Origin of the sequence: Putridiphycobacter roseus (assembly GCF_003234935.1) — a bacterium.
Classification (GTDB): domain Bacteria; phylum Bacteroidota; class Bacteroidia; order Flavobacteriales_D; family Crocinitomicaceae; genus Putridiphycobacter; species Putridiphycobacter roseus.
Window position 1 is genome coordinate 1 of the sequence record NZ_QKSB01000002.1, and the last position, 230,686, is coordinate 230,686.

The following is a 230,686-nucleotide window of genomic DNA, read 5'->3' on the forward strand; positions in this document are numbered from 1 at the left end:
TTTACCCTCGTTTGGGGGCGCAAAGATACACCTCTTTTTTTACTTGACAATGCCTTTTCTAAATTAATTGTGAAATAAATATATAATTAACGTTAAGCTCCTGTAAACGTGGTGTGAAAATTTTCAACTAACCTTAGACTTTTAATATACTGTGAACCCTATCGTATAAAGAAGGTAAAACGTCATGCTCAAACCATTCATTTTTAGCGTGCCATCTGAAATTTAATGGCGACGGGTGTACAATAGGAAAAAAATCAGGGAGAAATTCATGATAGTTTCGTACTGTTTCTGTTAGGTTTTTTCTCTTTTTCCCTTTAAGATAGTACTGTTGCGCATGTGCTCCAACTAGAATAGTCAATTCAGTATTTAATATATAGGAGTTAATTTGTTTGTGCCATAAAGGAGCACATACTTTACTTGGAGGTAAATCTCCGGTCTTTCCTTTGCCTGGATAACAAAAAGCCATTGGAATAATTGCAAAATTTGAAGGATTATAAAACTGTTCTTCATTGACACCAAGCCAAGACCGCAGCTTTTTCCCACTTAAATCATCCCATGGGATATTTGATTCATGAACTTTTCTACCCGGAGCTTGTCCTATAATAACTATTTTACTAGACTTTGTAAAAGAAAAAACAGGATTAGGTTCAAAAGGTAAATGGTCTTTGCAGGCATCACAAGACCTTATTATGGACTTTAAAATTTCTCCTTCCATATATAATATATCCTATGAAACTTCCGAAGTTTGAAAATGCACCTTATTAGAAAGCGTTTTGTGCACTGGACACTTTGAGGCGATTTCCAATAGTTTTAATCTTTGGCTTTCGTCCAAGTTACCTATTAGTTTAATTTTTTTCTCAATGAAATCTAACTTGCCCATCTCTTCTGTGTCTATATTTAACTCTGAAGCATGTTTTTTAGCATAAGAAAGGTATACAAATACTTCTTTCAGGTCCCATTGCTTTCGCTCAGCGTATAATTTCAAGGTCATAACCGTACAAGCACCAATAGCTGAGTTTAGCAATTCATATGGAGAAGGTCCCAAATCGTCTCCCCCAACCTCTTTTGGTTCGTCTGCAATAAAGTGATGTTTGTTTGTGAAAACTTGACTGGTAAAATTATCTTCTAAGTTTAAGTGAACCACTACTTGCTCTCCTTCAGTACTCAATTTCTTTTTTCCTTCTTTATTAACATCTATATATCTGCTCGCCCATGAACCAATGACATCAGCAACATACAAAGCGTCTTCCTTTTTTGACAGTAAATGATCTGCTCCATCTAAACTGACAAAACTTTTAGGGTGAAACGCATGATGGAATAAATTGGCAGCATTTTCAACACCAACAATTGTATCTTGAGGAGAATGGAGAAAAAGTACTGCTTTATTCAAGGTTTTAATCTTCCCTAATAAATCACTTGCTTCAACATCTTCGATAAATTGTTTTTGAATAGTAAAAGGTCTGCCTCCAATATTGGCTTCAAATGAATTTGTTGATTCAAACTTAGATTTATCATAATTCAACAACTTTTTAATATGATCGGGTTGGGCTGGAGAACCAATAGTTGCGACACATTTAACTAAAGGCAGATGAAAAGCAGCTGTAAGGACCGCGGTACCACCTAATGAATGGCCGACTAATAGCTGTGGTGCTTTATAATTATCAGATAGGTATTGATTGACCGCTAATAAATCACTCACATTATTTGAAAAGTTTGTATTCTCAAACTCACCTTCACTTTTACCTAGACCTGTAAAATCAAAACGAAGTACTCCTATTCCTCTTGAAGTCAATTCTCGGCTGATATGGCGCACCACTCCTAAATTACTATTACAAGTAAAACAATGTGCAAAGATTGCATATTGTTGAATGATGCCATCAGCTGGTAGTTCAAGTTTCGCGGACAAGTTATGACCGTTTATTGTAGGAATAGTTAAATTTTGAGTATTCATAAAAGTTATACGTTTAATGATTTTAATTTCTGATGATTGACATAGTTACTGTATTCATTCCTTAATAAAGTCAATTTAGGGTGAATATAGGTTATGCAAAAAGGTTGATTTGGTTTTGATAAAAAGTAGTTCAATTGTTCTTCTTTATTTAGTCTGAAATCTACAAATTGCAAAACCAACGTAATAATGGGCTTTGGAAAAGTTGACTCTAGGTCAGTTAAACTTTTAGCAATGGTAATTTGTTGGTTTTCGTTGAAAAAATATATAGCTGAACGGTATTTTTTCCGCATTTTATGATTTGAAGTCGCGGCATGAGTATGTAAATGAATTTCGATTAATGTTTCGAGTGAAATAATACTTGAATCGAAATGTACAATGACTCCTTCAGAAAAAGCTTCATTGGGTTTTGCACTACTTATCCATCCCTGCTCTACTTTGTTTACCCCAATCAAAGCGTGAAAAACGCCTTCGGTACACCAATGGCAGCCACCCCCTAATCCTATTTTTTGGTGATTACTCAACAATTACTCCCTTCCAAAAAGCGACTCTATCCTTAATTGATCTTGCTAATTCGCTCGGAGTAGGATAAAACCACGCAGCATCTTTATTTACTTTTCCATCTACTACCACATTATAATAAGATGCGATTCCTTTCCAAGGACAATTCGAGTGCGTTTCATTTAATTCAAAATACTCCTTATTAATACTACTGATTGGAAAGTAATGGTTACCTTCAATATTAACTGTATCTTCACTTTCGGCAATTACAACGCCATTCCATGTTGCTTTTTTCATTTTATTTTTTTAGTTGGTTATTTACTTCTGTTAATGTTTGTTTTAGTTCCTTTAATAAGGTATGGTCTAGAATACCTTTAGTTGGGTTGAAGTTTTCATTAAAATTTGGCAAAGAAAAGCATCCTAACAATTGCGCGCCATCTCTTGGAAACCTTTCAGAAGCAGCTGACAAAACACTTTGCCCTCCTCTTCCACCAGGAGAGGTTGCCATTAACAACAATGGTTTATCATCAAATACTTTTCTATTCGGAATTCTAGAGACCCAATCGTATAAATTTTTAAACGCTGCGTTGTAAGAACCATTATTTTCCGCCAATGAACACACGATAAAATCAGCGGATGAAATTTTACTTGCAAAATCAGTGACAATAGATGGTATTCCAATTTCAGCCTCTAGGTCTACGCCAAAAATAGGTAATGGAAAGTCATTTAAATCCAAAACTTCAATTTCATGTCCTTCAAAAAGGTGAGCAACATAAGTTACAAGCTCTTTATTGATTGACTTTTTACTATTACTTCCTGCAAAAGCTATTATCTTCATTTTTTTATCAATTTGTTTATGGCATATACTATTTCAAAATCAAACTCCGTAATTCCTTTCCTTTCATGTGAATAAAATGAAATACTTACCTTCTTGTACTCGTCCATAATTTTTAGAGGATGATTTCGCGAATTCAGCAATCAAAGTCACTTGAGTTAAAAAGGTAAAAGCATTGATAAAGTTTTCAAATTCGATTCATTTATGTATTACATCTACGGTAATCTATCAATCGAGGTTAAAATGACTCAATTCCTTTATTGCTGTTTGATTTGAATATTGTTTCATCACCTAAAAAATTAAGAACTACAAGACAACATGGCGCATCCAACTTTATGGTTAGCCCATTCCGGTCTTTTGCTATACCATTTTTTCATTTCTGGTTGTTCTTCATAAGGATTTTTCAATAATTCGAACAATTCATTTAATACGCTGTAGTCATTTTCTTCTGCAGCATCAATCGCAATTTGTGCCATATAATTTCTTAAAACATATTTTGGATTAATTGCTTGCATATTTTTTTGTCGTTTTACAATTGCAATACTTTCATTTTTTAAGCATAAAAAATATTTATCCAGCCATTTTTGCCATGCTTTTGATTGTTTTACCAATTCATTTTCTTCAAGGTAGGAGGATTTAACAATACTTTCCCAATACAATTCAAAGTTTAATTCTTTAATTGTGGAAAATTCTCGAAAGAAAATCGTAAAATCTAGGCTGGATTTTTCCATCAAGGCATTTAAGTCAGGTACAAAGTTTTCATCCACTTCATTCATTTGATATAGGCCTAGTTTTTCTAACATCATTTGAGTGTATTCAATTTGAAACTCATCTCTAAACTCTAAAAGTATTTTTTCCAATGGATCAACTTCATTCACTAACGGATAAAGTGCATTTGCTAGTCTAGTTAAATTCCAAAGCGCAATGTTGGGTTGATTTCCGAATCGGTATCTTTTATGTTGGCGATCTGTAGTATTTGGTGTCCATCCTGGATCATAATTTTCCAACCAACCGTAAGGACCGTAATCAATCGTCAATCCTAAAATTGACATATTATCTGTATTCATTACACCGTGCACAAAACCGACTCTTTGCCAATGCAGCATCATTTCCTTAGTTTTACTTGCAACCTGACTAAAAAAGGCAAGGTATTTTTCTTTACCAGTAGTTTTAATATTTGTAAAATGACTTTTGATGGTATAGTCTGCTAAATGTCGCAAGTTTTCCAAATCTTCTCGGGCGGCAAATATTTCAAAATTTCCAAATCGAATAAAAGACGGTGCCATTCTACTAACCACAGCTCCAATCTCTTCTTTTGGATTTCCATCATATAGCATGTCTCTAGTGACCATATTACCAGTCTTTACTATAGAAAGGGCTCTAGTTGTTGGAACATTTAAGTGAAACATAGCCTCACTACATAAATATTCTCGGATAGAAGATCTTAAAACAGCTAATCCATCAGCAGTTCTTGAATAAGGCGTTGGGCCAGCACCTTTCAATTGCAGTTTCCAATTTTGATTATTTAAATCAATTTCGGCAATATTTATTGCTCTTCCATCACCAAGTTGTCCAGCCCAATGACCAAATTGATGGCCTCCATAACACATGGCATATGATTTAAAATCTGAAAATGATTTATTCCCACTTAAAATTTGAAGCGCTTCTTGATCGGATTTAAAGTCTATACCTAATTCATTCATTAAAACCGAATTTTTATGGACCCATTCCGCGGCCTTTGTTTTTTTAGGATTTACAAAGGAAAAACCGGCATTTACGACTTGTCTTGGAATATTTACTTCCGAAACATCCGCTGGTAACATTTTAGAAAAAGTTTTCGTGTTTTTTAAATGTATAAAATCTATCATTTTATTTGTTTATTGATTTTAAGGAGATTCTTAAGATTCATGAACCGAAACGACCTTTAGAACACAGGTGTAAATAACCTCAATTTTTGATGAAACCATATGCCTTTTAATCATTTTAATTAGTATTCAATTATATGCTTCCATTTTTCACTTCGCATAGCAATAACTTTAATATACCCACATATGGCTTTTACTTTCAGGCCATCTTCAGTCAAAATTTCAAATGTTTTCTCGACCAGCTCTTTTCCCACACCTCGTCCCCTTAACGAAGTTGGAACCTCTGAGTAGGTCAGATAATACTTGTTATCTATAATTTCATATTCAATAAATGCTTTTTGATCCTCTTCTAATTGCAATATGAACCGTTTGGAATCTTTATCGTGTTTTAAATTGCTCATGGTTTACTTTTTATGTATGAATTAACGAAAAAAGACTCATGCTACTACTTTATCTAACTTCATAGATTCAGAATTCACACAATATCTTAACCCACTAGGTTCAGGACCGTCAGGAAAAACATGCCCTAAATGACAATCACAAGTATTACACATCACCTCTACTCTGACCATCCCATGGGTGGTATCTTTATGGTATTTGATTGCATTCCTTTTAATCGGTTGGGTAAAACTAGGCCAACCAGTACCAGAACTAAATTTAATGGTCGAATCAAATAAAGGAGTAGCACAACAGACACAATTGTACTTTCCTGCTTCATGTGCGTGACATAAATCACCTGTACCCGGAGGTTCTGTTCCTTTCATTCTTGCTATTCGAAATTGTTCCGGTGTTAATAATGCTTTCCACTCCTCCTCTGTTTTCTCGACCCTTCTATCGGGAGTTGGATTTCCTTGCATTGTAAATTTTATAATATCATTCCAAGTTAACATAACTGTATTTTATTTGGTTGCATTTAGTATTATCAAAAGTAAGGCTTACTGTTTGAATATATTTTGTTTTTTTTAATAATTGGCGAATTCTATTTTTTTAATGAAGCGACTTAAATGTACTTATTGATTGTTAAATTATAGAATTTAGAGCTATAAGTATTGTTAAATTCTTAGAAATACTAACTGAGGTTAATCTATCTTAAATGTGCAAGCATTTTGAATTGTGGAATGAGAAGATGCTCGCTGCGCTTTGCTGCTGATTTGGTGGGGGGCGAACTGCGTTCGGTTGGGCATGAGAATGAGGAGACGCTCGCTGCGCTTTGCTACTGATTTAGTGGAGGGCGAACTGCGTTCGATTGGGTAGAGAATGAGGAGACGCTCGCTTCGCTTTGCTGCTTTTTTAGTGGGTGGACGAACTGCGTTCGATTGGGAAGAGAATGAGGAGACGCTCGCTTCGCTTTGCTACTGATTTGTTTGGTGGCCGAACTGCGTTCGGTTGGAGCAAGAGAATGAGAAGACGCTCGCTTCGCTTTGCTACTGATTTGTTTGGTGGCCGAACTGCGTTCGGTTGGAGCAAGAGAATGAGAAGACGCTCGCTTCGCTTTGCTACTGATTTGGTGGGTGGGCGAACTGCGTTCGGTTGGGTAGAGAATGAGAAGACGCTCGCTTCGCTTTGCTACTGATTTGTTTGGTGGGCGAACTGCGTTCGGTTCGGTATAGAATGAGGAGACGCTCGCTGCGCTTTGCTACTGATTTGTTTGGTGGGCGAACTGCGTTCGGTTGGATTTAATATTTTTGAGACAGATTAAGCGCTTTGCGCTTGATCCTTTGAGCTCCGAATTCCGAAAACAAAACACATCAATTTCATTGATTTGGTTTGTTTTCTTTTTATCACTTCCTCAAACTTTGTTTGGGAAGGTGCTAAAACGAAAAAAACCCAGCACTAAAGTGCTGAGTTTTGTTTTCTTAGTGACCTCGGCAGGATTCAAACCTGCAACCGCCACAGCCGTAATGTGGTATTCTATTCAGTTGAACTACGAGGCCAATTATTTGGAGTGCAAAAGTAATATATTATTTTACTTCTACACTATATTTTTAATGAATTTTTGAATTAATTCCTCTTTCATTCAAAGCGTCTTTCATTGGCTTTAAAATTTTAAAATTTCCATTTTTAACAGCACACTTACCATTATAATGTATAATCCAAGTACATTGTTCTGCTTGAACCATTTCATGCTTACATACCTTCACTAAAGAATCAATTACATGATCAAACGTATTTATGTCATCATTATAAATTACTAATGAGTTTTCCTCTTTTTTAACGGCTTCTTTCTTTACGACCTCTAGTACTTCTGTTTCCTCCATTTTATTTGCCTTTAATTTCTAATGCTTTTTCTACACTAATCTGAACATATTTATGAAATGCTACAATTTCAAGATTATTCAATCCAGCAGCTTTAATTTCTTCCATTTGTTCTTTAGCTTCTACAAAAGTATTTAAATTTTCTGTATGAATCAACAGTTCTCCTGTCTCTAATGTTTCTTGTTCAATGTTAATTTTACTCAAAGTGTTTAATTTATTTTGGATGTCATTAGGTACTACCCCGTTATAAGTTCCGACATTCACACGATAATAAATTGCATCCGCCTCATAAAAAATATCATTTACATCAATACCTTCAAAAGAATCGTACTCTGTTAATTCATCAATTGGTTCATCATTCAATATTTTATTTGCTTCATTAAACGGAATAACTTGAATATTATAGAAAGATATAATTTTCATATTTTCAAATCCTAACTCGTTAATCTCTACCAAACGTTTTTTGACTTCAGAAATCGTAAAGAACTTTTGTGTATATAAATAAACACTATTGTCTGCATCTATCTCCGTATCGAAATAGATATTATCATCATTAAAAAGGTAATTTGCTACATTACTAGGTACAGTATTAATATACTTTCCGATTAAAATTCTATAATACACATTACTTTTATTGTATCTAGTCTGCTGAACAGCATTCACTTCACTTACTGAAGCTCCTTTTGTAAGTATTTCTTCTCCTTTTTCAGCTATTAATGTTTTAGCATCTCCGATAGCAATTCGATCTCCTTTAAAATAAGCAGTCACAAAGGCGTCTACAATTCCAATTTCTACCAATTGATTTTTTCTTTCAGTCGCCTTATTAAGCTCGGTATAAATACCTGTTGAATATCGAATTTTACCACTTTTCGTTAATTGACTATTTAAAGGAGATACATTAAATAATTCTATTGCAGCAACTGGTTGGCTATATACACCAATTTGCACAGTATAAAATAATCCTTCAATTATCTCTACTTGATTTGCAGGTGCAGCATTTTTTACAGAAGTATAATAACTAGCCTTTTCAATTTCATAGGCAGATTTTGGTCTAATCAAAATGTCATCCGTTTTACCAGTAACCTGATCACTTATATTTTCCTTTAAATTATCATTTTGCACTTTATTTTGCTCCTTATTTATATTATCGTTTTCAGTTAAAGTGGTATTTCCATCATTATTACCTCCATTATCTTGTATAGCAATAATTGGTGTATCAATCCCAGGTATTATACCGCTTTCTTCAATACTTCTTGCTTTTGCAATAGAAATTCTCTCTCCATTTAAATAAGCAACCACAAACGCATCATTATAATTCCCTATTCCATGAATTTCAGTTTTAGCCTCATTCGCAGGGACGAAATTAGTAAAGTACCCCACCATATATCGCGTAACTCCTGTTTGAATAACTTGACCTGAAACTGGAGCAAATTTATTAAAATACTCTGGAGGCAAAGGATTTCTAAATGCACCTACTTGTACTTTATATACTAAACCTTCAGGTTGTTTTGCATTTACTGGAATTGGGTTGTCCTTTGAATAAACAGAACGGTCCGTTTTTCTGAAAATTTGACCATTTAATTTACTCGGTGGAATATAATCTGAAGATGCTTCATTTAATACCGTACTATCCGTGTCTACATTATTCCCATTTTCACCAATCGTGTTTAAAGTTAAATTATCGGTGGTTATATCTTCTGCAGTTAACTCAATTTTTGTTTCTGGACTGGTACCTGCGGAAGCCATTACCATCATATTTTCTTTTAAGTTTGCACTAGCGTTAGCGTTATCCAATATTACATTTGCACTGGTAAATTTTGTAATGGCAGCATCTTTATATTGCAATTGAGATTTTTTTAAAGATTCAATTTCTTCAATAATAGTGGACACCTCTTCCTCATCACGAATGTTTTCCGCACTAACATCTTCTCCTTCTACAATAGCCATTCTAATTATCTTACTCGCCTTTTCCTTTAGCTCATTAATTTGAATTTCAATTTCAGTTGCTTTTTCTAAATCCTTATTCCCGCCATCAATTTTATCGAAATAAGTAGCATAAACATCTGTTTTTAAAACCGCAAGTTGATCGGTATTGGATACATTTTTATTAATATTCTCTGGCAACTTAGTGATCACTTCTTGTTCTTTAACCTCAATTTCACCGGCTTTATATCTTAAATCGTCAGCTTTAACCCTTAATTCAGTTTCTTTTTTCTCATTTCTCTCTACTTGTTCCAAAATAGCTGCTCGGTATTTTTTCTTCACTGTTTGAACAGAGTCTGTTAAGTACGAAGACTGAGTTTCTAACAATTGTGCTTCTCGATCCAAGTCATTAGCCAAGTCGTATAATTTAGAAGAAGCTCTATTATCTATGTTCTTATCTACGGAAACAATTACTAAGTCGGAAGTTGTTAATTCGGAAATAACTACAGCAGTTTTAAAGGTCGTACTTGCAGTATTCAGCATATTTTGCGCTTCAAACTCTAATTTGGAAGCTTTTTTGAATAAATCATTCGCCAAAATAGGATTTTTAATTTCATTTGCTTCTTTTCTTAATGCTTTGGCTTGTTCGATTTTTGCTTTTGCAATAACAATGGCTTCTTCTGCATTTCGAATTTCTTCATTGACTATGCTTTCCCCTTTTGTATAAATTGAATTTGATTTACTTTCTTCCAAAGTAAGCCATAACTTCTCATCAATTACACCTTCTAAATCTGTTATTAAACGATTATGTAATATCGCTTGTTTAGTTTTTGCTTTTAAAATATCTTTTTCAATTTTACCTAACTCTCCTTCGCTAGCCCTTAATTTTTTTCTTTCTAAGCGAGAGATATCTTTTTCAAAATCTTCAATCAATTTTACATCTTTTTTAATCAAGACAATTTGATCAGGATCTAATTGTTCTCCAAAATTATCCGGATTCAATGGTTCAAACATTCCCATTTGCTCTTGTCCATCCTCCTCCGGAGCATCACTTATTGCATTTAACATGCGTAAGTTATTTTCAACTTCAACGCCCATAGCATCTTGTAATACTGTTAAATTTTCAATATTTTCATTTGCTTCGTACTCTGCCGTTGGATTATCTTTAATTATTTGCTTTTGTTTCGCTATTTCCTTTTCAATCTCAAAAATCACCACCCTATTTAACTCTACAGTTTTCTCTAATTTTTCCGTTGTAGAATTGGAAGCGTATTCAATTTTTTCTTTTCTTGAATCATAGTCAGGCATGATATCATCAATTTGAACAAAAACTTCAGAAGGAGTTTCAAGGTCCACTATTGCTGCTTCACTATTTGCTTTCTCTTGTTCAATAACCGATTTTAAATCATTTAGATTTGAAATTTTTTGTGTTGCATATTCTTTATTAGGGGAGTCAATTCTTAAATAAGTTTCCAACTCTTTAACTTCTAACTCTATTTTATTCAATGTTTTTTCATATAGATTTATCTTGTCTTGTTCTATTACTAATTGGGGCTTTTCAGAATTTTGAATGCTATCCATTTCTGCAGAATAGTTTGGACTTACGTCTTCGATAGTTACTGCGCCATAAATAACAGGAAAAGCGACATCTTCCGTTTTACCTGTTGTCGAATTTTGTGTAGAGTCGTTATCAATTGCTTCATTTACGGCTATTTCGTCAAATTGACTTAATTTTCCTTTAACTGGTAGGTCAGGATTTGCATCAATAATGGCTTTTAGTTGTTCATACTTTTGAATTAAAAGCGTTTTTCTTTTGTCTTCTCCATTTTCATCTATATCTTTTTTAATCGATTCTATTTTTTCATCAATCAATTTTACAGACTCTTTGTTTAATTTTTTTACCTCTTCCGCTTGTTCAACTTCATCTTCAAGTGCATTGATTTTCTCAATTTCTAATAGGTAATCAGGATTCACATCTTCCACATCTACCAATATATTATAGTTGATCAAATCATCTCCCACTTTTGCTTTACTAACATTTACTTTTTCAGCTAGGTCAGCTTCAATAATTTCTAAACTGGCTATTCTTTTCTGAATTTGTTTTTTATTTTCAGGCGTACTATTTAATCCATTATTTAACCTTCTAATTTCATATTTTACATCTGCTAAAACTTCTTCATTATACGCTGCTTTTTTTCTTTCTAAATCTTTACTTGACACAGCGTTATCATCAATTGCTTGAATTTCATCCTCATATTCCGGCACCAAATCTTCTAACTTTTGTATTCCTTTAATGTCTGTTAATGCTTCTTCTCCTTCTAGAATCACCACACCATAATAATCTTTATCAAAATTATTTTGTATCTCTTTCTTCAAAGCGACTAATTCTTCTATTTCATAATTTAATTCTGGACGTGGATTTGCGGTATTCTGCATTTTTGTTTTTACAATTTTATCTTCTAAATCTTGAATGGCTTGTTCATTTAATTTTTGGATGGCCCGTATTTTTTCATCATCACTATTTAAATTATTAATTTCATAGGAACTTGAAGTATAGTTAGGCGAAATAGATTCCACGGAGTTTTTTAATTTTGGATTCTCCGCTACAATTTTATCTATTAAGTCCTTACTAATATTAATTTCTTCTTCTATGATATTATTTAGCATTTGTAAATTTTCAATTCTTTTTAATGCTATTTTATCTTTAGACTTAATAGGGTCACTTGTAATGAAATCAATTTCATTCGTTATTTTATTCGATAAAGATTGATTTAAATTTAATTTGGCTTTCTCTTTATCAATCTGATTTATATTTGAGCGATCAATTTTAGCGATATCCGTTTCATAGTTTGGCATAAAATCACTGGTAGTCACCTCCGATTTCGTAACCTGTACCGTTTCCGTATTTGGTTTTTCAATTTCAATGATTGGAATAGCGTTACTAGATTGCAATTCATTTACCAACCTAGTCAATTGCGTTTTTTCATTTAATAAATTAGCATCATTCGGTGCATTATTCAATTGCGCTTCTACTTCTTGTAACTGTTCATTTGCATTCGCCAAGGTTGCGGCATTTAAGCTTTTTATTTCATTTGATTTATCCTCATCCGAATTAGAGGAATTATAAATTGCTTCAGCTCTTGATGCATAATTTGGATTTGCCTTATCTATGGCATCCTTATAGGTAAATTCAATTGTTTCTTCTCCATTCACAGGATCTACCGATTCGGCCGTATTAACAATACGTATTCTATTTTCTTGCGTTTGGACTTCTAATTCTTTAAGTTGACTAATTTCTTCTGGCAATACCAAATTGGTATTGTCTTTGGCGTAAGCTTTCTCCTTTTCTTTAATTTGTTTTTCAATTAAACTAAGTAATTGCTCCTCTAAAGCAATCTCAGATTTATTCTTTTCTTTTGCTTCCTTTATCTGGGCTATGCTATTTTTTCTATCCCCATATTCGGGAAAAATATCCGAAACCGTAATTTTATTCATGTCCATTACAGTAGAATCCGAATTTACATCATTGTCTAAAGCCGATTGATTATCCACATCAGCTGTTTGATTATCATTATCCGTTGTCTGATTATTTGCGGTTGCTTCTTGTTCTTCCAATGCTAAGGCAATGGCATTTAATTTTTCAATGTCTTTGACAATTTTCTCTTTTTCCGTTTCACTATCGGTTTGCATCAATTTTTCATTCAAAGCTGCAATTTTTATTTCTACCTCTTGCACTGATCTATAATCACTCGCAATGATGGCAGATTCATTAAGTCCATTTAAATCTGCATACTCCCCATTAATTTGATTTTCCTTAAACACATCATTAACTGCTTCCTGATCGTTTAAAAAGGAGCTGTTTTTTAAATCCAGTCCAATTTTCAGTTTTTGGGTAGAAGATATTTGCGCTAGGTTTTCAGCAGTACGATTATCTTCACTTTTAATATCATTAGTTGCATTGACCATTGCAATTGCCATTTGATCCTGCTCATTAAATCTATCTAATTTTCCTTCCTCTTTAATAATCTCAGATTGAATGATATCTTTTTCACTTTCTACAGATTGAATTTGGCTTTCAATTTCGGCCTTTTCTTTTTTCTTTTTAGTATTTGCCAAAGTTTCTTTTAAACGAGCAGCATCTTTCATTAATTGTTCCTCTCGGAGACGTAATTCAGAAATAGAAGCATTTATTTCATTTAGACTTTTTGACTTTTCATTTCCTTCTTTTACTATCTCATTAAAAAAGTCCTCACTAGAGCGTTCATTTATTTGACTAATTGCATTAGCATTATCTTCTACAAACTTGGTAAATGCCATTCTATCATCTTGCGAAACTGACTTAACCGCAGTTAAAGTTTTCTTATTTTCGACTAAACTTTTATCATTTTCTTTTTTCTGTTTTTCAATTTCCAATCCTAGGTTTATCGTAACTTCTGCTTCTTGGTTTAATTTGGTTGCAGCTTTATTAATTTTATAAGCCTCCGTTAATTTTTTATTCTTTAATGCTGAATCTTCTATTAGTAAAGCTTTCTCTACCATTTCTTTTACGGCTAATAATTTTTCTTTCGCGGCCTCACTTTTTGCTGCCGCTAGATGATGAGCGACATTAGAATTTTCTATCAATTGTTCATTTTCTTTTTCTATATCTGCAATGGATCGATTAATAAGATCTTCTACATCCGCAGGTGTTGCATAAACATCCAATCCAACGTCTGTAAATATTTTATCCGAATTTCTTATTTTATCTAAAGAATCTAAATCGTATTGATTAGCGTTAGGATTTAATTTAGAAAGTGCTTGATACACTTCAGACATTACGGCTGTTGGATCTTCAAATCTTTCATCAAATAAAGTTTTCACCAGCATTGTTTCTTGCTCAGCTTTATCGTATTGATGCGTGATTGCTAATTTTAATGGGCGAAACTCTTTTAAATAAGGCACTGTCACTTCGGCTCTGTGAATAATATTACTGCCGTTTACAGATAAATCAAAATTATATTTCCCACTTTTTGGCACCGTAAGAAGAATACTACCATTCCCTGCTGCAGACTTAAATGTACCTACTGTTTCATCAGAACCAAATCTTTTAATTTCAACGGTTAATTCACGATTACCTGGGTTGATAGTATTTTTAAATTCCCCTTTTAAGACCATCATTTCCAATGGTACTTTTTCTACTCGAACATTATAGACGAACAATTTACCATATTGGCTTTCTCTTGCAGAGGAAAAATAAGCCATTCTATCTAGGCTATCTACAATGTATAAAATATCATCATTCGGAGAAGAAATGGCAAAATCCATGTTTTTTGGCGTTGCAAAAGAAGCACCTTCAATAATCACTTTACTTTTAAAAACATCATACCCTCCCATGGAGTTGTGCCCTTTAGAGGAAAAATACAAGAACTTTCCATCTGGACTCAAATAAGGATAATCTTCGTCTTCTTCTGTGTTAACATCCCCTACCACTTTTATAGCATCTGTCCATTTACCGTTTGGTAATTTTTGTTTTACAAAAATATCGAGACCTGTAGATTCATCATTTCCATAACTAGAATAGAATATATAAGGGGAGTCATCTGGAAAATAAATAATTGGTCTATGCCCATTTTTTTTGTCAAGTTTGGATTGAAACTGATCTGTTATCAATAGATTACCACCAATATTATTTAATTTATAAAGTTCATAAAAATCTTCTTTTTTCACTTCTACTTTATCCAATACAATCATATCTGTGATATTGGAGAGTAATTTTTTTCCATTTTCACAAGCATTTAGATTCGCTGTGATATTGTATTTTTTTCTTTCTCCTGGAGAAGCGACGGCTTCAAACTTTGCATAATAAGTCAATGCATTAGTAAACTGAAAATTCAAATGATAGGCTTTACCCATATAGAAGTAAGCCAACTTATCAATACTTGGATTTTTAACTGAAAAACTTAGAAAACGAATCGCTTCTGTTTTATCTTGTGCGCTATAAATTAAGCATGCGCCATATTTGAAGTTCAATTCATGGTTACGTGGCTCCACATTTAACAACTGCAAATAAAGTGGCGTAGCCTCCAGAAAAGCTTCGGTTTTAAATAGTTCATCCGCCTGTTTTCTTATCTCTTCGGTTGTTTGCGCGACAGAAATATTTGTAATTACGATAAAAATCAGTAAAAACAAAAATGATATTTTAAAATTAAATTGTTTCAAAAATTCATTATTAGTTAAATGTTTACAACTATCATACGGCCTTAATCAACAAAGGTTCAAAAATTAAACACAAAAATACTTACTCGCCAAATAAACTTTTGAACTGCGCAATGTAGATAGTTTTATTACTGAACTCATACCCTAATTTCTTCTGTTTTCTTTTATCTTCTTTAAGCGCTAATAAATAAGCTTCTAACAATTTATCTGTCGTAAAAACTTGCAATTTAGTATCTTTTTTTAGTCTTTCAAAGTTATAATAATAGTAAGTATTTCCAGGTAGGTCGACCATATACATCAACTTATCGCCTCTATCAGCGTTTTTAACGGAATAAGCTATCGCAAACTTAACCGTAAAATCTCTCATGATTGGCACCTCATATAAGTTTGCGATTCCAGAAATAGGTTTAGATAAGAATGCTTTATTTCTATTGTCCCATTGTAATTTAAGATTGGTAAAATAGATAGGTTTTTCCATTTCCTTTGGCACCTTTTTAATTTCGCCTTTGATGGTATAATCAGACTTGAAGTTTTCTGCGGTTTTTTCATCCACCAATTCTTTGATAGATTGCTCCAGGGAAGTCCTATTAAAGTCGATACCTGCTAATCCTTCAGTTGCTAGAATTCCATTCGACATAAACTCCATTGCTTTTTTATCGTAAAAGTGTGCAATACTACCAGACAAATTCATGGATGTTATTCCGGTAGCCGCAATGTATTCTATATTTCCGACTGTATATAATGCAACATCTGGAATATCTATGTTTAAATCCACTATACCATCACCTTTCATGGAACAACTTTGGGTATGCAGACTAATATAGTTTCCTTTTTCAGCACGGTTAATTAACTTTTCTGAACTAGCAATTCTATATTCTTTTGCTTGGTCGTTATAAGTTAACACACCCGAAGAAGTAAACAATACCTTATCCGTTTTATTCTCAAGAGAAGACAAGAAAGCAGGATAAACGCCAAGACTGTCGTAATCCGAAGTATTTCTTAGAATTAAGCCCACTGCAATATCATTACCTTCCAAATCTTTCATTTTTTCATTCACCGGAATTAAAATATTGTTAGGATCTATTTCTGCGGTAAATTTCATCCAGTTTTTCGCAAACTGATCGCAATTATGGTTAATTCTAGTTGCCCCATCAAAAGTTAAGTACTTGGTAGAAGCCTTCAATTTAACGTTACCATAAAAGTCAAATTGATCACTTAACTTAAAGTTCGTTTCACTCGCAATTTTACCCGTCGCTGTGGTTTGATAGGCTGAATCTAAACTAATCTCATCAAAATGTATCAATTGTTCTTTTTTATTGGCATCAATAAAGGTATAATCGCCAGTAGCTTTATACTTTCTTCTTGCTTTAATATCCACATTTGCATTAATGATTTGGTGGTATTTTGTAATAAAATTGGCAACAATTACCGCATTTTCCATTGGGTCGATTACTGCTTTTTTATAAATAATGATTATATTATTATCTGGTGTAATCCGTGCATCTGCCACATCAATATAATCGACCTTGTTACACGTTAAAACTTTCGATTTTATGTCGAAATTTGCCCTTGGCGATCGAAAATTTAAGGAATCTTGTTTTGGGTGTACAGAGAAGAAGTTGGATTCTGCAATGTCCAAATCAGATTCAATAGTTAAATCTTTTTTCTCCATGTCTAACTGATCATCATCCATCAACCAATTAAACACATCCATATAACAGATGTATTGATTCTCCGGAAAGTTTACAATTGAAGTACCATCATTACTTTCAAATCTACCTACACGTTCTTTAAAATCCACATGCCCTTTAACGTTAATCGTTTCAAAAGAAACAATTTCTTTATTCATTACGGTATCAATATCTGCCAAATTAAAATCAGCAGTATCCGCATTTATTTCTGTTTGTTTAAGTTCAAATTGTTTGGACTTATACTCTGCTTTTCCAAAATAAGTAGCACCTAACCCTGTCATCCCTTGTGGTGTTAATATAGTTCTCCCTGCCATTACAACCTCGCTATTGTACAAATACATACTTTCATCTTTCGACTCCGTTTTTAGTATTTTTTGTTTTGGAATATAAGTCACCAAAGCATTACTAGCAATTACATCTGGCACATCCAATCCATCCGCCTTACTTTGTGAAGTGTTGATAAAATTGGACACCCCCATAGTTGAATCCGCAAAAAACACAAAATCTTCACTTTTAGTGTTAGAGGTTAAGAAATTAATTTCACCAGACCCTCTCAAACCTCTATTACTTAACCTTATGTCGTTCTTATACTTGGCATCATTACCATAAAAGCGATAACCTTCTGCTGGTGCGACCGTTTTAAATCCAAAAGCATAATCCTCTTGTATTCTTATCTTTTCTTTAAATACGGGGAAAATTCCTGAAGAGCGCATTTCTCCATCAAAAGCAACATTTTGTTCACTAAAATTATCCAAACTATCAAATTCGAAAGGATCTAACTTAAAGTAGAAAGAGGCACTATCGTAAGTCCCTTTGAAAATGGAAGGGTGATTATAATAAATATAAGCGTTTTTCTTAGTACTTAAAATCGGGTAATTAGTGATTTTACTATTATTTCCAGCCTTATTATCTGCATTATCAATCAATAATTCTCCTTCAAATTTTGACAAGTGAGACGTCATGGGTATAAAATTCGTACCGCCTCCAAATATAGGTCTAACCCTAAATAAGGCTGCAGAAACTTCAGACAGATTAATTTTAAAATCGCTATAATTAAAAGCGCCATTATCTAAATAGACTTCTGCTTTACCAGCAGAAATTGCACCTTCAAAAAGGAAGTTTCTATTTTCTTGAAGTAATATTTCACCATTTTTTGGAAACACCACAACACTTTGTGCAGTCGATAGTTTTATCGGATCCAATTCATTTAAGCTTAAATCTAAAGAAACCAGATTAATGGTTCCAAAATTCATTTTTTCAAATTTTCTTTTGTTTAATCTATCTGCTCTTTCGTTAAAACTGGCAGCATCCTTATTTTCCGTTCCATCAGGATTGGTTGCTGGTTGTTTTGTAATTTGATTAAAGTCTGAAATAAACACAATATCATCATAATCTGTTTTCCCTGCCCTAGCATCAATATACTTTTTAGTTTTAGGTAAGATAGTAATGGTTTTATCTAGGCTATTGTAAGTAATAAAACCCAAATTAGAAAGGTCTAGTAAGATAGGTACAATTTGATTAGTCGACAGCCCCATAAAGTTTGCCGCTTCACTGATTGGATAAGTCTCTTTATCATATTTATAGTAATATTTGTAAACAGCTACCAATGGATGGGTAGCGTTCATACCTTGAATTTGACTATAAAGTCGGGCATTAAAATATTCTTTGGATTCGAATTTTGCAATTTTATTATTGGATCCAAAATTCCATTCTAGGGTCAAATTATTGTCTGATTTTCGCCAAACCAATTTATCCATGTACATGTCTAACTGGTGAAAAGAATTAGAAAAGGGCGCTTGGGCCAATCCTTCTTTATCTCTAGACATTTCAATACTTTCAATATCATACTTCAGGATTAGGCCTGGGTGAAAAATAGAATCAGCAGCATTTAAATACAAAGTAGTACGACAATCCTCTACATAAACTCCTTTTTGATTAATACTAAAACGCATGCCAGTTGCTTTCACAAATGTTTTATTATCCTTAAAAAAAATAAGCGAAGCAGGTTCATTATCTAGACCTATACCAATAAAATTAGAACCATTCAAGGCAAAACCACCCACATAATCCACATCCTTTAAGATATTTTTTTTGACAATTTTTTTACTAAAAGAGATAAATTGTGGATAATCGTAGTTACCATCTTTAATATCTGATTTAGCCATATCGGTAAAGGAGCCCCATAAAGGTCTATCATAGAAATCAGTATTTACAAAAGCACTATCGGAACTTATTTTTGTCGCTTTTAAGGACATGGTATAATCGGTAATACTCGCTTTATTTTTTAACGGATCCAAACCTGTTTTCGCCCAATTTATTTCACCACCTCTACCTTCCCACTTTTCAATCAGTGGTTGATAGACGCCAGTAGTATGGTACAATACCGTTGAATCAGAATACTTGTCGGCCTTACGGGATTGATTTTTATTAATGACCAAGCATTTCAGTTTAACATCATTAAATTGAATTTCCGGCTTATTTTTGATAAAATCAAATTGATAAGTACCACCTGCAACCATCCATTCGTGTCGGGTATTAGAAAATATTACACCATTATCGAACAAACCCGCGCATGTTTCTATAAACTCTTTAAAGGATTGTACTTTTTTCGATTGTAACAACTTATCAATAGTAGCATGCCAAGACTCAAAACTTTCTGCAGGCTGTTTATTTTTCACAAAACTATATGCAGAGAAAAGGTAGCCATACAAGTCAGGGTAACCCGACAATCTTTTTTCTAAAATCAAATTAGAAGTTGAAACGACTCTTGAACGGTAAGCAGGAGAGAATTCATTCATCCACACGGGTGTAAACTCCTCAATAAAAGCTTTAGTTTTTCCGCGATTTATCGCAGACAAATACTTATCGACCTGTTTAATAAACGATTCTGGATCAGCAGAAAAGTTTTGTCCAATTCCTTGAAAAGAAATTAATAAAATAAATCCGATAAGTAAATTTTTCATGTTCTTATATTTTTTTAAAATTCAATAGGGCCCATTCATCCTTATGGTATGCTTTTTCAAAAATGAAGCCAAATTTATTTGCATGCTCAATTAAATCTGGTGCGTCGGTGCTAAAAAAGCCACTCATTAATAAAGTTGCGTTTGGCGCAGCCACCTTTGCATAAGTTGCAATTTGATCTAACAGTATATTTTTATTGATATTGGCTATGATTAAATCGAAGGCCATATTTTTTAATAGTTCAGCCCCACCAAGCGCAACTTCTACGTGTTTGGTTTGGTTTAACGTACAATTTTCTTTGGCATTTTCAAAAGCCCATGTATCAATATCAGGTGCAAATATTTCGATTGCTCCAAGTTTTTCAGCCAAAACAGCAAGTACTCCTGTTCCTGTCCCCATATCCAACACCTTTTTACCTTTCAAGTCTAGGCTAAGCATTTTTTGCGAAGCTAACCAAGTCGTTTGGTGATGACCGGTACCGAAAGACATTTGCGGTTGGATTCTAATCACCAATTCTCTACTGCCATCATCTTCATGAAAGGGTGCTAAAATAGCCAATTGCTCTCCTACAAAAACGGGATCAAAATTAGATTCCCAAGCTGCATTCCAATTTTCATCTACAATTTCTTTTTCATGAAAATGTTCAATTTGAGCTGAAAAAGGCGCCAATATTTCTGTAACATTTAAGGCATAGCCTTCTTCTTTAATGTAGGCATTCAAGCCTAATTTAGTATCCACAAAACTTTCAAAACCATTTTCAGCCAACTCAGTCATTACCACTTCGCGCCAAGGTTCTAATGTTTTAAATTCAATATTTAGTTCAATATAATTCATTCACTTACTTTACTTATAGCTGCAAAACTCTCTGCATCTAGAGAGGCACCACCAATTAATCCACCATCAATATCTTTTTGTCCCAATAGTTCTCCTGCATTATCTGGTTTCATACTGCCACCATATATAATAGGAACTTGTGTGGATACTTTTGCTCCAAATTGTTTTTCAAGTCTTAAACGAATTAATGCATGGATTTCTTGTGCCTGCGCTGCAGTAGCAGTCTGCCCAGTACCAATGGCCCAAATAGGTTCATAGGCTATGATAACTTTTTGCATTTCATCTGCACTAAGTTCAAAAAGTACATCTTCAATTTGTTTCATAACGAATTCTTTAAAAACGTTACTTTTTCTAACTTGTAGGTGTTCACCACAACAAAATATTGGTGTCATCCCTTGTTTTAAGACTGCCTTTACTTTCGCCAGTAACATTTTATTGTCTTCCCCAAAATACTGTCTTCTTTCCGAGTGACCAATAATCACATAAGACACGCCCATACTCTTTAATTGAGTTGGAGAAACTTCTCCAGTAAAGGCTCCGTTATTCTCACAATATACATTTTGAGCACCTAACTTTATCCATTCATTATTTTTCAATAATTCATGAAACACACTAATGTATACTAAGGGTGGACATACAACAATTTCAGCTGTTTTATCAAACGAATCCTGCGCTTTCGCAACTTCTTGCAAAAGGGATTTTGCCTCGGCATAATCCAAATTCATTTTCCAATTTCCAATGATATATTTTTTCATTTAATTTTCAAATTTTTCTGTTAATTTTTCAAAATCGGGAATACTTTTACTTCCCCATTTGTCTAATACTGTTGCATTACTTAGGATTAATAATCCAGGATTAGAACGGACAATAATTTTTATTTCTGTACCGTCAATAGATAAATATGGTGCATCAAATTCATTTACTGTTCTAAACTCATCCATTTGGTCTTGCGTAGCTGGTGTTAGAATATAAAACGGAATATTATTCTTTTTCGCACCGGCCAACACCTTCTTTAAGTCACTAATACTAGACTTATTATAGGATTCAATATCTCTTATAGTCATTAAAATCACCTTATCTAAGCTTAATATATATTGGGTGACATCTACTTTATAGTGCGCTGAAGGATCCATTAAACCATAGAATTCATCCATTTTTGTATAAAATATAGTATCTATTTCATCCGGTTCCGTTGCTTGTGGTATAAAGTAAGGTTGATAGTCATATTTACTAATCGTATCCACACCGAGTTTTGATTTCACGACTAATTTTTCTTCATAATAGCTTTCAAAATCTAATTGAACAAGGGAATCTAAAACTGGATTAGCAAGTACTTCCTTTGGCAATTTTTCGTAATCCGTCACCAAAACAAAATCATAAATAGGTGCATCAACACCAGCAGAAATCAACGTTTCTTTTCTATCTACATATACCCATTGGCTGGTATCACCATACACTTCGTATTCTCCTAAATCAAATTCTTTTTCTGTGCCTGATTGTTTATTTTTATAGACCAATTTATAGGCAACAACTTCCGCTACTCCCATATTCATTTGTTCATTTATATTATTCCCAACTTGATAAGCCCTATAATCTTTAATTGGTAAATAATTAGTGGTATACATAGAAAACAAAAAGGAAGTAAAGGCAACAAAAACAGCCATTTTCCATGGTTTTGCAATCTTACCAATATTCATATTACCGACAATATAAGCGCCCAACAGCGTGAGTATGTAAAAAATAATAGGGAAATACCATCCAAAGACCCAAGAAAAGAAAATAACGACCAATAAACTACTTGGCGCCATCACCCAATTCTCCTTGTAAGTATTTTGCTCTATTTTTCTTTGATTGATAAAAATAATAATGACAAAATAAAACAACACAAGGTCTTTCCAAAAAGACTCATAAGGTGTTAATGAACGTCCCACCGAACCTCTTAAAGCATCTCCAAAACAACCACAATCCGTCACACAATCCCGCACTGTTAACTCTCCCATTTCTCGCAACAATTCGTTCGCTTCTACGCAAGAATAAGTATAATAAGTTAACCAAGAAAAGAATAGCATCATGAAGACAAGCAGCCAAGAAGTCAAACGAATTTTACCGCCTACAATTACGGCCACGCCTAATACTATTTCGACAATACATATAAGAATAGACAATTCTAAAACATAAGGGGTAAAACTTTCAAAAAATGGAAAATCATAACTCAAACCCATTGGAGAAAAGTATTCTTCTAACTTAAACGCAAAACCCCATGGATCATTAGCCTTTACTAATCCAGACACTATAAATAAACCACCTACGAAGACGCGTGCAACATAGGAAAACATAAACATTCCTTTTAGCGCTGTTAATCCACCTAATCCAATAACAAAAAGTACAAAACCAATTATTTTATATAGGACACTGTTTTCACCTGCACTTAAATGAAACCCTTTTGCTATAAAAAACACACCAATTACATTAATAATAATTGCCAATATATTCAACAGCAGGGATCTTCCTTCAATTTCAATTTTATTATCTCTTAAACTCATTTTTTGTTTTATATATTTTTTAATTCATCCATTTGTATCATTGCAAAAACTGCATAATTCAACATATCTAAATAATTCGCATCTACACCTTCAGAAATGATAGTTTCGCCCAAATTATCTTCAATTTGCTTTGTTCTCATAATCTTCATCAAAATCATATCCGTAAGTGAAGAAACTCGCATATCTCTCCAAGCCTCTCCATAATCATGATTTTTATTACACATTAACTCAAATGCTTCCGCCACTTTTTCTTCATATAATAAAATTGCCTTAGGCACAGAAACTTCTTCTTTTCCAGCACCTAAAGATAATTGGATTAATCCAATTACGCAATAATTAACAATAGCTATAAACTCTCCTTCTACATCCTCACCTACTTTATTTACGCCTGTTTCTTGGATAGTCCGGATGCGTTGCGCTTTGATCAGAATTTGATCTGTAAGCGAACTCGCTCTTAAAATCCGCCAAGACGTTCCATAATCTTGCGCTTTTTTAGTAAAAATAGAGCGACATCTATCAATAACTTTTTTATATTGGTCAATAGTTTTAGACATTATATTAATTCAGATATTATTCAGCCGTGAAAGATACTATTTTTAGCCCAAATTTTAGCTTGAATTTGAAAGGTAATTTAAGAGTTTTTACACACCCAATAGTCATGGGCATTTTAAACACCACGCCAGATAGTTTTTTTGAAGGGAATAGGGTCAAAAATGAAGACATTCTCTTAAAAAAAGCAAAAGAGATGGTAGACGCAAAAGTAGACATCATTGATATTGGTGGTTTTTCTAGCAGGCCAGGTGCTGATTTTGTAACAGAAGAAGAGGAGTTATCACGTGTACTTCCTGCCATAAAAAGCATTCATAAAAAATTCCCCACTCTCCCCATATCCATTGACACATTTCGATCAACTGTTGCAGACGAAGCATTAAAAGCAGGAGCATGTATCGTTAACGATATCAGCGGTGGTTGTGAAGAAAGTGAGATTTTCCACATTGCTGCCAAACACAAAGCCCCATTTATCATGATGCACATGCGAGGCACCGCCACAAACATGATGAAAGACACTACCTATGCGCATCTCTTACCCGATTTAGCCCTGTATTTCTCTATTCAAATTAACAAAGCCAAACTTGCGGGAGTTAAAGACATTATTATAGATCCGGGTCTGGGCTTTAGTAAAACATTAGATCAAAATTACGAAGCCGTCAAAAATTTAGCCCAACTTAAAGCATTAGGACATCCAATTTTAATAGGCGCATCCAGAAAATCCATGTTAAATAAACTATTAAACATTTCAGCAGACGCAGCACTAAACGCTACCACTGCAATAAACACGATAGCATGCTTGAATGGCGCATCCATTTTAAGGGTACATGATGTAAAAGAAGCAAAAGAAACCATTTGTATTGTCGACAAAATGAACCAAGTTTAACTTTTCGGAATAACGGTTACCTTAATTTTTATTTCAATCGGTTTATCACTGATTTGGTAAAAAAACTCTACGATTTTATGTAGGAGATCTACTTACCCTTGGGATCAAATAAAATTTGTTCAAGCGCCATCTCCTCTAGAAAAATGGCTTTATGGGAAAACATCACTTTAGTAAAAGTCGCGCCAAAATTAACGAAGACAATCGTTGATTGTATTTTCAAATTCACCCTAGAGAATCACGCCTACTTCCGCATTAGGGTATATGTACGATTTACTTATAAATAAAAGTACCGCCCCGTTATTTAAAACAGAAGCGGTACTTAAAGATAAGACTATTACTAGGAATAGCTTCCTATTTTTTTAACCTTGTGTTGTTGGTCCACCATTTACTGGTGCAGAACCTGCAGGTTTAGGTTTAATTTCCCCTTTAATTCTTACTACTTTTCTAGGTGACTGTACAGCATTAGAAGTAATTGTTACAGACTTGTTAATTGGTCCAGTTCTTTTTGTGTCATATTTCACACTAATCTCAGCAGTTGCTCCTGGTGCGATTGGTTCTTTTGGCCAAGTAGGAACAGTACAACCACAAGATCCTTTACAAGAAGAAATGATCAACGGTAAATTACCAGTGTTAGTTACTGTAAAAACACAAACACCATTCGCTCCGTTTTCAATAGTTCCGTAATCATGTACATCTTTGTCAACAGAAAGTTCTGGTCCACTTACGACTTGGTTAGTTGTTGCTTCTTGTGCAATTGAATTGTTGTTAAAACCTACAGTTGCAGCAGCTAATAATACTAATGATAATAATACTTTTTTCATGATTGTAATTTTTTATTCCCTACAAATATAATACACACCTAAGCAATTTCAAAAAGTTTAACAATTCGTTAACATTTTTTCCAAAATATACGTGAAAACTCAAATCAATATCCCTACCTTTATAATGAAAATTAAAAATTACTACCCAATTTTCATATCAACCTTATAAATTTGAGTTTTTAAATAATGGAATTAGTATCTAAAGAGGAATTAAACCGAGCATTAAAAAAATATTTTGGCTTTGATGGATTTAAAGGATTTCAGGATAAGATTATCTTGAACGTGCTATCTGGCAACAATACATTTGTCATCATGCCAACTGGCGGTGGGAAATCCATGTGCTATCAACTACCTGCATTAATGTCGGAAGGAACAGCCATTATTGTATCTCCATTAATCGCTTTAATGAAGAATCAAGTAGATGCGATAAGAAATGTGAGTGAGTCGGATGATGTTGCCCATTTTTTAAACTCTTCCTTGAATAAAACGGAGATAAAAAAGGTAAAAGAAGATGTAGTAAATGGCAAGACTAAATTACTTTATGTTGCTCCAGAATCATTAACCAAGCAAGAGAATATAGATTTTTTAACTTCTGTTGAAATTTCTTTCTTTGCTATTGATGAAGCGCATTGTATTTCGGAATGGGGACATGATTTTAGGCCAGAATATAGAAGATTAAGAGAAATATTTGCGGCGATTAGTAATGTACCTATTATAGCTTTAACTGCTACCGCAACTCCTAAAGTGCAATACGACATTCAAAAGAATTTAAACATGTTGGATGCCACTATTTTTAAAGCTTCCTTTAATAGAGATAATTTATTTTATGAAGTTTTACCAAAAATAGAAGTTGAAAAAAGAATTATTCAGTTCATTAAAACAAAACCGAATCAGTCGGGGATCATCTATTGTCTTAGTCGTAAAAAGGTAGAAGAAATTGCGGAAATACTACAAGTAAATGGTATCAATGCTTTACCTTACCACGCTGGACTAGATGCTAATTCAAGGGCAAGGCATCAGGATATGTTTTTAATGGAAGACGTAGATGTTATTGTTGCAACCATTGCATTTGGAATGGGAATTGACAAACCTGATGTTCGATTTGTCATTCACCATGACATCCCTAAGAGTCTTGAATCCTACTACCAGGAGACTGGTAGAGCAGGAAGAGATGGTGGTGTTGGGCACTGTTTAACATTTTACAGTTATAAAGACATTGAAAAATTAGAGAAATTTTTACATGGCAAGCCAATTGCAGAACAAGAAATTGGAAAACAATTACTCCATGAAATTGTATCCTACGCAGAAACTTCTGTCTGTAGGCGTAAATATATTTTACATTATTTTGGAGAATCTTTTGATGAAAAAAGGTGTGATAAGCATTGCGACAATTGTAAAAATCCGAGGGAACAAATTGAAGGTAAAGACGAAGTCTTAATGTTTTTAGAAGCCGTAAAAGCTCTAAAACAACAACAAAAGGCAAAATATGTTTGTAATTTTTTATCTGGTATTCAAGCTTCGGATATTATTGCCTACAAACATGATATACTTCCATTGTTTGGTAAAGGAAGCGCGCATGATGTCGGTTTTTGGAATGCAGTTTCCCGTCAATGTTTGGTATCCAATTTACTCACCAAAGAAATTGAAACTTACGGCACTTTAAAATTAACAGAAGAAGGAAAGGCTTTCATGAAAAATCCTGTATCATTTATGCTATTAAAAGAGCATAATTATGCAGCAGAGAGTGAAGAAGATTTTATGATGAACTCAAAAGGTAGTAATAATATGGTTTCTGACGAAAACCTTTATAAACTACTATTGGATTTAAGAAAAAAACTTTCTCAACAAAAAAATGTTCCACCATTTGTTATTTTTCAAGAGCCTTCTCTATTAGACATGGCCATCCAGTACCCTATCAATAAAGAAGAATTAGCAAATATTGTAGGAGTTGGACAGGGAAAAGCAGCTAGATATGGCGTACCATTTTTAGAACTAATTAAAACTTATGTGGACGAGAATGACATTGACCGACCACAAGACTTTGTAGTCAAGTCATTGATCAATAAATCGGGACTTAAAGTCCACATTATAAAAAACGTAGATATTAAAATGCCTTTGGATGCTATTGCCAATTCCCATGGCAAAGAAGTAGACGAAATCATAAACGAAATTGAAGCCATAGTGGCATCAGGCACAAAAATCAACATTGATTATTATATCAATGACATGATGGATGAAGACGAGCAAGAAGAAATTTACGAATATTTCAGAGAAGCCGAAACAGACAATTTAAAGGAAGCTTTTGAAGAGTTTGATGGTGACTATGACGAAGAGCAATTGCGTTTAATGCGGATTAAGTTTATGAGTGAAATGGCAAACTAAGAAAGTGTCATTTCCATCAGACTGCTAAGTATGCCCATATTTTGAGTAATCAGCATGTGATTTTATCAAAAAATAGTTGACTTGACTTCCATTTATGGTAGTCGTTGTTGGAATAATTACTACTATTAATAAGGAAGTTAAACGCACCCATATCGTGATTTTAACCTCCTTTACTAATGAGCTATGATTTGATATTAAAAACCATGCCCCTTACTGACTAACAAAAATTATGTTTTTGAGATGTCCCATTCCTAAAGTGGATAAAAAATATGTTTCGCCTTCAAATCGACTAGTAGTCATTCATTGGTGTTTTCTTGATTTAGAAACCCAATGGATTAAATTTAAATACTAAGGTTGGATGCAACAAAATCAAACATAACCCATCATCCAATACATCAATGTACCGATCCATTCTTTTATCAAAGCGTTCCATTCTACAATAGCGGAAGCAGATGGAATAAAATATTGGTCTAAATAGTACCCTCTATTTTTGCCCGTATAATGATCGGTTGAAAAGGTAGCGAAGTTATTAAATCCAGCCTTTTTAAAACACCCAATACTTCTTTTCATGTGCAAAGCAGAAGTTACCAGGATTATACTTTGGTTCTCTTTAATCAACTTCCTAGTTTCCGTCGCATTTTCATGTGTATTCTTTGAATTAGCTTCTACGAGTATATCTTGCGCTGGAACGCCCATTTTTATTAAATCTTCTTTGAACTGAACTGCCTCACACAATCCTCTATCTATGAGGTGACCATTATTACCTGAAATCAAAATTTTATCGACTTTTTTCGCATAATAAAGCTGTAAGGCCTGCCATAATCGATCCCCGCCCCTCCTGATACTCAATCGCTCCAAATCATTATTATATTCGGACATACCACCAAGCACAACAGCTACATCATAATGGCCAACACTTTCTACTTTTTGACCAGCGATTTCCCACCCCCTCATAAACTCAGATAAAATAACAGTATTTGAAAAAAACAATATAAAAGCTAGTCCAAATTTAAAGCTCCATTTTTTCCACTTTTCATTTTTTAAAAAAAAAGCTAGAATAAAGAACAGTATTATCCAAAAAAAAGGATGTAACATAAAAGAAAAAATCTTAGATAAAATAAAAAACATAATCGTTGTGTATATTTGTGCCTTATAATTAAAAAGTAAACTTAAAAAATATGTCAGACAAAGCTACAGAATTAACAGGAACATCCAAATATACCAATATGGATTGGTGGTTCGATAAGTTAGTAGAATACGGATCTTCCTTATTAGCAGGAGTCCTAATTTTAGTAGTGGGACTTTTTATAGTAAAAAGAATCACAAAGTTCATAGCTAAATTAGTCGCTAAAAAAGACTTTGATCCTTCTTTAAGTAAATTTCTAGTCAGTTTAATATCGGTAACCTTAAAAGTATTAGTTGTAATCACGGCTATGGGCCAATTAGGTATTGAAATGACCTCATTTGTTGCATTAATCGGTGCTGCAGGTTTGGCAATTGGTATGGCTTTTTCAGGCACCTTGGGCAACTTAGCTGGAGGTGTAATGATATTAATATTTCGCCCATACAAAATTGGTGATTTTATGCAAGGACAAGGAGAGATGGGTACTGTAAAAGAAATAGGAATTTTCAATACCATACTTTTAACCAACGACAATAAGACAGTAATAATTCCAAATGGGGCCATGGCGAATGGCAACATGACTAATTTTACCATGGAAAAAAACAGAAGAGTTGACTTTACCATAGGTATCGCATATGGTGACAACTATGACACTGCTAAAGCCATGATGCTAAAGTTCATTGAAGAAGATGAAAGAATTCTAAAGACACCTGCACCTTTTATTGGTCTTATAGCTTTAGCTGACAGCTCAGTTAATATTACCTTAAGAGTATGGGGTAAAACAGAAGATTATTGGGATATTTTCTTTAGCATGAACGAAAGAATTTACAAAGAATTTGGTAATGAAGGAATTAATTTCCCATTCCCGCAAATGGACGTTCATATTCAACAAAACTGATTTATATCATAAATTCTATTATATTTGTCGACTTAACCTTATAAAAAAATAAAAATTATGTTAAAAGAGTTTAAAGCGTTTATTATGACCGGCAACGTGGTCGAGTTTGCAGTCGCTGTAATTTTAGCGGGCGCAGTTGGCCTTGTAGTGAATGGATTTGTGAATGATATTATTATGCCTGTAGTAGGTCATTTTGCTGGAGGAGTAGATTTTGCAGATTTAAAATTAGTATTAACCGAAGCTGTACCTGCTGTTACTGATGATTCAGGAGCGATAGTTACAGAAGCTGTTACAGAAAATGCAATTAGATATGGTAAATGGATCAATACCATTATCAATTTAATTATTGTTGGATTTGTATTGTTTATGATTACAAAAGCGTACAACAAATCAAAAAAGAAAAAAGAAGAGGCACCTGCTGCACCAGCTGGACCAACTCAAGAACAATTATTAGTTGAAATTAGAGATTTATTGAAAAAATAAATTCAATTAACTACATTAAACACGAAAGGTTGCTATTAAAAAATAGCAACCTTTTTTTATGTCCACACTTTTTAAGTATATTCGTAGTCATGGTTAGAGTTTCCCTTTTTCTTATGATTGCCCTATCTATATTTGCTTGTGATAGCCAAAGATTCCGCTTAAGGTCGGGACCAAAAAAAGTAGATTGGAAAGAAATTGAAAAAAGAGGGGTATTAACCGTATTGGCTGAGAATGGACCTGCATCTTATTTTATTTACAAGGGTAAGAATATGGGCTATGAATATGAATTGCTCCATGAATTTACAAAGGACATGGACATTCGACTACAAATTAAAACTGTCCATAACTTTGATTCCATTTTTACCAAACTTTATAATTTTGAGGGAGACTTAATTGCGTACAATTTAACAGTCACACCTGAAAGGGCTGCAATGGTCAATTTTTCTACACCACATTTAATATCACACCAAGTATTAATTCAACGAATACCAGAAAAATACGACCCCAAAAAAGACAGCATCCCTCCTCCCCCTTTAATCACGGAATTAGAGCAATTGGCAGGCAAAACAATTTCTGTATGGAGTCAATCCACTCATTTAACACAGATAAAAAAAATTAATGAAGCCTTAAATTTGAACATGAATATTGTACCGTTAGATGGTGACATTTCTACGGAAGAAATAATACGACTAGTTAGCAAAGGACTGTTGGACTATACGATTACAGATGAAAACATTGCCCAAATCAACCAAATATATTGGGACAACCTCAATATTGAATTAAAACTAAGCTCGGATGAAGAAATCGCATTCGCTGCAAGACTGAATTCCAACCAATTAATTGACACATTAAATTACTGGTTAGCGGACAAAAAAAACAAATCTACTATTGCAGAGGTAAAAAGAAAATATTTTCACCGAAAGCGGCTACCAAACAAAGCCGGCTCCGAATACTCTAGTAGTAGTGGCAACCAACTTTCCCCCTATGATAACATCATAAAAAGGGGGGCATCCAAAATAGGATGGGATTGGCGATTAATCTCTGCTTTAATTTTCCAAGAATCCAAATTTGAAACTTATAAAATTTCATGGGCTGGCGCATTTGGTATTTTCCAATTTATGCCCGCTACCGCCGCATCCTATGGTATTGGACCTGGCTCTAGTGTAAAAGCTCAAATTAAGGCCGGTATTCGAAAGCTAAATAAAAACTACAAACAATGGTTAGCTATTATACCTGACTCTCTAGAAGCAACTTACTTTACTTTAGCGACTTATAATGCAGGAAGCGCACATATTATTGACGCTAGAGCTTTGGCTCCCTATTTTAAAAAAGACAGCAACATTTGGTTTGGAAATGTTGACTCAATGGTATTGGGGTTATCTCGCCCAAAATATTACAATCATCCTGCAGTAAAATATGGTTATATGCGTGGTAGTCAAACATTCGATTATGTAGCTGAAATAATGGAGCGTTACACAGAGTACAAACATGCTTATCCTGAAAAAAATGACAAATAAACCTTATTTTAAATGGTTAAAAAAGTTAGTGATTAGTTGTATAATAATTTTTCCATTATTTGTCTTTTCCGCAGACTACTATATTAAATCTAGCACAAGTAACTTAATTTATTCAGCGATAAAAAACATACCAGCCCATAAAGTAGGCATGGTTTTAGGGACTTCGAAATACAGGAAAGGGGGAAGCATCAACAGCTATTACCAACAAAGAATAGATGGCACCACCAAATTATACCATGCTGGAAAAATACAATTTGTACTGGTTTCAGGCGATAACGGTAACACCCAATACAACGAACCTGAAACCTTTAAAAATGATTTAATCAAAGCTGGAATTCCGGCCAATAAAATATTCTTAGATTATGCAGGATTTAGAACCTTGGATTCCGTGGTTAGAGCAAAAGCTATTTTTGGACAATCTAAATTAATTATCATTTCTCAAAAATTTCATATAGAAAGAGCTTTGTATTTGGCCAAAGAACACGATATTGCAGCCATAGGATTTGCCACTGGAAATTATAGTCATGCTAGTAGTTTCAGATTAAGATTAAGAGAAGTTTTAGCAAGAACTAAAGCAGTAATTGATATTCTCATTGGTGTAGAGCCCAAATTTTATGGTGATAAAATAATGATTCAATAACTTAAACATTATCATGCTTTCTGTTCAAACTAAAATAAAACCAAAGTACAATAAAAATAAACAACTAATTATTGTTGCTGGGCCCACTGCAATTGGTAAAACAGCTATGAGCATTGAATTGGCGCAGTTTTATAAATGCCCAATTATTTCTTTTGATTCGCGACAATTCTATAAAGAACTCTCGATTGGTACGGCCAAACCATCTGCAGCAGAACTTGCAATGGCAACACATCATTTTATTGATTCACATACTATTGAAAAAGAATATACCGCAGGTATTTATGAAAAAGAAGCTTTGGCGCTACTAGATCAAATATTTAAGACCAATGATGTATGCATTGCGGTAGGAGGTAGCGGCCTATATATCGACGCTTTAGTATATGGTATTGATGCAATGCCAAAAAATGCTGCCATTAAAGAAAAATGGATCCAAACACACCGTACTGAAGGATTAAAACCATTACAAGATTACTTAAATGAACACAACCCTGAAGTTTTTGAATTTATCAATAAAAATAATCATGCTAGAATGATTAGGGCTATTGAGGTAATTGAAGTTTCTGGAAATAAATTCACGGCATATAGAAAATCTACTGCGCAAGCAAGAAACTTCACCCCCATTTGGATTGGATTAAATACAGATCGGGCAATACTTTACAATCGTATCAATGAACGAGTAGATATCATGATGGAAAAGGGGTTGGAAGAAGAAGTTAAATCACTTATCCCATTTCGCTTCCATACGGCCTTAAAAACCGTTGGCTATGTAGAATTTTTTGATTATTTTGAAGGAATCATTCCCATTGAAAAATCCATTGAATTAATCAAGAGAAACTCAAGACGATATGCCAAAAGACAATTGACTTGGTTTAAAAAGAACACTGCTATTGAATGGTTTGAACCTCAAAAAAAAGGAGATATCCTCCAGTATATTCAAAATGTAAAGAAAGAATTACTATAAGTTACTGAATTTACACACCTTTTTTTTTGGATTTTAAGTTTACAATGATACATTTGTTATCTTATAAATTTATTAAAACGAAAGGGAAGATGAACGAGAGAAACGACGAGGTTTTTTCTGAAAAGGTAAAGGCTGGAAAAAGAACTTACTTTTTTGATGTAAAAAAAACAAGAGGAAATGATTTGTATTTAACGATTACAGAAAGTAAACGTAAATATAATGGTGATGACTCAGATCGTATTGAATTTGAGAAGCACAAGATTTTTTTATACAAAGAAGATTTTGAGAAATTTCAAGATGGGATGAGTGCAGCCTTAGGAAAGATAAGTGATTTATGGGAATCAGGTGAATTTAAAAAACCTGAGCCAAGAGAAGAATTAACCTTCGAAGCGCTTTAAACGATAAAAATATTTCTCTTTGAGAAAACAAAAAACACCTTTTACATAAAGTAAAAGGTGTTTTTTTTTGCCTTGGCTATATTGTTTTTAACCCTTCATTTACTTTTTAGAATAAACAGTGAACACGGACTAATTACAATTCCTTATCTTTGCAAAAGATATGAGTCAATATAAAAAGGTAGCGTTTTATACATTGGGTTGTAAACTGAATTTTTCAGAGACATCAACCATTGCAAGAAATTTTGAAAATCAAGGTTTTGCAAAAGTAGATTTTACAGATCGACCGGATATTTTTATTATCAACACCTGTTCCGTAACAGATAATGCAGATAAAAAATGCCGACAAATAGTTAAAAAGGCGCTGAAAATAAACCCTAATGCTTTTGTGACCATGATTGGCTGTTACGCCCAATTAAAACCAGGAGAAATAGCAGAAATTGATGGTGTTGATTTGGTATTGGGTGCAAATGAAAAGTTCAACATTCTAGACCATATAGAAAAACTTGAAAAAAACGAGGTCGCAAAAATTGAAAACGCCAACATCAAGGAGACGACGGATTTTATACCATCATTTAGTTATGGCGACCGTACCCGTTCCTTTTTAAAAGTACAAGATGGCTGCGATTACTTTTGTACTTTTTGTACCATACCACTTGCGAGAGGAAAAAGTAGAAATGCCACGGTTGCGGAAACCGTTTTAGAAGCAAATAAAATAGCGGCAACAAAAATAAAAGAAGTCGTACTAACAGGTGTTAACATTGGAGACTTTGGTCAAGGAGAGGGAGAAAACTTTAAAGACTTAGTTGTTGCATTAGATGATGTTGAAGGCATTGAAAGATTCAGAATATCGAGTATTGAACCGAACCTTTTGAGTAATGAAATTATTGAATTTGTCTCCAAATCAAAAAGGTTTCTACCCCATTTCCATATTCCATTACAATCCGGATCAGACACACTTTTAAAAGCCATGCGTCGTAAATATTTAACCGATTTGTATGTAGAAAGAGTAAACACGATTAAGCGACTTATGCCCAACACGTGTATTGGAGTCGACGTTATTGTTGGTTTTCCTGGAGAGACTGAAGAAGAATTTTTGAAAACAGTTGATTTCATCCAGTCCATAGACATTTCATATCTTCATGTTTTCACCTATTCAGAAAGAGCAAATACCACTGCCCGTAAAATGGCAGAAGCAGTACCTTTGAATATTCGTAGAGCACGGAGTAGGCAACTTCAAATTCTTTCAGAAAAGAAAAAAAGAGCATTCTACGAATCTCAGTTGGGCTTAGAAAAATCTGTGCTTTTTGAAGGAGAAGAAAACGAAGGAACCATGTATGGCTTTACCGAAAATTATGTGAAAGTTAAAATACCTTTTGATGCTTCATTAGTCAACGAAATTAGACAAGTAGAATTGACAGAAATAGATAGAGATGGTATCGTAAAAGCTAATATTTTAACGGTCGCACAAATCGATAAGTAACTATTTTTGATATTTTAACCTATATTGTCTGCTCAATTGATAGATAACAATTATTTTTACAAAAAAATTTTTAAGCATGAATACAAAATTTCATTTATTAACCATAGATAAAGTAGTAAAAGAAACAAGCGATACTGTTTCCATTTCTTTTACCATTCCAGCGGATGTAAAAGATGATTTTCACTTTAAAGCAGGGCAATACTTGACTTTAAAAACCACGATTAATAACGAGGACATTCGTCGTTCTTATTCTATTAGTTCTGCACCACATGAAGGAACAGTAACTGTTGCTATAAAAAAAGTGGAAAATGGCACTTTTTCTGCTTATGCTCAAAATTTAAAAGCGGGCGACCAAATAGAAGTATTAGCTCCTCAAGGAAACTTTGTATTAAAATCGGATGGGACTAAAAACTATGCCTTTTTTGCCGCAGGAAGTGGTATTACACCAATCATTTCTATTATTAAAAATATATTAAATGCTAATAATGGCAGTACGGCAACCTTATTTTACGGTAATAAATCAGGTATAGAAACTATTTATAAAAATGAATTAGATGCATTAGCAAGTGCTAACAATAATTTTGATTTACACTATGTTTTAACCAGAGAAGAAGGTGCCAATGATGTTTTATCTGGTAGAATAAACAAAGCAAAAATTGAAGCGATAGACAAAGCCTATTTAGCCGATAAAAATATTGATGATATTTATTCTTGTGGACCAGAATCAATTATTCAAGCAGTAAATGATTATTTTGTAGGAAAAGGAAAAGACAGTAAAAACATTCACTTCGAATTATTTACCACACCAGTAAAAGAGGTAACTGGCGCTGAAAACTCTTCAGATGAACCAATTCCAGATGTAAACGCTTCTGTTACCGTTATTATTGATGATGAAGAATTCCAATTTGATTTAAGTTCAAAAGGAAAAAATATTTTACAAGCGGCACAAGATGCAGATGCAGATGTACCGTTTTCGTGTAAGGGCGGAGTATGTTGTACTTGTAGAGCAAAAGTAATTGAGGGCAAAGCGGTGATGGATTTAAATTACGCATTAGAGCCAGAAGAAGTTGCAGATGGATTTATATTAACTTGTCAAGCACATCCTGTTACAGACAAGGTAGTAGTATCTTTTGACGAATACTAAAAACATTTCTTTTGAAAAACATTGTAATCATAGGGGCTAGTCGCGGAATTGGTTTAGCCTTAGTTAAACAATTGGTAAAAGAAAACCAAGTTTTGGCCATTTCACGCCAAACGGACAGTTTATTAAAAATTTCTGCTGACACACTGACAGTAAGATCAATGGATTTGAATGCATTAGATTTTAAAAAATCACTAAGTGCTTTATTAAAAGAAACGGGAGCACCTATTGATTTACTAATAAACAATGCGGGGTATTTAGTAAACAAGCCTTTTTTAGCATTAGACAGAGCGGATATTGCCGCACAATTTAACACAAACGTCATTGGAATTATGGAAGCTTGTCAAGCTTGTATTCCTTTTATGCAACCCAACAGCCATATTGTAAACATTGGCTCCATGGGCGGATTTCAAGGCAGCTCAAAATTTGCGGGACTAAGTGCTTACTCATCCTCAAAGGCAGCAGTGGCTAGTTTTACGGAATGTTTAGCGGAAGAAATGCAAGCCTTGGGAATTAAAGCTAATTGTTTAGCACTTGGTGCAGTACAAACTGAAATGTTAGCAGCAGCTTTTCCAGGATATGAAGCGCCTGTTTCGGCTACTGATATGGCAGCATACATTGCTGACTTTGGTTTAAACGCGCACCATTGGATAAATGGAAAGGTAATTCCTGTATCCTTGTCTACTCCATAATTATTCCTAAATTTAAACTTATATTAAAAAGCATACGCTATGTCAGTACACTCAAACGTAAAAAGAATTACTACCCATGTACTTCAAGAAATGAAGGACAATGGTGAGAAAATAGCCATGTTAACTGGTTATGATTTTTCAATGGCTAAAATTTTAGATGAAGCAGGTATTGATATTATACTTGTAGGTGACTCCGCTTCAAATGTGATGGCTGGTCATGAAACTACCTTGCCAATAACTTTAGACCAAATGATATATCATGCATCTTCTGTTGTGAGAGCAATTGAAAGATCTTTGGTAGTTGTTGATTTGCCTTTTGGTTCTTACCAAGGGGATTCTAAGCAAGCCTTGCATTCCGCCATCAGAATTATGAAAGAATCTGGTGGACATGCGGTGAAAATGGAAGGTGGTAAAGAAATTATTGATTCTATCTCCAGAATTTTAACAGCTGGTATTCCTGTTATGGGACATTTAGGCTTAACGCCTCAATCTATTTATAAATTTGGAACATATACAGTAAGAGCAAAAGACGAAGACGAAGCCGATAGACTAATTAAGGATGCGCAATTACTGGAAGAAACAGGTTGTTTTGCAATAGTTGTTGAAAAAATACCTGCAGATTTAGCAGCAAGAGTAGCCCAACACGTCAAAATTCCAATCATTGGAATTGGTGCTGGAAACGGAGTAGACGGTCAAGTTTTAGTAGTACATGACATGTTGGGAATCAACAATGAATTCAACCCGAGATTTTTAAGAAAGTACAAAAACTTACATAACGAGATGTTAGATGCTTTTCAAATGTACATCAAGGATGTGAGAAGCAAAGATTTTCCAAACGATAAAGAACAGTATTAAGCATAAAAAAATCCTTCAACTTTAAGTTGAAGGATTTAATTGTAAACCAAAAAACGGGAATTTGCTTATCCTAAGTATGCTTTTAACATTCTACTTCGGCTAGCTTGACGCATTCTGCGAATTCCTTTCTCTTTAATTTGTCGTACACGTTCCCGTGTTAATTCAAATAAATCGCCTATTTCTTCTAAAGTTAAAGAGGCTTTACCTCCTAAACCATAATATAGTCGAATAATGCTTGCTTCTCTTTGTTTTAAAGTACTCAAGGATCTTTCAATCTCTTGCTCTAAAGACTCTTTCATGATCACATTGTCTGGACTTTGCTTTTCTGTATTTTGCAATAAATCATACATATTAGATGAATTATCATCCCCACTTACCAAAGGCGCATCCATGGAAACATGTTTACCTGAAGATTGCATGGCTTGTTTTACATCTTTTAAAGAAATTTCCATATAATCTGAAATCTCTTGTGCAGTAGGCGTTCTACCTAAGTCCTGTTCAATTTTTGAATATGCTTTATTCATTTTACCTATGGTTCCAATTTTATTTAATGGTAACCTAACCACTCTAGCTTGATCTGCTAAAGCTTGTAAAATAGATTGACGAATCCACCATACGGCGTAGGAGATAAATTTAAACCCCCTGGTTTCATCAAATCGTTTGGCAGCTTTAATTAAACCGATATTTCCCTCGTTAATTAAATCTGACAATGTTAGTCCTTGATTTTGATATTGTTTTGCTACAGAAACTACAAACCTTAGGTTGGCAGACACCAATCTATCTAAAGCTACTTGATCGCCTTGCTTTATTTTATTGGTCAATTCTACTTCCTCCTCAGCTGTCACCATTTCTTTTTTTGCAATATCATGCAAATACTTATCTAACGAAGCAGTCTCTCTGTTCGTTACCTGTTTGGCTATTTTTAGCTGTCTCATCTCCTCTTAAAAATTAAATTAATATTCCCTTGTCTATTTATATATACGCAAATTTGACGGTATTGGTTGGGAAACCTTTCCTAAATAATTGTTAAATTACTTATTTTACATTTTCCGCTAGCCATTGTCATGCTTCGCATACAAGGAATATTACTGCAAAAATCGCGCCATATTTCATACTCATTTTTCGAATATAAATTAGCCTCTTTTTCTTTTTTTTTCTGCTCTTTTCTACCTGCAAGAGAATACCTATATTTGTACTAAGCAAGGCACATGAAAACATTCGACATTCCAACATATTATAAATCTCCTATTTTAGGCAAGGTTAAAAATTTCAGAAAACAGGAGGACCCTAGGAAGAAGGACTTCACTCCTACTCGGCTTGACTTTGGTGGGCTAGAATTTATTATTCCAAGACATTTTGGATTTTGTTATGGTGTTGAAAATGCCATTGAAATTTCCTACAAAGCGATTGCTGAGAATCCTAATAAACGAATTTACTTACTGAGTGAAATGATTCATAATGCTGGAGTAAATGCAGACCTGCAGTCTTATGGTGTGAAATTTTTACAAGACACAAAGGGGAACCAAATCATACCTTGGGGAGAATTAACCCCAAATGACATAGTAATCATTCCTGCTTTTGGTACTACCATTGCTATTGAAAATCAATTAGAAGATCTAGGTATCTCACCTAAGAAATACAATACCACTTGCCCTTTTGTTGAAAAAGTATGGAAACGCTCTCAAAAACTAGGGGAAGATGATTATACCGTAATCATTCATGGCAAGAACAATCATGAAGAAACTAGGGCTACCTTTTCACATGCATCAGCCTATGCCAAATCTGTGGTGGTAAAAAACATGGCAGAAACGAAAATATTGGCTGAATTTATTGCAGGAATCAGACCTCTTTCGGCATTTAATGCAGAATTTGGTCATGCCGTTAGTGCTGGATTTGATCCAGAAAAAGATTTTGAAAAAATTGGTGTTGTCAACCAAACTACCATGTTGGCTTCAGACACCCAAGCTATAACAGATTACTTATATGGCATATTTGAAGTAAAGTATGGCACTGCTATTAAAAATCATTTTGCGAACACCAGAGACACCTTATGTTATGCAACCAATGACAATCAATCTGCTACTTTAGAACTACTCAAAGAATCAGCGGATTTAGCCATAGTTATCGGTGGGTACAACAGTTCAAATACTAGCCATTTGGTAGAATTATTAGCTGAAAAGTTTCCAACTTATTATATTCAAGACGAAAATGAGTTGAATGAAGTAGGTCATTTAAAGCATTTTGACTATATTGGAAAGAAGATGAATACAACTAATGTATTTGAAAGGGATTTACCAAAGAAAATTATCATTTCAAGCGGTGCTTCTTGTCCAGATGCAGTAGTGGATAGAGTCATTCAGAAAATAATAAATTTTTACCCTAATTCTAGCACTGTAGAGCAAGTGCTGTTAAATTTTAATCTATGAAAAAAATACATTTCTTAGGATTTGTTTTATTTTTTTTAAGTAGTTGTGCGTCATCTGTAGTATTTACGGGTGACTCAGAAATAAGTAAAAAAAATATCATTAAATTTTCTACTCACCTAGAAACGGTAGTTGAGCAACACCAAATGCCCCACTTTATTGACCATGTAGAACCTAATTACAAAGCAGAGCAATTGGTCGGTATGATGGAAAATGACTCCGTTAGATTTGTAAACGAATTCTTCTGTGGCAATTCAACTGAAGACCAATTTATATGTCCTGATTTTGACAAAATCATTTCTATGGATTTAACAGAAATCAAGCAAGAATCTTCTGGTATTTATAAATTGACTTATAAAATAGTGAACACCATGGGCATTCTTTTAAATGTAGAAGTGTTCTTAAATACAAAACAAGAAAAATACACCTTATACAGCGCCGTAGGATAATATGGATTTTAAACTTGTATCAGAATATGACCCCACAGGGGATCAACCAAATGCTATTAAACAAATTGTTGAAGGCTTTGAATCGGGAATTAATTACCAAACCCTTCTAGGGGTCACAGGATCAGGGAAGACGTTTACCATGGCCAATGTGATCAAAGACTTAAATAAACCGACCCTTATTCTATCCCACAACAAAACTCTTGCTGCTCAATTATATGGTGAATTCAAACAGTTTTTTCCTGAAAACGCAGTAGAGTACTTTGTTTCATATTACGATTATTATCAACCTGAAGCTTATTTACCCACTACCGATTTGTTTATTGAAAAAGACATGTCGATTAATGATGAAATAGAAAAACTACGTCTATCTGCAACTTCTGCCTTATTATCGGGAAGAAGAGATGTTATAATTGTAGCTTCTGTTTCTTGTATTTACGGTATAGGTAATCCCGCTGAATTTGAAAACAGTATTATACCATTGGACGTAGGGCAGGTAATTAGTCGGAATAAGTTTTTATTGCGCTTGGTTGAAAATTTATATTCTAGAAATGATACGGCACCGGAAAGAGGAAACTTTAGGGTAAAAGGTGATACGGTAGATATATTTTTAGCCTATGTAGACTATGCATTAAGGGTTGTGTTTTTTGGAGATGAAATTGAAGAGATTTTCACTTTTGACCCTATGAATAATTCCAAACTGGAAGATTTTGAAACCATTAAAATATTTCCAGCGAACATTTTTGTCACCAGTCAAAAAACTATTAATAATGCGGTAGAGGAAATTGAATTGGACTTGGGTAAATACGTAAACTTTTTAAAATACGAAGGTAAAACTGTAGAGGCACAAAGAATTGAAGACCGTGTGACTTACGATTTAGAAATGATTCGGGAACTTGGTTATTGTTCCGGTATTGAAAATTATTCTCGTTATTTTGACCAACGCGCACCGGGCAGTAGACCCTTTTGTTTATTAGATTATTTTCCAGATGATTTTGTCATGATGATTGATGAAAGTCACGTGACCTTACCACAAATTAAAGCCATGTACGGTGGCGATAGGGCTAGAAAAGTGAATTTGGTAGATTATGGTTTTCGATTGCCTGCGGCCATGGACAACAGACCTTTAAAGTTTGAAGAATTTGAAATGATTACGCCACGAACTTTATATGTAAGTGCTACACCAGCCAATTATGAATTAGAGAAGTCGGAAGGGGTAATTATTGAACAAGTGATTAGACCAACAGGCTTATTAGATCCTGAAATTACCATCCGTCCCAGTGAAAACCAGATTGATGATTTAATGGAAGAAATTCACATTAGAATTGAAAAAGACGAAAGAGTTTTGGTTACCACATTGACCAAACGAATGGCGGAAGAGTTACAGAAATACCTAGACAAAAACGGTATAGCTTGTCGTTACATTCATTCAGATGTGGATACTATGGAAAGGGTTGAAATTCTCCGTCAATTGCGATTAGGAGATTTTGATACATTAATTGGTGTAAATTTATTGAGAGAAGGATTAGATTTACCCGAGGTATCTTTGGTAGCTATTTTAGATGCGGATAAGGAAGGCTTTTTACGTTCAGAACGGGCCTTGGTACAAACCGTTGGTCGAGCCGCTAGAAATGTAAACGGAATAGTAATCATGTATGCAGATAAGATTACAGATTCTATGCGGAAAACCATTGATGAAACCAATAGAAGACGAAAAATTCAACACCAGTATAATTTAGACCATGGTATAACACCATATCAAATTAAAAAATCTGTTGAACAAATCATGCGTCAAACCAAAGTGGCAGATGGAGACAAGGAAATCTCTGATTATAATATCCCTAACGAAAGCAGTATTGCAGCTGATCCAGTAATTGCTTACATGAGTAAGCCGCAATTGCAGAATGCTACTTTAAAAATTAAAAAGGAAATGCAAGCTGCTGCCAAAAAATTAGATTTTATTGAAGCAGCTAGACTCAGAGATGAAATGTATCAATTACAAGAAAAGTTAAAAACCATGTAAATCTGCATTTTAAAAAAGTATGAGCACATTATTCTTTTGTTCGTTATTTATTGGATGCACTTTTTCACCAATCCAATGATGATAAATAGGCACCTAGCTACCTACTCTATTCTCAACTATTTTGTACTTTTGAGCATCCCCGCATGTATATAGCATAGAATTAAAAGTCTAAAATATGAAATTGGTTATATTTATTTCATTGGTCCTCTTTTTTGCGGATTCAGGTAGTAGTCAAACTGGTCCGGGAGGTGTTGGTAATTCTACCAATAATGGTTTATGGTTAAAAGCTGATGATATTCTTCAATTAAACAATACAGCTGTGAGTTTATGGACTGATTTTTCGGGTAACAACAATGACGCAAAACAGAATTCAACTACAACACAACCTATATTCTTAACAAGTAGCAGTATAAATGGTATGCCCATTGTGCGTTTGGATGGTATAGATGATGAAATGGCTGTAGCTGATTCTCCTATTTTAGATGGTAATAGCGGTATTACCTATTACAGCGTAATACGACCCAATAATTTAGATGGGGAACCACGTGGTATACTAGGTAAAAGAATCACCTTTACGATTGATACTGAATATGCATACACTTGGTTTTTCTTTGATGGCAATAGGATAAATTTAGATGTGAACACACAAAACAATCGGTTTAATAGTGCACCAAGTGCTTATGCCAATGGGACTAATTACATACTTGGATGGGACTATGACGGCACACGTGCAACAAATTTACGCTGCAGATTGAGGGATGGAAGCACTGTTGTAAAAGTAGCTGCGGAATCAGGTGCAATAATGTCGGCAAGTAACCAAGACCTAGCAATAGGTGCTTTAAATGTAAATTATGGCCAATATTTAGGAGCAGACTATGCCGAAATAATTCACTTTAACCACTCTTTAGATTCTTTGGATCATTTATTAGTCCAAAATTACTTATCCGCAAAATATGATATAGCTATTACCCATAATGATTTATATGACGAGGACGACGCTGCCAATGGAGATTATGATTTTGATGTAGCAGGTATTGGAAGAATATCTCTAAGTGAAATAAACACAGAAGCCCAAGGTTCTGGAATTGTTCGCATACTAAACCCTACCGATCTAGATAATAATGAATTTATGATTTGGGGCCACAACAATGGCATTACACAAGCAAATGAAATTGTAGACATACCAACTTCCCTCGAAGCACGATCAGAACGTGTTTGGAGAGTAAGTGAGGTAAATGGCGGTAAGAGCGCTATTGATGTTGGCGCAGTGGATATTCGCTTTGACTTAACGGGACTAGGCCCCGTAACTGCTTCTGATTTAAGATTATTAGTAGATAGCGACAATGACGGTACATTTGCAGATGAAAATCCTATTTTAGGTGCAACTTTGGTAAGTGGTAATGTTTATCAATTTTCAGCGGTAAGCGCTATTCAAAATAATTTAAGGTTTACGATAGGAACCATTAATGTTTCCCAAACCCCTTTACCAATTACCTTAACTAAATTCACAGCAGACTTAATTAATGAAAATTTAGTCGCCTTAAACTGGCAAACTGCATCAGAAATTAATAACGATTATTTTACCCTAGAAAGATCCAGTAACGGTGCAGACTGGAATAGCTTTGAAAAAGTAAAAGGTGCTGGTAATTCTAGTACAACCATAAATTATGAAGCATTGGATAAAACTCCTTTCCCTGGGATATCCTACTACCGTCTTAAGCAGACTGATTTTAACGGGAATAATATATATTCCGAGAGTATAAGTGTGCTAATAAATACTGAAAACGATATTCATTTGTTTCCAAACCCGACCACTTACCTCCTTACAATTACTGGTAATGCCCAGGAACTTTCTGTGATTAACATCTACAATATGTTGGGACAAGATGTAACCAATCACATTCAAAAAACAGTGAAATCTGGGGCTGAAATACAACTTGATTTGTCGGAACTGGAGACAGGAATTTATTATATCAAAACCAAATCAAAGAGTAGTAAAGTAGTAAAAGAATAAGATACCTTTAAACTATTGCTTTTTGTTGGTGCAATGTACCGTACTTACTTTTTTAGTATTCCTGGATTTCCCTTTGATTTTGAGAGCTTTTCTGTGTAAAAAAGCCCCAACAATGGGTATACTTTTACATATACCTCATCAAAAAATAAAGATAAACACATGGTTTAATAGCAGTTACTTCCAAAGGCTTTATTTTTGTAATGCTTAAGATGAACTTTAAAAACAAAAATTATGTTTAGATTATCCATTACATTATTCATTGTCGCCATATTAGCAGGTATATTCGGTTTTGGTGGCATAGCTGCCAGTGCTGCAGGTGCTGCCAAAATTGTATTTTATATTGCAATTGTTTTATTTATTATCAGCCTTTTAATGGGTGGTTTTAAAAAATAACAAAATTCAATCAACTATTAAGCAACTACTTCTCCCTTTTTATTTTTCCCAAAATTGGCTATTTTTTTTTTCAACTTGGGAAAAATAATTTGGAAAGAACATGCTTATTACCAATGCAAAAAAAAATTCGAGAATGGCTACATTACCCCTAATAATTACAGGGTTTTTAAGTCATTATGTGTCAAAACCCAAAGCTCCACAGCCTCATTCTCTCTCCAATTTTGATCTCTTTTAGTTTTATCAGAAGCAGCTTTCACTGCTCTTTTCAAGCATTTTTCCAATTTAAATCTTTTACCATTCGCTAGTTCTTCTGCTATTGGATGTATTTCTGTGACATGGGTAATTTGCGCTAAATTTGAGAAAATGACCAACAATTTACCATCCGGTAAAAGTCTCTCTTTTGCATTTTTGAAAAAATCCGGAAATAAATTTTGGTCATAATAAATCGCCTGATCAATGCTTTCAAGTTCGTGTGATTCAGGTATCCAAGGGGGGTTAAATACAATCAACTCTGTTTGTTTCTCAAATCTACCGAAAAGATGACCGAAATCCAATTCCAATTTTCTGGATAATTTAGTAGTCCCCATAAACTCCTTTAAGCCAACAATAGCATTCGGGTTGGTATCTGTTCCAAATACTTTTTGAAAGCCATGTTTTATCATTTGAAAAGCAAGTACACCACTACCTACCCCAATATCAATGGCCGTTTTTTTTGGTCCTTCATAGCGCTTTAACCAATTATCGAAAAGAATTAAATGGTCAAAACGCGTAGGGAAATAAGTACCATAATATGGGTGTAATTTATTACGTAAAACAGGCACCGTAACACCATTAAGGTACCATTGCCAAGCACTGTTTAGACCTTGCACTTGCGGGAATGGCAGCACAAAGTTTTTTGTATTCGGATACAATTTTTCAAACCATCCGATAATAGGTGCCTTTTTCGCGTGTAATTGATGGTTTTTTATTTCTATTAAAATTAAATTTGAAAGGGTACGAAAGGCATTCCGATAAGCCCTTTGCTCCAAAAAAGTTTTATTGGGTAGCTTTTTGCTCAAGTGCTCTTGTAATTCTTTTAACAAGCCCAAGCCATTACTATAATTTCCTGTAATCATTATTTGATGACCATTTTCCAAACTAGCAATTGCTAGTTCAAAGTCTGTGTTCGCTTTAAGCAAACGAATGTCTTTTCCAATTTCAACACAAATTGGCTTATGAAGAATTAGATCTTTTATTCCTTCTGGAATTTGATTTGGCACTGCCATGTTATACTAAGTTAAGACGAATTGCAGTTTAATGAAGATAGCAAGGCGAAGGATGATTAAAGCGATTGGTAAGCACATTCCATCAGTCATTCATTAACTTGACTACTGGTGTTTTATAAATCAAAATAAGGACTTTATTTAAAAGAACCTTAGCCATTCGCTATACTGCCACGAAGGGATAAATCATATCCACAGATTAATAATTCTGGGACAAAGATACTTTAAAATAAAAAGACAGCAGTTGAAACAGTCTAAACAAAAAATTAGAAACATTGTTATTTAGAATATGACCTGCTTCAATCTTTAATAATTATATTTGGACAAGAAGAAAAATGTAGGCTTTAATCCATACACCAACACTTGTAATTTGAGCAATGAATTCAAATAAAAACATTTATATTATTACAGGTATTTTATTTCTGATAACTGCGGCTGTTAATTTAGAAATGCCTCTTTTTAAACAATATGCGGACAATGAAAACTTTGGTGTTGGCATGGTTGGTTTTGCTTTTGCCTCTTACATTGGAGGTCTAGTTCCTTCCGCTTTGTTATTGGGTGGTTTATCAGATAGAATTGGAAAGAAAAAAGTATTGTTAATCGCTTTATTGCTCTCTACTACTTCAGTATTAATCATGATTATTTACCCGCATATTTATGCTTTGTTTTATGCAAGAATTTTAGTAGGTAGTGCCGTCGCATTATCTATTTCAACTGGTAGTAGTTACCTCTCGGAGATGTTTGTAACCAACAAAGAGACTAATGCATCACTGCTTGTTGTAATTGCCACTAGTTTTGGATTTGGTGGGGGCGCATTATTTACGAGTATTGTTTTAGTATATGTTTCTACTTTAATTCCGATCACCTATTGGATTGTCTTGTCCCTTTCAATTCTTTGGTTATTTTTAACTTTAACCTTACCGGAAACAGAAACAGACCGCACAAAAAAAATAATTCAATTGCCTTTATTTCCAAAAGGTGCCTTTCAATATAATTTTTCAATTGCTCTTTTCTGGGCAGCAACTGGTGTAGTAATTTCTATTATTCCATCCCAAATAGCAAAATTTAATTTGGGTGCTTGGAGTGGTTTATCCTTATTTTTAATCAATGGTTCTGGTGCTATGTTCCTTCCTATAGCAAAACGAATTCCAATAAAGCAATCCATGACCATTGCCTACATATTACTACCAACCGGATTAACCTTACTTACTATTGGCAGTATATACGGGTTTTTAAGTTTAATTCTAATCGGCTGTTCCATTATTGGGGTTGTTTGTTATGGATTTGGATACTACGGTACCCTTGCCGGCGTTTCAAACTTAAATCCTACTGAAAAACCTAGAGTTGTATCTGGGTATATCATGATAGGATACTTAGGCTTTGGTATACCAGGAGTAATAATGGGTGTAGCTGCCGATAAGTATGGGATAGAAATATCCTTGATCGTTTATTTAATATTAACGAGTATTTTAATCGCTTTTTTAATGCGTTATCAAGCAAAAAAAAACCAGCCGATAGCGCTGGTTTAATATGATGACATGCATTTATCAAGCAACGCGATTGGCATTTATATAGTCGAGATAAGCAATGCCTAAATCTTCTTTTTTATTTTCAGTCAGTACTTTACCTGCCAGTTGAAAAATCTCATGTTCTTCTTCCTTTAAATGGTGCTTTACTTCATGGGCCAAATCTTTGGCCAGTTTTAACCAATGCGCAGAACTCATTTCAGTGGAATCCATTTTTTCAATTAATTCGTCCATTTCATGGTGTTCAGCAATACCATGCCGTGCTTTTTCTTGTGTTAAATCGGCTGCAATAAGTGGCTTGTAAAAAAATCGCTCTTCAGCATTGGCATGGATGGCCAGTTCGTGTTTTAATTTGTTGAAAATTAATTTTCTTTCCTCAGACTCTCCTGTTGTTTCAACTAATTTTGAAACAAGGTCTCTTTGAATATCATGGTCTTTTCTTAAGGTATTAAATATGCTTGTATTTTTCATTTTATAGTAGGTTTAATTGTTTGTATTATAGGATAACACCATCCGCCCAATAAACTAGGGCGAATGGCGTAAAAAAAGGCTTATTATTTACTGATCAAATGTAATTCATCTTCTCCCCCTTGCTCTCTAATCCACATTTCATCCTCTTTCAATCTTAAGATTTGATAAGACCTGTCGGCATCATCATTTTCGAAATCGAGTATTAAGGTTTCTTCACTGTCTTCAAATTTCCAGGTACCATCTGTTTCATAGTTAAAAGTGAAACTGCCAAATGAATATGCTGCTTTTAATTCTGCATTCCCATCTTCTGTAGTAATTAATGTATATTCATCATAACTATCTGTTACATCTTCCCCGTCATTATAAGCTTGTTCAATCATCCATGTATTTGCTACTCTTGCTTTTTTACTCTGTAAAGAAAATGCTGGTCCATCTTCATATTTTTTACAAGATGTTAAGCCAATTGTTGTCATTAATCCTAAAGCCAATACTAATTTTGTAGTTTTCATATATTTTTTGTTTTTTCGTTTGGTAATAATAATGCAGACATCTTGCCAACAGACATACAAACACATAAAACACTGAACAACATAAACGTAGACCTGTGCCAGAAAAAACAAATTTGATACATTGAGGAAATACCACCCCAGTTTGTGAAAGCCCTTTCCGGTTTTTAAGCCGGTAATAGAATATCGTAAGCCTTAATTTTATTATAGAGTGTTTTTCTATCGACTTTTAAAAGGGCTGCCGTTTTACTTTTATTGAACCCTGTTAACTTAAGCGCTTTTAAGATTGCTTTTTTTTCGGCTTCTTCAACCACTGATTTTAAATCTGTCAAATTTGACGCTGCAGTCGTAGGAGCCAAATTAATGGCTGGATTTTGAATTTCTACAGGAATATGATCTACTGTAATGGCAGTTCCTTCGCAAACTAATGCTGCCCTTTTTAATACATTTTTAAGTTCTCGAATATTGCCTGGCCAAACATACTGCTTTAAAATAACCATTACCTTTTTATCCAATTTAATTGGTGGTCGATCTAATTCATCACAGGCTTTAAGCAATAAAAAGTTACATAGGTTTTCAAGGTCATCATTCCTTTCTCTTAAACTAGGTAAAAGAATATTAAACTCATTTAACCTATAAAATAAATCTTCCCGAAATTCTCCTTTAGCTACTTTTTCCTTTAAATTTTCATTGGTCGCTACAATCACTCTGACATCAATACTTTTATCTTTCGTATCGCCAATTTTTTGGATTTTTCTTTCTTGAAGCACACGTAATAATTTAATTTGATTCTCGTAGCTTAAATTTCCAATTTCATCCAAGAATAGAGTCCCTTTATCTGCTGCTTCAAAGTGCCCAATCTTATCGGCTAAAGCGCCAGTAAAAGCACCTTTTAAGTGTCCAAAAAGCACACTCCCAGCCAATTCTTTAGGTAAGGCGCCACAATCTACGGCAATCATACCTTGTTTACTTCGTTTACTTGCTTCATGAATTCTTTTGGCTGCTACTTCTTTACCTGTACCACTTTCCCCTTCTATAACCACCGTCATATCTGTTGGTGCCACAAGTGCAATTAATTTGTTGATTTGCTTGGCACGCACGCCAGTTCCTTCCAAATAGGTCAGGCCTTTATTTTTTGATTTTTTAGGAGGAGAATTTTTTTTGGTAGATTTGGGATCAATAGCAATTACTTGTTCTTTTTTAAGCAATGCTTGTTGCACCGTGTGTAAAATTTCGTTTGGCAATATAGGTTTAATCACATATTCGAATGCGCCACGTTTCATTACATTTACTGCCATTTTCACATCTGAATAACCAGTAATGATAATGATTTCAGCAGTTGGACGGAGGATTTTAATCGACTGAATCATTTCTAATCCATCACGATCTGGCAATCTATAATCACACAATACAATATCGAAAGCCGTTTTTTTTAATAATTCCAAGCCACTTATTCCTGTGTATGCTACTTCTACTTGAAAGTTATTTTTTGAAAGAAACCTTTTCAATAATAAACAAACATCTCTATTATCGTCAATTACTAGAATTTTTGCCATGGAATTTTGCTATTTAGCACTAAAATAATAATTTAAGCAGTAGCTGCAAGGTAGCAGTTAATTATTTTTTCACTAGATAATGGTTTTGGAATAAACTCATCAATTTTCAAATCGTTTAAATGGCTCATATCTGATGGTGAAGTGTAAGCACTAATAACTGCTATATAGGGTTTTGGCTCCCCTTCTTCATGTACTTGAGAGATGAGTTCCTCTCCAGTTCCGTCATTTAATCTCATGTCAAAAAAAGCCAAATCGTATTGGGCTACTTTTAGCTTATCCAATGCTTCTTCCACACTATTACAAATATCTATTTTCGCTGCAAATTTTCGTTTTAATATGCTTTTAATTAAATAGCATATATCTACTTCGTCATCTACAATAATTATTTTTTTTATTTCTTTATTCGACATCTTTTTAGTTTTTCTTTCTAATTAAACTGAAAGTAAATTTTCCAAAGGTTTCCAACCAGGTACATATTTAGCAATAATTTTTAACAAGGCCAATATTGGTATGGTCAAAATCATTCCTACAATTCCTCCTATGGCCCCAAAAATAACAATTCCAACGATAACCATCAATGGATTAACCTCCACTTGCCCGCCCATAATTTTGGGGGTGATAAAATTACCTTCTAAAAACTGCACAACTGCAAATATACCTACAACACCTAAAGCGTACCATAAACTATCTTTAGTAAGCACTGCTATAGCGACAGGTATGGCAGCGGAAATAATAACACCAACATAAGGCACTAAAGTTAATAAGCCTGCAAGTATGCCAATAAAAATAGCGTAATCAATTCCTAGAGCCAGTAAACCAATACTGGTTAAAGTGGCCACAATCATCATCACATAACTCAATCCTTTTAAATATTGAATATAAACATGTTCTATTTCATTCAATATTTCATTTCCCATATGTTGTCTCTTATTTTCAAAACTTGTATAATAAAATTTTCGAATGGAAGATCTGGAGATCAGCATAAAAAAGATATAAATAGGACAACTTACCATAAATATTATTGCATTGTTTATGTTAATGATAGTTTCTGGAATTATGGCGATTACTTTTTCTTTAAAAGATGCAACTGCACTAAAAATATGCTCTCTGTAACTTTCCAGATTTATTGCTACCTTTTTATCAATGGCATCCACTGGATTTTCCATCACTTCTTGAACACCGAACATAGGTAATTCTTGTATTATCCCAGTTCCTTCGTATATAAATAATGAAATAATGGTTCCAACCACTATCACAAGAAGAAGTACCACTATCAAAGAAGAAGCAACCAAGGGTAATCCTATGCTTTCAAACCGCTTTACTAATGGATGTACGAACATGGCACAAAATCCACTAAATATTAATGGCATTAACACATTTCCCGCATAATAAATAGTCAGCACAATAATGCTCGTAATAATTAGAGTTCTATAAAGTCGTTTTGTCATCATACAATTGCTACTTTGGATTTATTTTTTAAACATTTTTTTATAAATTTTCACCAATACACTCCCCAAAAAAGACAAATCTTTCACATTAGAAAACAGGCTAATACTTTGCTTTTCGATAGAAAATACGTCCTCTATTTCCCCTCTATTTAAAATAGTTTTGATTTCATTAATCCGTTTAAGTTTTTGAAATTTTTCGATATTATCCATGCTTATTTTTTTTCGTAGGTAGAGAGGTAAATCCCAAATAGTAAATTTTTAATTGGTCTCAACAATAGTTTTTTGTAAAACAAGAGTAACAATACAAAAACTAAAAGATAGATTCCCATAACGATACCTGTTGCACTTAAATAATCACCCGTCAATTGCACTAGCATCATAATAGCCAGAACAGTGAACAAGGCAAGGCAAAAAGTGCCCATAATTACAATTAAAAACCAACTTAAAACTGCAGAAGAAATATTGATTGTTTTTTCTACGGTTTCCAGTCGTGCTGCTTCAATTTTAGAAGAGGCATAGTTTTCAAATTTGTTTAAAATCTTTTTTATTTTATCTGTCAGCCCCATTTTTATGATTTTTCAATTTCTGCTTGTAAGGCTTTTATTTCTGCTAACAAAGCTGCTTTAACTTCATCCTTACCTTCTACTAAACCTTCTGCTACGCGTTTTTTTAAGGAAGCTAAAATATCAGCCGGCTCAAAGGAATTTACTTTATTTTTAATTTGGTCTTTTACCTCTTCCGCTTTCCCTTTTAATAGGTCTCTTGTTTCCGTACCTTTGGCTGGTGCGAATAAAATACCTGCAATTACTCCCATTGCTACTCCTGCACCTGCTGCTAAAATTACTTTACTTGTATTACTTTCCATTTTTAGTTATTTTTAAGATTAATAATTAATTTTCGATTTAGGATGAGCAAAAAAAGTGCCTACTTAAATAACCCACTAATTAACAACACATAAAGATATCAAGCAAACCTTAAACAAACCAATTATGAGTAACTTTTACCCAAATTCATTGTAGGTTGGGGCGAGATTCACACAATTTAAGTAGAAGTATTCCGAGAATAAATCCTTTTTTTTAAAAACAAGTTTATCTTTAACTACACAAGCGAAAACGAAATTCAAATTGATGAAAAAAGTAAAATTATCGGCCCTTATTATTGAAGAAAGAGAAGAGGATTACTTATTACTCAAAAACTGCATGTCGGCACTTACTGAGTGGCAAGTTGAAACCCAATGGGCAAAAACATATGAAGAAGGTGTGGAACATTTTAAAAGTTTAAACATTGATGTCTGCTTTTTGGATACACATTTAGGTAACGAGACAGGAAGTGATTTTTTAAATGAATTGAGTCGTTTGAAAGAGCATATTCCTATTATTTTGGTGGGTACAAAAAACCAGGTTGACGAATTAATAGAAGATGATGGTGTAGATGATTTTGTAAACCGAAATACGATTTCCCCTGCGGTAATTTCAAAATCAATTAAATTTGCCACTGAAACATACAAACAGCAAGAATTATTAAGGGTAGAAAAAGAAAAGTATGTCAATTTATTCTCCAATAGTCATGAAGCTATTTTTACAGCAGACAAAAACTTTAAAGTAATTCGTTACAATGAGAGTTTTAAGAATTTGATGCAGTTAGAAAACATCCAGTCTTTTGACTTTAGAAAAATGATAATCAGTGATGATATTGAAATGTTATTTAAATCTATTTCAAAAAAAACTGGTAAAAACATACAGCGGGCAAAAATAAAAAATGGTGTTGGCAAAATTTTAGAAGTTTACATTTCTATTTCCACCATCTTATATTCAAAAGACGAAGCTAATTTCCAAGGTGTTATTCATGACATAACGGAATTAGAGATTGCAGAAGCGGAAAACATTAGAACTGAAAAATTAGAATTAATGAGTCGTATGGCTAGAATACTAGGGCATGAAGTAAGGAATCCATTATCGAATATTATGTTGGCAACGGAAGAAATGAAATTGGAATTTGGAGAAAGCGAGGATGCCAAAATGTTGTTAAACTTAGTACACAGAAATACAAAAAGAATATCTACTCTAATTGATAATTTTTTAAAAAACACAAGAAATTCAAAGATTGCCAAACAAGATATATTTATAGAAAATGCCTTAAAAAACGCCATTAACAACTGTAAAGACAGAATCACGCTTAAAAAGATCGATTTTATAAATGAAGGTTTAGCACAAGAATCAAAAATTTATGGGGATAAAGAGCAATTAACTATTGCTTTTACAAATATCATTATTAATGCCATAGAAGCGCTGGATCAAACTGAAAACCCCAAAATAATTATTGCACTAAATAGCACCTCTACAGAGGTTGAAGTAGGAATTAGTGATAATGGTATTGGAATGAGTCCTGAAGTGCAAGAAAACTTATTTACTCCTTTTTACAGTTCCAAACAAGGTGGTTTAGGTCTTGGTATGGCGAATACAAAAAACATATTTGATGTACACAAAGCTAAAGTATCCGTTGATTCTACTTCAAATGCAGGAACCCGATTTAAAATTGTATTTAAATTAAACCAATAAGTGGAAATATATTACCCATTTAACGGGTACTTTTTACACACAGCACATCATCTGAAAACAATAAACAACTATACTTCAACAACTTTAGATTAGGGCAAGATATTTTCATACCTAGTTGTATGAGAGAAGAAATAAAGATGATAGGAAGTAAATTGGATGATTGGTATGCAATGTTCATTAAAATGTTACCAAATATTTTATTGGCCATAGCGGTAAGTGTTGGGGTCTACTTCTTATCCAAAGGCATTAAAATCATATTTCAAAAATATTTATTGGCGAAATGGGACAACAAGGAATTAAAAGCAATCTTCGCCAAGGTATTACAAATAGTAATCATTTCATTTGGTTTATTATTTGCGCTGTCCATAGTTAACTTAGATAAAACAGTTACTTCTATTTTGGCAGGAGTTGGTATTGCAGGTATAGCTGTTGGTTTTGCTTTTCAGGACATAGCTGCTAACTTTATTTCGGGATTATTTATGGCTTCTAACAAGCCATTTACAATAGGAGACGTAATAGACACAGGAGCGATTTCGGGCACTGTTAAACAACTTAAACTAAGAACTACAGTAGTACGCACATTTCAAGGGAATGATGTCATTATACCAAATAATCAGATTTTTCAAAACCCTTTAATTAATTATTCCAGCAGTCCGGAAAGAAGAATAGATTTAGACGTTGGCGTTTCTTATGGTTCAAATTTAAGTCAAGTTACCCAATTAACGGTTGAAGCCATAAAGACTTTGGAAGGGATTATGCAAGATAAGCCCATTGAAGTTTTTTACAATGAATTTGGTGGATCATCCATTAACTTTACGGTAAGGTTTTGGACTGCAAATACACACGCCAGCAATTTTGTATTGTTAAAAAGTCAAGCAGTAGAAGCCATTAAAACAAAGTATGACGAACATCAAATTGATATTCCTTTTCCTATTCGAACACTAGACCTTTCTAAAAGCAAAGAAATTTTAGAAAGTTTAAACAATGAAAAAGCATCCTAATCTATTTTACATAAATAAAAGGAAGGGCAGACTAATATTTGCCTTTTTTTCATTTACATAAGTTTTTCTGTAACTTTAACAGTAATAGTTGTTCTACTTTTATTATTAAACTTTGTATGCATACATCTAAATACTTTTTTGTTACCTTCATTTTTAGTTTACTTTTTATTTCAACGACCTTAAAAAATAAGCAGAAAAACAATCCACCGCCTGGCACGCTTCAAATAAGTAATAATTTATTTATAGATAAGACAGAAATCACCAACTTCAGTTGGTTAGAATTCATGCATTGGACCCAGAAAATATTTGGTAAAAACGCGCAGGAATATCATTTTATCTTACCCGACACTACAGTTTGGTTAGATTTAGATAGCATTTACCATAACTATACTTCCACTTACTTAAGAAGTCCAAAATACAGAAATTACCCAGTAGTTGGCGTCACCTATTTACAGGCGCTCTCCTATTCCTTGTGGCGCTCGGATCGTGTGATGGAATTTACCTTAATAAAAAATAAAATAATCAAACCTAATAAATCAACTGCTGCAGATTCCACCTTCAGTATTACCAAGTATTTTAATGGCAATTATTTAGGCATGACACCAGACCCTAGGTTTATGTCTTACCCTAAATACAGTTTACCAACGCCACAACAGTATAAAATCATTCAAGAAAAATCAGACTCTATTAATCAAAAAAACTTGGCCCTATGCAAGCCTAAAACCATCAAAAAGGCTCCTTCACTTAACTGTCTTTGTCCATTGCACCAAATGGCAATATCTGAAAGCGAAATGGAAAAAAACGAAACCTTTGTGCGAAACAGTAATGGAGACTTGTGCAAAGACTTTTTTATTGCCCATTTAAAAAGTAATGTAAGCGAACTGACATTTATCCATGGTATTTTATATGGTTATAATTTTGAAAAAAGCTGTGAAAATCGCAGTAATTTACTTTGGCGGTCATCACAGTTAAAAAGTGCGACAATAGGTTTTAGAAATGTATGTTCTTACCAAACTTGGCATACAAAGCAACCATAAATAATGGCCCTAAAGATTATTTCCATAGCCATTTAGCTACATGGCTTATTTTTCTTATAAATTGCTGCATTACCGAATACTTATTTTGGGATTTTAACCTTACCGATAAATAAACAAATCATACATTTAATCTTAATAACCAAAATATTAATTGCTTAAAAGATAAAATTCATATATTTATAGACCATAACGACATAAAATCCCCACATTTTGAAATATTATTTATTTCTAATCTTGTTTTTTACTTGCTTTTTCAATTTTGGACAAAAAATTGAATTTACTGCTATAGAGAAAAATTGGATTGCAGCCCATCCTATCATTCATTTTGGTTACGTACCTGATTGGGCCCCTTATGAGTTTTATGAAAATAGCAAACATTCAGGAATCGTTAGTGAATATGTTAAAATAATATCTAAAGAAACAGGTATCACCCTTTTACCACTAATTGGCACTACATGGGAAGAAACCATTTCAGGACTAAAAAGTGGTACCATCAATATGGCTTCTAGTTGCGCCATCAATAAAGAGCGGAATAAATATTTAAAATTTACAGAACCAATCATATCTGACCCAATCATAATTGCTACTAAAATAAATGAAAATTCTATAGTAAAACTGGAGGATTTAATGAATAAAACCATTGGTTTACCCCAAGGGTTTTGGACCATTGATTTGATAGCTGAAGAATACAAAAATATTAAAATAGTAGAATACAAAACTATAAGTGAATGTTTGAGTGCCTTAAGTTTTGGAGAGATAGATGCGGTTGTCGGAAGCCTAGGCGTTATCAGTTATCAAATGAACCACAAAGGTTATACTAATTTAAAAATAGCTGGACCGAGTAATTATGACCCAGTTCAAATAGCCATGGCATTTACACCGCACTATGAAGTATTTAGGGATATTTGTCAGAAGGTAATAAAAAACATCAGTAAACAAGATAGAGCTCGAATCCGCAAAGACTGGATCTCCATTCAATACGACCATGCATTCAATTGGTCAAAAGCATTTGTTTGGCTTATCATAGCTTCCGGAGTCATCATTCTATTATTTATCTTATTTTATTTTTGGAATCGCTCTTTAACAAATCAAATTTCAGAAAAAGAAAGGGTACAAGGCGAGTTAGAAATTGCATTAAATGAAACAGAAAAACGAGAGAAAGAAAAGGAAATATTATTACAAGAAATTCACCACAGGGTGAAAAATAACTTGCAAATTATTATCAGTTTAATGCGCTTACAAGTCCGTTCCGATTTAGACGAAAAGACCAGTGCGGCCATGAATAAAACGATTGATCGCATCAAAGCTATTGCCTTGATACATGATAAAATCTATAATGCGGATAATTTGTCAAATTTCTCGACCCAAGAGTATATTGAAACCCTTGCCAATGAATTAATAGATAATTTTACTGCAGCCCAAAAAATAAAATTAGAAGTTTCAACAGCTGTTAAATACATTAACTTAAAAACCATTGTACCCATTGCCTTAATTCTAAACGAATTAATCACAAACAGTATTAAATATGGCTTAAAAGACAAGAAAACAGGTAAAATAATGATTCACCTTAAGGAAGAAAACAGCAAACTAATGATGATGTATTTCGACAATGGAAATTGGATTGAAAATAAGAATTCTAATAATTTTGGCACTTCCCTAATAGAGATTTTCACAGAGCAACTAGATGGTTTTTATGATTTAGAAAAAACGGATCACGGGACTACTTATCATTTTGAATTCGAAAATTTATAAGCAGTATAAAACGTGTTAAAATTTGGCTAATAAATGATAACATTAATTTAGTATTGGTTTAAAATTCAAAACCACATATTCTCTTTTCTTTACCATTGCTAAAAACCCCGATAAAGCAATGATAACAGAATATAAAAAATTTACAGAACCAGCTTCTGCTGAGTTAGAAACAGCAAGAACCATACAAGAAGGTTTATTACCAAAGCCTAGACATTTTCAAAGACTTTTTAATGACTCTTTCGTATTAGACATTCCGCTTAATATAATTTCGGGTGATTTTTATTGGATTGGCGCAAAAAACGACTTATCCTATGCGGTAATTGGTGACTGTACAGGACACGGTACTGCAGCCGCATTATTATCCGTATTGGCCATTAATTTATTTGAATATACCATCATGAATAAAGGTTTAAAAAAAACCTATAAAATATTACAAGAGGTAGATAAGCGTTTTATTGAAAGTTTTAAAAACATAGAAGAAGAAAACTTTGATAATCCTTGGATAGACTTATCTATTGTATGCATTGACAAGAAAAAATCGAAGCTATATTTTTCCTCTGCAAATCACAAATTAATCCATATTAGTAAACAAGCCGAAATGCAGGTTATAAAAGGCAATAAGTATCCAATTGGCGGGTGGCAAATGGAACAGAATAGAACATTTGACCCTCAAATAATTGATTATCAACCTGGAGATATTATTTTTATGGGGTCAGATGGTTTTCAAGACCAATTTGGTGGACCAAAATTTAAAAAATATAAATTAAAAAGACTCAACAACTTATTACAGTCCAACTTTAACTTACCCTTTAACCAACTAAAAACACTATTAGAATTTGAATTTAATGCTTGGAAAGGTGATAATTTTCAAGTAGATGATGTTTGTTTAATGGGTATTAAATTGTAAATTTTAGACATGACAACTGTGGCTAATCATTTGCAGGTTTAGCCTTACTTTTATTTTTGGCATAAAGGAGCTACACTTTATCCTAAATTAATCCTAAATTCAGACTTAATTTTACACAAAAAGTCCCATGAAAATACTTTTGATTGAAGACAATGAAGCACTTAATGAAAGCATCACCAATGCCATCACCAATGCTGGTTTTTATTGTGAATCAGTGTTCAATTATCGAATGGCAAGTGAAAAAATAGCAATATATGAATACGACTTAATTATCATTGACATCAATTTACCAGACGGCAGTGGATTAGATTTAATTAAGGCATCAAAGAAAAAGTCACCACTCACAGGCAACATAGTCATTTCCGCAAGAAATTCTACTGATCAAAAAGTACAAGGATTAGAATTAGGAGCAGATGATTATATCACCAAGCCTTTTGCCAATGCAGAATTAATTGCGCGCATTAAATCTTTATTGAGAAGAAGTAAATTTGATGGATCAAATATCCTTCATTTTAATGCCATAAAAATTGACTTAAATGAAAGAGTTACTTGGGTAAACGAACAGCCCATTAAATTGACGAAAAGTGAATTTGATATGCTCATTTTTTTTATCTCTAATGTAAATCGTGTACTCACAAAGGAAGCGATTGCAGAACACATCTGGGGGGACAATATGGACCTTTCGGATTCCTTTGATTTTATATATTCTCACATCAAAAATATTAGAAAAAAAATCCAAGAAAAAGGTGGTGAAAATTACATTAAAGCGGTCTATGGTATCGGTTACAAATTCACTGCAAATTCATGAAATTAATCACGAAAACATACCGCAGTACTTTAATTTGGTTACTACCTGTAATGTTGATTGGATCAGTATTTTGTTTCCACACCATTGAATATATAGCACATGAAGAAACGGATGAATTTTTAACGTACGAAAAAGATCGTTTAATCAAATTTCATAAGGAGCATAAAACTTTACCCGATTTTCATAAAGTTGCAGCAATATATGAAGTCGACACCCTACAACCAACCCTATTTAAAGACACCCTAATTTTAGAATTGGGCGACAATGAGATGGTGCCCAATAGGGAATTGCAATTTTCTATTCCCCACAACGACAAATATTTTACCATAGTATTGAGACATTTATTATTAGGTAAAGATGACATTTTAGAAGGTACCCTTCTCATTGTAGTTGGCATCCTGTTTATCATGGCAATTATGATTATCATCATTCTATATACAGTAAATAAAAGAATTTGGAAACCATTTCACCATACCTTGAGTGTACTCAATGCGTATCAAATAAAAAAGGAGATTCCAACCTTAGAAGACAACCAAATTGATGAATTTAACCAGCTAAATCATAGTATTATAAACTTATTAAATAAAATAAATACGGATTTCAACAACCATAAAGAATTTACCGAAAACATGAGTCATGAAGTACAGACTTACCTGACAATTATCAAACAAAATACAGAGCAATTAATGGGTCAGATAGCTGTAGAAAACAAGCAAGATTTGACGTTAATTAAAAAGACATACGCAGCAGTAAACGATTTAAATAAAGTCCAAAAATCTCTGATATTATTGACTAAAATAAACAATGAAGAGTTTCATGAAGTAAAGCAATTTGACTTCCAAGATAAATTAAAAGCTGCCTTGATAAGATTTGAAGATTTAATTGAAATAAGAAATATCAAAACCAGTATTAAAACAACTGTTTGTAAGGTAGAAATGGATCCTGGATTGGCCGAAATCATCTTAAATAATTTATTAAAAAATGCGGTCAAACACAACATAGAAAACGGCTCTATTACGGTGGAATTAGCGCAAGAATCCTTGACCATTAAAAACACCGGTAAAGTGATACCTGGCGAACCATCACAATTAATGAACCGTTTTATTACTGCAAACCAAGGAAACATGGGTATTGGTCTTGCTATCGTGCAACAAATATGTTTAAAGTATGATTTTACTATAAAATACCATGTGGATAATAAGGGAATTCATCAAATAATAATTTATTTTTAGCCATTGGCAAAATATCCCAAAATTCTACAGAATCTGTTTTTAATTTTGAACTATAATTAAAAAACACGATATGAAAACTACATTAAAAAAAGTAAGCTTAATCATTTTATTCTCCACTTCTGTAGCTGCATTTGCACAATACACAGGTCCGAATTCCACCAACAAAACGTTAACCGTTTTAGAGGTGAAGAAAAATGCCGCGCAATTAGATAAATCGGATACAAATGTTAAACTAAGTGGGTATGTCATTGAAAAAATAAACAAAGACACTTATTGGTTTCAAGATGCTACCGGTAAGGTATTAATTGAAATAGAGTCTAAATACTTACCCACCATTAATTTCGACGAAAAAACGAAGATAAATATTATTGCAGAAGTAGACTATGATGAATTAGAAGAGGTAGAATTAGAGGTAGAACACCTTGAGATTGCACTCTAAGTATTTATTTATTTTTAATAACCTACTACAACATTATCTCTATCATGAAAAAAATAATCATTAGCCTCGTGGGTCTTTTTACTATTTTTATATTTGGCATGAGTTTCATCCAAAAATCAAACCCATTGCAAGAATATAATTTAAATGCCCCAAGTCAAACTTATAACTTGCCTAAAATTTTAGAGGAAGTATCTGGTTTAACCGACTTAAACAAGGATGAAATAGCATGTATTCAAGATGAATTAGGAATTGTATTTATTTTCAATCTAAAATCCAATAAAATCACCAAAGAAATAAATTTTGGTGAGCCAGCAGACTATGAAGGTATTTCACATATTAATAATTCAATTTACATCTTAAGAAGTGATGGAGATATTATTAAAATAGAGGATTATACTGCAAGAAAAATAAAGACAAACTTAATAAAAACTGGAATTTCTAATAAAGATAATGAAGGCCTATGCTTCGACCCCAAAACGGGGTTGATGCTGATAGGTTCCAAATCTAAACAAACCCATAAAAAGGGGTTGGGTGACTTAAGGACTATTCATGGCTATCATTTGGATAACAAAAAAATGATGGACGAGCCTATATTGACCATTAAAATTAAAGATGTAGTAGCGTATGCTTTAAAACACGACATTGAAATACCCACTAAATCTAAAAAAGGTAAAACCAGTCACAAGGTAAAACTAGGAATATCCGGAGTAGCTATTCACCCAATAAACCACCACTACTATGTATTATCCGCTGTTGACCAATTGTTGTTGATCATAGATAGATCTGGAGACATCATTTACATGACCCATTTGCCAGAAAAAATATTTCCACAAGCCGAAGGCATTACTTTTTTAGAAAATGGAGACATGTATATTTCTAATGAAGGAAAGGATAAACCGCCGACTTTGTTTTTATTTAAGCCAAACAAATTTCAGGAAGATTGAAATAATTATGTATATTGATTGAAAAATAACCTCGTTATGAAGTCATTCACTATTTTATTTACTGCATTATTTTTCTATGGCCTAAGTGGTTTTGTTTCTCCTGATAATAATTTAAAAGACTTAATTGGAACTTATAGCGTATGTCAAATTGAAAACTATCCAGTTGCTTTAACTTTAAATCAAGACCTATCATTTACTTACCGCGATAAAACAGATTTAAGTAACCCAATAGTAGTTTCAGGAGCATGGTCTATGGATAAAAATACTATTATTTTAAAGGATAAGAATGGCAGTACAAATTTTCACCGTAAATGGAAATTAAAAAAAGACAATTGTGGAATAGCATCTAGAAAAGGAATGAGTTTCTATAGTTTGTGTAAGTTAGACAACTGTAAATAAACATAGAAATGAAATTTACAAAACTAATCCTTGTCGCATTATTAATCCACTCCATTACATCTTGTGCTAATCAGAAATCCACTATTGACATGCATGACAATGAAAATAGTTTAGATTGGCAAGGAAGCTATTCTGGAACATTACCTTGTGAGGATTGCGAGGGTATTTACACCACTTTACAATTAAAGGGTAACCAAACTTATATTTTAACCACTACTTATTTAGGGGGAGAAAATGAAACAGCGATTGAAAACGGTGAATTTGACTGGAAAGAAGATGGGAAAACGCTAGTTTTAATGGGAGAAGAAGGGAAGGAAAATAACCTATACCAAGTATTAGAAAATAAAATACTAAAGTTAGATGCTGAAGGAGAGAAAAATGTTGATACCCAAAGCGCGAATTACACATTACATAAACTAGGATCTCAATTCACCGATACTTATTGGAAATTAATAGAATTTCAAGGACAAAAAATCACAAACGAAATGGCTACGCATGAAGTCTATATTCAATTTAACACCTTAGATAATCAAGTAATAGGCAATGGCGGTTGTAATAACTTCTATGGAAATTACATGAACAACCAACCTTCCGAAATAAAGTTAAATGATATAGTGATCACTGAGATGACTTGTGTAAAACCTGGGATTGAGAATAAACTGATGCAAGTTTTAAACAGCATAGATAATTACAGCATTGAAAATGGCATCTTAAGCTTAAGCAAGGCTAAAATGGCTACTGAAGCGAAATTTGAAGCGAAACTAAAGCCTTAAAAAGTAAATTGCTTTTTTTATCCTCCCTCCTATTTGGTCACCTTTCATTATATTTTTCCGATCTTTATTTATCGCTTATAGATATTTAACAATAGGCAATGGTATTGGACTTGAAATTACAAAAATTGATATTAGAAAAAATCAGATTTAACGAATAATAAGTAAAAACAATTATTGCAACTTCCTGTTTTTCAACCTAATTTTTCCTTAAATTTGAGTTACATTTAAAACGAAAAGTTATGTGGTTTAAATTAATAATCCCCTTCACATTGTTGGCTTTATGTTTAGTTTCGAGTTGCCAAAAAAATAAAAGTGAAAATGTACAAAAACAAATAAAATCAAACCTCTTAGATGGTATTTGGAAAATTTCAAAATACAATGATGATGGTAAGAATAAAACAGAAGACTTTGCCGATTATGACTTCACATTTTTAGAAAACGGTACGGTCCATGCAGCCACAACAGACCATCATTATTTGGGGGATTGGATGGTAGCTATTGATGCGGAAGCAGAAAACAGTGATGACCCTACTTTTAATATTCATTTCGCTGACACTACTGACTTATATGTATTAGATGAAGACTGGTATTTACTTTCACAAACAGGAATTAAAATGGAATGGATGGTAATCATCAGCAAAAGTGGTGACACTGATTTTTTAACGATTTCAAAAAAATAAAAACATGACTCCAATCACATCTGTAAATTGGTTAAAACAGAACATACATGACCCGGCACTTGTTATATTAGATGCCGGAACAGACCCTTCGGATACTAAAATTATACCTGGAGCAAGGGTATTCGATTTGAAGCATAATTTTCAAAGGAAAAATAGTCCCTACCCCAACACGTATCCATTACCAGAACAGTTTGAGCTAGAATGTCAAAAATTAGGAATTCAATCTTCTAGTAAAATTATAATTTACGACCACAAAGGAGTATACACTAGTCCTAGGGTATGGTGGCTTTTTCAATTAATGGGGCATACTAATGTTTCGGTTTTAGATGGTGGTTTACCTGCTTGGGAAGAAGCAGGATTTAAGATAAGTATTGCAAAAAAAGAAATCACATGGAAAACGGGGGATTTTAAAGCCCATTTTCAACCCAATTGGGTAAAACATTTCGAAGACATCCAGCAACATGTAGACCAGCAAAAATTTAAATTAATAGATGCGCGTTCGAGTGGCAGATTTATGGGGACTGCACCAGAGCCTAGGGAAGGATTAAGAAGCGGGGCCATTCCTCATACGATCAATATTCCCTACACTACTGTATTAGAAAATGGAAAATTTAAATCCATAGACAAATTAACCCCATTATTTAAAGAAATAATGCATGAAGGTAGTAAAACAGTCTTTACTTGTGGTTCAGGTATCACTGCATGCATTATTTTACTGGCCAGTGAACTTGTTTACCAAGGGGAAAAAGCAGTGTATGATGGCTCTTGGACAGAGTGGGCTTTACACACAAAATAAACGAAGAAAACACAAAGGAAAGCAATCCTTTTTTTATTCGTTTTTTCGCAAAATAGTGTTAAATTTGTCAAAAAGCATACTTTTTCACGTCATTTTTTATGATTTTAGATGAAAAAATGCATTTTTTTATCACCTATCAGTTAGCTTAATTTTATTAATCCATTCATAATTCAACCACACAAATGAACGAAACAATACAATACAACGCCATCAATAAACCAAGTGAAATTCAAAAGGCTAAAATAGTAGACTTTTTATTTACCCATTTAGGAGAGTATGGTGACCCCAAAAAAGACATTTTAAAAGCCATTGAATATGCCATTAAATCTTTTGCTTCTTTTGGAGGTTTTGTGCTCACGGTAGAAGAAAATGATGAAATAAAAGGTGCAGTAGTAATAAATCAAACAGGTATGGGAGGTTATATTCCTGAAAATATTTTGGTATACATAGCTGTTCATGATACTATGCGAGGAAAAGGTATTGGTAAATTATTAATGTCAAGAGCCATTGAATATACCCAAGGTGACATTGCCTTACATGTGGAGGCAAAAAATCCTGCAAAAAAACTTTACGAAAAATTAGGGTTTACAAATCCGTATTTAGAAATGCGTTTAAAAAAGTAAAAAACCGTCTATGATGCAATCATCTCTACAAGCAATTTTACCAGCCTTAACTAAAATTCGGAGACAACTTCATGCCCATCCCGAGGTTGCTTTAACGGAAATAAAAACAACACAAACCATTATTGCTTATTTAGAAAAGCACTGTCATGGAAAAATAACAACCTTTGAACCATCCGGAGTGATGGTTGAGTTTGATAGTGATGTGCCAGGAGAAAGCACCATGATTCGAGGAGACATTGACGCCTTACCCATACAGGAAATTAATGATTTTGAATACCAATCAAAATTTAAAAATGTAAGTCATAAATGTGGGCATGATGGTCATACAGCCATATTATTAGGTCTGGCAAATTTACTCAGTCAAACTCCAATTGAAAAAGGTAAGGTTTGCTTGGTTTTTCAACCAGCAGAAGAAAATGGAAAAGGCGCTGCATTAGTTTTGGAAAATGATCATTTTAACACCCTCACATTTGACTATGTGTATGCCTTGCATAATTTACCTGGCTTTCCCTTACATCAAATTGTAATTAAAGAAAATAACTTTAATGCAAATGTTAAAACCCTTATCATTGACTTTAACGGTAAAACAGCCCACGCCGCCGAACCAGAAAAAGGCCATAATCCCTTTTTAGCAATTGCTAAAACACTTTTGTTTTGTGAATCCATTACTTTAAATGAACCTAGTAAAGCTAATTTCTTTTTAATAACGCCCGCTTATTCCAATATTGGACAAAAAGCATACGGTATATCCCCTAGTGAAGGCACCTTGCATTTAACCATTAGAAGTTGGGACCTCGAACTTTTCGATCATAAAATAGCGGCATTAAAAAATAAAATAAACGAACTGTGTAAATTTTATCATTTAAAAGTTGACTACCATTGGACCGAGGTGTTTTTTGCCAATATTAATGATATGGAAGCGACCAATAGGATTAGACAAGCGGCCAATGAAAATAAACAGGATGTTCATGAATTGGCTGTTCCATTTAAATGGGGAGAAGATTTTGGCTTATTCACGCAAAAATTTAAAGGAGCCATGTTTGGTCTAGGTGCCGGACTAGACTCTCCGGCATTGCATAATCCTGACTATGATTTCCCAGATGAAATTACCCATACAGGCATTCAAACTTTTTACAAAATCATTCAAAATAGCCACCATAAATAATGTCCCAAACCTCCTACATTACACTGTCCCGGTCCGCCCTAAAAAATAACGTGGAATTTATTCAAAACATATTGGGTACTACTAAATTCTCTTCGGTTGTAAAAGGGAACGCTTATGGACATGGCATCAAACAATTTTGTCCTTTAATTCATGAATTGGGCGTGGATCATTTCAGTGTTTTTAGCGCAGATGAAGCCCAAAAAATCAATGCCATTTTACCACATGTTTCCATTCAGATAATGGGGTTTATTCATGACAATGACCTGGAATGGGTAATTAAAAACAAAGTGTCATTTTTTGTATTTGAATCCGATAGATTAAACAAGGCAATTCAGCTAGCACAAAAGTTGAAAATTAAAGCTAAAATAAATATTGAAATAGAAACCGGAATGAACAGGACTGGTTTTCATGTAAATGAGTTTGATGCCGTAATAAAAGTAGCTTTAAAAGCAAAAAAACATATTATTATTGAAGGTATTTGTTCCCATTTAGCAGGCGCTGAAAGTATTTCAAACTATAAGCGTGTTAAAAGTCAGATTAAAACATTTTCTCAAATACAACATAAAGTCAAGGAAAATAAACAATACCATCCGAAATTTCATTTAGCTTGTTCGGCCGCAATTTTACAATATCCAAAAACAAAATTCGACTTGGCAAGAATAGGTATTTTACAATATGGTTTCTTTCCTAGTAACGAAGTTCTGGTGCAATACATAACCAAAAACAGCACCGACATTGACCCATTAAAAAGGGTAATTACGTGGAAAACCATAGTAATGGACACCAACACCATAGAAGCCGGTTCTTTTGTAGGGTATGGTACTTCCTTTTTTACAAATTCAAAAACAAAAGTTGCTCTTATTCCAGTTGGTTATTCACATGGATTTAGTCGCTCATTGAGTAACCAAGGAAAAGTATTAATCCGTGGTAAGCGATTAGATGTAATAGGTACAGTAAACATGAATATGACAGCCATAGACATTACAGAATGTCCAGAAATAGAAAAGGGAGATGAAGTGGTATTGATAGGGACACAAGGAGATAATTCAATTTCTGTTGCTTCCTTTAGTGACTTTAGTAACTTATTAAATTACGAATTATTAACCCGTTTACCTTCGGGTATAAAACGAAAAATTATTGCATAATGGCAGAATTAATCATACACGTTAACAAAATAAAAGACAATATAAAATCCCTTAGTAATTTTTTTGCTGAAAACGGGATAAAATGGAGTCTGGTAACCAAAGTATTTTCTGGAGACAAAGAATTTCTTAAAAATGTATTGACTGAGGAGGTAATCGCCAACATTAGTTCTGTTGGAGACTCACGTTTAACCAGTTTAAAAAACTTAAAAGCAGTCAATCCTAATATAAAAACCATTTACATAAAGCCTCCTGCTAAAATATATGCGGCAGATTTGGTAAAGTACGCCGACATTTCTTTAAACAGTTCTTATTCAACAATTTTAGCCATTAATAAAGCGGCAGAGAAAGCCAATAAAATACACCAAATTATTATCATGATTGAATTAGGCGAACTCCGAGAAGGTGTTCAAAGAGCAGACATCATGGATTTTTATCAAAAAGTATTTAACCTCTCAAATATTGAAGTCATTGGAATAGGTTCAAATTTAGGTTGCATGTATGGCGTAGAACCGACTTACGACAAGCTCTTGCAATTATCCTTGTATAAAGAATTAATTTCTGCAAGGTTTAGCAAGGAATTACAACTCCTTTCTGGTGGCACCTCCATTACGCTTCCTTTGGTAGAGAATAATGTGATTCCTAAAGATATTAATCATTTTAGAATTGGGGAAGCGGCATTTTTTGGTGTCAGTCCATATGACAATAAACAATTTAAAGATTTAAATATCGATACCTTTGAATTTTCAGCTAATATCATTGAATTGGAAGAGAAGAAGCTTATTCCCGACGGAATTATATCAGATGCTAACATAGGTCACACTGCTGTATACGAACAAAATGATTTGGGTGAATTATCTTTCAAAGCAATCTTAGATTTTGGGATGCTAGATGTGGATAAAAACGATATTGAACCTGTAGATAAAAGTATCACTTTTGTTGGTATTACTTCAGACATGTTAGTCATTGACCTGGGGAAAAATAAAACAGACAATGGAAAAGTGAAGTATAAAGTAGGAGATAAAATTCAGTTCACTCCTAATTACATGGCAGTTGCCAGATTGCTAAACTCAAAATTTATTGATAAAAAATATAATTAATATTAGTGAATATCGGCGCTTATTAATCCGCTAAATTCATTAAATTTACGAAAACAAACCTACTCTACTATGCGATTCGCTCTTTTCATTTTCATTTCTTTAATGTGCTTTTCTTGTGATCAAAAAAGAGCCGATTATAAAATAGAACCAATTGACTGGAACGCTAAAATAGCCAATAGAAATTTTGACAGTACCTATACCAGTGCCAAAACATACCTTTCTATTTATTCACAAATTTATGGCCAAAACGAACATAGGCTGCATGATTTAACTGTAACCGTAGGCATCAGAAATACAAGTGAATTAGATACCCTTTATATTGATCGGGCAGAGTTTTTTGACACCCATGGTAAATCAATCATGAAGTACATTGAAAAAACCATTTTTATTTTACCTATGGAAACAGTGGAAATAGTAATTGATGAAATTCAAAAGTTAGGCGGAACTGGTGGTAACATTCTATTTAAATGGAAAATGAATGCCGTGAACCCAACCCCCTTATTTGAAGCTGTAATGATATCCACTTCAGGACAGCAAGGGCTTTCCTTTACCACTCAAGGTATTAGAATTGATTAATATTTTTTTAGGATATTTTTTTGTTTACCACAGCATATAAAAAATAATAATCTGCTAATTATTTCAACTATAACTATGTAAATCTAATCCTTAAATTTATTATATTGCAGTTAAGCAAGTCTGCACAAATCTTAAATGACTTGCAAAATTGACCTCTTAAAGCATGAAAAAACCCCGTATCCCTGCTAATGAAGAAGCAAGACTAGCTGATTTGCAAACGTATGAAATATTAGACACGCTTGAAGAAGACGATTATGACTTCCTTACGAAAATGGCTTCTCAAATATGTGAAACAAAAATAAGTTTAGTTAGTTTAATTGATGACAACAGGCAGTGGTTTAAATCACATCATGGTATGGACGTTAGGGAAACCCCTAGAGACATTTCTTTTTGTGCACACGCCATCAATGATCCAAAAGAAGTGCTGATTGTCAATGATGCGCGATTGGATGAACGATTTGTTGAAAACCCAGTTGTTAAGGGGAAATCAAATTTAGTTTTTTATGCAGGCGTTCCATTGATTTCAAAAAAAGGACATGCTTTGGGGACCCTTTGCGCGATTGATGACAAACCGAAACAACTTTCTGAAGAACAAATTGGATTATTGCAATCACTCGCTAAACAAGTTACCAATTTACTAGAATTACGTAAGTCAAATATCCATCTTAAGTCTAGGAATAAAAGCTTAAAAAGCTTTTTTGACTTGAATACTGACCCTTGTATAATCATCCATGAAAATGGGGATTATTTTGGGGAAAATAAAGCCTGGGAAAAATTATTTTTAAATGACAAAAAAAAATCGAATCCACAAAACATATTTGATATAATTCACCCTAAAGAACTTAATACATTCAAAAAAAACATCCAAGAACTAGAATTTTCAGACAAACACAAAAAAATAATTAACTTATTTGAAAATACAAAGAACAAGTATACAAAACTAAAGTGGCAAGGTTTTAAAATTGATCATTTAATCTATATCATAGCACAAAACATCACTAGCTCGGAAGAAACAAAAGAGCAATATAGAGAATTACTTTCTAGAAATGAAGCCATCATGTCTTCACTGAACAATAGTACGCTAGTCTCTATTACGGACAAAAACGGTATTATCAAATACGCCAATGAAATGTTCACTAAAGTTTCGGGGTATGCGCATGAAGTATTAATGGGTAAAACCCACCAAATTATCAATTCTAAGTTTCATCCAAAATCATTTTGGGACAATATGTGGCAAACCATTTTAAGCGGTTCGGTATGGAGAGATGAAGTTTGTAACGTTGCCAAAAATGGTGATATATATTGGGTGGATACAGTAATTCATCCCGTTTTAGACGACAAAAATGAAATCACCGAATTCATTGCCATTCGATACCTGATTACGGAAAGGAAAAAAATAGAACAAAATTTAATTAAAACAAAAGAATTACTTTTAGAAACTGGGAAAATTGCTAGAATTGGATCTTGGGAGTATTATGTTGCAGAAAATGAAATTATTCTTTCAGACATGGTGAATGAAATAATGGAATTTCCCCTTGGTTATAAATATAAGTTTACCGGAAAACCACAATTTGAAGTACAAAACAAAGGTCAAAAAAGTATAATTGAATTAATATCAGAGGCTGGCGAAACTGGAGTAGAATACGACGAAGAAAGAAAATTATTTTCTCCAAAAGGAAATGAGCTTTGGATACGAGTAATGATTAAAACCGAAATTGTCAACGGCAAGGTAATCCGTGTTTTTGGAACCATGCAAGATATTCGTGGTAGAAAAGCTGCAGAAAAAGAGAAAGAATACCATACCATTTTAATGGATGGTTTATTCAACTTATCTCCATTAGGAATTGTATTAAATGACCTCGAAACTGGAGCCTATATAGAATTAAACAATAAATTAATTGAACCTACTGGATACACTAAAGAAGAATTTGTGAAATTGAGTTATTGGGACATTACTCCAAAGGAATATGCACCATTAGAAGAAATTGCTTTGCAGCAAATGAACGAATTGGGTTATTATAAAACTTTTCAAAAAGAGTACATTAAAAAAGACGGTACCCGCTACCCTGTAGAATTAAGAGGGGTAGTAATACAGGATACAAATGGGAATAAAAAAATATGGAGTTTTGTAGAGGATATCACAGAAAGAGTGGCTACAGAAAAAAAATTAAAAGTAAGCGAAGAAACATTCCGAGGTAGTTTTGATTATGCTGGAATAGGCATGGCATTGGTGAATGAAAAGGGAAATTGGTTAAAAGTAAATAAAAAACTAATTGAAATGCTGGGGTACGAAAAAGAAGAGTTATTGAAACTAAATTTTCAAACCATCACACATCCTGAAGATATAGATGCCGACTTAGAATTAATGGCACAATTAATTTCAGGCGAGATAGATCATTACCAAATGGAGAAAAGATACTTTCATAAATCAGGACACTTTATTTACACTATTTTATCAGTCTCCATGGTAAAAGACATGAAAGGTAAGATACAACACTTTATTTCCCAAGTGGTAGATATTACAGCTGCTAAAAAAGCAGAGATTAAATTGAAAGAACTATTTTCTAAAAACCAAGCTATTTTAGATGCCAGCACAGAAGTCACCATTATAGGGACTGATAATGAAGGAATTATTCAAACCTTTAATAAAGGAGCCGAAAATATGCTTGGCTATACCATGAAGGAATTGGTAAATAAGCACTCTGCAAGCATCATACATAAAAAGGAGGAAATTATTTCTAGAGGGGAAGAATTAAGTGCCACTTATCAAAAAAAAATAAGTGGATTTGATATTTTTATTTATGAAGCAAACAAATTTGGATCTGACGTAAGAGAGTGGACATATTTAAATAAAAATGGTAATGAGCTTACCGTCCTTCTTAACATAACACCAATTCATACTGATGGACGCATAATAGGATACTTGGGTATAGGTACAGATATCACCGCTATTAAAAAGGCGGAAAAAGAGTTAAAAAACATACTTTCTTTGACCGAAAATCAAAACGAGAGATTACAAAATTTCGCCTACATTGTCTCCCATAATTTAAGGAGTCATTCCGGCAATTTAACTAGCCTTTTAGAATTATTTTTAGACGAGAACCCAAAATTTCAAGAGCTAGAAATAATTCAAATGTTAGCCTTGTCTGCCAATAATTTAAAAGATACCATTTCACATCTTTCTGAGGTAGCATTATTACAAGATTCATCCCAAGAAGAGTTTTACCCCATTCAATTGCAGGCCAGCATTAATAATGCCATTAACAATGTTTCGGCACTCGCTATAGAAAAGCAAATTGAAATACAAAATAATGTAGGTTCAAGTATAACTATTTTAGGCTTGAATGCGTATGTAGATAGTGTACTCTTAAATTTTTTAACGAATGGCATAAAATATCGCGCGGAAAACAGAAAAAGTTTTATTAAATTGAGCTCCAAAATAGAAAAAAAATATGTGGTACTTACTATTGAAGACAATGGATTAGGAATTGATTTAAAACGACATGGCAAAAAATTATTTGGCATGTATAAAACATTTCACAAGCATGAAGAGGCAAGAGGATTAGGACTTTTTATAACCAAGAACCAAATTGAAGCAATGGGTGGTTATGTTGAAGTGGAGAGCACAGTAGACCAAGGTACAACGTTTAAAATATATTTTATTAATGAAAAAAATTAAAAAAATCTGTATTGTTGATGACGACCCAATTCATATATACGTCGCAAAAAACTCTATTAAAAAAGCAGAGATTAGTGAAGAAATCATAGAGTTTGAAAACGGAAAAGAGGCTTATGATAAGTTAGTGGAAATGCATGAAAAAGGGGATTCCTATCCAGATGTAATTTTATTAGATTTAAATATGCCGATTTGGGATGGCTGGGATTTTCTAGATGAATTTTCAAAATTAACCTTTAACCATAAAATCGCTGTATTGATTACTACAAGTTCAAACGATCCTGCAGACCAAAGAAGAGCTAAAAAATATAGCATGGTTAACAACTTAATTGTAAAGCCAATAACCATGAATAAATTAGTAAAAGAACTCGAAAAACTGGATCAATCTTTTCAATAACTACCTGCACAAAATATTATTTCAAGCACAATACAATCCAGGAAAACTCTGATTGTATTGTGCTTTTTACTGTATTTAACACTTGTGCAAAATCCATTAAAACTATTTTACTGCTGAATTTTAAAAGTAAATACCTCTTTATCCATTAATAACCTTAAATAATAAATTCCCTTTTGGGAAGCCAATAATTCTATTTCAAATGAATTTGGCGATTCTTTGTTCCACAGAAAAGGAATGGCTTGGCCCAGTGCGTTGTATACATTAATTTGTGAAACATTGCGTACTTCTTTTCCTGAAAGGATGAATCTCTGATCAATAATGGGATTTGGATATAGTTGAAAATTTTCTTTCATCCAGTTTTCAACTGACAATCCAACAATTGTTTGACAAGTAGAAGTGTCCTTACACCCGCTAATCAGATCTGTGAAAATCACCGCATAATTTCCGTTTTCAGTAGGGGAATAAGAGGGACTTACTGCCCCTGGAATGGCATTTCCATTATCACATGTAATCCATTGGTAATTATAACTACTATCTGCCACAGTTAACGTAAAGCCGTTCTGAGAAACAGTGGTATTTATAGGGTGATAAGCATAATGAGTAGTTAAAATACTATCTCCATTGCACACATTCATTAAAGTGTCTATAGCAATCCAATCATGTAACCATTCGTTCCCGTTCCAATATGGCCCGCAACTTACTTCATTTGTGGTAGCTGTATTTTGAATTTCACAATCTTCTAGACGCCATAATTCAATTCCTTGTGCACTATCAAGGGCGGTAAAATATAAGTATGGTCCAGCCTTTTTTAAAGTGGAAGGATTATAAAAATAATCTGAACCAGAAAATAAACTACGAACCATTTGTACTTGAGAACCATCATACTGAAATAATTCTATGTTATTTGATAAACTTGAATCGATAGCCGCAAAGTATAGTTTATCATTGAATATTTCAAAACTTCCTCTTAAATTAATTAGGGTATCATTTGCATTAAAATTATGAACCATATTTATATTTACGCCATCATATTCCCATAAATCAGTTCCATGCACACCATTATTACCAAGGAACAATAATTTACCCTGAAAAGAGATAAAATCGCTAGAAACACCTCTGGAATCTCCTGGATATAGATCCGAAATTAACGCCAAATTTAACCCGTCGAATGTTTTTAATTCTTGACCATGAATGGTATCATATGCCACAACTACTAATTGATTGTTATACTCTCCTATATAATTATTATCAAATACAGGCATTCCGCCAACCATGTTTTGAATTGGAATATTATTCTGGATTTTGATAATAGAAGTACCATCATATTTCCAAAAATATTTGAAATGTGTTTCCGCTGTCGAATTATCATTTAAATCGCCTCCAATAAAATAAATCTCATTTTGGTAGGATTTTAAATAAAACTGATGACTAGACCCTAAATCAAAATTACTTGGCATTGCTAAAGCAGTATAGGCATTACCATCATACGCTATCAAAGAATCGTTTAGAATAAAGTAGAGTAAATTATTATGTATTAATAAATTACTTTTTAGGTTCGTATGATATTCAAAGTCATGCACCATACTTACATCCATACCATCATACATCCATAATTTTGTATCCAAACCATAAGTTGCATTCGTAGTGTCCTCTCCGCGAAAATAAAGCATACCGTTAAATACCTGCAGCACATCAGGATTTATCCCATAAGGATTTTGTTGGCCATTACCCATTGTAAATGAACCTGTGTGGGTATTTTTAACTAACATACAGGTATCCCCATCTGTTTTCCACAATTCATTCCCATGAACACCATCATTAAATGCATAATAATACCAGTTGTTGTACCATGCATTTTTATTGTACCCCCTAAAAACCTCAGCACTGTTCGCATTAAAATAATTGGAAGCCAAGGGAGGAAATGGGGCATTCGTGATTAAATTTACATCCTGCACCATAAATGGTTGCGCATTTAAAATACAAGAAACAAGTATACTTAATAATAAAAAGTAATTCTTCATTTTTTTAATTTTACGGTATTAATGAAATCTCATTTGCATTGTGCCATAATATATTAGGACCATTTCCTGGTGGGCCATACAAATTAAAATATCCATCAGCATTCAACTGTGATTCTACTATTGTTCCACTATAAAAAGGAGCCAACATGGTTGTCCATGGAGAATTTGTGGAAAAACAAGCGTATCCAGGAGTATTAAATACCGTTTGTACACATGACCATACAAAATTACCAGAAGTAAACCATGTAGGATAGCCATAGGGTATATAAAAGGAAAAATCTGCAGGGCTAGCATTTATCACCTTGACTTCCCCTGGATAAGTAAAAAAAATTGGATCAGATAAATAATACTGACTTATTCCAGTGCTAGGATGTGCAGAAATAAATACGCGCACACAAATGTCCTCATGATAGGAATCGTTTGTAATCGTCAAGCTACCTCCTTGACAAAATAAAGTTGAATTAACCCCTACAAATAGATAGATAGATAGATATATAGATAGATTTAATCATTTTTTTAAATTTTTATGTTTACGCATCAAATATAATAAAATTATAAATATAAACCTATACATATCAACTAATTACTTATATTACCCTGATAAAATAACAAATCCGAAATTATTCAACTTATATTTGTCGAGTGACACAAGAATTAGCTTTAGACATATTAAAATCGGGAAGAAATGTATTTTTAACTGGATCGGCAGGTACAGGGAAAACTTATGTTTTAAATCAATTTATCCAATACCTCAACAAGTATAAAATTTCTAGTGGAGTAACTGCTTCTACTGGTATTGCAGCGACGCACATTAAGGGGCAGACTATACATAGTTGGGTTGGCATGGGAATTAAAAATCAAATGACAAGAAAAGACTTACACTTTTTAAGTTTAAACAAAGCCCTCCTAAAAAAAATTGAAAAAACTAAGGTGCTCATCATTGATGAAATCTCCATGCTTCATCTTAATCAACTTAATTTAGTTGACCAGATTTTACAATATTTAAAAGATAACCTATTACCGTTTGGTGGTATTCAAATAGTATTGTGTGGCGATTTTTTCCAGCTACCTCCTATTGGTCAGCCATTCGAAAAAAGTAGAGATAAATTTGCTTTTATGTCTACAGCTTGGGTAAATGCAGCGTTCAACATCTGTTATTTAACCCAACAATTTCGTCAAGATAAAAACGTCCTTAGTGAGGTATTAGGTGCCATTAGAAATGCGAGTGTAGATAAGGATATTGAGGCACATCTAAAAAAGAAGTTAGGCGAAAAACAACTCGAAAATCCGCCCATACAACTATACACACACAATGCAGACGTAGACAGGATTAACGAAGAAGAATTAGATAAAATTGAAGAAAAAGTTAAATATTTCTGGGCAAAAACACATGGTAAAAAAGAATTAATTGTCACCTTAAAAAAATCTGTCATAGTGCCCGAAAGATTGAGTTTAAAACTAGGTGCTAAGGTCATGTTTGTCAAAAATAATCCTGATAAAGGATACATTAATGGTACACTTGGTAAAATCATTGAGTTTTCTGAACTAGGTCTCCCAGTAGTAAGAATTGCCGGTAAAAAAGAAATTATTGCTAGTCCCGAAGAATGGTCGATTGACGACGACAAAGGGACCTCCTTGGCCTCATTTTTACAAATACCATTGCGACTAGCATGGGCCATTACCGTTCATAAATCCCAAGGAATGACCTTGGATTCCGCCACTTTGGATTTGAGTAAAACTTTTGAAAAAGGACAAGGTTACGTGGCATTATCCAGACTAAAGTCCTTAGAGAAAATGAATTTATTAGGCTTTAATGCTACCGCATTGAGCATTGAACCATTAGCCGTAAAGGCAGATAAAAGATTTAAAGAATTATCGGCGGAATTAGCAGAAAAAGTGGACCCTGCAGATTTAAAAACTGAAATGGAAGCTTTTAAGATAAAAGCCAAAGCCCTGAAATTTATCAAATAAAAATTGTATTTTTACTCAAATCGTGACTTATGAAACGTGTAATTTTACTTTCTTTCTTATGGTTACTATTGCATAATAGTCATGCACAAGTCACATGGGCTGATCAAGCAGCAGCAGTTTTTTATGCCAACTGTACCCAATGTCATAATCCAAATGGCGTAGCACCAAATTCTTTTTTAACTTACGCAACAACTGCTAACTACGCCCCTTTAATACAAGCATATGTAAGCAATAACATGATGCCCCCTTGGTCGGCAGATACTTCTTTTCAACATTATTCCCAAGAGAGAGTATTGACCCAAACTGATAGGGACATTATATTAGATTGGGTAATGGATGGATCATTAAGTGGTGATTTAAACCAGGCTCCTCCTCCACCAGTATATAACAACAACCAACAATTACCAGGTGCGCCAGATTTAGTAATAAATGCACCGACTTATATGAGCAAAGCTACTAACTTATCAGATGATTATGTTTGTTTTGTTATTCCTTCTGGCTTGTTACAAGATAAAAAAATAAAAGCATTTGAAATTATACCCGGAAATTTAGAAACGGTACACCACTGTTTGGTATATAAGGATTCCTCAAATAGTGCAACTACCGACAGTGTTGGCGGTAATTGTGGCGGTCCTTCTGCTGGTGAACTAATGGGCGCATATACACCTGGGTCTACCCCCATCATTTTTCCTGCAACAAATAATTTTGCAAGTGGCATGATATTAGAAGCAGGAGCCGATATTATTTTAGCCATGCACTATCCCGAGGGCTCTTATGGGACTTACGACCAAACTAAAGTACATTTTTATTTTTATGATGAACCCACTCCGAATTTTAGAAAAATATTTGCTAGTCCAATACTACAAAACTGGTCTTTTAATATAGCTGCAAATTCAATCGATACGGTAGAAGCAACCTTTAACGGTGTGGTAAGTAATTTTACACTCCTCAGCGTTTTTCCACACATGCATTTGGTAGGCAAACAAATAGAGTCATACGCAATTGCTCCTAACAATGACACCATTCCATTTATTCGTATTCCACATTGGGATTTTGAATGGCAAGATTTTTATTGGTTTGAATACATGAAAAAAATTCCATTTGGCGCTCAACTATACGCCCGAGGTATTTATGACAACACCGTAAATAATGAGCACAACCCAAATTCACCACCTCAAAATATTAACCCAGGCTTAAACACTTCGGATGAAATGTTCTTGGTCTATTTTCATTTTATGGTCTATGCACCAGGAGACGAATATATAAATGTGGATAGTTTAACCAATCAATTCTTGAGCAAAAGCGTTGTTTTGGAATCGAAATCTTCAAATATTACGGCCTTTCCAAATCCATTTCACGATTTTACACAAATTGCATTTACCCTAAATGAACCCAAATATGTAAGTCTATACATCTACGATTTACAAGGTAAATTAGTGAAAAATTTATTTGAAGGAAACAAATTAAGCGGTTCACATCAGATAGCATGGCATGGAAAAAACGAAATGGGGACTGCAGTAAGTTCTGGTATTTATTTTTATTCCATCCGCATAGATGGGCAACTCTTTAACGGCAAATTAATTTATCAAAATAACTGATAAATTTGATTGTGTTTAATGCGTTTTAACGCTAAATTTGTATCTCCTAAACAAACTAAAAATGACCAAAAATATTTACGATTTTGAAGTGAAAAATATCCAAAGTCAACCTGTCCAATTATCAAAGTACAAAAATAAGCCATTCTTAATTGTTAATACAGCAAGTCAATGTGGATTAACACCACAGTTTGAGGGATTAGAAAAACTGTATAAAACATATAAAGACCAAGGATTTTCTATATTAGGATTCCCTTGTAATCAATTTGGTGGGCAAGAGCCAGGCACTGAAAAAGATATTCAAGAAGGCTGCATGATTAATTATGGCGTAAGTTTCGACATGTTTTCAAAAGTGGATGTGAATGGTGAAACAGAAGCCCCTTTATTCACTTATTTAAAAGATAAAAAAGGATCGCTTTTAGGTAAAAAAATAAAGTGGAATTTCACCAAATTTTTAGTAGATCAAAATGGTAAAGTAATTAAAAGGTATTCTCCTATAACTAAACCAATGACCATTAGTAAAGACATAGAGAAATTACTGCAAGATAAATAAATTCACCTAAAATAATAAGTTTCCTCTTTCACTTGTACAACCTTAAACAATAGATACCAACATGTTGATATCTATTATTTTTCATGTGAAATAAAATTTTATTTTGTTTTCAGACAACCCTTAGTACATAAAATATGTTTTAAGGGTATAAATCCAAAGATTATGAAAACAAAAATATACTTATTGCTTTTTTTAATGGGGACAATGCCAATGTTGGCAAGTGCACAAACTAGCACAATCACCTCCATAATTCTTGACTCCACACAATACCAAGTGTGTGACACCACTTATTACATTAACATCTCACCACAAGGTACTGATTATAATTCCACCACCTATGGTAACTTTACCTTTTATGGTTCCAATGTAATTAACTCGGTTTACAATGCAGAAGTGATATGGGGAGACGGTGATACTACTTTACATACCGGAACTGCAGTAACAGTTGGAACTTCAATTATTTGGAATGTTCCAATTTCACATTTATACGCACAAGATGGAATGTATACTATTACCGTAAACTTAACAGACCCGACTAGTAATACTACCGTAACCTCTATGTTAGATGTTACTATGGGCGTATGCTCTGCTTGGTTGAACCCACTCGCATTTTTAGATTGCAATAACGACGGTATAGTTGACAGTACAATTACCAATGGCATACCTATTACTATTAGCAATGCAAATAACACTTACACGAGTACTTTAACACCAAATGGAATATCTTATTACAATGTAATTCCCGGTAATTATACCATAAGCATTGACCCTAGTTGGTTGAGTGCAAATAATTATTTATTATCTAGTATTACTCCTTCTTCCATTGATTTTGGATTCAATAATTATGTAACTTCCTTTTATATTGACCTGATTTGTGACCCATCACAGTTTATCGATTACTGTTTAGATGGTACCGCTTTTTGTGATGCAAACAATAATGGTGTTTTAGATTCTACAGAAACTGTCTTAGGTTCAGTCCCATTGACATTACTACTACCTAACGGTTCTATTTATACAGAGACAACGGATCCAAATGGATTGTATTCATTTAATTTTTTCGACAATTCAGTAACTGGTGGTCAACTTATTGTAGACCAAAATTGGCTCAACGCAAATGGTTATTATAACTCTAGTTTCTTTAATGATTCTCTTCCTCCAATATTCTGTGGACTTAATGCAGAAAAAAATATTCCAATTATTTGTGACACCAATTCATTGAGCGTAGGCTGTATTAATGGTTATGTTTTCTGTGACGACAACTTAAATGGCGTATTAGACAGCAACGAAACAATACATACAAATGCACCTGTTATCTTAGAAGGAGGTAACTTTTTAATTACGGTATACACAGATTCAAACGGATACTATTCATATACTGGATGGCAATTTGGTATTGGTGACGTATTTGTAAGTGTAGATCAAAACTGGCAAAGCAACAATTCAGCTTTTATGAACGGAAGTGCTATTTTAATTAACAACTTAAATTGTGCCAACAACAACCAAGTAAACTTAGGTTTAAATTGTGTCACAACTGTATCATGTGCTGATTTATGGACTTCGGTAACACCATGGATTGGTTACTACCAAAACACGACTAATTCTGTTTATTTAAAATACGGTAATTACGGATCTAGTGGGCCAGGTAACTACACAATAACCCTAGATTACCCTTCTGGAGTTACGCCAGTTACCTCTTCAATTAACAACCCGAACTATACCATTTCAGGAAATACTATTACTTGGACTTTATCTTCTAATTCAAGCTATATGTACCACACAGATGTAATTTACTTTAATACACCTGCAGGAATTGTTGACAGTACTTTCCATGTGTTTAGTTCTACTATTTCTTCAGGAACGAACGATTGTGACTCCAGCAATAATTACAGTACATTAGGTATGTATGTTGGAAATTCTTATGATCCAAATGATAAATCAGTGAATAAACCATTAATCGTGGACCCATCTGTGCAAGATGAATATACTTATGTAATTCGTTTTCAAAATACAGGAACAGCGCCAGCACAAGATGTTTACATCATGGATAGCTTAAGTTCAAATTTAGACCTGAGTACTTTTAAATTAATTGAATCTTCTCATCCTATGCAATTGGTTGATTTAGGCAATGGCATCCTAAAATTTGATTTTCCTCAAATTTGGTTACCAGACAGTACAACCAATGAACCAGCTAGTCATGGTAATATAGTTTATAAAATTAAAGAAAAAACAACTTTGGGAGAAGGAGATATAATTGAAAATACCGCACATATTTTCTTCGATCAAAACCCTGCAATTGTGACTAACACCACTAAAAACATCAACACAGTAGGCTTGGGAATTAATACAATTGAAACGATAGGTTTTAATCTATATCCTAACCCTACCGCAGGAGAATTAAACATAGTTACCGAGCAGAAAGTAGCTGTAATTAATGTGTTTGATTTAAATGGTAAATTGCTAATGAACTACACAACGAATAATGAAATTACTAAGCTGGATGTTTCGCACTTAAGTAACGGATTGTATACCATTCAAGTAATATCAGATTCAAAATCTTCAAGTACTTTATTTATGAAAAGATAATAGATTAAACATTTATAACAATTAAAAAGGCTGTTGCAATTGCAACAGCCTTTTTTTAGTTAATGTTCGTGACAATGTACTTCGTAAGTAGTATCGTTTGCTGTATTATGAAAACCATCATTCTCAATAGCTTCTAAATCATCTCCGCAAAACTCACCTAATTCAATTTCTTCATCATTATAATCATAATGACATTCTGCACATTTATTACATGAGCTAAATAATACAACTGCAAATCCAGTTGCTAAAAGTAGTGTTTTCATTTTTTTTGTGTTTTTCATATTTACTTGTTTACTTGATTAAATTCATATTTCAATGAAATATGAAAACTCCTGCCAGGTTGATATATACCCAAACTTTTCAAACTTGAAAGATGCGGAATATATGCAGTATTAAAAATATTTTGGATATTGAAACTTGAACTGAATTGATTTTCATTACCAAATTTGAAATTAAAATTTAGGTGATACAAAGCGTAAGATTTCGATTTACTCTCAATAAACGAAACCCTATTCTGAGCGGCATAATACGTATGTTGAATTGCAATATTTTCAATTTTAAATTTAGTTTTCATATCCAAGTCAAATCTGATTTGATTTTTTATATTGAAAGGAGGAATTAAAGGTAGCGCTTCTAATTGCTGATCTTGTGCATACATCAAAGTTGCATTAGATTCAAAGTGAATCCAGTGCATGGAATGAGGATGAAAGTGAATGGCAAAATCTGCACCATACAAAGTGGCATACTCAGCTTGGGTATATTCAAAAACTTGATAACCATCAATGACAGAAGCTGTAGGCTGAATATAAATAAAATCATAGATCAAATTAAAAAATGGATTGATCGTAAATTCTAAATCATGGAACTTGGTCGCCAAATTAAAATCTAATTGGGTCGCCTTTTCAGTCTCCAAAGCAATATTACCTTGTTCAAATCGATTGGATCCATGATGAATGCCAGAAGATAATAATTCTGAGGTAGAAGGTGCTCTAAAACCACTAGTACCATTTAGTCGTAAGTCAAGATGCTTCGTTAAGTACGCCACTCCTACGGCATAATTCATTCCTAAATAACTGTCCTTAAATGCTGTAAAATCGCCTGTTTGAGTGGTACTGATATATCTTTGATCCATCCTTCCTCCCGCTTGAAAGCGCCAATTATTATAATTAATATTAAACAAACCATACCCTCCAATATCCTTTGTAATCGCATCCGGGATCAAATACTCTACCGCAAATTCACCATTTTTATTTTGTTGTAGCATCCCTTGACTTCCAAAAGTAAAAAATGCATAGTCTTTTATTTTAAATCGCCATTTAAATTGATACAATGAATTGTTAAGGTGCAAAATGATATCTGGCGTCAATAATTTCTCTTCATATTCATTCAAGTGGTTTATGGTGTGACCTAAAGTGAAGAAGAAGGTACTTTTTTTAAAAAATATTTTTTGTTCCAATGAAAAATAATGATTTTGAATAACTTGAGCCGGTGAATTTATTTTTCTTGATTGTTGACTAGTTTCATATGTTTCTGCGGTTGTCGCTACATCATGAGAATGACCTGGCAATCCTATCCTTGCCCTATTGAAATCGTAATTGAATTTTGCAACCCAATTCTTGTGATTATATCCCAAAACAACCTTATTGGCTACTTGATTCACCCTGGAATTCGACAAATAATTTCCGTTTGGTAATCTATAATCAGCATGATTACTGTAATTTCCATAGACATTTAATTTAAATTTATTTTTAGAAAACCGATAAGCACCTGTACTATTTGTCCCCATTGTATTGGTATTAAAACCAGTTTCAAAACTAAAAGATTGTGTATTATTCTCGACAAATTTTTCATCTTGAAAGAATAAAACACCACCCAATGCATCCGCTCCATATAAAAGAGAAGCGGGACCTTTTACGACCGAAACATCTCCTATTCCCAAACTAGTGATCGGTAAACCATGGTCACTGCCCCATTGTTGATTTTGAATCCTTAGTGAGTTGACATAGGTAACTACCCTACTACCACTCAAACCTCTGATGGAAGTTTTATTAATTCCTGGTCCCAAGGTGGTAACATCTACGCCTGGTAAGTGTGCCAATTTTTCACCGAGTGATTCATTTTTCAAAATCGATAATGATGCTAATTCAACCGTTTGAATACTGGTTATATTTTCCCTTTGAATACCCGTCTCACTGCTCACTATCACCCGATCTAAAACCCTATGCTCTAATAAAAGCTCTAGTCTCAAAGTATCATCAGCTTGTATAAAATACTCCCCCAATAGTGGATGGTAACCAGTATGCGTTACCTTGACAATATAGGATGCATTTGCCATTTTTTTTAAAGTAGCTACACCAGCTTCATTCGTTAAAACACTCACCCCTAACGCATTGATTTGGATCAATGCATTGGGAATAGCTTGCTTATTTTCGTCTACGATTAGTATATGTGATTCTTGATCCTGCGCTTGCGCTAAAAAGTTAAGACCAAAAAGAAAGAGTAAAAGAATATTTTTCATAGATTTGCAATAATGTTGCAAAGATAAATTATTTTGCAACTTTGTTGCATAGTTTTATGGAGAATTTATTAACAAAAAAAAACATTAGAGTAACTGATTTTAGAACCAGTGTGTTAGAGATATTCTTGAAGTATAAAAATGCAATTTCTATTACTGTAATCGAAGAGAATTTAGAAAAATATGATAGAATTACCTTATATAGAACGATTAAAACTTTTCTAAAAAAAGGTTTAATTCACGAAATAAATGTCGCAGGGGAGAGTACAAAACTAGCTTTATGTGGACAAGAGTGCATGCCTGACAATCACCAGCACAATCATTTACACTTTCATTGCAATCAATGTCTCAATGTATATTGCCTACCTATTCCCGACCCTCACAAGGTAGAATTGAAAAATTTTAAAATAGACGAATACGAAATAATCGCAAGTGGCACTTGTAATAATTGTCTTAATCAAACCAACCTTTCTTCTTAAAGTAAAAAATGATACTGATTACCATTACCGCCATAATTCCTAATAAAATATAGTATCCATTTGCAGTATTTAATTCCGGCATATTTTTAAAGTTCATGCCATATATTCCTGCCATAAAAGTAAGTGGAATAAAAATTACAGAAAGTACCGTTAAGGTCTTCATCACTTCATTTAGGCGGTGACTTTGAATGTTAAACATTAAATTAATTGAACTTTCTAATTGTTGCAAATCAAAATCAATGTCATCTATCATAAAATTAGCTTGCTCTTTTAACTCACTAAAATAATTAGTCTCAAAGTTTTCTAACTGAATTTTATCAAAACGATTAATGGCATCTCTTAAGGAACTAATGGCTTTTTTAAGTATAAATAAATCCTGTTTATTATTCTCTAGTTTTACCGCAAATTCAGGACTAGGTTTAACATTACTCAAATCTTTTAAGTGCTGTATTTTTTCAAATAAAACTTCATAAGTTTCAAAATAATTATCAATGATTGCTTCAATTACCAAATAGAGTAAATAGTCGGCATTTTTCTTTCTAACCACCCCTTTATTATCAGAAATTCTTTCACGAATATGACCAAAATAATCCCCTTTAATTTCTTGTATACTCCACAAGAAATTAGGACCGCAAACAAACATCATTTGCTCGCTCAAAAACTCCTCATTTTTATAATGTATGGCTTTAATCGACATGAATAAACAATTGTCTAATTCAATCACTTTATTCCTATGATCGTCGTCGCTTAACAAGTTAATTAAAAATTCATCTAAGCCATTTTGAATAATTATTTTCTTAAAATCATTGTCAAAATTTAACCCATAAATATTCAACCATTGTACACTCGTAGATTTATAATCAAAAACAATATCTTCTACTTTTTTATATTCATTTTTGCTGTAACTCTCTATGGAATACGTATAGCTTGAGGTTGTTTGTAAAACATTGTCAGATTTATTGGCTTTATTTTTTTTGGGTGATTTACTCATTTAAAAAAATTTATTCGAATTGATTTTATAGAAAACAAGGTAAGTAATTATTTTCATAAGCACACCAAAAATCAAAAGTCCTAGCCTACTGCGGTAAGACTTTTGAATATTTCATCATTTATGGTCCGCGAAGTAATTGTGTAGGATAGAGCGCATTTCGGAAGGACCATTTGCTACGGCCTCCACTTCTGCCCAAATAGCTGGAACAATTAGCGATTTTAAAGGCTGCTCTACTGCTATAACTTGATCAAAAACTTTTAATAATTTTTTGTCCCACACTTTATAATATTTCAACAAATCATTTGGATAAACCACTTTGCGTTTTGTCCCTTCATCAATCCCCCGAAAAGGAGCAGAAATATTTAAATAGCCATAATCATCTGTTAACTGTTCTCCGATTTGAATGTCACGTATGGCAATTTCAAAATCATACGCAGTGGTCAAACAATTTGAATTAAAACTATGGTTAACATATCGCCCATTATCCCAACACAAAACAAAGTTTCCATTGTTATTTCTGAAAGTATAATAATCTAGAATTTCTTGGTACATGGGGTCCATACTTTGGAACTCCAAAGGGGTAAACTCTCGGTCTAATTTATCCAACACCCAGGTAATGGTACCTGCAGGAATAAATTCGGTGGCTACTACACCGTAACCGACTTCTCTACTAATGAATTTTAATTCAGTTTTAGGATAAATCATATATTATAAGAATAAATTACTTGTGAAATCCTTGCTTTAATTTTTCGAAAACTTTTTCGAGCAAGTTAATACCTACTAATATAAAAAGGGCTAACAAAGTTAAAAACAGGGCCGACTCAGACTTACCGATACCTATTAAACAGCCAATTCCAGCTAGCAACCATATGATAGCTGCGGAAGTAACACCATGTATTAATCCGTCTTTTGCTAAAATTAATCCCGCACCTAAAAACCCGATTCCAGAAACAACTTGACCAATTACACGGGAAGGGCTTGCTTCATTTTCAAAAGAGCCAGCTATTACCACAAAGGTATAAGCGCCTAAACAGACCAAAATACTGGTTCGAATTCCTGCAGGCTTACCCTTTACCTGCCTATCTACCCCAATTAAAAAACCGCATAAAATAGCAACCAAACAACTTTTTAAATCCAGTGGAGTAATGTAAACGTTAATGAACTCAAACATCTTAAAATATTTAAAAAAATCGAATAAATATATCTATTTTTTTAATGTGTGACTCCTTTATAATAAAAAATATATTAATTTTAAACACTTGACTAACTACCATTTAGAGTAACTATAAAAGTAAATCAAAACTAAAAGACCAAAAACAATCATTTTTTCATCTAAAAATCTAACTAAAATCAAAAATAAACATTCTTTAAAATTAACTATCTTTATATTATGATTAAAGACACAAAACTAGCCGTACTTATTGACGGTGACAATATACCATCTAGATACATTAAAGAAATGATGGAGGAGATTACCAAATATGGTACCCCAACAATTAAGAGAATATACGGAGATTGGACCCAGCCACATTTGAAAAAATGGAAAGATATATTGTTAGAAAACGCCATCACACCCATTCAACAATATGGCTATACTACAGGAAAAAACGCGACAGATTCGGCCATGATCATTGACGCTATGGATATACTTTATTCCGAAAAAGTAAATGGATTTTGCCTAGTGTCATCAGACAGTGACTTCACGAAACTGGCAACCAGGTTAAGAGAAGCAGGAATGGAAGTGTATGGCATTGGAGAAAAGAAAACACCTAACCCTTTTATTGTTGCTTGTGATAAATTTATTTATTTAGAAATACTACAACCTAATGAAGAGATTAAAGATGCAAAAAGTGGTAAGACAACTAAAGTGAAACGAAAATTTGATGCCATTACACCACAAGTAATAAAGTTTTTAAGAAATACCGTTGCGGATGCTGCTGATGAAGATGGATGGGCATTTCTTGGTGATGTAGGCTCATTAATTATGAAGAAACAACCAAACTTTGATGCTAGAAATTTTGGATTTGACAAATTAACGCCTTTATTCAACGCCATTAATAAATTTGAAATTGAAGAAAAAACCCAAGGAAATTCAAGATTTAAATTGATTTATGTCAAAAATAAATAACAAAATTGTACCTAAAAGTTTAGGTGCAAAATTCTTTTATTTTATATTTTTATTGTAAATTAGCCACAAATTACTATAGATGAAAAAAGTTATAACTTCACTTACAATTCTTTGCTTAGCAATGGCAATTACAAGTTGTAAAAAATATGGATGTACGGATCCAATAGCAAATAATTACGACGGGAAAGCAAGAAGTAACAATTTACTTTGCACCTATGAAGGAAGTTTAATGTTTTGGTATGATGAATACATTAGAGATTCATTAGACAAAAAAGAAGGCGTTTTATCTCTAGAGTATTATGTAGAAGATATACAAATTGATTCATTAGAATTAAATAATCCTCAAGAAAAAGAACCCTTGTGTGGTAAGTCTGAAATAGCGACCTACGAAACGAAAAATTTAGAAGGCTCCAATCAACGTTTTGTTAAATACAAAATCTTTGATCAATTGGACCAATTAATTTATAGCGACATTGTTGAAATGAAAGCTGGAGAATGTGTTGGGGTTAGATTAAAATAAGAAACTATTAATAAAATAAAAAAGGGGACAATTCACGTTGTCCCTTTTTTTTATTTATATATTTGCAGCTCAATTTGCCCTGGTGGTGGAATTGGTAGACATGCCACCTTGAGGGGGTGGTGACCTTATGGTCGTGCAGGTTCGACTCCTGTCCAGGGCACCAATTATAAATGAAGCGTATCTTTTCTGAGGTGCGCTTTTTTTTATGGTGAAAAACATAAGTCTTCCTGTATGGATAAGATGGTTGCACATAAATATGTCATTCACCTACTATTAAATAAAATGTAGTAGATAGGGAATTATCTATTGCTTTGCCCTAGTTTTAATCTCCCTTCTGCATCTGCTTAATCAGGTGTAATAAGTAAAGTTTTTCTGCATAGAACACCCCCTTCTCCTTTTCTATCTTCCTATAAATGAATCCCATTACTTTGGTAAAACAGGTACGCCATAATCCAATTAGTAAATATAGAAATGGCATCAAAAACAGACTTCTTATACGTATAATGGTAACATACAAGCCATAAAAAAAACCGGTTGTTTAACACCGGTTTTTACTTAAAATATCATGTGCGAAATTTTGTTTAATACTTTACAATTCTTTTCGTTGTTTGAAAACCGTTTTCACGCATCTGCACAAAATAAATACCTTTAGATAAATGACTAATATCTACCAATTCTTGGTTTGTAATATTTATTTCCTGCACAACTACTTCTCCCATTTGATTATAAACCACAAGATTTAATTGCGCATATTCGCCTTTAACTTGAAAATAATTTACAGATGGGTTTGGAAAAAGTTGTAACATTTCTAAAGCATTAATATCCTCTACACCATTTACAGTACCACTTCCTTGAGAACACAAATAATAATTACCATGCATGGTTTTTGTCGTTCCATTTCCAATTGGGTCTAAATAGGATTTTAAAGATTGAATATTGCCTGAACCTACCCAGTTATAAGACATTTTTCCATATAAATCTGGTTGTGTTTGTCCGCCTGCAGTCACATCATTACATTCTGAAAGTCCGCCTGAAAGTTGTCCAATCACTAAACCTTCGGCGTTATACAATGGAGAACCAGAAGAGCCGCCCTCATTTATACCATGTCCGTTTGCTGTAGCTACCCAATACACTCGCCAATGCGTACCATTGGGTGAGGTAGTCCATTTAGAAGAAGTTAATGCAGTTTGGTAAGTATTTATTTTTTTATAATCGCCACCTGGATGGTGAATTCCTACTCCACTATTACTGGTTACATTATTCGCATCCCAACCAGCAAAATAAGGTGCTTTTGTTTCATCTACCATATCATTCAATTCTAATAGAATATAATCTGAGCCTAAAATGCCTCCGTCTGTATGAGAATTCACCAATTTAGTGGCCCCCACTTGGGAATAATAATCATGTGCAAATCCACTACCACAAAATTCTTTTTGATGTCTAAAGACAAATACCCATTGGTTAAAGTCTGCGGCAGATGCCCCATTATCGTTATCATCTGTAGCGCAATGGTGCGCCGATAATATATAAGGGGTACAATCTTCTGCAGTATTATTCAATAAAGCACCAGAACAAAATCCGGTAGCCCCATTATTTTTTACAATTAGTTTCACCACGGCGTCTTTTTGTGGCACCCAATCATCTCCTTCGGAACAATTTACGTCTATTTGGCAAGACCCAGCACGTTCATCTCCTTCAGGTCTTAAAGGTTCAATCATAGTATAAAAACCATTTACCCCTTCCACATTCAGTTTACAAGCACCTTTCACCGATTTTGGCTCATAATATTCCAAATATATGGATTCTCCCACTACGTATTCCGTAGCATAATAGCCGCTTTCAGGGTTATTTTCACTAGTAAAAACATCTAGTATTTCCTGGTAATTTTTGGAATAAGCGAATAAATAAGCACCAGGTGGAATAGAAAATTCATTAAAATATAAATTTACTGCCAATGCGTTTGGTACCGTCATTTTTAAGCGCCATAATTTATCACCGTTTGGCAAGTCAAACCACGTACCTGAATTACTTAAATTTAGATCTGTGGTCTTCACAATACCTGCTCGATCCATTCCAATAGAATTTAGCGCATCCTCTGCAAGTCGTTTTTCGACCATCAAAGGGGTGGTAATATACACATTCGTTTGTTCAATATTATATACGTTTTCGACTAAAGAATAAGGTCTTAATTCGTTAATTTGTGCAAAGCCTTGGCCATAAAGAAAAAGTAGAAGCAGTAAGATTGTAAATTTCATGTATTTATTTTGGACTAAAATTATAAAAAAAATACTAAAAAAACGTGATTAATCCATGTCAATTAGCCAATCCATTAAATGAATGCTTAATTTCAAGGCATCATATTTGTTATACCTAAAAATAAAAAAAACATGTTAAATAAATTTTCAATCCTCCTTTTTATCCTCCTTCCATTTTATTCACTTAGTCAAAACTCAAACCAAGCGGAAACAACTTTGAAATTTCAAGAAGTATTTGGGTATTTACAAAGTAATTATGTTGAAGATTTTAACGGTTCAACAATTACTGATGCAGCAATTGTTGCCATGTTAAAAGAATTAGACCCCCACACCTACCTTATTCCAAAAGCACAGGTAGAATCTTCTAATAGCCAAATCAATGGTAGTTTTGTTGGCGTTGGTATTCGTTTTCAAATAAAAGATGACACATTAATGGTGGTTAACACCGTTGAAGGTGGTCCATGTGAAAAAGTTGGGGTTCGAGCTGGAGATAGAATCTTAATGGTTGGGGAAGAAAAAATTGCAGGAATTGGTCTTAAGAATGCAGATGTACGAAAGCACCTCATGGGTGAAAAAGGAAGTACAGTGGTGTTGGGAATCAAAAGAAGAGGCGAAAAAGAATTATTAAGCTTTGATGTGGTAAGAGATAAAATCCCATTGAACTCTGTTGCCAGTAGTTATATGGCTTCTGAAACAACGGGATATATAAAGGTAACTTCCTTTTCAAGAACAACCCCAAGCGAATTAATGGAATCTATTGAGACATTAAAACGTCAAGGAATGGAAAATTTAATCTTAGATCTAAAAGGAAATGGCGGCGGACTTTTATCTGTAGCTAAATTTATGGCAGACCAATTCTTAGATGATGAAAAGTTAATTGTTTACTCTAAAGGAAGATCATACCCAGAAGAAAGATATGTTGCAGATAATAAAAACTACCGTGGCAATTATTATGGTGGAGAGAAAAAAGGTGCATTTGAAAAAGGAAAATTAATTGTACTGACGGATGAAAGTTCGGCTTCGGCTTCCGAAATTGTTTCAGGTGCTTTACAAGACTGGGATAGAGCGTTAATTGTTGGAAGAAGAACATTTGGTAAAGGTTTAGTCCAAAGACCGTATAACCTTTCTGATGGCTCTGTAGTTAGAATTACCGTTGCCCGTTACTATACTCCTTCTGGAAGATTTATTCAAAAACCATACGAAACTGGTGCAGACGAATACTACGCAGATAGAACCAATAGATTTAAGAATGGTGAATTTATGCATGCCGATAGTATTAAACTACCGGACTCTTTAAAAGTAAAAACATTAAAATTAGGAAGAACCGTGTATGGTGGCGGCGGAATTATGCCAGATGTTTTTGTACCTTTAGACACCTTGGAAGTTACTCCTTTATATAGTCTAATTAACAGAAAAGGAATTATTAATACTTTTGCTTTAGATTATATTGAAGGTAAAAGAGCAGAATTAAAATCACAGTATCCTGAGTTTGATGATTTCAAAAAAGCCAATATCACCAATAAAGAATTAATGGATTCATTTTGGCAGGCTTGTGAAAATGAAAAAATTGAATTCAATGAAACCGAGTTTAAAACTTCGGAACACCTGATAAAAACACTCATCAAAGCAAGAATTGCTGCAAATCTTTGGGACTTTTCAAAATTCTATGAAATTTATAACATAGAAGAAGATGAGATTTTTATTGAAGCCTTAACATTAATTGAAGGAAAATATTTGAATAAATTAAAACTAGATTTTTAAATTTGTAAAAAGAAAAATAAATTATAGCATGAAAAAAACAATTTTATACTTATTCGCTGCTGGTACATTAGTAGCATGTTCTGATTCTAAAGATGGCGGGAAAAGCGTTATTCAATTCTCTGATGCAGATAAATCTGAAATTTCGGCGGATCAAAAACCAACCAAAGGCCCTCTAAGTAAAATCACCTCTATTGAATACATGGAAGTAGATCATAATTATGGGGATGTTTTTTACCCAAGTGATAACAAATACACTTTCAAGTTTAAAAACACTGGTACAGAACCTTTAACTATCATTAGTGCTAAGGCATCTTGTGGATGTACAGTACCTAGAAAACCAGAAGCGCCAGTTTTACCAGGAGAAATTGGAGAAATGGATGTTGTTTTTCAACCTAAAGAAGGACAAATTGGACAAGAAGTCACTAAAAGAATTACAGTGACAGCAAATACACAACCAAGTCAGACTTACCTGGATATCAAGGCGAACGTCGTTGGTGGCATGTAAAAAATAAAAAAAACGCAGTTTTCTGCGTTTTTTTTTGCTTTTCATAGTGCTAATCCATTTAAGTTTTATAATTTTGCGGCGGGCAAGTCCTTTACGACCAGCTCCTGCTGAATCCCCCAGGATGGGAACATAGCAAGGGTAAGTGGTTGAGCGGTGCGATAGAGGTAGCTTGCCCACTTTTTCTTTTTTATTACTTTCCATAATACTGAAAAAGAGAAAAATCACGCTAACCACTTCATTTCAAAGTTAGGTTACCCCATCAAAACACCAATTTACACATAGACGAAAGCAGCACTCCCACTTATAACGGATGTCTTTACCATAACTTTTTTTAGCAGCCCATGTAAATATTGGAGGAAACATGCCATAAAACACGTTTTTCCATGAACAGTTTAATGTAAGTCCCCCTTTCCCCCCCCCTCTCACTTAGCATTAATAAATCAAGACAAGACCAAAAGTACAATTATCATTATTGAACACAACCAGGAGTATACCAATGTAAAGCTTACTCATATTTTAAAAGCACAGGTCTCCGCGTTAATTGAAAAGACCAATACAGCAGTAAAAGAGTCAATCCTCAGCAGCATTAAGTAACCGAAAAGAATAGAAGCTTTATAAAAAGGGAAATGAAAAAATTGCGGATGCAATAATCCCCTGAAGTGCCATTGAAATTACTATCTTTGAATTTAGCGAATATGAACATATGAAATATACCATTACCTACCACAATCCACAAAACCAATACATAAAAATAAAAGCTGTATTTAACATTGCACAGAATGACAGTACAACTTTAAATTTTCCAGACTGGCGACCAGGAAGATATCAACTTGGTGACTTTGCTAAAAATGTAATTCAATTAAAAGTTTACGATAAACTTAACACGCCACTAAAAACAAAAAAAACGAGTAAAAATACTTGGCAAGTCGATACGAACCATTCAGAAATCATATTTGTGGAATATTTATATTATGCCGCAGAATTAAATGCAGGTTCTACCTATATAGATGAGCAACAACTATACGTTAACCCTGTAAATTGTTTAGTTTATATTATGGACCAACAAGGATTACCTTGCTCATTGACGTTAAACATTCCAAAGGACTTTCAAATTGCATCAGGCATCCCATTTGTAAACAACACATTGCAAACACACGATTACCACGAATTGGTAGACACTCCTTTTATTGCATCACCTAGTCTTACTCATTTTGAATATAAAATTAAAGATTTAAATTTTCACCTCTGGATTCAAGGTGCCCATCAATTAAATTGGGAACAAGTAAAAAAAGACTTTATTAAATTTACCACTGCACAGTTAAAAGCATTTGGAAGTTTTCCGGCCAAACAATATCACTTTTTATACCAACTTACCCCTTATAAAACTTACCATGGTGTAGAGCATGCCAATTCAACTGTAATTGCTCTTGGACCAACCTATTCTATTATGCATGAATTGTATGATGATTTTTTAGGCGTAAGTTCACATGAGTTATACCACACTTGGAACATTAAAAATATTCGCCCAAAGGAAATGATGCCTTATGATTATAGTCAACCCAACTATTCGAATTTAGGGTATGTAGCGGAAGGCGTTACCACTTATATGGGAGATTTATTTTTAAGTCTTTCTAAAGTTAAAACTTGGAATTGGTACCAAGCCGAACTGGAAAAATTAATTCAAAAACACATAGATAATTTTGGTCGATTTAACCACAGTGTTGCAGAATCGAGTTGGGATACTTGGTTAGATGGATATGTAAAAGGAGTACCGAATAGAAAAGTATCTATTTACAATGAAGGGGCATTATTGGCTTTTATTACAGATATCAATATCCGTAATGAATCGGACAACAATTTAAGCTTACATGACTTAATGCGGGAATTATACGTTTCTTTTGGTGAAAAAGAAATAGGATATACAGAGGAGGACTACATACAACTAGTCAATAAATATACCCAAGAGGCTATTCCTAACTTTTTTGAAAACTTTTATTACAAAGCCAACACTTACGAAAACTTAATTGTAGATGCACTTTTTAAATGTGGTTTAGAGTTAGATACTTTACCAAACCCTTCTGCGGGAAGTAGAATGTTGGGAATAAAAACGCAATATATTAATAACGAAACCATAATTTCCGATATTTTCCCTGGCAGTACAGCCGAACTTGCCGGATTAATGATAGGCGATAAATTAATAGCAATCAATCAAATTCAAATTCAGAACAACTTAGACCGTTGGTTAGAATTTTATGAATTCAACAATATCCAATTAAGCATTAGTAGAAGCGAAAGAATAATTGAAACTACTTGTCCAAATACTAACCGCACTTATTATCCTATTTGTGCCATTCGAAAAGTTAAAATTCCTTCTAATCTGCAGAAAAGAATATTTAAGAAATGGTGTGGATATAAATGGGATGTTTAAATTTGATTTATGGCATTGGTAAGATTTGACGAGAAAACTTTAGTTCAAAAAATTAAAACGTTTATAATTGGGAATGAAAAACCAAATTGGTTCACAAGGCTTTCTGTTTTGATTGGCTTTGCAATTTGGTTTTACTATGCCATTTGGCATACCCTTATCTTTTTATCAATTGCATTTATCGACCAATTAAAGAATCCGGATTTGATCCGGGAAACTTACGGGAAAATTGGTGGTAAATACAGTTTTAACATTAGGTACCAAGATATGAATTGGCTTACCATTGATGTTATTTACATACATGCTATTGTAGTATTATTACTATTGTTAATCTCTCTTGCCGGTCTTGTTTTAATTTACCGTCGAAAAAAATGGGGCTACATCATTTATTTTATAGGAAACCTAAGTATCATTCTATTTTCTTTCTTTTTTTTAGGAGCTGCCTATTTTGAAGAACAAATCAGTTATTTCGACAAAATCATGTTCTTAGTCGTGACTATTTATTTTCTAATTGGCATGTTTTTTTTAAAGAACACCAAGGCTACTGAAAACCCCCTTAAGCCGCAAACGCAACAATAGAGATTTCAACATTTACATCACGCGGCAGTTTTGCCACTTGCACAGTTTCCCTTGCTGGGTAATTTTCGGTAAAAAAAGTGGCGTACACTTGGTTTACACGATCAAAGTCATCCATGTTTTTTAAAAAGATACTGACCTTAACCACATCCGAAAACTCAAGTCCAGCAGCTTTTAATACCGCCTTTAAATTTAGCATCACTCGCTTAGTTTCCAAATCTATGTCGTCTATTTCCAATAAACCACTATTTGGATTAATTGCAATTTGTCCACTACTGTATAAAACACCGTTAACTTTAATTGCTTGACTATATGGACCTATAGCCGCAGGTGCGTCTGCAGTTTGAATAATTTCCTTCTTCATAATAAAATGGAATAAATAAAAAGAATATTTTTGTCAAAAATAACATTTAAATTGAAAGTACTACTCATTGATAATTACGATTCCTTTACCTATAATATAGTCCACTATTTAGAAGGGGTATCTCCAAACGTATTGGTAGATGTATTTTACAATGATCAGATTCCATTTGACAAGCTAGACCAATACGATAAAATTGTACTTTCCCCTGGTCCGGGCTTACCAAAAGATGCTGGAGATTTGTTTAAACTGATTCAATTAACCGTGAATCAAAAGCCTATACTAGGTATTTGTCTTGGATTTCAGGCCTTGGTTGAATTTTATGGTGGCGAAATCTATAACCAAGATGAAGTAAAGCATGGCATTGCGGAATACTGTTTATTTGACATAGAAAGTAAACTTTTTCAACAAACCCCCAACCGTTTTAAAGTGGGACTATACCATTCTTGGGCAGCAAGAAAAGAAAACTTCCCGACAAACTTAAAAATAAATGCTACTTCTGAAAAAGGTGTCATTATGGGCTTTGAACATATGAATCAAGCCGTTTACGGGGTTCAATTTCACCCGGAATCAATTTTAACAGAAAATGGACATCAAATTTTCAAGAATTATTTGGCGGGATAAAAAAACTTTTGTAATTTTATACTATAGGTTAATCATATAAATTATGCACTATAACCTTAGCTTTTATTAGCGCCCATGTAGTACAATTTTGGTTCTTAACGTTTTTTATTTTAGAGTCAACTCAACAAACCTGAAGACAGGCCAAAACTGCGCAAGCAGTCACATTAGTGTTAACATTGGAAGTCTGACCTTTTTTGGTAGCTCTACACCTTGTTATTTAGAAGGATCTCTGAATTCCACACTACATGGGTTTTTTTTCTCTCCAAAACAACCTTTCTTACCAAATTTACGCATGTACCATTAAGTATATGCAACACGCCAACTATTAATCACTTAACAAATTGGTATAAGTTTTTTAATAATGGTAACTATTTTCTTAAAAAACCTAATAATTATTCTTTAAATTAGCAACCCTATATAAAAAACTACGTTTACCAAAAAACGATATATTATGAAGTCTTTAAAATTCGCAATTTTTAGCATTCTCTTTCTCTTTATAGGAGGGAATTATGCATTTGCCTCACACGTTTCCGGAGGTAACATTAGTTATGTTTATACTGGTCTGCCAAACACTTATACATTCACCCTATCGTTGTATAGAGATTGTTCAGGTGCAGCAGCGCCTACTCAAAATGGTTCAGCAGCACCTAATTTAAATTTTTCTAGTGACTGTGGTGGTTTTAAATTAGAAGCAGCACCTAACTTTTTAGTCGAAGAAATTTCTGCTGTAGATACTTCACAGTGTCCAGGAACAACAGTTTGTCAAGGTGGAAATATTCCTGGTATGCAATTATACCAATACCAAGTTACAGTTACTTTGGATCCTCCCTGTGATGCATGGACAGTTTCCTATACATTAAATGCGAGAAATGGCTCTGTAAATTCTAATGGAGGATCGTTTTATGTTGAAACAATTTTAAATACTTCTTCATTCCCTACTAATTCATCTCCATCACTGCAATGGACAGCTAATAATGGCTTTGACCCTATTCCTTATGGTTGTATTAATAGCCCTAAGTTCTATGCTTTAAATGTCGTGGAGCTTGATGGTGATTCGCTTGTCTTTTCATTGATAAATCCGCAAAGTGGACCAGGAAATCTAATCCCCTTTTCAAGCCCAGCATATACTGTTGGAGCACCAATTCCATTAATGAATTTAGACCCAAATACAGGATTAATGTCATTTACAGCAAATATAGCTGGTAACTATGTGGTAACTATTTTAATTGAAGAGTTTGATGTTAATGGTAATTTAATTGGCTCCATGATGCATGACTTTCAGTTTGTGGTTGAGATTTGTACAAACAATTCACCCGTCGCCCCAAATAGTGTCGTCAACTATTCCAGTATTAATACCAATGCAAATTTAGATACTATTAATAATATTATATCCATGTGTGCGGGAGACGCTTTCTGTTTTGACTTAACATTTACAGATCCTGATGGAGATGAAATTCAACTATATTCAAATGTGTTAGACATTTTACCAAATGCAACATTTACGACCAATAGTACTTCTTTGGATACCATTACAGGAACGGTATGTTGGACATATCAACCTGGTTATTCTGGTTCAATTATTAATATAACTGCGAATGAATTGATTTGTATACCTGGTTCAGCGACATTCTCTATTGAGTTAGATATTCCACCAGCATTAAATTTAAGTCCTGATGATTCCATTTGTGGGAATCAAACGGCTCAAATATTAGCTTCGGGTCAAGGCCCTTTAACTTGGAGTGTCCTTTCGGGTGACCCTATGGTTATTGGCGGGAATTTCTCTTGTCAAAATTGTACTAACCCAGTAGCAACTCCAACAATAACTACCACCTATCTTTTAGAAGACGCATCTAGTTGTTTCTTAACAGATACAGTAACGATTAAAGTAGCCGACAATTATGGTGACATTCACGCAGATATTTTTACACCTGACACCTCTATTTGTTTATGGGACTGTGTAGATGTAGATGGTTTTGCTGAAGAAGATTATACAGGTTCTTATACCTACCCATGGAGTCCGACATGTAACACTTTTTATGCAGCTGGACAACAAAATGCAAGATGTAGTTTATTTGTAGTAGCTCAAGGGGGCTTACCAACTATCCTTCCTGGCTCTATAGCCGAGGTTTGTATTACAATCACACAAGGAAATGTAAATGATATTGATGTATACTTAAATGCTCCAGGCGGTTTTGGTCAATTTCCATTAACCTTGAGTAATGGTGGTACGAGTTCAAATTACAACAATACTTGTTTTAGAGTAGGAGCTACCACACCTATTAGTGGGCCATCCGGTTTTGCACCATTCCCTACACCACTTGGTGGATGGTTACCAGACGGTGGACCGTTAGAAACAGCATTAGTAGGCGCACCAGTTCAAGGATTTTGGTCAATAGAAGTTGACCATAATAACGCTACAAATTCACCTGGAACAATTTCTAGTTGGACCATTGAATTTATTGAACCATTTAGTTTTCCTATTGCAGCTTCATTCTTCGCTTGGGATAATCAAGATGGAATGCCTGCAACCTCTAGTATAGATCCTACTGTTTGCCCTCAAGTTGGTGGACAGTATGTTTTAACAGCATATAATATTGATTACTGTTTCACAACAGATACTATTAACATTAACCTACACCCTTTACCAGATGCTGGTAACGATACTACGGTTCAAGTTTGTTTAGAAACTGGTATGATTGATTTGTTTGATTATTTAGGTGGTACACCATTGAATGTTGGGACATGGGAAGATGTTAATGGCAACCCTGTAAATCCTTTAATAAATTCTAATAATGTTTTAGATTCTTTACCTTATTTATATGTTGCGGAATCTGTCAATGGTTGTTTAGACTCTGCTTACTTAACCGTGGATATTATTGAAGTAATAATTGATAACACTACTACTCTTGATGCATCTTGTTTTACATTTTGTGATGGAGAAATTACCACTATATCTTCTAACGCTACCCATTACGGTATAGATAATGGTCCATTGGTAACGGTAAATGTATTTGACAGTTTATGCCAAGGCATTTATGACATGCAAGCATATTATGAATTGCCAGATGGTGCTTTCTGTAGTGCAAATGCACCAGGTATTACAATTGGAGAACCGGATAAATTAATCATTGATTCTTATATTGCTACAGGAAGTAACGGAAACGAATTAGTGGTAACAAATCCACATCTTCCAAATGCAAACTATTCTATTACTTTGTGTAAAGAAAATAAGTTAACTAGTTCAGCGGTTGGTCTGGGTGGTAATCCTGCAGGAATATATGCTTTCAATTGGTATATGGATAACAATTTCGCCGGTAGTGGTACGCCATTTATTGCACAATCAAACCAAGATGGTCAAGCTTATGTAGTATTGAACGACGGCATTTGTCCAGCAGATACCGCATTTTATTCAATTCTTCACCCTGCTGATTTAGTACCTGTATTGAAAACATCTGCTAATGGATGTATTGATTTAGATGTTCAATTTACAGATAACACGGTACAAGTTCCAGGTGTAAATTATTCTATTACTTGGGAAATATCTAACGGACACTCACTTTATATCGGTCAAAACCTTAGCGGTAACCAAGCATTAAACTATACTTTTTATGATGCTGGCATATATGATGTAACCATGATATTAAAATCGTCTGATGCTTGTGTGTACACCACACAATACCCAAGTGAAATTGAAGCATATGGTCCTCCAAAAGTAGCTTTCACCCCTAGCCCATCACAAATTTCTGTGTACGAACCAATGGCTAATATGGTGAATTTAACTAGCGGCGGTTTAGATAACTCTTATGCATGGAAGTTTGGTTCATTATCAAGTCTACCAAACGGTACAGATGAATTTGAACCAACGATAAGTTACCCTGATGGAATACCTGGAAAATACCCAATAGAATTAACTGCGACGAACGACAAAAATTGTTCTGCTACAGCTTATGGTGAATTACAAATTATTAATGATGTAAATATATTTGCTCCAAATGCATTTACACCAGAAGGTAACAATTACAACGATAACTGGAGAGTGTTTATATCAGGAATTGACATCTATGACTTTAAGTTGACTATCTACAATAGATATGGCGAAATCGTATGGCAATCTTATGATTCAGAAGCTACATGGAACGGAACTTATGGTAACAATGGAGAATATGTACTTGACGGAACTTATCCTTGGATTGTAACTGCAAAAGATGCAATTGATGATACAGTTTACGAATTTAAAGGGGCTGTTAATATTCTGAAATAGCAACAGAAAAAGTATCCAATGAAAAAAGGCAGTGTTTAAAAACACTGCCTTTTTTAATAATAAATAATAAATTAGAACTGATGAAATTCTTAATCTTACCGCAAGATAATATAATTTAATTAATAACTATTCATTTAAGTCAATACTTTATTGACACTAAATTGTTATATCGCTCTATAAAAATGCCTTAACCTTAATAAAAAATTAAAATAAATAAAACAAGAAAGTTATATATCAAACTAAAACCTTGTTTACACACTTTTAAAAAATCAAGATCAGCCTCCCAAACTAAATACTGTTGTTTTACTGTTTATTTTTTAAACTTTAAATTTTCTGATCGCCCTTTTTTATAGATTTTATTACTTGCAAAAGCACCTTTTCTTAATTCTTTTTGTTCTTCAAAAGAAAGTGCTATGATTGATTTACAATCATCCGAACAGCAATTATTCATTTTTTCGGCACAACTTTTACATTGAATAAAAAGTAAATGGCAAGCCATATTTTCACAATTCGTATGGGTATCACAAGGTTCTCCACATTGATGACAATTTGAAATAATATCACTACTTATTTCTTCGGCCAACCTATGATCAAAGACAAAGTTTTTTCCTAGAAATTGATTTTCAAGTCCTTCTTCTTTCACTTGGCGAGTATATTCAATAATACCACCTTCTAATTGAAAAACATTTTTAAAGCCCTTGTGTTTATAATAAGCACTTGCTTTTTCACAGCGAATTCCACCAGTACAATACATGACCAGATTCTTACCCTCTTTATCTTTTTCTAAATCTGCTTCTATGATATCCAATGAATCTCGGAAAGTATCTACATCTGGGGTGATTGCCCCTTTAAAATGACCGATTTCACTTTCATAATGGTTTCTCATATCCACACAAACAGTGTTTTCATCCGCTATCATTTCGTTAAATTCCTTCGCACCCAAATGTTTCCCAATATTGGTAACATCAAAAGTACTATCATTAAGTCCATCCGCCAATATTTTATTTCTCACTTTTACTTTCAACTTTAAAAATGATTTATTGTCTTGTTCAACCGCTATATTAAGCCGAACATCATTTAAGAAAGAGATACTTTCTAAATGTGCTTTAAAAGCATTAAAATTTTCGGCAGGAACAGATAACTGCGCATTTATTCCTTCATGGGCTACATAAATTCGACCTAAAACGTCTAATTGATCCCAATTAATGAATAAATGATCCCTAAAGATTTGTGGATTTCCAATGTTTGCGTACTGATAGAAAGAGATAGTCATCCTATCTTTTCCAGCTTCTTCAATTAAAGCGGCTCTTTCTTTAGCACTTAGTTTATTATACAGTTGCATGCTATATTAATATTTAAGATTAAAGTTTTGCAAATATACAGCGATTTTTTAAATAATGAAATCCCAGAAAAAAAATCCTAGGTTACCTCTCACCTTATTAGCAAGACTGTAGGTCTGTTATTTCATTAATATAATGGGTGGTATTAAGGAAAATTCAAGTATTATCTTTAAAAGTACAAAGGCCTACTATAAGGGAGAAATACATTAAAATCAAAACAAATTTGAATTGAAGCACGGATAATTGGACAATGACAAAGCTAATCTGATAGAAATATTTTATCTTTGCCTACTACCATTAATATATAGCATTATGGATAAACACGAAGTAGCATTTAACGATTTAATTGCGCAAGATTTAAAAATTGAGCCGAGAGATTGGATGCCTGAAAAATATAGAAAGAACTTAATCCGACAAGTTTCACAACATGCGCATTCCGAAATCATAGGTATGCAGCCGGAAGGTAACTGGCTTTTAAGAGCTCCTTCATTAAGAGCAAAGCAAGTACTTTTAGCAAAAATTCAAGATGAAGCAGGTCATGGTTTGTATTTATACAGTGTGGCGGAAACTTTAGGGATTTCAAGACAAGAATTAGTGCAACAATTGCATGAAGGGAAAGCAAAATACTCTAGTATATTCAACTACCCTACCCTAACATGGGCCGATATGGGTGCCGTTGGATGGTTAGTGGATGGCGCAGCTATCGTGAATCAGGTTAGTTTACAAAGAACTTCTTATGGTCCTTATGCAAGAAGCATGGTAAGAATATGTAAAGAGGAAAGTTTCCACCAACGTCAAGGATTTGAAATTATGGTTCAAATGGCAAAAGGAACTCCTGAGCAAAAAGAAATGGCACAAGATGCTTTGAATAGATTTTGGGAACCTTCTTTAATGATGTTTGGACCGCATGACGCAGATTCAGCACATTCTAGTCAATCTATGAAATGGAAAATTAAGCGGGAGTCTAATGATTATTTAAGACAAAAGTTTATTGACAGAACTGTGCCTCAAATTGAATTTTTAGGCTTAACTGTACCTGATGCAAATTGTAAATGGAATGAAGAAACTGGTCACTACGACCACAGTCCTTTTAATTGGGATGAGTTTTGGAATGTAGTAGAAGGAAATGGTCCTTGTAATGCCGAAAGGTTAGAGCACCATAAAAAAGCACAGTCCGATAATGCCTGGGTAAGAGAAGCGGCATATGCATATGCTCAAAAAACAGATATTTCGGCTGTCGCTCAATAACCGTATTTCGGCTGGCGCTCAATAACCGTATTTCGACTGGCGCTCAACAACCATATTTCGGCTGGCGCTCAATAGTCGCTATTTCGACTAGTGGAAATAGCGATTTTGAAAAGTCTGATACATTAAATAAAAAGAATTAGAATAAAAATATAGAATGGAAAAAGGAGATAAAGTTTGGGAAGTATTCATCCAAAAAAAGGCAGGTTTAGCTTTTAAACATGTTGGTAATGTACATGGTTATGATAAAAAAATGGCCATTCAAAATGCACGTGATTTGTATACAAGACGTGGAGAAGGTCGAGAAATCTGGGTAGTTCCTGCGGAAGCAATAGTTTCTTCCCCATTAGAACAAGCAGATGCTTTTTTCGATCCCTCAGAAGACAAGGTATACAGACATCCAACTTTTTATGAAATTCCTGACGAAGTAAAATTCATATAATATGATGCAAATAAAAATAACAAATCCTTTTGCAAAATTTTTAGTAAGAATTGCAGATTCTGAAATTATTTTAGGTCAAAGATTGGCTGAAATGTGCAGTAATGCACCTACTTTAGAAGAAGACATTGCCTTATCCAATTTAGGATTAGATTGTTTTGGAAGAGGTGAAGAATTAATGAAATTGGTCAGTGCATTAGAAAATAATGCTTTTACGCCTGACGATTGTGTTTTCAGAAGAAATGAAAGAGAATATTTTTGTATTAAATTGGTAGAACAACCTAACAATGATTTTGCATGGGTAGTTGTACGTCAATTTTTACATGATGTTTATGTAACTGAAATCTTTAAACAATTAGCGACCAATGAGCACCAAGAATTGGCTGCGCTTTCTCAAAAAGTATTAAAAGAAATTGAATACAGTAAAATGCATTCTTTTGACTGGTTAGTGCGTTTGGGCAGGGGGACTGAAGAAAGTAAAATGCGAACACAAAACGCTTTGAATGTGATGTGGAAATATACCGAAGAATTATTTTTATTCGACGAGATAGACAAAACGTATTTAAGCGATACAGATGCCATTGCAGCAAATTGGAATTTAGGGGTTAATGAAATGTTTGCAGCAGCGGATCTTGAAAGACCAGCGGATAAAAAAAGACATATTTTAGATTTTAGAAAAGGATTTCACAGTGAATTTTTAGGATTGATTTTAGCAGATATGCAATATTTGCCGAGAGCCTATCCAGATGCAAAATGGTAAGTACAAACTTAAACGAAAAAGAAATATGGGGATGGATGACCGAAGTACCGGATCCTGAAATCCCCATTATTAATTTGGTTGAACTTGGCGTAATTCGTGCCGTCAACTTAAAGGGGAATGCCGTAGAAATTATTATCACACCTACCTATACCGGCTGCCCTGCCAAGCAATTATTTGTCGACTTGATATCTGAAAAATTAGTTGAAAAAGGGATAAATGATTTTGAAGTAATTTCACGTATCCATCCAGTTTGGACAACTGATTGGCTTTCGGAAGAAACCAAAGCTAAATTGTTAAAAGATGGTATCTCCCCTCCTACCGTTCACAATAAAAAGATAATTTGTCCGCATTGCAAATCCTATAACACTGTATTGGCCAGTCAATTTGGCTCAACGCCTTGCCAGTCACTTTATAAATGTCTTGAATGTTTAGAACCATTCAACTACTTTAAATGTCTATAAACTAAACTGCAGTCCAATTGCAGTAGAAAAAATTAGCCGACTGAAAGATGGACCATTATTTATGCCAATCCTATTAAATCCAAAAGAAGATTTTACGACAACACTTAATGGATCGATATTTTTTTTCTAGCCCTGGGATTTAATTAAATACCGACCTGTAAATTAAGCGGAAGCACTATACCTTTTTCTTCCTTTGAGGTCGTTCTAAAAGACTCATTTCCTATCCTATTCTTTTCCTGTGAATTAGTTTTACTTGTATAAGTATATTAATAATAGCTTACTTTAGCTGTGTTAATTTAGCCGATATTGATCCCAGGTCCAATCCGTAAATAACTCAGTTATATTTTTTATTAAATGACCAATTTGCACCGACATTAATTACGTTTGCCACCTAATTAAAGTCTTGGTGAGGATACACTGCACTGACTTTATAAAAACAGCAATTATAGTATCATTAGTTTGCGAAGAAACTTGGTATTGGGTAATGGTATCCAAGTAATAATAAGCTTTCGTATTCCCCGAATAAATGGCCATATTAAATTAGGAGCATAATTGAAATGGAAAACTAGGGCTTGGCTTCTATTTTTTAATGCCTAGAGCAAAAGCTGAACAGGACAAGAAATGGTGTGTTATGATAATGGGACCTATTAAATAATATTTAAAAATAAAATGACATCTAGGTCCGAAATATTGTATTGTATATTAATTTTACGGTATGATTCAAGAAAATGTAAATATACAAGCCTATAATACTTTCGGTGTGGATTGTACCGCAAAATATTTCGCCCGATTTAGAAGTATTAAAGACTTACAAGATATATTGGCAGATCCAATTATAAAATCACAAGAAATTTTAGTTTTAGGTGGCGGCAGCAACCTTTTGTTTACTAAAGATTTTGAAGGTATTGTATTGAAAAATGAATTGATTGGAATTTACAAAGTAAAAGAAGACAAAGACCATGTTTGGGTAGAAGCCATGGCGGGAGAAGAATGGCATAACTTAGTATTGTTTGCCATTGACAATGATTTTGGAGGAATAGAAAACCTTTCATTAATACCTGGTAGTGTTGGTGCTGCCCCTATGCAAAACATTGGTGCTTATGGGGTAGAAATAAAAGACGTTTTCCATGAATTAGAAGCCATTCATATAGAGACTGGTGAAATGGTTAGGTTTACTAAAAAGCGTTGTAAATTCGGTTATAGAGAGAGTATTTTTAAGCATATACTAAAAGGACAATACATCATTACTTCTGTAACATTAAAACTGACTAAAAATCACGATACAAATACGACATACGGTGCTATTGAAAAGCAACTTTGGGAAAATAATGTAAAAGACCCTACGATAAAACACATAAGTGATACGGTAATTGACATCCGAAAGTCAAAACTACCTGATCCGGCATTGATAGGTAACTCAGGCAGCTTTTTTAAAAACCCAGTAATTTCACTATCCAAATTTGAAAAGCTGCTAGAAAAATATCCTGATATTGCACATTACAAATTACCTAACCAGCAAATAAAATTGGCTGCAGGATGGTTAATTGAGCAAGCTGGTTGGAAAGGCAAGACTTTTGAAAATTATGGTGTGCATAAAAACCAAGCTTTGGTATTGGTAAATTATGGCGGCGCTGAAGGCAAAGATATTTACAACCTATCGGAGGAAATTTTAAAGGATATTAAAGCAAAATTTAATATTGTTTTAGAAAGGGAAGTCAATATATATTAATCCGTATTTCTCTAATCGACATAAAAATGCAATTTATTACACGCATGTTAAGTATATATTCACTTATCATTTGAACAATTTTTCGAAATTTAAATTACAAAAAAATGAATTGGTTATTATTAATTTTAGGAGGACTATTTGAAGTTGGATTTACCTTCTGTTTAGGAAAAGCAAAATTAAGTCATGCTAACACCACTTATTTTTGGTACACAGGTTTTATAATCAGTTTATTTTTGAGTATGTATTTGCTAATAAAAGCAACCGCGGTGCTTCCACTCGGTACTGCGTATGCGGTATGGACAGGCATAGGTGCGGTAGGTACTGTACTCATGGGAATAATCTTTTTTCAAGAGCCTGTTGACTTTTGGCGACTCTTTTTTATTTTCACACTTATAGTATCTATTATAGGTTTAAAATTTGTTTCTACCTAAAATAAAATAGGCATCACGTTTACTAATGGTTCATTAAATTTAATCGCATCAAAAAGTAAGCATATTTATATTAGGGGAATTTACAAAACTTATAATTTGATAAATCATTGGCTTACCTATTTCTTCTTTAGGACACCTACGCTATCTCTATTGCAAGTAGGATTTAATGGACATTTTAATTTATCTATACAAATTCCATAAATCACTAAAAAAGGGATTAGCAAGCTACTTAAAACTGAACTTTAAGAGGATAAATACAAATGTAAGGATGAATTAAAGATTATTTAATGATCTAAAAACAACCAAGTAAATACGTCAAATTAGGAGAGCAAGTGTTTATTCACCTTTTCAAGGAATACTTCTTCTTCCAGAGGCTTTACAATAAATTCAGTTGCAAGTCTTTGTTTATCAAAGTTTTCCCTATCTCGTCTTTCAATGGAATTACTAAGAATAAAAATAGTGGGAGAAAAATCATCATCCATCATTTCTTCAATCTCATCAATAAATTCAAATCCATCAATGATAGGCATACTTACATCTAATAAAATTAAATCAGGTAAATCATTTTTATTTCCTTTATCTAAAATAAAGTCCATGGCTGTTTTCGAATCATTATAGAGTGTAATCGTATCAAATAGATTAGTTTTCCTTAATACTTTTTCAATTAAAAATGAGTCTACATCTGAATCATCAATTACAAAAACAGAAAGGCTCATATTGTCATCTTGCATACGGGGTTAATTAGGGTATAACCCAAATATAATAATTAAATGTAAAACAATTCAAATTTATTAAAAAAGTTTCATAATTGTTTATTTTTGACTACATTTAGAACGAGATGATGGATGAAAAAAATTTCAAGAAATTTATCAATCAGGAATTAGATTTAATTCATGATAAGTCTTTTTTTGATGGCATTTGGATTTTAGATTTATTGGAACAAAAAGTAATCCACATATCTAATGAATTCTGGTCTTTGTTAGGATTCGAGCCAGACCAAATTGATTTAGATGCCATTATTTCAAAAAATTTAATCCGCCAATTGAATCCTTTTGATCTTGTGGAGACAGCTGTTAAAAGTGGCAAGACTGTTTTTAGGTCAAACAAAATATTTACCCACATCAATGGGCACGAAAAATTATTGATGATAAAAGGTTTACTTACACCAAAAAGTAACGGGGTAAATAAAAAAGCCATTTTATTTTTTGGTGATTTTACTAATTTTGAACTGGATAAAAAATTAAAAATAAGAAGTAATCATTTTGATCAAATAATTGAAGGTACAGACTTGTGTACTTGGGAATGGAATATACCTTCAAAAGAGGTATTGACTAATAATAACTGGGCTGGTTTGGTTGGTTACCCTATGGAAGATTTAAAAAACATAGATATTAATTTTTGGCTCAATTTAATACACCCTGCAGATAAAGACATTACATTAAATAAATTATTCGATCATATTCGTAACAAGACAAAAAGTTATGAAGCTGAAGTTCGCTTAAAGCATAAAGATGGGCATTGGGTTTGGACTTTGACCAAAGGAAAAGTAATTACCCGTAAAAAAAATGGCAAGGCGATTTTAATGATTGGCTATCACCAGGATATTTCAGAGACAAAGAAAATTGGCAATACATTGAACAGAACCAATGAGTTATTTGAAGACACCATGGATGTCGCCCAAATTGGCAGTTGGGAAGTAGATTTAATGGCTCAAAAACTTTCTTGGAGTAAAGTGACTAAACAAATTTTTGAAGTCGAGTCGGATTATCTGCCAACTTATGACAAAGGTTTAAATTTTTTTCAAAAAGGAATTGAGCAAGAAAAAATATCGAATACCATTAAAAACACGGTAGAAACAGGTGAAAAGTTTGATATTGAATTAAAGTTCAATACGGCCAAAGACAATTCTAAATGGATTAGAATTATTGGTCAAGCTGAGATGGAAGCGAAAGAAATCACTAGCTTAAAAGGCATTGTCCAAGATATTAGTAGTAACAGAAAAGAAATTGAAGAGTTACAGAAAAATTACAGACAAATAAAACTTTTTATTGAACAAGCACCTTCCGCCATTGCTATGTTTGACAAGAATTTAAATTACATCACAGCTTCCGAACAGTGGTATATAGACTACGGAATTGAAGGTCGCGAAATAATTGGAAAGTCTCATTTTGATATTTTTCCACACATTGATAAAAGCTGGAGTGAAATTTACAAAAGCTGTTTAGACGGAGCTAATTTAAAGTCGGATGAAGAAGAGTTTACAAGGCTTGATGGTAAAAAGCAATGGCTAAAATGGGAAATTAAGCCATGGAAGAATACTAACAATGAAATTGAAGGACTGATCATGTATTCTTCGGACATTACCTCTTTGAAATCCTCTCGAACGGAAACAGAATCACTCATGCAACAATTACTTGACCAAAATGATAGGTTAATGAATTTTTCCCATATAGTATCACATAATTTAAGGTCCCATACTGTTAATTTGAATTCACTTTTAAAAATGATGAAAGGGGAGTTTAGTGAAGTCAATAATTCACCATATTTTCAAATGTTTGAAAAGGCATGCAATAATATTTCAGACACTATCAGTCACCTACGAGAAGTTGCCTCCATGAATTCAAATACTGACGAAGGCATGATGGCTTTAGACTTGAATGAATATATTGAAAAATCTATCACAGCCGTCAAAGCTAAAAGCATTGAAGTGGAAGGAGAAATTATCAATGACATCAAGGCGAAAGTTCAAATTAACGCTATTCCAGCCTATTTAGATAGTATTATATTAAATCTTTTAACGAATTCTATTAAATATCGTCAATTAGAGCAGCGTGTAGTCATAAATATTGGTCTTGAAACAACAGATGAATACACCATTTTATCGATAAAGGATAACGGTCTAGGTATTGATTTAGAAAAGTATGGCAGCAAACTCTTTGGTATGTATAAAGTGTTCCACCATCATAAAGATTCTAGGGGAATAGGTCTTTTTATTACAAAAAGTCAAATAGAAGCCATGAAAGGCCTAATTACTGTAGAAAGTACACCTTTACAAGGCAGTACTTTTAAAGTCCATTTTAGAAATTAGCTTTCTTATTCACCTATAAATAGTCCCAGCAACCAGGTAAGTCACTGGGACATGATTTATACTTTAAAAAGTCACTTTAATACCAAGAATAAAGTTTCTTCCAGCTGCCGTAATCCCAGAAGAAAACGGTCGATATCTCTGGTCAGTAATATTTTCAAGACCAGCATTTATCGTAAACCGATCATCAAAGGCATACATTGCTTTAAAATTGAGGGTATACCAAGCAGGGGCATACGGGTTTCCATTGCTATCTTTAGCATATAAATAATCTTTAGCTTGTTCACTAATTGGCAGGTTTTCGTATGATTTTTCCGCCATGTATTCGCTATAAATTTGTAAACTCAAGTCGCCTCTTTTCAAATTCAACCTGGTCAAACCAAAAGTAGGTGCTGCATGTCTTGAAGGACTCACACTACCGTCATCCAATTCTTCTTCTCCAATTTGGTAATTAATTTTTGACTGTAAACTAAAACCAGACCCCAGCATTAATTCTACGCTAAATTGAAAACCATACACACTGGCAAAAGCTGCATTTTGGATTGCTTGTACTTTACTAAGCTCTCCCGCATACATGATACTGTCTAAACCACCTAAAGTATAATCTCTTCTCACCATAGCATTGGTTAGGTAAGTATAAAACCCTGTCAAGTCGACTTTTAAAAAGCTACCAAAAACTTTGGTAATATTCACATCAGCATTATAGGCATACTCTGCGCTTAAATTAGAGTTTGGTACCACTACCGCGCCAGGTTCCGAATCGAAAACCTTTCCAATATCGTCCACATTAGGGGCTCTAAACCCAGTAGATAAATTGGCACTCAACACCAACTTGTGATTGGCTTTATAAACCATCCCCGCACTTCCTGTTAATGCACCATTTTGCGTGTTTGTTTCTGTAAATGGAATGGGATAAAAACTTGTATCAAAGGTCGCATTTACGTCAAAATAACTGTACCTAATTCCACCTTGAAACAAAAGTTTTTCATTTAAATAGAATTGGTTATTGATGTAAGCACCAATAGAAGTCCAAGTAGCTTGTGGATATCGCGCCGGTCCAATTGTAGATACCTGCGTAGAAATATCAGTTAAAACACCGGAAGAGGAAACTTGATTTAAGATATATTCAGCACCATAAAATAATTGGTTTCTTTTTCCAAGTGATTTATTGAAATCAATATTTCCAGAATAGGCATACACCTCTTCCAGATTAATCTCTCTTTCCACGGCATTAAAATTTCTAGAAATTCTACTCTCTTGAAAATATTGTTGCGCCACCCGCATATTCATTTGATCATATAATTTATTATTGCCTTGGTGCACAATATTTAAATTATTCATTTGCCAAATCTGCGGACCATAATTCCATTCACCGTATCGAGGCAATCCATCTTTAAGCTGAATATGTCTATCGTAACGGGCATATTCCGAACTTTCAGCATAATGCATACCTAATTCAAAGTCCCATTTTTTACTGGGTTTAAATCTAATTTTTTGCATTAGGTTTATTTGATTGTAACCAGAAGGGGTTTGTACTTTTGGGTCTTCATTATTTACCATTACATCTACTTCTCCAATTCTTTGCACATAAAAAGGTCTTAAATAATCCTCAGGCCCATAGCTACCCATTTTTTGATCGCCATATTGCGTAGAAGAGATACTAGTTACAGCGGCCCATTTTTTCCAAGCCAAGTTCAAGTCAAAGTGACCTGTTTTTTCTTGATTTGCGGTAGAAACGCGAGAAAGTGCCGTACCAGACACTTCAAAATCATCATGTAAGGCCAATTTCGGCATTAGCGTTTGAAAACTCATCACGCCACCAATCGCGTCACTTCCATAGATTACAGAACCCGGACCAAACAAAATTTCCGTATGGGCTATTGCAAAAGGGTCTAATGAAATTACATTTTGAATATTTCCACTTCTAAAAATAGCAGTATTCATTCTTACCCCGTCCACACTATACAGTAATCGATTAGTGGAAAAACCTCTAATCATAGGACTACCACCACCCAACTGACTTTTTTGAATAAATACGTCTCCAGAACTGCCCAAAAGATCAGCTGCAGTTTGGGGTGCAGCAAGTTTTGCTTCCCTTGGTGAAATACTCGTCACTTTAAATGGAATATCTCTTACATTCTGATGCCATCTGGAAGAAGAAACGACTACTTCATCCGAAGAAAAAGCAAGATCTTTCATCAAAACTTGAAAGTGTAATGACTTCAAACTATCGTAGCTACATACCATGCGCTCGTAGCCTAATAAAATTAATTCAATTTTAGCAGCTCCTATATAGCTAGAAATATCCGCCTCCCCTATTTTGTTTGTACTTGTAAATTCATTAGGGTTACTTTTAATAATGGCAACTTGTGATAAAGGACTTCCAGTTGCGCTGTCCTTAATGGTAATAATTTGGGCGTTCACTATACTGGTTAAACCCAACCACCACATCAATAAAATTGTTTTTTTCATATAATTTTTAAAAATTCGTACTCACAAGCACACTACTTCGCGTGCTTCTATTTTTAAAAATTAGGCATTGGGTGGCGGAGGAGCTGGTCCTAAAATATGATAATTATAAAAACTTTTTATAAAAAATACATTTGCAGTACAAACGGAGTCCCGACAATGAACAGCACTCCCCATTTTGTTTTTAATAAAATAATCTAGTTTGAGGTTATTTTTCTTCTGCTTTTGCTTTTGTTCTTCATCATCTACATCATAAATTAATTTACCGATAAACTTATACCATCTTCTATTTAATTTAGATTCTTTAGTATCATGAAAACAAGTGTATTGAACAGAATCTTTAATTATTTGACTAGCAACAATATCATACATTTCGCCTAAATACTCAAATTCATGTGCGTGTTTCCAGTTGAGTTTCTCTTGGCTATCTGCTTTAGAAAAAGTAAAAGTAATGAGTGCTTCCGGTGCGAATCCTTGTTGAATTTTTTCTAAGACACTCGATTTAATACTAGTCCTTTCTAGAGTGTACCAAGCACAAAACCCTAAAATAAACAACAATGGAAGCAATACGAAGAACCGTATAAAACCATTTTTATGTTGTCGAATAAACTGCATAAATCACTTTTTCTAGAAATCCAAAAATAGTGAAATAATACCAGTAAACACGAGAATATAGACGGTAACCTGAAACTAACCAATTGATTATTTATTAATCTTTATTTGATTAGATTTTAACCATTTGTAGTTCAACGCATTACATGAAACTATTTAAATTATTGTAATATAGTACATTAAGTTTAACATATTTTATTTAACTTTATTACAAACAACACTTATCAAATAGCTATTCAGTCAATTTAATTTACCTTACAAATACTATTTGATACTAAAACTAAAGATTATGTTAGCGAAGACATTTGGAAGCGCCGTTTACGGTATTGAAGCAATTCCCATTACCGTTGAAACCAATATTGGGAGAGGAATTAATTTTTATTTAGTCGGCTTACCTGACAACGCAGTAAAGGAGAGTCACCAAAGAATAAAGGCGGCTTTTGCCAACAATGGTTTTAAATTTCCAGGCAAAGAAATTACAATTAATATGGCACCAGCCGACATTAGAAAAGAGGGTTCTGCCTATGATTTAACTATTGCAATAGGCATTTTAGCAGCGAGTGGACAAATTAGCGCCACAACCATCAAAGATTATATCATTATGGGAGAGCTTTCTTTAGATGGTGGTTTAAGAGGGATTAAAGGTGCCTTACCCATTGCAATTCGGGCAAAGGAAAACAAATATAAAGGAGTAATACTACCAAAACAGAATGCACAAGAGGCCGCCATAGTAAATGGCATTGAAGTAATAGGCGTTGAAAACCTACAGGATTTAGTAATGCATTTCAATGGAGAAAGTATTATTATGCCCGAGGTATTAAAAATAACAGACCAGCAATTAAAAAATCAATGGGATTATTCGGTTGATTTTTCGGATGTAAAAGGGCAAGAAAATGTGAAACGGGCTATGGAGATTGCAGCAAGTGGTGGACACAACATTTTATTGGTCGGACCGCCAGGTTCTGGCAAAACTATGCTAGCAAAAAGAATCTCCACTATTCTACCACCCCTTTCTTTAAATGAAGCTATTGAGACCACCAAAATTCATTCTGTGGCAGGACTAGTCAGCGCCAACAGTGGCATTGTGACTACTCGTCCATTTAGAAGTCCCCACCATACCATTTCAGACGTGGCCTTAGTTGGCGGAGGCTCAAACCCTAAACCTGGTGAAATCTCTTTGGCGCACAACGGCATATTATTTCTAGATGAATTACCAGAATACAAAAGACAAGTATTGGAGGTAATGCGTCAACCTTTAGAGGATAGAGTTGTGACCATATCTCGTGCAAAAATGAGTGTGGAATATCCGGCTGGTTTCATGTTAGTAGCCTCTATGAATCCTTCACCAAGTGGCAATTTTTATGATCCAGACGACCCGAATTCAGACCCCGAATATGTTGTAAAAAGATATTTAAATCGCATCTCCGGTCCATTGATGGATAGAATTGACTTACACATTGAAGTCCCAGCAGTAAGATTTGATGAATTAACACAAAAGGAAAAAGGGGAATCTAGCGCAGACATTCGGGAAAGAGTAATTGCCGCTAGAGATTTACAATCTAACCGTTTTAAGGAGTTAAATGGCATTTATTACAATGCCCAAATGACAGCCAAAATGATTGAAAAGTATTGTCAAATAGACGACAATGGTAATCGATTATTGAAGCTTGCTATGGACAAGATGGGCTTATCGGCCCGTTCTTACGCTCGGATTTTAAAAGTAGCCCGTACCATTGCAGATCTTGCAGGTTCAGAAAGTATTTTATCGGCACATATAGCCGAAGCAATACAATACAGAACTTTAGACCGCAATGGTATGTTAGCTTAGTTTTTTAAAATGAGCGAGGCGAAAATTGGATTGAAAACTCCAATGCCCCTTTGTTATTATTAAATTCTTTAATTCCTGAAGTAGTAATATCGTAAGTAGTTACAAAAGTCATGTTTTTATATTCCACACCAAAGCCAGCTACAAAAGCATCTTTAACACGGTAATATAAAAGACCTTTTATGGTCGTATTTGTTGCTACATCTACTCGGTAATTAAAGTCAGATCCAAAGTAATACTCACTTGCGCTACCTTGCCATTGATTTCTCATTTTAACTTCCATATTAAACTCTTCTGTATATTTAATATAAACCCCACCATGTAAAACAAACCTTCTTGGTAATCTAGCCGCTTTTTCATCTGTAGATTCCAAAAATTCTTGTTTAGGGCTACTGATATGAAACACAGAAAAACCACCATAAGGTTTCACATTTGAGAAGCCCCCTTTTCCATAATATTTATAGTAAACACCAAAGTTAAATTCGGGAACAAACTTACTTAATTTAACCAAGTTTTCTTGACTTGAAATATCCGGATTAAACCCACCACTTTGGTATTGGTTGTTAAAAGTCAAGTCTCTATCATTAATATTATTATTGATAAAGCCAGCTTGTAAACCAGTGGTGATGATGTATTTTTTATTCGACAATTTGGTTACTGTATAAGCACCAGATAGAACCAAGTTAAATTCATTATAAACTTTAGCTCCATCAAAATTTGAAATATAGCCACCCACGCCCCATCTTCTATTAATCGGCATTTCGTAGCTCATATTAAAATTGGAAAAAGGTTTATTTGCTAACGCTCTCCATTGGTTTCGATACAATACACTTGACTTGTAACTTCTTTTCTTAAATTTCCCGGTCATTGCAGGGTTTAAACTCACAGGGGAGACATCAAATTGAGAAAAATGATAATCTTGAGCCATTCCAACATTCAGGAAGAAAAAGCTAATCATTACAGTATATATATTTTTCATATTTATCATTTTTAGGGATTATTTAAGGATTGAAATACTACCAGAGAAACTATACACCTCACCTGCTTCCATTTCGGCATAAACAGTATATACATAATCTCCAGGAGGCATTAATTTACCTTTCCAAGTTCCATCCCATCCTAAGTCCTGGGTGTTAGACTCAAACAACAAGTTACCCCAGTTGTTATACACTTTTAAATTAACTGTTTTAAATGGGCCACCACGTACTAGTAACTCATCATTCTCTTGATCACCATTCGGTGAAAAACCAGACGGCACAGCTGGCGGGAACACACCATTTTCGTTTACATTAACTGTTTTCATTATCGTATCAGAACAACCCAATGCGTTAATAACAATTTGAGTTACAGCATAGGCACCTACACTGTTATAAGTATAAGTCGGATTTTGTAGTGTACTGGTATCATTAAATGCGCCAAAGTTCCAATCAAACTTCACTGCATCTATAGAAAAGTCAGTAAAAGTAACTAATTCACCAATTAAAGGTTCAGCAGGTAAGAAGTCAAACCCAGCAGTTGGTCCATTTTCTACTTCAACAGATTGCGTCAAACTATATTCACAGCCTAAAGAAGAAGTTACTTTTAATTTCACATCATAGATACCAGCAGCATCATAAATATGGATTGGATTTTGTGAAGCGGAAGAATCAGCATCTCCAAACTCCCAGGCCCAATTTGCTATCGCACCAGTCATTATTAAAGTAGTATCGTTCAATTGCATTGGATTTCCATTACAAGCTGCTGAATTTGTAAATCCAACACTTAAAGGAACCACCACATTTACTAGAAGTGTATCTGCGGATTCGGCACAATAAGTAGCACCAGAAGTCATGAATGACAATTCAAAACTACCAGCTACGATATCAAAAGCACTTGGTAAGATATCCGTTCCGGCATCTACAACTGGCATTGGTGTTATAGTAACGGTAAACATATCATTACCTGCGTTACAACTATTTGCTGTTAGAATAATGTCCACAGTACCATTTGCAATATCGAAGGCACTAGGAATATAAGTTGCATTTAAAGTAGAATCATTTGGAGTAAAGACACCTGTACCAGTTGTTGACCAGTAACCATCTACTGCTCCACCAGTAATAACCCCATTTAAAGAAACATTTGAATTATTACCACAAACAGTTAAGTCTGCACCTGCAGCAGCAAAACCTGCTGGTAAAATCGTCACCGTCATGTCATCACTAACAGGTAAACAATTGGCATTATTAGTAGAAGTTAAAGTTAAGACAAAAACCCCACTTAATGAATCTGCAGTACTTGGTATATAAGTAGCATTTAAACTTGTATTATTAGGAGAGAAAGAACCTGTACCACTAGTTGACCATGTTCCAGTATTTGTAATCCCTGCAATAGAGCCAGATAAACTAACTAATAAATTATCTACACAAATTGTCTGGTCACTTCCAGCATTTACAATTGGATTTGGATTAATAATTACCAGTACACTATCTTTTTCCACATTACAATTACCTACACCGGTTGTCGTTAAAACTAATTGCACTTGACCAGCAGTAACCTCTCCACTTGAAGGAGTATATACAGCATTTAAATCAGTATTATTTGGAGAATAAGAGCCACTACCGCCACTCCATATTCCTCCTGTTGCGATAGACACAAGACCACTTAAATTTGCTGCAGTATTATTTTCACAAACATTGATATCTAATCCAGCATCTGCAGTTGGTGCAGCTGTAAAGTTAATCGTCATTTGATCATTTTCAGGATTACAAGCACCATTCCCTGTAGAAGTTAGCGTTAATACTAAACTACCGGAAGCAATTTCACTAGTAGTAGGAGAATAAACTGCATTTAAAGCATTGTTACTAGGTGTAAAAACACCTAAACCGCCAGTCCAAGTCCCGCCACTCGCTAGGAGTACACTACCATTCAAACTCACATCCGCGTTATTACCACAAACAGTTTGGTCGACACCAGCATTCACGGTTGGTGAATCCGTTATTACAATATTTACATTATCAGTCCCTGCGCTACAAGCACCATTCCCTGTTGAACTCAAAGTTAAGGTAACCGAGCCAGCAGTAATTTCAGCATTAGTTGGTGTATAAGTCGCATTCAAATCAGAAGCACTAGAAAAGAAAGCACCTGCTCCACCAGACCAAACACCGCCAGTTGCCACTTGAACAGAACCACCTAAGTTAACCGTAGGATTATTTGCACAAGACGTTAAATTTGGACCAGCATTTACAATTGGATTAGGATTAATCGTAATGACCACATCATCAGATTCCGCAATACAATTTCCATTACCGGTTGATTCCAATGTTAAAGTAACCGAGCCAGCAGTAATTTCACCAGCAGTTGGTGTATAAGTAGCTGTTAAACTACTATTAGATGGAGAAAAAGATCCTGCACCACCTAACCAAACGCCACCACCAGCGCCAACAATACTACCTGAAAGGGCTACCCCTGCATTATTTGCACACACTGCTACATCTGTACCAGCATTTACCGTCGGTGCAGCGGTATAATTTAAGATCAAATTATCAGTCACTGTATTACAGTCACCATTTCCAGTGGAAGATAAAGTCAAGGTAATACTACCAGAAGCAATTTCAGAAACTGTAGGTGTATAAATGGTATTCAAATTTGAGTTACTAGGTGCAAACACACCAAGTCCACCGGTCCAAACCCCTCCAGTAGCAATAGTTAAAGAACCATTCAATGTTGCATTGGCATTATTTTCACATAATGTTTGGTCTAACCCTGCATTGATTGTAGGTGCACTAGTAAAAGTAATGGATACATTATCTGAAACTGCATTACAATCACCATTACCAACACTCGTTAAAGTAAGGGTTACATTTCCTAAAGCAATTTCAGCTGGAGTTGCTGTATATACAGCATTTAAAGCATTTGCATTTGGAGAAAAGGTACCTGCTCCACCAGTCCAAAGACCACCAGTAGCAACAGTTACTACACCAGCTAATGTTACATCTGGATTATTTGCACAAGCAGTTTGGTCACCACCAGCATTAACAATCGGTGCATCTGTAAAGCTAATCTGTACCACATCCGATTCAGGGTTACAAGTTCCATTCCCTGTAGATTCCACGGATAAATTAAGTATACCTGCCGTCAATTCAGCAGCGGTTGGATTATAAGTCGTAATTAAAGAAGTATTATTAGGAGAATAAGAACCAGCACCACCGGACCAAATCCCGCCTGCTGCAATGGTTACACTCGCGGATAAATTCACCGCGGCATTATTTTCACAAACTACTAAATCAACACCTGCATCCATAATAGGAGCGGGTGTAATGTTTAATGTTATTTGGTCATCTACAGGAGTACAATTCCCAGTAGAGGTCAAAGTTAAAGTTACAGCACCTGCAGAAATATCACCAGGACTTGGTACGTATTCGGCAGTTAAAGTTGTTGCATCAGGCAAGAATTGTCCAGACCCTGAAGTTGTCCATTCCCCGGTATTAGTACCACCACTAATACTTCCAGCTAGCACAGCTGTATCGTTTGCACAAACAGAAAAATCTACGCCTGGATCCAATAAAATTTCAGCAGCAAATTCAGAAAAGAAGCCGTATCTACAGCCCGTTCCTGCGCCACCATTCACGATAGCTAAAGTAAATACATCCGTTGAATTAGAAATTAAATGAGATTGGTTAACTGGAATTTCCGTTGTGTTAAATTGAATTCGTGCAGCACGCCAAATACCACCAGTACCTGGTACCAATTGAAAATCGGAAGCATTAATAGCCGCTGTACCTGATCCAGTCACTGTAAAGTTCCCTTCACTACCATCTCTAATCATGATATTTAAGAAGAAAGCTTCTGAAGTGGAACGAATAATACTAATTTGTTCAGAACCGGCACAACCTAAAGGAGGTAAAACAGCCTGTCCCTCTTCACAACCAAAACCAGTAACATGAGAAACGTAAGCAGGTTTAGAAGTCTCAATATATACACTATTATCAGTAGAAGTACTTAAGTAATCCATGTCATATCTATATGTTTGACCTGCAAACAAAGTAGTAGTTGGCGTAACACTCCCGTCTATATATACTTTTGTATTATTTTCAGTTGCAAGAATAAAAGCACTCTCGTCACCCGTTGCGTTCAATTGGCCTTTTACGGCAATATACTCAGTACCAACAATACCTACAGGTACGATTTGGTCACCCAGTAAATCATAACAACCACCAGAAGGGTTGTGGTTAGAATCATCTTTAATGGTAATAGCAATATCCTTATTACTAATCACAACAGCACCAGAGGGGTGATTTGCAGGAATGGAAAATGCGGGTGCATTTGTACCTAAGTATGGAAAATACTCCATGGTCTGGTCTGTATTCCCACAAGAATAGGTCTCCCCCATTTGTAAAGTAATGGAATAGGGTGTTAATGCAGGAATACCATCAACATCTACTGGCGAATAGATAGTCACCACTGTATTATCTTCTGTTGCAATAATGTCAAATGAAGCATAAGCTAAATGCGGACTAGCAAAACCATCTTCATTCCAAAAAGCATCATGTTTATGTAGCGGGATATAGAATTCTTGTCCCAATGAAGCCCTTCCTTTTAAGGAAAAAATATCTGCATTATTCGTATTACTTACTTCATAATAAGCGGTAATTGTATCCGTAGATACAATTCTAAGTCCTGTAGAAAGTATAGAATTGGTTGGCGTTGTCTCCAAGTCTGCGACAAAAATCGAAAGATCTTCTTGGTGAGAACTATTTGCCGCCATTGACACTACAATTGGTGTAAACAATGGATTTGCAGGTTGATCTATAGTAACTGTTGCTGCCCCACTAAAAGTCGAGATATTTAAATAAATCGGTACGCCACCAGGAGAAGCGTGCAAATAGGTAACATCAGGTGGCGCAAACCAAAATTCTGTTCCAGACTGCGCATTAGCAAAATTTAAAAAGCATAGCATGCTTAATAAAAGCAGGTAAATTTTTTTCATAGAGTATTTTTTAATTCACAACAAGTTCAATATCCTTAAGAGGCATACGATTTATAATAAAAAAAGGTTCTTCATTTGAAGTTTTTTTTTTATTCAGGAAAAAATTGAATTTGCATTTGTCATCATTTAACAATTCAAATTACGGTATTAAATGTTAAATATTCTAAAAATACTAGTGATATTTATTCCTTTTTTCGACCAATCAAGGAAATTCACCCATTAAACCTTACTGGTTAAGAATAGAACCTTATTATCATTCATTAAGAATATTAGCTACCAAATACTTAACTTAAATACAATCTTTATTTAACCTCAAAATGATGGACATTTACAATAAATTGCTTTCTTTGCAAATTCAAAAAAACCATTCCTTTAAAAGGGGAAATTTTCATCAAAAAAGTGTACCTTTTTAACATAAATAAGCTATTGTATAATAAATATTAACATTTTAATGGGTAATACTTAATTTAAAAAAAAACTTACCCTACTGAAGGTTCTTATTAAAAAATATTATATTTAACCATTAAACAACGACTATGAATTCAAGAAATTTACTTGTTCCCTACGATTTTACGAGTGCTGCGGATGTTGCATTAACCTATGCAATTTCACTTGCAAAAAAATTAAGTGCTGAAATAAACTTAATACACGTTGTAAAGGAAAGTAAAGCGGTAAAGAAATCAAAAACAAAACTTGAAGAAGTGATCCATAAATTGGGTACAGACAATAAAGGCGTATTGATTCACCCTATTGTAAGAATTGGAGATATTTTCAGTGATATTTCTTCCGCTGGAAAAGAGCTGCGTTCTTCTATTGTAATTATGGGTACGCATGGCGCCAAAGGAATGCAACGTGTTTTTGGTAGTTTTGCTATAAAAATCATTACTTCTACACACATTCCATTTATTATCGTTCAAAAAGATTACAAGCCATCAGACTTAGAAAGAATAGTGGTTCCAATTGATGTTTCAAAAGAAAGTTTACAAGTAGAGCAAGTAGTCTCTGCGGTTGCAAAGGAAACTAAATCGGAAGTATTTGTGGTTGCAGAAAACCATCAAGATACTGCGTTAAAAATTAAAGTAGCGGTACATTTCAAAGTAATTACAGAGCAATTTGATTCCGTGGGTGTAAAATACCATACCGAATCGATTAAGCGATTAGCCTCTAAAGAAATTTTAGATTACACCAAAAAAGTAAAAGGGGATTTAATCGGAATAGCTTATCACACAGATAGTATATTACCACAATTTGATAGAATTTTCCAAGACTTAATTACCAATGACGAAAAAATCCCTGTATTGATTATCAATGCAAAAGAGGTAGGGAATTATTTCTTTTAAAGCAATTATAAATTTATATTTCAAAAAAAAGCCCTGACATTTACTGTCAGGGCTTTTTTATAAGCTTGATTTTTTAATGAAATATATCTTTCATTTTATCAAAAAAACCTTTTTCCTTTTTAGACGGTTGCGGTTTAAAGTTTTCTGAGTTTCTTAAAGACTCTAATATATCTTCTTCCGACTTAGATAACTTTTTAGGAGTCCATACATTTATATGTACTAATAAATCACCTTTTCCGTAGCCATTTAGACTAGGAATACCTTTACCTTTTAAGCGTAATAATTTACCACTTTGTGTACCTGGTTCAATTTTAACTTTCGCTTTTCCTTCCACTAGCGGCACATGAATATCTGCACCTATTGCTGCATCAACAAAACTAACATAGGCCTCGTAATGTAAATTTTCAGATTCTCTTTTTAAGTCTGCATCTACTTCTTCTTCGATTACAACCAATAAATCACCAGGAACCCCATTAAAAGGACCAGCATTACCTTTACCTGCAACTTTTAATTGCATTCCTTCTTCTACACCTGCTGGAATACTGATTTCTACAATTTCCTCTTGGCGTTTCAAACCTTGAGCATCTGCACCATTAGGTTTTTTATCAATAAATTTACCAGTACCGTTACAAGTTGGACAAGTAGATTGAGTTTGCATGGCCCCTAACATGGTTTCCATCACTCTCATCACCCTACCTTGACCATTACAAGTAGTACATGTATTAAAGGTTACCCCTTCAGCATTGACTAATTTATTGACTTTAATTTTTTTCGTAACGCCTAAAGCCACATCTTTTAGACTCAATTTAATTTTCACTCTTAAATCTGACCCTTTAATAACTCTACTGCCACCACTTCTTTGGCGACCACCGCCTCCACCGAATGCACCACCAAAAATATCACCGAATTGGCTAAATATGTCATCCATATCCATCCCACCGCCAAATCCGCCGCCGCCGCCAGAAGCACCGCCAACACCTTGGTGACCGAAACGATCATATCTAGCTTTTTTATCAGAATTACTTAGAATTTCATATGCTTCTGCAGCTTCTTTAAAAGACTCTTCAGCAGCTTTGTCATCTGGATTTTTATCTGGATGATATTTTAAAGCAAGCTTCCTATATGCCTTTTTAATTTCTGCATCAGAAGCCGATTTAGAAACCCCTAATACTTCATAATAATCTCTCTTATTGCTCATTCTTTTATTCTCTTTTATTGTCCTACTACAACTTTAGCAAACCTTAATGGTTTTCCTTTTAAATTATAGCCTTTCTCAATTACATCCACTACCTTACCTTTTAAATCTTCAGTTGGTGCTGGAATATTTGTAATTGCTTCGTGAATTTCCGGATCAAATACTTCACCTTTTGCAGGCGCTAATTCTAATCCTTTTGATTTTAACGTACTATCTAATTTATGGTGAATTAATTTGAAACCTTCTTTCAATCCGTCGACATCTTCAGATTTTGCATTGTTTTCAATCGCTCTATCAAAATCATCTAAAATCGGTAACATATCTTTTAATACACTAGAAGAAGCACTACCAATAATATCTGCTTTTTCTTTAATGGATCTTTTCCTGAAGTTATCAAAGTCTGAATACAACCTTAAATACTTATCATTTAACGCATTATATTTCTCTTCGATCGTAGGTTCGGCCTTCTCTTCAACTGCATCTTCCGTTGCCGCGTTCTCATCTCTAACCTCTTGTTCTTCTGTAAAGTCTTCTTTATTTTTATCTTTTCTGCCCATGATTCGTTACATTTATGCTTGGCAGAGACCAAAAACATTGCCAAAACCAGTAAGAGGACAAAGTGGCAGTAACACTTCCTTTGAACCATTATATTGTCAGTCTCCCCTACCAAACTGTCAGCACTTTTCTTCCATTAATATTAAAATTGCAGGAGCAAAAACAATATATTTGCTAAAAATTATCAGATGCGACATAATTTAAGTGAAATTACTGCAGTTTTAAAAGACCGAAGAACTATTTATCCTGAGTTTTATTCTGACCGAAAAATTCACGAGGAACAAATTGAACAGATATTAAACAATGCTATTTGGGCACCCACTCATGGCATGACGCAACCTTGGAGATTCCAAGTCTTTACAGGAGAAGGAAGAAAGAAGCTTGGGAATTTTTTATGTGAAACTTACCAATCGCATGCGCGAGAGATTAACGTTTTAAAATATGATAAACTAAAGAACCGACCATTAATGGCAGGTGCTGTTATAGCGGTTTCAATGGCTAGAGATCCACAAGGAAAAATATTAGAAATTGAAGAAATTGAAGCGGTAGCTTGTGCCATTCAAAATATGCATCTTACCTGTACTGCATGGGGATTAGGTGCTTTTTGGTCGACACCAAAATTTATATACGAACCAGTAATGAATGAGTTTTTGGGATTAGAGGCCGCAGATAAATGTCTTGGATTATTTTACATTGGCTATGTTAAAGAAGATTATGAATGGCCAAAAGGGCAGAGAAAACCAATTGAATACAATACAAAATGGGTAAGAGAATAGGAAATTTTAATTTAGTAAATTATCGAGATCATCCTGGCAATGAAATTTATAAAGTCATGAATTTCAACAGCAAAGAGGAGGCCGATTTATTTGAGTCTAAAATGACTGCTGCTAACTTATGGTTTGAGAAAGATACAGAAGACCACCAAGGTGATATTTTATATCTTTTTGCCGTAAAGAACAGAGAATTTGATTTGGTACAAAAGATTAATTTTGAAGTCAACGCTAAGTTTAGGAAAAATTTTATCCCTAATAAGACTGGGCGCTATGTCCTTGTTGGTTTTTTCTTATTTATTATGTTAATTGCGTTAATTGGTTATTTTAAAACAAATTATTGATTGAATGGCTATGCTCAAATAGTAAAAGGCGCTGTATTCTCCTCTAATTCTATTACATTTACTTACATGAAAAGCATTACTTTAATTGTATTTTTTTTATTCACATTTATCCTTCATTTTAGTGGTTTTTCACAAAAAGGAAAAACATATGTGGGTATTCAATATAAGCCGATTGTACCTAACAAATTTATTGGGGCTTACCAGCAAGCCTATGCAAGAACTGAAACACCTTCCTTTGAAGGAGAGATCGTTCAAAAACTAGGGTACGTAACTGGTGTAACTATTCGGCATGGTATTTCCAAAAATATTAGTATTGAAACTGGGATTAATTATGTAAACCGACGTTTTAACATATCCTATGACGCATTAGATTCTAACTACCAAGGAAATACAGACACGAAGCTCATCAATTATAATATTCCAATAAATGCCTTGGTATACATTCAAATTGGGGACCAATGGTACATGAATGCATCTGGAGGTGCAAACATCAGTTTTTTCCCTACAATAGTTGGGTCCTATGTAAATTTAGGAGATACGAAAAATTACTTTTTCCAAGAAAGCACACCAACCAACTGGTTACAATTTGGCGTCAACGCGAATTATGGTTTTGAATACCGGACAAAAGATGCAGGTGTTTTTTATTTAGGCGCATCCTATTACCTTCCCTTTAGGCCGATAGTTTATTCAAAAATGGTTTGGGTCAACCAATCTGTAAATCGCCATGTTATAGCGCCAATAAATGGTAGTTACTTTACGGTAGATTTAAAGTATTTTATTCCAAACACCTAATTTTAACATTTTTTTGGAAGGCGTTTAATCTGGCACATCTATTAATTATTAACTTTGTATCTCAAAGTGCTTTTATGGAAAAAGAAAAACGATCCCCAATTGAAGATTTAAAGGATATCCGCATTATGATGGAGTCGACCACCAAATTTTTATCATTGAGTGGTTTATCTGGAATAGTAGCAGGGATAATTGCCTTATTGGGTGCATTATTGGCGCAAAATTTAATGCAAAACTTTTTCAATTTAGGCCTTTATCATACCATTAGTGGAAAAATGAATGAAGCTTATCACACCTTGGCCATTTCGCTTTTTTTTACGGCGATAGGCACCTTGGTATTGGCCTTGGGATTTGGATTACTTTTCACCTATTTAAAGGCCAAAAAATTAAACCATCATTTAAATAAACCCATTACCATAAAACTGTTAAAAAGCTTATTTACACCCCTTATTTTTGGTGGTATTTTCATCTTGTTAATGTATCGCCAAGGTGCATTTACTTTAATAGCGCCGGCTACACTTTTATTTTATGGATTGGCCTTATTAAATGCTTCCAAATATTTAAATGTAGAAATCAAATACATGGCCATTTCGGAGTTAATACTGGGCTTATTGGCAGCCTATTTTGTAAACAACAGCTTAATATTTTGGTCTATTGGGTTTGGTATTTTACATATTTTTTACGGCAGCATCATGTACTTTAAATACGATAGAAAAAAGTGAGTAATATAAGCGCATTAAATAAGGCATTTGAGAGTCGTGTGCGCCTTGGTATCATGTCGATACTATTGGTAAACGAATGGGTAGATTACAAAGAAATAAAAGCGAGTTTAGATTTGACGGATGGCAATTTGGCCTCCCACATTACGGGACTTGAAAAGTTTGGATACATTGAGGTTAGAAAGAGATTTATTGGAAAAAAAACAAATACCAGCTACCAAATTACAGCACTCGGAAAACAAGCATTTAATAAACATATTAATGCCTTAGAAAAGCTCATTAATAACCTATAATTTTTTTACATATTTACTTTGAATTTCAAAGCACTTTTAAATTAAATTTTTATTATGAAAAAGAAACAATATCTATTACTAGTCCTATTACTTAATTGTCTTTTGTATGATCAATTACTTGGCTTAAACCTCCTTCTTATCGCAATCTTTTGGGTGGGATTAAATTACTACAACTCCCCTACTCGTCATGATAAGTCATGGTATACAGCAGCCATTTTATGGATCATGGCGGGACTGGGACAAAGCCTATGGTACCTGGATGTAGGTTTACCTATTTATATAATAGCGGCACTTCACTATTTTGCCGTGTATTATCAGCCCAAAACTAGTTTCCCTATCTCCATTTTGCAAAGTTTTATTTCTTGGGCAAAAGGCTTGGTTAATTTCTTCCAGTTTAAAGTCGGCTATTTTAATAAATCTACTGACCAAACCAAAAAAATAATCCAGAAATTATTACTGATAATACTCCCTATTTTTATTTCGCTTTTATTTTTAAAAATATACCAATCGGCCAGTCCAAAATTTGCCGAATTGACTTCCTTTATTCATCTTGATTTTATACAATGGCCTTTTTTTATTTCCTATTTTCTTTTAACCATATGTTTCTATGGCTTTTATTATTTCAGACCAAGCAAAAAAATAGAATCCATTGATATAAATACCGCCTACCAGGTGCCTTATAAAGAATCATACCTAAGCGAAGAAGATAAAAAACCATTTGAATGGCAATTAGGAATCCTATTAGTTAGCATGCTCAGCTTGCTATTATTGGGATTTATAGTAGTTGACATCCAGACCATACTTACACCAACCGCAAGTGAATTATCCCATTCCCAAGTAGTACACCAAGGCATAAACATTCTTATCATCTCTATTATTTTAGTTATGCTAATCGTTGTGGGACTTTACCGAGGCAGCAATAATTTTCAAAAATCTAAAACTTTGCATTACCTCAGCTATGCATGGTTATTTTTAAATGCCATACTCATAGTGCTGATTGCTATTAAAAACTATAATTACATAGCAGACTGGGGCTTAACTCATAAAAGGATTGGTGTATTTATTTATTTAATCATGTGTTTAATCGGATTAGCCTTTACTGGGCGTAAAATTGCAAAACAAACCAGTTTCAGTCATTTACTATCTAAAACCGCCTATACTTTTTTGGGGCTACTTACATTTTATGGTCTATTCAATTGGAATGGCATAATTGCGAAATATAATTTAAACCCGCTTCATTTAGACGCAGCGCAGGTTGATTTTCCTTACCTCGCTTCATTGGGACCCGAAACATTACCATATATCAAAGCCTATATTGGAGAAAATAACAGCACACAATTGAGAGACGAAAATACTATACACCAAAGTGTATTTAGTTTATACCAGATTTACTCGCAAGGCTGGAAGTCTATTCCCTCTTATAGATTAGGGGGATACTTGGCATATAAAAAGCTAAATTTTGATAGACTTCCTTCCAAAAACGATAAATAAAAACAATGATTATGAGATGGAAAATTGTTGAATGGCTAACCATTCAAGCCACAAACCTGTCCGACTTTTTATTAAGAAACAGGTCGTGGAAGTACCAATATAGCGACTATGTTGACCTACCAAAAAACACCATAGGTTACCATTATTATGCTTATTTACGCAAGAATAAATTGACCTATAAACCCAACTTAATCAAGCATGACATTAAGCATATATTACTTGGGTATGGAATGAAAATGCCTGGAGAAATGGAAATCGTTGCCTTTTTAATTGGCAACAAAAGTTACAATAAAGTAGGTGTATTATATTTATTCACTTGCTTATTAATAGTGCCTGAATACCTTCCTCAATTAGTGCAACATTATAAACGTGGAAAAAACGCTACTTGCTTACGAGAAATTAATTTGGAAGACATTATTGATAAAGATTTAACCACAGTTCGAATAGCATTAAACATTTAAATATGCCCTTTACCTTCAGTCACCCTGCCATAATTTTACCTCTTTGCCATAAACGGTTTTCCAACTTGTCGTCTACAGGGATGATAATTGGGAGTATCACCCCAGACCTAGAATACTTTTTACGCATGAGAATGGAAAGGATACACGGCCATGAAGTAGGTGCCATTTTTTGGTATCAACTTCCCATTTGTTTTATATTTTCAGTAATCTTTCATGTGATTGTAAAAAAGCCATTGCTTTTACATTCTCCCACTTTTATTCAAAAAAGGCTAGGTTACTTGGCACATAAAAACTGGATAGATTATTTGAGTAAACACTGGACACAATTTATAGTTTCGGCCATCATTGGTATTTTATCTCACTTAATTTGGGACAGTTTCACCCACGCCCATGGTCTATTTGGTAAAAGTTCAGCGCTTCTTATGTTATCATTTGAATATACTTGGGGCAGGACCTATTTATTTGAATGGTTTCAATTATTGAGTTCCCTACTTGGTTTACTTGCTCTTTTCTTATTTATTTTCCGCAGGCAAACAAAACCATATTTGACCGCCAGTATACACCAAAAATGGAAGTATTGGTTTAGTACCTTGTTAATTATTGCCTTCATAGTTTACCTTCATCCGATACCGGATTTTGCGACATTTATTGCTACTTTTATTATGGCATCCATACTGGGTGTTTTGGGAAGTGCTATTTATCAAAAAATATATGAAAAAATTTATCTTAAAAGAACTAAAAAGTTTTAAATGTGCTTTCAATGGCATTTACTTGGCATTGACGGAAGCGCATATCATTATTCAAATAATGGCAACTGTTTTGGTTATTGCAACTGGTTATTATCAAAACATTAATAAAACGGAATGGTTAATTATTGCCATTTGTATCGCTATGGTAATCGGTGCCGAAATGATGAATACCGCAATAGAAAAAACAGTAGATTATATCAGCATGGAGCAACACCCCCAAGCCAAATCCATCAAAGACATTAGTGCAGGTGCAGTTTTAGTCATCAGTATTGTTGCCGCCATCATTGGAATAAACATTTTATTTTTATAAGCTAGGCGGACTTTTACAAAAACTAAAAGGGCAACAAAAAAGCCACTTCAATTACTTGAAGTGGCTTTTATTTATGTTTACCAATTTATTATTTTGCGAATAACATTTCTCTGAATTTAGGCAAAGGCCACATTTCGTCGTCAATAGTCATTTCTAATTTATCTGCGTGATATCTAATATCATCAAACATCTTTTTAATATTGTCGCAATAAGCATATGCCTTTTCACTGGCAGTAGTTAACTTATTCGCTTTTTTACGTTCTTCAATCATGGCGTCAACCGACTCGCTAATAATGGTGATGTGGTTAGACAATGCTTTAATGGTCTCAATTTGCGTCTTAGCCAAAGCTTTTCCTTCTTTTTCTCCCATTACATCCATTAAACCACTTACATTTTCTAGTAAGCTATTTTGGTAGGCAAGTGCAGCAGGAATGATATGATTTTTCGCCAAATCTCCCATTACTCTAGATTCAATTTGAATTTTTAGAATATAATTTTCTAATTCAATTTCATGTTTAGCTTCGATTTCAACAGGTGTTAAAATTCCTAATCCATCAAACAATTTAACCGTTTCTTTATCTTGCCAAATTTCTAAAGCTCTTGGGGTATCTTTAAAGTTAGACAAGCCTCTTTTTTCTGCTTCTTCTACCCAAGCCTGACCATAACCATTTCCTTCGAATCTAATTTTCTTAGAAGATTTGATTAAGCCTTGTAATTCTTTTAAGATAGCTTCGTCTTTTTTATCTCCGCCATTAATTCTCTTATCAACTGCTACTTTAAAATCAATTAATTGATTAGCTACAATGGTATTTAAAACCATCATAGAGTGTGCGCAGTTTGCAGTTGAACCTACCGCTCTGAATTCAAATTTATTTCCAGTAAAGGCAAAAGGAGAAGTTCTATTTCTATCTGTATTATCTAATAAAATTTCTGGAATTTTTCCAATATTCAATTTCAATTCTGTTTTCGCTTCTGGCGTCATTTTTCCAGCCATAATGCTTTTCTCTAAATCATCTAACATTTTAGTCAACTGAGAGCCAATAAATACAGAAACAATTGCTGGCGGTGCTTCATTAGCCCCTAACCTATGGTCATTACTTGCAGATGCGATAGACGCTCTTAACAAATCAGCATGGTCGTGTATGGCTTTAATGGTATTAATAAAGAAAGTCAAGAATTGAATGTTTGACTTTGGGTTTTTACCAGGTTGTAATAAGTTTACGCCAGTATTGGTACTTAAAGACCAGTTGTTATGTTTTCCAGAACCGTTTAAACCAGCAAATGGTTTTTCGTGTAACAGAATTCTAAAGTTATGTTTTCTTGCTACTTTTTCCATCACATCCATTAACAATTGGTTGTGGTCGTTTGCAATGTTTACGTCTTCGAACATTGGTGCGCACTCAAATTGATTTGGTGCCACTTCATTATGACGAGTTGTCACAGGTATTCCTAATAAATGAGACTCATATTCGAATTCTCTCATAAAAGCAGTTGCTCTTTCAGGAATAGAACCAAAATAATGGTCATCTAATTGTTGTCCTTTTGCAGGTGCGTGACCAAACAAAGCTCTACCTGTCATCATTAAATCAGGACGAGCGTTGAACAATGCAGAATCAATTAAAAAGTATTCTTGTTCCCACCCTAAAGTAGCGTTTACTTTATTAATGTTTTTATCAAAGTATTGACAAACGTCAATAGCAGCTTTTTCAATGGTATTTAAGGCACGCATTAAAGGCATTTTATAATCTAATGCTTCTCCTGTATACGCTAAAAATATGGTTGGAATACAAAGTGTTTTTCCAATTACAAATGCAGATGAACTTGGATCCCATGCAGTATACCCTCTAGCTTCAAAAGTATTTCTAATACCACCATTTGGAAAAGAAGAAGCATCCGGTTCTTGTTGTACTAATAAATCTCCTTCTAATCTCTCAATCGCTTCACCTGGTCCGATAGGTTTAAAAAAACCATCATGCTTTTCAGCAGTCGCTCCAGTTAATGGCTGAAACCAGTGTGTATAATGTGTTGCTCCTTTTGTAATGGCCCAATCTTTCATTGCCGAAGCAACTTGATCTGCAATTTCACGGGTTACTTTAGTCCCGTTTTCAATTGCTGACTTCACCATTTTATACGCTACTTCTGGTAAATACTCGCGCATTACCTTAATGTGGAACGTATTTTCTCCAAAATATTCAGATACCCTTCTTGGGTCTGGAGTACTATGATTCGGAGTTCTGTGCAATACATCTTCTAATGCATTAAATCTTTGAGAAGCCATAATTATAAATTATATGTTTGTACAAAAATAGTTTTATTCTATAAATCAATGCCCATTTTTTACTTTTTTTTATCAACACCCCCTATTTTTTACCACTAACATTCAATTAATATTACATTAACAGAAAAGCCCCCCCCTTTTTTTTAAGGCAAACCTTAATAAAAACAATGTTTTAAAGTGAAACAATCCCGTTTACCTCTTTTTTGATTCTAGGTTTATGGTACTTCCAAAGTTTTTTAATAAAAAATCCCCTTACTGTTCAGGAACAAAAGCATTTCATTAAAAAAGGCTTGTTTTAAATGAGAAATGGTTTTTTCGGCTATAAAAGTTACTTGAGAAAATTTAAATAATCATTTACCTAACTATAGCTTGTGTTTGCCTTACATATTACCGAGTTATACCATAAGGCCCTTATAATAATAGGTATAATTCCCAACGACTACCATGCTTAAAATATTTAAAACAGTAGCGTAAAGTAAAATTATGGTTGCCTAGTCTTTCCCTATTTTTTTAGCGATACCATGCCATATTAAGGAATATATGCTTTGACTTTCGATAATACTTATCCCCTTCATTTCAGACAAATCCCTCCCTTTAAAATACAAGATAAATAGCTACTCTTACCGCTTAGTCAATTTTTAAGTACAGAATAAAAAATAAACTGTAATAGGAAAAATATTTTTATTAAGTTTGTGTAGCATGAAAAACTGGAACCGCCTTTTATTCTTTATCCTTACTATAATGGCATTCACAGGTTGTAAGAAAGAGGCTATTTTGTATAAAATTGAAGGAAACGTCAGCGATCAGATATCCAATGGCCCCATTCCAAATTTAAATATACAGTTATTTCAACGTGTATACCAGTCGGGTGTTTTGAACAATAATTACACCTACTTAACGGAAGTTACTGCAGATGACAATGGTAATTATGCTTTTGAATTTGAAAGAACCCTCATTTATGATATAAAATTAGTAATAGAGGATACCAAGTATTACACAAAAGAAGTGATTATTGAACAACAAGACCTTTCTACAGAAGACGTTAACATGGTAAACTTAGGTGTAGAAGCTAAAGGGTGGTTAAAAATGATTCTGAACAACAACTATGTTTCTCCAGACGAGCAATTAAACATATTTAAAACCGGATTTAAAACCGATTGCGAAGCTTGTTGTACTATTGGTAATACTACCTTCTATGAAACGGGGGACACCAGTTTAACCTGTGCTGTAACGGGAGGAAGTACCGTGAAGATAGTTTATGGTGAAGCAACTGCAGGCAGTAGTTTTACAGAAGAAATAGAGTGTGTTCGGTTTGACACGACCTTTTTCACCATCAATTATTAAGTTTTTTTTAGACAACCAATCTTTTTCTTTTCAGAAATATATTCACTGATAATCTGTAAAATCAGCATAAATTTACAGTCCATATTTTGGGCAACAGAATCGTTTAAATTAATCCAACCTACAAATCACAGGGTTCAATTATTCGAAGGCTAATCTGAAAATACTATCTTTGCCCACTTATTTCTTAGAAACATGATTGAATTAGTGAAAAAGGGCACGAAAAATGCCAAAAACGAAATACTATCTGGATTAACCGTTGCCTTGGCATTAGTACCAGAAGCGGTAGCCTTTTCTTTTGTGGCTGGAATAGATCCTTTGATTGGTTTATACGGCGCATTTATGATGGGAATCATCACTTCTATTTTTGGTGGAAGACCAGGAATGATATCTGGGGCAACTGGGGCAATGGCCGTTGTAATGGTGGGTCTAATTAAAGCAGGAAATGAAATTGGCTTGCATTTAGAAGCGCCTGTTGCCAACCTTGGTATATCCTACCTATTTATAACTTTATTATTGGTAGGTATCCTACAAATTTTATTTGGAGTTTTTAAGCTAGGAAAATTTATACGTTTAATACCACACCCGGTGATGATGGGATTTGTAAATGGTTTGGCTATTGTCATTTTCTTGTCTCAATTAGGCATGTTTAAAGAAAAAATAATGAATACAGAAACGGGTAAAGCCGTGACACAATGGCTACCAGTACCTGAACTTTTAATTATGGGAGGCTTTGTTGCCTTAACCATGGCCATTATGTTTCTATTGCCAAAACTGACTAAAAAAGTACCCGCTGCATTAACTGCTATTATTATCGTTTCTGCCATTGTAATTATTGGTGGTATTGACACCAACACTGTAAAATCTTTTATTGTAGAAGGTAGTGGCAACCCGGCGGCTGGAATCAAAGGTGGTTTACCAAGCTTACAATTGGATTTGTTTACGCATATCCCAATCAATTTAGCTACTTTTAAATTGATACTACCATATGCTTTTATTTTAGCTGCAGTTGGCTTAATTGAATCTTTATTAACCTTAAATTTAATTGATGAATTAACCGAAACACGCGGTAATTCTAATAAAGAATGTATTGCGCAAGGAAGTGCCAATTTTGTGAATGGTATGTTTGGTGGCATGGGAGGATGTGCCATGATTGGTCAATCCATTATCAATGTGAATTCTGGTGGTAAAGGTCGACTATCAGGCATTGTTGCTGCGGTTGCTTTATTGTGTTTTATCTTATTTGCTGCCCCTCTTATTGAACAAGTACCTATTGCTGCTTTGGTTGGCGTAATGTTTATGGTAGTGATTGGTACCTTTGCTTGGTCGAGTTTTAGAATTATAACAAAAATACCAAGAGCAGATGCCTTTGTATTAATTTTAGTATCCTCCATGACAGTAGTATTCGATTTGGCCATAGCAGTTGTAGCAGGCGTGATTGTATCGGCCTTGGTATTTAGTTGGGAGAATGCAAAAAGAATTCGTGCCAGAAGAAGCTTTAAAGCAGATGGTACCAAGGTATATGAAATTTGGGGACCATTATTCTTTGGTTCCATTCAAGCCTTTACGGATAAATTTACCGTTAACGAAGACCCAGACAATATTGAAATTGATTTTATAGAATCCAAAGTATCTGACCACTCTGGCGTTGAAGCTATTTTCAATTTGGTGGAAAAGTACGAAAAGAAAGGAAAAAAAGTCACTTTAAAGCATTTAAGTCCCGACTGTGATGCTATGTTGATAAAGGCAAGTCCAAAATTTGCGGCTATTATTCAAACCGACATTGATGATCCGCGTTATTACGTGGTCACTAATCAAGTAGAACCGATTTAAAAATGGCTTTTCAGTTCAAGCAATTTAGTATAGAACAAAAGGTAAACGCCCATAAGGTTGGAACCGATTCAATGCTATTAGGTGCTTGGGTGAAGGGAAACTTTTCGAACATACTAGACATTGGTACGGGGACCGGTATATTGGCTTTAATGCAGGCACAAAAAAACCCACTGGCTAAAGTTATAGGGATTGAATCCAATGCCTTAAGTTGTGCTGAAGCAAAGGGTAACTTTGCTAACAGTCCCTTTGATAAACGCATGTCAGCAGTATGTACTAAGTTACAAGATTTTAATATTGCGCAACCATTTGATTTAATTATTGCCAATCCACCTTATTTTGTAGATGCTTATTTAGGAAAGGAAACAGCAAAGAACCAAGCCCGACACACCATTAACTTAAGCATTGAAGCGCTTTACAAACACGCGGAAAGATTATTGCACGCAACGGGGCAATTATCGGTTGTAATCCCCAGTTCGGTAAAAGAAATGCATTTTAAAGTCGCCGCGCAATATGGTTTATTTCCAGCAGATATTTTGGTCATCCTTAGTGAAGATAAAACAACCATTCGTCATTTAATCACATTTAATAGGGCAGCCAGTAAACCAATCGAAAATACCATGATTGCGAAGTATAACAATGGCATGTATTCAAAAGCTTATGTTACCTTAACTGTTGACTATCACGACAGGGAGTTGACTTGGTTTGAAGATAAAAAGTAAACCTACAGCAACTTTATATTCCAATCACTTTATGCTTTCTCTACATGAAAACCTTTTCCTGAAGGGTTTTGAATTAGCAATAAGCTTGTATATACACTACTCGACTAAACCACCACCACTATAGACCCGAACCTCTCTATCCTGGTCATCTATAAAGGTGTAGATAGGCTGTATAAAATTGTTGTTAACTCCTTTATACTTTTTATAAGCGGGAGGTACCACCTTATTTGGAAACACAGTAGAAACTACTCCTACTTTGCCTTCTTGCCAAATTAAAAAACCAGCATCCTTATTGTATGCAATAGAATCATACTGCATTTCACATATTTCACGCCCTAAATTCCATGCGCTTTGACTATTACCCTCACATGCAAAAACACCCCATGCTTTATCTTTCACTGCGACGTAGGTAATGGGGAGACCTCTTTTAGTATTACTCTTTAAATGTCTACGACCAATTTCGCTGTATTTAAAAGGAATCAATATTTCATTTTTAATATTTACACATCCCCAAAGTCCAGCCTTTTTAGCAAAAAACCAATTATAATGTGCTTTATCTATGTTAATAGCATCATAGATCAATGGAATGGTGTCATGACTGAATTTTTCTGTTGGATTGGAAGAATTGTTTCTTTGGATACTTACGACACCAGTCAAACCATTTTCTGTTACCGTATGAATTCCAACATTTTCTAATTTATTTTCTCTTTCTCTTGTCTCCCATTCTAATGCATCTCTGCCCATATCTACCACCTCTAATTCCTCTTCAGCTCCATTAAAAGTCTCTATAGTATTTACTTTTTCTCCATTTTGTAATAAGTAAATAATTTCCGTTCCTCTTACGCATTTAAAGTATTGTGGGTAATCGCCCGTAAGCGTTTCAATAACATCATATTCAACAGGTAAAACCTCTATACTCGTCCCATTCTTAATTTCTAAAATGCCAAATTTATCCTTATCTCGCACCACAATAAACTGTGAATTATTGGCGTAATTTTTAATTGCAGAAAAATTTAATTCCGTATATTTAGTAGGAATAATAGTCTTGAAGTTATTTAAAATTAAGCCATAGCCATCTTCGGTCTGCACCTTATAAGAATGTCCCATTTGTTGGATAGATAAATATTTTTCATTGGTCACTTTTTTTCCAGAAATATCCAAAACAGACCAATCATTACCATTTTGCACGATATAATAATTTGAAGGTAAATTTTGAATAAAATCATATTTTTCAGGAACAATTGCTTGTCCGGTTAAGGTCGACAATTGTAACTTTTCATCTTCTAATTGATTAATTTTGACCGTATTCTTAGTGTATATTTTTGCGTCATGTAAAACATCCGATAGTTCAGGACAGTCGTACTTTTTTGGAAATGTACTTAACTTCCAAATTGTTGTGCTTATTTGATCCCTTCTTTTGGCGTTATCGTAAATTCCTGGTTCAAAATTATTACATAAAAGCCTTAATGCGTCCGTTGCATAAGTTGGGAGGTTTAGCGATAAGGGAAGTTCCACATCTGCCAAACTAATATTACCATGGTCAGTAAAATTTTCATTTTGAAATTTATAAAGCGCTTGGGCTTTTTGTATTTCGCCATCTTTTGCTAAACTTTCAATAGTCTTAGTACAAATGGCGCTATACTTGCCTTTATAATAAGCTGTCATGGTATTTAGGTCAAATTCGAATTCATTTACAATTTTATCGTAGGATTTAATCCCACTAATACTCGGCACATATTCACTACTAGATTGCGTAGGAATTAAGCGAAGTAAAAACCCATCCATTACCAAATTATTATTTACTCCTGTTTCATAATAAGTCGACCAATAAACAGGTACATCTTTGCAATTTTCAATGATAAAATATTGCAATAAATCGGTTGGGTAAATACGATACCTTTTGCCGATTGGTATTTTGGTATTTTTATAATTAAAATAGTAACCAGACTTGGATTCTTTTTCTTCTTCTGCCTGACTTAATTCCAAAGCTTCTGAAAGATTTAAGTCATGGGTAGCATTTGAAGGAATAGGTTTTAATTTATCAAATTGGGACAACCAATCGGGCTGTTTTTTTACGCCAATTTTAGATAAAACATAGGAAAAATAATACTTAGACCTCAGTAAATGAATCGGAACAATAAGCGCTCCTTTTGCAATATGATAATGATGTTGCACATACAGCAATTCTCCATAAGATTGGTCACAAAAAATAACATCTCCTGGGCCAACACCGATTAACTTGTTTTTTGCAAGGTCTACCGCTTCCAATCCATACATACCTTCCGTAAACCACTCCTTTGCATTTACTTTCTTCGCATGCACTTCAAACATGGAGAACATTACCGTATTAAAATGTGCTAAAAATCGCTTTACTTGTTCTTTTTCAGCATCTGAATTTGCAAATTCCATTGCGACATTCGTATGGTATTTTACCTTTTCCAATAATGAACGCACCAAAGTTTCTTGCTTTTTATTCATTTTAGAATTTTTCTCAAAATCGAACTGTTCTGATTTCAAGCCTTTATAAATTGGCTTAAATTTATTTAAAGCTTTTTGCATATAACAATACCCCAAAGCAAATGCAGACTGGAAGTCCTTTGCTTTTTGTTTTTCAATTTCATCATTATAATAACCTTCGTAACCAAAATTTTCCAGTAAATCGAAAAAATAATATTGACCATACCATTGTTTTTTTGCCGCTGCGACTTTATTTTTTGGTGTATCTCTATAATAATTAGGTCTTATTTCCAGCTTTGAAAAGGTATTGGTTTGGTTGTCCCAAAATTTAACTTCCGAAGAACTGGCGCTTAAACGAATATAGAAGTCGCCATTTTTCTTAGAAAAACCAGTCAATTGATTCCCCACATTATAATCTGTATATAACTTTCCAATCACACTATCCAAAGACATTTGGCTCTGTGCCTTCAAGGGAAACAAGAACAACCAAAACAATACTACAACAAAGATTTTTTTTACCATGTTAACCATTTAAGTATTCAAAGCTAACCTTTTATTATTTTACTTCTACCTTAGGTATTGAATTCTTATGTGCGTGGTAAAAATAAGATCTCTATTCTAACGAAAATTTTAACGGACAAAAATGACTTTAGATTATTAATTATAACCAGCTGAAAATTTACGGAAGAAACGGATAACAAGTATCACTGTCATTTAAATGAACGGCTAATCATTGAGGAACAACAAACAGCTTACAGTCATAAAAATGGACAAAACACACTTCTTATCATTGAAAACCTAGGTTTATACCTTATTCTTTATCACTTTAGAGTTGCGCCTGGTTTTTATTTTTACCAGTTCATACCAAATTACTGATATAAAACCAATTCCAACACTGATTGAAAATTGTTGAAAATTAAGGGTTTCAAATTTAAAGAACTGGGTTAAAGGGGGAACAAAAAGCAGTAATCCGGTGATGGAAACAGTAATAGAAATGATAAGTAAAACCAACTTATTTTTATATTGTAAGGTAGTCAAAATTGAATAATAAAAAGAACGATTTACAAGTGTTAAAAAGATATTAGCAGTAATTAACACCGTAAACACCATGGTTCTTGTTAAATCTTCGCCATAAGTCATGTACACTGCATATTGATAAGTCACTAAAGTACCTAAGGTAATTACCAACCCTTGCACAATACTTGTGTTCAACTCTTTCCACTTAAAAAAAGTAGTGGTAAAAGGTCTAGGCTTTTGAGACATGGTATTTTTTTCTAGCGGTTCATTTTCAAATATAATCGAACAAGTTGGTCCCATAATTAACTCCAGGAATATAATGTGAGCGGGTGAAAGGATATTGGGATAAATCCAACCTAAAGCCAATGGCATAAAAACAGTAAGAATAATTGGAATATGAATAGAAATAATATACTGAATGGCTTTTTTTAAGTTAGCATATATTTTTCTCCCCATGGCAATGGCATCTACCATTCTAGACAGGTCGTCATCCATCAAAATCAGCGAAGCGGCTTGTTTGGCTATTTCCGTTCCTTTATTCCCCATGGCAATTCCTATGTGCGCAGCCTTTAAAGCAGGACCATCATTCACCCCATCACCAGTCATGGCAACAATTTGCTTATTCGATTTTAGGGCTTTGATAATTTTAAGTTTTGCCTCCGGAAACATTCTTGTAAAAATGTTGGTATCCATCACACAAGCCTTTAATTCTTTTTCTGTCAACTGCATCAAAGCATCACCTGAAATACTATTTAAACCTTTAAATCCTACTTGTTTTGCAATGGCGGTGGTAGTTGCCGCGTTATCGCCAGTAATTATTTTCACCGCAATGCCCGCCTTGTAAAAGTCTTCAAAAACTTTTTGAATATTCTTTTTCGGTGGGTCATAAAAGGCAATTATTCCTTTAAAGTTAAACTTAAACTCTTGTTGTGTTTTAGGAAAATCATTCCCTTCAAACACCCCTTCTCCAACCCCTAAAACACGATATCCCTGACTGGTAATGGTCTCAATTGCTTTTTGAACTTCCGCTTTTTCTGCTGCCGTCAAATTTGAAGTCGCCATTAAAGCTTCTGGTGCACCTTTGGCTGCAATAATTCTTTTCCCTGCTTTATTTTCAAAAATATGGGTCATCATGGGTGGTTTTCCACCAAGAGGGTATTCATGAATGAGTTGAAAATCTGGTCTTTCATCCACCTTTTCCATATCTCCATAAGACTCATGCAAAGACACTTCCATGGCATCAAAAGGAATTGGTTCACTGGCCCACATGGCTATTTCCACCAATTCTTTTTCCACACCTTCGGCTTCATTTGGTGCAACAATTCTATGTCGATCCAAGGTAAATAATTTAGCCAAACTCATTTTATTTTCTGTGATGGTCCCTGTTTTATCGGTACAAATTACAGTAGCACTTCCAAGTGTTTCCACCGTTTTCATTTGCTTCACTACAACGCCCAATTTCATCAATCGCCAAGCACCAATAGCCATAAAAGAAGTAAATGCCATTGGAATCTCCTCTGGTAAGATACTCATGGCCAAGGTAAGGGCTTTAAGCAAACTATCTAACAAGTCTTTTGAAAGAAAATAATTGATCCCCCAAACAATAATAAAAACAATAGCACCAGCAATAACCATTGCTTTTACAAAACTATTTATTTGTAATTCTAAAGGTGTTTTTTCCTCTTGGATACTTTCTAAACTCTTACCTATTTCACCTAATTTAGTTGTGTTACCAATATGTGTAATTCGAGCAATTGCCAACCCACTAGCTACTGTAGTTCCTTTAAAAATATTATGGTCTGCCTTATCTTTATCTTTAAAAATAACTTGAGATTCGCCGGTAAGCACAGATTCATTAACTGAAAAGTCATTGGAATGAATAATAATACCATCTGCCGTAATGGAAGTACCTTCTTCTACCATTAAGCAATCACCAACTACCAAATCTTCACTTTTAATCTCTACCTCTGTCCCATTTCTTATTACTTTACAATGTGGTTGTGATAATTTTTTTAGGTTTTGCAAGGCATTTCTACTTCTATTATCTTGGTATAAAGTAATAAGAGATACCAAAATAATAGCAGAAGCTAAAAAGATGGCGTCCCCTGTCTTCCCACTCATTAAATAAATAAGAGATGCCGCAAATAAAAGAATAACCATTGGCTCTTTTGCCAAGCTTTTAATGGCATCTAAAAAATTATTTTCTTGTTTGTAATCTAGTGTGTTTTTGCCGAATTTCTCTCTAGACTCAATTACTTCGGCATTTGTCAATCCTTTTATATTGAAATTATTTGTTGGCATGGTTCAGGCTTGTTTTAGTGCTATACAATGGACTTTAGGATTGAACCTATGGCGCATTTCGATTGTAAATTTAGGATAAAATAGTAATTATTTAGGTTACAGCAACCAGTTTTTAGGTTACTACAAAAAACAAGCTTATAATTACCGCCACTTTATTTAGGCCAAGACCGTCCAAAAAAAAGTCCATAAGAAAAATTCAAATGGACTTTTTAAGTATTCAAAACTTATTGAGGGGAGAGGCAATATTTTTTTATGCGATTAAACCAAAGCGCCATTTGCCCCAATGACTTGTCCGGATATCCATTTAGAATCATCACTAGCTAGAAATAAGACTACTTTTGCAATATCAATAGGTTCTGCCAAACGATTAAATGCATTCATAGCGCTTAATTTATCAATGGTTTCTTGGGATTTTCCGTTTAAAAATAATTCCGTTGCGGTAGCACCTGGCGCAATTGCATTTACGGATATGCCCCTTCCAATTTCTTTAGAAAAAACCTTTGTGATTTGTTCAACTGCTGCTTTTGAAGCTGAATATAAAGAATAAGTAGGAAACATCAATTTTGCAGTACTGGAAGAAAAGTTGATGATATTTCCATTATCTGCAAGCTTAAGATTTGCCTCTTGAAGGGTATTGAAAATACCCCTCACGTTTACATCAAACAATCTAGTAAATTCATCTTGTGTATTATCTTTTAGCATCTTAGAAAACATTATCCCCGCATTGTTTACTAGAACATCTACCTTACCAAATGCTTTAATTGCTTGGTCGAATAAAGTGGTTACTTCCTCTCTTTTACTTACATCCGCTTTTATTACAATCGCATCTCCCCCATTTTGTACAATTTTATTTACTGTGTCCTGTGCTTCTTCGGCACTATTAGAATGATTGACAATAATTTTTGCGCCATTTTCTGCTAATAAAACAGCAACTTCCTGTCCTATCCCTCTGGAAGAACCAGTTACTATTACTACTTTACCTTTTAAGTTTTTCATGGTGTTGAATATTTAATAATTTATAAATTGATGTGATGGATAATATAATGGCAATGCCTACCAAGAGACCTACTGGACTTGGTCGCACTAAGAATTCAATTACTAGAGCCGAAACCATGGTTGCCAATAAAAAAACAAAAGCCACTATACCCAACTTGTTGTTTTTTGTGAACATATAAACCAAAATTAAGATGGCAATTAGTAATTCTGCTCCCCCTGTGAATAATCTAAAAAAATCGGCATTTATACCTAGTACACTTTCAAATTGTGTAAAACCAGCCACACTTTTAGGCATCCCCATTATTTTTGGGACTGCAAAAAACACGAGGACAATTATGGAAAAAACGTTAATAATCTGATCTAATATTTGTCTCATTTTATAGCAATTAATTTATCCGCAATTAGGTTTAAATCCGACTCATTTATTTCAGGATTTGGCGCAAGTGGATAAAGTTGAGCACCTGGTCGACTTACAAAAGCACCTCTCCAACCAGCCCAAATTCCACCAGCAATATCCCAACCATGTGCTGCAATTAACATACACTCTTCGGGCGCGACACCCATTTTACGGGCAGCCCATTTATAGGCATCTGTATGGGGTTTAAATTTTCCCATGTCTTCTATGCTTAATCGTTCTTCAAAATAAGCCGTTAATCCAGCATTTTTAAATTGTGTTTCAACACCAATATTGGAAGAGTTCGTGAAGGACACCAATTTATACCCAGCAGCTTTTAAACGACTCAAAGCAGCTTTTACTTCTTGATGTGCGGGTAAAGAACGTATGGGAGTCAATACTGCTTCTCTTGCTTCAGTTTCTGTTAATGAAATACCGTGATTGGCTGCCACCATTTGTAAAGCTGCTGAACCAATTATTCCAAAATCATTGTATTGTCCACCTACTGTGGTAACCAAAGAATACTGTAACATGGTGGTAAACCATAATGGTAATAAATCCTTTCGGCCTCCTAAAGCATTACCAACACTTTCTTTCATGGCGGTCAAATCCAATAAAGTTTCGTTGACATCAAAAAATAAGACTTTTGGTCTAGTTTCTATTGCTTCAACGATTTTCTCTTCACTTTGACTTGCGGTAAATCCAAATTGTGGGGTAGCCGCAATCCCCATTCCTAATATTGCTGTTTTTTTCATAAATTCTCTTCTATTATTTATCATTGTAGATATTATTTTAAAACATACCAAGCAGTATGTTTTAGGTTAAAAAAATTAAGCTTTTAGTTGTTTTAAGTAAATGGAAAGTCCAGATAAGAAGGTTTGTAGTACCGCATCATTGTCGTATAATTTTCGAATGCCTCGAATTCCCTCAAAGGCACTAATTAAGTGAATGGCAACCGCATCACTTGGTATTTCTTGCTTTATCGATTTTTCCTTTATCCCTCTTTCAATAAGAGCAACTAAAGTCTTTTTCCATAAATCTATGATGTTTTTTAAAGCTTTTTGATAGGCGCCTTCGTGATCCCCCAATTCATTGATTAAATTATTCATGGGACAGCCATGTTTTTTTTCATAAACCGAAAACCCATTCAGTCTGGTTATAAATACATTTTCGAGGATATCCACCGCATTACCTGGCTCGTTTAAAGGTAAAATCATACCTTCTACCACCCTTTTTTGCACTTTAAGGCTAATCACTTCTAGTCCTATTTCTTTTTTGCTTTTGTAATGGTGATAAAATGCGCCCTTGCTCAAATTAGTCTCCTTCATTATTTTATCAATGCTCGTGGTTTTAAAACCATTCGTATAAAACAATTTAAAAGCTTCATCTATAATAAGCTGTTTGGTCAGGTCAGACTTTAAATTTTGTTGCATGAAACAAAGCTAAAATAAAAAATACTAGTTAGAATGTTTTAAGACTTAAATATTGTTAACCGTTTGCGAATAGGCCAGAATTTTTAGTCCAAAAAAGTGGTTTTTTATTCTACGGTAAAGGAATAAAAATGATTTGGGGCAACTATTGGCTTATGTAGTATTTTACCATTATTACTTTCAATTTCAATAAAATAGTGAATAGTATTCAATTTCTCAACAGGAGGTATTATGGTTACAAAGGTATCCTTACTAAGCAGGGTCATTGGAATAGATTGAAATGTATTATCTTGCTTCAACTTCCAATGTAAATTAGCTTTTAAAACGCCATCTGATGATTTTGCAATTAAATGTATAGGATAACCATTCCCATTATTTTCTATCGTTCCTTTGTACCATTTATGTTTCGCATAAATTGGATGATTAGCATAAATTTCTTTAGTCAAACAATGTATAGCTCCAGAATATTGCGCATATTTTCGACAATTTACACCAACTATTTCATATCCTGGCATAGCTTTCTTATAGGTGTTAAACGCTAAGGAATCATAAGGTTGTATGTTATACTGTGGGATTAGTACTGTTTTATTTAGGATAAATGAATTAGCATAAGTTGCTTTTGACGTCTGCAAAGCACTTTTACTTTTTACATCATATGTTGTTGGTGCGTTTTGTATGGATATGTATTTTAATTCTCTTCCGTAAACAGATTTTAAATGTTGGGCTATAGAAATTAAAGCTTGATCAATATAGTACTGATGGTCAAAATATTTATCTATTGCTATATCATAATTGTTATTTGGAATATAGGAGACAATCGCTGTTTCTTCGTCTATTAACTTAAAAAAATAATCCATGTGAACAAAAGGTACACGCACATTTAATGTTTGGTTAATTCCAAAGTTTTTATAAAAAAAATCATATTTAACCTTTAAACTAGTTGGTAGTTTTTCAGAAATATCCGTTGCAGCAATATTAAAAGTACCATGTCCATCTGTCAAAAAATTTCCGCCATCTGTATAATAATCATTTTTATTATCTCGGGGCTTTATGATAGCACTTACAAAATTTAGGTGACTTGCAAAAAATAATCCGGTGTAGTCATTATTAAAATTATAAACCGTAGCATCACCTATATCATTGCTAAAAACAAAGTTTAAGCCATGATCTCGCACCCAAGGAAAGGCACTTAAAACGGTATCTATGGGAATGATATGAATATATGGACTGCTAATACCATTGCTTTTAAAAATGGAATCGAGGTTGACGGGTTTACTATAATAATAATTATCTAGCGGATTTAGAATATAAAAATTCACCTTTTCGTGAATACAAGCTAATGCTGTTTTTATATATGGGTCAAGCGTTTCGTTGGTGACATTTACTCCCTCCTTAAATTCGCGAAACTCCATGACAACACTACTTATCTCTTCCCATTCAGCAGGATGTCTTGGATTTAAAACTTGACCATAACTATATTGAAAAGAAAAAAAAACAAGTAATAATAAGATACTACTTTTAAAGTTCATGTTGAATTTTTTTTAATCACAAGCAACATTTACTTTACAGGTACTCCATTTTTTTTTATTTTTCAAAGTGGTAATACTAATTTCGTAAATACCTTGCACTCCAAAGTCATATACAATGGTTTTACCAGTAAATTCCATATCCATATTTTGCTTTACATCCCGTATTGTCCAATTGTATTCTATTTTATCCTTCTTAGCTTCACTTTCTGTAAGTGGTGCCGTTAATTGGTATTTTCCATTCGAGACCTGAACAGATTGCTCGTTTTTAACATTTAAAATTCTAGTATTCAAATTAGCGGTAGGTACCACCTTGTTATTTAATAATGAATCCGTTTGTATTGGCTTTGGTAAAGATTTCACATCTTCAAAAGCTCCATTTCTATCCCCCACTCGGTTCCTATCTCCAACCCGTTTTCTGTCACCCACTCGCTTTCTATCTCCCACTCGTTTTCTGTCTCCAACTCGCTTCCTATCTCCCACTCGTTTTCTATCACCAACTCGCTTCCTATCTCCCACTCGTTTTCTATCTCCCACTCGTTTTCTATCTCCCACTCGTTTTCTATCTCCAACTCGTTTTCTGTCTCCAACCCGTTTTCTATCTCCAACTCGCTTTCTATCACCAACTCGCTTCCTATCTCCCACTCGTTTTCTATCTCCCACTCGTTTTCTATCTCCAACTCGCTTTCTGTCACCCACTCGCTTTCTGTCACCCACTCGGTTTCTGTCATTTTCATGAACACCCTCATTAACAATCTTGTTATTTGTTTGTCTTAAAAGTGTTTCATCCATCCTGACGAATAAAATACTTGTTGATTTAGTAGATTCCCTCTCATGGTTTTTACTTTCGAAGGGTAAATTCAACTCTTTTTCACGTTTAGTTGGCAATGCATAGGTCAGGCCAATATTGAAGTTAAAATGAGAAATACCAACAGTCTGGTCGGTCATACCTACATCAAAAATCGCAAGCATTGGACTGAAAGTTTCCCCTTCCGTTTCTGAAGAAAATGCACCTTCTAACTGTCGCGTTTCATAATCTACCTTAACGGAGGAATATACATATTGAGAAGTAAAAAAGGCTTTAAATATCCCATTAAAATCATAACCTATTTTAATACCTGAGGTGACCCCAAAACCAATTCTACTTTCCGTTCCATCCATATTAAATAAATCTGCTTTATCTGGAAAAATTGTTGTTTTAATCTCATCATTGGCCACTGGATTTTTAACCATTGAGACACCTGGTTTGGCATAAACATCTAGGTAAATTTTTTTTAAGTCAAACCGGTAAACTGGTCCGGCACCTATCGTAAAATTTGACCAGGGACCAGTTACGTTGGAAACAATTATAAAAGGAGTTTGAGGATTTGCATTCATTGCTCGGGAATAATCATACGGATTTTGAAAATTGTTATTTTGTATATTCGCGTCCATTCCAATTCCAAATTTTGACCTGAAAAAGTAATCTACAGCAATTCCAATATCATATCCTCCATTAGAAAAATCACCATAATCACTTAATCCTTTACTAAAACCAGCATAAGGCGAAAACTCAAATTGAGTTTGTCCAAAATTGACATTGCAAACTAACATGGTTAAACTTAACAAAACAACAACAACTCCTTTATTCTTCATTTTAATTCCATTTTTTAATTAAGCCTTGTACAGACAGGTATCAGTCAATCATAAATCTCTAAATACGATTCAAAGCAATTTCACAAACCATATATAAAACAGAACTTTTTACACAGTACTAGTTTATAAATCATTACAGTAGGTAAATATACATTATTTTTTTTAAAAGAAATACTGACATTACAATTAGTCAAATTCGGAGAAGTAAAAGTTATATGGGAAATGCATTTAAATAAGCTGTTTCGGCTTTTCCCTTCCCTACAGCAGCAATTACTTCACGCCAAGTTAAAGGAGGGATTTTTGTGGCCGTCATAAAATATACCAAACGGACCAATGCGTGTTTCGAGATGCTTTACGTTTTAGAAAAGAGTTAAGCTAATCATGGATTTTTTTTCTTCCAATAACTTGTTTGGCTATACCATAATCCTGCACAATCCACAACAAATAATCGCAATCGATTAACACTCCTTTGTTTTGGAAATATCACGAATGAAATTCATTTGAATTTGAAATAGATAAAACAATAAGTAAGTACACTTACCTTGCTATTTATTTGACTGTTCGTCATGCTTTAGATGCTTTTAGCACAATTGATTACACTTTTTCTTGTTTTTTTTGAATTTACACCACCGATCTATGAGGTTAACCCATTAAGACCTTGACAAAAAAAAACGAGATAGTACCATGGTACTACCTCGTTTTACACTTAAAAAAGGTACTTATTTATTTGCGCCAAGCAAACTTTTGGAATGGTTCGTCAACAGCTGTGTTTGCAGCATGGTTAGTATAATTACTCATAATTTTCTGAGCATATCCAATTAAAATCTCTAAGTAATGTCTGGTACTGTAGCCAGCATTAAAAAACGCTTGCATACTTTCATCTGAAATTACACCTCTATCTTTTACAATTAATAAAGTCATGTCTTTTAAAGCTTGTAATTTTGCCGTTGGCATTGCAGTATTGTTGCGCAAAGCTTCGGTTAATGCTTCATCTACCTTCATTGAATGTGCAATTGCTGTATGTGCGGGCACGCAATAATGGCAATCGTTTTCTACATTAATGGTTTGCCAAACGACAGTAACTTCTTCTGCATCAAAATCAGTTTTATCTTTAAATATTGCGCCTATCGATTTGTATGCCTCTACCAAAGCTGGTGATTCTGCCATTACTCCCATTAGGTTGGGTAATCTTCCAAATCCTTTTACAGATTCTTCAAGCATTTGTTTTGACGCTTCTGGTGCTGATTCTATGGTGTGTATTTTAAATGTTGTCATGTTTGTATTTTTTTTTAATTAAGTAATCTATTTTGTCCAGTAAGTTAGTTGCAGCTGCAATGATTTAGTAATTCAATAATTCTGAAACGGGAATGTGATCTCCAAAATCTTTTCCGTAATGTGCTTTAATAATTTTTTGATTTTCATCAATCAAGAAATCTGCAGGAATAATGGGTTTATCTTTCATTGATTTTAAATTGAAAAACCCACTCGTCATTGCTTTAAAAACATTGACCGGATTGATCATTGTTTTTATCATGCCACCATAAGATGTGGTGATGCCGTATTGTTTATATATTTTAAATGAAGGATCAGCAATAATTGGAAAATGAGGATTTTGTTTTCCTGCGTATTTATTTATTTCTTCTGCTGTGGATGCAAAAAGTGCAATCACTTTTATTCCTTTTTTTGCTAGGGCTTCATGACCTTTAATTAATTCTTGAACCGCCATATTACAAAATGGACAGGTGGCTACTCTAAAAAAGGTAAGCAATACCTTTTGTCCATCATAGTCATTTAAGTCTATTTTTCGACCGTGTATATCTTTTCCTATAAATTGAATGGCTTTATCATTTGTTGCTAATTGCTTCATAAATTATGCTTTTGTATTGTTTACAGTGCAAATTTATGCTTGATTGATTCAAACAAAAAGGAGATAAAGTTCAGGATTGAGGATAATTAATTCAAATGCGTGTTTTGAATCAAAATTATGGTAATTGACGCTCCTTAAAATGAAAAGCATGGACTATTTACTGTGTTGCGCGCGAAACTCTGTTGGCGTTTTTCCTGTATTCTTTTTAAATATTCTGGTAAAGTATTGCGGGTCGTTATACCCCGTTTCAAATGCAATTTCACTAATAGTCATTTCGGCATTTCGCAATAGGTTTTCTGCCTTTTTTAACCTTTTATTGGTGATGTACTTAATTGGCGTGGTCTCAAATTCCTTTTTAAATGCACGCATAAAACTAGATAAACTCATTTGACACAATAGTGCCAACTCTTCCATTCCAAGGTTAGAATAAGTATGTAAGGCAATGATATCTTTAAAATCGGTAAGTCTGGATGTGTATAGATTCTTTATCAGCTCTAAAACAGATTCAATGTTTTTAGACTGAATGAGGAGCAGTACCAATTCCTTAATTTTCAACTCCAATAAATCATCATTAACTAAGCTAGGGTTTTCAAAATAAAAATCCAGTGATTCAATAAATTTAGAGATCATTTTGGAGTCTACTATCTTTTTTGATTGGGTGTTTAGCGCATCTTCAATAATGGTATTGGGTAATTCATTTTCATAAATCTGTTTGAGAATATCGGGATATAAATGAATGGCAATAACTTCCACCTCATCTTCATTTCTTTCGTTTAAAAATTCAATAAAATAAGCGTCACATTGAAATAAAATAGCCTCTTTAGATTCGATCTTTACTTTTTCTTGAGAAGAATGAAAAGTGGCATCCGCATTTTTGATGTACATAAAACAACCTTGATTTTGAAATATTCTTTCATGTGTCAAAGGTGGCTTTACAATAGCTCTTTCAATTAAAATTTCATTTTTGTAGGTAAAAGCGTGTGTTTTTGTAATCATTTTTGTCATTTGAGTTTGCCGCTGTATAAATCACAAAGGCTTAAACTGTTTTGCAACGTGTGTTTGCTTAGGCTTGTATAATGTACAAATTTAAGCAAAACCAATTTAGGGATGAATCCGTTTTTATGATTTTGTAAATAACCTAAGCAGTAATAAATTATACACAATAGGTTCTATAAAAATAATCAGCAATGACCAATCAGAAGCGCTCAAACCATAACTGATTGCCAGCAGATATAAGGCAAAATTCAAAAATATAGTCCAAACAATAATGGGCAGGACAAATGCTAAAAGTTTGTTTTGACTTTTTACATATGAAAAATTAAATAGGTGAATGACTGCGTTTAATAAAGCATAAACAAAACTGCCCATTAATGCAATTATCCATACAGCATCTTGATGGCGTTTACTTTCACCACCATATAATATACCTAACACAAAAAACGCTAAAACAAAACCAATTACTATCTGCATGATAAAGTATTTTTTCATTGATTTTTTCATACCTCAGCATGTTTGTATTGCTAGTTTTACGGTTTTTATATGGCGTTAGCTATGCCTTATATTATTCTAATTTTTATTATTTTACCAGTGGATTTGAAATCTGATTTTTTAAGATCAATTTGATCGCTGTTGACTTTTATTTTTCCAATAAAGTCCTTTTCGTTTAGAATAAATTGAGCATTTACGGCTTTTGTTTCCATCACATACATCCCACTAACGTAGGTATACCATATTTTATAATCAGGATAAGTTTTTATAAATTCTTCAATTGTTGCGTTTACACCAATGCCTTCAAAAGTCTGGAATAGGCTGGAAAGCACCATAATCTCTCCAATATTTTGAGTATATTCTCCTGTCTGAAAATTATATTCAGGTTTTATATTTAATACATCATTTGAGTTTTCTTTTACTAAATAAACTGTTTCCGCTTCAGGTCCTTCTTCAGTCATTCTAGTTTGCGTTTCCTTTTTTAGGGTATAATCATCAGCTGTTTCAGGATATGGTATTTGATTACCAATTTTAAATTTCCCTGCTGCGTTATTACCAATTAAATAGTTATTATTTATTTTCTTTTTTCCTTCCTGTTTATCCATTGGCTCTTGAGGAATTTCTTTCGTTTTTGACCTTAAAGCGAGGAGTTCTTTTTCTTGTTTTAATAACTCAATTTCTTTTTGAAGAAGTTCTTTTTCCTTATCCGAATTTGAATTACAGCCCATAAACAGGAGTGCTAGTGCAAAAATTGTTATTTGTATTTTCATTTTTTTATTATTAAACCCAAAACAAGAGCGAATAAACCACTAACCGTAATCTTAACCACGTATTTTTTTGATTTATAAACAAATATATTTAAACGGTTTTACAATTACTAAAATTAACAATACCTGTTATGCACAAATTTTGATGTGTTACACAAATCAATGAGTGCTTACAATCCCTCTAATTTTACTTTAATAAAAGCTGACGACACCCCGGACCTATCCACTTTTTTATTGTATTTATTGCCGTTTCTTCTCCTACTGTTTTATCCGTGCCAAAACCGATTGATGGGATTTTTTCACCATTAATTAATTTAAAATATTTGTTTCCATATTATTTCCCCACAATATTACCTGCTAATTTTTTAAAATCAACTGGATATTCATTTACATCATTGCGCAATCCATAAAATCGGTGAGCATATGAAAAAGCAAGCCAATACCTATGATTTTAAAAGGCTTGGGTAAAAAAAGTAAACCTACATAAACAACCAAGGCTGCATATGTATGCAAAAAATGAAAATTAATACTACAGCGATCGGCTTGAAAAATTGGATCCGCAAATAAATGATCCAGGTCCACCAACATGGTTGCAATTAATATAAAATACACTTTTTTCCATTCTTTTCTATAAGCTACAAAGGCAATAAAAAATGGGAAACCAAGGTGTAAAAAGTAATGAATAAATGTTTGCATAAAGCCTAAAATATTAAGGTGATAACTATGGTGTTAAATCTATATGCAGCATGTTTCAATATTCAACAAGGATATTATTACAATTACAAATGATCGGGCAATAAAATCTAATTTAACATTCGAATTTTTATGTTGTCCCTCCTTATCGTTGTCGTCATATTCTTCGATTGCATTTTCATACCCTAAAATTTTCTCCAGTATAATTTCAACAATACTTTCTTGGTCATTGATCGATAAATCTTCGGGTACACTTTGTGGGTTAAGATCGGCAGTATCTACACTGATATTAAGTAAATAAAGTGCCATAACCCCCCATAGAATATTAATAAGGAGACTATTTCTTAATGCTGTAATCACTGCTCAAAATTATAAAATAAAGCTAACTTAGTGCTAGCCGTAAAGTTAATTTAACGATTGTTAAACTTTTGCAAATTCAAATAACTTATGTTTATTGTAACTATACGCGCCACTAAATTGTTTTATTCAATATGAAACCTAATATCAATGTCCTCTTCATTTGTTGGCTATTCCATGTTGCTTTTAATGTGTCTCATGCGCAATATGATAGTCTTTCGAGGGTGCATTATCAAACCTATGCGGAATATAGTGTGAATTATAAAAGAGGTTTAATCAATACCGTAACTGCCGACACCCTATTACCCGCCAAATACCGTCAAATTGATATCTTTAGTGAAGGACTTGCTAGGGTTTACTTAAACAATTCAATAGGATATATGGATACCTCAGGTCAATTTATCATTCCTTTGGGCACCTATCAATCTCCAGGTGGAGGATCGGAAAGAGGAATGTTCTCTTGCGGACTTGCGGTAGTTCAAAAGGAGGGACTTTATGGGGCCATTAACAAAAAAGGACAGGTTATTATTCCTTTTAAGTCGCGCCAATTAGTCAACTTCACCGACCAAACTGCGATTACTTTCGAGCAGAAAAAATACGGACTACTCAATACTGAAAATGAAATACTATTTGAACTGGAATATGACCAGCTTTGGAAATACAAGTCCTTCATTTATTTGAAAAAAGATAATAAAATGGCCTTTGCCGACCTTGCTGGGGATTTAAAGTGTAAGTTTGAATTTGATAAGGTAGCACCGAATAGATACGGAGGGGTTATACTCACAAAAAATGAACAAGATGGTTATGCCAATCCAGCTGGAATTCAAATAATAAATTGTGCATTCGATCACATTTTATGGTATAACCCCTTGGGCAAGACCACCTGGGTAATGGACAAGGAATTTTTAAGCATTTTGGACAGCAATTTAAGTCCCTTAGCTTCCATTGCAAATGGTGCAGTAATACATCCCAGTTCACCTAATAACCCCACCGCTATTCATTCAGCTGACAGCATTCAATATTTTGACTCAAATGGCATTTTAGTTGGTACTACTTATCAATATTTAAAACAAAAACATGCAAGTGCATACCGATTTAAGAATGACAAATGTATTGTCGCCAAAAACGATAAATGGGGAATGATTGATGCAAATGGTAGGGTATTGATTCCCTTTGACTATGATTGGCTAATGCCACCTTCGTCTTTAAATTATTTAATTGCAAAAAAAGGAAATTTAAATGGCATGGTAGACAGCAACAATAGGATAATATTAAACTTTAAGGAGCGGTCAATCAATCACCTTAACTACGCCGGAATTGAGGCACTTCAGCAAGTAATTGATGCCGAAAAGTGGGCAGAGCGTGTAGCGTCAAAAATTAAAATCAGCAGACAAGAAGCGGTAAAAAAAGCAATGCGTAAAAACATGTATTACCAAAGTGAAAGTGCTGCAGCTGACGTGTGTAAGCTGATTACTGAAAATGAGGAAATTGTTTGGGAAATTGTCACCTACAAAAGTGGGTATACCGACAAGGGTGATTGTGCAAAGACAAACGGATGTAGTATTGTATATAAAAAGCAGATAAAAATCAATGCAGTTACAGGAAAAGTAGTGGCTAAAAATTCAAGTAAATCACTTTATCCGAATTACGAATAAAAGCGGTTTATTCCTTTTAATTTAACCCAATTCGCGGAATTTACCAAGACCATTGATTCGTATAAGTATTTAAAAAATCAAAGCCTATTTTAAACCTAAAGTAGGGCTGCACAATATCGTTGAACTGGCCGGTATAAACGAAAGCGAATTTATAATATTCTTTTAAAAACCGGAATTTTCGTTCTACTCCTATAAAAAACTCTGAGTGGTTATAATCAAACTCGTCCAACAGGATAAAACTCCCCCCTACAAATGTTTCAAAACGCAACTTTTGAATCAAGGGAATTTTATTGAGGAATAACCCGTTAAAATGATGCACGTAAAAGGCTTGTACATAAGGAGCACTTGTGTTATAGTTGGTATCTATTCCCTGGTGAGACTCTAATGGATTTGTAAATAAAGCAACATCTGACTGCTTGATGAATTTATGTTCAATAATTCTTAAGTCTTGTTTATTGAGAAAGGAACCACCAATTACTTTCCATTTTGAATCCCCGTAATTGCCCAAATTAATTTCGTCGGAAACTCTAAATTCTAATTGATTAAATCGCACTTCACTGCCAAACAGGTTTGGGATACCTTGTTTAAAACTCACTTCAAGTTCGGGATAAACCGATCCAATAATTAATTTTTCATTTTGCTTGATGATGTATTTTTGGTTAAATCGGTACTGAAATTTAAACTCAACAAAGGAGACCGTATAGGGCTTAAATGCAGGGGGTGTAGGAAATAGTTTCGGCTCGGCAGTATCTAACTGTTCGAAATAGGTGAATATTGGTCCTAATTCTATATCTCCTAGCGGTTGGCGATCCGCATAACTAAATTTAATGCGACCATACAGTCCATTTACAATCTCTCTTCGGTGTGCTAGGCTTACAAATTTATTACTGATATAGCTGCCTGCGCCTAACACATAATTAACTGCTGTGGTTTGGTTGGTAATACGGTCGTAATCATTCCCAACTGCTACTGCTACACTGCCAAATTTCATGGGTAAAAAGGTATACTCCAAAGCGAGTGTTGGTTTTAAATCTTTATTTAAAAAACCATAATTCAAGGAGGGACTGATTTTTATTTTATGATTATTTTCAAATTTTTTTGAGTAGTCACCAGAGAATTTGAATCGAACCCCACCTACTCCAAATAATTCAAAACTTCCCAATAATGGTGCAATATAAATTTCTTGCTCTTTAAATCTATTCCGAAAACCAACACCGCTTAAAAAAATATCTCCGAGTGTAATTTTATTAAAAACAGCATCCACACTGTCTAAATAGTGCTCACTTTGTTTAACGGAATCAATACGCTCTTGTTCTCCAATAAAATGTAATTCACTGTCTTTTAATTTGAGTGGTCTGTTTTTATTCCAAAAGACGGAGTCTTTGCTAAAAGCATCCGCCGAATAATTAGAGATTTCATTTTTAAAATCTTTGACCCTAATGGCCCTGTTGAATACATAGTCGGAATGCTTTACCCTTGTATTTGCGCGAATAAAATCTTCATCCTCTTGAATGGTATAAGTAAATTCTCGTCTTACCACTACCCAATTTCCATCTATATTTTCGTAATCTTGAATCACATTAAAATCATAGAAAAAAGGCATTGCACTTGGGTTGATAGAAAGGTTGAAAGATTTTACAGCCCATATGTCCGCAACAATATACAATTGCCCTTTGAGTAATGCAGCATTTTTAAAACGAGGGGTCACTTGAATTTCATATATTTTCAGTTCATTTTCATAAAATATATTGTTCAATTCAAATTTGTAATTGGTGAAAGCTTGTGCACCAAAAGGCGAAGTAATGGGGTATTCTGCTATTTTGGGTAAGTCAATCATGTGCTGGTATAGGTTGAAATCACCATCTTGTACTTTCTCGTAAAAAATATACGGATCGACTTCTACCGCTTGAATGGGTGTGATAATGTCTTCTTGGTAGTAATCAATGAAGGATTCTGCTACTGCTGCTTCCTTGTCGGAATAATCGTGTTGGGCAATGATTTTTTCGTGGTACGTATTTTTTGCAATAAAAGTCGTTTGAGAAATGGACTCAATTAAACTCATTTTAGCCGGTGCTTTTACAGTTGAATCCTGTATTCGAGGCTCGCGCTCAAGTCCTGTTTTTAAATAAGTATTACAGGTATAATTATCGACTTGTAAAGCCATCTTACTCCTGTTGTCTTGCATGTGCTTGATTACTGTATTCGCAACGTTTATCTTTTTTGCTAAGACCTCAACGGATTCTAATTTAATTGATTTTTCTTTTAATGAAATATCAAATACATTTAATTTTTTTTGAATAAAAACGGTTACCACTGTATCTTCCATCCCCATCATTTTAAAGTGGATAGGATATTGATCTGCTTTTTTTAATTCTAAAAAATACAAGCCATTATAATCAGTAATTACCCCAAATGTAGTGCCGTCAACATAAACCTTCACACCTGGAAGTGGTTCTCCGTTCATATCGGTTACCGCACCCTTTAATACAAATTGCGCATTCAGTTGAAAGGAAAAAAGTATTCCGATAAGTACAATCCAATACTTCGTCATTTAGTAATTAAATGTTAATTAAAGTTTTTCATTAAACCAATGAATCAATAACGTATCCAATTCTTTTTTTTGGTCAGAAAATTTATGATCCGTCTTGAATTTTTTTAGGGTAAAATTATAATCTATTTCCTTTAATTTTTCTGCGATATTTTCAGCTTGTTCTGGATTTACACGCTGGTCTTCAGTTCCACAAAGAATCAGTAAGCTGGCATCCTTATCTAACTCATTTGTCCAATAAATAGCAGACCGACTGGCTAATGCTTTCGCCTTATTTTTCTCGTAATTGGGAATTAATTTTGCATAAACTTCAGTTTCCATTTCGGGCCTATCCAAAATTAGACGCTCCAAATCTGTAGGACCATTACCAACTACTGCTGTTTTGATGTGCTTAGTATTTTTTAGGGCTAAATAAGTCATCATCCCCCCTCTCGACCATCCAAACATTCCTATTCTTTCCGAATCTCCTTTTTCCAGGTCCGCTGCCGTTTTTATTAAATTCAATACATCATTCAAGTCCTTTCCGCCAAACTCATCTTTTTCTCTATAGCACGAAGCGATTACGACGTAACCCTCATTTGCTAAAATAGACGCGGATTGCACCACACTATATAGTGTTTTAAGTTTACCATCTTTCCCAACCGCTTTATTGCCTCCCCTATTAAATATGATTACAGGAAATTTCCCTTCCCTTTTGGGTTCGACAATAATGCCATTCACCAGCAGTGAATCACTCTTATAAGTGATGGCATAACAATCAATATTATTCAAATATTCAAATTCACTTTTGAGTACATCATTTTCAGTAACTTTTTTCCAAAGGGGTGCTATTTCTGATAAATCAATCCATCTTTTCGACTGAATTTCACCTTGTGCTAAAGTTCTTGATGCCTCCAGGTCATCCGCAGTGATCGCTATTCCTAAAACTGTATTATTTAAGCTTTCTAAAGCCTGATAAGAGGCGTAATATTTTTTAGCGAACTTAAAACCAACAAATAGCACAACCAACAATAGCAATAAACCTAAAATTTTAATGATGGTTTTAAACTTTTTCATCCTAATGCATTAATGATATATCCATATAAACCAGCTACGACTTTTACCTATCCAGTTGGTTTCAATTCAAATATAACCATTAATCTACCAATTGCTAGTCTTTTGTAGATGTGTGCAATAATTACAGGGGGTAAAGCTGTTTGCTAGTTAATTTTATTTACTCAGAAATGAGGTAAACACCCAAGCATCACCTTATTTTACCACTCGACTTCAGGAAAGCGGGCAATATTTTTTTGTGCATTATAATCATGGGCAGGAACAATATGCAAGGTCGGTTTTTCCTGCATTAAATGATGCATCATCACAATGGTTTCTTTTACCTGCTCCCTATCGCCATCCACTTTCTTTCTAGGCACAGCATGCTTTTCTGAAAGACTGCTAAACGCTTCAACTGCCCAAGTTAAATCGCCAGTAAAAAAGTACCGCTTGCCCGACTGTAAATTTACAAACATACCAATTGAACCCTTGGTGTGACCTGGCAATTTTACCAAAACAACGGTTCCATCCTTGAAAACATCATAACTTTCTTGAAATATCTCATAAGGAATGCTGTCAAAATCCATGAATTTCCACTGGATAAAATCAGCATCATATTGTGATTTGATAAAGGCAGATGAACTTGCCGCCTCATCAAAAGCATGGTCATATTCTGCTTTGGTAGTCCATACCTCAGCTTTTGGGAAATCTTCTATCCCGCCAGCGTGATCGTAATGAAGATGGGTGGGAATAATAAAATCTACGTCATCCGGATTGAATTCATTTTTCGTTAAGGTCTCTCTCAGTGAGCTTGTTTTCGTAAACTTAAAAAATTGACGGTCTAAAAAAGAAAAATTATCGTGAAATTGTCCTTCTATTTCACTCCCCAAGCCCGTATCAAATACAAATGTTCCCTTGGGATGTTGGATTAAAATGGAAACGTGAGAGAGTCTTCTCTTTTTAAACAAACTGCCACCTTCGTATACAAATGCCTCCCTTGTTTGCGCATAACCCGTTTCAATAATGGATAAGGAAAATGCCACCTCATTATTCAAAGGTTTTGTTTCCTTAGTAAAACTAGGACTTGGATAATTTGAAATGTCAATGGTTGAAGAACAAGAGGGAATGAAACAGGAGATAACAATAACAAATAAAGTAGAACTGATGATTTTAATTTTTTTCATTTGGCTGTGTTTAATTATACGGCAAAGTAACAGCATCTATAAAAGTCCTCCATTGACATTTGTTAAGAAATAAGAATTTGTTTTCTAACCCGACTCAATGATTCTGGAGCGATTCCCAAAAAAGTAGCAATCATATGCTGTGGTACACATTGAACAATCTTTTGATCATAATTCTTAATGAAGGATAAATATTTTTCCCTTGCCGTTTTAGTTTGTAAAGTCAAGGTTCTATCGAGTACACATAAATAATTTTGTTCGGCTAAAATGCGTCCGAGTTTTTCGAATTTTGGAGACATTTCATACAGTTCAATCAATGCTTGGTGAGACAATTCATAGACCTGTGTATCTTCCATGGCCTCTAATGTTTCAAAGGAAGCGGTTTGGGTAATAAAACTTGAAAATGTCGCTATGAATTGTGCATCACATGCAAAATAAGTATTCATTTCTTTTCCTGCTTGCAAATGATAAGTCCGCATTAATCCTTTGCTGACAAAATAGAGGTGATGCGCCACATTTCCTGCTTTGGTGACTGTTGTTTTTGCATCAAATTCTTTACGAACGAGTTTCACTTTAAAAGTTTCCCATTCTCCTAACGTCAACCCTATTAATTCTTTTAATTTTTGATATAATTCCTCCATTAGTCAATGTATAGTGAAAGTGATTTTAAACACAGAAAGCCATAAAAAGCAGTTATTTTTCGCACACAAGATACTGATTAAAAAAGAAAAATGGTTGGAGCATAGATCCAAACCATCCATACTTTTTGATGTAAATCAAACGTTCACCACCTTATCATATTGTTTCATTTGATTTTAAACGCAACCATTGATTTGTTTTCAAAGCCATTTCAAAAGCCACGATTATTTCAATTCAACTTCAATAGAATTTATTCGTACAATTACTGCTGATTTATAGGTCGCTGTATTAAATGACGCAGGTTATCCAGCAATGGATTACAAGGGTTGAAAAGTAGCGTTAAAAGACAATCGAGTATGCTATGTTGCAGTTGTTATATCATTCCCGCCAACAGGTTTACTTAAAAAACATAGATAAAAGCTATATAAGAACCATCTCGAGCGAAACTGTTCCGACACATCCATGATGTTACTTGGCTTCTAAACATTTCTTTTTGATGGTAAACAGCAACATTTATATCAGCTGTGATTCTTTGTGCTGTCTTGATGAGCTTCTCTCAGCTACTTTTAGGCAGACTTTATTTTTTTCCAGTTTTTATCTTCTTTTTTTAAGATTTTATAAAAACCTTTTCTGTGACCTTCGCCAAATATTATTAATATTTTCTCTTCTTTTGAATTTAACGTGTTCTTTGCCAATACCTCATTTCTATAATCTACGATTATTTTTTTCTTCTTGGATTTAGAAACCACATTGGGTCGTGAATAAGCAGAGTCTAAATGTGTATGATAATCCATGCTGTCTAAAACTAAGCCGCCAAAGCGCGCTTCAAATTCCGCAACAAAGTTTGTTCGGTTTGCATCAGCGTTATAATCTAAACTGTCCAACCCCATTATTTCGTAGCTTGGTTGAACCATTAATTTATTTGCGAACGCTGTAAAAGATTTTAATCCCGTTTTCTTAAAATCCTCAATAATACTTCCGTATCCAGTAGCCCCGGAATAAAACCCAACGATCTTTCTCATTTTTCTATTTTCTATATCCAGCTTGCTACTGTCGTTCACAATATTAGTTTCACTTAGCTGCTCATAAAAAACGGTGTACCCTTTTTCTTTATAAGACTTTATTGTTTCTGTTAAATTAGCATAGTAACTAATTTTTCCTACATGGTGTATTCCAATAAAAGCAACGTCCTTCAATCCATTCGAATATTCCTTTAGGTTAATCGTTTCAGTCTTCATTTCTTTTACACCTTTTAGCGTCTTGCAAGAAGCATTAAAAAATAAAATGAATAGCAATGTAAATAAGTACAAAGAAGTTTTCATAAGTGTCATTTCAGTTAAAACCTTTAAAAATATATGCTAAATATTTAATATCCTAATATTTAGGGCTTATTTTTCGACACTAATTTACTGTTAAGTTTTGGGTAAAATTTGCCATTTATTGCAAGCAACTTTGGTGTTAGATTCATTTATCATTGTTAATATTGGCACTAAAAACCTTGCTACTGGCTGATAGCCTGTTTTAGAATTATATTAAAAATAAAATCCATTTGTGCATCATAATTATCATCAAAGTAAATAGCGTCTTTGATGATGAAATTTGGTGTAACACTGTCAGATTCTGATTCATCTTTAACATTATTAATGCCTTTAATCGTTCGAATATTAATTCGAATCTTGGAATTTGGCAATTGAATTGTACCTCCACCGGTATTGTAAGATTTATAACCACCACCAGATTCTTCTCCAACAAGAATTGCATTGGACCATTCGTTTAAAATTGAAGCTAAGTTAGAAGCCGCCGATCCCGTTTTCCCGTTAATTAAAACATACAGTTGACCTTTATATTGTTGCTGAGGGATAATATATTTAATGTTTGGATTTGCATTAAAATAGCGGCCCAAAAACTTTGAAATTACGAATTGAGGGTGCTTTTTATGTATGAAATATTTCTTATATGTGGCATTGTGCAAAGGATTTTTTGTAATCCTACTAAATTCAATTTTAGTATCGATAAAAAAACCTGAAAAGTAACTTTGATCTTTTCCTCCACCATTGTCACGCAAATCTAAAATCAAGTTTTCGACGGATAGGGTATTCAATGTTTCAATAATAGAAGCTAGTTGCTCATTATACTTTTTATTACCTAACAGAGGTTCCGGGAGCGTTAGTATCGCCAAATTTCTCAATGTGTCTATTGAAAAACGGATAGATTCTTTTTCTTTATTTTTTTTAATTCTAATTGATTTAGCGGGACATAAAATAAAGTCATGTGTAAGGGTTTCCTCCTTGTGAATATATTCAATCGATAAAGCATTTTCATGCTGTTTATAGAGAAAGTAATAATATAAAAAGTTGTATTTAAGCAATTGATTCTTATAGCTGATATTGTTACCGTCTGATGAAATAAATGGATATAGTGAATCTTTGAGGTCGCTGACTAATTCACCGTTAATCGAAATGATTTTATCATTTTTATCTATTGCAATTTGCTCAGAAGAGTACATTTCACTTGCGATTAATTCATTGTTAAAAAAGCACAATCGAAAAGGCAACAAAAACGAGGCATCTAAGGAGATATTCGTCATTTTTTTATGATAGACCCTCGTATGAATACATTTTATTGTAGCAGTGAATTTACAGTAAAGAGATAATTGCTCAATTTGGGTTAATGGATGTGATTTTATTGCTTTTTCTAACTTCCCTAAATTAGTATAAAGACTCAAAGAATCGTTATAATCAAAAATTCCAATATGGCATTCTAATAATGTCGTCTTAAAAACGTTGAAATCTTCAACTTGTTCGGTTAAAGTAGCTAATTGCCTGTATTCTTGAACATATCCAATCAACGGAAAGCTTACAATTAAAAACAAAGCAAAGAAGTTTTTCATTTTAGTACCAGTTAATGCTAACAGTTAATTTAAAATGCGATTGCCAACGGTTTGTAAAAATTTTCGTTGCTGTAAGGTACGAAACAGCTATGAAATATGCTTGTTGTTATGACCTTGTTTTTTTCTTTTTTCAAGGATTACTTTAATATCATAAACAATGTATGTTCCACTAACAATCAAAAGAAAAACTCCAAAAAATAAAAGTTGAAAATTAGCTTCCACTATTGCTAAAACAGCAATCATTATGAATATTATTGAAAATAAATAGCCAACGATTCTCTTTAGTGTATTCGCTAAAGTCCATTCAGATTCCTTCCAGAAATCATTTTCCCTTTTTTCTAGTTCTATATTTGCATTTTCAAGTACATCATTTCCTTCTAAAACTGATTTATACTCTTCTAGTAATTTTACTTTATTTTTTCTATTATGTCCAAAAGTAAAAGGGTGTGCTCTCACTGACGGTGTCACCATACTATTTACATATAGTTTTCCGTTTTTTAGAATTGCAGTAACTTTTATTCCTTCCCAAATCCAATTTGACTTTTTAATAGCGGTAAAATAGTCTTTCCGATTTGATAAAATATCCCATTCATTTAAAATAGCTGTTGCAGTATTTGCTTGTTTAAATTCTTGTTCGGTTAAATTCGAATTCTGAGCCTTAAGTTTTGTACCTAGATATTGGTATCTAAAAAAAGTTAAAAACACAGTTATCACAAGTAAAGATGATAATGATAACTCTCTGTTTTGAATAGAATTTTCTATCGCAATATGACCCATTATATATAGAAATGCACAGATTGAAATAAAATTCAACCAATATTCCACCTTTTGGCCTAAGGTCAATTGTACTTTTAAAGTCTTGATTGATTTTTTAATTTGGTCCTGAGTCATTTTGCACTTGGCTATAACGGCCGGCTATATTTCTGTTTGCATTACCTTGCACAAAAGTAACTTGAAAACCGCCAAGGCATTGTTTAGGCTAAATTAATTATTTTAGACTATCTAAACCATGTTTTGGCGCTATTTTATTAATTACCACTGCTTTTAATTGGTAAATGCAAATTGAATATAGGTTATGTTAGGTGCTGCTTTAATTTTTTAATACGGTGGTTACAGTGGTCCCCCCCTATTCCATTTCGCTTTTTCCTAAACAAAATTCACTACAATTTTTTACGCGTTTAGCGTTTTTCCCGCCTTAGGTAAAAGTCCGCGCCACACAGTACCGTTAAAATTTCGCATTTAAAAACACAGTGATTCACCGTGGGATCAGACCGCCTGAGTTTTGGGTCGCCATGGGTACAGTCCGCCATAACAAATACCGCTATAATTTTGCATTTAAAATTACTGTGGTTTGCCTTGGGAATTGTCTACCGAAAACTGCGGGTTATTGTGGTTTTTTAAACCCTCCTATACCAACTTCCGCTTGCATCCTAACGGTTGGCTATATTTCTGTTTGCATTACCTAGCAAAGATGTAATTAGTTAACCGCCATACCATTGAATAAGCTAAAGTAATTATTTTGTGATTTTCTACCCTTTTGGGCCAGTCATTTTCATGGTGCCTGAAGAAAGTAAACTACGTGCTTTTTTTAGGAGAAAATGATGCAGTTTCATGTGTTGAAAGCAAACACTAATATTAATTCGTCCTAGACACCTTTAATCTATGTTTGTGCTACAAAGAAACAGTCAGTAGATGTAATTTGAGAACTTATACCAAGCTATTTAGCAGCACCTTTTTTTAAGGTGAAGTTAAATTGATTGGCCATGTGTTCAATTTAGACAAAACACTATACTTATAATCCAGTTCGGGCTATGTATAAAAATCCGTAATAAACTTTATAGAAATTCAACAGATATTCTATATATTTACCAGACTGGCATAGTTCATACATCAGAAAAACTGAAGCCCCCTAGCGCAAATACACAACTCATACAAGAAAAATAACTCAACGAATGCCCTTCGAAAAATATGAGAAATAAAGGTTTTGAAGAATGTAAAGTAATCTTTTCATTTTCAAGGTATAAGAATGAAAAAAATTGCATTGGTTTAAATCAGTTCCCAAATCAAAACCGTAGCTAAGCTGAAAATGAATTTCACAAAAAAATTATCATTTCAGACCATTATAAACACAGGGAAATTTAAATTTTAACAATTATTTCATTTGCAATACTGTAATATATTGACTAAGTTTACTTTATAAGAGTTAAGAAAAATGTAATTGAAAATTCCCGAATTCAATTCTCAAAACTAGTATTTGTAAAGGTTATCTGGCTTCTTGATTGTTTTTCAATGTTTAATCCAGTTATGACCTGGGCAATTTAAGTCGTGCTGTACAACCAAGATTATGTTATTCGTATACACCAATAAATATGAACTTGCAAGTAGGTTTAAGGGATAATAAATTTTTTAAATGAGAAATTTTTATAGATATCGATCTCTGATAAATATAAAGTTGAAAGTACTTTATATTTTTCTCCTATGTTGCGTTACTGGGTACTCTCAATGTCATTATGTTAGATCGTTTTATAGGAGTTACTACCATTATACAAAATACGGAGATCCTGAATTTTATTCTACCCCTGGATATGGATCATTCAAATCAGGAGGTGCTGTAACTTTTGAAGGGATTTATAGAAACATAGACAGACTTAACTATATTAAAGAAGATTTAGATTTAATAATAAAACTAGACAACGCTTCTGTTAATTTCTTTAATAATTATAAGGGTAAACTCAGTATAACTGATTTAAAAAATATAAGATCAGTGCAAGTTGTATGTGATTTTAGTCATGGAAAAACCTATAAAAAAATAGCCTCTGAATTCTTTAATGACTGGATATCTGACTTATCAAAAATGAACCATGATGTTGAAATTATCATTCCTTCACATTTTCAGATAGCAAAAATTGATGGTTTAAAAAAACTTACTGTTTATGTAGAAGATTCTCTTAACCCTGCAATATACCTTAATGAAGAAATTGAGATATTCGAAGTTAATTTTATTAAAAAACGGTGGCCTAGTAGTTCTATTAATGACAGGTGTTTTCAGAAAAACCTTAATTTAAAGCCCTTTAATCAACTTAAAACATTCAAAATCCGTTGTCATGGTGTTTATACAGATAGTGTTGTTTTTAAAAATCTCTGTGCAAGCCCGCAATTAGAAAGTTTTGTTTTAGATGCCCCAAACTTGCTGTTCTTTAATTTTGAAATACTAAGAGATTTTCATAAAATCAAAAGTTGTACTATTAAATCAAAAGCTTTTCATAATTCACATGTACCACTATTGAGTCATCATGAATTAATGTGTTTAAAAATAGAGTCTCAAGAGATTGTACAATTTGATTTTAATGATCTTATTGAAAGTAAAAAACTTAAATATTGTAAGTTAAGGTTAGACTCAGCTGAGCACATTAGTCCTCCTAAAGTAAGATATGATAGTCTTTCTGAATTGGAGATTTATTCTAATAATCTTGATAGCCTAGAATTAGGAAGTGCATATTTTCCGCATTTGCATGAAGTTTATCTTGTAACACCATCACTAAGCTATATTTGCCCTGAATTTTTTAATCTAAATACATTACGTTATCTTGGTATTGTTGAAAGCAATTTGAGTGAAATACCTTCTGGATTAAAAAATTTGTACAGTTTAGAAATATTGTATTTAGTACTTCCAAAGCTCAAGTGGAATTCTTCCATTTTTAATGATTATATAAATATTTGTGAAGTACGCTTCTCTGAAACAGCCTCTTCTGAGAAATACTATACGTATCCTGATACTAAAGTTAAGAAGGATAGAAAAAATATAATTAAAACAATTAAACTAAGAAAATCTATTCCAGTAGAAGTTAAAAGTATGGAGGTGAGAACCAACTTGTTTTAATTTTTGATTTATGATATTTTATTAACTAAAATAATAAAATTATGATCCATTTTTTTGTGATATAGACGGTTTAGTACAACAATCAGTTTCAGATAGTCCAGAGAGAAATTTTGGACCTACGAGTGCAGTCCGCCACCACTAATACCGCTATAATTTTGCATATGAAAATACTGTGATTTGCCTTGGGAATTGTCTAACGAAAACTGTGGGTTACTGTGTTTTTATTAACCTGCTTTACAAACTTCCGCTTGCACCTAACATGCGGATATAAACACCTTGTGGCATTTATGCAAGTCCTGTATTTTATTGATATTGATTCAAATATAAAAACTCTAGGGGATTTATGGTACATTTATATGGGTTTTTCCTCCATTCAATTTTTTTATAAACCTTTGATTAACGGACTATATAAAATAAGTATTCAAGCCGAATAAAAATACGGCTAATGTCAGGACTTGAAGTTTTATAAGGGTGTAAAGCATTTAATTTAATGCCTACATGAAAGAATCTATGCGCTCACAATGGCCATTGAAGTGCGCGAGTTTGCCAATTATTCATCTTGCTTGATTAAGGCGAGTAACCTGGTCGAATGTATTTACACTTTTTATAAATTGCCCATCAACAGTCTTCATGGTAATTACTTCATTTGTTAGGTTGTGGAACATGCTTAATTAATTACAGCATACGCTAAACCGACATTTTACAATTCATGCAACATTTTAAGTTTATAAAAACGTGCATTAAAATAAGATATAGACTAATGAAAATATGGAAATAAACACCCACAAAAAAAGCGCCAGAAATATTGGCTTTATGCCTGTAGTTTTTAAATCTTTTATGGAAATAGTAGATCCAACAAGGAATAAAGTTACAATCAACAATCGTTTCGACATTAAAACAATAAACAGGGTCGTTGCTGCAGGTAAAACCTGGTAACTATTTATCATAATTGCCAAAAGAAATAAAAGAATAAAGTAAGGGATTTTTATCTTTTCCCCTTTTGTTTTGAAAAGAAACATTGAAAAAATAGACAAAGGAATAATCCATAACGTTCTTGACAATTTTAGGGTCGTCGCTATTCGTAATGCTTCTTCTCCATATCCTAACGAAGCTCCTACAACAGAACTGGTATCGTGTATTGCTATCGCACACCACATACCAAATTGTTCCTGCGTTAAATGAAGAAAATGCCCAACACTCGGAAATAAAAATAAAGCAATTGAATTTAAAAGAAACACAATTCCTAAAGCAATACTTATTGTCTTATTATCTGCTTTAATAACTGGTGAAATGGCAGCTATTGCGCTTCCTCCACAAATTGCAGTTCCAGAAGTAATTAGATGCCCTAATTTCAAATCCATTTTTAAAATTCTTGACAATAACATACCCATGCTTACGGTTAATAGGATGGAAAAAATAGTCAAACTTAATCCCGACTTACTCGTTTCTAGCGTTTCGTTTATCAACATTCCAAATCCCAGACCCACAACTGAAATTTTAAGCAAATAATGAATTGCTTTTTGACTGTAAGATTTAAATGGATTATTAAAAATAATAGCATAAATAAAGCCCAATATCAATGCAGTAGGACTATTCATAAATCCTAAAAGACCAATTAGTATTATCAGGAGGTAAACTATTTTTGAAACATTATCTTTCATATCCTAAGAATTAATGGATATAAAAGTAGGGAGTATAAATAACTACTAAGCAAATTAATTAGTTATTAGGTATAACTAAAAGTTATAGTTATGACGGATAAATGTCTTGAAGTTTTCATAAGTACTGGAAAGATATCCTGTTCTATTTACAAAATAAAACCATCTTTCAATACTTAAATCTTTAATGTCTATGATTTTGAGTTTATTATTTATCAAATCATCCGTAATCGAATGAATAGATAGAAATGCATAATGATCGGAATTATATAAATAATTTTTAATGGCTTCGGTACTATTAAAAAAAACAACAGCATTAAGTTTTTTAACTTGGTGCTGCTTTAAAAAGGTATCAATTATCACTTTTGTTCCCGAACCTTGTTCTCGTTCAATCATTGGAATTTCTTGTAATGTTTCTAAATTAATACTTCCTTTTGGGTAGGTATTGTTGTTTACATTGGTTAACAATACAATTTCATCTTTAATAAATTTCTCAAATTGTAATTTTGGGTTTGTAATACTTCCTTCTGTGATACCAAAATCTATCTCTTCATTTAAAATTAAGTTCTCAATATTTAGCGAATTATTACTAATAACATTAAATTTTGTCTGTGGAAATTGTACTCTAAACTTTGCAATTACTTTGGGAATTATGTAGTTGGACAAAGTGGTACTCACGCCAAAATTCATGAAATTGGGAAAGTCGTCTTTTTTATGCAAGAATTTCTCGTCCATTTCCGCATAAATTGCCAACACTTTATTTGTATAGATAAGAAAGGACTTTCCCTCTGCTGTCAATTCAATGGCGTTTCTTTTCCTTATAAATAGAGTGGTTTTAAAATCTTGCTCCAATTTTTTTATGGTCTTAGATATAGCAGGCTGCGATAGATACAATTGCTCTGCAGCTTTTGTAAAACTCAAATGTTTTACAACCACTTTGAATATGTGTAATTTGGTTTTCATTTGCTATTTTGTCTTTGTGCCATTTTAATGGATGCGGCCATTTTCAAATTGTTTGATGAGTAAATCATTTGGACTGGTTTTTATTGCATTCACAATAATTAACTTGGTTTTATCTTTTAAATCAAATGTAATAATGAATTCTTGGTTGGGATCAAAATTCCATTTGTGGAGTGCTGAAAATTGAGTTTTTATCTCATTTAGTTTATTGGAATTATGGTTAGAAACAATAATTATTTTTGTGACTGGTGTTTCTTTTAACCGCGACAAACTCAACAAATCAATTCTATCTTCCATATAAGCAGCACTAACTTGTGGATAGTTAATCAAGAAAAAGTCAAAATGAGCTGGCTCGTCCACTAGAATATATCGGTAAGTTAAAATATGGTTAAGTTCATTTGTCCAATCAGCAAAACTAGTGTCATAAATAGAAATATACTTGTCTATAAATGCTTTATCCAGAGATTTATTTTTCATTATGTATTCTTTTACCGTTGGATATAATTTTTTAGCCATTAAATTGATATACTTATTATTGTACCAATCATATTCGTCTAATTGCTTATTTATCTGTTCGTAGACATAGCCGTTTCCAAGCGCTGTAGCTAAAACTTCGTTTAATAAAAGGTAGGCATATTGACTGTTTTTTGATGGGTTTTTCTTGAACCATTCGGCCATCTTTTTTTTAAATGCTAATGTTTCTTCGTTGTATTGAATGTGATATATTTCATGCATCAATACCGAAAACAAGATATCATATTCTTTAAAATCAATTTGAATTTCACTTGCAGCATTATTCATAAAAGCACTTGCGGTAAATCCATTTTTATTGATGGAAGGGATTACTGCGATCTCGAATATAATGGCATTGTCCCATGCTGTATGATAAAACGCAAGACCCGTTTGAAAGTAATCGTCCAGACTCGTATTTTCAACATATTTAATGAGCTCTGCTACTTTCTGCTCAAACTTTTCTTTGTTAGGATTGTAAATCGTAGCAAGATAAACCGTTTTAAATTCATCCATTATATTTGCAAATGCAAGCAGTTCTGAACTTGGTATTATGCCAAACATTTTAGTTTTAAACTCATTTAATGAATTGCTTGAAATTAAGTTTTTACTCATGATATCGCTCGTACTTAAGGGCAATTTTTGACCCTTAGGGTATTCATGAAATGGAACCGTTTCTGTAAGCCTTAATGTATCGAATTGCTGTAAAAGTTGCTTGTATTTTTCATTATTAAACGCCGAATTTTTAAAAACTTTTTTGTATTCACTATCGGGATAATATGCTGACAATTGCCGAACAAAATCATAGGTAGCATACAATACTGAAAATTTTATTTTTACCTGTGGTTTTTCTTGTCCAAAACTGATAAGCTGCGTACAAATAAAAATAAATAAGACACTGATTTGTTTCATGTTGTTAGTTTTTTACGGCATCTAAAAATAGGTAATTTTGCCGACTCGAGTTAGCAGAGGATTTTCTTTTATGTTGCTAAATGTTAATTTAGTAAAGTAATCTTATTATTACAATAACCTGTCGACAGAGGAAAAAATACTTAATTAGTATTCCTCCTAGAGGTGTTAATTTAAAGCGATATAATAAAATAGATAGTAAAAGGAACTTTAGGAATAATGCGTAAGGGATGTATTACCTCCTCTTAACGCAGCAACACCTATTAATTTAGTCTATAAAAAGTCAAAAACACAACCGTTAATTGCCGCAATAACATTTTTAATAAATGCAAATAACAGCCCGTGAAATAAAATCAATGCTGGTGAATTCAAAAGAAAAAAATCCAGCCCTTTTGGGTCTGGATTTTAAATTTTATGCTGGAATGAAAGTATCAAATCTTTCAAAATGGCAAGTATAGCCATTGGGGTTGCGCAGTAAATAATCTTGGTGTTCTGGTTCTGCTGGCCAAAACTTGGTAAAGGGTTCTAAAGTAGTTACTGCTGGTGCTTTCCATCTGTTTGAAGCATCTACAATTCCAATAACTTTTTCTGCTATTGTTTTTTCTGCTTCGTCCTGAAAGAAAATCGTTGAGCGATAACTAGATCCCTTGTCATTTCCTTGTTGGTCGACCGTAGTTGGATTGTGAATTCTGAAAAAATAATCCAAAATTAACTCATACGTAGTTACTTTCGGGTCGTAAGTTAATTCAATGCCTTCGGCATGACCAGGGTGATATTTGTAAGTTGGATTTTCATTATCCCCACCCAAATAACCAACTTCGGTGTCAACAATGCCTGGTCTTACCCTAAACAAGTCTTCCATTCCCCAAAAACAACCGCCTGCGATATACGCTTTTTTGTAATTTTCCATGCTCTTATTCTTTCTAAAAAATTAATAAGTAAATATAAGCATTAGACGAATGAAAGCAGCTAATCTTACAGTTATTCTTTGATGATTTTTTGAATCATTCGGTTGCCATCTGTCTGCACTACCTCTAATAAGTAAATACCCGGTGCCCCTTGCAATTCAAAGAAAACTTCGGGTGCATACCCCATATTTTGGCTACTGATCAGCTGTCCGTATAGATTGTATAAACTCACGCGGTCAATTTCGAATTCACTTTCATTTTTTAAGGTAAAATTCCCTTGGTTTGGGTTTGGATAGACTTTTAAAGGGGTTTCCGCAATTTGAGGTTCGTCAACACTCAAGGTTAAATCACAAGTGCCTTGTATCCCTTGCGCAAGTGGTCCATCATCCAATGAGTAATGGGTAACGCCTTGTTGACTCATACACATCAAATCGACAAAATAATTAGAAATATTGCCGTTTGCTTCCATAAATAAACCCGAACGTGAACCGATTCCCTCAATGTATGGATAAGTCACATTTTGGATATTAAATACTTTTCGCAAACTACCATCCACCATTATTGTATCAATATTATCAATGGTAATGGTATGCATGGTAAATAAATTTTCTCCAGGCCAAGACGATTTTGTGTAAACATCTTTACTGTCTCCTTCATTCAAGGTAAAATCATAGACCAATAATTCCGCTGTGGAATCCTTAGGTATAATATAAACCTGTCCAACTGTATAACGAATGGCTGCAAAATAATCGGATGAATTTGCAGTACACAAATCCAATTGTTTGTAAGCAACATTATTGATGCTTGTATCTAACCCGTTTGCACAAAAATTATCTACTTCTTCTTGCGTAACAGTAAACCATCCATCTTGGTGATAATAACTCTGGTAACGATTTACCCAAACCGCATCTTCCGTCGGAAAAGGATGATTTTGCGCTGATGCGTGATTTTCAAAAATCATTGGTAAAAAAAGGATTGCAATAATAAACGCTTGGCGTATTTGGATTCGATTTTTCATACTATTGATTTTAAGAGGTTAGCAATTATATAAACGTATTGAATTTCAATTTGGTTGGCGTACAAAAATTAAATACCATTCAAAAAGCACAAAAAAACTCCAGCCTGAACAGACTGGAGTTATACTATTTATTTGCTTAAAATCTGTTGGTTAATCAGACCTGCCCAGCCTTCGGCTAATTGTAATTCACCATTCAAAACCATGGTGTGTTCTGCGTTAAAAAATTCTAAATTTAATTTTGAATTCGCTGGTTTATTCAATTGAAATTCTAAATCAACCCGATCGATTAAGATTTGGTTTTTATACTCCCCGTTAATCACCCGGTTGGTTTTAATGACATTGCATTTTTTTACATTTGAAAGGTCCACCGTATTAGTAAACACCTTGTCATCAAAACTTTTGTAAAAATAAACTTCCGACCTTTTTTTGTCTATCCCTATTCCTGTATCTCCAGAAAATTCATGTGCGTGAATCACACCATTTTTCGCTGCTGCGATTTCGTTTAAATTTTGTAGCATTTTTTTTGCTTTCTTTTTGCTATTTCTGCTCATTAAAATAAAAGGAATGATACAGATAACAACAAATATTGCGCCCACAAGGGCTGTTCCTAAATCCATTGGTAAAATATTTGATAATTGATTAATTAAATGATTGCGAAAACATTTTCGCAAGGGACCACAGTTCTTCTAATAGAAAAACCCAGTCAGTTTAATTAGACCATTACCAAAAATAATGTTGTGGAAAAATGAGATCGGCTCGGGTAAAATGAATCCGATTTTTAAGAATGTCCGCATGGTAATTAATGAATTGGACAGCATATTGATTGTTAGCATCCAGAATGGCTACTGCAGAAAAATGTTTATTTTCTGGTAACCGATCTCCTAAATCTATACTTTCGAATAATGAATTTAAATGGCTTGCCGCCGGTAAGTATTGTTGGTCGCTTTTAACCTCGTTTAAAGCATACACAATCGCATTCGAATCATCTTGCCCCTGTATATTTTCACCAAAGGAGAAACCAACCAAACTAATGGAAACACAATAAATGGCTGTTAAAATCCAACCTTTTAAATATTGCAACTCAAATCGCATTTTACAAATTTATTACTGAATGGAATTATTTTAATCCTTTTAGCACCTCAAGAATTTCGCTAGGCTCTGCTCTATTTCTGTAGTCCGCATCTAAAAATGCGTATTTTACCATGTGATCTTGTCCAATTACATAAGTAGCCGCCAATGGCAATCGTCCATCATCACTACCGTTATATGCACTCAATCCGAACCCATTTTCATATAACGCTCTTACGTCATCCGTTAAGGTAAATACCACATGATAGTTGTTAGCAATGCCATTATCAACGTCGCTCAAGACTTCAAATTCCAATTCATTTTTTTCAGCTGTAGAAATTGAACTATCAGGTAATTCGGGAGTCAAAGCCAATAAATTTGCCCCTTGTGCCTTAAAATCGGGTAAAGCAGCTTGCATATGACTGAGTGTAATGTTACAATAAGGACACCATCCGCCCCTGTACCACATCAAAACCACTGGTCCTTTTTTCAATTCCTCATATAAACTAACGCTTTCTCCTGCTGCATTACTCAATGAAAAATCTGGTGCTTTATCTCCCAATTGAATGGCATTATCTACCACACCTTGATCAATTACCGCTTGCAATCCGGCTGCGTATTTTTCTTTTTTATCGTCACTGGCTTTGATTTCAAAATTGGCTTTTTTAGCGTTTAAATCTGAAAGTAAGCTATTTGAATTTGTTGTTGAATTATTCATCTCTTTGTCGTTTGTTTTGTCTGTTGAATGGGATGTATTGTCGCTTGTATTTGAATTACAACTCAAGAATAACAATGTGCTTGATGTAAGGATAAAAAATATGTTTTTCATTAATCTTAAGTATTTTGCTATTCAAATAGCTTTTTCAAAAATATTTGTGGTGTAAAAGTATATTCAAATCTCAACAATGTTAGCTCCGAATCCTTAAAATGTCTTAATTTTTTAAAAAAATAATTCAGCGGAGTATTTTTCGAATGCCTTTGTCAAATGCTGCGCTGTATTTATTGCGTTGTGCATTTAAACAGACTTCAAACTCTCCTTTTAAGTGTGGGTACTTTTGGACCAAATTATGCAAAACAAATATTGCCCGCGACTTGATGGTGACATTCGCTTCGTTTGAAGCAATCACAGCAAACAACAAATCAATGGCAGTCCCCTCGTTTTCAAGTGGAACGCCTACAATTTTCCAGTAAGTAGGCAAGGCGTGTTTTAAGGCCACTTGTCCTTTTTCGAATTGTTGAAACCAAGCTGGTAAATCCGCTTTTAATATCGCGGGATACATTTCCCCTACTTCACTCAACAACCATAAAAACCGACTGGCTATTTGTTCCTTTTCATTGAGTATTGGCAGAAAATCGAGGGTAGAAAATTGATTTTCATTGATAATTGTTGCCCATTTTTTTCTCAACATCACATTGCTTCTTTGCAAATCTTTTAACAGTATTGCAAAAAAGGCAGCCTTGTCCATTATTGTTTCATCACTTTTTTGACCACTAGTTGTGCTTCCGATTGAATTTTAATAAAATAAACTCCTTTAGACGCATCCGATAAATCAATGTTTTGTACCGACTTAGTTTGTCTAAATTGTTGCATGACCTTACCGGTTATATTTACAATTTCTATGCTTGCATTAATAGGCGCTAATAATTGAAATTGATCTTGAAATGGATTGGGAAAAACAGCCACTTTAATAGTGGTATTTTCTATACCTAATTGTGTGATATTAACGCTTTGCTCATAAGTCGCTTGTCTTCCACAATACTTAGCCGTTAACTTCACTTGAAAAGTTCCAGTTTGGTTATAAGTATGTGTTGGGTTTTCAAGGTTAGAAGAGTTGTTGTCACCAAAATCCCAAGCATATTCGTAAGCGTGCTCGCTCAAATTATTGAAGGTAACATCACTGGCATTAATGGTAAAATTAAAGGCCGCAACTGGTGCAGTATAATCGAAAATAGGACTTGTAGCAGCATACACTACTTGGTCGGCAACACCTTTCAGGTAGTTTGCTTCCAATTGCGTCATGCCATTTGGTAAAAAAGTATTGGCTTGCGATTGGGTTTCAAAAATTAAATCGTTAAAAATACAGGCCGCTAAATAAGAACCGAAGATGGACGGATGTGAACCGTCGCCTGCGTACAACTGACTGTGAGACACTATTGGATTGGGGTCGTTAAAAACGACATTAAAACCTAAACCAACAGGACTTAACATGCCATCATTTACTTTGGTCATGTGTTCGTATGCGTTAAACAAACGTTGATTCATTTTTGAAAAGGTATTGATAGAATCCCATTGAGGATCGCCATTCAACCTGCCCCAAGTATTAAAAAACATTGGAATGGCACAAGCATTTGCAGCGCGAATAGAATCACACAATATTTTTGCTTTCGGATAAACGTCAGTAATGACTTGCGCATATGGAAAAGAAGGTGCTTGACTTTGGTCCTGCAAAACCACAAAATCCCATGTATTGGCTGCAATTACACTCAAACTAGTTGTGTTAGTGGAATGTCCGTTTAAAGTGTATCCGCCCGGTGTATTTTGTTGGTGTACTAAATCATCCCCTTGGTGATTTGCCAAACTGTCAATCAAACTTGGTAAATCATTCACATACGTGTAACTATTGCCTAAAAAAGCTACTTTTTTAGTGGTTTGTGCAAAGATGCTACATGGTAATAAGAAGAGTAATAAGTAAGCTATTTTTTTCACGAGACTGATTTGAAAGCTATACGGACGACCATTGCAATAGGTTGCTTCATTACAAATAGTTTTTCCAATAAACACAAATTACATCACCCAATAAAACCTACGCCTGCCGTAGTATTGGTTTTTACATCAATTAAAACAAAGGCCCCGTTTTGTTTATTATCGGCATAATTATCGCTATAAATTGCTTGATTTAATTTAAAGGATACTTGTCCTATTTGGTTAATTTTTAAATTTTCAATCGCCTTTTCTTCCATAGACAAGTCAGGTTTAACAAGAGATTTTAAAGCAGTTACTTTTGCTAAAACCTGATGAACACCATGTTGTAATATGTACTTCGAAGTTAAATCTAAAGGTGTTTGGTCCATCCAACAAATGGTTGCCTCCACTGTTTTCGACGTGTTAGGAAGTTCATTATATTTCACAATCATATCCCCTCGACTTACATTCACATCATCTGTTAAACTAATAGCAATAGAATCACCAGCATTGGCTATATCATACGTTTGATTATAAAATTGAATTTTTTCAATGGTAGAGGAAGTGCCAGAAGGCAATACCGTTACTTTATCACCAACCGCTAACGCTCCACCATATAACTTACCGGCATACCCTCTATAGTCATGAAATTTTTCAGACTTTGGTCGAATCACGGTTTGTACAGGAAAACGGGCTTGACTTTTTTCAAATACTGCCCCCACCTCTATGGACTCCAAATGTGATAATAAAGTTTCCCCTTTGTACCATGGCATTTTATCTGAAAAGTCGACCACATTATCTCCCTTTAACGCACTCAATGGAATAAAGGTTAATTTTTGGTTTTGATAGGCGTTGGATTTTGAAATTTTTAAAATTTCTGCTTTAATTTCTTCGTATTTATCTTCCGAATAATCGACTAAATCCATTTTATTGATGGCCACCACAACATCTTTAATTCTTAATAAAGCATTTATGTAAAAGTGTCTTTTGGTCTGCTCTACTACCCCATGCCTCGCATCCACTAATATTATTGCCATTTGAGAAGTAGATGCCCCTGTGACCATATTTCTAGTATATTCAATATGCCCAGGAGTATCAGCAATAATATAACTTTTATTTTTGGTGGCCCAATATATATGTGCCACATCAATAGTAATACCTTGTTCTCTTTCCGCCATTAAGCCATCTGTTGCCATTGAAAAATCGAGGTAATCGTATCCTTTTTTTTGACTGCTTTTTTCTATGGCTTCTAATTTATCATCTGTCAGTGATTTAGTGTCGTACAATAAGCGACCAATTAAGGTACTTTTTCCATCATCTACACTACCTGCTGTTGCTATTTTTAATACTTGCATTTTATTAATCTTTAAAAGTAACCTTGTTTTTTTCTTTGTTCCATAGCGCCTTCTGAGCGTTTATCATCTATCCTTGCCCCGCGTTCAGATATGGTAGAGGCTTGAATTTCTTCCACCACTTTAGCAATAGTGGTGGCTCCCGAAATTACTGCAGCGGTACAACTCATGTCTCCTACGGTTCTAAATCGTACTTGTCTCGTTGTTACTGCTTCGCTTTCTTCTCTAAAAACAACCACATCATTTGCCGTCCAAATCATACCATCTCTAATAAATGTCTTTCTTTCGTGTGCAAAATAAATGGATGGAATTTCAATATCTTCCGTTTTAATGTATTGCCAAACGTCTAATTCTGTCCAATTAGAAATTGGGAATACCCTTACATTTTGTCCTAGTTCAATTTTACCATTCAACATGTCGAAAACTTCCGGTCGTTGGTTCTTTTCGTCCCATTGTCCAAAATCATCTCTCACCGAAAAAATACGCTCTTTGGCTCTAGCCTTTTCTTCATCTCTCCTTGCACCGCCAATGCAGGCATCAAATCCATATTCTTCAATAGCATCCAAAAGTGTTTCGGTTTGGAGCATATTTCTACTGGCATATCTACCAGTTTCTTCTTTTACTTTACCTTGATCAATATTGTCCTGTACCTGTCTTACAATTAATTCCAGACCAAGCTCTTTGGCCAATTTATCTCTAAATTCAATCGTTTCAGGAAAGTTATGGCCCGTGTCGATATGTAAAAGAGGAAATGGAATTTTTGCAGGATAAAAAGCTTTCTGCGCTAATCTTACCAAGGTTATAGAATCCTTGCCTCCCGAAAAAAGTAAGACTGGTTTTTCAAATTGTGCCACCACTTCTCGAAAAATATAAATGGATTCGCTTTCTAAGGGATTAATATTTAACTTTCTTTTCATGTATTTTAATTATGAATGCCACATTCTCTATTGTTCAACACCTTTGTTGGATCGAAATATTTAAACTCGTTAGGTATTTTATTCAATTTTAAGTAATCGTCCAATTCTTCGTCCGACCAATAATAAAAAGGACTAATTTTAAGTACATTATCCTTTCCTTGTGAAACAATTCCAATGCTATCTCTAAAGGCAGTTTGCCCTTGACGAAGATTAGTAAACCAAACATCAGGATTGTTTGCCGCCATAGCCCTTCGAAAAGGCTCCAATTTAACTTGCTCTGAAAATAACTCGTGTGCTTTGGTATCTACTTCCGGAATTCCCATTATTACATCTCTATATCCCTTCGTTTGTTGTGGAACATATAAATGGATATTTAAATCGAATAAGGCCATCAAATCCTTTGCATGTCGGTAAGTGTTTGGCGTATTATAGCCCGTATCGCACCAAATGACTTTAATGTCTTTTTTCACTTTAGTCACCGCATGTAATATGGCACCTTCATAAGGTCTAAAATTGGTGGTTATTACTGGATCAATGGCATTTACCAACGCCCAAATTATAATATCGTGTGGGGTTTGGTTTTTGAGTTCTTCGTTAATCGCTTCTAAATTTATCATTTTATACTTTTATTTCCCCCAGCTAATGGTATTCCACATGCGTTCATGCAAAAAATAAAGTAGCATTTTAGTCAACAATTCAATAGCTCCTATCGAAAAAGCTAGAGAAAGCGTTCCGGTAACAAACCAGGATATTAAAACGGTATCTATTGTGCCAACTGTACGCCAACTGATAGATTTGATAATGCTCCGTATTGGTTTTTCAGAGGATTTATCTGTACTATAATTAGTCTTGTTTGGAGAAGTTTGTGTTAATAACATTTACTTAATCTATTTACCCTATAGTTTTAGTAGGGAATACAGACACAAAGTTATCTTTTTTTATTTATATTCCTTCTTAAAAAATATTAAAAAGTTTTAAAGACAACCTAAACAATTAGTTTACAGAATATCAGCTAGTGTATTATTTTTTAGAGTTTTTAAAGTACTGTCCCTAATCTGTACCATTAATTTGTGTACAGAACAAGCTGCTTCATCCGGACAATCCTCACATTTTTCGTAATAATTTAAGCTGGCACATGGCAGCATGGCAATGGGTCCTTCTAATTGTCGGATAACATCCGTCATTAAAATTTCAACGGGTGGTTTAATAAAATAATACCCACCTCCTTTGCCTTTTTTCGAGCCTAAAAATCCCGCTTTTTTTAACGTCAACAATATACTTTCTAAAAATTTATGCGAAATATTTTCACTTTCTGAAATAGTCGCTACTTGCACTGGCAAATTGGAAGTTTGCTTAGCCATAAAGGAAAGTGCCTTTAGCCCATATTTTGTTTTCTTTGAAAGCATATAACAAATATAATTAATCTATTCCAAACCAATGATGCCCTCCAACATATTAAAGGTCTAGCTTATTAAGCCATAATTATTAGATGAGTATAGAGAAAGCAATACAAAACAGCAGGTTTTATATTGCTTTTTAGTTAAGTGATATTTTATATATCGAAGGTTAATATTACGGACAATGGGGCATCAAAGTATCCATTAATACTTTTTAACTCATCCAATTCTTTGTCCTCCACTATAGGAACGTAATCATTCAACGGAATATACTTAATTGTTTCTTTGGATTTTGTCATACTAATGGAGAAATTAGCTTCTGTCGTCAAACTTAAACGCGGCGTTATTTTAAATCTAAAACCCAGTAAAGGAGCAATACCTATGGTCTCGGTATTATACTCCCTGCCTAGAGAATATTGATATTCATAGGTATAATTATCATCCCTAAATTGGCCATAACTTGCTCTAAAGTCAACCCCATAAAAAGCTTGCCAACGTTTACTGATGTCTGTTTTAAATTCCCAACCCAACCTTAAGTTTAAGGTTTTCGTAAATCGTTTTCTAATGGTAGAATCCCCATAATATAAATTTTGGAATTCATTTTCTGCATAAAGTCCCCCAGCCCCAAACCTAATGTTACCTACATTCATTTTATATCTGTAGGTAAACTGGTAAATAGGATATTGGAAATCTGATTCACCAGTGATATTGGTAAACTTTTTAATAAAACCTGTGGCATCTAGTCCAATTTCATGGTGACGCACTGTTTCCCAATCTGCTGCTGCTTTTTCATTTTGAGAAAAGGCTTGACCTGTTCCAAGAAAAAGACAAATACTTATAGACCATAATTTCATCATCCTTATTTTTTGTTAAATGTTTTTTACAAGAACGATAAAAATTTTTAAATATTGTAAATCAAAAAGTTATTATTATTAATTAAAAAAAAGCTGTCGCTCTTTATGGATAGCACCATGAAAAAAAAGGAGGTGCGTATTCACCAAATTGATTTTCACAAAATCCATTACTTGACTTTCTGAACCCTTAAAAACCATATTAAAATCATATATTTTGTTCTTTTTAAGATGGCGTGCAAAATAAGATTCTTTATAATTCCCCTCAGCCAATGACACCCCATTTCCTATGCCTTGTTTTACGCTATAAACGATATTCATTTTTTTTATAACGCCCAATTCATAGTCTGCCAGACTAACTTTTTTCTTTATCTTCAAAAACAAGAAGCCTTTCGATTCCACGAAATAATTGACAGGCGAATGATTTATAAGTACTTCAGATTTTGCAAATAAAAGCCAACAACCTAAAAAAGTAAGCGGAAAAGTCAACAATAAATAAAGCCCTATTTGTAAAACAGCAGCGGCATTAGAAAATAGACTAGAAAGTGGTAACAATCCCAATACAATTAACAAAATCCCCACTCCTTGTCCTGTTGGGGGATAAGTTTTTCCTTGTGGGTAAATAATCACTTCACCAAAGCACCGTACAAATCGTAATGGTCGGCATCAATAATTTCCACCATGGCAAAATCACCGATAGAAATGTAAGTTTCATCATCCTTTTTCACCAATACTTCGTTGTCTACTTCTGGAGAATCGTATTCTGATCTACCAATAAAATAGTCACCTTCAATTCTATCGAACAATACTTTTAAAGTACGGCCAATTTTCTCTTGGTTCAAGTCATAAGAAATTCCTGACTGTAATTCCATGATGGTTTCTGCTCTTTCATTTTTCAATTCCGCCGGAACGTCATCTTCAAAATTATAAGCGTGCGTATCTTCTTCGTGAGAGTATTGGAATACTCCCAAACGTTCGAAACGCATCTCTTCCACCCATTCCATCATTTCGTCAAAATCGGCTTCAGTTTCACCTGGGTAACCAACAATTAAAGAAGTACGGATTGCGATTCCTGGTACCTTTACACGGATATCGTTGATCAATGCAGTTGTTTTTTCTCTTGTAATCCCTCTACGCATGGCTTTTAACATGGCAGTTGAACCGTGTTGTAATGGCATATCTAAATAGAAACAGATGTTGTCGTATTTATTCATTACATCAAACACATCCATTGGGAAACCAGCAGGGAATGCATAGTGTAGACGAATCCACTCAATACCTTCAACTTGCGCTAAGTTTTCTAATAGTTCTGCTAAATTTCTTTTTTTGTAGATATCTAAACCGTAATAAGTCAAATCTTGAGCAATCAAAATAAGCTCTTTTACTCCTTTTGCTGCTAAGCTTTTAGCTGAAGCAACCAAGTCTTCGATTGGTGTAGAAACGTGCTTACCTCTCATTAAAGGAATGGCACAAAAAGAACAAGGTCTATCACAACCTTCCGCAATTTTAAAATAAGCGTAATGAGAAGGAGTGGTCAACAAACGTTCTCCTACTAATTCTTTTTTATAATCTGCTTTTAATGTTTTTAATAATCTCGGTAAATCTCTTGTTCCAAAATAGCCATCCACTTGCGGGATTTCTGTTTCCAATTCGTCCTTATAACGTTGCGACAAACATCCTGTAACATAAATTTTATCTACTGAACCTTCATTTTTTGCATCTACATAACGCAAAATAGTATCAATAGATTCTTGTTTTGCATTGTCGATAAAACCACAAGTGTTGATCACTACAATTTCAGAATCATCTTGTTTGGCTTCATGCTCTACTTCAAACTTATTGGCAACCAATTGCGTCATCAATACTTCTGAATCAAAAGTGTTTTTTGAGCAACCTAAAGTTACAATATTCACTTTATTTTTACGGAGTGTTTTAGTTTTCAAAACAGCTTATTTTTACGTGTGAAATTAATTAAAAAGAGAATCTACAAATTCAACTTTATCAAAAAGTTGTAAATCGTTCATTCCTTCACCAACACCAATATATTTTACTGGTATTTTCATTTGATCAGAGATACCGATCACGACACCACCTTTGGCAGTACCGTCGAGTTTAGTTATTGCCAAAGCATTGATATCGGTCGCCAAAGAAAATTGTTTGGCTTGTTCGAATGCGTTTTGACCAGTTGAACCATCTAAAACTAATAAAACTTCATGGGGTGCACCAGGCACAATTTTATCCATTACGTTTTTAATTTTCGATAATTCGTTCATTAAATTTACTTTGTTGTGCAATCTACCGGCCGTATCGATAATCACGACATCTGCATTTTGCGCTTTGGCAGACTGCAAAGTATCGAACGCAACCGAAGCTGGATCGGCATTCATCCCTTGTTGTACAATAGGAACACCTACTCTATCTGCCCAAATAATTAATTGATCGACTGCAGCAGCACGAAAAGTATCACTGGCACCCAGCACTACTTTTTTACCCATAGATTTAAATTGATGTGCTAGTTTTCCAATGGTGGTTGTTTTACCAACACCATTCACCCCAACCACCATAATTACGTAAGGTGTATTTTCGACTTCTGGAATAACGATACCATCTACACTTGAAGAATTATTCTCTTCGAGTAAATTAGCGATTTCAGCTTTTAAAATCCCATTTAATTCTTCAGTAGAAACATATTTATCTTTGGCAACTTTGGCTTCAATTCTATCAATAATCTTTAATGTGGTTTCCACCCCAACATCCGAAGAGATTAAAACCTCTTCCAAATTATCCAAAACCTCAGCATCTACGCGTGATTTTCCAACCACCGTACGGGTCAGTTTACTTAAAAAACTTTTTTTTGTTTTTTCTAACCCCTTGTCTAACGACTCTTTTTTTTCTTTTGAGAAAAAATTAAAAATGCCCATATGTTTAAAATAAAAAAAGCTTCTCCCATTAAATGGAAGAAGCTAAATACATTATAACTTGTTGAAAATTACTTTCCAGTAAACCAACTTTTAATTTTGTCGTTATGTACAATTTCTTCCTTGAAACTATAAGCTCCAGTTTTTTCACTTTTGATCATCTTTACAACCTTAGTGTGCTCTTTACCACCACCGGTTTGTAAACTTGCAACTGTTTTCTTAGCCATGTCTTAATTATTTAATTTCTTTATGAATAGTATATTTCTTTAAAATAGGATTGAATTTTTTAATCTCCATTCTTTCTGGAGTATTCTTTCTATTTTTTGTCGTGATATAACGAGATGTTCCTGGAACACCTGAATCTTTATGTTCAGTACATTCTAAAATAACCTGAATTCTATTTCCTTTACTTTTCTTTGCCATCTTCTTGGATATTAGCCTTTATAAACTCCACTTTTCTTAGCTTCTCTAAGCACAGTAGAAATTCCTTTTTTATTAATTGTTCTTAACATTGAAGCTGAAATCTTCAACGTCACATACTTATCTTCTTCAGGGATATAAAACTTTTTAGTCACCAAGTTTGGGTAAAACTTTCTTTTCGTTCTTCTTTTTGAGTGAGAAACGTTGTTCCCGCTCATTACTTTTTTCCCTGATAATTCACAAATTCTTGACATCTTCGTTTATTCTTTTAGTCATTTACGCTACCAAAAGTAAATCCTATCGACTACTTTCGGGAGCGCAAAGTTAATATTTTTTTTTTAATCCTACACGTTTTAATTACTTTTTTAAAAATAATTTCAACTTTATTTTTGTTTTAAGTTTACCTCATAACATGCAATCCATTCTTCTGCAGTCATTTTTTGCATCAATTCCCCTATTAATTCAAAGGGAATTTGATCCATCCTTTTAAACCGAATGCAGCTTTTCCCCATGTCCAATTTTGTTTTCACAAATTTTGGATACTCCCCAACAAACCATTCCATCAATTCAGGGTTGGCATAAATCCCCATATGGTATAAAGCTACAAAATTCTTTTGCGAAGCAATATTAACAAAAGGCAAAGGTAATTCGGTGTTACAATGATATCCCGCTGGATACTTATCGTGTGGCACCACATACCCTACCATACCATAATTCATACATTCCTCAAAGTTCTGGTCCATATTCGTCAAAATAGTTTGACGTAATTTTAACATGGGTGCTTTTCGTTCCTCCGGTAATTCTTCGAAATATTGTTCGACTGTCCTTGCCTTCGATTGCATATATTATAATTGGGTGTGTAAAGATAGTGATTTATTCATCATTCCTCCCTATTTCTTTGCCCGAATCAAAGTAATTTGCCCTTCACCTTTAAAAGGGGTGCCATTGGTGGACATGGCATTGTAGACATAAAAGTATACGCCATCTGCACAAAGCTTTCCAGACTGTATATGATGACCGTCCCAAGCTTGGTCAATCGCATTAAATTCAAACACTTTTTTTCCATACCGATTGAATATCACACACTCAAAATCAGCTATTCCTTCAGCAGGAAAAAAGAATTCATTATTTGGATAAGCACCAGGCGTAAATACATTAGGCGTATTCAAGACAGGATAATCATGCACGGTAATACTTTTACAGGTCGTGTCTGCACAATCGTTATAATTTTTAGCAATTAAACATACCTCATATACCTGCTCTCCCTCGTAAGTCGTATCTATTTTTTCATTTAAATCATATGAGAAAAACCAATTTTGATTACTGGCTGGTAATTCATTGTGAAATAAGTTCCATTGAAAAATGGTATCTGACAACGGATTATCTGCTTGGGCAAAATTGATGGATTGGTTAGTGATTTTCACTGATAACAACTCGGTACCTTCATAGTCAGTTGGATTGATAAATTCATCCGATTCAATGATAAAATCTGCTATCGGATTTAAGGAATCTAGTAAAACGGTATCGGCATACACGCAATTATTGGCATCCTTAATGGTCAACACAATTTCACCAGGGGTACGCATGACCACTGTAGAGAAATTTGAAGTAGTTCCATCCTCCAAATTCAACCAAGCAAAACTAAAAGGAGGCGTTCCATTGGTTTCATCTGGTACCACAGCTGCCAACACCCCATTTCCAATTTGTGTATTTAAGGTCCGACAATAAGTTGGTTTGATATCGGTAATAATTGCTTCCAAAGGTTTTGGGTTATCAATCGTGAAAATCTGAGAATTTACACAGCCAAAATCATCTACCACTTCTAGGGTATATGCACCTGCTAAAAGTCCTCCTATAGAATCCCTCAACAGGCCATTGTTTCCATTCGGGTTGGGTGTCCAGACATAAGCAATAGAATCGATATTCCCTTGAAAATTATTGATATTGATTACTCTTACACTACCTGTTGCATCTCCATTACAAAGTGGATCAGTAAGGTTTAAATCAAATGCTATGGGAGGAGGGTCGACCAAGGTAATTGGAGTTGGAGCTCCACAACCATCAGAACCAACAACTTCAAGATAATACGTACCTGCAGTTAATGTATTAGCCACATTAGACCCAGCAATATTAATAACAGTCCCTTGTGAGTTGGTAAATACAAATGTGTTACCTGAACTGCCAGTCAAATTTGCAGCAATAGAACCTGTAGCTGTTCCAAAACAAATTGGATGATTGACTAAAATATCCACTCCTGAAAAATTATTTACATAAATACTGTCTCTATGCACACAGGCTTCATTAGAAATTTCGAGCCAATATAAGCCTGCTTGATTTGTCATCAAAGAATCGTTGGAGGAACCGTTTTGCCATAAATATGAAATATTGCTTCCGCTAACTGCAATTAAATTAGTTAGTAAAATACTATCCGTATCGCACAAGGATTTGTCTGGACCTAAATCTACTTGAATGGATTGGTGAACTTGAATATCAAAGAATACTGTATCCATACCATCATACAAAACATAGCTCACATTATTATTTGGTGAGACTGTAAAAACAGTATCTGTCGAAATTATAACTCCAGGAGAACTGCTCAATGCCCAATTGAAGTTTTGAAAGTTTGAATTAAATAATGAAATTGAATCTCCTTCACAGAGCACATGTGTTTCTTGTTCATAAATTGAAAAAGTAGTGTTTACATAATTTGGTAAACCAAATGTAGAAATTGTATTTAATGCAAGTGCAAAACTATTTGGTGTAAAATTCGCACTTAGCCCCCCTTCATCAGGGTTATTGATTACACTTATGGAATCATTATTATACATTGCTAAATAAATCTTTTGATTTGGGGCCAATTGCATTGCTCCAACACTATTAGCACCAGCATTTCCAATTAATATTTCAGAATTTACAATATCACTAATATTTCCTGCCCATAAATCGTTTTGAAAGATTCCTCTAGAAAATAGTGAATCATATAAAAATTCAGTCCGATAAAGAAACTGTCCACTCGGTGAAAACTCAAGACCATAACTACCAGTGCTATCAATCATAATCAGATTTGTTACAAGTCCTGTAGCATTATCAAAATCAAATAACACGGTCCCTGACAAAGAAGATCCAGAAACAGCTGTAGCTAATTGACTTCCCACTTTATTTGCCTTTAAGTAGCCACCTCCAAATTGACTCCCTAAGTTTCCAGTATTTATAGTACTACTGATCACCGGAACTGTTGAAACTCCAGCGGCTGAAACTAAAAAACTCCAAAAAGTTGTACCCGATGGATCAGGAGCAACAATCCAATAATCTGTATTATTTTGATGTTTAACTACTGTTAACTTTTCTGAACACGGAAAAAAAAGAATCGCATTTAAGTTGGAAATAAGCACTTCTCCCAATCCTCCTTGCAAAGTCATGTCTATCTCTGTATACCTCACTCCATTTGCACCATTGTTCTCACCCGCATCCGTTGTAACAATATAATAGTTACTTGTACTGCTAGGCTTTTTTATGATTATCGCCGATTGAGTACTACTACCATTTCCAAGTAACCCCATTCCATTGGGCATTATTTGATGGTTACTATTGTACACAGTACTTCCATCTGTATAAAATAATAAAGCGCCATTTTGATCACAAATAGATGCACATCCTTCATACGTTAACATGGCACTATTAGACAATGCTACTGGAGCTCCTGAATTAAAATCAATGCCTGCGTTTTGACCGAAATACCAGATATTGCCTTCCCCTTGACTTTTTGCGGTCAAACTTGTTAAGAAGATAAAAAGTAAAAATAATATCCTAGTCAGTAATTTCATTTTGAATGACTAAAGATAAGATAATTTGTAATAAGACAGTAAAAAAGGAAGCCTTCAACTTTTAAAACAGCCCGAAAAAGCGTTTTTTCACAGCCAACTTCCGATATTCATCTATCAATTCTGTGACATTTTTTTTCGTAAAATTATCAAACAACTCGTAAGCCGAACGACTTTGTTTGTATTCAAATTCTTTTTGAAATATAGGCGTCAAGGATAAAAAATGAACCCCTTCGCTTGCCCATGATTCGATAAACTCACTAGCAGCAACTGGCTCGTTTAATATCATGTAATTTTGTTTAAAAATTGGATTAATGGCTATGGCTTCATTTTCCTGATTTAATGCTTGATCGCCCAAGGGTTTTGTGTCAACAACATTTACTTTCAGTTGCTTATTTGCCACAAAAGTATCTCCAGGTCCAAACCATACCCCTTTTTCTTGAGGCGCCAACATCAATCTGTTTAAAATGGCAATAGGCCATTGCTGTTCTTCTAAAGCCAATTTCCAATAGGATGGTAATAAACAATACAATTCAACATGGGGATAAACATGTTCAATTCCTTCCGCATTGTCCGTCTGATTAAATGCACACATACCTTTAGTAAATAGTACTTGTTTTCCAGAAACGGGTTCAGTTGCATTCCAAATTGAAATCCCCAATTCATTTTCAGGCTGAATACATACGGCTGCGTCTGGTAAATTAAAGATGACTGTTTGATTCGTTTGCATTTTGCAAATATAAGATGCATTTTAAATCATCTCACCCAAGGGAAATATTTTTTATATCTTTATGCAAAAAGACTGCAATGAAAGTACCCAGTAGGCGTGACAATTTTTTTAGATTTTTAATTTTTGGCTCCATCACCCTTATCATTATACCATTAATTGTAATCTATTCCAATGAAGGCTTTAGCAATAGCTTTTTCATTGCATCCGTTTTATTGATGCTCATTGCGGGCTTTATTCTTTGGATGTGGCATTCTACTTTTTATGAAGTAAAGGAAAATAAAATATTTTATCAATCCGGACCAATAAAAGGAAAACTACCTATTGAAAATATACAGACGATTCAATTAAATAAAACTGCTCTAGTTGGATTAAAAATTGGCATGGCAAGAAAGGGCATGATTATTCAATCCACCTCACATAACGATCTCTACATTACTCCTTCTAAAGCAAATATATTTTTAAAGGAAATTTTAAAAATAAATCCTAATATTCAGGTCACTATATAAGTGCAAGTGTCGCTTCAATTGCTTTTTTGATGTTATTTCTAATTTCAAGAATATTTGCATCCATCATATAACAAGGAGCAGTCACAATTTTATTTTTCTCATCCACAAAAACTTCCCCAATCATTTTTTCAGCGATTAATGCACCTGTATCTTTTAGGCCCGCATGAAAATCAGGTATCACATAAGGTGATTTCCCCTTAGAAGAACCCATGGTTAAGGTAGGATGTATTGCAGACCCCTCTAATGCTTTTGCAATTAAAACCGGACTGACGCAGAGACCACACACAGGCTTACCAGCATTCACCATGTTTACAATTAACAACTTTACTTCTGGTGCTATAGTACCAGCTGCACCATCAAACGCCCAACTCGATAAATTTTTAGCCGCCCCAAATCCTCCAGGCAATACCAACGCATCCAAAACAGCGGGATTCATATCTTGGATATTAGCCACATCTCCTCTCGCGATTCTTGCAGATTCGACCTTCATATTACGGGTTTCATTCATCTCTTCACCAGTTAAATGATTAATGACATGGTGTTGATTTTTATCTAAAGCAATACATTGATAGTCGGCACCAGCCTCTTTAATGGCCAACATAGCCAATACTGCCTCCTGTATTTCTGACCCGTCGTATACACCAGATCCTGAAAGTAAAATTCCAATTTTCATTTTATGTTATTGAGATTAATATGGGCTAAATTTAGTAATTTTACAACAATGAGAAAAGAAGAAATTCAAGTGATTTTTTATGATGGTGATTGCGGGTTTTGCAATCATGCTATTCAATACATTTTAAAACATAGAAAAAATGACAATTTCCAATTCATTGCATTACAATCTGATTTAGCTAAACAAAAATTAAAAGATTTCCAAATCAAAATCTCCCTCTCTACGATTTACCTTTTGGATAATCAAAAGGTGTACGATCGCTCTACTGCCGCTTTAAAAATAGCGTCCAAGTTAAAATTCCCCAATAATCTTATGGGAGTATTTTTACTTATTCCCGCATTTATGCGAAATTGGGTCTATGTTATTATTGCAAAAAACAGGCACAAAATAAAGCCAAGTTATTGTTATTTACCTGACGAAAAAGAATCAAAAATGTTCTTATCCTAACAGTCATAAATAGGCAAAAGACACTTGGACAGATACCGTGAAAATAAATTTAAATAAAGTATAATAAATTCATTTAAGAAATGAAGATTTGCTTTAACTTTGCAATTCAAAAAATTCAGACCAACTAGATGTTAAGTACAACTAAAACAACCAATACCTTATTGCTATTTATTGTGATACCAGTCGTTTTTTATTTGTTAAAAACGTTATCATTTATTTTTGTACCCCTTGTACTTTCTATGTTTATCTCTTTACTTTTTCTACCATTAATGCGTTGGTTAGAAAAAAGAAAAATCAACAAACCCATCAGTATTGGCATTGTAATTATTCTAATATTTATCATATTTCAAGTTTCTTTTCAACTCATACAATTATCCAGTCAAGAAATTATTGCCACCAAGGATGTGTTTTTCTTAAAGGCCGAAGGGAAATTAATATCTCTACTTTTGTGGGCTGAAAACTATTTTGGCATTGAATTAGAAACAGAAAACAACCTGCTTTTACAATTTTTCAATTCTGACAATATTATGGGAAACATTACCCCTATTGTTAAAACAGTTGGCAGTACGATTACCATGACTTTAATGACTGCATTTTTTGTAATCTTATGGTTAGCGGAATCTATCAACGTACAACAAGTAATGCACACCATTTTAATAAAACAAAGACATGCTTCAGTAAAGACCTTTTTAAAAATTGAAAAGGATTTAATGACTTTTATAAAAGTGAAATTTTTGGTGAGTTTATTAACCGGTATTGGTACCGGACTTGCTTGTTACTTTTTTGATGTAAGCTTCCCTATTTTCTGGGGGATATTTGGCTTTGTTATCAATTTTATTCAAATGATTGGCTCTTTTATCACTGTAATTACGGTATCCTTATTTGCCATGGTGGAATTAGAACCTAGTGGTCAATTGGCATTTTTTGTATTGACAGTTACGGGGGTACAGGTATTATTTGGGACTATTTTAGAGCCTGTTTTTATGGGGAAATCTTTTTCCATCAACATCATCACCGTTTTGGTAATGTTAATGTTATGGGGCTTTATTTGGGGTATTCCAGGTATGATATTATCTATACCCATCACTGTATTTTTCAAGATCATTCTCGAACAGTTCCAGTCTACACGTTATATTTCCAACCTGTTATCTGGCACGCCTAAAGCTTAATAAAACTATACGGCCTCTTCTAGTCTTAAATTATCGATAATAAACTCTTGTCGGTCGCCCGTGTTTTTACCCATGTAAAAAGCAAGAATTTCTTCAATATTGGCACTTTTACCTATGTACACAGGATCTAGACGAATGTCTTCCCCTATAAAGTATTTAAATTCATCTGGTGATATCTCCCCCAAACCTTTAAATCGCGTAATTTCCGCAGCTTTACCACATTTTTCAATGGCATCAATTCGCTCTCTATCACTATAACAGTAGAAAGTTTCTTTTTTATTACGCACCCTAAACAAAGGAGTTTGTAAAATATAAACATGTCCTTTCCTTACCAAATCGGGAAAAAACTGAAGGAAAAACGTTAATAAAAGCAAGCGAATATGCATACCATCCACGTCGGCATCTGTTGCTATAACAACTTTATTATACCTTAAGTCTTCAATACTATCTTCAATATTTAAAGCGGCTTGCAACAAGTTAAATTCTTCGTTTTCGTACACCACTTTTTTAGTTAGCCCATAGGAATTTAACGGTTTACCTCTTAAACTGAACACCCCTTGTGTATTCACATTTCTTGATTTAGTAATAGATCCTGACGCCGAATCTCCCTCTGTAATAAACAAAGTAGATTCTAATTTTCTATCGTCCTTACTGTCTCCTAAATGCACCCTACAATCGCGCAATTTTTTATTGTGAAGGTTCGATTTTTTAGCACGATCTCTTGCCAACTTTCTAATTCCTGACAATTCTTTTCGCTCTTTTTCCGACTGCTTGATTTTCTTTTCAAGGGTGTCGGCCACTTCTTGGTTTCGGTGCAAGAAATTGTCTAATTTTTCCTTTAGAAAATCATTTACAAATGCACGCATAGATTGCCCATCTGGCTCAATTTCTGTTGAACCCAATTTGGTTTTAGTCTGCGATTCAAATACAGGCTCAATTACTTTTACTGCAACTGCAGCAACAATAGATTGACGGATATCAATGGCCTCATATTTCTTGGTGTAAAAGTCTCTGATTACTTTTGCTACTGCTTCTCTAAAGGCAGACTGATGCGTTCCACCTTGCGTAGTATGCTGTCCGTTTACAAAAGAAGAATAATCTTCTCCGTAAGAACGCACATGTGTAAAAGCCACCTCAATATCTTCACCTTCTAAGTGAATCACTGGATAAAGTGGATCTCCATCCATGTTATCGTTTAACAAATCGAGCAATCCATTTTTAGAAAGGTATTTCTCTCCGTTGTAATTGATGGTTAAACCACGGTTCAGGTAACAGTAGTTCCAGAATAATTTTTCTAAATATTGTTTTCTAAACTTATAATTTTTGAAAATTTCATGATCGGCTGTAAATTCAAAATAAGTCCCATTTTTCTCCTCTGTTGGTTCAATTGGACTATCTGTAATTAACTCTCCTCTTTTATAAACTGATTCTTTCTTTTGTCCATCTCGGATAGAACGCACCATAAAATATTCACTCAAAGCGTTCACTGCTTTGGTACCTACTCCGTTTAGACCAACTGATTTTTTAAATGCTTTTGAATCGTACTTACCACCTGTATTAATTTTAGATACACAATCGTTTACTTTCCCCAAAGGAATACCACGACCATAATCTCGAATGGATGCAATACCATCTTTAATTCTCACTTTAATTTGTCGGCCATTCCCCATCACAAACTCATCAATGGAGTTATCCATGATTTCTTTTACCAACACGTAAATCCCATCATCTGGCGCCGCACCATCTCCTAATTTACCAATATACATCCCTGGTCTTAATCGGATATGCTCTTTCCAATCCAGTGAGCGAATATTATCTTCCGTATAATTAGATCCAGTTTCAGCCATATTAATTTATTTCAAAGTGAAGGAGTGCCCCATTGACACGACACCCCAACTAACAAATATACATCATAAAGCCTTTTGTTTACTAAGAATTTATCAAAGAATATTAACAATCAAACGTTAGTGCATGCAGAAAATTAATAGTTTTGTTTACAATCGAAGGAAATGGATTTAGAAACACTCATTTTAAGTAAAAACAGCAAGGAAGTTTGGAATCAAGTAGCAACAATTGCCATTGAATCTCCAAATCGAATTACTGAAATTATTGACTTTTTTGAAAGCGACAATATTTTCCTCGTACAAAGGTCGACTCAAATTATGAGTAAAATTCACGACAAGCGGCCCGACCTGTTAGCGCCTTATTTTATGAGATTAATCAACGGTTTAGCAAAGGCACAAAAAGATGCTTACAAGCGAAACGTATTGCGTATTTTCCAAAGCGCCCAAATTCCAGAAGCAGGAACTACATTACTTTTCGACAAAGCATTGACTTACATTCAAAACAAAGAGGAAGCCATTGCAATTCAAGCATTTTCTTTTACGGTGTTGCGGAAAATTTGCGAAACATATCCCGAGCTCGCATCCGAAGTAAAAGACAACATTGAATTAATTTTATTAGAAAATAAATCTGCAGGCATACAAAACAGAGGAAGAAAAGAAGTCAATCGCCTTAAAAAACTAATGATTTAGCAATAAACAGCAGCCTGTTTAATTCTACCGTTATAATTTAAACTCATAGATTCTCCGTAAGCACCACAACTTCTAATTACTAATATATCCCCTCTTCTTAATTCTGGTAATTGCACATCTTTACCTAAACAGTCACTTGATTCACAAATAGGTCCTACTACATCATATTTTTGAACATCTGACTTAAAAGCAATACCATTAAAATCGATATGGTGATAAGCATCATACAATGCCGGTCTCAACAACTCCGTCATTCCAGCATCAATTACTGCGAATTTTTTTGTTTCAGACTCCTTCACATATAATACTTTCGTATATAATTTACCACATTGTGCTACTACTGAACGTCCCAATTCAAAATGAACCTCTATGTTTTTTTCTAGTAGATTTGCTTCAAAAGTGGCAAAATATGCTTCAAAATCTGGAATTAACTCCGCGTCTGGATTATCGTAATTCACGCCAAGACCACCCCCTAAATTCAGGTAAGACAAAGTATTGAAATTAAGCTCGAAAAAACGAATATAATCATTCACTTTTTCACAAAGTGATTTAAATATATTTAAATCCCTAATTTGAGAACCAATATGAAAATGTAAACCTTGTATGTTTAAATTCGTCAACTGATCTTTCATCAAAATTAATTTATTCAATTCAATGACAGAAAAACCGAATTTATTCTCACTTAAACCAGTCGTAATTTTTGCATGGGTATTTGCGTTTACATTCGGATTTAAACGTAAGGCAATATTTACAATTTTACCTTGACTTTTTGCAATTTCATTTACCGTAATTGCCTCCTGTAAACCTTCGCAATGTATCATTGCTATGTCATTAGATATAGCATAAGCAATTTCCTCATCTGATTTCCCAACACCAGCAAAGACCACTTTATCTGAATTAAATCCAGCTTCCAAAGCCCAAGCAATTTCTCGTCCACTTACACAATCAGCACCCAAACCGTTCAACATAATAGCATCTAATATTTGAGGGTTATAGTTTGCCTTTACTGCATAGTGTACCTTATAATTACGCTTACTACTTGCATCATTTAACTGATGTAAAGTTTCATTTAAAATAGCCATATCGTAACTAAAGCAAGGTGTGTTCATGATTCAAATTTTAATTATTTATAACAAAACTATAGAATAAAAACCAATAAAAATATTTTATCACCAAATGTGATAAAATAATATATTATTGTTACATTTGTAACATGAAGTCATTAAGTAAATTAATTGAAGAGGTAATAGACGATACCCCTTTTGTTCGCGAAAGTCTATCAGAAGGACTGATAAATACTAGCGCGTTAGCTAGAAAAATTAAACCTGAATTGGAAGGCATTACGAAAAAAACAATCAAAGAAAGTACGATTGTAATGGCAATTAGCAGGCTTCCTTTAAGTAAACAAGACAGCATCAAAAATAAAATTAAAAATATTGTTGGTGGTATTGGCGACTTTGTGGTAAGAAGTAACTTAACGAAGTATACTTATAAGAATTACCAAGGCATCTCGGCTAATCAAGCTGTATTTTTAAAGAAAATAGAATCTGTGAATGATTCCTTTTATACGGTATCTAGAGGGATAAATGAAACCACCCTGATTGTAAATGCACAATTAAGTGGTGTTTTAGAGGAAAACATGGACAAAAATGAGTTATTGTCTATGAATAAAAACTTATCCGCCATTACACTTAAACTACCATCCGCAAATGTTCAAACTGAAGGGGTGTATTATTTTATCTTAAGAAAATTAGCTTGGAAAAGTATTAGTTTAGAAGAAGTTATTTCAACTACGAATGAATTTACCATAGTTGTTCAGTCAAGCGTGGTAAGTAAAGCATTTGAAGTTTTAGCAAACTTAAATGATATGAATCTGTAATAAACAAATAAACATTATTGATAAAGGAAATAGTCTTGGCAAACGTCAAGACTATTTTTTTTTGATTCTATTTAGCAATACTTGTAGCGTATAGCTATTTTACGACTACTATCCAAAGAAATTTTTGCTCCATAGATTCTGATCAGGTTTCAATAAAGCAGCAGAATTTTCCTCCTTGAAGAAAAGGAGTTGACCTGAGAAGAAGACCATCCAACAAAACCGAACACACTAAAGAACAATAATAAAAGTTTCAAGTTCATTTAATTTTTTTAAATTTCTCATAAAAAAAAACTAAATTAGACTACAAATTAGAATTAAATTAACCGACATTACCCCATGGCACAAAGAATTGGCGTACGAAAATTAGAGATTGATGACATTCCATTCATTGTCCAATACTGGTTGCACTCCCCTTCTGATTACTTAGTAAACATGGGGGTTGACTTGAATAAACTGCCTAATAAATTTGACTTGATTAGAATGTTAACGAATCAATTGAATTTACCAGTCCACAAAAAACAATCTTACGCCTTTATTTGGACTTTAGACAAACACCCGATTGGCCATTGTAATGTCAATAAAATAAATTTTGGAGAAAAAGCCCACATGCATTTGCATATTTGGGAAGCAAAGCACCGTAAAAAAGGATTTGGAATTAATTTTTTAAAAGCAACTGTTCCACTATTTTTTAAAGACCTGCGACTAAAAGCGATATACTGCGAACCCAAGGCAAGCAATAAAGCGCCCAACAGATCGATTGAAAAATTCGGCTTTAAATTACTGAAAAGATATTCCACTACTCCAGGTTCATTAAGCTTTAAACAAGAAGTTAACCAATGGGTATTAGTAGAAAGTGATATAAAAAACCTATTTTCTAATTAGACTGATCAATTTCATCCATTTTATGAATAAAATCCCATAAGTACTTTGCTGAATTTTCAAAGTTTTCAGGAATACTGTAACTCATATAATAATTAGTCTCTTCATTTTCAAAACGATTAAAATACTCAACACTACCTGTATTTGCCTTAGCGTAATTCAATAGTTTCACATCTGTCACATTTAAATATGTTTGGTCAATTCTATTTAGTAATTCCTTAATATCAAGTATCGCATACCCGTTATTTCGGATAATCTTATTCCCTAATTTTTTATCTACCCCACCATTAAAAGTACCGTCAGCTAAAGATAAAATTTCGTTTTCGTTTGAAGAGACGAATACCATATCTTCATTGACATAAAAATAGATCTTATAAGGAAAATCTCTGTTATTTCCATCTGTATAAAAATATCCCTTACGCGATAATAGTACATTATTTTTCATGGCCAAATTCAATAATTTAGTCATGAAAGGTTTATTTTCGGATCCCATTACCATTAAAAAATCAGGCATCATCTCCGTCTTCGTTTTTTCAACTTCTATGTAATCTGAATTTTCCGCATCATACTCATAAGAAGTATAGTTTACTTTTACGGGGAGTAGGTTTTTAAGAATAAAAATGCTATTCCCTGTGACTAAATCACCCAAGTCATTTTCATCTATCACGATACTCATAAAATCAGCCAATACGGCAAAAGCTTCTGTTTGTTTTTCATCTGGCTGTCTTCTTCTTGACCAGGATTGATTTAATATCTCAGTATATACTTTAGGAAAGGCTTCCCAAAACTTCGTCGAATTCATTGAAATTGAAGTAACCCCTAAAACATTTTGATTTGGGATATACTTTAAGAATTTCTTTGGCATACGTGACGTGTAAATTTGATTCATCCATTTTTGAATCTCAGCAGTATACCCTATGTTTGCTGTCAATTTTATTTCTTTTTCATATAAAAACAAGTGTCCTCTCAATTCTTCTCCAATATAAGTAGAAAGTAAGCTACCAATACTTCCTGAAAAACCATAATACCCACCATAATAAGAATTATACCTTCTAGATAAATTACTCATATTTATCCAAAAACTAAAGTCTGCCATGTTATTTTTATGCTTGACATAACTCGCATTATCCAATATACTTTTTTGGCCAGCGACTAAATTAAAAATGGGGTTCAACTCAGCATAATATAAATTCCTTTTTCTCTCTAAACTTTCTCTTCTAGCCTGCTCTCTTAATTCCAATTCTTTCTCAATTCTTGCATCATATGCCGCTTCAGACTCCGTTGATTCTTCAACACCGGCTTCCCCCACTGCATCCGCAGCTTCCATTAACACATCTTCATACATCTCTACTTCAGTTGCTTCGTCATCATCAGAATAGTTGGAATAATCAAAATGCATAAATACCGCAAAACGGTTATTCCACGCCAATACTTCCCGTTCATTTTCATAAAATATCACCGTATAAGTTTGCATTTTTACAGTTTCTACCATGCCATTTTTTTCTGCAATGTACTTTTCAAATAGCTTTGCTTTTGCTATTGGATACAAATAGGCCGAATAAGATATTTTATCCGTGCTCTTACTGAAAAAATAAAGATCTTTTTCTAAATTGACCCCAATATCTTCTATCTTTTTGTTCGTATTATCCGAAAAAATAGCATACTCCAAATAATTCATAAAAATCCCTGAATTATAGATGTTATTTATCCCTATTTTTTCTGCCAATTTTTTTCCATTTAACCGCAAAACTACGTTTACATCACTAGGTATTACGGGTTCAAGAGGGGAGTTTATTGCAAATAAATGGAGAGAAATAAATGTGAAAAATAAGAAACTTAATTTTTTCATGGATGCGTAATAATTTTATTGGTAAATAATTCTGGCTTATTAATTAATGCGGTCAAAGGTAGCTTTAAAAAAACAACTTTATTATTTTTTGAAACAATTGATTTGGCATTTATTTGAGAGGACACTGCACTTTGGAATCGACTTAAAGAAATATAATTAGATCCCTCTAGTGAATTTTGATCTATTCTTTTAAGTGAATTCTGCAAGTAATTCATGGCTGAACTTGCTTGCTTGATATAAGTTCCTGACTGAAAACTGTAATAAGTCATTCTTTGTGCATTTACAGGATCTCGTGCAAACCATAGCTTAAAAATCACCTCATTTAATCTTTCAATTTTATCAAAATTAGCATGGACTTTTAAAACAAAATTATCCATATTTAACGCTGTAGACACCGCTGAAAAACCAGGCATTTTTCGTAATGAATCTTCCAAGTTTTTGACTTTTGTAATAATTTCTGCCCTGCTAGGAACACGATAACCTTCCACTTCTTCTAACAGTAGCATAGAATTGAGCTTACTTTTACTTTGGCTGGCATTTAGTATCAAAGTAATTTCCCCACTTCCATCTTCATTAATACTAATGTCTTCAATAAATTCAAAACAACTGGTAAGCAATAATGGTATAAAAAGAAGGTATATATATTTTAGTCGACGCATTAATAAAAAAAGTTTACTTGTGTAGCGCCGTCACCATAGACAAACTTACTACCACTTTCGTAAGTAATACCAATGTGTTTGGTTTCTTCTAAGCGATTTAAGTATAGGTATATTTCACTCTTTAAAACCCCTTGCCCTTTACCGTGTATCAAAACTACTTTCTTATTTTTAAAATGGATGGCTTTTTCCACAAACATCCTACAAGCCATCATTTGAATTTGTAATATTTCACCATTGGATAAAAACGCTTTTCTTTCTTGTAAAGCCTCAATATGTAGGTCAATTTCAAAATCATTATACCGACTTTGTTCTGGTTGAATTTTTCCTTTTTTTTGATTGGGAATAGATTTATTTGGCGTAGCACTTATTTCATAGGCACTAACTTCACGAACATCTAATTCGTCTATTTCGTATTCGGTTTTAGCAATTTTTACAATGTCTTTTTCATTATAAATACGTTCAAAACCATCCAAGTCTTCAATACTCACTTTTTTGGATTGTACCTTTAATACAACCCCTTCAATGGCTTCGTGAATAACAGCCACTTGGTCGCCAACACTAAACATTCATGCTTAGGTTTTGAAACACACCAATAATAGTTTCGTTGTAGGTCAAATACAAATAAACCGGAATCAATAAACAAAATAAGTAAATGGCAAAACTCAAGACAATTAAAAAAGGACTTGCATCTAATTTAATGTCAGCTTTTAATAGCTGTTTGACTTGATTCGATAATAATTTTTCATTTTCCCATATCTCCGAACGAGAAGGTATAATACTTTCTAATTTTGGACTAAAATCTAAAAATACATTTCTAATCTTCCAGTAATCCCTATCCGTTAAATTACTATACGACTGGTTGTAGTTAATATCTTGTTCTTCTAGCTCATCATAAATAAGCATGTTTTTTTGAATACCTCTGACTTTAAAGCCCATTAAAAAACCAAGAATCATTAACATGTACAGTCCTGTAAAATACCCTGCAATAATGATAATAAGCGAAGAAATTAAAACAAATATTAAATAGGGTTTCTGACTTTTTGGGAAAAATAAATTTTTTATGATATTACCACCATCTAAAGGATCTATTGGCAAGAGGGAAAACATATTTATAGTCAGTAAAATCATGCTGATAACAAAAAGTACTTCCGATTTAGACTCCAAGGCTGCATAAAACAATACGGTACCAATAATTAACCCTGGTATGGGGCCCATTTGTAGGGTTAAAATTTTATTTTTTTGTGATATTGGCTTAAATCTATTTTTAGCTTTTTGTGCGATAATGCTATAAAAAATGAAATTTGGCTCATTATAACTAAACAAACGCATTCCAATAAAATGGCCAAACTCATGCAACACAACAGTACCAAGAACAAATAATATTACCCAATAGTTAGCACTAGACAAACTACTAAACAGCAACATCATAAAGCCAACAATCAAAATATATTTTGAAGTATTCGACCCTTTTGGAGGGATAGAAAGCTTTGGCTTTTCTGGATAAAAATTATCACTATCGTTTAACATTATTCACAAATTTACAACAAAATATAATAAAACGTAGTAATTTTATGCCCCTATGTTAGAAGCTCAAAACATCAGTAAAAATTACGGTGACCTTCCAATTTTAAAAGGAATCGATCTCACAATCTCTCCCAGTGAAGTCGTTTGTATTACTGGCGCTTCGGGTGCGGGAAAAACAACATTACTCCAAATACTCGGTACATTAGACGCGCCAGACAGTGGTAAAATTGAGATATTAGGAGAAGATATAGCCAAATTAAAGGGGAAAAAATTAGCCAATTTTAGAAATAATCACTTAGGTTTTGTTTTTCAATTTCACCAATTACTACCAGAATTTTCCGCATTAGAAAATGTAATTATCCCCGCCTTATTGGGTGGGAAAAAAAAGTCGGAATCTATAGAAAAGGCGAAATCAATTTTAGATTTTTTAAATATAGCGCACCGTTTAGACCATAAACCAAGTGAATTATCCGGTGGAGAGCAACAAAGAATTGCAGTGGCAAGGGCATTAATCAATGATCCTGAAATTATTTTTGCAGATGAGCCTTCGGGAAATTTAGACTCCAAGAACTCTGACGAATTGCACGAGTTATTCTTTAAATTAAGAGATGAATTTGGACAAAGTTTTGTGATTGTAACACACAACATGGAATTAGCAAAAATGGCCGACCGAGCTTTGGTAATGAAAGATGGATTGATGTTGTGATTATTCCTTATCCCGACATACAAGTCTTTTTAGACGAAAAGGTAGAAAAGTATAACCAGCAACATTACTTTTTAAAGGATGACCCCATTGGTATCCCTCACTTATTCACGGCAAAGGAAGACATTGAAATCATTGGTTTTATAGTCGCAACCATTGCTTGGGGCAAGCGACCCATGATCATTAAAAATAGTAATCGCATACTAGAAATAATGGGGAATCAACCTTTGCAATATATCCTTCACGCCAGCGAAGAAGATTTAAATGATTTTGAATTTGTACACCGTACATTTAATAAAACAGACTTGCAGTATTTTGTACTTTCTTTGAGAAATTTGTACGCCAAACAACGCAGTATAGAAAGTGTTTTTGCGGAACACCAGGGTAATATGGCTGAAAAAATACACCATTTTAGAAAAGTATTCTTCAGTTTACCACACGAATCCAGAACCACGAAACATGTTTCAGATCCTTTAAAAAACTCTGCTGCAAAAAGATTAAACATGTATTTACGTTGGATGGTTAGAAAAGACCAAAAAGGGGTCGATTTTGGCTTATGGAAAGGCATTTCTCCTGCAGAATTATATTGTCCCTTAGATGTACATACTGGTAATGTTGCTCGAAAACTTGGTTTGATTGAAAGAAAGGCGAATGATTGGAAAGCATTGGAAGAATTAATGACACACCTACGAAAATTTGATCCTATCGATCCGGTAAAATATGATTTTGCTTTATTTGGATTAGGAGTATATGAGGGGTTTTAAGGGTTGAAAGTAACATTTTACGATCAGAATTTACTTGTAAAATCTATTGACAAATAAGGCGAACATTCAGTTTAATTTTACCATATTTGCAGTATGAATTTTGTCTATCCAAACTTTCTTTGGGCATTACTGCTTTTAGCCATTCCAGTCATTATTCATTTATTTAATTTCAGAAGATACCAAACGGTCTATTTCTCTAAGGTTGATTTACTGAACGAAGCCATTGAAGATTCAAAATCGGGTAACAAATTAAAACACTTACTGATTCTATTTAGCCGATTGCTTGCCATTGCCGCGCTAGTATTTGCTTTTGCCCAACCTTTTATTCCAACAGCTGATAATATAAATACCGAAACTGTATCTTCTATTTTTATTGACAATTCCTTTAGTATGCAAGCCCAAGGACAAGATGGAGATTTGCTTAATGAGGTAAAAAACAAAGCAATTGATTTGGTAGCTTCTTTTGAAGAAAATGAAAAAATTGTTTTGTTAACTTCTGAACTTTTAGCGAAAGACCAACGTTTTTATACCAAATCCGAAATTACCGAGCGTATTAAAGAAATTAAACTTTCCCCTGCCGCTACTCCACTCTTAAACATTTTAAATATTTCTAATGATCTATTAAATAAGTCTGCAGAAAATCAACAAAAAAGATTATTCCTATTTTCAGACTTCCAAACTTCGACCAGTGACTTGTCTAAATTATCTCCTTCCAATACGTCTCTATACTTTTACCAACCCGAAGCCGAAATTCAAGGAAATATTTTTATCGATTCTATTTGGTTTGAATCTCCTGTACAAAGTATTAATTTACCCATCACTTTAGCTTTTAGGATTAAAAATATAAGTAATAAACCATTAGACAATCTTACCCTAACCATTAACATTAATGGCAAGGACAAGGGGGTAAAAACAGTGAAGGTTGGTGCAAACTCTTTTGTAGAGGAAACCATTAATTATAACCACTTAACCGCGGGTATAAAAAAGGGAGAAATAAAAATTAAAACCAATCAGCTATTTTTCGACGACCAGTTTTATTTTACCTATACTATTCAAAACCAGACCAACATTCTAATTGTAAATGAAGGGGAAAACAATCCGCAGACTTTTGAAAAATTGTATGCTGTAAACCCTTTCTACCAACACACCAGTATCCAAATTGGCCAATTAAAGCAAAGTGATTTTGAAGATAAAGCATTGGTCATTTTTAACAACATCAACGATTTAACTAGTGGCGCAGTCTTTCTTATCAACGAAAACTTAAAAAAGGGAGCTACGGTTGTCATGATTCCTGGTGCTAAAGCCAATTTAAAGGCATGGAATAGTTTTTTAACCACACAAAATCAACCGACATTAAGGAGTCAATCTACTGGAGGAGTAAGGACTTTGAATTATTTTAATGACAAAGACCCATTATTTACAGGGGTATTTGAAAAGTCGCCAAAAAATTATGCCAAAGCAAGTATTAAAAGTTATTTCCCCCTCTTGGTCAACTCCAATCAGAACTTTATCAGTCTATTTGGTTTTAATGAAAACAATCCCTTTTTAACCTATTCAAAAACAAAAAATGGTGGACGGCTATTTTTACAAGCAGCACCTTTATTGGCTGACTTTAGTAACTTTGACAAGCAAGCTTTATTTGCTGCTACTTTTTTAAGAATTGCTGAAACAGCAACCTTTAAAAAAGACTTGTTTTACACTATTGGAAAAGGTGGAGCCTACCTGTTAAAGGAAAAAAGTAAAGAAAAATCTCCAATTCACCTCATCAACCCTCTATTTAAAACCGATTTAATTCCCCCAATTGTCAATGAATCTAACAGTCAAATTGTATTATTCGATCAATTAAATGGCGAACTAAAACAAGCTGGTTTTTATGAACTAACGGATCAAATAAGTTTTAAAGATGCCTTGGCCTTTAATTTCGACAGAACAGAGTCCATTATTGAAAGTATTCCGAAGGTAGAATTGATTGGAATATTTAAAGATGCTGGTTGGAATCAAGTGCAAGAACTTTTATTGAATCAAAAAGGTAAAATTGAAATTGAAAACATTAAACCCAAAGCATATTGGCGGCTATTTTTATTTTTAGCCTTATTATTTTTAGCAATTGAAATTGCGTTAATCAAATTTTGGAAAACGACCTAAATCTGTAAAAAATGAATATTTTACTTAAATCATGTACCATTATCGATCCGGAGGGACCATTTCATTTAAAAGTGAAAGATATTTATATTGAAGGTGAAACCATCACAAGCATAGAAGATAGTATTTCTTTGGCTGCTGATAAAGTAGTGGAAATTCCAAACTTACACGTTTCTTATGGCTGGTATGACGCAAAAGTAAATTTTCAAGATCCCGGCAATGAAGTCAAAGAAAATTTAAGCAGTGGTTTAACAGCTGCAGCTTTGGGTGGTATGACCGCCGTTTCGGTAACCCCAATGACTAATCCAACATTGAGTAATAAAACCCAAATTGAATACGTCAGAAAAAAAGCAGAATATTCACCAGTTGAAATATATCCATATGGTACTTTAACCGAATTAGGAGAAGGAAAAAATATTGCGGAGTATTACGACATGAGTCAATCTGGCGCAATCGGTTTTACGGATGGACACCAACCAGTAAACGCTGGCATCATGTACCGCGCATTATTGTACATGAAAAATGTGAATTCTAAAGTGGTTTCTTTCCCCTACGATTATAGCATATTTGGTGAAGGTCAGGTGAACGAGAGTAAAGCTTCTGTTTTAACAGGACTAAAATCGATTCCAAACATTGCGGAATACTTAATGGTAGAAAGAGATTTAAGTTTGACGGCATACACGGAAAGTGCCATTCATTTTACGGGAATTTCGACCAAAGAAAGTGTAGACTTAATTAGAGACGCAAAAAAGAATGGTATTCAAGTAACGGCAGATGTTTATGCCCATCACTTGGCTTATACAGACAAGGAAGTATTAGGATTCAATTCAAACTTCAAAGTACTACCTCCTTTGCGGTCTGAAAAAGATAGACAAGCTTTAATTGAAGCATTAAAAGATGGCACCATAGACTTTATTTGTTCTGACCATACACCAGAAGACAAAGAAAATAAAGACTTAGAATTTGACTTGGCACATTTTGGAATGATAGGTACACAAACCCTATTCGCTACTTTAAACAATGTGGCAGGACTCGACTTAAGTGATAAAATAAATGCCATTGCAATTCGTCCTCGAAAAGTAATGAAACTACCATACGCGACTATTACGGCTAATTCTAGAGCAAACTTAACCATATTTGATCCGAAACTAGAATACAGTCTAAACGCAGATGATTTGGCTTCCTTAAGTAAGAATTCTCCACTCATTGGAAAAAATCTAACTGGAAAAGCATTGGGTGTAATTAACAATGGAATTATCTCTATATTTGAAGACTAATGGAAGGAATTAAACCCAAAAGAAGAAAGTTTTTAAAGACATTTTTTAAAGAAAGAAAACAAGTAGGAGCAGTAGCCCCTTCTTCTCGATTTTTAGTAAAAAAAATGTGCGATCGTATAGATTTCAAAAATGCAAATATCATTATTGAACTAGGACCGGGCACTGGTGTTTTTACCAAAGAAATACTGAAAAGAGCAAAAGCAGATGCTAAAATATTTGTCTTTGAACTCAATGAAGATTTCTATCAGATTTTAAAAACAAAATTAGACGATCCCCGCTTGATTTTAGTCAACGAAAGTGCTGAAAAACTAGGTGTAACACTTGCTGAACACCATATCAAATCGGCAGATGCTGTCATTTCTTCACTTCCTTTGACTGTGATTCCAGAACCTATAAAGACAAACATAGTGAAAGCTGCTTACGAAGTTTTAAAGCAAGATGGACGGTATGTGCAATACCAATATTCCTTGAGTGCTAAAAAACTTTTAGAAAGCTTCTTTGGTAAATTAAACCTGCGCTTTTCTCTCATCAATATACCACCTGCATTTATTTACATAGGTACTAAAAAATAATTTTTAGTTAATTAGTGATGCGTTTAGCGTAACTGGTCTTTAGTATAATATCCAGCAAAGTTATTTACGAATTACAACCTTTTTAGTAATCACCTATTAAGCTAAACACAGAAATAAAAGCTAGTCACATGCGCTAGTTTTTAGGACTCATAAATTTTTCAAGACAAAAAAAACTCCCTTGAAAACAATCAAGGGAGGAAAGTGAATTCTTTCGTGTATGCTCCAAAATAGCCATATACTAATCAGAGTCTTTTCAGTAATCATTAGAAACTAATGACCACTATCTAATCACTATTTAACGGGTATATCCTTCAATACTTCTAATAAGTAACCCCAAAATTTTTGAACAGAAGCAATATTTACTTTTTCATCTGGAGAGTGTGGATTTCTGATCGTTGGACCAAAAGACACCATATCACAGTCGTGAATATGTTCTTGTAAAATACCGCACTCCAGTCCTGCGTGACAAGCTTGAACATTTGGTGTTGCATTAAACAAAGTTTCGTATTTATCTACGACTAATTTTAAAATTGAAGAAGTTGGGTTTGGCGCCCAACCTGGATAATCCCCACTTTGAACCACACTTGCACCCATTCTCGCATAGTTTAAACGCATAGCTGTTGCCACATCATTTTTACCAGACTCAATCATACTTCTTTGTAGGGACTGGGTAATGAATTCTCCGTCCTTGATAATCACTCTTGCCAATGAAGAAGAAGTTTCTACTAATCCTTCAATTTTATCACTCATTTTCCAAACTGCATTTGGCGTATTGTACAATACTTCCATGATGCATTCAAATTCGTCTTGGTGCAAAATTGTTGCTGGCAAATCTTCAGCTGTCATTTCAACTTTGAAGTTAGGTTCAACCACACTAAATTCTGCCATTATTTCCGCTGCTTCTGCATTTAAAAAACTTTCAAAAGCAGTAACATCACTTTCGTTAATTGTTATTTTACAAGAAGCTTCTCTAGGAATCGCGTTTCTTAAACTACCACCATCAAATTCGTATAATCCAACATTATATTTTGTACTTACTTGAAATAAAAGACGGTTCAATAAAATATTGGCATTTCCTCTACCCAAGTTAATTTCCATTCCTGAATGACCACCTTTTAAACCGGATAATTTAATTTTAAAAGCCTTTGAGTTAGCAGGACAAGCAGCAGTTTGATAAGTATAACTTGTATTGGTATCAATTCCACCCGCACAGCCGATAGAAATCTCATCATCATCTTCAGTATCTAAATTCAATAAGATTTTACCATCCAAAAGGCTACCATCTAATTTTTTCGCTCCTGTCATTCCTGTTTCTTCATCTACAGTAAACAAACACTCTAAAGCAGGATGTGCTAAATCGGTAGAAGATAATAAAGTCATGGCACAAGCCACTCCCATTCCATTATCTGCCCCTAAGGTTGTGCCTTCAGCTGTTACCCAATCTCCATCAATAAATGATGCAATACCTTGAGTTAAAAAATCAAAATCAGTATCTTCATTTTTTTGGTGTACCATATCCAAGTGGGTTTGAATAATCACAGTTTTGCGATTTTCCATTCCTTTTGAAGCAGGTTTTTTAATTACTATATTTCCAATAGCATCTTCTAGAGTTTCGAAACCTAAACTTTTACCAAAGTCTTTCATAAATGCCCTTACTCTTTCTTCTTTTTTTGAAGGTCTCGGCACTGCATTTAAATCTTCAAAATGGTTCCAAACGGCTTTTGGTTCTAGGTCTCTTACTTGCATGTTAAATATGTTTTTAATTACTTATTTTCACTTCTTATATACAGAAGCAAAAAATAATTTAGGTTATGCCGACAAAACTATCTAAATTTGAAGGATAATCATACTGAAATGAAAAAATTTATACTCCTATTCGCACTTTATTTTTCCTTTACAATGTTCGCCCAACAAAACAATGGGTCCGTAACTGTAGGGTCTGAAACACGCTCTTATATTGAATATATACCTCAGAATTATCAAAATTCAGAATCTGCCCCTTTAGTTATAATATTGCATGGTATTGGTGGTACCGCGCAAGAAATAGCAGATGCTGGGTTAAACTTTATTGCGGACACAGCACGTTTTATTCCTTTGTATTTGCAGGGAGAGAATAATGCTTTTGGCTCCGCTTCTTGGAATAACAATACTTTATTGGCTTCCACAGTCAATGATATTGCTTTTTTTCAAACCATGATTGAAAAAATGGTGGATGACTACAACATTGATCGATCTAGGGTGTATTTTGTCGGTATTTCTATGGGGGCTATTATGACTTTTACGGCCTTAAATAGCATGGATGGACAAATTGCAGCTGCTGTTTGTCACATTGGTACCATGTCGGATATAGATTTAGCGGCTTATAACCCTAGTATTCCACGTCCTGTAATGCAAGTACATGGCACTGCAGATGCGGTGGTTCCTTACGCAGGGACAGCACTTCCTTCTTTAAGTTTGGTAAACCCAACCATAAACAAATTAAAAACTATTAACGGATGGAACGGAACAGATTCCACTATTATTGACATTCCCGATATTATGGCAGACGGCATTACCATTGAAAGAATAATTTACGATTGCACTACCCCTTTAGAACATTGGAAAATGAATGGGGCAGATCATATTTTTTTAATCCCTGGTGTTAACGATACTTCAGGCGCAGTTATTACCTGGAATTTTCTAGCACAATATAACCATCCAAATCCAACTTTAGGCTTATCAAAAACTATTACAGAAAAACCATTAAACGTTTTTCCAAACCCTGTTCAAAACATTTTAAATATTCCCATTTCAGCAGGAAATGTCGCTTTATATAATTTAAACCAACAATTGATTCAAACTTATACCATATCCGAGCAGCAAATTGATTTAAGAGACATACCTGTAGGTACCTACTTTTTGAAAATAACGGCAGATGATGGTACAATTCAACACACCTTAATCACCAAGGAATAAACCAATTACATGTCGACAGATGAACAGTATTTATTTAGGTGTTTAGCACTCGCGAAGTTAGGCATTGGTTATGCCGCACCTAATCCATTGGTTGGGAGTGTAGTTGTTCACCAAGGAAAAATTATAGGAGAAGGTTATCACCAAAAATACGGAGAGGCACATGCAGAAGTTAATGCCATTGCAGCGGTAACCGATAAATCTTTACTTGCTGAGTCTACCATTTACGTCAATTTAGAACCATGTGCACATTTTGGAAAAACACCACCTTGTGCTAATCTAATTATTGATTCTAAAATACCAAAAGTTGTAATTGGCTGTGTAGACCCTTATGCTGAAGTTGCGGGAAAAGGTATTGAAAGGTTAAGGAACGCTGGCATTGAAGTTATAGTAGGCGTATTGGAGAAAGAATCCCAAGCTTTAAATAAACGATTCTTCACTTTTCATGCAAAAAAACGCCCTTACCTCATCTTAAAATGGGCACAATCGGCAAATGGCATGATTGATATGGCAAGGGACAAGGAGGAAAAAGGTATATTTTGGATTACCCAACCAGAAACCAAGACTTTGGTCCACCAATGGAGAGCAGAAGAAGCTGGAATATTGGTAGGGAGGAAAACCATAGTAAACGACAATCCTGCTTTAACCACCAGAGTTGTAGCTGGACCCAGTCCTATACGCATTGTTATAGATCCAAACTGCCAGCTCAATGTAGCCCAATATCAAATAAATGACGGTGCCGCAAAAACATATGTATTCAATTCTATAAAGTCGGGAAAAGTAGCGGCAATAGAATACATACAAGTAAAACCCTTCTCTTTAGAAAATATTGTTGCTACATTATACACTTTAAATATCCAGTCTGTAATCGTAGAAGGTGGCAAGCATACTTTGAATACATTTATTGATGCTGCTTTATGGGATGAAGCAAGAATTCTAACGGGTATAAGTGTAATAAAGGAGGGGATTTTAGCCCCTAGAATATCAAATTTTACGCGTGTGCATAAATATTTCTTCGGGAAAGATGAAATTCAAATTATTCAGCGCTGATTCCAAGTAAAGCCGACTGATTGATAATTGCAGTTAACAATGAAATTTTTGTATCGTCTAACCTCGACCAAATTGGGCGAATTATGCCGTTATGGACCGATATGTTCGTGTAATCTCCAAAAAATATTTTAGGATTGGGTAGAAATGAACTATTTGAAATTTTATAATTTTTAAAAGAAGTACCCCCATTGTCTGAAACTGCTAAATAAACATTTGTCTCATTTCCTTTTGTATTTCTACGATCATAAAACACACAATAAACTAATCCAGTCACTTGGTCTACCGTCATCCAGGTAAAAAACTGTTGTGCCTTTTGTTGGTCAGAGTTTACTTTTATAGGTGCTGACCAATTTTCGCCACCATCCTTGCTTTTTTTTAACCAAATATCTGTGTCATCCTCTCCATTTCTTTGGTCGGCCCAATTAACATATATAGTTCCCCTATATGCTGAATTTGAAATATCACAAGCAGTTATAGGTAATCCATTACAGCGGTATATACCCGGCACATTTAATGTCCAGCCATTTTTTTGCAGACCAATTTCTTTTTCCGCTGGTAACCAAGTACTACCAGCGTCTAATGATTTATTAAAATAAATTTTTTCACTCCTTGCCCAAGCGACATAAATTTCACCATTTGGACCTACTGCCGGGACTGCACCTTCTGCGGTATCATCATCATCCTTACAGTCACCAGAGTATTTTGATATTACTACAGGTAAAGACCATGCTTTACCATAATTGCTACTCTTTGAAAACAAGATATTACTTCTATCGCGTGGATCACTCGAGTCGTAAGCATCAAACTGAGTCCATGTTAAATAAATATCCCCATTTATTGGATTTGACACTGCCCATTCTTTATCGTGAAACTTACCATTGATAAAAGTGTGTGTTTTACGTTTAAATCTACCTTTTAAAAATCGAGAACGTTGACAAACAATCCCCCCTTTTAACCTTTCCCCTTTTAGATTAGACAAGTGAAAATAATAATAAAATCCTTTTTGATCCACCAACAAGCAAGGATCACCATTTACCCCAAAGCGACTATACATAGACTTGGCGTGCCAAGAATTACCAGTATCCTTTGAATAATAGTAATCATTCATTACGCTACCAGCTACAATTTTTGCAGGATCGTTAGGATTAATATAAATGGATGGTTCTACTTGCGAATAAAAATACGTAGCTCCTTTAGGTAGTGGTAAAAGGACATTTTTAAATTGAGAAAAGCCAGTAATTGCTGGCAAAAAAAACATAAATAAAGTAAATATTTTAATCGTTTTCATATTATTAAAATGGATAACCGATACCAAAACTCAACGTGGGAGAAAAGGGGATTTTCAAACTATTCACATAGTTATCTGGAAGGGTATTTAAAATTGCTTTATATTTTGTTCTGTCTTCCCAAATCCAACGTTCTCCTGCAAACATATATGGATTATGAATTGGAATAGCACCATCTAATCTGACAATGAAAAAATCAAAATCCAATCGTAAACCAAACCCAGCACCCATGGCTACCTGGGTTACAAAATTTTTACCAAACACACTTAAGTCGTCTTCCGGATTTTCAGGATCATCTTGTAATTTCCAAATATTACCAGCATCCACAAAAATGGCAGCTTTGATAAAATCAGAAAATTGAAACCTATATTCTACATTTAACTCTAGTCGCATATCCGAAATCTGTGTAGTAGTAGCGTTCGTATCTCGCCATATTTGCGTTCCACCTGGCGCTATCGTCCTTGCACTCCAAGCACGAATATCATTGGAACCTCCAGCAAAAAAACTCTCTTCATAAGGCAATGAAGGAGAATTACCATAAGCATAGCCTGCACCTGCTAATAAACGATAAGCAATCATTTTGTCATTCGACTTGTATTTAGAAACATTCATGTAGTAACGTAAATCATAATCCATTTTTAAAAACTGCGTAAATGGCACCCCAAAAATCTGTCTCAACTCGTTTTCAACATCATTTAATCCCACCCCTACAACATCAAATAAATAACCTGAAGTTCCAAAAGTTGCAGTTCCAAAAACATAATTTCTTTTTCCTTCTTCCTTTTGTATTCTTTGGTTATTGTAAGTAAATATGTATTCAAATTTATTCGAAAAGTGATCGGAATAGGTGTTGAGTAAATAAGGGTCGTTTAGCAAGGCCAATTTGATTGCAAAATCTTCCGATTTCTGAAGCTTAATAAAATTGAAACTTTGCCATTTAATTTGATGAATTTTAGTTTTTGCCTCATTAAACTTCCAGGAATAGGCAAATTCAGTCAAATTCCGAACAAAATCTGACCTTTTTTGAAAGTTATAACTTAAATCTATCACCGTGTTTGGATACAATCTTTTTGAAAGTGTTTTTTGTAACCTTTTCCCCATTGGAATTAACTTGGGAAACTCTAAACTTATTTTTGGATATATCTCGATAGTATTAAATGTCCTTCCCGAATTCAACACTTGTTGTCCATCCACCGTCTTGTCGAATACCGCAGGCTGTGATTCTACCCCACCGGTAATACTTAACTTTAATTTTTCAGCCCCCCCAAATATATTTTTATTGGTATAATTCATAGAAATTGATGCCCCCAAGTAGCCATTAGAATTTGTAGCATTGGGTTCAAAGGAGAATAATTGTTTGTCTGCGGTTGTTAATTCATACTTTACATTCAATCGCCTACTTTCATCTTCATCCATTTTTACACTTGGGGTGATGGAACTAAAAATATCCAGACCAAGCAACCTAGAATAAGATCTTTCTACATAATATTCTTTATACCATCCGTTATCTCCTCCATCTGTTATTTCTAAAAAATTCTGTCTATCAATTAAGAAAGGGGAAACAGGCAATTTTTCGTTGTAAATAAATGTGCCTTTGTATACTAAAACATCTGTTGGACCAAAAAGAATAAACTTCTTCTTAAAAACAGAATCTACATAATACAAGGTATCCAATAATGGGTATCTCCCCCCTACTATTCCAAGACCATATCCGGCTAGTTTTTTTTCATAAGCGGGATAATCCTTAAAAGAGTCTTTGTTTTTATTTTTTATCACATAAGTTACATCCCCAATTTTATAAGTAGTATGTGGAATAACAGTGGTAGTTCCGTCTACTAATTCTTCGGTACGAGGTATAATTTTAAAAGTAACTGTCGCCAAATGGTCTCTACCTATCGTATCCACTTCAAAGTAAATAAAACTTTTACTAAAATCGAAAAAGGCACCGTCTCTACAAAATTTTGAATAACGCGCCCGTTCCGTATCTAAAACATCTTGATTTAATAAATCTCCTATGTGAATTAGGGTGTCTTTCTTTTTCAAGAATTGATAATATTCCTCCTTTAAAGTACTATATTCAGGTCTATCATCAAAGTAAATTTTTTGAATTCGTGTAGGCGTTTTAGGGACAACCGTATAAACGGGATAAGCTTTTTTCTTTTTTTCTTTATAACGAATAGCGACAGAAACTTCATTTTCTAGAAAGCCTTGGTTCTTTAAAAACAACTGTATTTGATCCTTACTTTTAAGCACTTTTACAGTATCCATTAAAACAGGAGCTTCTCCAATATTCGTTGCTATAAAATTACGCCAGCCCTTTTTCTCTTTTTTTAGTTTTACTACTTTTTGAAAATAATTTCGATCCCCCTTAGCCTTTGACTTATCATTCCTCTTTTTATTGATTCTATTTTGTCTTGCCATTCGACGTTCATTCACCGCATTTATCTTCTCTTTTTTTCGTTCGATTTGGGTATTCATCTTTAAACTATCAATTCTATTGTAGACAAAAAGATTAAATTTTCTATTGGGCTGAGGTTTTAGTAAAGTGTATAATTCTTCAATTGAAATATCGGGATAACTTCCTTTCAAACTTACTATGCTATCTTTTTTATTTTGACTTAAAAAATGTATCGTAGCGTTTTCTGGCGCTCTAAAAAATGAATTCTTCTTCACTTGATAAAGGTATTCACCTTGGGGTACGTACTTTGCCTGACTGCATCCAAGCATCATTAAAAACAGCGAAATACCGAAAAGCAATCGTAATTTTTGTACTAGTACCATTATAAAATCTATCTTTACAAAAATAACCAGATTAATAAGGTAATTGATATGTCTTTGACTAAAAATGAAATAAAATTCGTTAAATCCCTACATCAAAAAAAATATCGAGATAGTAATCAATTATTTATTGTAGAAGGTGAAAAGCTAATCCAAGAGTTATTGTCGCAAAAACAATATAAAATTGAATGCATTTATCACACGCAAGACTATAGTATTACAGAACAAAATGAAGCGTTTTCTACCTTTTTAATTTCAAAAAGTGATTTGGAACGTATTTCTAATTTAAAAACGCCAAATAAAGTTTTAGCCACCGTTAGATTTAAAGAAGAGGAAGACCTCGATTTAACAAAAAAGAAGCTCGTGTTATTATTAGACGAAGTAAAAGATCCGGGAAATTTAGGCACCATTATTCGAACGGCCAATTGGTTTGGAGTAGATCAAATTATTTGCAGTAAAAACACGGTCGACTTATATAATCCAAAAACGATACAAGCTTCCATGGGAGCGATATACGAAGCACACATTCACTATCGCTATTTATTGCAAATCCTTCCAGCCTTAAAAGCAGCAGATTATATTTTAACGGGGGCAAGCTTGACAGGGGAAAACATCTATCAAACCAGTTTTAAAGAAAAAACAGCCCTCATCATGGGGAGCGAATCTCATGGGATTTCAACAGAAATAATGCAAGCGTTAGACCAAGCCATATTAATTCCTAAATATGGAACCGCAGAATCCTTAAATGTTGGAATTGCAACAGGAATTATTTTAGCAGAATATAAAAGACAACTTCCTTAACCTTCAAAAGTAATGGTGAACCACCAAACTTTTGAGCGCAAAGAATTTAAAGGAGCTGAAAACAAGGTATTTTCTTGAATTAACAAGTCTTGAAAACCATTAGAAATTTTTATTTCAATGGCAAATTTATAATAAGCCATAAAAAAATCGAACCCACCACCAAATTGGGTTGAAAGGTCGTGTTTTTTCATTTTCATGACGGCTTCTCCCGGTACGGTTACCACATCTCTTTGACTGGCTAAATCTACGCTGTACTGAATACCAGCCAGACCGTAGGCTGCAAAATTATTAATTCTTTTTGAACGTAATTTCATCATCAATGGGAAATCTAAAAAAGTGGACTCCAACCTGTAAGTTTCAAAATTAACTTCTTTGTTGCGCAATAAACCATAATTAAACTCCCTCTCTTGAAAGGATAAACTTGGAATAAATCGAATATGGAACATTTCATGCACATCCCAAGAACTAATAATGCCTAAAGTAAACCCTGCTTGTTTATTTATATTTATGGAGACAATAGAATCCCCATTATACATGCCGGGCTGAAAAGTATAGCGGTAGTCAGCAGAGTTACCACCCAAAGCAAATCCAAAGTGAAAATTCTTCCGATCAAATTGGGGATAGTTTTTTCCAGGTTGTCCGTAAACATTGCTCGCTCCTATTAGCAAAGCACAAAATAATATGGCTTGTTGTATTTTCAAAATATGGGTCAAAATTAACAAACGCAATTAAATATGGATTATTATAAAAGTAATTTTTTAATAAAAGCACTATATTTACATTTTATAAGGAGCTTTTTAAATGGACAAACAAGAATTACAAGATAAAGTAAAAGAAATATTCACTAAATATTTAGAAGATAACTCACAGAGAAAGACCCCAGAAAGGTTTGCCATTCTTAGTGAGATTTATGATTCGAAAGGTCATTTTGACATAGAAACACTCTATATTAAAATGAAAGAAAAAAAATATCGTGTGAGTAGAGCAACTTTATACAATACCATTGATTTATTAATGGATTGTAATTTGGTGAGAAAACACCAATTTAGTAATACCTCACAATACGAAAAAGCTTATGGCTTTCGCCAGCATGACCATATTATATGTACCGACACCGGAGATGTAATTGAGTTTTGTGATCCAAGAATTGAAAAAATTAAAGCAACGGTTGAAGAACTATTCAATGTTAAGATTCATCACCATTCTCTTTATTTTTATGGAGAACGGATAAATCAAAAAGATGAATCAAAAAGTTAGTTTCCTTCCACATGGTCAAGTGATAGAAATAAAACTTGAAGGAAAAGGTATAGATGAAGAAATGTTTGCAATCATTTCTAAACAAATAAAAGAATACGAAAATAGTCTTATAATAAAGTTTATAATCAACCTAGAAAGCATGCCATTGCTGACAAGTACGGACTTAAACTATTTAATAAAAAGCTTTACTTTAATTCGAAATTTAGGTGGGGAACTTTACATTGTTAATATCTCTGACAAAATTAATCATGTTTTATTACTTACTAAGTTAAATACAGTTCTTAATATTGCAACTTCGTTAAAAAATGCTTTAGAACATTTAAAATAATAAATTATGAAAGTTGATGTGTTATTAGGATTACAATGGGGTGATGAAGGTAAAGGAAAAATCGTTGATGTTGTAACACCAAAATATGATATCATTGCAAGATTTCAAGGCGGACCAAATGCTGGTCACACCTTAATTTTTGAAGGTAAAAAACAAGTACTTCACACTATTCCTTCTGGAATTTTTAGAGAAAACACCATGAACATTATTGGGAATGGTGTTGTAATTGATCCAATTACGCTAAAAGCTGAAATGGAAGAGTTAGAAGCCAAAGGTGTAGATATTCCATCTAGATTGATGATTTCAAGAAAAGCACACTTGATTTTACCAACCCATAAAATTTTAGATCGTTACTCTGAAGAGCAAAAAGGTAAATTAAAAATTGGTTCTACTCTTAAGGGAATTGGACCAACTTACATGGACAAAACTGGAAGAAATGGGGTTAGATTTGGGGATACCCAATTGCACGATTTTAAAGAAAGATACGACCACTTAAAAAACAAGCATATCAGTATGCTTGGTGAATTTGATTATAAACCTATTTTAGAAGAATTTGAAGCTAAATGGTTTGAAGCGCTTGAATTTTTAAAGAAAATCACCTTAATTGATAGCGAACACTATTTAAACAATGCATTAAAAGAAGGTAAATCTATTTTGGCAGAAGGTGCACAAGGTACCATGCTAGATATTGACTTTGGAACATACCCATTTGTAACTTCTTCTAATACCGTTACTGCTGGAACTTGTACTGGTTTAGGTATTGCACCCAATAAAATTGGAGAAGTAATTGGTATTTTTAAAGCTTATTGTACTAGAGTTGGTAGTGGACCATTCCCAACAGAATTAGAAGGTGCAGTAGGCGAAGAAATTAGAAAAATTGGTAACGAATACGGTGCAACAACTGGTAGAGACAGAAGATGTGGTTGGATTGATTTACCAGCATTAAAATATGCCGTAATGATTAATGGTGCAACACAATTAACCATGATGAAGGCTGATGTATTGGATTCATTCGATACTATTTCTGTATGTACTCATTATGAAATTGATGGTGAATTATTTGACTATTTACCATACGACATTACGGCACACGAAATAAAACCAATCTATAAATCGTTAAAAGGATGGAATACTGATTTGACAGGTTTAAAAGATTTGAAAAATGCACCTGTTGAATTTTTAGACTACATTACATATTTGGAACAAGAATTGCAAGTACCTATTACAATCCTTTCTGTTGGACCAGATAGAGACCAAACGATTGTAAAAAATTGACTTGAAAAAAATAACTAACATATCAAAAAAAATAGCGCTCTTCATAAGCGCTATTTTTTTGTTTAATTTTGCTTGGGGACAAGAGAATCAAATTGAATTAATTCACGCAGATAAGGTCACCAATTCAATTGAATTTTTTGATGCCGTTAAAGTAAAAGGAAATGTGCAATTTAAAAATCAAGACATTAAACTGTTTTGTGATTCTGCCTTTTTTCACAAAACCGACAACTGGGTAAGGGCTTATGGTAGGGTACAAATCAACCAAGGAGATACCTTAAACTTATATTCCGACTCTTTATTCTTTGATGGAAACACCAATATTGGAAAACTGCAAAGCAAGGTAAAAATAAGAGATAAAACTTTTAAACTAAATACCGACTCTTTGAGCTTTGATGCCAATCAATCTATTGCCTACTACTCCAATTATGCTTTTATTAAAAGCACCCAAAATGACCTGACTCTAGAATCCACTAAAGGAACCTATAACTCTTTAACCAAAACTTTTACATTCAAAGACAGTGTTAAACTTCTACATCCAGACTACAGTGTATACTCGGATACTCTTGAATTTAATACCTTATCTGAAGTCATCCAAATTCATGGCCCTTCAAAAATCCTATCCGATTCCTCTAAAATTTTTACAAAAAAAGCTATCTATCAAACTAAAACAGATGACATTCAAATGTGGGATGAAACTACTATTCATAACCCAAACCAAACCATAAAAGGAGACAGTATCCTATACAATAGTCTCACCGAATATGCAGAAGGTTTTGGAAATATCCTCCTTATAGATAGCCTAGAAAAAATAACCCTTTCTAGTAATTACCTATACAAAAAAGACAGTTTGATAAAATTAATTGGCAAAGCTAAAATATTGCAATACCAGTCCACAGACACTTTAGCCATTAGAGCAGACACTATTATACAAACTGGTGACCGAAATAAAAACAATACCGTAAACATTGCATATTCTAACGTAATACTAGAAAAAAGTGGTAGTCTTGGCATCTGCGACTCGCTATTTATAAGCCAGAAAGATAGTATCATTAAAATGAAAAAATCGCCTATACTTTGGAAAGACAACATGGAAGTAAGTGCTGACTCTATTACCATGAAATTAGAAAATGATGCGATTAAAAACTTATACCTGTACCAAAATGCGTTTTTATCTATGGAGCATGACTCGCTGCATTACGACCAATGTGCTGGAAAAAAAATGATTGCAACCTTAGACAGTGGAAAAGTAAAACTCATTGAAATAATTGACAATGCGGAAACCATTTACTTCCCTTCTGAAACAAGTAAAGATAGTATTACTCAAAAAGAAATTAAGACACTTAAAGGGGCAAACTATATGATATCTTCCAAGATTTATATTTACTTTTTAAATGAAGAAATAAGTAGAATAAAATTCACCGAAGAACCAGACGCTATTTTCAAACCTTTGAAAAATGCAAAACAAGAAGATTTGTTTTTAAAGAAGTTTGTCGATAAAAAAAGTAAAAAACCCGATAGATTATTGAAAAAAATCGACTAAATTTAAAATCAAATATAGTTGAAAGCAAATGAACATATTTAAATGGGTTAAAATTGCAACCTTAATTTCTATTTCCTCTAGTATATTCTTTATACTCATCCTGTTTATTCGGAACGAATTTTCAGGGTTCGAAATTAAAACTAGCATGTTTTTAATTTACAGTACAGCCATATTATCCCTCAATTACATTTTAGCGGAACACTGTCACAGTATCCCAGTCCCGATTAAAAAATTATTAGTTTATACTGGATTTAGTTTAATTGGATATGCGCTTTTAGTTTTATTCAATGTACTATCTTTCGAAAAGGCTTGGTTTATTTTAATTGGATTAAGTATACTGTTTTTACTGGCAATTGAACTTCAACTTTTAGGGTGGACCATCAAGCAACAGCCTTTTTACATGGTCATTTTGATCGCATTATCCCTACTTTCTAATCTGTTTATTGCCTTCTTATTTTTATTTAAACTATCCTTCCCTGTCCTGATCCCTTTCGTATACCTATCTGGTACAATTTCCATGCTAATATTTTTTTATGGACTTTATTTTTACCAACCCAAACAAATTTCAAATAAAGATTAGGTTTAAACAATTCAACATGGATAAGTTTGGGGCTTTTTACGTCATGACAACCTTCTTATAATTACTTTTATGCTGTTAGATACTATTATAAAAGTGTGTTATGAAATTACCGCAGCCAAGTAACCTTAAAACAATCGCCGAATTGGTTAATTGCCCTTTTGAAGGAGACCCTAACTTGGTCATTTCTGGTATCAATGAAATTCACCAAGTTGAAAGTGGTGATATTGTATTCGTCGATCACCCCAAATACTACGAGAAAGCATTGAACAGTGCTGCAGATGTAATTATCATCAATAAAAAAGTTGCAGTACCCGAAGGAAAAGGTATCCTTATTTCCGACAATCCATTTGATGTTTTTAATCAAATAACCCGAACGTTTAGAGCCTTTAAAGTTTGGGAACAACCCAAAGGAGATGAATTTGAAATTGGAGAAAACAGTTTTGTTTTTCCAAACGCGACTATTGGTCACCATGTGAAAATTGGTAAAAACAGTGTGGTGCATGCAGGTGCCGTTATCTGTGATTATACAGAAATAGGAGACCATGTAATTATAGGACCGAATGCAGTAATCGGCTTTGATGCTTTTTATTATAAAAAGAAAGAAAGTGGCTACGATCGTTTACATAGTTTTGGAAGTACATGGATTCAAAATCATGTAGAAATTGGGGCGTTAACAACTATTGATCGTGGTGTTTCGGGTAAGACCATCATAGGGAAAGGTACAAAAATAGACAATCAAGTGCACATTGGTCACGATACTGTAGTAGGGGAAAATTGCCTTTTCGCTGCCAATGTTGGTGTAGCTGGTTGTGTAACCATAAAAAACAACGTTACCCTTTGGGGCCAAGTTGGTGTTGTGAGTGATGTCACCATTCATGAAAACGTAATTGTCTTAGGACAGTCTGGCGTTGGTGTAAACTTACCGGCCAATAAAACTTATTTTGGATCTCCTTGTGGAGAAGCCCGAACAAAATTTAAAGAGTTAGCCGCCTTTAAAAAACTGCCTCAAATTATTGAGCACTTATGACTTATATTTCTGAAAAAATATTACTAGAATTAGAGCAAAAGATTGACGATAAGGATTTTAAATTAAATTCCTTATTAGAAATCACCAATTCCATTAACTCGAGTAAGCCCCTTTCAGAAGTTTTAACCATCTATCATTTTATTCTTAAGGAACAATTAGGACTTAAAAAATTCATTTTATTCAACAAAGAAGAAGATTGGAAAATTTTATTAAAAGTTGGCATAAAAGGCAGTATCAAAGAATTGGATATAGAAAATGATATTTTAAAATTCAAAGAAATTACGGTCATTGAATCGTCTTATAAAATGTATTTGAATGAATTTGATGTCATTGTCCCTGTACTGCACAATGGCAAATGTTTGGCTTACCTAATACTGGGCGGCTTGCAAGAAATGAAAGCAACAGAAGGGTCTCCTTTAGCCAATCTAAATTTTATTCAAACCCTTACCAACTTAATCGTTGTTGCCTTAGAAAATAAAAGACTTTTTCAGGAAAATTTAAAACAAGAAGTGGTAAAAAAAGAGTTGGAAGTTGCCAGTGAAATGCAAAAACTCTTATTTCCCAATAATTTACCCCACACCAATAAATTAGATATTTCTGCAAAATACTTACCGCACAATAAAGTAAGTGGTGACTATTATGATTACATACAAATCAATGAAGATGAATTCATCATTTGTATTGCGGATGTTTCAGGAAAAGGAATTTCAGCCGCCATGCTTATGGCAAATTTTCAAGCCACATTAAGAACTGTTTTTAAATACCAACGTTTCGATTTAGAGTTCTTAATTAATGAACTCAATAAGAAAGTCTATAAAAATGCCAATGGGGAAAAATTCATTACCTTTTTTATTGGACAATACCATACGAAAAAACGTACTTTAAAATATGTAAATGCAGGACATAATTGGCCCATATTAATTAATAAAAAAGAACAAAGGTTTTTAAACAAAGGAACAATCGGTTTAGGAATGTTACCAGAACTACCCTTTTTGGAATCAGAAGAAATTGATATATCTCCCAATACCACCCTATTGTTATATACAGATGGCGTAGTTGAACTAGAAAGTGAAAATGAAGAACAATTCGAAACCGATCGTCTAATTAAAGTGGTTAAAAACTTTTACCCCTTATCTATGGAAGATCTAAACGAAATAATCTTTAAAAAACTAGACGAATGGAGAGGAAGCAAAAACTATGTCGACGATACAGCAATCTTAAGTTGTAGAATATTTTAAGCAGTATTAAGTTGGTCTTTTTACATTCCTAAATTCGAAGGAGTATCTTTTTTTGATTAATCAATTTATTAAAATAATTCATTTAAATTTGTATTGTGATAAAACTACCTACTCAAAATACACCTCGTTGGTTTATATTCCTATTTGATATAGGTATTGCATTCACATCCCTTCTATTGGCTTATGCCATAAGGTTTGAATCGAAAAATTTTCAATTTACTAATGAATATGATATTTTTTTATCGGGCTTACCTTTTTATTTGATTATTAGAGCAGCTGGATTTTATTATTTTAAAACATACCAAGGTGTCATCCGTCATACCAGTACGCAAGATGGAAAAAGAGTGGTATTTGCCATAGGCGCAGGAACATTTACCATTATTGTGATCTCCATGATCAAAAACTTTGTTCTCCACTCCAACTTCTTATTTCCACTGTCCATTATTATCATGGAGTTTTTTATTTCCATTTTTATGCTCATGGTTTTTAGAATCAGTGTAAAATTAATTTATTTAGAAGGATTAAAAAAATCAAAAGGCGACACCCCTACCCTTATTTTTGGCGCTGGAATTTATGGTGTTATCACCAAACATACTTTAGAAAAAGAAGCTCGAATTGATGGAAAAGTAGTAGCGTTTATAGATGACAATCCGAAATTAATAGGTAAATCATTAGAAGGTTGTAAAATACATGACTCCGCTAAACTACCAGCACTAATAAAAGAATTAGAAATTAAAAAATTAATTATTGCCATTAAAAATATTGACGGTAAGCACAAAAGAGAAATCATTCGAATCTGTATTGACAATGATGTGGAAGTGTTAAATGTACCTGATCCCAAAACATGGATTAATGGGGAGTTCTCTACAGGACAAATAAAACCGATTAACATTGAAGATCTATTGGGGAGAGCACCAATTAAACTAAATAAAGACAACCTATTTGATGAATATAGCAATAAGGTTATTTTAGTCACTGGAGCTGCAGGAAGTATTGGCAGTGAAATTGTGCGACAACTTACAGAATATGTCCCTCAAAAAATTATCCTTTTCGATCAAGCAGAATCCCCTTTGTATAATCTTGAAAATGAACTGAAGGAAAAAGGGAAAATTCATTTAACGGAAACGGTGGTTGGTGACATAAGAAATTTAGACCGGTTGAAAAGAACCTTCGACTACTTTAAACCTGAAATAATTTTTCATGCAGCAGCTTATAAGCACGTTCCATTGATGGAAGAAAACCCTTCGGAAGCCATTTTAACTAATATTCAGGGATCAAAAAACTTAATTGATTTGGCCATTGAATTTAATACTGAAAAATTTGTACTCATCTCGACAGATAAGGCGGTAAATCCAACTAACGTCATGGGCTGTTCTAAAAGAATTGCTGAAATTTATGGACAATCTGCCAACAATCTGGGTAAAACAAAGTTTATTACAACTCGATTTGGAAATGTTTTGGGAAGTAACGGGTCGGTTATACCTTTATTTAAAAAACAAATTGAAGCCGGCGGCCCATTAACTGTCACCCATAGAAACATTACCCGTTATTTTATGACCATTCCTGAAGCTTGTCAACTAGTTTTAGAAGCTTGTAATATGGGAGCTGGAGGTGAAATTTTTGTGTTTGACATGGGAGAAAGTGTTAAAATTTATGACTTGGCTTTAAAAATGATCAAATTAAGTGGTTTACAAGTAGGAAAAGATATTGAAATAAAAATTACAGGACTAAGACCAGGTGAAAAATTATTTGAAGAATTATTGGCGACGGAGGAAAATACAATGCCTACACACCACTCCCAAATATTAAAAGCCGAAGTAAGAAGTTATGAATTTGACAAGGTAAGTTTAAAGATTCAAGCATTGATCAATAAATTTGAAGAGCAAGATAATGTTGAAATTGTAAAGACAATGAAAGAACTTGTCCCCGAATTTAAAAGTAATAATTCCATTTACGCAAAACTAGATTAAACCATGGTAAGTACAAAAATACAAATACGATTCTCTGATTGTGACATGTTACAACATGTTAATAATGCAACCTATTTTCAGTATTTTGAAACCGCAAGAATAAACTTTTTTACACAATGTTTACCTGACTGGGACTGGAAGAAGGAAGGAATTATTTTGGCAAGAAATGTTATTGACTACAAAATCCCGTTATTTCTTGAAGACCATTGTGAAGTTGAAGTGAGTTGTTTAACGGTTGGTAATTCCAGTTTTACATTGGCTTACCATGTTTACGCAATCCATAAAGGAGAAAAAGTATTAAAATCATACGGTGAGTCTGTGCTGGTTTGTTTTGACTTTACCCAACAAAAAACGATTGCTGTACCTGAAAAGGTAAAAACGGTTCTTGAAAAAAACAGATTGACTGTGTAAGCTTTTAAATAAAGATACGTCTATATACCTAAATAATTAGTTAATGAGTTTTATTATAATACTTGTATTTACCCTGTGTATGGGATTTATCTTCTTATATAGTTTGATACAATTAAACTTGGTTTTAAATTATAAGAAAGCACAAAAAAAAACGAAACCAAGTCCTGAAAAACTGACTGATTTACCTATTGTAACCGTTCAATTACCTGTTTACAATGAGTTTTATGTAATTGAGGCCTTGATTGATGCCGTTTGTCAATTTGACTATCCTAAAGATAAATTAGAAATTCAAGTCTTAGATGACTCTACAGATGGCACGCTGGAAATTATCGCCAATAAAGTAAAACACTACCAAGCACTTGGTTTTAATATAGAGCAAATAACAAGAGCCGAAAGAACTGGCTATAAAGCTGGCGCATTAAAACATGGTACCGCCATTTGTAAAGGGGAATTTATTGCCATTTTTGATGCCGATTTTCAGCCGCATCCTAATTTTTTAATGCAAACCATTCCTCATTTTAACAAAAAAAATATTGGTGTAGTACAAACAAAATGGGGATATACGAATCCTGATTATTCCTTTTTAACACAACTACAAGCTTTTGGATTAAATGCACATTTTAGTATTGAGCAAGTAGGAAGAAGCGAAAAAAATCACTTTATAAACTTTAATGGCACTGCAGGTGTTTGGCGCAAATCATGTATTATGGATGCCGGTGGTTGGGAAGCGGATACTTTAACCGAAGACTTAGATTTAAGCTATCGCGCGCAATTGAAAAAATGGCAATTTGTTTATCTAGAGGATGTAGAATCCCCTTCAGAATTACCCATTGAAATAAATGCTTTAAAAGCACAACAATACAGGTGGACAAAAGGTGCAGCCGAATGTTTTAAGAAAAACTTTAGTCGTGTTTTACATTCAAAAGACACGAAATTATCGACCAAAGTACATGCCCTTTTCCATTTGCTCAATAGCTCCGTATTCTTATTAATATTTTTTATGGGCCTCATCAGCTTACCGGTAATTTTTGCGAAACAAAATTTAGACAATACGATCATCATTCAAATCAGCAGTATTTTTATGGTAAGTTGGCTTATTTTAGGCTTATTCTATTACACTTCTTTTCGAAAAAACTCGCATAAATCAATCGGACATTTCTTTATCAATTTCTTTAGTTTTTTAGCCATTTCCATGGGCCTTTCTTTACATAATTCTATTGCTGTGATAGAAGGATATATGGGAAGAAAAACCCCATTTGTACGTACCCCAAAATATAACGCAGCTGTACTTGAAAGCGGCTATGAAAACAATTTATATCGTGTAAAAAAAATGAGTCCAGTTACTTATTTAGAAGGAGTTTTATTAATCTATTTTATATTTAGTTTAAAAATCGCCTTCGATTATGCCGATTACGCTATGATTCCATTTTTAATCTTTTTGATTTTTGGGTATGGCTTTGTTTTCTTTAATTCAATCCTTCACTTAAATAGATCGACGAAAAAAAAAATCATCTATGAAAAGACTGCTTAAATTTATTCTTTTTTTCAGTCTAATCAGTTGTACTTTTTCATTTACGAATAAACGTATTACACAGAATAATCAAGCAAATTTATATTTGAATTTAAGTAAAATCAGAAATAAGGATGGTTGCCTCTACATCTTTTTATATAACTATCCTAACCAATACCCAAAAGCACCTTACAAACATTATAAAGTAACCAAAGAAAGCATGAAAAATGGCCATTTAACTGCCGTTATTAAAGATGTAGATTTTTATAACGCCTATGCCATTACTGTAATTGATGATGAAAATAGCAACAAAGATTTAGACCGTTTTTTAGGTCTGCCTACCGAAGGTTTTGGTTTCTCCAATAACGTCAAACCCTTCGTTTCCATGCCTGAATTTAACGCTTTATTATTTAGCTTCTTGCAAGAAGGAAGTTTACAAATCGAATTACAATATTTTTTATGATAAAATTAATTCTACTATATGGAATACTGCTGTTTTCATTTCTTTCAAATGGTCAAACTCCCACAGAGCAAAAAATTAAAACCTTATACCAACAAAATATAGTAGGTGGCAAAGTAAACTATGCCAATTTGGTAGAGAACCCATTGGCATTAGATCAATTATTAAATGCCTATGCTTTAAACCCCATTCCAGAAGTAGGAAAGAAAGCCTACTTAATTAATGCATACAATATTTTTGTCATTGCAGGAATAGTAGAAAACTATCCTACGCCATCCGTTCAAAATGTAGCTAATTTTTTTGATGACCCTCATTTTGTTTTAGCGCAAAAAATGATCAGTTTAAATACCTTAGAAAAAAAATATTTATTGCAGCAATTTCCTGACCCTCGCCTCCACTTTGTCTTAGTATGCGGCGCTATTGGTTGTCCGCCTATCACAAAAAATGTTTTTACCGCTGAAAACATAGATGAACTGCTAGATCTACAAACCAAAACAGCGATCAATTCCAACTTTATACAATATGATGTCGCCAGTAAAAAAATTTCCCTGTCCCAAATTTTTAAATGGTATATCTCCGATTTTGGTGGTAATCAACAAAAAGTAATAGGTTTTATCAACACCTATATTGACAGCCCTATCCCATCCGATACAAAATTGGATTATTACCCTTATAACTGGAAATTAAACGGCACAGATGTCTTCAAAAGTAAAGCAACAGACATACCTTCTTCTACTACCAATTTACAAACATTTACAGCAGGCAGTTTGCTCAGAAAACACCAATACGACATTACTCTTTTTAATACTTTATATACCGAATCGGCAAAAAATTTTGCAGGTACTGATTTTAATAATTACAGAGGAACTTTTGTCACCCACTTGGCGCAAATAACCTATGGGGTATCCAACAACAAAAGAATTAATTTAGGGATTGATCTTAACTTTAAGTATTCCGGAGAAATAGCTAACAGTGGGAACTTTTCTGGAATTTCTGAAGCATTTAAATTTAAAAACACATCCACTTCAAGAGTTGGTTTAACCAATGTAGGACTGAGATTCAAAGCGCAACCTTTTAAAAATTCTCCTGAATTCACCCTACAATCTACCGTACAAATTCCAACCATCAAAAACGCAGAAGGAACAACCAATTTATTTTGGGCCGACTGGGATAGAATAACTTGGTGGAATCAATTCTATTACTCAAAAACTTGGGACAAGGTGCAATTATTTACAGAATTTGATTTACTATTTAGATTGAAAAAATACAAGGAACAAATCACTATGTTGGACTTACCTTTGAGTGTGTTTTTAAGCTATTTTCCTAAACCAAAAATCACGCTTTATGTCATGTCACAACATGTACCAAGACTAACCTACAACATTAAACCTGAAGTAGCTACGGACTGGGTAATCCCCGCAAATTACACGGCCTCGGGTCTTGGATTTAAATATCAAGTGAGCAAGCAAATGAATATTGAATTGCTCTACACTAATTTTTGGCGAGGCGTAAATAATGGACTAGGAAATACCTTTAATATTGGTATTAAATTTATATCGCCATAATGAAAACAACGCTCCTTTTTCTTTGTATATTTTTCGGGCACAATATCCTTGCACAAAAAATAGAAGATATAGATTTTGAGGGACT

At 33.8% G+C, this 230,686-nt stretch carries 205 protein-coding genes, 2 tRNA genes and 1 other RNA gene (1 of these 208 cut by a window edge); 103 read left to right on the forward strand and 105 right to left on the reverse strand.

Translation table 11 applies throughout. The features are described 5' to 3' along the window. Positions 1 to 133: 133 nt before the first annotated feature. The 17 genes from DNU06_RS03760 to DNU06_RS03840 all read right to left on the reverse strand — a co-directional run bounded on the left by DNU06_RS03760 (position 134) and on the right by DNU06_RS03840 (position 24,106). Positions 134 to 715 (reverse strand): uracil-DNA glycosylase family protein, encoded by a 582-nt coding sequence (locus tag DNU06_RS03760; protein WP_111061895.1) that lies wholly within the window; start codon positions 713 to 715, stop codon positions 134 to 136. 12 nt (positions 716 to 727) lie between these two features. Further along, entirely contained in the window at positions 728 to 1,951 is a 1,224-nt protein-coding gene (locus DNU06_RS03765; protein WP_111061896.1) for a bifunctional alpha/beta hydrolase/OsmC family protein, read from the reverse strand. A 5-nt stretch (positions 1,952 to 1,956) separates the two neighbouring features. Further along, positions 1,957 to 2,472: a peptide-methionine (S)-S-oxide reductase gene (locus DNU06_RS03770; protein ID WP_111061897.1), complete on the reverse strand. Its 516-nt coding sequence runs from the start codon at positions 2,470 to 2,472 to the stop codon at positions 1,957 to 1,959. After that, a complete protein-coding gene (locus DNU06_RS03775) occupies positions 2,465 to 2,746 on the reverse strand; it encodes a DUF427 domain-containing protein (RefSeq protein WP_111061898.1) in 282 nt (93 codons plus the stop codon). The genes DNU06_RS03770 and DNU06_RS03775 overlap by 8 nt, the downstream gene beginning before the upstream one ends. Position 2,747: 1 nt before the next feature. Next, on the reverse strand, positions 2,748 to 3,287 hold the full coding sequence (locus tag DNU06_RS03780) for an NADPH-dependent FMN reductase (RefSeq protein ID WP_111061899.1): 540 nt from the start codon (positions 3,285 to 3,287) through the stop codon (positions 2,748 to 2,750). Next, positions 3,284 to 3,427, reverse strand: a complete 144-nt coding sequence (locus DNU06_RS18180; RefSeq protein WP_379659517.1) for a 4a-hydroxytetrahydrobiopterin dehydratase — start codon at positions 3,425 to 3,427, stop codon at positions 3,284 to 3,286. The genes DNU06_RS03780 and DNU06_RS18180 overlap by 4 nt, the downstream gene beginning before the upstream one ends. Positions 3,428 to 3,583: 156 nt before the next feature. Next, positions 3,584 to 5,152 carry a protein adenylyltransferase SelO gene (locus DNU06_RS03790; protein ID WP_111061901.1) on the reverse strand — a complete coding sequence of 523 codons (1,569 nt, stop codon included), beginning with the start codon at positions 5,150 to 5,152 and terminating at the stop codon, positions 3,584 to 3,586. A 119-nt stretch (positions 5,153 to 5,271) separates the two neighbouring features. Then, positions 5,272 to 5,550 carry a GNAT family N-acetyltransferase gene (locus DNU06_RS03795; protein ID WP_111061902.1) on the reverse strand — a complete coding sequence of 93 codons (279 nt, stop codon included), beginning with the start codon at positions 5,548 to 5,550 and terminating at the stop codon, positions 5,272 to 5,274. A gap of 36 nt (positions 5,551 to 5,586) precedes the next feature. Continuing rightward, on the reverse strand, positions 5,587 to 6,039 hold the full coding sequence (msrB, locus tag DNU06_RS03800; protein ID WP_111061903.1) for a peptide-methionine (R)-S-oxide reductase MsrB: 453 nt from the start codon (positions 6,037 to 6,039) through the stop codon (positions 5,587 to 5,589). Between the two features lie 970 nt (positions 6,040 to 7,009). After that, positions 7,010 to 7,083, reverse strand: a tRNA-Arg gene (locus tag DNU06_RS03805). A 51-nt stretch (positions 7,084 to 7,134) separates the two neighbouring features. Next, complete coding sequence (locus DNU06_RS03810) at positions 7,135 to 7,407, reverse strand: ATP-dependent Clp protease adaptor ClpS (protein WP_111061904.1); 273 nt, start codon at positions 7,405 to 7,407, stop codon at positions 7,135 to 7,137. Position 7,408: 1 nt separating this feature from the next. Then, complete coding sequence (locus DNU06_RS03815; protein ID WP_111061905.1) at positions 7,409 to 15,496, reverse strand: PD40 domain-containing protein; 8,088 nt, start codon at positions 15,494 to 15,496, stop codon at positions 7,409 to 7,411. A gap of 109 nt (positions 15,497 to 15,605) precedes the next feature. Then, complete coding sequence (locus DNU06_RS03820; protein ID WP_111061906.1) at positions 15,606 to 20,177, reverse strand: hypothetical protein; 4,572 nt, start codon at positions 20,175 to 20,177, stop codon at positions 15,606 to 15,608. A 4-nt stretch (positions 20,178 to 20,181) separates the two neighbouring features. Beyond that, positions 20,182 to 21,009 carry a 50S ribosomal protein L11 methyltransferase gene (prmA, locus tag DNU06_RS03825; RefSeq protein WP_111061907.1) on the reverse strand — a complete coding sequence of 276 codons (828 nt, stop codon included), beginning with the start codon at positions 21,007 to 21,009 and terminating at the stop codon, positions 20,182 to 20,184. Further along, complete coding sequence (tpiA, locus tag DNU06_RS03830; RefSeq protein WP_111061908.1) at positions 21,006 to 21,764, reverse strand: triose-phosphate isomerase; 759 nt, start codon at positions 21,762 to 21,764, stop codon at positions 21,006 to 21,008. Before tpiA ends, prmA begins: the two co-directional genes overlap by 4 nt. Then, entirely contained in the window at positions 21,765 to 23,552 is a 1,788-nt protein-coding gene (locus DNU06_RS03835) for a DoxX family protein (RefSeq protein WP_111061909.1), read from the reverse strand. It abuts the gene before it with no gap. 8 nt (positions 23,553 to 23,560) lie between these two features. Further along, positions 23,561 to 24,106, reverse strand: coding sequence for a DUF1599 domain-containing protein (locus DNU06_RS03840; RefSeq protein WP_111061910.1), 546 nt, complete (start codon positions 24,104 to 24,106; stop codon positions 23,561 to 23,563). A 26-nt stretch (positions 24,107 to 24,132) separates the two neighbouring features. Between DNU06_RS03840 and folP the strand changes: the two genes are divergently transcribed. Further along, positions 24,133 to 24,987, forward strand: coding sequence for a dihydropteroate synthase (folP, locus tag DNU06_RS03845; protein ID WP_455430986.1), 855 nt, complete (start codon positions 24,133 to 24,135; stop codon positions 24,985 to 24,987). Between the two features lie 359 nt (positions 24,988 to 25,346). Here folP and DNU06_RS03850 read toward each other — a convergent pair whose 3' ends face one another. After that, a complete protein-coding gene (locus DNU06_RS03850; RefSeq protein ID WP_111061912.1) occupies positions 25,347 to 25,808 on the reverse strand; it encodes a DUF1573 domain-containing protein in 462 nt (153 codons plus the stop codon). A 186-nt stretch (positions 25,809 to 25,994) separates the two neighbouring features. Here DNU06_RS03850 and recQ point away from each other — a divergent pair, with 186 nt between their 5' ends. Then, on the forward strand, positions 25,995 to 28,190 hold the full coding sequence (gene recQ / locus DNU06_RS03855; protein ID WP_111061913.1) for a DNA helicase RecQ: 2,196 nt from the start codon (positions 25,995 to 25,997) through the stop codon (positions 28,188 to 28,190). A 369-nt stretch (positions 28,191 to 28,559) separates the two neighbouring features. On the opposite strand, the gene DNU06_RS03860 is transcribed toward recQ, so the two are convergent. Continuing rightward, entirely contained in the window at positions 28,560 to 29,144 is a 585-nt protein-coding gene (locus DNU06_RS03860) for a YdcF family protein (RefSeq protein ID WP_158526808.1), read from the reverse strand. A gap of 224 nt (positions 29,145 to 29,368) precedes the next feature. On the opposite strand from DNU06_RS03860, the gene DNU06_RS03865 reads away from it, so the two are divergent. The 10 genes from DNU06_RS03865 (at position 29,369) to panB (ending at position 38,378) form a co-directional block, all read left to right on the forward strand. Then, positions 29,369 to 30,211, forward strand: a complete 843-nt coding sequence (locus DNU06_RS03865; RefSeq protein ID WP_199398985.1) for a mechanosensitive ion channel family protein — start codon at positions 29,369 to 29,371, stop codon at positions 30,209 to 30,211. A gap of 57 nt (positions 30,212 to 30,268) precedes the next feature. After that, positions 30,269 to 30,694 (forward strand): large conductance mechanosensitive channel protein MscL, encoded by a 426-nt coding sequence (gene mscL / locus DNU06_RS03870; RefSeq protein WP_111061915.1) that lies wholly within the window; start codon positions 30,269 to 30,271, stop codon positions 30,692 to 30,694. A gap of 113 nt (positions 30,695 to 30,807) precedes the next feature. Beyond that, positions 30,808 to 32,211 (forward strand): MltF family protein, encoded by a 1,404-nt coding sequence (locus tag DNU06_RS03875; RefSeq protein WP_233502940.1) that lies wholly within the window; start codon positions 30,808 to 30,810, stop codon positions 32,209 to 32,211. Beyond that, on the forward strand, positions 32,201 to 32,851 hold the full coding sequence (locus DNU06_RS03880) for a SanA/YdcF family protein (RefSeq protein ID WP_111061917.1): 651 nt from the start codon (positions 32,201 to 32,203) through the stop codon (positions 32,849 to 32,851). The genes DNU06_RS03875 and DNU06_RS03880 overlap by 11 nt, the downstream gene beginning before the upstream one ends. Before the next feature lie 13 nt (positions 32,852 to 32,864). Continuing rightward, positions 32,865 to 33,812 (forward strand): tRNA (adenosine(37)-N6)-dimethylallyltransferase MiaA, encoded by a 948-nt coding sequence (gene miaA / locus DNU06_RS03885; protein WP_111061918.1) that lies wholly within the window; start codon positions 32,865 to 32,867, stop codon positions 33,810 to 33,812. A gap of 89 nt (positions 33,813 to 33,901) precedes the next feature. Next, positions 33,902 to 34,210, forward strand: a complete 309-nt coding sequence (locus tag DNU06_RS03890; protein WP_199398986.1) for a DUF3276 family protein — start codon at positions 33,902 to 33,904, stop codon at positions 34,208 to 34,210. 160 nt (positions 34,211 to 34,370) lie between these two features. Beyond that, positions 34,371 to 35,690 (forward strand): tRNA (N(6)-L-threonylcarbamoyladenosine(37)-C(2))-methylthiotransferase MtaB, encoded by a 1,320-nt coding sequence (gene mtaB, locus DNU06_RS03895; RefSeq protein ID WP_111061920.1) that lies wholly within the window; start codon positions 34,371 to 34,373, stop codon positions 35,688 to 35,690. Between the two features lie 76 nt (positions 35,691 to 35,766). After that, on the forward strand, positions 35,767 to 36,834 hold the full coding sequence (locus DNU06_RS03900) for an FAD-binding oxidoreductase (protein WP_111061921.1): 1,068 nt from the start codon (positions 35,767 to 35,769) through the stop codon (positions 36,832 to 36,834). An 11-nt stretch (positions 36,835 to 36,845) separates the two neighbouring features. Beyond that, entirely contained in the window at positions 36,846 to 37,523 is a 678-nt protein-coding gene (locus DNU06_RS03905) for an SDR family NAD(P)-dependent oxidoreductase (protein WP_111061922.1), read from the forward strand. 39 nt (positions 37,524 to 37,562) lie between these two features. Continuing rightward, entirely contained in the window at positions 37,563 to 38,378 is an 816-nt protein-coding gene (gene panB / locus DNU06_RS03910) for a 3-methyl-2-oxobutanoate hydroxymethyltransferase (RefSeq protein WP_111061923.1), read from the forward strand. 65 nt (positions 38,379 to 38,443) lie between these two features. On the opposite strand, the gene DNU06_RS03915 is transcribed toward panB, so the two are convergent. Then, a complete protein-coding gene (locus tag DNU06_RS03915; protein ID WP_111061924.1) occupies positions 38,444 to 39,313 on the reverse strand; it encodes a sigma-70 family RNA polymerase sigma factor in 870 nt (289 codons plus the stop codon). Positions 39,314 to 39,586: 273 nt separating this feature from the next. On the opposite strand from DNU06_RS03915, the gene DNU06_RS03920 reads away from it, so the two are divergent. The 5 genes from DNU06_RS03920 (at position 39,587) to DNU06_RS03940 (ending at position 45,677) form a co-directional block, all read left to right on the forward strand. Continuing rightward, positions 39,587 to 40,804, forward strand: coding sequence for a 4-hydroxy-3-methylbut-2-enyl diphosphate reductase (locus DNU06_RS03920; protein WP_111061925.1), 1,218 nt, complete (start codon positions 39,587 to 39,589; stop codon positions 40,802 to 40,804). Further along, positions 40,801 to 41,250, forward strand: coding sequence for a hypothetical protein (locus tag DNU06_RS03925; RefSeq protein ID WP_111061926.1), 450 nt, complete (start codon positions 40,801 to 40,803; stop codon positions 41,248 to 41,250). Before DNU06_RS03920 ends, DNU06_RS03925 begins: the two co-directional genes overlap by 4 nt. Before the next feature lies 1 nt (position 41,251). Next, entirely contained in the window at positions 41,252 to 43,270 is a 2,019-nt protein-coding gene (gene uvrB, locus DNU06_RS03930; protein ID WP_111061927.1) for an excinuclease ABC subunit UvrB, read from the forward strand. Positions 43,271 to 43,445: 175 nt separating this feature from the next. After that, positions 43,446 to 45,284 (forward strand): T9SS type A sorting domain-containing protein, encoded by a 1,839-nt coding sequence (locus tag DNU06_RS03935; protein ID WP_111061928.1) that lies wholly within the window; start codon positions 43,446 to 43,448, stop codon positions 45,282 to 45,284. A gap of 231 nt (positions 45,285 to 45,515) precedes the next feature. Further along, entirely contained in the window at positions 45,516 to 45,677 is a 162-nt protein-coding gene (locus DNU06_RS03940) for a DUF1328 family protein (protein ID WP_111061929.1), read from the forward strand. Positions 45,678 to 45,832: 155 nt separating this feature from the next. Here DNU06_RS03940 and DNU06_RS03945 read toward each other — a convergent pair whose 3' ends face one another. Then, a complete protein-coding gene (locus DNU06_RS03945; RefSeq protein ID WP_111061930.1) occupies positions 45,833 to 46,942 on the reverse strand; it encodes a methyltransferase in 1,110 nt (369 codons plus the stop codon). A 374-nt stretch (positions 46,943 to 47,316) separates the two neighbouring features. Here DNU06_RS03945 and DNU06_RS03950 point away from each other — a divergent pair, with 374 nt between their 5' ends. Further along, entirely contained in the window at positions 47,317 to 48,468 is a 1,152-nt protein-coding gene (locus DNU06_RS03950; RefSeq protein ID WP_111061931.1) for an MFS transporter, read from the forward strand. Between the two features lie 18 nt (positions 48,469 to 48,486). Here DNU06_RS03950 and DNU06_RS03955 read toward each other — a convergent pair whose 3' ends face one another. The 8 genes from DNU06_RS03955 to DNU06_RS03990 form a co-directional block, all read right to left on the reverse strand. After that, entirely contained in the window at positions 48,487 to 48,936 is a 450-nt protein-coding gene (locus tag DNU06_RS03955) for a hemerythrin domain-containing protein (RefSeq protein ID WP_111061932.1), read from the reverse strand. 83 nt (positions 48,937 to 49,019) lie between these two features. After that, positions 49,020 to 49,445 carry a lipocalin family protein gene (locus tag DNU06_RS03960; RefSeq protein ID WP_146239141.1) on the reverse strand — a complete coding sequence of 142 codons (426 nt, stop codon included), beginning with the start codon at positions 49,443 to 49,445 and terminating at the stop codon, positions 49,020 to 49,022. A 164-nt stretch (positions 49,446 to 49,609) separates the two neighbouring features. Then, positions 49,610 to 50,998, reverse strand: a complete 1,389-nt coding sequence (locus DNU06_RS03965; protein ID WP_111061934.1) for a sigma-54-dependent transcriptional regulator — start codon at positions 50,996 to 50,998, stop codon at positions 49,610 to 49,612. Between the two features lie 32 nt (positions 50,999 to 51,030). Continuing rightward, the gene (locus DNU06_RS03970; protein ID WP_111061935.1) at positions 51,031 to 51,408 is read right to left on the reverse strand and encodes a response regulator; all 378 of its coding nucleotides are present in this window, start codon (positions 51,406 to 51,408) and stop codon (positions 51,031 to 51,033) included. A gap of 21 nt (positions 51,409 to 51,429) precedes the next feature. After that, complete coding sequence (locus DNU06_RS03975) at positions 51,430 to 52,449, reverse strand: AI-2E family transporter (protein WP_111061936.1); 1,020 nt, start codon at positions 52,447 to 52,449, stop codon at positions 51,430 to 51,432. Between the two features lie 18 nt (positions 52,450 to 52,467). Beyond that, positions 52,468 to 52,656: a hypothetical protein gene (locus tag DNU06_RS03980; RefSeq protein WP_111061937.1), complete on the reverse strand. Its 189-nt coding sequence runs from the start codon at positions 52,654 to 52,656 to the stop codon at positions 52,468 to 52,470. Between the two features lie 2 nt (positions 52,657 to 52,658). Next, positions 52,659 to 53,012, reverse strand: coding sequence for a phage holin family protein (locus DNU06_RS03985; RefSeq protein WP_111061938.1), 354 nt, complete (start codon positions 53,010 to 53,012; stop codon positions 52,659 to 52,661). Positions 53,013 to 53,014: 2 nt separating this feature from the next. Then, on the reverse strand, positions 53,015 to 53,311 hold the full coding sequence (locus DNU06_RS03990) for a YtxH domain-containing protein (RefSeq protein WP_111061939.1): 297 nt from the start codon (positions 53,309 to 53,311) through the stop codon (positions 53,015 to 53,017). Between the two features lie 262 nt (positions 53,312 to 53,573). Here DNU06_RS03990 and DNU06_RS03995 point away from each other — a divergent pair, with 262 nt between their 5' ends. The 20 genes from DNU06_RS03995 (at position 53,574) to DNU06_RS04090 (ending at position 74,451) form a co-directional block, all read left to right on the forward strand. Beyond that, on the forward strand, positions 53,574 to 55,004 hold the full coding sequence (locus DNU06_RS03995; RefSeq protein ID WP_111061940.1) for an ATP-binding protein: 1,431 nt from the start codon (positions 53,574 to 53,576) through the stop codon (positions 55,002 to 55,004). 119 nt (positions 55,005 to 55,123) lie between these two features. Then, on the forward strand, positions 55,124 to 56,005 hold the full coding sequence (locus DNU06_RS04000; protein WP_111061941.1) for a mechanosensitive ion channel family protein: 882 nt from the start codon (positions 55,124 to 55,126) through the stop codon (positions 56,003 to 56,005). A gap of 116 nt (positions 56,006 to 56,121) precedes the next feature. Continuing rightward, a complete protein-coding gene (locus DNU06_RS04005; RefSeq protein ID WP_111061942.1) occupies positions 56,122 to 57,042 on the forward strand; it encodes an SUMF1/EgtB/PvdO family nonheme iron enzyme in 921 nt (306 codons plus the stop codon). 210 nt (positions 57,043 to 57,252) lie between these two features. Further along, positions 57,253 to 58,794, forward strand: a complete 1,542-nt coding sequence (locus DNU06_RS04010) for a histidine kinase dimerization/phosphoacceptor domain -containing protein (protein ID WP_111061943.1) — start codon at positions 57,253 to 57,255, stop codon at positions 58,792 to 58,794. Between the two features lie 118 nt (positions 58,795 to 58,912). After that, a complete protein-coding gene (locus DNU06_RS04015) occupies positions 58,913 to 59,701 on the forward strand; it encodes a PP2C family protein-serine/threonine phosphatase (protein WP_111061944.1) in 789 nt (262 codons plus the stop codon). 127 nt (positions 59,702 to 59,828) lie between these two features. After that, on the forward strand, positions 59,829 to 60,509 hold the full coding sequence (locus DNU06_RS04020) for a response regulator transcription factor (protein WP_111061945.1): 681 nt from the start codon (positions 59,829 to 59,831) through the stop codon (positions 60,507 to 60,509). Beyond that, positions 60,506 to 61,741 carry a sensor histidine kinase gene (locus DNU06_RS04025; protein WP_111061946.1) on the forward strand — a complete coding sequence of 412 codons (1,236 nt, stop codon included), beginning with the start codon at positions 60,506 to 60,508 and terminating at the stop codon, positions 61,739 to 61,741. Before DNU06_RS04020 ends, DNU06_RS04025 begins: the two co-directional genes overlap by 4 nt. 70 nt (positions 61,742 to 61,811) lie before the next feature. After that, positions 61,812 to 62,180: a YgiW/YdeI family stress tolerance OB fold protein gene (locus tag DNU06_RS04030; RefSeq protein ID WP_111061947.1), complete on the forward strand. Its 369-nt coding sequence runs from the start codon at positions 61,812 to 61,814 to the stop codon at positions 62,178 to 62,180. A 44-nt stretch (positions 62,181 to 62,224) separates the two neighbouring features. Continuing rightward, on the forward strand, positions 62,225 to 63,124 hold the full coding sequence (locus tag DNU06_RS04035) for an SdiA-regulated domain-containing protein (RefSeq protein ID WP_111061948.1): 900 nt from the start codon (positions 62,225 to 62,227) through the stop codon (positions 63,122 to 63,124). 36 nt (positions 63,125 to 63,160) lie between these two features. After that, positions 63,161 to 63,523, forward strand: coding sequence for a hypothetical protein (locus tag DNU06_RS04040; RefSeq protein WP_111061949.1), 363 nt, complete (start codon positions 63,161 to 63,163; stop codon positions 63,521 to 63,523). Positions 63,524 to 63,531: 8 nt separating this feature from the next. Further along, positions 63,532 to 64,296 carry a copper resistance protein NlpE N-terminal domain-containing protein gene (locus tag DNU06_RS04045; protein WP_111061950.1) on the forward strand — a complete coding sequence of 255 codons (765 nt, stop codon included), beginning with the start codon at positions 63,532 to 63,534 and terminating at the stop codon, positions 64,294 to 64,296. 239 nt (positions 64,297 to 64,535) lie between these two features. Then, on the forward strand, positions 64,536 to 64,976 hold the full coding sequence (locus DNU06_RS04050) for a hypothetical protein (protein ID WP_111061951.1): 441 nt from the start codon (positions 64,536 to 64,538) through the stop codon (positions 64,974 to 64,976). A 4-nt stretch (positions 64,977 to 64,980) separates the two neighbouring features. Next, the gene (locus DNU06_RS04055) at positions 64,981 to 65,772 is read left to right on the forward strand and encodes a sulfurtransferase (RefSeq protein WP_111061952.1); all 792 of its coding nucleotides are present in this window, start codon (positions 64,981 to 64,983) and stop codon (positions 65,770 to 65,772) included. 182 nt (positions 65,773 to 65,954) lie between these two features. After that, positions 65,955 to 66,395 (forward strand): GNAT family N-acetyltransferase, encoded by a 441-nt coding sequence (locus DNU06_RS04060; protein ID WP_111061953.1) that lies wholly within the window; start codon positions 65,955 to 65,957, stop codon positions 66,393 to 66,395. A 10-nt stretch (positions 66,396 to 66,405) separates the two neighbouring features. Continuing rightward, the gene (locus DNU06_RS04065) at positions 66,406 to 67,560 is read left to right on the forward strand and encodes an amidohydrolase (protein ID WP_233502941.1); all 1,155 of its coding nucleotides are present in this window, start codon (positions 66,406 to 66,408) and stop codon (positions 67,558 to 67,560) included. Next, a complete protein-coding gene (alr, locus tag DNU06_RS04070; RefSeq protein WP_111061954.1) occupies positions 67,560 to 68,705 on the forward strand; it encodes an alanine racemase in 1,146 nt (381 codons plus the stop codon). Before DNU06_RS04065 ends, alr begins: the two co-directional genes overlap by 1 nt. Beyond that, complete coding sequence (locus DNU06_RS04075) at positions 68,705 to 69,802, forward strand: alanine racemase (RefSeq protein WP_111061955.1); 1,098 nt, start codon at positions 68,705 to 68,707, stop codon at positions 69,800 to 69,802. The genes alr and DNU06_RS04075 overlap by 1 nt, the downstream gene beginning before the upstream one ends. Positions 69,803 to 69,871: 69 nt before the next feature. Continuing rightward, complete coding sequence (locus tag DNU06_RS04080) at positions 69,872 to 70,378, forward strand: DUF3124 domain-containing protein (RefSeq protein ID WP_233502945.1); 507 nt, start codon at positions 69,872 to 69,874, stop codon at positions 70,376 to 70,378. Between the two features lie 163 nt (positions 70,379 to 70,541). Continuing rightward, positions 70,542 to 74,057, forward strand: a complete 3,516-nt coding sequence (locus DNU06_RS04085) for a PAS domain S-box protein (protein ID WP_111061957.1) — start codon at positions 70,542 to 70,544, stop codon at positions 74,055 to 74,057. Continuing rightward, positions 74,044 to 74,451 (forward strand): response regulator, encoded by a 408-nt coding sequence (locus DNU06_RS04090; protein ID WP_111061958.1) that lies wholly within the window; start codon positions 74,044 to 74,046, stop codon positions 74,449 to 74,451. Before DNU06_RS04085 ends, DNU06_RS04090 begins: the two co-directional genes overlap by 14 nt. 107 nt (positions 74,452 to 74,558) lie before the next feature. Here the strand turns inward: DNU06_RS04090 and DNU06_RS04095 are convergent, their stop codons facing one another. Beyond that, on the reverse strand, positions 74,559 to 76,472 hold the full coding sequence (locus DNU06_RS04095) for a T9SS type A sorting domain-containing protein (RefSeq protein WP_111061959.1): 1,914 nt from the start codon (positions 76,470 to 76,472) through the stop codon (positions 74,559 to 74,561). Positions 76,473 to 76,482: 10 nt separating this feature from the next. After that, a complete protein-coding gene (locus tag DNU06_RS04100; RefSeq protein WP_111061960.1) occupies positions 76,483 to 76,905 on the reverse strand; it encodes a hypothetical protein in 423 nt (140 codons plus the stop codon). A 209-nt stretch (positions 76,906 to 77,114) separates the two neighbouring features. Here DNU06_RS04100 and DNU06_RS04105 point away from each other — a divergent pair, with 209 nt between their 5' ends. The 4 genes from DNU06_RS04105 (at position 77,115) to DNU06_RS04120 (ending at position 83,174) form a co-directional block, all read left to right on the forward strand. Beyond that, the gene (locus tag DNU06_RS04105) at positions 77,115 to 78,443 is read left to right on the forward strand and encodes an ATP-dependent DNA helicase (protein ID WP_111061961.1); all 1,329 of its coding nucleotides are present in this window, start codon (positions 77,115 to 77,117) and stop codon (positions 78,441 to 78,443) included. A 29-nt stretch (positions 78,444 to 78,472) separates the two neighbouring features. Next, positions 78,473 to 80,041 carry a T9SS type A sorting domain-containing protein gene (locus tag DNU06_RS04110; RefSeq protein ID WP_111061962.1) on the forward strand — a complete coding sequence of 523 codons (1,569 nt, stop codon included), beginning with the start codon at positions 78,473 to 78,475 and terminating at the stop codon, positions 80,039 to 80,041. Between the two features lie 61 nt (positions 80,042 to 80,102). Next, the gene (locus DNU06_RS04115) at positions 80,103 to 80,591 is read left to right on the forward strand and encodes a glutathione peroxidase (RefSeq protein ID WP_111061963.1); all 489 of its coding nucleotides are present in this window, start codon (positions 80,103 to 80,105) and stop codon (positions 80,589 to 80,591) included. Between the two features lie 162 nt (positions 80,592 to 80,753). Next, complete coding sequence (locus DNU06_RS04120) at positions 80,754 to 83,174, forward strand: DUF7619 domain-containing protein (RefSeq protein WP_111061964.1); 2,421 nt, start codon at positions 80,754 to 80,756, stop codon at positions 83,172 to 83,174. A gap of 59 nt (positions 83,175 to 83,233) precedes the next feature. Here DNU06_RS04120 and DNU06_RS04125 read toward each other — a convergent pair whose 3' ends face one another. Continuing rightward, entirely contained in the window at positions 83,234 to 83,437 is a 204-nt protein-coding gene (locus DNU06_RS04125) for a hypothetical protein (protein ID WP_146239142.1), read from the reverse strand. A gap of 20 nt (positions 83,438 to 83,457) precedes the next feature. Beyond that, positions 83,458 to 85,692: a TonB-dependent receptor gene (locus DNU06_RS04130; protein WP_111061966.1), complete on the reverse strand. Its 2,235-nt coding sequence runs from the start codon at positions 85,690 to 85,692 to the stop codon at positions 83,458 to 83,460. Positions 85,693 to 85,748: 56 nt separating this feature from the next. On the opposite strand from DNU06_RS04130, the gene DNU06_RS04135 reads away from it, so the two are divergent. Continuing rightward, positions 85,749 to 86,168: a Fur family transcriptional regulator gene (locus DNU06_RS04135; RefSeq protein WP_111061967.1), complete on the forward strand. Its 420-nt coding sequence runs from the start codon at positions 85,749 to 85,751 to the stop codon at positions 86,166 to 86,168. Here DNU06_RS04135 and DNU06_RS04140 read toward each other — a convergent pair. From DNU06_RS04140 to DNU06_RS04150, 3 genes are all read right to left on the reverse strand, one after another. Then, the gene (locus tag DNU06_RS04140) at positions 86,143 to 87,159 is read right to left on the reverse strand and encodes a magnesium and cobalt transport protein CorA (protein WP_111061968.1); all 1,017 of its coding nucleotides are present in this window, start codon (positions 87,157 to 87,159) and stop codon (positions 86,143 to 86,145) included. The two genes, DNU06_RS04135 and DNU06_RS04140, sit on opposite strands and share 26 nt — an antisense overlap. 114 nt (positions 87,160 to 87,273) lie before the next feature. Next, a complete protein-coding gene (locus DNU06_RS04145) occupies positions 87,274 to 87,864 on the reverse strand; it encodes an SET domain-containing protein (protein ID WP_111061969.1) in 591 nt (196 codons plus the stop codon). 16 nt (positions 87,865 to 87,880) lie between these two features. Continuing rightward, a complete protein-coding gene (locus DNU06_RS04150; protein ID WP_111061970.1) occupies positions 87,881 to 88,330 on the reverse strand; it encodes an MgtC/SapB family protein in 450 nt (149 codons plus the stop codon). Positions 88,331 to 88,549: 219 nt separating this feature from the next. On the opposite strand from DNU06_RS04150, the gene DNU06_RS04155 reads away from it, so the two are divergent. From DNU06_RS04155 to DNU06_RS04165, 3 genes are all read left to right on the forward strand, one after another. Beyond that, positions 88,550 to 89,287, forward strand: coding sequence for an NYN domain-containing protein (locus tag DNU06_RS04155; protein ID WP_111061971.1), 738 nt, complete (start codon positions 88,550 to 88,552; stop codon positions 89,285 to 89,287). A gap of 79 nt (positions 89,288 to 89,366) precedes the next feature. Next, positions 89,367 to 89,807 (forward strand): hypothetical protein, encoded by a 441-nt coding sequence (locus DNU06_RS04160; protein ID WP_111061972.1) that lies wholly within the window; start codon positions 89,367 to 89,369, stop codon positions 89,805 to 89,807. A 76-nt stretch (positions 89,808 to 89,883) separates the two neighbouring features. Continuing rightward, positions 89,884 to 89,970, forward strand: a tRNA-Leu gene (locus DNU06_RS04165). Between the two features lie 418 nt (positions 89,971 to 90,388). Here the strand turns inward: DNU06_RS04165 and DNU06_RS04170 are convergent. Continuing rightward, complete coding sequence (locus tag DNU06_RS04170) at positions 90,389 to 92,062, reverse strand: T9SS type A sorting domain-containing protein (RefSeq protein WP_111061973.1); 1,674 nt, start codon at positions 92,060 to 92,062, stop codon at positions 90,389 to 90,391. A 132-nt stretch (positions 92,063 to 92,194) separates the two neighbouring features. On the opposite strand from DNU06_RS04170, the gene DNU06_RS04175 reads away from it, so the two are divergent. From DNU06_RS04175 to DNU06_RS04195, 5 genes are all read left to right on the forward strand, one after another. Continuing rightward, complete coding sequence (locus DNU06_RS04175; protein ID WP_111061974.1) at positions 92,195 to 93,823, forward strand: S41 family peptidase; 1,629 nt, start codon at positions 92,195 to 92,197, stop codon at positions 93,821 to 93,823. Positions 93,824 to 93,851: 28 nt separating this feature from the next. Then, positions 93,852 to 94,328, forward strand: a complete 477-nt coding sequence (locus DNU06_RS18015) for a DUF1573 domain-containing protein (RefSeq protein WP_233502947.1) — start codon at positions 93,852 to 93,854, stop codon at positions 94,326 to 94,328. An 80-nt stretch (positions 94,329 to 94,408) separates the two neighbouring features. Further along, positions 94,409 to 94,506: signal recognition particle sRNA small type (gene ffs / locus DNU06_RS04185), an RNA gene on the forward strand. A 525-nt stretch (positions 94,507 to 95,031) separates the two neighbouring features. Then, positions 95,032 to 96,756 (forward strand): M61 family metallopeptidase, encoded by a 1,725-nt coding sequence (locus DNU06_RS04190; protein ID WP_111061975.1) that lies wholly within the window; start codon positions 95,032 to 95,034, stop codon positions 96,754 to 96,756. 9 nt (positions 96,757 to 96,765) lie between these two features. Next, the gene (locus tag DNU06_RS04195; RefSeq protein ID WP_111061976.1) at positions 96,766 to 97,332 is read left to right on the forward strand and encodes a hypothetical protein; all 567 of its coding nucleotides are present in this window, start codon (positions 96,766 to 96,768) and stop codon (positions 97,330 to 97,332) included. Here DNU06_RS04195 and DNU06_RS04200 read toward each other — a convergent pair. Beyond that, positions 97,310 to 97,693, reverse strand: a complete 384-nt coding sequence (locus DNU06_RS04200) for a RidA family protein (protein ID WP_111061977.1) — start codon at positions 97,691 to 97,693, stop codon at positions 97,310 to 97,312. The genes DNU06_RS04195 and DNU06_RS04200 overlap by 23 nt on opposite strands. A gap of 30 nt (positions 97,694 to 97,723) precedes the next feature. Between DNU06_RS04200 and DNU06_RS04205 the strand changes: the two genes are divergently transcribed. Further along, positions 97,724 to 98,314 (forward strand): anthranilate synthase component II, encoded by a 591-nt coding sequence (locus DNU06_RS04205; RefSeq protein WP_158526809.1) that lies wholly within the window; start codon positions 97,724 to 97,726, stop codon positions 98,312 to 98,314. A 451-nt stretch (positions 98,315 to 98,765) separates the two neighbouring features. Beyond that, entirely contained in the window at positions 98,766 to 102,575 is a 3,810-nt protein-coding gene (locus DNU06_RS04210) for a T9SS type B sorting domain-containing protein (protein ID WP_111061979.1), read from the forward strand. A 310-nt stretch (positions 102,576 to 102,885) separates the two neighbouring features. Here the strand turns inward: DNU06_RS04210 and trhO are convergent, their stop codons facing one another. After that, complete coding sequence (trhO, locus tag DNU06_RS04215) at positions 102,886 to 103,917, reverse strand: oxygen-dependent tRNA uridine(34) hydroxylase TrhO (RefSeq protein WP_111061980.1); 1,032 nt, start codon at positions 103,915 to 103,917, stop codon at positions 102,886 to 102,888. A 310-nt stretch (positions 103,918 to 104,227) separates the two neighbouring features. Between trhO and paaA the strand changes: the two genes are divergently transcribed. The 6 genes from paaA to DNU06_RS04245 all read left to right on the forward strand — a co-directional run bounded on the left by paaA (position 104,228) and on the right by DNU06_RS04245 (position 108,980). Beyond that, positions 104,228 to 105,163 carry a 1,2-phenylacetyl-CoA epoxidase subunit PaaA gene (gene paaA / locus DNU06_RS04220; RefSeq protein WP_111061981.1) on the forward strand — a complete coding sequence of 312 codons (936 nt, stop codon included), beginning with the start codon at positions 104,228 to 104,230 and terminating at the stop codon, positions 105,161 to 105,163. 154 nt (positions 105,164 to 105,317) lie between these two features. Then, positions 105,318 to 105,602: a 1,2-phenylacetyl-CoA epoxidase subunit PaaB gene (gene paaB / locus DNU06_RS04225; RefSeq protein WP_111061982.1), complete on the forward strand. Its 285-nt coding sequence runs from the start codon at positions 105,318 to 105,320 to the stop codon at positions 105,600 to 105,602. A gap of 1 nt (position 105,603) precedes the next feature. Then, complete coding sequence (paaC, locus tag DNU06_RS04230; RefSeq protein WP_111061983.1) at positions 105,604 to 106,359, forward strand: 1,2-phenylacetyl-CoA epoxidase subunit PaaC; 756 nt, start codon at positions 105,604 to 105,606, stop codon at positions 106,357 to 106,359. Then, complete coding sequence (gene paaD / locus DNU06_RS04235) at positions 106,353 to 106,820, forward strand: 1,2-phenylacetyl-CoA epoxidase subunit PaaD (RefSeq protein ID WP_111061984.1); 468 nt, start codon at positions 106,353 to 106,355, stop codon at positions 106,818 to 106,820. Before paaC ends, paaD begins: the two co-directional genes overlap by 7 nt. A gap of 715 nt (positions 106,821 to 107,535) precedes the next feature. Next, complete coding sequence (murB, locus tag DNU06_RS04240) at positions 107,536 to 108,549, forward strand: UDP-N-acetylmuramate dehydrogenase (RefSeq protein ID WP_111061985.1); 1,014 nt, start codon at positions 107,536 to 107,538, stop codon at positions 108,547 to 108,549. A gap of 104 nt (positions 108,550 to 108,653) precedes the next feature. Beyond that, positions 108,654 to 108,980: a DMT family transporter gene (locus DNU06_RS04245; protein WP_111061986.1), complete on the forward strand. Its 327-nt coding sequence runs from the start codon at positions 108,654 to 108,656 to the stop codon at positions 108,978 to 108,980. Between the two features lie 320 nt (positions 108,981 to 109,300). On the opposite strand, the gene DNU06_RS04250 is transcribed toward DNU06_RS04245, so the two are convergent. Continuing rightward, a complete protein-coding gene (locus tag DNU06_RS04250; RefSeq protein WP_111061987.1) occupies positions 109,301 to 109,711 on the reverse strand; it encodes a response regulator in 411 nt (136 codons plus the stop codon). 107 nt (positions 109,712 to 109,818) lie between these two features. On the opposite strand from DNU06_RS04250, the gene DNU06_RS04255 reads away from it, so the two are divergent. Continuing rightward, complete coding sequence (locus DNU06_RS04255; protein WP_111061988.1) at positions 109,819 to 112,068, forward strand: PAS domain-containing sensor histidine kinase; 2,250 nt, start codon at positions 109,819 to 109,821, stop codon at positions 112,066 to 112,068. Between the two features lie 63 nt (positions 112,069 to 112,131). Here the strand turns inward: DNU06_RS04255 and DNU06_RS04260 are convergent, their stop codons facing one another. Together DNU06_RS04260 and DNU06_RS04265 are read right to left on the reverse strand one after the other, a co-directional pair. Next, positions 112,132 to 114,537 carry a TonB-dependent receptor plug domain-containing protein gene (locus DNU06_RS04260; protein ID WP_111061989.1) on the reverse strand — a complete coding sequence of 802 codons (2,406 nt, stop codon included), beginning with the start codon at positions 114,535 to 114,537 and terminating at the stop codon, positions 112,132 to 112,134. A gap of 60 nt (positions 114,538 to 114,597) precedes the next feature. After that, entirely contained in the window at positions 114,598 to 115,149 is a 552-nt protein-coding gene (locus DNU06_RS04265; RefSeq protein WP_111061990.1) for a hypothetical protein, read from the reverse strand. A gap of 286 nt (positions 115,150 to 115,435) precedes the next feature. Between DNU06_RS04265 and DNU06_RS04270 the strand changes: the two genes are divergently transcribed. Continuing rightward, entirely contained in the window at positions 115,436 to 116,974 is a 1,539-nt protein-coding gene (locus tag DNU06_RS04270; protein WP_111061991.1) for a YifB family Mg chelatase-like AAA ATPase, read from the forward strand. 4 nt (positions 116,975 to 116,978) lie between these two features. Here the strand turns inward: DNU06_RS04270 and DNU06_RS04275 are convergent, their stop codons facing one another. Both DNU06_RS04275 and DNU06_RS04280 read right to left on the reverse strand, forming a co-directional pair. Further along, a complete protein-coding gene (locus tag DNU06_RS04275) occupies positions 116,979 to 117,950 on the reverse strand; it encodes a PorP/SprF family type IX secretion system membrane protein (protein WP_158526810.1) in 972 nt (323 codons plus the stop codon). Between the two features lie 18 nt (positions 117,951 to 117,968). Next, positions 117,969 to 122,936, reverse strand: a complete 4,968-nt coding sequence (locus tag DNU06_RS04280; protein ID WP_111061993.1) for a PKD domain-containing protein — start codon at positions 122,934 to 122,936, stop codon at positions 117,969 to 117,971. 536 nt (positions 122,937 to 123,472) lie between these two features. On the opposite strand from DNU06_RS04280, the gene DNU06_RS04285 reads away from it, so the two are divergent. Then, positions 123,473 to 124,276, forward strand: a complete 804-nt coding sequence (locus DNU06_RS04285) for a universal stress protein (RefSeq protein ID WP_111061994.1) — start codon at positions 123,473 to 123,475, stop codon at positions 124,274 to 124,276. Between the two features lie 73 nt (positions 124,277 to 124,349). Here the strand turns inward: DNU06_RS04285 and dnaJ are convergent, their stop codons facing one another. Further along, positions 124,350 to 125,474 (reverse strand): molecular chaperone DnaJ, encoded by a 1,125-nt coding sequence (dnaJ, locus tag DNU06_RS04290; RefSeq protein ID WP_111061995.1) that lies wholly within the window; start codon positions 125,472 to 125,474, stop codon positions 124,350 to 124,352. 14 nt (positions 125,475 to 125,488) lie between these two features. Continuing rightward, positions 125,489 to 126,028, reverse strand: coding sequence for a nucleotide exchange factor GrpE (locus DNU06_RS04295; RefSeq protein ID WP_111061996.1), 540 nt, complete (start codon positions 126,026 to 126,028; stop codon positions 125,489 to 125,491). Between the two features lie 186 nt (positions 126,029 to 126,214). Here DNU06_RS04295 and DNU06_RS04305 point away from each other — a divergent pair, with 186 nt between their 5' ends. From DNU06_RS04305 to DNU06_RS04345, 9 genes are all read left to right on the forward strand, one after another. Continuing rightward, positions 126,215 to 126,802 carry a nitroreductase family protein gene (locus DNU06_RS04305; RefSeq protein ID WP_111061998.1) on the forward strand — a complete coding sequence of 196 codons (588 nt, stop codon included), beginning with the start codon at positions 126,215 to 126,217 and terminating at the stop codon, positions 126,800 to 126,802. Next, positions 126,787 to 127,140, forward strand: a complete 354-nt coding sequence (locus DNU06_RS04310) for a hypothetical protein (protein ID WP_146239143.1) — start codon at positions 126,787 to 126,789, stop codon at positions 127,138 to 127,140. The genes DNU06_RS04305 and DNU06_RS04310 overlap by 16 nt, the downstream gene beginning before the upstream one ends. Positions 127,141 to 127,206: 66 nt before the next feature. Next, positions 127,207 to 127,932, forward strand: a complete 726-nt coding sequence (locus DNU06_RS04315; RefSeq protein ID WP_146239144.1) for a PorT family protein — start codon at positions 127,207 to 127,209, stop codon at positions 127,930 to 127,932. A 74-nt stretch (positions 127,933 to 128,006) separates the two neighbouring features. After that, on the forward strand, positions 128,007 to 128,651 hold the full coding sequence (locus tag DNU06_RS04320; RefSeq protein ID WP_111062001.1) for a hypothetical protein: 645 nt from the start codon (positions 128,007 to 128,009) through the stop codon (positions 128,649 to 128,651). Beyond that, a complete protein-coding gene (locus DNU06_RS04325) occupies positions 128,648 to 128,941 on the forward strand; it encodes a winged helix-turn-helix domain-containing protein (RefSeq protein WP_111062002.1) in 294 nt (97 codons plus the stop codon). The genes DNU06_RS04320 and DNU06_RS04325 overlap by 4 nt, the downstream gene beginning before the upstream one ends. Before the next feature lie 54 nt (positions 128,942 to 128,995). Next, a complete protein-coding gene (locus tag DNU06_RS04330; protein ID WP_111062003.1) occupies positions 128,996 to 130,432 on the forward strand; it encodes a DUF4153 domain-containing protein in 1,437 nt (478 codons plus the stop codon). 11 nt (positions 130,433 to 130,443) lie between these two features. Further along, complete coding sequence (locus tag DNU06_RS04335) at positions 130,444 to 130,893, forward strand: hypothetical protein (protein WP_158526811.1); 450 nt, start codon at positions 130,444 to 130,446, stop codon at positions 130,891 to 130,893. 2 nt (positions 130,894 to 130,895) lie between these two features. Next, positions 130,896 to 131,642, forward strand: a complete 747-nt coding sequence (locus DNU06_RS04340) for a DUF4184 family protein (RefSeq protein WP_111062005.1) — start codon at positions 130,896 to 130,898, stop codon at positions 131,640 to 131,642. Continuing rightward, on the forward strand, positions 131,605 to 131,952 hold the full coding sequence (locus tag DNU06_RS04345) for a diacylglycerol kinase family protein (protein WP_111062006.1): 348 nt from the start codon (positions 131,605 to 131,607) through the stop codon (positions 131,950 to 131,952). Before DNU06_RS04340 ends, DNU06_RS04345 begins: the two co-directional genes overlap by 38 nt. Before the next feature lie 88 nt (positions 131,953 to 132,040). On the opposite strand, the gene DNU06_RS04350 is transcribed toward DNU06_RS04345, so the two are convergent. Beyond that, positions 132,041 to 134,230, reverse strand: a complete 2,190-nt coding sequence (locus DNU06_RS04350; protein WP_111062007.1) for a glutamine synthetase III family protein — start codon at positions 134,228 to 134,230, stop codon at positions 132,041 to 132,043. Positions 134,231 to 134,929: 699 nt separating this feature from the next. On the opposite strand from DNU06_RS04350, the gene DNU06_RS04355 reads away from it, so the two are divergent. From DNU06_RS04355 to DNU06_RS04365, 3 genes are all read left to right on the forward strand, one after another. After that, positions 134,930 to 135,574, forward strand: coding sequence for a hypothetical protein (locus DNU06_RS04355; protein ID WP_146239145.1), 645 nt, complete (start codon positions 134,930 to 134,932; stop codon positions 135,572 to 135,574). Positions 135,575 to 135,766: 192 nt separating this feature from the next. Next, positions 135,767 to 137,404: a SulP family inorganic anion transporter gene (locus DNU06_RS04360; RefSeq protein ID WP_111062009.1), complete on the forward strand. Its 1,638-nt coding sequence runs from the start codon at positions 135,767 to 135,769 to the stop codon at positions 137,402 to 137,404. 2 nt (positions 137,405 to 137,406) lie between these two features. Then, a complete protein-coding gene (locus DNU06_RS04365) occupies positions 137,407 to 138,123 on the forward strand; it encodes a tRNA1(Val) (adenine(37)-N6)-methyltransferase (RefSeq protein ID WP_111062010.1) in 717 nt (238 codons plus the stop codon). Positions 138,124 to 138,219: 96 nt separating this feature from the next. Here DNU06_RS04365 and DNU06_RS04370 read toward each other — a convergent pair whose 3' ends face one another. The 15 genes from DNU06_RS04370 to DNU06_RS04440 all read right to left on the reverse strand — a co-directional run bounded on the left by DNU06_RS04370 (position 138,220) and on the right by DNU06_RS04440 (position 155,054). Continuing rightward, positions 138,220 to 141,102, reverse strand: a complete 2,883-nt coding sequence (locus tag DNU06_RS04370; RefSeq protein WP_111062011.1) for a hypothetical protein — start codon at positions 141,100 to 141,102, stop codon at positions 138,220 to 138,222. Positions 141,103 to 141,384: 282 nt separating this feature from the next. After that, positions 141,385 to 143,898, reverse strand: coding sequence for a cation-translocating P-type ATPase (locus DNU06_RS04375; protein WP_111062012.1), 2,514 nt, complete (start codon positions 143,896 to 143,898; stop codon positions 141,385 to 141,387). Positions 143,899 to 144,156: 258 nt separating this feature from the next. Further along, positions 144,157 to 144,894, reverse strand: a complete 738-nt coding sequence (locus DNU06_RS04380; protein ID WP_111062013.1) for a glucose 1-dehydrogenase — start codon at positions 144,892 to 144,894, stop codon at positions 144,157 to 144,159. Then, entirely contained in the window at positions 144,875 to 145,270 is a 396-nt protein-coding gene (locus DNU06_RS04385; RefSeq protein ID WP_111062014.1) for a DoxX family protein, read from the reverse strand. Before DNU06_RS04385 ends, DNU06_RS04380 begins: the two co-directional genes overlap by 20 nt. Further along, a complete protein-coding gene (locus DNU06_RS04390; protein WP_233502949.1) occupies positions 145,267 to 146,043 on the reverse strand; it encodes a haloacid dehalogenase type II in 777 nt (258 codons plus the stop codon). The genes DNU06_RS04385 and DNU06_RS04390 overlap by 4 nt, the downstream gene beginning before the upstream one ends. Before the next feature lie 75 nt (positions 146,044 to 146,118). Beyond that, the gene (locus DNU06_RS04395) at positions 146,119 to 146,721 is read right to left on the reverse strand and encodes a TetR/AcrR family transcriptional regulator (RefSeq protein ID WP_111062015.1); all 603 of its coding nucleotides are present in this window, start codon (positions 146,719 to 146,721) and stop codon (positions 146,119 to 146,121) included. Between the two features lie 104 nt (positions 146,722 to 146,825). Beyond that, entirely contained in the window at positions 146,826 to 148,247 is a 1,422-nt protein-coding gene (locus DNU06_RS04400; RefSeq protein WP_111062016.1) for an agmatine deiminase family protein, read from the reverse strand. A gap of 12 nt (positions 148,248 to 148,259) precedes the next feature. Next, the gene (locus tag DNU06_RS04405; protein ID WP_146239146.1) at positions 148,260 to 149,879 is read right to left on the reverse strand and encodes a hypothetical protein; all 1,620 of its coding nucleotides are present in this window, start codon (positions 149,877 to 149,879) and stop codon (positions 148,260 to 148,262) included. Between the two features lie 723 nt (positions 149,880 to 150,602). After that, a complete protein-coding gene (locus tag DNU06_RS04410; protein ID WP_111062018.1) occupies positions 150,603 to 151,154 on the reverse strand; it encodes a carboxymuconolactone decarboxylase family protein in 552 nt (183 codons plus the stop codon). Between the two features lie 64 nt (positions 151,155 to 151,218). Then, entirely contained in the window at positions 151,219 to 151,746 is a 528-nt protein-coding gene (locus tag DNU06_RS04415; protein WP_111062019.1) for a peroxiredoxin-like family protein, read from the reverse strand. Positions 151,747 to 151,899: 153 nt separating this feature from the next. After that, positions 151,900 to 152,742 carry a helix-turn-helix domain-containing protein gene (locus tag DNU06_RS04420; RefSeq protein ID WP_111062388.1) on the reverse strand — a complete coding sequence of 281 codons (843 nt, stop codon included), beginning with the start codon at positions 152,740 to 152,742 and terminating at the stop codon, positions 151,900 to 151,902. 123 nt (positions 152,743 to 152,865) lie between these two features. Beyond that, positions 152,866 to 153,246, reverse strand: coding sequence for a hypothetical protein (locus DNU06_RS04425; RefSeq protein ID WP_111062020.1), 381 nt, complete (start codon positions 153,244 to 153,246; stop codon positions 152,866 to 152,868). Positions 153,247 to 153,302: 56 nt separating this feature from the next. After that, positions 153,303 to 154,004, reverse strand: coding sequence for a hypothetical protein (locus tag DNU06_RS04430; protein ID WP_146239147.1), 702 nt, complete (start codon positions 154,002 to 154,004; stop codon positions 153,303 to 153,305). A 384-nt stretch (positions 154,005 to 154,388) separates the two neighbouring features. Next, positions 154,389 to 154,697, reverse strand: a complete 309-nt coding sequence (locus tag DNU06_RS04435) for a DUF6122 family protein (RefSeq protein ID WP_111062022.1) — start codon at positions 154,695 to 154,697, stop codon at positions 154,389 to 154,391. Positions 154,698 to 154,736: 39 nt separating this feature from the next. Beyond that, positions 154,737 to 155,054, reverse strand: a complete 318-nt coding sequence (locus DNU06_RS04440; RefSeq protein WP_111062023.1) for a hypothetical protein — start codon at positions 155,052 to 155,054, stop codon at positions 154,737 to 154,739. A 131-nt stretch (positions 155,055 to 155,185) separates the two neighbouring features. On the opposite strand from DNU06_RS04440, the gene DNU06_RS04445 reads away from it, so the two are divergent. Then, positions 155,186 to 156,706 carry a WG repeat-containing protein gene (locus DNU06_RS04445; RefSeq protein WP_111062024.1) on the forward strand — a complete coding sequence of 507 codons (1,521 nt, stop codon included), beginning with the start codon at positions 155,186 to 155,188 and terminating at the stop codon, positions 156,704 to 156,706. A gap of 40 nt (positions 156,707 to 156,746) precedes the next feature. Here DNU06_RS04445 and DNU06_RS04450 read toward each other — a convergent pair whose 3' ends face one another. The 7 genes from DNU06_RS04450 to DNU06_RS04480 form a co-directional block, all read right to left on the reverse strand. Continuing rightward, positions 156,747 to 159,257, reverse strand: a complete 2,511-nt coding sequence (locus DNU06_RS04450; RefSeq protein WP_111062025.1) for a DUF5686 and carboxypeptidase regulatory-like domain-containing protein — start codon at positions 159,255 to 159,257, stop codon at positions 156,747 to 156,749. Between the two features lie 18 nt (positions 159,258 to 159,275). Further along, a complete protein-coding gene (locus tag DNU06_RS04455) occupies positions 159,276 to 160,310 on the reverse strand; it encodes an alpha/beta hydrolase family protein (protein WP_111062026.1) in 1,035 nt (344 codons plus the stop codon). A 197-nt stretch (positions 160,311 to 160,507) separates the two neighbouring features. Further along, the gene (locus DNU06_RS04460; RefSeq protein WP_158526812.1) at positions 160,508 to 161,470 is read right to left on the reverse strand and encodes an MBL fold metallo-hydrolase; all 963 of its coding nucleotides are present in this window, start codon (positions 161,468 to 161,470) and stop codon (positions 160,508 to 160,510) included. Positions 161,471 to 161,532: 62 nt separating this feature from the next. Continuing rightward, a complete protein-coding gene (locus DNU06_RS04465) occupies positions 161,533 to 162,108 on the reverse strand; it encodes a Crp/Fnr family transcriptional regulator (RefSeq protein WP_111062028.1) in 576 nt (191 codons plus the stop codon). A 564-nt stretch (positions 162,109 to 162,672) separates the two neighbouring features. Then, entirely contained in the window at positions 162,673 to 163,428 is a 756-nt protein-coding gene (locus tag DNU06_RS04470) for a hypothetical protein (RefSeq protein WP_111062029.1), read from the reverse strand. 179 nt (positions 163,429 to 163,607) lie between these two features. Continuing rightward, positions 163,608 to 164,996 carry a S41 family peptidase gene (locus DNU06_RS04475; protein WP_111062030.1) on the reverse strand — a complete coding sequence of 463 codons (1,389 nt, stop codon included), beginning with the start codon at positions 164,994 to 164,996 and terminating at the stop codon, positions 163,608 to 163,610. Positions 164,997 to 165,083: 87 nt separating this feature from the next. Then, a complete protein-coding gene (locus DNU06_RS04480; RefSeq protein ID WP_146239148.1) occupies positions 165,084 to 165,773 on the reverse strand; it encodes a hypothetical protein in 690 nt (229 codons plus the stop codon). A 1,633-nt stretch (positions 165,774 to 167,406) separates the two neighbouring features. Here DNU06_RS04480 and DNU06_RS04485 point away from each other — a divergent pair. After that, complete coding sequence (locus DNU06_RS04485) at positions 167,407 to 168,876, forward strand: leucine-rich repeat domain-containing protein (protein WP_111062032.1); 1,470 nt, start codon at positions 167,407 to 167,409, stop codon at positions 168,874 to 168,876. 740 nt (positions 168,877 to 169,616) lie between these two features. Here the strand turns inward: DNU06_RS04485 and DNU06_RS04490 are convergent. The 25 genes from DNU06_RS04490 to DNU06_RS04610 form a co-directional block, all read right to left on the reverse strand. After that, positions 169,617 to 170,537: a YeiH family protein gene (locus tag DNU06_RS04490; RefSeq protein ID WP_111062033.1), complete on the reverse strand. Its 921-nt coding sequence runs from the start codon at positions 170,535 to 170,537 to the stop codon at positions 169,617 to 169,619. A 75-nt stretch (positions 170,538 to 170,612) separates the two neighbouring features. Next, the gene (locus DNU06_RS04495) at positions 170,613 to 171,497 is read right to left on the reverse strand and encodes a LysR family transcriptional regulator (protein ID WP_111062034.1); all 885 of its coding nucleotides are present in this window, start codon (positions 171,495 to 171,497) and stop codon (positions 170,613 to 170,615) included. A 24-nt stretch (positions 171,498 to 171,521) separates the two neighbouring features. Beyond that, positions 171,522 to 172,916: a hypothetical protein gene (locus DNU06_RS04500; protein WP_111062035.1), complete on the reverse strand. Its 1,395-nt coding sequence runs from the start codon at positions 172,914 to 172,916 to the stop codon at positions 171,522 to 171,524. Between the two features lie 409 nt (positions 172,917 to 173,325). Then, positions 173,326 to 173,823 (reverse strand): peptide-methionine (S)-S-oxide reductase MsrA, encoded by a 498-nt coding sequence (msrA, locus tag DNU06_RS04505; RefSeq protein WP_111062036.1) that lies wholly within the window; start codon positions 173,821 to 173,823, stop codon positions 173,326 to 173,328. A gap of 71 nt (positions 173,824 to 173,894) precedes the next feature. Next, the gene (locus DNU06_RS04510; RefSeq protein ID WP_111062037.1) at positions 173,895 to 174,839 is read right to left on the reverse strand and encodes a T9SS type A sorting domain-containing protein; all 945 of its coding nucleotides are present in this window, start codon (positions 174,837 to 174,839) and stop codon (positions 173,895 to 173,897) included. Between the two features lie 128 nt (positions 174,840 to 174,967). After that, complete coding sequence (locus DNU06_RS04515; protein ID WP_111062038.1) at positions 174,968 to 175,456, reverse strand: hypothetical protein; 489 nt, start codon at positions 175,454 to 175,456, stop codon at positions 174,968 to 174,970. A 103-nt stretch (positions 175,457 to 175,559) separates the two neighbouring features. Beyond that, entirely contained in the window at positions 175,560 to 175,931 is a 372-nt protein-coding gene (locus tag DNU06_RS04520; protein ID WP_111062039.1) for a hypothetical protein, read from the reverse strand. Positions 175,932 to 175,956: 25 nt separating this feature from the next. Beyond that, positions 175,957 to 176,736, reverse strand: a complete 780-nt coding sequence (locus tag DNU06_RS04525) for a peroxiredoxin-like family protein (RefSeq protein WP_233502951.1) — start codon at positions 176,734 to 176,736, stop codon at positions 175,957 to 175,959. Positions 176,737 to 176,860: 124 nt separating this feature from the next. Further along, entirely contained in the window at positions 176,861 to 177,316 is a 456-nt protein-coding gene (locus DNU06_RS04530) for a hypothetical protein (RefSeq protein WP_146239149.1), read from the reverse strand. 56 nt (positions 177,317 to 177,372) lie between these two features. Further along, positions 177,373 to 178,614, reverse strand: coding sequence for a T9SS type A sorting domain-containing protein (locus DNU06_RS04535; protein ID WP_146239150.1), 1,242 nt, complete (start codon positions 178,612 to 178,614; stop codon positions 177,373 to 177,375). 83 nt (positions 178,615 to 178,697) lie between these two features. Further along, positions 178,698 to 179,945, reverse strand: a complete 1,248-nt coding sequence (locus tag DNU06_RS04540; RefSeq protein ID WP_111062042.1) for a sulfate adenylyltransferase subunit 1 — start codon at positions 179,943 to 179,945, stop codon at positions 178,698 to 178,700. Between the two features lie 11 nt (positions 179,946 to 179,956). Then, positions 179,957 to 180,859, reverse strand: coding sequence for a sulfate adenylyltransferase subunit CysD (gene cysD, locus DNU06_RS04545; RefSeq protein WP_111062043.1), 903 nt, complete (start codon positions 180,857 to 180,859; stop codon positions 179,957 to 179,959). Positions 180,860 to 180,864: 5 nt separating this feature from the next. Next, entirely contained in the window at positions 180,865 to 181,476 is a 612-nt protein-coding gene (locus DNU06_RS04550) for a phosphoadenosine phosphosulfate reductase domain-containing protein (RefSeq protein ID WP_199398988.1), read from the reverse strand. Positions 181,477 to 181,485: 9 nt separating this feature from the next. Further along, entirely contained in the window at positions 181,486 to 181,737 is a 252-nt protein-coding gene (locus DNU06_RS04555; RefSeq protein ID WP_111062044.1) for a DUF2061 domain-containing protein, read from the reverse strand. Between the two features lie 120 nt (positions 181,738 to 181,857). Next, positions 181,858 to 182,265, reverse strand: coding sequence for an RrF2 family transcriptional regulator (locus tag DNU06_RS04560; protein ID WP_111062045.1), 408 nt, complete (start codon positions 182,263 to 182,265; stop codon positions 181,858 to 181,860). Between the two features lie 146 nt (positions 182,266 to 182,411). Continuing rightward, on the reverse strand, positions 182,412 to 183,113 hold the full coding sequence (locus DNU06_RS04565) for a hypothetical protein (protein WP_111062046.1): 702 nt from the start codon (positions 183,111 to 183,113) through the stop codon (positions 182,412 to 182,414). Between the two features lie 75 nt (positions 183,114 to 183,188). After that, positions 183,189 to 183,737 (reverse strand): hypothetical protein, encoded by a 549-nt coding sequence (locus DNU06_RS04570; RefSeq protein ID WP_111062047.1) that lies wholly within the window; start codon positions 183,735 to 183,737, stop codon positions 183,189 to 183,191. Further along, a complete protein-coding gene (gene rimO / locus DNU06_RS04575; RefSeq protein WP_111062048.1) occupies positions 183,734 to 185,050 on the reverse strand; it encodes a 30S ribosomal protein S12 methylthiotransferase RimO in 1,317 nt (438 codons plus the stop codon). The genes DNU06_RS04570 and rimO overlap by 4 nt, the downstream gene beginning before the upstream one ends. 24 nt (positions 185,051 to 185,074) lie before the next feature. Then, positions 185,075 to 186,028 carry a signal recognition particle-docking protein FtsY gene (gene ftsY / locus DNU06_RS04580; RefSeq protein WP_111062049.1) on the reverse strand — a complete coding sequence of 318 codons (954 nt, stop codon included), beginning with the start codon at positions 186,026 to 186,028 and terminating at the stop codon, positions 185,075 to 185,077. Between the two features lie 68 nt (positions 186,029 to 186,096). Beyond that, positions 186,097 to 186,252, reverse strand: a complete 156-nt coding sequence (locus tag DNU06_RS04585; RefSeq protein WP_111062050.1) for a DUF4295 domain-containing protein — start codon at positions 186,250 to 186,252, stop codon at positions 186,097 to 186,099. A gap of 7 nt (positions 186,253 to 186,259) precedes the next feature. Then, a complete protein-coding gene (gene rpmG / locus DNU06_RS04590; RefSeq protein WP_111062051.1) occupies positions 186,260 to 186,448 on the reverse strand; it encodes a 50S ribosomal protein L33 in 189 nt (62 codons plus the stop codon). Between the two features lie 11 nt (positions 186,449 to 186,459). Next, a complete protein-coding gene (gene rpmB / locus DNU06_RS04595) occupies positions 186,460 to 186,699 on the reverse strand; it encodes a 50S ribosomal protein L28 (RefSeq protein ID WP_111062052.1) in 240 nt (79 codons plus the stop codon). A gap of 129 nt (positions 186,700 to 186,828) precedes the next feature. After that, complete coding sequence (locus tag DNU06_RS04600; protein ID WP_111062053.1) at positions 186,829 to 187,287, reverse strand: DUF1801 domain-containing protein; 459 nt, start codon at positions 187,285 to 187,287, stop codon at positions 186,829 to 186,831. Between the two features lie 48 nt (positions 187,288 to 187,335). Next, entirely contained in the window at positions 187,336 to 190,269 is a 2,934-nt protein-coding gene (locus tag DNU06_RS04605) for a T9SS type B sorting domain-containing protein (RefSeq protein ID WP_111062054.1), read from the reverse strand. 61 nt (positions 190,270 to 190,330) lie between these two features. Continuing rightward, a complete protein-coding gene (locus DNU06_RS04610; RefSeq protein ID WP_111062055.1) occupies positions 190,331 to 190,996 on the reverse strand; it encodes a suppressor of fused domain protein in 666 nt (221 codons plus the stop codon). Positions 190,997 to 191,073: 77 nt separating this feature from the next. Between DNU06_RS04610 and DNU06_RS04615 the strand changes: the two genes are divergently transcribed. Then, positions 191,074 to 191,502 (forward strand): PH domain-containing protein, encoded by a 429-nt coding sequence (locus DNU06_RS04615; protein WP_158526813.1) that lies wholly within the window; start codon positions 191,074 to 191,076, stop codon positions 191,500 to 191,502. Here DNU06_RS04615 and elbB read toward each other — a convergent pair. Then, positions 191,495 to 192,175, reverse strand: a complete 681-nt coding sequence (gene elbB / locus DNU06_RS04620; protein ID WP_111062057.1) for an isoprenoid biosynthesis glyoxalase ElbB — start codon at positions 192,173 to 192,175, stop codon at positions 191,495 to 191,497. The genes DNU06_RS04615 and elbB overlap by 8 nt on opposite strands. 48 nt (positions 192,176 to 192,223) lie before the next feature. Here elbB and DNU06_RS04625 point away from each other — a divergent pair, with 48 nt between their 5' ends. Beyond that, the gene (locus DNU06_RS04625; RefSeq protein ID WP_158526814.1) at positions 192,224 to 192,622 is read left to right on the forward strand and encodes a thiol-disulfide oxidoreductase DCC family protein; all 399 of its coding nucleotides are present in this window, start codon (positions 192,224 to 192,226) and stop codon (positions 192,620 to 192,622) included. Positions 192,623 to 192,750: 128 nt separating this feature from the next. Next, the gene (locus tag DNU06_RS04630; protein WP_111062059.1) at positions 192,751 to 193,791 is read left to right on the forward strand and encodes an AI-2E family transporter; all 1,041 of its coding nucleotides are present in this window, start codon (positions 192,751 to 192,753) and stop codon (positions 193,789 to 193,791) included. A 5-nt stretch (positions 193,792 to 193,796) separates the two neighbouring features. Here the strand turns inward: DNU06_RS04630 and DNU06_RS04635 are convergent, their stop codons facing one another. After that, a complete protein-coding gene (locus DNU06_RS04635; protein WP_111062060.1) occupies positions 193,797 to 195,638 on the reverse strand; it encodes a DNA topoisomerase IV subunit B in 1,842 nt (613 codons plus the stop codon). A 162-nt stretch (positions 195,639 to 195,800) separates the two neighbouring features. Here DNU06_RS04635 and DNU06_RS04640 point away from each other — a divergent pair, with 162 nt between their 5' ends. After that, entirely contained in the window at positions 195,801 to 196,325 is a 525-nt protein-coding gene (locus DNU06_RS04640; RefSeq protein ID WP_111062061.1) for a hypothetical protein, read from the forward strand. Here the strand turns inward: DNU06_RS04640 and lysA are convergent. Further along, a complete protein-coding gene (gene lysA / locus DNU06_RS04645) occupies positions 196,322 to 197,434 on the reverse strand; it encodes a diaminopimelate decarboxylase (RefSeq protein ID WP_111062062.1) in 1,113 nt (370 codons plus the stop codon). The two genes, DNU06_RS04640 and lysA, sit on opposite strands and share 4 nt — an antisense overlap. Before the next feature lie 104 nt (positions 197,435 to 197,538). On the opposite strand from lysA, the gene DNU06_RS04650 reads away from it, so the two are divergent. Further along, positions 197,539 to 198,204 carry an aspartate kinase gene (locus DNU06_RS04650; RefSeq protein WP_111062063.1) on the forward strand — a complete coding sequence of 222 codons (666 nt, stop codon included), beginning with the start codon at positions 197,539 to 197,541 and terminating at the stop codon, positions 198,202 to 198,204. 336 nt (positions 198,205 to 198,540) lie between these two features. Continuing rightward, positions 198,541 to 199,086: a GNAT family N-acetyltransferase gene (locus DNU06_RS04655; protein WP_111062064.1), complete on the forward strand. Its 546-nt coding sequence runs from the start codon at positions 198,541 to 198,543 to the stop codon at positions 199,084 to 199,086. On the opposite strand, the gene DNU06_RS04660 is transcribed toward DNU06_RS04655, so the two are convergent. From DNU06_RS04660 to DNU06_RS04675, 4 genes are read right to left on the reverse strand one after another with little or no spacing between them, the layout of a single operon-like run. Next, on the reverse strand, positions 199,079 to 200,932 hold the full coding sequence (locus tag DNU06_RS04660) for a hypothetical protein (protein ID WP_111062065.1): 1,854 nt from the start codon (positions 200,930 to 200,932) through the stop codon (positions 199,079 to 199,081). The genes DNU06_RS04655 and DNU06_RS04660 overlap by 8 nt on opposite strands. Continuing rightward, positions 200,929 to 201,591 carry a hypothetical protein gene (locus DNU06_RS04665; protein ID WP_111062066.1) on the reverse strand — a complete coding sequence of 221 codons (663 nt, stop codon included), beginning with the start codon at positions 201,589 to 201,591 and terminating at the stop codon, positions 200,929 to 200,931. Before DNU06_RS04665 ends, DNU06_RS04660 begins: the two co-directional genes overlap by 4 nt. Beyond that, on the reverse strand, positions 201,591 to 202,157 hold the full coding sequence (locus DNU06_RS04670; RefSeq protein ID WP_111062067.1) for a Smr/MutS family protein: 567 nt from the start codon (positions 202,155 to 202,157) through the stop codon (positions 201,591 to 201,593). Before DNU06_RS04670 ends, DNU06_RS04665 begins: the two co-directional genes overlap by 1 nt. After that, entirely contained in the window at positions 202,150 to 203,118 is a 969-nt protein-coding gene (locus DNU06_RS04675) for a zinc metalloprotease (RefSeq protein ID WP_111062068.1), read from the reverse strand. The genes DNU06_RS04670 and DNU06_RS04675 overlap by 8 nt, the downstream gene beginning before the upstream one ends. A 52-nt stretch (positions 203,119 to 203,170) precedes the next feature. Between DNU06_RS04675 and DNU06_RS04680 the strand changes: the two genes are divergently transcribed. The 5 genes from DNU06_RS04680 to DNU06_RS04700 all read left to right on the forward strand — a co-directional run bounded on the left by DNU06_RS04680 (position 203,171) and on the right by DNU06_RS04700 (position 208,573). Beyond that, complete coding sequence (locus DNU06_RS04680; protein WP_111062069.1) at positions 203,171 to 203,821, forward strand: ABC transporter ATP-binding protein; 651 nt, start codon at positions 203,171 to 203,173, stop codon at positions 203,819 to 203,821. Positions 203,822 to 203,823: 2 nt separating this feature from the next. Beyond that, positions 203,824 to 204,582 carry a TIGR02757 family protein gene (locus DNU06_RS04685; RefSeq protein ID WP_111062391.1) on the forward strand — a complete coding sequence of 253 codons (759 nt, stop codon included), beginning with the start codon at positions 203,824 to 203,826 and terminating at the stop codon, positions 204,580 to 204,582. A gap of 93 nt (positions 204,583 to 204,675) precedes the next feature. Next, positions 204,676 to 206,727: a vWA domain-containing protein gene (locus tag DNU06_RS04690; protein WP_111062070.1), complete on the forward strand. Its 2,052-nt coding sequence runs from the start codon at positions 204,676 to 204,678 to the stop codon at positions 206,725 to 206,727. Between the two features lie 11 nt (positions 206,728 to 206,738). Beyond that, a complete protein-coding gene (locus DNU06_RS04695) occupies positions 206,739 to 208,001 on the forward strand; it encodes a dihydroorotase (protein WP_111062071.1) in 1,263 nt (420 codons plus the stop codon). Further along, positions 208,001 to 208,573, forward strand: coding sequence for a class I SAM-dependent methyltransferase (locus tag DNU06_RS04700; protein WP_111062072.1), 573 nt, complete (start codon positions 208,001 to 208,003; stop codon positions 208,571 to 208,573). The genes DNU06_RS04695 and DNU06_RS04700 overlap by 1 nt, the downstream gene beginning before the upstream one ends. 291 nt (positions 208,574 to 208,864) lie before the next feature. On the opposite strand, the gene DNU06_RS04705 is transcribed toward DNU06_RS04700, so the two are convergent. Then, positions 208,865 to 210,319 (reverse strand): aminoacyl-histidine dipeptidase, encoded by a 1,455-nt coding sequence (locus DNU06_RS04705; protein WP_111062073.1) that lies wholly within the window; start codon positions 210,317 to 210,319, stop codon positions 208,865 to 208,867. A 108-nt stretch (positions 210,320 to 210,427) separates the two neighbouring features. Here DNU06_RS04705 and DNU06_RS04710 point away from each other — a divergent pair, with 108 nt between their 5' ends. Beyond that, positions 210,428 to 211,528, forward strand: coding sequence for a T9SS type A sorting domain-containing protein (locus DNU06_RS04710; RefSeq protein WP_111062074.1), 1,101 nt, complete (start codon positions 210,428 to 210,430; stop codon positions 211,526 to 211,528). Positions 211,529 to 211,537: 9 nt separating this feature from the next. Next, a complete protein-coding gene (ribD, locus tag DNU06_RS04715; RefSeq protein WP_111062075.1) occupies positions 211,538 to 212,575 on the forward strand; it encodes a bifunctional diaminohydroxyphosphoribosylaminopyrimidine deaminase/5-amino-6-(5-phosphoribosylamino)uracil reductase RibD in 1,038 nt (345 codons plus the stop codon). Here ribD and DNU06_RS04720 read toward each other — a convergent pair. Beyond that, complete coding sequence (locus DNU06_RS04720) at positions 212,562 to 213,863, reverse strand: sialidase family protein (protein WP_111062076.1); 1,302 nt, start codon at positions 213,861 to 213,863, stop codon at positions 212,562 to 212,564. The genes ribD and DNU06_RS04720 overlap by 14 nt on opposite strands. Before the next feature lie 4 nt (positions 213,864 to 213,867). Continuing rightward, complete coding sequence (locus tag DNU06_RS04725; protein WP_158526815.1) at positions 213,868 to 216,534, reverse strand: BamA/TamA family outer membrane protein; 2,667 nt, start codon at positions 216,532 to 216,534, stop codon at positions 213,868 to 213,870. 156 nt (positions 216,535 to 216,690) lie between these two features. On the opposite strand from DNU06_RS04725, the gene DNU06_RS04730 reads away from it, so the two are divergent. Beyond that, a complete protein-coding gene (locus DNU06_RS04730) occupies positions 216,691 to 217,440 on the forward strand; it encodes a TrmH family RNA methyltransferase (RefSeq protein ID WP_111062078.1) in 750 nt (249 codons plus the stop codon). On the opposite strand, the gene porT is transcribed toward DNU06_RS04730, so the two are convergent. After that, positions 217,437 to 218,141: a type IX secretion/gliding motility protein PorT/SprT gene (gene porT / locus DNU06_RS04735; protein ID WP_158526816.1), complete on the reverse strand. Its 705-nt coding sequence runs from the start codon at positions 218,139 to 218,141 to the stop codon at positions 217,437 to 217,439. The two genes, DNU06_RS04730 and porT, sit on opposite strands and share 4 nt — an antisense overlap. Before the next feature lie 100 nt (positions 218,142 to 218,241). Here porT and DNU06_RS04740 point away from each other — a divergent pair, with 100 nt between their 5' ends. The 13 genes from DNU06_RS04740 to DNU06_RS04800 all read left to right on the forward strand — a co-directional run. Continuing rightward, complete coding sequence (locus DNU06_RS04740; RefSeq protein ID WP_111062080.1) at positions 218,242 to 218,697, forward strand: Fur family transcriptional regulator; 456 nt, start codon at positions 218,242 to 218,244, stop codon at positions 218,695 to 218,697. Next, positions 218,681 to 219,025 carry an STAS domain-containing protein gene (locus DNU06_RS04745; protein WP_111062081.1) on the forward strand — a complete coding sequence of 115 codons (345 nt, stop codon included), beginning with the start codon at positions 218,681 to 218,683 and terminating at the stop codon, positions 219,023 to 219,025. The genes DNU06_RS04740 and DNU06_RS04745 overlap by 17 nt, the downstream gene beginning before the upstream one ends. 6 nt (positions 219,026 to 219,031) lie before the next feature. Next, complete coding sequence (locus tag DNU06_RS04750; RefSeq protein WP_111062082.1) at positions 219,032 to 220,300, forward strand: adenylosuccinate synthase; 1,269 nt, start codon at positions 219,032 to 219,034, stop codon at positions 220,298 to 220,300. 58 nt (positions 220,301 to 220,358) lie between these two features. Continuing rightward, positions 220,359 to 221,840, forward strand: coding sequence for an OstA-like protein (locus tag DNU06_RS04755; protein ID WP_233502953.1), 1,482 nt, complete (start codon positions 220,359 to 220,361; stop codon positions 221,838 to 221,840). Between the two features lie 28 nt (positions 221,841 to 221,868). Beyond that, on the forward strand, positions 221,869 to 222,420 hold the full coding sequence (locus DNU06_RS04760; protein WP_146239151.1) for a hypothetical protein: 552 nt from the start codon (positions 221,869 to 221,871) through the stop codon (positions 222,418 to 222,420). 100 nt (positions 222,421 to 222,520) lie between these two features. Then, a complete protein-coding gene (locus DNU06_RS04765; protein ID WP_111062085.1) occupies positions 222,521 to 223,447 on the forward strand; it encodes an LpxD N-terminal domain-containing protein in 927 nt (308 codons plus the stop codon). Beyond that, positions 223,444 to 224,685 (forward strand): GAF domain-containing SpoIIE family protein phosphatase, encoded by a 1,242-nt coding sequence (locus DNU06_RS04770; protein ID WP_111062086.1) that lies wholly within the window; start codon positions 223,444 to 223,446, stop codon positions 224,683 to 224,685. Before DNU06_RS04765 ends, DNU06_RS04770 begins: the two co-directional genes overlap by 4 nt. Before the next feature lie 95 nt (positions 224,686 to 224,780). Further along, on the forward strand, positions 224,781 to 226,655 hold the full coding sequence (locus tag DNU06_RS04775; protein ID WP_199398989.1) for a polysaccharide biosynthesis protein: 1,875 nt from the start codon (positions 224,781 to 224,783) through the stop codon (positions 226,653 to 226,655). A gap of 3 nt (positions 226,656 to 226,658) precedes the next feature. Then, positions 226,659 to 227,066: an acyl-CoA thioesterase gene (locus DNU06_RS04780; protein WP_111062088.1), complete on the forward strand. Its 408-nt coding sequence runs from the start codon at positions 226,659 to 226,661 to the stop codon at positions 227,064 to 227,066. Positions 227,067 to 227,109: 43 nt separating this feature from the next. Beyond that, on the forward strand, positions 227,110 to 228,597 hold the full coding sequence (locus DNU06_RS04785) for a cellulose synthase family protein (protein ID WP_111062089.1): 1,488 nt from the start codon (positions 227,110 to 227,112) through the stop codon (positions 228,595 to 228,597). Further along, positions 228,581 to 229,039: a DUF2141 domain-containing protein gene (locus tag DNU06_RS04790; RefSeq protein WP_111062090.1), complete on the forward strand. Its 459-nt coding sequence runs from the start codon at positions 228,581 to 228,583 to the stop codon at positions 229,037 to 229,039. The genes DNU06_RS04785 and DNU06_RS04790 overlap by 17 nt, the downstream gene beginning before the upstream one ends. After that, entirely contained in the window at positions 229,036 to 230,601 is a 1,566-nt protein-coding gene (locus DNU06_RS04795; RefSeq protein ID WP_111062091.1) for a DUF547 domain-containing protein, read from the forward strand. The genes DNU06_RS04790 and DNU06_RS04795 overlap by 4 nt, the downstream gene beginning before the upstream one ends. Then, a protein-coding gene (locus tag DNU06_RS04800; RefSeq protein ID WP_111062092.1) for a POTRA domain-containing protein crosses the window boundary here: on the forward strand, positions 230,601 to 230,686 show its 5' end (the start). It continues 1,171 nt past the right edge of the window; the window shows 86 of its 1,257 coding nt (coding positions 1–86); the start codon lies at positions 230,601 to 230,603; its stop codon lies off the right edge, out of view. The genes DNU06_RS04795 and DNU06_RS04800 overlap by 1 nt, the downstream gene beginning before the upstream one ends.

Coding starts and splice junctions, on each gene's coding strand:
- DNU06_RS03760 (WP_111061895.1), bottom strand. CDS start 715: ATGGAAGGAGAAATTTTAAAGTCCATAATAAGGTCTTGTGATGCCTGC.
- DNU06_RS03765 (WP_111061896.1), bottom strand. CDS start 1,951: ATGAATACTCAAAATTTAACTATTCCTACAATAAACGGTCATAACTTG.
- DNU06_RS03775 (WP_111061898.1), bottom strand. CDS start 2,746: ATGAAAAAAGCAACATGGAATGGCGTTGTAATTGCCGAAAGTGAAGAT.
- DNU06_RS03780 (WP_111061899.1), bottom strand. CDS start 3,287: ATGAAGATAATAGCTTTTGCAGGAAGTAATAGTAAAAAGTCAATCAAT.
- DNU06_RS03790 (WP_111061901.1), bottom strand. CDS start 5,152: ATGATAGATTTTATACATTTAAAAAACACGAAAACTTTTTCTAAAATG.
- DNU06_RS03795 (WP_111061902.1), bottom strand. CDS start 5,550: ATGAGCAATTTAAAACACGATAAAGATTCCAAACGGTTCATATTGCAA.
- msrB (WP_111061903.1), bottom strand. CDS start 6,039: ATGTTAACTTGGAATGATATTATAAAATTTACAATGCAAGGAAATCCA.
- DNU06_RS03810 (WP_111061904.1), bottom strand. CDS start 7,407: ATGGAGGAAACAGAAGTACTAGAGGTCGTAAAGAAAGAAGCCGTTAAA.
- DNU06_RS03820 (WP_111061906.1), bottom strand. CDS start 20,177: ATGAAAAATTTACTTATCGGATTTATTTTATTAATTTCTTTTCAAGGA.
- prmA (WP_111061907.1), bottom strand. CDS start 21,009: ATGAATTATATTGAACTAAATATTGAATTTAAAACATTAGAACCTTGG.
- tpiA (WP_111061908.1), bottom strand. CDS start 21,764: ATGAAAAAATATATCATTGGAAATTGGAAAATGAATTTGGATTATGCC.
- DNU06_RS03835 (WP_111061909.1), bottom strand. CDS start 23,552: ATGAGTTTAAGAGATAATAAAATTGAAATTGAAGGAAGATCCCTGCTG.
- DNU06_RS03840 (WP_111061910.1), bottom strand. CDS start 24,106: ATGTCTAAAACTATTGACCAATATAAAAAAGTTATTGATAGATGTCGC.
- DNU06_RS03850 (WP_111061912.1), bottom strand. CDS start 25,808: ATGAAAAAAGTATTATTATCATTAGTATTATTAGCTGCTGCAACTGTA.
- recQ (WP_111061913.1), top strand. CDS start 25,995: ATGGAATTAGTATCTAAAGAGGAATTAAACCGAGCATTAAAAAAATAT.
- DNU06_RS03860 (WP_158526808.1), bottom strand. CDS start 29,144: ATGAGGGGGTGGGAAATCGCTGGTCAAAAAGTAGAAAGTGTTGGCCAT.
- DNU06_RS03865 (WP_199398985.1), top strand. CDS start 29,369: ATGTCAGACAAAGCTACAGAATTAACAGGAACATCCAAATATACCAAT.
- mscL (WP_111061915.1), top strand. CDS start 30,269: ATGTTAAAAGAGTTTAAAGCGTTTATTATGACCGGCAACGTGGTCGAG.
- DNU06_RS03875 (WP_233502940.1), top strand. CDS start 30,808: ATGATTGCCCTATCTATATTTGCTTGTGATAGCCAAAGATTCCGCTTA.
- DNU06_RS03880 (WP_111061917.1), top strand. CDS start 32,201: ATGACAAATAAACCTTATTTTAAATGGTTAAAAAAGTTAGTGATTAGT.
- miaA (WP_111061918.1), top strand. CDS start 32,865: ATGCTTTCTGTTCAAACTAAAATAAAACCAAAGTACAATAAAAATAAA.
- DNU06_RS03890 (WP_199398986.1), top strand. CDS start 33,902: ATGAACGAGAGAAACGACGAGGTTTTTTCTGAAAAGGTAAAGGCTGGA.
- mtaB (WP_111061920.1), top strand. CDS start 34,371: ATGAGTCAATATAAAAAGGTAGCGTTTTATACATTGGGTTGTAAACTG.
- DNU06_RS03900 (WP_111061921.1), top strand. CDS start 35,767: ATGAATACAAAATTTCATTTATTAACCATAGATAAAGTAGTAAAAGAA.
- panB (WP_111061923.1), top strand. CDS start 37,563: ATGTCAGTACACTCAAACGTAAAAAGAATTACTACCCATGTACTTCAA.
- DNU06_RS03915 (WP_111061924.1), bottom strand. CDS start 39,313: ATGAGACAGCTAAAAATAGCCAAACAGGTAACGAACAGAGAGACTGCT.
- DNU06_RS03920 (WP_111061925.1), top strand. CDS start 39,587: ATGAAAACATTCGACATTCCAACATATTATAAATCTCCTATTTTAGGC.
- DNU06_RS03925 (WP_111061926.1), top strand. CDS start 40,801: ATGAAAAAAATACATTTCTTAGGATTTGTTTTATTTTTTTTAAGTAGT.
- uvrB (WP_111061927.1), top strand. CDS start 41,252: ATGGATTTTAAACTTGTATCAGAATATGACCCCACAGGGGATCAACCA.
- DNU06_RS03935 (WP_111061928.1), top strand. CDS start 43,446: ATGAAATTGGTTATATTTATTTCATTGGTCCTCTTTTTTGCGGATTCA.
- DNU06_RS03940 (WP_111061929.1), top strand. CDS start 45,516: ATGTTTAGATTATCCATTACATTATTCATTGTCGCCATATTAGCAGGT.
- DNU06_RS03945 (WP_111061930.1), bottom strand. CDS start 46,942: ATGGCAGTGCCAAATCAAATTCCAGAAGGAATAAAAGATCTAATTCTT.
- DNU06_RS03950 (WP_111061931.1), top strand. CDS start 47,317: ATGAATTCAAATAAAAACATTTATATTATTACAGGTATTTTATTTCTG.
- DNU06_RS03955 (WP_111061932.1), bottom strand. CDS start 48,936: ATGAAAAATACAAGCATATTTAATACCTTAAGAAAAGACCATGATATT.
- DNU06_RS03960 (WP_146239141.1), bottom strand. CDS start 49,445: ATGAAAACTACAAAATTAGTATTGGCTTTAGGATTAATGACAACAATT.
- DNU06_RS03965 (WP_111061934.1), bottom strand. CDS start 50,998: ATGGCAAAAATTCTAGTAATTGACGATAATAGAGATGTTTGTTTATTA.
- DNU06_RS03970 (WP_111061935.1), bottom strand. CDS start 51,408: ATGTCGAATAAAGAAATAAAAAAAATAATTATTGTAGATGACGAAGTA.
- DNU06_RS03975 (WP_111061936.1), bottom strand. CDS start 52,449: ATGATGACAAAACGACTTTATAGAACTCTAATTATTACGAGCATTATT.
- DNU06_RS03980 (WP_111061937.1), bottom strand. CDS start 52,656: ATGGATAATATCGAAAAATTTCAAAAACTTAAACGGATTAATGAAATC.
- DNU06_RS03985 (WP_111061938.1), bottom strand. CDS start 53,012: ATGGGGCTGACAGATAAAATAAAAAAGATTTTAAACAAATTTGAAAAC.
- DNU06_RS03990 (WP_111061939.1), bottom strand. CDS start 53,311: ATGGAAAGTAATACAAGTAAAGTAATTTTAGCAGCAGGTGCAGGAGTA.
- DNU06_RS03995 (WP_111061940.1), top strand. CDS start 53,574: ATGAAAAAAGTAAAATTATCGGCCCTTATTATTGAAGAAAGAGAAGAG.
- DNU06_RS04000 (WP_111061941.1), top strand. CDS start 55,124: ATGAGAGAAGAAATAAAGATGATAGGAAGTAAATTGGATGATTGGTAT.
- DNU06_RS04005 (WP_111061942.1), top strand. CDS start 56,122: ATGCATACATCTAAATACTTTTTTGTTACCTTCATTTTTAGTTTACTT.
- DNU06_RS04015 (WP_111061944.1), top strand. CDS start 58,913: ATGATAACAGAATATAAAAAATTTACAGAACCAGCTTCTGCTGAGTTA.
- DNU06_RS04020 (WP_111061945.1), top strand. CDS start 59,829: ATGAAAATACTTTTGATTGAAGACAATGAAGCACTTAATGAAAGCATC.
- DNU06_RS04025 (WP_111061946.1), top strand. CDS start 60,506: ATGAAATTAATCACGAAAACATACCGCAGTACTTTAATTTGGTTACTA.
- DNU06_RS04030 (WP_111061947.1), top strand. CDS start 61,812: ATGAAAACTACATTAAAAAAAGTAAGCTTAATCATTTTATTCTCCACT.
- DNU06_RS04035 (WP_111061948.1), top strand. CDS start 62,225: ATGAAAAAAATAATCATTAGCCTCGTGGGTCTTTTTACTATTTTTATA.
- DNU06_RS04040 (WP_111061949.1), top strand. CDS start 63,161: ATGAAGTCATTCACTATTTTATTTACTGCATTATTTTTCTATGGCCTA.
- DNU06_RS04045 (WP_111061950.1), top strand. CDS start 63,532: ATGAAATTTACAAAACTAATCCTTGTCGCATTATTAATCCACTCCATT.
- DNU06_RS04050 (WP_111061951.1), top strand. CDS start 64,536: ATGTGGTTTAAATTAATAATCCCCTTCACATTGTTGGCTTTATGTTTA.
- DNU06_RS04055 (WP_111061952.1), top strand. CDS start 64,981: ATGACTCCAATCACATCTGTAAATTGGTTAAAACAGAACATACATGAC.
- DNU06_RS04060 (WP_111061953.1), top strand. CDS start 65,955: ATGAACGAAACAATACAATACAACGCCATCAATAAACCAAGTGAAATT.
- DNU06_RS04065 (WP_233502941.1), top strand. CDS start 66,406: ATGATGCAATCATCTCTACAAGCAATTTTACCAGCCTTAACTAAAATT.
- alr (WP_111061954.1), top strand. CDS start 67,560: ATGTCCCAAACCTCCTACATTACACTGTCCCGGTCCGCCCTAAAAAAT.
- DNU06_RS04075 (WP_111061955.1), top strand. CDS start 68,705: ATGGCAGAATTAATCATACACGTTAACAAAATAAAAGACAATATAAAA.
- DNU06_RS04080 (WP_233502945.1), top strand. CDS start 69,872: ATGCGATTCGCTCTTTTCATTTTCATTTCTTTAATGTGCTTTTCTTGT.
- DNU06_RS04085 (WP_111061957.1), top strand. CDS start 70,542: ATGAAAAAACCCCGTATCCCTGCTAATGAAGAAGCAAGACTAGCTGAT.
- DNU06_RS04090 (WP_111061958.1), top strand. CDS start 74,044: ATGAAAAAAATTAAAAAAATCTGTATTGTTGATGACGACCCAATTCAT.
- DNU06_RS04095 (WP_111061959.1), bottom strand. CDS start 76,472: ATGAAGAATTACTTTTTATTATTAAGTATACTTGTTTCTTGTATTTTA.
- DNU06_RS04110 (WP_111061962.1), top strand. CDS start 78,473: ATGAAACGTGTAATTTTACTTTCTTTCTTATGGTTACTATTGCATAAT.
- DNU06_RS04115 (WP_111061963.1), top strand. CDS start 80,103: ATGACCAAAAATATTTACGATTTTGAAGTGAAAAATATCCAAAGTCAA.
- DNU06_RS04120 (WP_111061964.1), top strand. CDS start 80,754: ATGAAAACAAAAATATACTTATTGCTTTTTTTAATGGGGACAATGCCA.
- DNU06_RS04125 (WP_146239142.1), bottom strand. CDS start 83,437: ATGAAAACACTACTTTTAGCAACTGGATTTGCAGTTGTATTATTTAGC.
- DNU06_RS04130 (WP_111061966.1), bottom strand. CDS start 85,692: ATGAAAAATATTCTTTTACTCTTTCTTTTTGGTCTTAACTTTTTAGCG.
- DNU06_RS04135 (WP_111061967.1), top strand. CDS start 85,749: ATGGAGAATTTATTAACAAAAAAAAACATTAGAGTAACTGATTTTAGA.
- DNU06_RS04140 (WP_111061968.1), bottom strand. CDS start 87,159: ATGAGTAAATCACCCAAAAAAAATAAAGCCAATAAATCTGACAATGTT.
- DNU06_RS04145 (WP_111061969.1), bottom strand. CDS start 87,864: ATGATTTATCCTAAAACTGAATTAAAATTCATTAGTAGAGAAGTCGGT.
- DNU06_RS04150 (WP_111061970.1), bottom strand. CDS start 88,330: ATGTTTGAGTTCATTAACGTTTACATTACTCCACTGGATTTAAAAAGT.
- DNU06_RS04155 (WP_111061971.1), top strand. CDS start 88,550: ATGATTAAAGACACAAAACTAGCCGTACTTATTGACGGTGACAATATA.
- DNU06_RS04160 (WP_111061972.1), top strand. CDS start 89,367: ATGAAAAAAGTTATAACTTCACTTACAATTCTTTGCTTAGCAATGGCA.
- DNU06_RS04170 (WP_111061973.1), bottom strand. CDS start 92,062: ATGAAATTTACAATCTTACTGCTTCTACTTTTTCTTTATGGCCAAGGC.
- DNU06_RS04175 (WP_111061974.1), top strand. CDS start 92,195: ATGTTAAATAAATTTTCAATCCTCCTTTTTATCCTCCTTCCATTTTAT.
- DNU06_RS18015 (WP_233502947.1), top strand. CDS start 93,852: ATGAAAAAAACAATTTTATACTTATTCGCTGCTGGTACATTAGTAGCA.
- DNU06_RS04190 (WP_111061975.1), top strand. CDS start 95,032: ATGAAATATACCATTACCTACCACAATCCACAAAACCAATACATAAAA.
- DNU06_RS04195 (WP_111061976.1), top strand. CDS start 96,766: ATGGCATTGGTAAGATTTGACGAGAAAACTTTAGTTCAAAAAATTAAA.
- DNU06_RS04200 (WP_111061977.1), bottom strand. CDS start 97,693: ATGAAGAAGGAAATTATTCAAACTGCAGACGCACCTGCGGCTATAGGT.
- DNU06_RS04210 (WP_111061979.1), top strand. CDS start 98,766: ATGAAGTCTTTAAAATTCGCAATTTTTAGCATTCTCTTTCTCTTTATA.
- trhO (WP_111061980.1), bottom strand. CDS start 103,917: ATGCAACTGTATAATAAACTAAGTGCTAAAGAAAGAGCCGCTTTAATT.
- paaA (WP_111061981.1), top strand. CDS start 104,228: ATGGATAAACACGAAGTAGCATTTAACGATTTAATTGCGCAAGATTTA.
- paaB (WP_111061982.1), top strand. CDS start 105,318: ATGGAAAAAGGAGATAAAGTTTGGGAAGTATTCATCCAAAAAAAGGCA.
- paaC (WP_111061983.1), top strand. CDS start 105,604: ATGATGCAAATAAAAATAACAAATCCTTTTGCAAAATTTTTAGTAAGA.
- paaD (WP_111061984.1), top strand. CDS start 106,353: ATGGTAAGTACAAACTTAAACGAAAAAGAAATATGGGGATGGATGACC.
- murB (WP_111061985.1), top strand. CDS start 107,536: ATGATTCAAGAAAATGTAAATATACAAGCCTATAATACTTTCGGTGTG.
- DNU06_RS04245 (WP_111061986.1), top strand. CDS start 108,654: ATGAATTGGTTATTATTAATTTTAGGAGGACTATTTGAAGTTGGATTT.
- DNU06_RS04250 (WP_111061987.1), bottom strand. CDS start 109,711: ATGCAAGATGACAATATGAGCCTTTCTGTTTTTGTAATTGATGATTCA.
- DNU06_RS04255 (WP_111061988.1), top strand. CDS start 109,819: ATGATGGATGAAAAAAATTTCAAGAAATTTATCAATCAGGAATTAGAT.
- DNU06_RS04260 (WP_111061989.1), bottom strand. CDS start 114,537: ATGAAAAAAACAATTTTATTGATGTGGTGGTTGGGTTTAACCAGTATA.
- DNU06_RS04265 (WP_111061990.1), bottom strand. CDS start 115,149: ATGCAGTTTATTCGACAACATAAAAATGGTTTTATACGGTTCTTCGTA.
- DNU06_RS04270 (WP_111061991.1), top strand. CDS start 115,436: ATGTTAGCGAAGACATTTGGAAGCGCCGTTTACGGTATTGAAGCAATT.
- DNU06_RS04275 (WP_158526810.1), bottom strand. CDS start 117,950: ATGAAAAATATATATACTGTAATGATTAGCTTTTTCTTCCTGAATGTT.
- DNU06_RS04280 (WP_111061993.1), bottom strand. CDS start 122,936: ATGAAAAAAATTTACCTGCTTTTATTAAGCATGCTATGCTTTTTAAAT.
- DNU06_RS04285 (WP_111061994.1), top strand. CDS start 123,473: ATGAATTCAAGAAATTTACTTGTTCCCTACGATTTTACGAGTGCTGCG.
- dnaJ (WP_111061995.1), bottom strand. CDS start 125,474: ATGAGCAATAAGAGAGATTATTATGAAGTATTAGGGGTTTCTAAATCG.
- DNU06_RS04295 (WP_111061996.1), bottom strand. CDS start 126,028: ATGGGCAGAAAAGATAAAAATAAAGAAGACTTTACAGAAGAACAAGAG.
- DNU06_RS04305 (WP_111061998.1), top strand. CDS start 126,215: ATGCGACATAATTTAAGTGAAATTACTGCAGTTTTAAAAGACCGAAGA.
- DNU06_RS04310 (WP_146239143.1), top strand. CDS start 126,787: ATGGGTAAGAGAATAGGAAATTTTAATTTAGTAAATTATCGAGATCAT.
- DNU06_RS04315 (WP_146239144.1), top strand. CDS start 127,207: ATGAAAAGCATTACTTTAATTGTATTTTTTTTATTCACATTTATCCTT.
- DNU06_RS04320 (WP_111062001.1), top strand. CDS start 128,007: ATGGAAAAAGAAAAACGATCCCCAATTGAAGATTTAAAGGATATCCGC.
- DNU06_RS04330 (WP_111062003.1), top strand. CDS start 128,996: ATGAAAAAGAAACAATATCTATTACTAGTCCTATTACTTAATTGTCTT.
- DNU06_RS04335 (WP_158526811.1), top strand. CDS start 130,444: ATGAGATGGAAAATTGTTGAATGGCTAACCATTCAAGCCACAAACCTG.
- DNU06_RS04340 (WP_111062005.1), top strand. CDS start 130,896: ATGCCCTTTACCTTCAGTCACCCTGCCATAATTTTACCTCTTTGCCAT.
- DNU06_RS04345 (WP_111062006.1), top strand. CDS start 131,605: ATGAAAAAATTTATCTTAAAAGAACTAAAAAGTTTTAAATGTGCTTTC.
- DNU06_RS04350 (WP_111062007.1), bottom strand. CDS start 134,230: ATGGCTTCTCAAAGATTTAATGCATTAGAAGATGTATTGCACAGAACT.
- DNU06_RS04355 (WP_146239145.1), top strand. CDS start 134,930: ATGAAAAACTGGAACCGCCTTTTATTCTTTATCCTTACTATAATGGCA.
- DNU06_RS04360 (WP_111062009.1), top strand. CDS start 135,767: ATGATTGAATTAGTGAAAAAGGGCACGAAAAATGCCAAAAACGAAATA.
- DNU06_RS04365 (WP_111062010.1), top strand. CDS start 137,407: ATGGCTTTTCAGTTCAAGCAATTTAGTATAGAACAAAAGGTAAACGCC.
- DNU06_RS04370 (WP_111062011.1), bottom strand. CDS start 141,102: ATGGTAAAAAAAATCTTTGTTGTAGTATTGTTTTGGTTGTTCTTGTTT.
- DNU06_RS04375 (WP_111062012.1), bottom strand. CDS start 143,898: ATGCCAACAAATAATTTCAATATAAAAGGATTGACAAATGCCGAAGTA.
- DNU06_RS04380 (WP_111062013.1), bottom strand. CDS start 144,894: ATGAAAAACTTAAAAGGTAAAGTAGTAATAGTAACTGGTTCTTCCAGA.
- DNU06_RS04385 (WP_111062014.1), bottom strand. CDS start 145,270: ATGAGACAAATATTAGATCAGATTATTAACGTTTTTTCCATAATTGTC.
- DNU06_RS04390 (WP_233502949.1), bottom strand. CDS start 146,043: ATGAAAAAAACAGCAATATTAGGAATGGGGATTGCGGCTACCCCACAA.
- DNU06_RS04395 (WP_111062015.1), bottom strand. CDS start 146,721: ATGCAACAAAATTTAAAGTCTGACCTGACCAAACAGCTTATTATAGAT.
- DNU06_RS04400 (WP_111062016.1), bottom strand. CDS start 148,247: ATGAACTTTAAAAGTAGTATCTTATTATTACTTGTTTTTTTTTCTTTT.
- DNU06_RS04405 (WP_146239146.1), bottom strand. CDS start 149,879: ATGAAGAATAAAGGAGTTGTTGTTGTTTTGTTAAGTTTAACCATGTTA.
- DNU06_RS04410 (WP_111062018.1), bottom strand. CDS start 151,154: ATGACAACATTTAAAATACACACCATAGAATCAGCACCAGAAGCGTCA.
- DNU06_RS04415 (WP_111062019.1), bottom strand. CDS start 151,746: ATGAAGCAATTAGCAACAAATGATAAAGCCATTCAATTTATAGGAAAA.
- DNU06_RS04420 (WP_111062388.1), bottom strand. CDS start 152,742: ATGATTACAAAAACACACGCTTTTACCTACAAAAATGAAATTTTAATT.
- DNU06_RS04425 (WP_111062020.1), bottom strand. CDS start 153,246: ATGAAAAAATCAATGAAAAAATACTTTATCATGCAGATAGTAATTGGT.
- DNU06_RS04430 (WP_146239147.1), bottom strand. CDS start 154,004: ATGAAAATACAAATAACAATTTTTGCACTAGCACTCCTGTTTATGGGC.
- DNU06_RS04435 (WP_111062022.1), bottom strand. CDS start 154,697: ATGCAAACATTTATTCATTACTTTTTACACCTTGGTTTCCCATTTTTT.
- DNU06_RS04445 (WP_111062024.1), top strand. CDS start 155,186: ATGAAACCTAATATCAATGTCCTCTTCATTTGTTGGCTATTCCATGTT.
- DNU06_RS04450 (WP_111062025.1), bottom strand. CDS start 159,257: ATGACGAAGTATTGGATTGTACTTATCGGAATACTTTTTTCCTTTCAA.
- DNU06_RS04455 (WP_111062026.1), bottom strand. CDS start 160,310: ATGAAAAAGTTTAAAACCATCATTAAAATTTTAGGTTTATTGCTATTG.
- DNU06_RS04460 (WP_158526812.1), bottom strand. CDS start 161,470: ATGAAAAAAATTAAAATCATCAGTTCTACTTTATTTGTTATTGTTATC.
- DNU06_RS04465 (WP_111062028.1), bottom strand. CDS start 162,108: ATGGAGGAATTATATCAAAAATTAAAAGAATTAATAGGGTTGACGTTA.
- DNU06_RS04470 (WP_111062029.1), bottom strand. CDS start 163,428: ATGAAAACTTCTTTGTACTTATTTACATTGCTATTCATTTTATTTTTT.
- DNU06_RS04475 (WP_111062030.1), bottom strand. CDS start 164,996: ATGAAAAACTTCTTTGCTTTGTTTTTAATTGTAAGCTTTCCGTTGATT.
- DNU06_RS04480 (WP_146239148.1), bottom strand. CDS start 165,773: ATGGGTCATATTGCGATAGAAAATTCTATTCAAAACAGAGAGTTATCA.
- DNU06_RS04485 (WP_111062032.1), top strand. CDS start 167,407: ATGAGAAATTTTTATAGATATCGATCTCTGATAAATATAAAGTTGAAA.
- DNU06_RS04490 (WP_111062033.1), bottom strand. CDS start 170,537: ATGAAAGATAATGTTTCAAAAATAGTTTACCTCCTGATAATACTAATT.
- DNU06_RS04495 (WP_111062034.1), bottom strand. CDS start 171,497: ATGAAAACCAAATTACACATATTCAAAGTGGTTGTAAAACATTTGAGT.
- DNU06_RS04500 (WP_111062035.1), bottom strand. CDS start 172,916: ATGAAACAAATCAGTGTCTTATTTATTTTTATTTGTACGCAGCTTATC.
- msrA (WP_111062036.1), bottom strand. CDS start 173,823: ATGGAAAATTACAAAAAAGCGTATATCGCAGGCGGTTGTTTTTGGGGA.
- DNU06_RS04510 (WP_111062037.1), bottom strand. CDS start 174,839: ATGAAAAATCGAATCCAAATACGCCAAGCGTTTATTATTGCAATCCTT.
- DNU06_RS04515 (WP_111062038.1), bottom strand. CDS start 175,456: ATGGATTTAGGAACAGCCCTTGTGGGCGCAATATTTGTTGTTATCTGT.
- DNU06_RS04520 (WP_111062039.1), bottom strand. CDS start 175,931: ATGCGATTTGAGTTGCAATATTTAAAAGGTTGGATTTTAACAGCCATT.
- DNU06_RS04525 (WP_233502951.1), bottom strand. CDS start 176,736: ATGAAAAACATATTTTTTATCCTTACATCAAGCACATTGTTATTCTTG.
- DNU06_RS04530 (WP_146239149.1), bottom strand. CDS start 177,316: ATGTTGAGAAAAAAATGGGCAACAATTATCAATGAAAATCAATTTTCT.
- DNU06_RS04540 (WP_111062042.1), bottom strand. CDS start 179,945: ATGCAAGTATTAAAAATAGCAACAGCAGGTAGTGTAGATGATGGAAAA.
- cysD (WP_111062043.1), bottom strand. CDS start 180,859: ATGAAAAGAAAGTTAAATATTAATCCCTTAGAAAGCGAATCCATTTAT.
- DNU06_RS04550 (WP_199398988.1), bottom strand. CDS start 181,476: ATGATAAATTTAGAAGCGATTAACGAAGAACTCAAAAACCAAACCCCA.
- DNU06_RS04555 (WP_111062044.1), bottom strand. CDS start 181,737: ATGTTATTAACACAAACTTCTCCAAACAAGACTAATTATAGTACAGAT.
- DNU06_RS04560 (WP_111062045.1), bottom strand. CDS start 182,265: ATGCTTTCAAAGAAAACAAAATATGGGCTAAAGGCACTTTCCTTTATG.
- DNU06_RS04565 (WP_111062046.1), bottom strand. CDS start 183,113: ATGATGAAATTATGGTCTATAAGTATTTGTCTTTTTCTTGGAACAGGT.
- ftsY (WP_111062049.1), bottom strand. CDS start 186,028: ATGGGCATTTTTAATTTTTTCTCAAAAGAAAAAAAAGAGTCGTTAGAC.
- DNU06_RS04585 (WP_111062050.1), bottom strand. CDS start 186,252: ATGGCTAAGAAAACAGTTGCAAGTTTACAAACCGGTGGTGGTAAAGAG.
- rpmG (WP_111062051.1), bottom strand. CDS start 186,448: ATGGCAAAGAAAAGTAAAGGAAATAGAATTCAGGTTATTTTAGAATGT.
- rpmB (WP_111062052.1), bottom strand. CDS start 186,699: ATGTCAAGAATTTGTGAATTATCAGGGAAAAAAGTAATGAGCGGGAAC.
- DNU06_RS04600 (WP_111062053.1), bottom strand. CDS start 187,287: ATGCAATCGAAGGCAAGGACAGTCGAACAATATTTCGAAGAATTACCG.
- DNU06_RS04605 (WP_111062054.1), bottom strand. CDS start 190,269: ATGAAATTACTGACTAGGATATTATTTTTACTTTTTATCTTCTTAACA.
- DNU06_RS04610 (WP_111062055.1), bottom strand. CDS start 190,996: ATGCAAACGAATCAAACAGTCATCTTTAATTTACCAGACGCAGCCGTA.
- DNU06_RS04615 (WP_158526813.1), top strand. CDS start 191,074: ATGAAAGTACCCAGTAGGCGTGACAATTTTTTTAGATTTTTAATTTTT.
- elbB (WP_111062057.1), bottom strand. CDS start 192,175: ATGAAAATTGGAATTTTACTTTCAGGATCTGGTGTATACGACGGGTCA.
- DNU06_RS04625 (WP_158526814.1), top strand. CDS start 192,224: ATGAGAAAAGAAGAAATTCAAGTGATTTTTTATGATGGTGATTGCGGG.
- DNU06_RS04630 (WP_111062059.1), top strand. CDS start 192,751: ATGTTAAGTACAACTAAAACAACCAATACCTTATTGCTATTTATTGTG.
- DNU06_RS04635 (WP_111062060.1), bottom strand. CDS start 195,638: ATGGCTGAAACTGGATCTAATTATACGGAAGATAATATTCGCTCACTG.
- DNU06_RS04640 (WP_111062061.1), top strand. CDS start 195,801: ATGGATTTAGAAACACTCATTTTAAGTAAAAACAGCAAGGAAGTTTGG.
- lysA (WP_111062062.1), bottom strand. CDS start 197,434: ATGAACACACCTTGCTTTAGTTACGATATGGCTATTTTAAATGAAACT.
- DNU06_RS04650 (WP_111062063.1), top strand. CDS start 197,539: ATGAAGTCATTAAGTAAATTAATTGAAGAGGTAATAGACGATACCCCT.
- DNU06_RS04655 (WP_111062064.1), top strand. CDS start 198,541: ATGGCACAAAGAATTGGCGTACGAAAATTAGAGATTGATGACATTCCA.
- DNU06_RS04660 (WP_111062065.1), bottom strand. CDS start 200,932: ATGAAAAAATTAAGTTTCTTATTTTTCACATTTATTTCTCTCCATTTA.
- DNU06_RS04665 (WP_111062066.1), bottom strand. CDS start 201,591: ATGCGTCGACTAAAATATATATACCTTCTTTTTATACCATTATTGCTT.
- DNU06_RS04670 (WP_111062067.1), bottom strand. CDS start 202,157: ATGTTTAGTGTTGGCGACCAAGTGGCTGTTATTCACGAAGCCATTGAA.
- DNU06_RS04675 (WP_111062068.1), bottom strand. CDS start 203,118: ATGTTAAACGATAGTGATAATTTTTATCCAGAAAAGCCAAAGCTTTCT.
- DNU06_RS04680 (WP_111062069.1), top strand. CDS start 203,171: ATGTTAGAAGCTCAAAACATCAGTAAAAATTACGGTGACCTTCCAATT.
- DNU06_RS04690 (WP_111062070.1), top strand. CDS start 204,676: ATGAATTTTGTCTATCCAAACTTTCTTTGGGCATTACTGCTTTTAGCC.
- DNU06_RS04695 (WP_111062071.1), top strand. CDS start 206,739: ATGAATATTTTACTTAAATCATGTACCATTATCGATCCGGAGGGACCA.
- DNU06_RS04700 (WP_111062072.1), top strand. CDS start 208,001: ATGGAAGGAATTAAACCCAAAAGAAGAAAGTTTTTAAAGACATTTTTT.
- DNU06_RS04705 (WP_111062073.1), bottom strand. CDS start 210,319: ATGCAAGTAAGAGACCTAGAACCAAAAGCCGTTTGGAACCATTTTGAA.
- DNU06_RS04710 (WP_111062074.1), top strand. CDS start 210,428: ATGAAAAAATTTATACTCCTATTCGCACTTTATTTTTCCTTTACAATG.
- ribD (WP_111062075.1), top strand. CDS start 211,538: ATGTCGACAGATGAACAGTATTTATTTAGGTGTTTAGCACTCGCGAAG.
- DNU06_RS04720 (WP_111062076.1), bottom strand. CDS start 213,863: ATGAAAACGATTAAAATATTTACTTTATTTATGTTTTTTTTGCCAGCA.
- DNU06_RS04730 (WP_111062078.1), top strand. CDS start 216,691: ATGTCTTTGACTAAAAATGAAATAAAATTCGTTAAATCCCTACATCAA.
- DNU06_RS04740 (WP_111062080.1), top strand. CDS start 218,242: ATGGACAAACAAGAATTACAAGATAAAGTAAAAGAAATATTCACTAAA.
- DNU06_RS04745 (WP_111062081.1), top strand. CDS start 218,681: ATGAATCAAAAAGTTAGTTTCCTTCCACATGGTCAAGTGATAGAAATA.
- DNU06_RS04750 (WP_111062082.1), top strand. CDS start 219,032: ATGAAAGTTGATGTGTTATTAGGATTACAATGGGGTGATGAAGGTAAA.
- DNU06_RS04760 (WP_146239151.1), top strand. CDS start 221,869: ATGAACATATTTAAATGGGTTAAAATTGCAACCTTAATTTCTATTTCC.
- DNU06_RS04765 (WP_111062085.1), top strand. CDS start 222,521: ATGAAATTACCGCAGCCAAGTAACCTTAAAACAATCGCCGAATTGGTT.
- DNU06_RS04770 (WP_111062086.1), top strand. CDS start 223,444: ATGACTTATATTTCTGAAAAAATATTACTAGAATTAGAGCAAAAGATT.
- DNU06_RS04780 (WP_111062088.1), top strand. CDS start 226,659: ATGGTAAGTACAAAAATACAAATACGATTCTCTGATTGTGACATGTTA.
- DNU06_RS04785 (WP_111062089.1), top strand. CDS start 227,110: ATGAGTTTTATTATAATACTTGTATTTACCCTGTGTATGGGATTTATC.
- DNU06_RS04790 (WP_111062090.1), top strand. CDS start 228,581: ATGAAAAGACTGCTTAAATTTATTCTTTTTTTCAGTCTAATCAGTTGT.
- DNU06_RS04795 (WP_111062091.1), top strand. CDS start 229,036: ATGATAAAATTAATTCTACTATATGGAATACTGCTGTTTTCATTTCTT.